Below are 230,686 nucleotides of genomic sequence, written 5' to 3'. Positions count from 1 at the left end.
CCTTCATCCCCGTTGGTCTGAACTTGAACCGGTCCCACTTCGCTAGCCATCCGAGCGGGTTAGCAGGTACTCAGACCCCCTTGTTGCCGCAAATCGTTGTTCATACTCCCCTCTCAGTACCCGCTATGGTGGGGGCAGATACCCTGGAGATGGTCATTTATTCGAACGTTCGATTTTCGGCTTACAAGCTGTCGACATCCCTTCCATCTCCCCTTCAGGCATTCAGATGTGACACTGCACTTTGCGTCGTTCTCTAGAGCAATGCCAGCGAACCTGAGGACGTCATTGTGATTGACCAACAACCGAAATGACGGGGGGGGAGCGCTACGCCGTCGAAAGCCCTGGCGATATGAGGGAAAAGCCAATTTCAATGCTACGATTTGATTTGGTCGAATCGAAATAAATGGACTCCCATCGAAAGATCCTTATCAGACGTTCGAGAGTGGCCATGAAGCAGATCGTGATCAGTGGTCTCACCTTAGCGATAATCGGCGCGATGACGTTTGGACTGCTCCAGTGGAGAGCCATCGACAAGCAGAACCAAGAATTTTCGTGCAGTGAAGCAAAGCAAACCTTAAAAAGAGTGGAGATTCGCGCGCGAGCGTTGGCTGCCGGCTTGACCGTAGAGGACTACGCTAACGCTGAAGAGGAGGAAGTGGCGAAACTAATCAGCGCCCTCGAAGGTGCCAATAGCGCGGCGGATATTGATTCGGTCATGGAGAGTCACGCTGCCACCATAAAAGCGGAGGACGCCGCTGTTGAGGCAGAGGTGCAAGCTCGAGGCGATCAGGCATTCCTCGAACAACGATTAATGAAGCAGCGGATTCCCGTCGATGTTAAACAACAGCTCGAACGCGCCGCGAAGGCCGTTAGTCTCTCTTGTAGCTAGCGCCCTGTGATACATGACCCCTTCTAAAGCTGGCTACCCAGACTAAGAGCCAACAAAAACAGGCCATCGAAAGGCCCCTCTTCTGCTTAAACCAGAATTACTTGGTCAGTCAGGTCTCAACGGTTTCAGAAGGGATTCAAAACGTTTTAATAAGCTTTGTTCTCAACCAAGCAATTGCCTCCATCCACCACGAGCAACTCACCTGTGATGTAACTCGCTTCAGGTGAAGCCAGGAATACAACGGCAGCGGCCACTTCCTCTGGCCGACCCGCTCTCCCAAGAGGTGTAGAGCGTGCTGCTTTGACTTCATCAGGAGTGCTCGACCCTGTCGCTATCCAACCAGGGGCAACTGAATTTACAGTGATACCTAGATGAGCAACCTCAAGAGCAAGACTCATGTTCATCCCTACCATTCCGGCCTTTGCTGCACTGTAAGCAGCCTCTCCTGGATTACTGGCTCGTGTGCCTGTGGTTGAGCTGATGTTCACTATGCGGCCATAGCCTCTAGCCCGCATCCCAGGCAACACCCCTTGAGTTAACAGGAACGCAGTTGTCAGATTTCTAGCGATGGAAAGATTCCAGGTTTCGAGGCTCGTATTCGTGAACTCGGCGAACGGTTCTGGACTTCCTTGCATCGCCATACCGGCATTATTTACAAGAATATCGATGCGGCCCCAGACGGCCTCAGCCCAAGCGGCGAACTCACTAACCTGAGTCTCCTGAGTCAAGTCTACCGGTCGACCCTCTGCTTCGAAGCCGGCGGCGCGTAACTCCGCAACCCGCTCATTGATGCGTGCGCTGCTTGCCGTGACGATCAGCTTGGCCCCTTGAGCCCCAAGACGATGGGCAATAGCCATACCGATTCCGATCTGACTTCCCGCACCGCTCACAACCGCCACCTGCTCTGCCCAAATTGAATTCATCGTCTTTGCCTCTGTTGAGGGTTTGCGAAGCACACTAATGGAGGTGTAGCAGATAGCCGGAAAAGCCGGTTGAGGATTTGGTTACTGAGGTCGATATCTGCAAATACAAAAGGCCCTCGAAGGGCCTTTTTGCATCCAAACCGAAATCACTTGGTTAGCCAGGACTCGACGGTTGCGGAGCCGTGTCCGACCATTTCAGACCTTTGCTACGCTGCCCTCTTTCACGGAGGAATCACAATGTCGAACTCAGACCTGCTCCCTTCCCTACTCTACAAAATCAATCAAAACCAACTCGCCCTCGAAGCGGCGATCATGGAGCTGACACTTGCCCCACCTGCCATTGATGGCGTCCAAAACTCCCATAACTTTCTCGGTCGCTTCCGGTTGAGAGATCGAAAACAAGTCGTCGGTGTACTCGCCTTCTGGCAAAGGTTGACCAGAAGCACCTCAGCTTTGCTGTATTTGAAACCAGGTCGGTCCGAGCAGAGGTTCACGTGCCACCATTGCTTCCCGTAATGCCTGACTCGGGACCGCCTTGGTGCCGGCCCGAGCATCGTAGAACACACAAGTGGCGACCCCTTCGCCACACAGATCGCCGTTCCAAATGGCGTATTCTTGCACGATGCTGGAGTTTCCCATGCGCTTGAGACGAGTGGTTATCAGGGCCTGTTCACCCAATAACATCGGCTTGTGGTAAGTAAACTCGACCGCGCGCACCACCAATCCAATCCCGCCCTGCCCTGGGAAATGGCCAGCCACTTGTGCGAAATGACGACTACGCGCCTCCTGGCACCAGTCCAGGTAAATAACGTTGTTGACATGGCCATAGACGTCAATACAGCGCCAGTCACAGTCTCGCTGGATAGCAGATCGCCAGGCCCCCTTCACACCATAGCGCTTGATCTGATGCTCATCGAGTTCGAAGGACCCGACCACCACCTGAGTTGTATTGTTATTCATTACTTTCCTCGAGCTACACCTTCCCAGCCCCACCGGTACGGCCTGCTAGAGGCCATACTTTCAGTTGGGGCACAGGCGAATATTTGGACCAGGGAAACATCTTCTGAGCAACGGGATGCGTGCTGGCAGATCAAATTCCCGCTTTGTTATAAAACCTCGAATAATCCCGCCGCACCCATTCCGCCGCCCACGCACATCGTCACCACCACAAACTTCATTCCGCGCCGCTTGCCCTCTAACAAAGCATGCCCAACCGTTCGCGCTCCGCTCGCCATCGCTGCCAAGCAAATTATGGTCGACGGAATGATGGTCACCATCGGCGCCGGGCAGGAGCAAATCAGCCTAGTACAAGCTACACACAACCAATGGGCGATCGAGTCGTACGATCCTGAAATACTGCGCCTCTGCGAGCATGCCTACATGCCAATGCTGCAGACGGCCGAGCTCGTGGCGCGTCACTATGGCATCAGCCGAGAAGCGCAGGACGCGTTGGAGTCACAAAAGCCCATTAATCCCGATGCGCACTGACGATCGACAGTCTGCCCGCTCACCGATAACGGCAGGCCGGCAGCCAAGGCTGCAAGACGCGCCGGATTGTTGGCCGCGGTGCCGCTAGGCATTGCCGTACCCAGCACTAAATCTTCGATTTGCGCCGGCTCGATGCCCGCGCGCTCGACCGCAGCGCGGATAGCGATGGCAGTCATGCTCGGCGTCTTGAAGTTGTTAAATGCACCACGCATCGCCTTGGCGATTGGTGTGCGGGCAGTGGATACAATAATGGCGTCTTTCATGCTTGAAATCCCTTGTACGAACAGAAGCAATTGCTTAGTCAATCCCAGGCTTGCTTGTGAAATTTTTCACAGCGCCCAGAGACATCAAATCATTCAAGCAATACAACTCGCATGTCGCGCTGGGGAGCCTGAAAGGTAATGCCCGCCCTCCTGTACTTCGGCAAAGCGCTTCTTGCTGGCCATCAATTGGTGAATAAGTCCAGCGGGGCGCCAATGCTCGCCAAATAACCCGTGCAAGCGCTCCAGCCGAGCAAGAGTCTTTGGTAAACCCTGCTCATCCGCCCAATGCATCGGTCCACCGGTTTGTGCGGGAAAACCATATCCGTTCAGCCAAACCTGATCGATGTCGCGGCTGTTGGCAGCGATACCTTCTTCGAGGATCTTCGCCCCTTCATTGACCAGCGCCAAAAGACAACGATCAAGTATTTCCTCGGCGGTAATATCGCGGCGGCGATAACCCAAGCCCATGGAAACCCTGAGCACAAGCGAATCGACCAGCGGATCGTGCTCGGCCCGGCGGCTACCCGGGGCATAACGGTAATAACCCTGACCAGTCTTCTGGCCCAGGCGACCGAGTTCGCACAAGGCATTGTCGATCTGCATCAGCGGTTCTTCCATGCTCTGCCCAGCCAGTTGGCGAGCACGCCACTCCAGATCGATGCCGACCACGTCAAACATGCGAAACGGGCCCATGGCGAAACCAAATTGTTGCAACACCTCGTCCACCTGCTGTGGCAACGCACCTTCAAGCAGTAATTTGCGCGCTTCGGCAATGTAGGTGCGCAACATACGGTTGCCAATAAAGCCAGGGCAGTTACCCGCCACCACCGCTACCTTGCCTATACGCTTACCAAGTGCACGTGCCGCTTGCAGCACCGTACTATGGGTGTGCTCGCCACGAACGATCTCCAGCAGTTTCATGATGTTCGCAGGGCTGAAGAAATGCAGTCCCAGCACCTGCTGTGGCCGGCTTGTGACAGCGGCGATAGCGTCGATATCCAGGGCTGAAGTGTTGCTTGCCAAAATGGCCCGTGGCTTGAGGTGCACATCCAGTGCGCGGAAGATCTCCTGCTTGAGCTCCAGACTTTCGTACACCGCTTCAATCACCAGATCGGCTTCGGCCAGTGCAGCGTAATCTTTCACCACCCGCACCCGCCGCAGGTTGGCGTCCGCCTCGACCTGAGTGATGCGCTCTTTACCGACTAGCTGCGACCACGTTGATTCGATCATTGCCAGTCCCGCGTCGAGCGTCGCGGTGTTGCTATCCAGCCATAGCACCGGCAACCCGGCACTGGCGACGCTTATGACAATGCCGCGTCCCATGGTGCCTGCGCCGATGACGGCGATCTGCTTGATATTGAATTGGGTATTCACAATGCGACGCTCCTGCATGTGTGGGAAAGAACATCCATCACCTTAAGAAGACTTAAAGTATTTGTGATATTACGGTTTCGTAAGCCATATATTTGCCACATGAATATTTCTAACTTTGATCTGAACCTGTTGCGTATCTTCGACATGCTGATGCGCGAACAGAATGTCTCGCGAGCGGCCGAGCGCCTTGGCACTGACTCAGCCCACAGTCAGCAACGCCTTGGCACGCTTGCGCGACCAGTTGGACGATCCACTGCTGTTGCGTGTCGGACGGCGCATGCGCCCTACCCCCAAAGCCCTGGCACTGGAAGGGCCGATCCGGGCGGCTTTACAACAGATCGCGCAAAGCCTTGCTACGGGAGATCCCTTCGAGCCACTCCAAAGTCAACGCCAATTACGGGGCGCTCTCACCGATTTCGTCGAACAACTGTGCATGCCACCCTTGCTGTCATATCTCCAGACGCATGCGCCACACCTGCGCATCGATGTCGAGCACCTGACACCGAACCTGCCAGTCGATGCGTTGGATCGAGGTCAACTGGACTTGGTACTGGGCCGCTTCGACGACGTACCAGCACGCTTCACCCGTCTCCTCTGGCGCAACGAGACGTTGCGAGTAGCGACGCGTCAGGGACATCCGCAGCTCAGCCACGGGATGGATCTGAATACCTTCCTGAGACTGCGTCACCTATGGGTTCATGGCGGTCAGACTCGCGGCATGATCGACCAGTGGCTGGCCGAACAAAGTCTGGCGCGGCAGATCGTCTCCACCACCCCAAACTACCTGCAGGCCGCGCACCTTGTGTCAGCGACAGATCTCTGTGTGGTGCTGCCGACGCGCCTGGCGCAGGAGTTCGCCAATCTGTTACCTCTGGATCTACATGAGCTGCCATTTGCGCTGAAGCCGTTCGAACTCGAACTGGTTTACCTGAGTCATCGCCAACACGACCCAGCGCTGGCGTGGCTGGTAACCCGGATCATGGAGATTGAAAACTGAGGGTGGCCATGACCCGCTTCGGTAGTTGCCTTGCCACTCTGGTATTGGCGAATTGCGGCAGACCGAATGAAAAATGTCGAATGGGGGTAACAGCGCGGGGCTTCATAAACACGGGCGATACGGAGATTCGACGACACGTGCGCCACGTAGGCGCACGGTCGTGCAATACCAACAAATATCAACCCATCAGGACAGGCTCTGCACGACCCTGGATGTCAGTCGAAGCCGATTTCGATCTGTTGGCCCAGCACCGCATCCAGTCGCGCGACCAGCCAGTCAATTTCTTCGCGCGAAAGGATCAAAGGTGGGGACACCTGGATAAGCGGCGTACCTTCATGGTCAACAGCGGCGCGACACAGTAATCCGGACTTGAACAAAGCCGGCGCAAGGCGAGTGCTGACAAACTCCTGGGAAGGCACAGCGGATGTCCAACTGCGGCTGGCCTTGTCGGTGACCAGTTCGAGCGAGTAGTGATAACCATCGCCGCGTACGTCTCCGACAATAGGGTGTGCCTTGAGTGCCTCAAGCTTGGCGCGGAAGTAGTCCTGATTGCGCCGCACGTTACCAAGAACGTCTTCGCGCTCCATGATCTCGATATTGGCAAGCGCCGCAGCGCATGCCGCCGGGTGACCGCCATACGTCAGGCCATGCAGAAACATCTGGTGCGGACCATTGAGGATGGTATCCATGACCGAATCACAGGTAATCATTCCGCCCAGGGGGAAATAGCCTGAAGCGATGCCTTTGGCAAACGTGATGATGTCCGGCTTGATGCCGTAGCGTATAGAACCGAACCACTCGCCAAGACGACCAAAGCCGCAAATCACTTCGTCAGCAACCATGAGCACCGCGTATTTATCGCACAAGGCACGCAGACCTTCGGCATAACCGGCGGGCGGTGTCAGGCTACCGCCAGCATTTTGCAGGGGCTCAATGAAAATCCCCGCAACGGTTTCCGGGCCCTCTTGAATAATCAGGGATTCGATTTCGTCGAGCAGAAAAGCGGTAAATTGCGCTTCGCTTTCCCCTTCTGGGCGCTTGTAGCGCTTGGTGTTGGAAACATGTCGAACACCCGGCATCAATGGCTCGAAGATGTTTCGGATGTTGGTCATACCGTTAAGTGAAAGCGCGCCATAACTGGTGCCGTGGTAGGACACACGTCGAGCGATAAACTTGCTTTTGGCATGCTCACCCCTCGCCAAATGATATTGCCGGATCAGTTTCATAGCCGACTCATTAGACTCCGAGCCGCTTGAAGTGAAAAAGACTCGGTTCATCTGCGGCGGTGCAAGTGAGGCTATTTTTGCAGCCAGGCGAATGGACGGCTCGTGGGCAAAGCCCCAATTGGTAAAATAAGGCAGTTGGCTCATCTGACGCTTTACCGCTTCGCCAATTTCAACACCATGGCTGTAACCAATATTGACGCAGTACAAACCGGCCAGCCCATCCATATAGCGATTGCCAGACTCATCCCAGACCCAACAGCCTTCGCCACGGTTCATGATCGTAAGTGGCGCGCTGTCGTAATACGCGGCGTGGGTGAAGTGCATAAGCAAATGCTTTTTCGCCAAGGCCTGAAGTTCATCACTTTTACAGGCTGGAGCAGTAACGTTTTCATGGATAGTCATGCTGAAAATCTCTATGCAGATTAATGAATCGCCCGGGCATGGGTGTCGTCATTGAAGGTGTTTTCGTCATCGTGCTGATGCAATTGCGGTGTGGGCTTACGAAAACCTTTGGTCAAACAGGCCAGATAAAGCAGCCCCCCTCCAAGCCAGGCCAGGCCGACCTCGAACGTGGCATGCGAGAGATTGGTCCAAAGCCACAGCGTCAGGATCAGGCCGACCAAAGGAACCACGCCGTAACGCAGCAAGGCCTTGCGCCCGCGAAGCCCTTTGTCCCAGATGAAGTGCTTGGTGACGGCAAGATTGACGAAAGAAAAGGCAGTCAGTGCGCCAAAGCTGATCATGGTCGACGCCAGGTCGAGACTGATCACCAGTGCAAACAGCGATAACAAGCTCACCAGTATGGTGGTTGAAACAGGTGTACCAAAACGCTTGCTGGTCAGGCCAAAGAAGCGCTTGGGCAGCACGCCGTTACGACCCATGGCAAAGAGGATGCGGGCGACACTGGCTTGCGCGGTGATGGCGCAGGCGAAACTCCCAGCGACATAAATAGCGGTGAAAAACGCCCCGAGCAGTTGCCCGCCGACGTGCTGAATCACTTGAAAACTCGCCGAGTCTACGTTTTCGAATGTGCGCCAGTCCGGGAACACCAGATGGCCGATATAGGCGATCAAGATGAACAGACCGCCGCTGAACAAAGTGCACAAGATGATGGCACGCGCAATGTTTCGCGCTGGATCACGGGTCTCTTCCGACAGCGTCGAAACCGCGTCAAAACCTAGAAAAGACAGGCACAGTGTGGCCGCTCCGCTCAGCAGTCCTGGATAGTTCATATCTGCACTGTAAAAAGGTGCTGTGAACGACACCGCAGGGGAATTGGAAAGCGAGACGATCGAGACTCCAACGAACACGGCGAGAAACAGGAATTGGACAGCGATCAAAGCGAAGTTGACCTTGGCCAACACTTTGATACCCAGGACGTTCAGCACCAATGAGGCGAAAATACTGCCGCAGATCCACACCCACATCGGTACATCCGGGAAGTATGGGGCCATGTAAATACCGATGACCAAGTAGCAAATCATCGGGACAAACAGGTAATCGAGCAACAATGCCCAACCGACCATGAAGCCGATCTTGCCCCCGAATGCAGCACTGGCATAGGCATAGGCCGAGCCGGCATACGGCAAGGAAGCGGCCATCTTTCCATAACTGGAAGCGGTAAATAACATGACGATCAGGGTAACGACGTAAGCGGCGGGAAGATGCCCGGCCGTTGTCTGTGTCACCAGGCCATACGTCGTGAACACTGTCAGCGGCACCATATACGCCAGGCCAAACAGAACCAGTGAAGGTAATCCGAGGACGCGGGCCATGCGTTTGGGTGGGGATGTATTGGAGCTAGACTTGAGCGAGCCGAGCATACTTGAGCAATCGTCGAGCGCGGCGCCCTCTGCAACTATCTGGTTCATGCGTTTTTATTCCTGTACGTGGTTGAAATCCAACGAACGGGCGGCTTGTATGATCGCCACTTGCACGCTCATTCTCTGCGCGAGCGGACACGCGGAGTCAGAGTCAAAGAGGACAAAACAGGGGATAAATCCGGACAAAAGACATGATTTCGGGCTGCGTCGGCCAGCGCTCTGATTACTCAAGAACGCGAGGAGAAGGCGAACTCCGGACGAGCAGCAAGGCTCATCGGGTAGTCGGCAATCGATCTGTACATAATGACGTCGAGAGTATGATGTTGGCGCGCAGGTGATCAGCCAACTGCCCGATGGCGATACTCGCTGGGGGAGAAACCGGTCCATCGACGAAAAGCATGTCGAAAGCTGGAAATGTCGCTATAGCCGAGGAACTCCGCTACGTCGGAAATTTTCACTCCCTCGAGCAGCAAGTCTTCAGCGCGCTTTTGCCGCGCCTCGTCGAGTAATTGCTGGAAGGAAATGTCGATCGACTTCAGACGACGCCTCAGCGTCCGTTCCGTAAGGAAAAAATGCTCGGCCACACGCCCCAAATTGCTGAATTCAATCACGTCTCGGTTGAGCAAATCGCGAATCTGCGAGATGAGGTCACTGGTCACTTTGGCTGCGCCATCGCGTTCCATGCCGAGGCACTGTAGGTAGAGCGCCTCGCCGCTTACGGCATTGGCCAGGGCTGCAGGCTGATATAACAGAACGGTGGGAAAATAGATGACGTTCTCGGGCGCCCCATAAATGACATCGCAACCAAATAGCTCGGCGCAGGAGTCGTAATGTGACGGCCGGGTGTGTCGAAGGGTAACGCCGAGCGGATGTATCGGGCACCCGGCAAGATCGGCGGTAATCGCCATTATCGCCGCGAGCATCATGTCCGTGAACATGGGCTCGAGCTGCTTTGAGTAGTAGTAATCATCGACGACGATCGCCGTCTGGTCACCCTCCTCTCGCAGGGTTACATTGAAATAGAGGCCCATTAACAACGGGAAGGTGCTTAAGCATTGGATAGCATCCTTGACCGTTGCGCTGACCAACATCGTGTAGCCCGGCACGCCGAAGCAGGAAACGTGAAGCCGTCTCCCAATCTCGAGCCCTACCGTAGCATCGCCGCTGAGTTCCAGGAGATTTTCGAACACTTTCAGCTCTTGCTCGCGGGTCAGGCAGGTCGAAGGCGAATACAGGCACTCCGGCTGGAGATTGCAGTCGCGCAGGACGGCATCAACGCTGAGGCCACGCTGCCGAGCGAAATCTATGACCAGCGCTATGGCGTGAGCCGTTGCGGGTATCTGGCCGGGATGTACGGATCGCAGAAACAGGCGCGTTTCGTTCGCTTGATCGAATGATGCATGTTGAGCCGCGACTCCATCGCCCTTGACGCGTGCAACTGGGGAAGCATGGGGTAGTCGTGGATAGTGCATGTGTGCCTCTCAAACGGATTTCTACTCCGACAACACGGCTAGCAAAATTACCAAATTCCCTGCCTGCAAGGCGAATTCGGCAAGTTCACGGTTGTTCCGGTGGACGATGTATACCGAATGTAGCAATTTTTACGCCATGCACCACAGGGGCGTGCGGTCATGCAGGGTCGCCGCATGAGTCAATGACCAGAAGTTCTGGTCGCCACTGATTGAGAAGCGCCAAACTGTCGCGGTAGGGTTTTAGACTCATGCTCAGCAATAGAACCGAGGACAGCACCGCGATGCTAGTGACAATCATCAATGAGTAGCGGATCAACATATCATCGCCAAAGACATAGTCGGTCATTACCGCCACCGCCGTTGGTCCAATGCCCAAGCCGATCAGCGTTATCACAAACAGGTAAATAGCCGACGCCTGGCCCCGCATGGAGTTGGGCATGATCTCCTGAATAGCCGCCGGGGCCACACCAAAGGGCATGCTCAGAAAGAACACGGCGGGTGCGACCAGAATTGCAGCCCAGTGTGCGCTCTCCATCAAAGGGAAGGCCAGTACAAAAGGTAAAGCACCCAGCGCGGCATATAGACCGACACGCATATTGGCGTCGCTCCTGCCCCGCCTCGCCTTCCAGTCGGCCAGCCTCCCGCCGAGCACGATACCCAAGCAACCAAAGACGGCCATTATGCCGCCGTAGACGATGCCGGCCTGACCGGCATCCCAGCCATAGGTGCGAATGAAGAATGTCGGAATCCAGGCTGCACTGCCGTAACCGGCGAACGCCAGGCCGGCAAAGCCGAAATTATGGCAAAGCACGGTGCGCTTGTTAGCGCGCAGATACCGTCCAACCTCTGAAAACGGCACGGCGATACCCGCGCCAACGCCGTGCCTGGCAGGTTCCCTAATCACCAGGAGGAGCAGGCTGAAAAGTAATCCTGCAGCGCCAAGTGCGAGAAAAATCAGCTGCCAGGGGCGCACTTCCCCGAGCACCGGCAGCAACACTTCACCTTGGGCAGAGGCCAGCTTGATGACCAAACCACCAAACAGAAACGCGAAGCCCGAGCCCAGGTACACCCCCATCGAATAGACACTGATTGCCGTAGCACGGCGCTCGGCGGGAAAGCTGTCCGCTATGAGTGAGTAGGCCGCGGGTGACAAGGCTGCCTCGCCGACGCCGACGCCGATCCGGCAAATCAGGAACTGCCAGTAGAGCCTCGCCAAGCCGCAGGCTGCCGTGGCCGCGCTCCAGAACAATATGCCAAAGGCGATCAAGCCGCGCCTGCTTTTGGTGTCGGCCAAGCGCCCAAGAGGAATGCCGCATACGGTGTAGAAAAGAGCAAAGGACAGTCCCATCAACAGACTCATCTGAGTGTCGCTGATCATCAGGTCGCGGCGTATTGGGCCGACTAACAAGTTAAGGATTTGCCGGTCAACAAATGACAACAGGTAGGCCATCATCAGTATGGTGACCGTGCCCCAGGCGCGAGCTTTAGAGGGATAGATATTATTGTTATCGGGCATGGCAACTTCCTTGGAATAAAATCTCAAACGCCTGAACGCAAAATAATCATCCTCGCTGCGCGAACTCGGTTTCTCGTATGAGTTTCTTGTCAACTTTGCCAACGCTTGTCTTGGGAATATCATCGACGAACAGGAATTTTTTAGGGATCGCCCATTTATTGATGCTGCCGTTGTCAACGAACTGCATCAGGTGGTCCTCCAGATTCGCCTGATTGATCTGCAATGAGGGTGTGCAGATAACCATCGCCATTGGCCGTTCGCCCCACTGAAGATCAGGAATACCCACGACCGCAACGGACATGACGGCCGGATGCTTACTGATCAGACTTTCCAGTTCCAAAGAGCTGATCCACTCGCCGCCAGTCTTGATCACATCTTTGATACGGTCCTTGATTTCCAATACGCCGCGCGCATCGATAGAGCCGATATCGCCGGTGTGCAGCCAGCCCCCCTCCCAGAGTTCGGCGCCTTTTTCCTGGTCGTGCAGGTAGCCCTGAGTCAACCAGGGCGCTCTTACCACCACCTCCCCCATCGACTCTCCGTCGTGCAAAACGTCCTTGCCGCAGGCGTCGACGATCTTCAGGTCGATCATTGCCGCCGGCACTCCGGTTTTGATCCTGAGCGGTAGCTGCTCCTCCATTGACTGTTCAAGCTCAGAAGCCCGTAGATAAGTTGCACATAAAATCGGGCAGGTTTCAGACATACCGTAACCGCTAAACACCTGCATGCCAGTTGCTGCCGCCTGACGTGCGGTGCCAAGTGCCAGGGCACTCCCGCCCAAGAGCATTTTCCAGCGACTGAAGTCCGTTCCGGCTGCCTCGGGGCAACCCAGAATCATCTGCAGAATGGTTGGCACGCAGTGGCTGAACGTGACCTTCTCCTGCCGATAGAGGCGCACCAGGGTATTGGGGTCATAACGTCCCGGATAAACCTGTTTTATCCCCATCAACGTCGCCACGTAGGGCACTCCCCAGGCGTGGACGTGGAACATTGGGGTGATTGGCATATAGACATCGTCAGAGCGAAGCAGCGGCAACCCTTGATAGGCACCAAAAGTGCCCACCATGGCCAGGGTATGCAGCACCAGCTGTCGATGGCTAAAGTACACACCCTTCGGGTTACCGGTCGTGCCTGTTGTGTAGAACACGGTGGCAACCGAGTTTTCGTCAAAATCGGGGAAGTCATAAGTCGCAGGGGATTGGGACAGCAACTGCTCGTACTCACCCACTACGGGCAAAGTCGTTGCTTTGGCCGTATCGTCGCTCAGTTGGATATAGCCTTTTACGGTCTTCAGTCCGCCATGAATCTGCTCCAGCAGCGGCAGAAAGTCATCATGGGCCAGGACCAAATCATCCTCCGCATGGTTCATCGTATAGAGCACCTGCTCCGCAGACAGGCGAACGTTTACGGTATGCAGTACGGCGCCGATCATGGGCACCGCGAAAAAACATTCCAGGTAGCGATGACTATCCCAATCCAGCATTGCCACGGTGTCCCCAGCCTTGACACCTGCGGCTGTCAACACGTTGGCCATTTGCCGAATACGCTCATTGAGCGTGCGGTAGCTGTAACGCAGCTTGTCAGCGTAGACAATCTCCTGCTCTGTTTCATAGCGCTGCCCTGAAAGCAGCAGACTCTTGATCAGCAATGGGTATTCGTACGCGCCTGGCGAAGGGGGAATTATTTTTGTTTTAACCATGGGGACATCTCCCAGAGGGATTTCATTGAATATCAATAAGGATTTTTTGGCGCTGGCACCAGCGTTTCAACTGATGTCGACCAGCGCCCCAAGCGTTCAGAACTGCGCGGCGTCGAGCTTGTAAAGCGACTCACTGCCGGCCTTTACTGCCGCGTTCAATGAATGAATACGTGGTAACAGACGAGCGAAGTAGAAACGCGCTGTGCCGAGTTTGCTGACATAAAAGTCACCTTCTTCTTGCTTGTCCAAGGCTGCACGTGCCATCAGCGCCCACATGTAGGCGTACGCGGTATAACCGAACACCTGGAGGTACTCGACTGAGGCAGCACCGATCTCATTAGGGTTAGTCCTGGCCTGCACGATGACCCAAGCGGTCAGCGCATCAAGGGTGTCGACAGCTGCTTGCAACGGCACGGTGAACTCGCTCAGGCCCGAATCGGCCGCGCTAATGAAATCCTTCACCTCGTTACTGAAATGCTTGTAAAAACTCCCACTGCAGCCGACCACCTTGCGCCCCATCAAGTCGAGCGCCTGGATGCCATTAGTACCTTCGTAAATCTGGGTGATGCGGCAGTCACGGATCAACTGCTCCTGGCCCCACTCACGAATGAAACCATGTCCGCCAAAGATCTGTTGGCCATGTACTGTGGTCTCCAAACCCATATCGGTAAGGAACGCTTTTGCCACCGGGGTCAGCAGGGCAACCATTTCTTCGGCACGCTCTCGCGTTACGGGATCTTCGCTGTACTTGGCAGTGTCCAGTTGCATCGCCACGTAGCTGTAAAAAGCACGTCCCCCCTCATTCAGTGCTTTCATCGTCAGCAACATACGCCGGACGTCTGGGTGCACGATGATCGGATCTGCAACTTTGTCTTTGGCTTGGGCTCCAGTCGGTGCACGACTCTGGATACGGTCCCGGGCGTATTCGACTGCGTTCTGGTAAGACCGCTCACCCAAGGCCAGGCCTTGAATACCGACGCCCAGGCGCTCGTAGTTCATCATCGTGAACATAGCCGCCAGCCCCTTGTTTGGCGCATCGACAATCCAGCCGGTGGCGCCGTCGAAGTTCATCACACAGGTGGCTGCGCCTTTAATGCCCATCTTGTGTTCGATCGAGCCGCAATGGACTGCATTTCGTTCTCCCAACGAGCCATCGGCGTTGACCAGGAACTTGGGCACGATGAAAAGCGAAATACCCTTGGGGCCAGCAGGTGCGTCCGGAAGCTTGGCCAGTACCAGATGGATGATGTTTTCGGTCAGGTCCTGCTCACCTCCGGTGATGAATATTTTGGTGCCCGTGACGGTGAAGCTGCCATCGACCTGCGGTTCGGCCTTGGTACGGATAATTCCAAGATCGGTGCCCGCATGCGGTTCAGTGAGGCACATCGATCCAGTCCAGCGACCCTCGTACATGTTGGGCAGGTATTTGGCCTTAAGCTCTTCATTAGCGTGGTTCAGAATCGACAGGCAGGCCCCGGCAGTCAACATCGGGTATAGGGCAAACGACATGTTTGCCGAGTTGACCATTTCTTCAACCTGGGCGCCGATTAATTTAGGCATGCCCATCCCGCCAAATTCCGCCGCCCCCCCGACACCCACCCAGCCACCCTCTGCATAGGTCCGGTAAGCGTGGGGGAAACCTGCAGGAGTCTTGACCGCGCCGTCACGCCATGAGCATCCCTCTTCGTCGCCGCTGCGGTTGAGCGGAGCGATCACTTCACCCGTGATTTTTCCGGCCTCCTCCAGGATGGCCATAGCGGTGTCTTCATCTGCCACCTCAGCCAAGGCCGGCAGTTGAGCCCATAACTTGGACACCTCAAACACTTCATTGAGGACAAAACGCATATCGCGCAAAGGAGCTTTGTAATCGGCCATATCAGAATCTCTAAAAATAATTTGCATTGATATGCAGTGGTTGATGTAGAGCCAGCTTCACTTGCGGGCAACACGCTTGCGAGGCAAGGAATCATTCCCAAGTACGGTGTGTGCTGAGGACGGCAGCACACTGGAAAGCGATCCAAGCACTAGTGCGCTGAGGATTGCCGGGCGCTCCGACGCTTCCAGTCCGGACTTCTCCACCCAACGTGGCAGATTGTTAAGAAATGCCATTACTGCGTGTACGATCGCCGTTAACACCGACGAGGGCGCGGTCGCCCCCGCCTCGCGCAAAAGAAACAAAAAGTGATTTTCATAATCTTGTCGCATCATGCAAATGTGTTGCTGATGCTCCTGTGATAGACAGTGAAACTCGCGTTCAGCAATTAGAAAATTCATCGCCCGTCGCTCATGCAAACTTATATGGGATTGCACAAACGCCTGCAGGCACGCAACAGAGCAATCCTTTTTGCGGCGCCGTGCCAACGCGAGCAGGTCGGTGAAAAGTTCCTCGATCAGCTCAAACAACAGCTGTTCTTTACTTTCAAAATGGCAGTAAAAGGAACCGGGGCCCATCCCCAGTTGCTGCGCCAGTTCGCGTAAGCCCACCCGAGCAAAACCTCGCAGGGCGAAAAGCTGTAAAGCGGTCTTGCGCAGCAGTTCCCTTCGAGAAGGGATAGCCTCCTCAATGCACTCCTCACCGACATGATTCATTGACGAACGTGCCTCTAGACGCGCTCAAAGATCGCGGCGATGCCCTGTCCACCACCGATGCACATGGTCGCCAATGCATAGCGCCCCTCAATGCGATGCAGCTCGTGGATAGCCTTGGTCACTATCATCGCGCCCGTAGCACCCACTGGATGGCCGATGGAAATACCTGAACCGTTCGGATTGACTTTGGCAGGATCAAACTCAAGTTCGCGTGCGACCACAAAGGCCTGGGAAGCGAAGGCTTCGTTGGACTCGATCACGTCAAGGTCTGCGACCGTCAGGCCGGCGCGCTTTAGGGCGAGACGAGTAGCAGGAATCGGCCCCAACCCCATCAGCTCTGGCTCAACCCCAGAACACGCGTAGCTGACCAAACGCGCCAGCGGACGCAAGTTATCGCTTTTGACCGCCGCATCAGTTGCCAGCAGCAGCGCTGAGGCGCCGTCATTCAAACCCGAAGCGTTGCCGGCGGTCACTGTACCGTCCGGTTTGAACGCCGCTTTCATGGCTGCCAACTGATCCAGGGTTACATCACCGCGCACGTGCTCATCGACCTCAAACAATTGCAGGCCTTTACGCGTTTTCACTTCCACCGGTACGATCTGCCCGGCAAAGCGGCCTTCAGAAATAGCGCGCGCTGCACGTTTCTGGCTTTCCAGAGCGAGCGCATCCTGATAGGCGCGGCTGACACCGTACCGCTCGGCGATGTTCTCGGCGGTAATGCCCATGTGAATGCGGTGAAAAGGGTCATGCAAAATACCCAACATGTAGTCAATAGCCTGCATGTCGCCCAGACGCCCACCCCATCGCGCGCCCGGAAGCATGTAGGGCCCACGACTCATGCTCTCGGCACCGCCGGCAATCGCAACCTCGGTTTCTCCCAACAGCAGGCCTTGTGCCGCTGAAATAATCGCCTGCAGTCCGGAACCGCACAGGCGATTGACGTTGAATGCCGGAGTCTCCTTCGGTATGCCAGCCTGGATGGCAGCAACGCGAGAGAGATAAGCGTCTCGCGTATCGGTCGGTATTACAGTGCCCATCACAACATTGCCAACACGGTCCGGTGCGCAACCGCTGCGTTGCAGAGCAGCCTGCACGGCGGTCGTCGCCAATTGAGATGGCGGGATATCCTTAAGCGTGCCACCGAAGGAGCCGATTGCAGTTCGTGTGGCGCTGACGATAAACACTTCAGGTGTAGACATGGAAACTCCACTCAGTTTTTTTATTAAGTTGCACATGCTCTTCGGCCAGCTTGAGAATCAAGTCTTGTCGAATTAGTTACTCTCTCACTCAGTTTTTGCTGGCTTTGCCGTTCGCAGACAGGCTTACGATGTAATGGATAATCGCCTTGCGATCAGCATCTCCACTAATCTGCAGAGAAATGCCGCGCATCCAGAGCCCAAGCTGATCCGCGTGACCACCACTGCCGCGCACACCCTGCACGTAGTTAACGAGCTGACGATCGAGATAGCTGGCGTCAAGAATCCGCAGGTTGGGTGCTTTAAGGTAGGCAAAGCCCCCACCTTCCGGCCCATGGCAACTGGCACACGTCCCCTGATAAAGTTCTCGACCCCGGGTTGCCTGCTCGCCGACGACCACTGGCGATGGCCGCGGCTCCAGACGCGCGTAATGAAGCGCCAAGCGTTCGATTTCAGCGTCATCGATATTGGCCGCTATGGTGCGCATCTGCGTGCCGTGGATGTCCTTGGGGTCGTAGCCCCGTGCCCCGGTTTTGAAACCGCGTAGTTGCTGTGCCAGGTAAACCGGATGCTGACCCGCCAAGTTAGGGGCGCCTAGTGCAGCATTGCCTTGACCCTGCTCGCCATGACATGCAACGCAAGTCCCGAGGGTCGTTGCGGTGGGCGCATCAACAGCCCAAGCGTTTAACGTGGCGACAAGTAAGAAAAAGCCGACACTGATGTTTGATTTCATGGGTTCAGTTTCCCTTGCGCTTTTGTTCTTCTAGGTAGGCGATATGCTGGAGTAAATCGTTACGAACCCCCGCAATGTCAGGTACAGCAACCTGACGCCATTCGTGTAACTCCGCGCCGGTGTAAGGTTTGAACCCGGAAGGCAGTTCGGCGGAACTAAAGGTCTCCAGCATCCAGTTAAGGACACCTGCCAGCGCGTCATCCGAAAGACCCGAAAGCGCTGAACCAGGCACCTGGACCAAAAAGGCGCGGCCACCCGGCACGCTGAGGAATTTACCTAACTGACCGGAAAATGCTGGCACCTGCCGCTCCGGGTTGCCGCTGCCATCCGGCAGATGACAACCCTGGCAATTGAGCATGTAATCGAACTGACGCTGTTCCGTAGCCAATAGCGAGGTCGAGCCGATCATCAGGCAGGCAAAAGCGGCGGCGGAAAGAGTGCGAGCCGACATCGCCTTACGCCTTCACACCGATTACCACGGACAACGAGCAGTGATAAGGCATGTCTGCATGACTGCCGGCGCACCAGTTGATGTCATTTGAACTCTGCGGGCGGTACATGGGTGAATCGCCCTCGTCGCGCTGACATACACAACGGCCGCAGTTTTCCTTGCCACAGCAATCGTTGTAGGAAATCACATAGTCCTTGCCGTCGGCCGGGTTATGGCATGTACCGATCCACGTGATATCCGACCGTACGGTTCCGGGCGGGCAACTGGTCGTTGATCCACCGCAGCAACCGCAAAGAAACCCATCGATCGCGCAATAACGCCAGTACTCACAACTGTTAGGGTCGCCCTCCTCAACCAAGGCGGAAGACGACTGAGCAAAAGCACTACCGCGGTAGACCGGCAGGAGCGTCGCCGCGCCCGCGCCGATCAGTACGGTGCCCAACCCACCCAGGAAGCCGCGCCGTGAAGTATTTCGAGCCGTCGTGCGGGCAAAGATTTCGGTGGCTTCGTCAAACCATTTGATCGCCATTTTCAATGCACCTGCTTGTAAAGGGAGTGTTCAGTCCCAGTCTGGGCAGCTTGAAATGCCTGCATCGATGCAAAGCCCAGAGCCTGAGCCTCGAAGAGGCTTTCAAGATGCTCGCGGGTGTTAATCAACCCGTGAGTGACCACGACGCCCGCAGCATCGATCAGCACACCGTACGGCAACTTGCTGATTTGGTAGGCCAACCCTACTTCGCGTGAAAGCATGTAAGGGAAATCCATTAAACGGTGCGCTTGAATGAACGCCTGATGAGAGGCGACGTCACCGTCACTGGCGAGAACGACTCGAAGACGTACACGCTCATGCTCAAGAATCGACTTGATCACGGGCAGCAGGTTCTTGCAGACAGGGCAGGTATCAGACAGGAAAAAGAGCAGGGTCAATTGTCCTTGGGCATTGCCCCCGCCGATGCTGACAGAGCCACCGTTCAAGCTCGGCAAGGTGAAGCTCGGGGCGATCTCACCGGCCTTGATGGTCTTGCCAAGTGATAACGCGCCCACGGGCTTGATTCGCTCGTGAAGAAGGCCGATTTGGCGGGCCAGAGCCCACACCGCCAAGGCCAGACCCAATGTCATCAGCCAGGAAAAAAAACTTGAGACAATCAGTGCATTCATCATGATTTTCACAGGGCTCGAAGAGAAACACGGTTGGAGATCAGCAAATTGGTCAGGACATAGAGTGCTGCAACAATGGGCAGTAAGAAGCCCAGCGTGACGGCGTCCAACCACACCAGTGGTCGACCATTCATAGGCGCCATCAGGTTCAACACGGGCAAAAGCAACAACACGTTTCGCCACACCAGTGCCCCGCTCAGCGCCTGGTGCTGACTGCCAAAATTGCAACCGCAGTCCTCAATGACCGCCCCGCGCGCAACACTTATCGCCAGCACGACCGCATAGAGCCCGATAAGGATCGCCGCACCCAGCGCAGTCCAAGGCATCCATATGCTCACCAAGAGTCCGATAGCGGCAATCATCTCCAACCATGGGAGCAGACGACTCAGCACCGAACGCAACCAAAGAGGCAGCCTCATTCCCAAGGCGATGCCATAGTCGTCCAGCACACGGGAAAAACTTTTCCCATCCTGCAACTTGTGCAGTGCTGCCGCTCCGAGTAACAAGCTCAAACCAAGGGAACTGGCGAGATGTACAACTGGGTCTTGGAGAGCAATTGAAATCACCACGACATCACCTCGTTCATGGCGCCTGCCGGCAGCTCGTCGACACTAAGCAAATGCTTGCCACTGCCGACGTCGTACAGATTGATGCTTTGGCGCATCAGCGGTACCAGACCAGCCTCCCCTTTGGACGCATAGATTGAGCTTATGAACTCCGCTGGCAGGGGTACCATATAGTCGAGACTATAGAGGCGCGGTTGTTCACCCTTACTAACGGCAATGGCAACACTTAATTCGTTTAGCTTTATGCGAGAAACTCTTTGTTGAGTTTTAGTGTCATAAACCCAGACTTCGGTACCAGGCTTCTCATAATTTTCCGGCTTGTCCTGGTGCATAAGAACGAACAGCCGACCGCTCTTCTCGTGCATCGCAATCCCATGGTTGCCGGCAACTCCCCAGCCGTCGACGCGCTCCTGATCGCTGACTAATGACCAGCGCTGCGACTGTTCTATGCCACTAGAGCTCATTTGGAGCCCATAAACGAAGTTTTTCTGCGATACGAAGTACCAGGTATTACCCTGGCGAGAACCGGTGGTCAGCAACAAATCTTGCAGGGGATCGAAGAGTGGAGCGCTGCGCTCTTGCTTAATAACCTGACCTTGATCGTCTAGCTGGAGGTGCAGGAAAGCGCCATTGCCACAGATCGAATAGAAATCCCGGGGGCCAGCAGAATATATAGCCGCGCAGCCAGGCGTGGGGACTTCCTTTATAAACCGATTGTTTTCGAGATCAACGATACTGATCGATTGCGCTGGGGTGAAGTTGAACACCAACAGAAAACGCTCATCGTCCGACAACACACTCAGTCCAGTGGAAATCAGGGCGGTCATGCGCTTGGCTGGAATAGCGATCTCGCGTATGGCGCTCAACGTCTTAGAATCGTAGACCGTGACCACATCGGTACGCTCACCACGAACACCTCGACTGAAATAGGTTTCGACAGCGTAGAGTTCGTCACGCTTTTGGGAAGGCAGCAGACTGTTGAACCAGACTCCAGTGCTCAACTGCCCAAGATTGCGACCCACATCATCAAACAGCATGACACGGCCACTTGCCATGCTTGGTGCGTTGCTCCCCCACGCCCAGAACCAGTTCTGGTCGCGGTGATCGCCAAGCACTTCAACTCGAACTTCCTCCGGCTCGAATTGCATCTCGGATGTGACTGGCGCTGGAGCCCCTACTGCTGGCAACGCTACGTTGATCAATGACAGACCACACATCAGATATCGGAGTGAACGATTGAGCATAGGATGTGACCCAGTGACTTTCGATAATTTTCATGCACCTACAGCTTAATTTCATTGAAGCCGACCGGCTTGACCCGGCATGACAAAACACTTGGCTTCAGATGTCACAAATAAATATCAAAGTGTGAATCGATCAATATGTTGCCCAAGCTCTTTCATCTGCTCAGCCACTTGCGCCTGTTCTTGCTCAGTAGCATCAACAGTTGATTAATCTCTTCAGCCATCTGACCCATGGAGACAATGTTTCTACTTACCTCATCAGTGATGGCACTCTGCTGTTCAACCGAAATAGCAATCTGTGAAGCCAGATCGGAAACTTCTGCGGCGGCGCCTACAATCTCTTGCAGTGCACTCTCAGCTGCCTCGGCATGCGCGACGCTGCCATGCAAATGCATCAAGCTGCGGTCGATTGCTACCACCGCGCGCTGGGTATGCGCCGGGTCATTTCATCGTGTGCCCGTAACGCAGATCGCCCCCCTAAAGACACGAGAACAATTGTAATAAGAGTGAGTAACAAGACATTGAGTAATATCAGTTTGGATCGTAACGACGACTCATCGAATCAAGTGTGCATGCAGAAATTCCTTGTAATAAAACCTGATGCAATGCATCTCGGTCCTGCACATCTCGCTAAAGAAAACATGCGCCAAGCACGAACACGGTTTCGAGGCGAGTCGGATGTGCGCAGGAAAATGAAAAAAACGAAAGTCGCGTTTCGGCACAGCACCCAGACGTATCAGGTGCAACCGTCAAACGACTTTCGCCAGGTTATTGCTTCACCACACCTACAGAACCGAACGCCAGCAGCCCCCCATCATCCATGGGAGCCAAGGCCGCCAGGTTGATACGATCTTCTCTGAGTGAGGTAGTGAAATGCTCCAGATTGGCATCTGATTCGGCGACCAGTCCACCGTTACCCACCAATGCCACACGACCATCTGCACGCTGGGCGACTGCCGTGATTGCCTCATGACTACCGCTACTCAATTCGCGCCAGTTGTCGCCCATATTGTCGCTGACCAACACTCGGCCACTCATTCCAACAAGAAGCACTTTGCCAGATCTTAGGCCAACGCCTCCCCACAACGAGCCTCTGACACCAGTATCGAGCTTCTGCCACGTAGTACCGTGATCCAAAGAGCGAAAGGCATTTCCGGTCTCTGCAGCAATGAAAAGGCTCTTATCGGGGCCAGAAAAAATATGATTGAGATGATAGTCATCACCCTCCTCGCCGACTCTAAGGCGAGTCCAACTCTGGCCGCCGTCCTCGGTCTGGGCGGCATAGCCGTAAGCGCCAACAACGATGCCATGGCGGCTATTTTCGAACCATACAGAAAGCAAGACTGGCTGCCCTTCCATGCGTTGCTGCAGGGTCCAAGTTTCGCCGCCATCCTCGGTTTTCAGCAGCGCCCCCCCGTGGCCAACTGCCCAGCCCTGCTGGGCGTCCGCGAAGCTTAGAGCGGTGAGCAGTCCATCCACCGGGACGCTCCTTGCCTGGCGCCAAGTTTGACCATCGTCGGACAATATCACCACGCCATGATCGCCAACAGCAACCATGCGTTGGCCGGCATGAGTGACAGCGAGCAGCGGAGCGTTTTGTGCACGGGCCAGCGGCAAAGCTACCCCCCCGCCTTCAGCGGCGGCGCCCAGCAGAACCAGCGACAATAACATCGGACGCAGAGAATGAATCACGGACATCAGATGTACTCCTATCAATGTGCAACCAGGGGAGCACGAACGGGTCCCCGGCGGGGAATGAGGACATCCAGCATTACGGCGATTGCTGGCAAAAGGGTAATGGCCATGATCATGTTGATCATGAACATAAAGGTAAGCAGCAGCCCCATGTCAGCTTGAAATTTCAGCGCAGAGAACGACCACGTAGCAACACCTACGGATAATGTGATTGCAGTAAACACAGTGGCAACTCCGACCTCTCGCAGAGCCAGTTGAAAGGCTTCAACGATGTTCAGGCCCTCGACAAGATGCATCTGGAGGCGGTTATAGATGTAGAACGCATAGTCCACACCGATACCCACGGCAAGTACCATCACCGGCAGAGTTGCAACAGTGAGCCCAATATCCAGTTCCTTCATGAACCAGTAGCCAAGGAAGGTTGCAAGGGTGAGGGGCAGGCAACAGGCGACCATTGCTCGCCAGTCCCGATAGACGAGTAACACCAACACCATAATGGTCAAATAGACATAGAGCATCATTGGCAACTCAGAGGTTTCCACCACCTCATTGGTAGCTGCCTGGACACCAGCATTACCGCTGGCTAATCGCACCGTCACGCCCTTAAGGACATGCGCTTGGCGATAGAGCTCGACGGCCTGCACTACCCGCTTCAAGGTACTTGCCTTGTGATCAGCAAGGTAAAGATTGATCGGCAATAACGTGCAGTCGGCATTATACAGACGCAGAGATTCAGGCACCTGGCGCACTGCCTCAGCCAGAGAAAGCTCGTCCATCGGCAGAGCCGCCCACTTCGGATTGCCCTCGTTCACGCCAGAAGCTGATAGTTTGGTCAACGCCGGTAACGACTGAGCTGACAGTACCCCTGGCACATTTCCCAAGTGCCAAGTCAAACGATCCACATAACTCATTACATCGTGCCGGTAGCATCCGCCTTCAGGGGTTTCGACTGCGACGGTGAACAAGTCCAAACCCAGTGAGAAGTGGCGCACGACGCTCTCTACATCTCGGTTATACCGCGAATCCGAATGTAGCTCGGGCGCCCCTGGGAGAACGTGCCCCACATGGCGACCTTGGCTCTGCCACACCGCGAGCACCATTAATGCGAGACAAATGACGCCGCCAATTGCTGCATTGCGTGGTTCGGCGATTCGCCCGAGTCCAACCATCGCATTGTCACGCCATTGACGCAGGCGCTCCACCTTGGCGACATACGCCGCGTCGAAGCGAAAGTAACTAGCCAGTACTGGAAGCATGATCAGATTGGTAATGATCTTGTACGCCACGCCTACCGATGCGGTAATGGCCAACTCTCGAATCATGGGAATCGGCACCAAAACCAAGGTGGCGAAACCAACGAAGGCCGTTATCAATGCCAAGGTGCCAGGAATTAGAAGCCCCCCAAAGCTCCGGCGCGCGGCAGTCATACCATCAGCACCGGCACATACCTCTCTGGAGATAAAGTTAACCTGTTGCACTCCGTGAGATACGCCAATAGCAAAAACTAGGAACGGCACTAGTATTGCGAGCGGATCAAGGCCGAAGCCAAGCAAAGTAATCGTGCCAAACTGCCAGACCACCGAAACCAAAGAGCAAAATAGCGGTAAGAAGGTCAACACCCAGGAGCGCGTGTACCAATACACAGCCAGAGCGGTGAGCACGAAAGCCAGCGCAAAAAAAATGATGACGCTCTTGGCTCCCGCTCCAATATCGCCCATTTGCTTGGCAAAACCGATAATTTGCACATCGTACTCGGCGTCGCCATATTTGCTGCGCAGTTCATCTTCAAGACGCTGACTGAACTCCAGATAGTTCAAACGCTTCCCTGTTTGCGGGTCTGGATCTGCAAGTTCAGCCACGATCATCGCACCGGAATGGTCGTTCGCCACCAGGCTGCCAACAAAGCCGCCGATAAGCGTTCGTTCGCGAATACCGGCAATAGCCCTATCGTCGAGGGTTCCGACGGTGACATCACCACCCACAACGTCTTCGGCTTTCATACCTTCCTCGGTAATCTGCACCGCACGCGTATTGGGTGTCCAAAGCGAGGTAACACTCCGCCGATCAATACCCGGCATGAAGAACACTGCCTGAGTCAGGTCATATAATCGCGTCAGTGCTTGCTGGTTCCAGATATCTCCGTGTTTAGCATGCAGCACTACAATGATGCGATTGGCGCCGAAGAGCACATCCCTATATTGGTTGAACGTCTTGATAAAAGAATGTTGCTGTGGAAGCTGCTTGTCGAAGCCCGCCGACATTTCCAGGCGCGACGCGGACAGGCCCATGACAAGCGTAATCACCGCCAACACGGCAAGGGTCGCCATTCGATGGCGAAAGAAGAAACGCTCGAGACCGAGCACCAGAGAAGCCAACATGGTGAGAATACCTGAAGGAGTGAATAGCCCCCTCCAGCGAAGGGGGCATAGGTTCAAAACGAGTACGAAACGTTACCACTGAGAAAGTCGCGATCTGCCATTAGATTGTTACCGCCACCGCCCCAGAACTGCACCCACTGCACCCCCCCCTTCCAACGATCGCGGTAGTTGAACAATAAAGAACTGGTCAGCGACTTACGGCCTTCTACAAAGGGCAATGCATTTGGTGTAGTTCCATTAACGTCATGACTGAAATCAAACTGCGGCGTGACAGTTATGCCGGTCCCAAAGACATTGGGATAATTGATACCGATCTCCGTGATATAGCCCCAAGACGTTTTGTCCGGCAGCGAGTAGTCCGGCAGAAAGTATGGTGTTTTGCCAGAGGTATCGAGATCCGGATAGTGGGTAACCGCTGCCTCGGCCACGATAAAACCGTCAGATGCACCTAGGCTACTAGGAATAAAACCGAGAGGATCATTGGCAGCGAAGGTGTAGATGGCATTAACATCAATCTGCCACTTCTTCTCTTCGACGTAACCATTGTGTACGCCCGTATCATATACGCTGTTCTTGTTAAAGGATCCGGTGAACGCGCGGCCAAATGGGACAGTCGGATCTATTCCGACGCTATCGTTAGGTCGAAATGACACCTCCCCGGCGACAGCTACCGGACCAAACATGGTGGACATCGACAGGCCAAACAAGTCTTTATCTTCTCCATAATTGACGAAGAAGTTGTCCGTACGTAGCGCATCCGGATCTGATACAGCGGTGTAACCAATGAAAGGGAGCTTGTCATGGTAGCGCTCGTAGTAAACACCAAATTCAGCTCCGATATCCTCCGCTGTCCAGCGTAACGCCACGCCATATTGACCGCCATTATCCGGCTTGCGTTCGCCGCCGTACGGAACAGCAAGGCCTTTGGCAACCAGCGCAGCATTGCTCAGACCGCTGATCAACGGTTCGCCACATCGACCGGTTGGTGTGAGCGCGCTGCACGTCCCAGTGCCAGAGAAGTTGTCGACATAACTCGTGGAATAGTAAATAGGACGACGTCCTTCGCCTACGACGTCAGCACTCGAATAATAGGTTCCTACCGGATCAAGGTCATAAGCGTTCCACTTGAACTGATAGTAGGCCTCTAGATTCAGGGTATCTGTAAGGCCCACGTTAAACGACGCCATTGGTGCCGGGATGAATACTTCCTTCAACTGGGTTCCTGGCGTGTGGTACTTCGGTAAGCTGAGGGCATTAATCTGGTTGATGCCACCGGTTATAAAAATTTCCTCCCCCCAACTGATCACCTGGTTACCAACTTTAACCTTTGAGGGCATATCGCCAAGATCGAAGCTCTTAGCCACCCACAAGTCGAGAAGATCGAGACGCTCAGTAGCATCGCGTTCGGCTTCATCTTCCAAAGGGGTGCGCCGGGTATTGTCCATTTTAAAGTCTTTGGCCCACGCAACGCGGCCCAGAGCACTCCAGCCATCTCCAAATTTCAGACTCAATTCATGAGTCCCCTTCAGCACTTCAGAAAAAACATCATGCTTGTTGTAGTTGAGATCGCCGTCATCAGAATTGGTGTAGTTGATATCGGCGTTGGCGTAACCATTGCCTTTGGTCAAGTTGTAGTATTTACCAAGTTCTGTGCTGGTGCCGTTATTACAACCGCCACTATCGCCTCCCAGGAGTTTACAATCCGGGGACGCCATGCGAGTTGCAAACCCATAGCTTAGAGTAGAATCGAAGCTACCTGATATACCCTCCTCAGAACCGAAACGGAACGCGTGACTTGGTTGAGCCCACATTAGCGTCGATATCGTCATCAATCCAAGAGTCAGCGTACTGGAGGCGCGAGGAACCCCCTGTGGCGCCGTAGCGCCACCTTTTTTATTTTTATACATTTGGGTGTACTCCGAAAAAATTAACGCTCGCCGCGACGGCGCAGTTCATTTGAACTGAACATCTTGTCGGTTACGCGTCCTTCGAGGCCCGCGGTCATATCCAGCACTTCGCCTTCTTGGGTGAAGCCGTCGCCGAAGTAGCGGCGGGCTACCAGGTCATAGCTGACGTATTCAAAGCTGGAGCATGCTTTGATGTCTGGGTTAGCCCATAGACTGCCTTCCTGCACACGCCAGAGATTGCCCTTAGCGTCATACATGTCGACGTGCAGGACGACCCAACTGTCCTCGTCGATAAAAAACACGCGCTTGGCAAAGGAGTGGCGCTTGTCCGCCTTGACGGTCGCCTCGACCACCCAGACGCGATGCCGCTCGTATCGCTGAACGTCGCGATTCAGATAGTCCTTACCGATCAGATCCTTGTACTTGTTAGACTTGTCGATCAATTTGTAGGAGTTATAAGGCACCACCATCTCTTTCTTGCCCAGCAGCTTGAAGTCGTAACGGTCCATGGCTCCGGTGAACATGTTGATCTGATCGACGAAGTACAGGTTATCGGTGCCGGCAATCGGATTGTCATAGGCGAAGGATGGCGCCCGACGCACACGACGCTGGCCGGGGAAATAGATCCACGCGTCCTGCGGTTTATCCAGCTGGGAGTGAACCAGATACAACTCCCCTGCACGAGACGACGGAGTCAGCACGTCATAAAGCAGCTTTGACTCAACACCACCCGTGTCAAGAGGCGTCTTCACCGCAGGATCGTTGTAGGGGTAGTACTCGCTCGCCCATTGCTTACCTTCGTAAAGACCGCCGTCCTTTTCCCGCATCAAATACGAATACTGGGCGCGACGCCCCATTGCCATGTAACGCAGTTTGTTATTCCACATCACCTCGATGCCACTCTTCGGCAACGGGAACGGCACCGACGCACCAACCGCCTGCTCCAGTCGCCAGCCGTCGTCACCAATCTTGCCTTGCCCAGCGAACTCCTTCGTACGTTGAGCGACTTCGGCGGGAATGGCACAGCTGCGGCGACTAGGGTAGACATCCAGACGGTAGCCCGGATAAGTCTTGATCAGCGCAACCTGGCCGGCCGGCAGTTGCGCTTGATGCTGGGCCACATTGCCTGCGTCGATTGAGTACAGCGGCTTGTCAGCAGCAAATGGATCACCGTGACCTGGCGACCATCCAGCCGGAGCTTGGGTCAGACCTCCGTTCCATGCCGGAATGCTGCCATCAGCGTTTCCAGCCTTTTCGGCACCGATGGGGGTAAGCTCGTTTCCAAGCTTGCCCACATCAACTGCCGAGGCTGCCTGCAAGTTGCCAGCGCCGAGTAGCACGCACAGTGCACCGCTCAGCAATGAAAAAGGGAAGGTTTTCATGGGGCTCTCCGGAGTATTTCTTGTGATGTACTAAAAGCACGGCTTGCGATCGGCGCGGGACCGATCAACCTGCGAACGAGACTCAAGGCATGGGAATGGAACGCCGCCGGCGTCCAGGGGTGGGGGGCTGTAAACGCCACACTCGTGCACATCAACACAGACACCTCTCATGTTCTTATTGTTTGAATAGGCAGCTTGTATTCCGCATGGAAGAAGGCTGGTCAAAAAGATCCAGCCCGATATTTCAAGCTTGCCTGGCAACTAAAGTATTCAATGTCAGAGTTGTTGGCTTGCCTGCGCATGACAGAGTCGTTGGCATCTGACGTCAATCGACAGTGATGCAAGATTGATTAGGCGGATACACTGGTGAAATAGCCTGGCACCCAAGCCCATGGACTTTCGACAATCAATTCACAGCATGGCCGCCCTGATTGAGTTTGAAATCGAGGTCACCTTTTCAACACTGCGCTGTTCGTAATACTGAACGAGTGCAAGCGACTGCAAATCGGCTCTAATAGGCAAGACAACGGCTTCAGTCCTGACAGCGGTTACTGCGCCCCAGCAGCCAGGCGATCAGCGTCATCAGCAGGGCCAAAGCGGTCAGCGCAGCGAACGGCAGGCGATAGCTACTGGATAAATCGCGCGCCAGGCCGGTAAGAATCGGTGTCAGACACGCTAGGCCATAACCGGTGCATAGCATCATCGCGGTCCAGCGACTGACCGCCAGCGGCGAGCCGGCCTCATAAAGCGGTAACACGAGCGACAGGGCGAAGGAGCCGCCGAGGCCGAAGCCGATCAGTAGCGCCCACAGCTCGGGGACGACGGTTGGAGCAAAGCTGATCATTGCCATGCAGAGGCTGCTCAGCGCACAGCAAGCCAGCAGCAACGGATAGCGGGCATCGAAACGCTGCACCAGCCAGGGCAGCACGAAGGAACTGGGCAGGCCCATTAGCATCGAGATACTCATCAGCAGGTTGCTGCGCAACAGACTCAGCCCGGCCTCGTGGTAGCGCACCACCCCCCAAGTGGCCAGGGCGTAAAACAACCCGGCCTGCAGAGCGAAGAAAAGGCTGATCAGCCAAGCGCGAGGTTGCCGCCAGGGCAAACCTGCGCCCTGCTCCTGCGCCTCGTCGGCACCGAGTCGGTTGGGTAGGCAAATCCAGAGCAGCACACCGAGCACCGCCGGCAGGGCCCAGACCGCCAAGCCAAGATTCCAAGCATCGCCAAACAGTGCAGTGGCCGGCGCGGTAAGTACCGCACCACCAGCACCACCAATAGCCATGCCGAGGGAATACCAGCCCACTACCCGGTCCATCTCGGCAGCGAAATAACGTTTGATGAACCCCGACAACAATGGGCCGGCCACGGCGATGGCAGCACCGAGAGCAATCGCGCTGCCCATCAGCACCGTACTCTGCTGCGCGCCCAGACGCGTCAGCAAGGCTAGGGCGACAAGCCCCAAACATAGCGCTATTGCGCGCTCCAGCCCCCAGCACAGCGCCAGACGCGGTGCCAGCGGAGCGAGCAGGCCCATGCACAAAACCGGCAGCGCGGTGGCCAGGCTTATAAAGCTGCGGCTCAACGAAAGCTCGGTGGCGATCCGCTCAATCAGGGGGGCTAGGGAGGTAATACCGGGGCGCAGATTAATCGCCGCCAGTACCAGGGCCATAAGCAGCAGGACCCGAGGAATTGGTTTCACAAATTATCCTTTAGTCATTCTTTTCATAATTAGTCCTCGACACTGAGATTTTCCGAGATCAGGGATGGCAAATCGAAAACCAACGCGAACAAAACTGGCTGCTAGCCCAACCTGATTTCGACCATAAACCCAACAAGGTCGGGTCGCTGAAATGACCCTGCATCTAAAGCGTCGAGGAAAATTGTATTGATCAATCTTTGATAGCCACTCCAACTAAATGTCTCGTGGCCGTGGAACGAGTATCCAAACGATCGCAGATTGGGTGTGCCAGTGTCATTGAATCTGCAAGCAAGTCCCGGAGGTGCAAAGGAACCGCAACTTTTAAAATCAGTTACAGGATCAAAGTTACTGTAGGCGATTCACGGATAGTCTGGAGTCGTCATGCTTTTCTGGCAGTGACTTCACCGCCACTGTTTATGGCAGTGGCGGCTCCACCGAATTGATCAAACCATTCGCTCATTACTGAGTGTTAAGCCACCATGGAACACGATGTTGCCCAGATTACAGGTGCACGTTTTGTTCCCCTCAATAACTAATGACGCGTCATCCTGAGGATCGAGGCGCAGGCACAGTCGTCCGCTGAGCGGTGTTCTCACTTTCACCACCCAGTATTGATCCGCGCTCCAAGATCAAACTGCAGTATTTAGCTGTTCGAGAATGTCCATGCGATCGAAGTGAGCACGCTTTTCGATGATTTTTCCGCCAGCGATGGTCAACAGCATCATGAGCGAGAAGCGCGCGCGCCCCTTCTTCGTCTCATATCCTTCTAATTCTCCGCTCTGCCGCCCGTCAAATGTCATGTAGGCCGCGACTTGGTCGCCCTCAGCCAGTAGTGTTTCTATTTTGAAGATAAACCCTTCGAAGGCAGCGAAATTCTTCTTTTCTGACTGGATGAAGCCTTCTGATCCGAAAATAGGAGTATCCACCTGCAAGTAGAATTTGAAGTCCTTATGGCACAGGCTGGCCACGACTTCGAAGTCCTGGCGCTGAATGGCGGCATAGAATTGACGGATGATTGCCTTGTTTGCTTCAACTGACATGTTTTCTCTCTCTCTTTTGGCGGGTGTGGATGGATAGGAGGATTCGACTTAGAAGCTGTAGATTTCGCCGTCCTCAGGTACCAGCAGGCGGTCGGTCATGCCTTTTTCAATGGAGAATTCGTGAAGCTCTTTACGGGTAAGAACTGCGTGATTCACCGACTCCATATGGGTCGCAATGAGCGTCGCCTTGGGCGCGGCCTGGTAGACCTCGTAAACATCCTGCTTGCCCATGATGATCGGACCAAGGCCCGTGACCTGGGCGTCACCCGCATTGAGAATCGCGACATCGGGGTCATGCTCTTTCAAGTTGGCACGGACATACTGGTTCCAAACAGTGTCGCCGGCGATATAGAGAGTCTTTTCCTTGGGGTGCTTGAACACGACACCACAAACCTCACCCAGTACAGCCCCTATTGCCTCGATTGCAGCATCCGAACCGTGCTGCCCTAAGGTCTGAACCAACGAGATGCCATTGAAGTCGGCACCTTGCAACAGACGAACGTCGGTGAAGCCCTGAGACTTGATCAGCTCGCGATCCTGCACGTGCTGGGTAAAGAGTGGCAGATGCTTCGGCAGCAGGGTCTTAGCAGCCTCGTCCCAATGATCGGGATGAGTGTGGGTAACGATGACCGCGTCCACATTGAGAATCTCGTCCATTGGCACGGGCAGATCGACAGTAGGATTGAACAGATGGCTGTTCGGCGTGCCCTCGAACCCGGGATAGGCTCCCCGCATCGCGAGCAACGGGTCGATCAGAAACTTCGTATCCGCATACTCGACTATCAGAGTGGCGTTGCGAATCTGCTGAATCTTCATCGGGATCTCCCCATTTCTGTTTATTTTGTTGGGGGCCTTTCGGTCCATATTGGGTACAAAATGGTATTCGGCAATCATCAGTCAAGATGGAAAAGCAGTAGATCCAACGCACCATGGGGCTCAGCTTGCCCATATCCGGTGCGCGCCATTGCTTGGAGACCGGGAAAGGCAAGAACCAAAAGACGGGCTAACTCTCGACCATTTCTACTACTCGTCCCTGAGCCGTCCCTCTACCCTCGATCGATAACACTGGTCAGCGCCTCTTCAATATGGCGGAAGTCCCCCATGACTCGCGCCGGGATCTTCGGATCATGTGGGCCATTCTCGATTGATGCTCATGCAACCACGCGCCGATTCGAGCGCCCCAAGGTTGGCAAAAAGCATACGGAAGAATTCCTCAATGGCCTGACGAGCATGCCCACGTCACAGAACTCGAAGCACGCCCCTTTATATTCAATGTCGAAGACGGCGGCTTGCCGGTACATGACAGCGTCATTGACATCCGGTGCCAATCGACTCCTATGCAGAATTGATCAGGTGCGGGCGCGCTGGCGATACTGCAGAGGGGTGGATTGGGTCCATCGGCGGAAAGCGCGACTGAAGGAACTCGCTTCGGAATAGCCAAGCAATAGGGCAATCTCGGTAAGGCTGTAATCGGATCTCGCCACATAGTCCTCAGCCAGGGAACGCCTAATGCCCTCGACCAACTGGCTGAAATCCAAGCCGTGCTCAATCAAGCGACGCTGCAGGGTACGTACACCCATCTTCATGCTGCTGGCTACTTGCCCCAGGCTCACATTGCCGCCTCCGAGGCTGCTGGCGATATGTTGCCCCATCTGGCTGAGCAAATCGGTGGCTGCTGCTCGACTTTTTCGCTGCTGCTCGAGAAACGGCTCAAGCGCCTGAAACAGGCGCGTGTCTGCTGTTCGCACCGGCATGTCCAACAATTCCCGGGAGAAGTACAAACGGTTATCAGGTCGGCCAAAATGAATCGGGCACTCGAGAATCTCACGATGAAACGTCAGATCAAGCGGCGCAGGGTGCTCGAAATCAACCCGGGTCGGGCGCAGGTCTGGACACTGAGTGATTTCACGCATGAGATTGAGCGAAATTCCAATTGAAAATTCGGAATCCTGACGACGCTGAACGATTGTGGGATCGGTTATCTGATAGCTAAGTGAAACAGATTTGTCATCCTCCTCGACCCCCACTCGTGCCCCCTGCGTGAGCACCGAGATGAAATGCCTCAGACAATGCACTGCCAGTTGCATCGAGGGCGCACAACGCACTGCATGGCCATAGGTGCCCAACTCGCTGCTTTGGGTGCGAATGCCCACCTGCAGACCGATAGTAGGGGAAACCTCGCGCCCCAACACCTCCCACAAGGCAACATATTGGGACAGAGGAATCTCCGATTCAGGAGACATGAGAATTTTCTCGTCTAATCCGACTGCTGCCAGGTGAGGCGCGAACAGCTCAGCGTTGCGGAGAAAAAAACTTTCGGCGAAGATCGTGTGACAACTTGGTACGGCCATGGCGCGACGATCCAACTGGACACTTTGTTACTAATCAGTCTAGCTGGGCTATCCTCGCTCCGATAGACACCTCGGCCTATGCAGGCCATGCGACTCCTTATCCCAAAGATACCTACCAATCTTCGAAATGCTGGCAAGCCACTCGCTGCGCACGCCAACACCCATCTACATTTTTCTGTGAAACAAAAAAGCCGCCCCTAAAACTAGCAGCGGCGCAGTTACGAACCGAAATTTTCGCTATCGGTGTTTAAATATTGCTTTCCTTTTGGCCAGAAACGCGCACATCCCTTCCTTTTGGTCTTCTAAAGCGAAGGCAGAATGAAAAAGGCGTCGCTCGAACAACAGACCTTCCGCCAGGCTGCTTTCAAATGCGCGATTAACAGACTCTTTAATCATCATCGTGACCGGGAGTGAATAACTGGCGATGGTCTGAGCTGCGCTTAATGCTTCATCCAAAAGGCGCTCGACCGGCACGACACGCGCTACAAGTCCGGATTTTTCGGCTTCAAAAGCATCCATCGTCCTGCCCGTCAGGCACAAATCCATGGCTTTGGCCTTGCCAAGGGCACGCGTTAATCGTTGTGTGCCTCCGGCGCCGGGCAAAACTCCAAGTCTTACTTCGGGTTGACCAAATTTCGCGTTCTCGGCAGCGATAATGATGTCGCACATCATTGCAAGCTCACACCCGCCCCCCAGGGCAAAACCCGCCACTGCGCCAACGACCGGTTTTCGAGATTTTCCAATTCGCTCCCAATTACGGGATACAAAATCGGACTTATACACCTGCATGTAATCGAATGACTTCATCGCGTCAACATCAGCGCCAGCCGCAAAGGCCTTGTCGCTGCCCGTGAGTACGATGCAACCTATTTCTTCATCGGCCTCGAATAAATCGACCGCGTCAGAAATTTTATCCATAACCTCATCATTTAACGCATTAAGAACATCGGGGCGATTGATTCGAATCAATCCTACACGCCCGTGGGCCTCAACGACGACAGAGCCTTCATTGTTCAATTTTTAATTCTCCGAAAATGGACAGTTGGGCCACTGTAAAAATGATACCAACCAATATTGAGACAGCGCTGAATTACAAGATGCTGATTATCTATGATCACATAAGTACGCTCGTGCTTTCATACGATAACCAACATCACGTTACGGACTAGTCAGTAGCTCGCGCTGTACGAATTCGTAGAGCGGGCGGTATTTAATACTCGTAGAAACCACGGCCTGTCTTACGCCCAAGATAGCCGGCTTCTACCATTTCCACGAGAAGTGGGGCCGGGCGATACTTAGAGTCTTTGAAGGATTCGAATAGAACTTGCATGACCGCTAATTGAACATCAAGGCCAATCATGTCACACAGTGCCAACGGGCCAATGGGATGATTAGCACCCAGTTTCATGGCCTCATCAATTTCCGACGCCGACGCGAGGTTCTCGCTGAAGGCGAACACAGCTTCGTTGATCATAGGGCAAAGCAAGCGATTGACGACAAAACCGGCGCTATTCTTAATTTTTACCGGCGTCTTCCCGACTGCTTTAGCCAAGGCTTCCATCGAAGAAAATGCTGTTTCGCTTGTTTGAAGCCCGCGGATAACCTCGACAAGGGCCATGAGTGGCACGGGATTAAAGAAATGTAGCCCCACCACTCTTTCGGGTCGCGTAGTGGCTGCAGCCAGACGCGTGATAGAAATCGATGATGTATTGGATGCTAAAATTGCTTCCGGCCCCACGATAGCGTCTAACTGAGCCATTAGTTCCAATTTCAACTCGAGACTTTCGGTCGCCGCCTCGATCACGACATCGCAATCAGCCAATTCCGTGAGTTTCACGCCCGTTCGAATCCTGGAGAGAGCATCCGATTTTTGCTGATCCGTAATTTTTTCCTTAGTGAGCAACCGCGTCAGGCTTTTGTCCACGGTACCGACCGCTCGTTCGAGCGCAGCAGCTGAGATGTCAACCAGTGTGACGTCAAATCCATTCAGTGCGAACACCTGACTAATACCACTGCCCATGGTACCGGCGCCAAGAACCCCAATTTTTTGCTTATTCATCTGAACTCCTAAAAACAACAGTAAACCGTAGATTTATTTCAAGTATTTTTTACTGCAAGCTTTGAACTCTTCAGTTCCTGCGCATCGCAGCAATTCAAATAGAACCATTTCTCGGGTAACCAGAATTGCACCCGCGGCTTCTAACCTAGCTAATGCCGCAGACTTATCGATTTCCGCTCGTGATCCAACAGCGTCGATTACCACGAAAACTTGATTTCCTGCGTCGATAAGGTCCATCGCAGTCAGCATCACGCAAGCATGTGTTTCGATCCCGCACAGGATCCACTGTCCTTGCGCACCCAGTTCTTCAGCAACTTCGCCGCCGTCTTCGACGCAAGAAAAGAAATTCTTGTTTAGAATCGTAGGTTCCTGAGAGCACGCCAGCAGTTCAGCTGAAATTGGGCCCAAACCCTTGGAATAGTGCGCGGAAAATCGCACGGAGATCTCAAGATCCTCACACAACCCCACTAGCCACTGACAGTTCTCAAGGATTTTTTGGTGAGCCGGTATTAGCTGCAACACTTTAGGTTGCATATCAATCACCAGCAGTGCTGCTTTAGCTCTATCAATTTTCAAGCCCGCTTCTCCACTTTATTTTTTATAGCGTCACCACCACAACGACGCTGCTCCGCCTTCGTTACTAACTTCCCAACCTCTGGACTCACGGGAAGTTCACCCTGCTCGGAATATACCTGGCCATTTAAGTCAATCTCGCCAAGCGTATAATAATAATTCACCATTAAACCGTAGGATTGCCGAAGACCCGATTTTGAGTTGTCCGCCATCCAATTTATCTGGCCCAGACTCGCGCCATTGGAGAAATGAAATCTCGCCACGGGATCGACAGGTGCCCCATTTTTCTTTTCTTTTGTAAGAAAGTAGGCAACTTCGCTTTGAAGCCAAACTTTTAATTGACTTGCCAACGCTATGTTATTGCCTTCCGGTGAGCCTAGCTGCTCGCGAATCGCAGTCGGTATGTCTGCTTTATTATTTAAGAAAAACTCACGCAAGTCATTCGGCAACGTCTCTGACCGGTCCAATGTTTTACTCAACCAACGGGAAAATCCTGGCACAGGTGAAAGTGTAGAAAAATTTTTCAATTTCGGAAATTCTTGAAGTAATTGTTCCACAACTCGCTTGATCAAAAACTCGCCCATGCTGACCCCGCGCAATCCCTCTTGCGCATTAGAAATAGAATAAAAAATAGCAGTATCTGCGACGTTCGGATCCAATGTGGGCGACGTTTCGTCAAGTAATTCTTGAACGTTATTGGCAATACCTTGAACTAAAGCAACCTCAACAAAAATGAGCGGTTCTTCAGGCATCCGAGCATGAAAAAAAGCATAACACCTGCGGTCAGAATCAACCCGGTTGCGCAAGTCCCCCCACGATGTAATTTCGTGGACAGCCTCATACCTGATGAGTTTTTCAAGCAAAGAGGCAGGTGAGTTCCAACCGATGCTCTTAAGTTCCAAAAAACCGGAATCAAACCAACTCGTAAACAAACGCAACATGTCTTGGTCCATACCCGTCAAGTCACCGTTGTCCTGCAAGCGGAGCAGATCGGCCCGCATGTCCACCAACTCATGAACCCCCTGTGGAAGAAGGTTAAACTGACGCAGGATGCGGGAGCGTGGGCTCTCGAGGCTTTTCAACAGTCTACCAACGGTAGCCGATCTGGATCGAAGATCCGGAGCACTCAAGTAAACGTCTATTGACTCTCGAACAACTTTATCATCCACATCAAAAGATTCATTCAATACAGACATGAAACGTTTTTGATCGTCCGCCGTGCATCGGCGGTAAAAATCCAGCAACCGACCTACGTTGATGCGTGACTTCGCTTCGCCCCCTTTTTCAGAGGCCATTTCGTGCAGTAAAACGCTAAGAGATTCCCAGTCAAGAGACCCAAGGGGATCGTTTGCGACGTCATCGGTAATGCGCTTACCAACCAACTGCCTGAGAAGCTGCATAATCGAGCGACTTTTTTTGTGCATACTTGGAAATTTGGAAGCAGAGTACATAACTAGCCCTTATCTTATGAGGCGAATGTCGACACCAGATCCCATCACGAATAGGTTTGTTAACCGGATCTCACTCTCGTTCCAAAACGACCGTCATCCAGGCTATGCCCTTACGATCAGTCTAGAGCGATGAGTGTGTTTTTTTTTGCATTGCAGGCCAGAAGTTATGCACAATACGCCAAGATCAGGACGTCTTTGATACGCCTCAATTTTCGTTTGGGAGGATCGCCCGCAATGCAATCACATTATTCAAACAGGTCCACACTTACCGAAAGGGCACTGACAATTTCTGGACACTTCCTGCAAGCAATGCTCCGAAAAACCAGAGCTGTTCACGGCGATGAGGCAATACTGAATATTTTTCGAAAATCTAATATTCCTGAAGCGTGTCTTTATCAACCAGAGCTAAGGATCAGTCGCGCACAATTTATAGCAGCGTACAAAGCGAATGTTGTTCTAATGGACGACGAAATGCACGGGCTGTGGTCCCGATCCATACGAAGTGGCACGTTGAAGTACCTAATGTTAAGCGTGTTGGATGCAGCAAATATAGCAATAGCACTCAACAGATTCGCCCGATTCTGGAATTTACTGCTGGATGACTATAAGCTTTCATTGGTACGCGAACACACCAGAATTGGAATCATTCTAAAACCGCGAATAGAAAATTTAGAAGTGAATGTCCTGGGTCACGAACTCATGATGAGACTGGCTCATGGAATTATCAGCTGGTTGCTGAATACTAAAGTCGAGCTTGAACGTGTTCAGTTCGCATTCCCACAACCAGAACATTTCACCGACTATGCCTTCCTGTATCCAGGACCTGTCATTTTCAACGCAGACTACAGTGCCCTTTGGTTGGATTCAAAATACGGGCTCACTGGTTTTCGTCGTACTCGTGTAGACCTCTGGGCTTTCTTACGACGTGCTCCAGAAGATTGGGCATTCACAACTATAAATACTGGCTTGTACAGCACTAAAGTCAGGCAGCACCTTGCGGCTTTGGAAATCCCATCAGATGATGTTGACGAAGTGTCCAATGCGCTAGGGCTGTCTACCCGCACCTTGACTCGCAAGCTACAGGCCGAGGGCACCAGTTTCAGAATTGTCAGAGATCATTTACGTCGCGATCTCGCCGTTCAACTACTCACCCAATCCCGCATCTCAATAGATGGAATCTCAGCCCTTGTGGGTTTTGAAAACACTGCTGCTTTTTGTCGCGCGTTCAGGGGTTGGATGCAAGTGAGTCCCGGCGCGTATAGAAATCGAAATGCATAATTGCCTATGATGTATGAAGGGTGATCACTCAAGCAAGAGCAATCACCACACGCTATTACAGCGCTCCCATTATTGACTTTATTTCTAAAAACTCATCGAGCCCTGCTGCCCCCCACTCCCGTCCATTTCCCGATTGCTTATAGCCTCCAAAAGGCGCACTCATATCGACCGGAGCACCACAAAGATGGACCATCCCGGTACGCATACGTTTGGCAACCCGTTTAGCGTTTAATAGGTCAGATGAATAAACATACCCTGAAAGACCATAGATTGAATCATTAGCGATGGAAATGGCTTCTTCTTCGCTGTCGTATCCAATAACGACTAATACAGGTCCAAAAATTTCCTCTCGCGCTATTCGCATCGTATTATCAACCTGCGTAAATACGGTTGGAGAGATGTAAAAGCCGCTATTATTTTCTATTGGGTTTTCAGCGCCACCCGTTAATAGCTTTGCGCCCTCGTCAATGCCGGCCTGGATCAACTCCCGAACCTGGTTATATTGACGCTCATTCGCCATCGGCCCCATCGTGGTTTCAGGATCCATAGGATCACCCACTTTAATTTCAGCGCATACCTTGATGATAATTCGCTCGACCGTCTCCAGTTGAGTCCGAGGTACCAACATTCTGGACGGGGCCGTGCAAGACTGGCCGGAATTCGACATCATATGCAGAACGCCATGTCGAATGGCCTGTTCCAAGTCTGCGTCAGGCAGAATAATATTGGCAGATTTCCCGCCTAACTCTAAGGACATTCTTTTAACAGTTTCAGCACCGGCGACAGTCAGGCTCGCTCCGGCTTGTGTGGAGCCGGTCAGTGACACCATGTCTACAAGAGGGTGAGAAGCTAACTGTTGCCCGAGTTTTCGTCCTTCTCCATTGACCATATTGAATACACCTGGAGGAACCCCAGCCTCTTCCATTATCTCGGCTAAAATCAACGCCGAGTAGGGAGCATTCTGGCTTGGCTTTAGCACCATGGTACAACCCACGGCCAGCGCAGGCGCTAATTTGCAGACCGTCTGATTCATCGGCCAGTTCCAGGGTGTAATTAAAGAACATACACCTATGGGTTCTTTCGTGATGAGAGTCGACCCACGTTGTATTTCGAAACTGAAGTTTTTAAGTGCCTCAAGCGTAGCCTGGAAATGCCAGAGCCCAATCGTTGCCTGAAGAGGACGTGACAGTTGATGAAGAGGCGCACCCATCTCAATGGTAATGGCTTCAGCCAATTCATCTAACCGTCTTTCATAAACTGAACATATCCGTTCTAACAACGCCACACGAAAATCCACAGTGGTGGTTGAGTAGCTTGGAAAGGCTTCGAACGCGGCCTGTATAGCGGCTTCTATATCAACCGATGAACCAAACGAAACTGAGCCTGATACAGTGCCATCCGCTGGATTGATAATATCGCGATCTGACGCGCCACCCTGTGGACTGGCCCAAACACCGTTAATAAAGAATCTATTGCGATTTTTACTTTGCAGAAACATTTTCGCTCTCCGGTATCGTGCGTAACTTCTACGCAAAAATACCGAATACACGACGGTCGGGCTTGTCAGCGCATGACTAAAATACTGACATCACGCGCCAATCAGAGAAGACTGCACCTGCTGCCTGTATTGTTGAGGTGTCAACTGCATCCAGCGCCGGAACGCGCGGCTGAAGGAGCTCGCTTCGGTATAACCGAGTAACAGTGCAATGTCGGTGATGCTATGGCTGGAACAAGACACATAATTTTCTGCCAGCGAGCGACGCACCGCTTCAACAAGATGACTGAAGTCCAAGTCATAATCGGCCAACCGACGTTGAAGGGTCCGTACCCCCATGTTCATTGTGACTGCTATTTGGTCTATGCTGGGGCACCCACTGCTCAAGCTGTCAGCAACGTGGCGCAGCAGGCAATTAAGTAAATCGTTGGGACCCGTCCTCATCACACGCCGTTGCTCAAGGAACGCTTCTAACGCTTGGAACAGACGAATGTCGGCGGTGCGCACCGGCCTATCCAGCAAGGAGGCCGGAAAGAACAAACGATTGTCCGGCTGATTGAAATGCACCGGGCAATTGAATACTTCTTTATAGATGGACAGGTCACTGGAAGCGCTATGTTCAAACTCAACACGGGTCGGCGCAAGATCAGGACATCCGGTCACTTCACGAATCAGACTCAGACCAGAAGCAATTGAGAACTCAGTATCTTGCTTGCGTTGAATTATGAGAGGATCAATAATCTGATAACTAATACCCACATATTTATCAGAATGGGTGATGTCAATTTTAACCCCTTGAGTGAGGACGCCAATGAAATGACTTAAACAATGCAGAACCAACTGCATTGTTGGCGCGCTCCGAAGCGCATGGCCCCACACACCCCATCCATGACAATTGGTAAGCAGCCCCACCTGAAGCCCAATATTCGGTGATAGCTCTCTACCCAGTACTTCCCATAGACCGATATATTGAGACAACGGAATTTCGTAACCTGGTGAATTCAAAACATCCCTGCTAAGACCCACTTTCGCCAGGTAGGGTGAAAACAACTCAGCGTGTTGTGTGAAGAAGCTTTCGGCGTATATGGTATGGCAATGATGAAAAGTCATATAGCCTCTCTTGAGCACTCATACTGATTGACTTTCCCGACTCACACTGGGAAAAATCTCAATTTTTATTTTAGAGCCTCACTATAGGATGGCGTCGCGGCAATACTTTGCCAAACAAGCCACTGGATATGCAGGACACGCCAAGCCTGCAGCAGAGTTATGACGTGCCTTTAACCTCCCGTCACGCTCATGAAGCGAATAACTTGAACATCTTGCGTATGCTCAAAGGAATGAGCGGCCGGCTTCAACTTCATCGCCTCTATAATTTTTGACTTCAGTGCGTCGCGAGAGTAATCAGCATCGCGCAATACTTCCTTGAGATCAATGTCGTCATTTTGACCAAGGCAGAGGACGAGCTTACCTTCTGCAGTGACTCGAACTCTATTGCACTGACTGCAGAAATTATGACTGTGAGGTGAAATAAAACCTATATGACTATCATAGCCTTTTACGCTGTAATATCTTGAGGGTCCTCCCGTCACATCGGTTACCGCGTTCAAGCTCAAGTGTTCGCTCAACTCCTTGAGAACTTCATCACTGGTCACCAGCGTTTGACTACGATTATGGCTATCCACGACCCCTAACGGCATTTCTTCAATAAAACTAATATCCAAGCCTCGCGTCAGTGCGTAAATTGCCAAATCGTAAACTTCATCACTGTTGACACCTTTTTGTATAACGCTATTAATTTTGATTCGTTTGAAGCCGACCGCTCTCGCCGCCTCGATCCCATCAAGAACCTTTTCCAATCTGTCCGCTCGTGTCAGTTGTGCAAAACGCTCGCGGCAAAGCGAATCAAGACTTATATTAAGTCTTTTAACGCCTAAACGATTCAACTCTTTCGCTCGCCCCGCCAACTGCGAACCATTTGTCGTTATCGACAGGTCTATTAATTCTTTATGGCCTCCCAATTTACACAACAATCCGTTCAAATCTTTTCTGACCAAGGGCTCGCCTCCAGTCAAACGGATCCTGCGCACTCCCAGTTCAATAAAAGTACTGGCGACCTCATACAACTCTTCGATACTTAACACTTCGTGGCGAGCGGCAAACTGCATATTTTCAGGCATGCAATAAATACATCGAAAATCACACCGGTCGGTCACCGACAATCTCAGATAATCTATTCGTCGACCCAGTGGATCGACTAATCGAACAGCAGTCATAAGCTCTCTCAACTTATACGTGGAGCTCCTGCCTGGAGGGCGCCGCCCGCCCTCCAAAACAACACATCAGTTGCTGACAGGGCGCTTGTTCAAGAACCCAGCGATACCTTCAATGGCGTCAATCTCCATGGCATTACACGCCATGACGTCAGCGGCATATGAATACGCGTCTTCGATACACATTGACAGCTGACGATAAATCATTGACTTGCCATATCTGATTGCGGTTGCACTTTTAGAGGCTATTGCAGCCGTTAGGATATCAACAGCGCTGTCAAGATCTTCATGATCGACTGACTGATTAATCAGCCCGCATTCCGCCGCGGTATCTGCATCAATAAACTTACCGGTAAATAACATTTCGAAAGTTTTTTTGATGGGCACGTTACGCGTAAGCGCGACGGACGGAGTGGAGCAGAACAGCCCCAGATTTATTCCTGAAACTCCAAATCTAGCGCCACGTGCTGCCACGGCCAGGTCGCAGCTCGCTACGAGCTGACAACCGGCGGCAGTTGCGACACCCTGCACGCGCGCTACAACGGGTACAGGTAGCGATTGAATACCTACCATGACTTCACTACACAAGCTGAACAAGCGTCGGTAGAATGAACTGTCTTGGTTCTGTTGCATCTCTCGCAGGTCGTGACCTGCGCAAAAAGCGCCTCCTTTAGCAGCCAGGACGACACAGCGAACGCTTGGGTCGCTGGCAATTAAATTTAATTGATCCCTGAGCGCACTCAGCATTTCTTCAGACAACGCATTGTACTGTTGCGGCCTGTTAAGCCACAACGTCACAACATTATTTCGGCGCTCATGCAATACCCTATCATTTACATTCGACATATCACGTTGCCCTTATTCCTGCACGCAGTGTCAATCTACTCACGCAATAGTCTTATAGACTCAGGAGTAGCTACCGACCGTAATCTTCGCCTTAATAGAGTTTCCAACAAAGCACCTTTTGTGAGCGCCCGCATGCATACGAGCAATAGCGCCATCATCAGGTTTCTTTTCCCCAGCGAATACTATCTTTGGATACAGTTCGATGAGTGTAATTTCGAGCCCGCCGCTCTCAGTTTTCTCAAGATACCCCACCGGCGTATCACTGTAGGATTCAGGAAGAAATCCCTGTTGCTCGGCGATAGCCAAGAAAAAAAGCATGTGGCAGCTGGCAGCGGCAGTGACCAACAGTTGCTCTGGATCCGCACACAAGGCATCCCCTTTATATTCAACAGCAGCCGAAATATTTAATTTCTGCTGTCCTTCAAACCGAGCTACATGGTTACGTGAATAGGTAGAGGCGTCATCGGAATGGATATTTTTTTCCCATTTGATTTCAGCAACATGTTCAGACATAACGCACCCTCAGACAATATAATTTATGATTGCATCTTACACACAACGAATTATTAAACGCTGGACATATCGTCGATCAGATCCTGATAGTATTCCATCGCCGACGGCGCAGCATCAGTATAAGGTGAAAGGTAGACTAAACAGGTATGCGCGGCACACCCTTGGCTAAACTTGGATGACGCAATGTCTAATGTCAGGATGTTTGGATTCCCTGCGAGATCCAAATTGTTTTTTGGCGTTGTTGTTAACCACGCGCCGGTTGGAAGCACCACGACCCCTCGACTGACCGTGTCAGTTATAGTTGCAGTGGCTAGACAAGCCCCTCGTGCATTCCAAACTTTTACTGTATCGCCATCGATGATTTTCATCCGGCGCGCGTCTTCTTCGTTGATTTTTGCTTGCTCACGCCCGTTGCGCTTCAAGGCGAGACTTGCTTTGCCCGTTTCCAATTGACTGTGCAGTCGACCCTCCGGTTGATTTGATATCAGATGCAGTTGTGACGCGTCTGCATTACCCAACCACTCTGCAGGTTCCAACCAGGCAGGATGAGACAAACAGTCATCGTAATTCAAGCTCGATAACATTGAGCTATTGAGAACGATCTTGCCACTTTCTGTTTTAAGTCGATGCCCCTCTGGAGACTCGCGGAAATCTTTTAAATACGTATGATTGCTGCGTATAGGACATTGCGCATAACCTTGTTTCCAGAACACATCGAACGCTGGCATTTCAAATGCATTGCGATGATAGGCATCCGCTTTGGTTTCATTGTATATGTATTCCAACCATTCAATTTCAGTGCGCCCTTCATTGAATTCATCAGCCACACCCAACTTCGCTGCAATGGCATCAAAAATATCAAAATCCGATCTGGAATCACCCACTGACTTTATCGCGCGATGCATCGCCAAAATATAGTCAGATCGCTTACTGGCTGCAACGTCATTGCGTTCAATGGATGTGTTGGCTGGAAGCAAGATATCCGCACGTAACGCAGTCGGTGTGAACATTGGATCTTGCACAATGATCGTTTCCGGCCGCTGCCAGGCGACATCTAATCGGTTTAAGTCCTGATGATGATGAAATGGATTACCCCCGGCCCAATAAACAAGTCGTACATCAGGGTAGGTTTGCTCCTTACCTTCATACGTGAAACTCATTCCAGGATTTAATAACATATCGCTGATTCTTGCGACTGGTATGAAGTTAGAAATTGGCCTTTTAAGTTGAGAGATGGACGGTGATTTACTGAGGTTCACCGGTGCACCCATGCCACCAAGAGATGCATATCCGTAACCGACGCCGCCGCCGGGCAACCCTATCTGCCCCGTCAATGCTGCAAGCGCTAAAGCGGCCCAATAGGGTTGTTCTCCATGGTGGGCACGCTGCAAACTCCAGCTGAGCGTCAGCATTGATCGCGTACTGGCGAGTAAAGTAGCCAAGTTCACAATGTGTTGCTCTTCGATGCCCGTGATTGAGGAGGCCCACGCTGCATTTTTGTAAGTGCCGTCCTTACTGCCATCCAGATAACTAACAAATTCCTCGGAACCGCTCGTGTATCGCGCGAGGAAGTCTTTATCATGAAGATCCGAACGTAGAATCTCCCCTGCCAACCCGAGCATAAGGGCAGTGTCTGTATTCGGGCGAATAGGCCACCACTCGGCACCGACCCATTCAGGGAGATCGTCCTTCAGGGGTGAAACAAGTATCACCTTTATTTTTTTTGCTACTATTTGCCTCAGGTAACTTTCGAGTGAATGCTTCGCAATGCTACCGGCTTCGTTCTGCGCTGTTCTGGGGGAAAGCCCCCCTAAGACCACAAGAGTCTGAGTGTGCTCTACAATGGTATCAAAAGTACTGGCGTCCCCCGAGCAAGCCGCTGCATCCCCAAGAATATGTTTAAGTATGGTGGGGCCCGCAGCTATAGAATAAGTATCGACGTGCCCGGTATATCCACCTACCAGATTCAGCATCCGCTTAAGCAAAGAGGGTGCATGGTGAAGTCGACCACAACTGGTCCAGCCGTAGGAACCTGCAAATATCGCTTCGTTTCCATGATTGGAGGATACTCGCTGAATTTCTTCAGCCACTAAACTTGTCACAGTCTCCCAGCTCACCGGTATAAACTTGTCTTCACCACGCTTGGAGCGATCACTTCTCTCACGGTTCTCAAGCCAGCCTGCACGAACCATAGGCTGCGTGATGCGGCGTTCAGAACGGGCCCATTCACGAACAGAATCAATTATCGGAGAAGGCGCTGGATCGTGCTCGAATGGCTCAATCCCGACAATTTCATTATTTTGGACAAGAATTGAATAGGCTCCCCAATGACTGCAATGGGCAAATCGTTCAACCTTCATGTTAGAGCCTCCAATTTTTTCTTCTGATTCTTTGGACGTCACTGTGCATTGGCTTGCGCGTGTCGAATTCGCCCAATAAGCAAAGTAATACGAGAGGAAGGCAGGAGCTTGTCAGCAGATGACAGAGTCGTTGACATCTAATGCCATTCGAGTTTGCCGTAGCCATGACAGACCAAACAGATCTTCAGGGTGATACGCACTACGCATCGATATCCTTCAACACGCCTGCATGGGTATGATTGGCTCCTACCAAGCTGGAATTGACTCATGGGAAAGAAAAACACCGCTGCCATTGCCGTACCCACTGAAATCGGCACCAAAGAACGGATACTGAAAATCGCTGCGGAGTTGTTTTCCACTCGAGGCTTTCACGCGACCGGTATGGCCGAGCTTGAAAAGGCCACAGGGCTTGGTCGAGGTGCGCTGTATTACCATATTGGCAGCAAAGAAGAGTTGCTGTTCGAGATCACCAGCCGCTATCTGCGGGTCTTGATCGCTGAAGGCATCCCACTGTGCGAAAGCGATCTGCCTGCCGAAGACAAATTTCGTCAATTCTCTACCATCGTCATGCGTACGATCGTCACCCATCTAGCCGAGATGACGGTCTGTTTCCGTGAAGTGTATTCCGTCATTGGTGCACGTCAGACCGAACTGCTCGACCTGCACCGTCAGTATGAAAAGCTCTGGTCGCAGATCCTCAAGGCAGGTGTCAGCGAGGGTATCTTCCATACATCCGACTCATTGGCCGTCAAGGCTATCCTTGGCATTCACCACTACAGTTACCTGTGGATCAAACCAGAAGGCCCGCGCTCTCCAGAATCCATCGCAATGTTCTTTTGCGACACCATTCTGCCCGGACTCAAAACTGCGCAACACAAAGCCTGACGGCTATCAGCGGTGCATCGCATGCGCCGCCTTCCCGCTGCCCCCCTCCTCCCCCAAATCTCTTTTAACACTCTGTCGTAGCTCGCAACCACTGGACCATCGGTATTTTCCGATCTAAGCTCACCCTCCAGACTGACCGATCGGTCCATTGATCGGTGTATCTGTTCCGGCAAAGCTCCAGAGGAAAAAAAATGACAAAAAAATCCATGGTCTCCGCTGAGCAAGAAGCGTCTGAAACACCATTGGCTCGTCGAGATTTTCTGATTAAAAGCGGAGCACTTGTTGGCACCGCGGCCTTTGCTCTGGTTGACAGCAAACTCGTTACAGCAGAGACCACCAGCGCGACCAGCCTTGACCCGAACCTACCCCTTGGAGTCCCACAATGGACTCGCAGCCTGGGCACACCCACAGCAAGCCCTTATGGGCACCCTTCAACGTACGAAACCAAGGCGATCAGAAGTTTGTACCCCGGCCTGAAGGACACAATGTCGGCCTACAGCACCTCGCCGCTTCAAGAGCTGGACGGCATCATTACGCCCAACGGTCTGTTCTATGAGCGCCACCACGCAGGCGTCCCGCAGATCAATCCTGCGGAACATCGCCTGATGATCCATGGCCTCACCGAAACAGCGCTGATATTTACCGTGGATGAGATTCGCCAGTTTCCCGCTGTATCGCGGGTGCACTTCATGGAGTGCTCGGGCAACCCTTCATTCCTTCCCCCTTGGGGTAAAACTGCGGCCGAAGTGAGCGGCCTCGTGAGTTGCGCTGAATGGACAGGAGTGACTCTGAGGACATTGCTGGATGAGGCCGGCCTGAAGCCCGAAGCCAAGTGGATAATCGCGGAAGGTGCCGACGGGGCAGCGATGACGCGAAGTATTCCGATCGAGAAGTGTCTGGACGATGTGATGGTCGTGTACAGCCAGAATGGCGAGCGTCTTAGGCCAGAGCAGGGATACCCTTTACGCCTTTTTGTTCCGGGCTACGAAGGCAATACTCACATCAAATGGTTACGTCGATTACACGTCACCGACGCACCGGCCTACAGTCGTGAGGAGACCGCCAAGTACACTGATTTAATGGCCAACGGCAAAGCCCGGAAGTTTTCCTTTGTCATGGAGTGCAAATCACTGATCACCTCCCCCTCCGGCACTCAAAAGCTGACACGCAAGGGCGTCCATGAAATGCGTGGGATTGCCTGGAGCGGCCACGGAAAAATCTCACGTGTCGACGTCTCTGTAGACGGCGGTTACAACTGGACTGAAGCCAGGTTACAGGAACCCATTCTGACCAAGGCACTAACCGCCTTTAGAGCAGCCTTCGAATGGAATGGCCAGGAACTGATGATTATGAGCCGGGCCATTGACGAGACCGGATACGTACAGCCAATGATGGAACAGTTGATTGACGAGCGTGGCAAGGTCTCGTTCTATCACAACAACTCAGTGCAACCGTGGCGCGTTTCCAGCAATGGGGAGGTGACCAATGGGCGGGCTTAGATGTGGAGCGTTAGTCTTGGGCGTGCTGGGTGCATGCGTGTTCACTTATGCCGCGGCGGAACCTAAATACGGCTTGGGCACAAAAGCTACGGACGCACAGATCGCTGGCTGGAACATCGATGTAGCCCCCGATGGCAAGGCATTGCCACCGGGGAGCGCAACAATCGCGGACGGCGAAAAGGTTTACATGAGTAGCTGCGTCGGCTGCCATGGCATGAAACTCGAAGGCGGCGTAGGTCCTGCGTTAACGGGAGGTGAAGGGTCACTGACTACTGAAAAGCCGCTGAAAACAGTCGGCAGCTACTGGCCCTATGCGACGACGCTCTTTGACTACATACGCAGGGCAATGCCGTTCCAGGCTCCTCAGTCCCTGACAAACGAGCAGGTCTATGCGGTGACCGGCTACGTCTTGCACATTAACAAACTGCTCGACGCCAATGCGACGGTGGACGCGTCGACATTAGCAAACCTGAAAATGCCGAATCGAGAGGGTTTTTTTGTCGATGATCGACCCGATAGCAAAGCAGTTGCCTGCATGTCTAACTGTTTGAAAGCCCCCTAGCAAAGGGTTCAGACAACGGCCTACCATCAAGTTGGTGCATTCAAAACTTTCTGCGCCTCCGATCCCCATATCACCTTTAGTGGCGTGAAGAAGGGCAGATTTTGGTCGTGAGTTATCACACTTTGGAGTACGTGAATTCTGTAACGCACAGACGCTATGGCTGGACCGTCATTAACTGTATGAATGAGTTCCGCCAGCCTGGGTCCAGGCGAGGCGTTCTTTACCGTAATGCCTCAATCATTTCGAACAAAATCGGGTACATCTTAGAGAAGGTCAATAACAATCATGAAAGACGCCACAATCGCACTGCACCACGGTTTCAAGTCGGATCCGACCACCAAAGCCGTGGCCGTGCCAATCTATCAAAACGTTGCTTTCGAATTCGATAACGCCCAGCACGGCGCCGACCTTTTCAATCTGGAAGTGCCCGGCAATATCTACACGCGAATCATGAACCCCACCAACGACGTGCTGGAGCAGCGCATTGCCGCCCTCGAAGGCGGTATCGCCGCCCTGGCCGTCTCGGCCGGTAGCGCAGCGATCCACTATGCGATCCAGACCCTGACCCGCGCCGGTGACAATATCGTCACCACTCCCCAACTTTACGGCGGCACCTACACCCTGTTCGCCCACCTGTTGCCAAGTTTTGGCGTCGATGTGCGCTTCGCCCGCAACGACTCTGCCGATGCCATCGCCGAACTGATCGATGACAACACCAAGCTGGTGTACTGCGAAAGCATCGGCAATCCAGCGGGCAATATCATCGACCTCGAAGCCCTGGCTGAGGTCGCCCACGCCCGTGGCGTGCCGTTGATGGTCGACAACACCGTGGCCACGCCAATCCTGTGCAAGCCGATCCAGTTTGGTGCCGACATTGTCGTGCACTCGGTGACCAAATATGTCGGCGGCCACGGCAACTCCCTGGGCGGTGTGATCGTCGATAGCGGCACCTTCCCCTGGACCCAATACCCGGAAAAATTTCCGGGCCTCAACCAGCCTGAGCCGGCCTATCACGGCGTGGTCTACACCGAGAAATTCGGCCCGGCTGCCTTTATCGCCCGCGCTCGCACTGTTCCACTGCGCAACACCGGCGCGGCGCTGGCACCTATGAACGCGTTCCTGTTGCTTCAAGGGCTGGAAACCCTGGCTTTGCGCATGGAGCGCCACACTGAAAATGCCCTGAAGGTAGCGCAATTCCTGCAAGGGCATGCTGAGGTGGAATGGGTCAGCTACGCGGGCCTGCCCGATCATCCACATCACGCACTGGCGCAGAAATACATGCAGGGCAAACCATCAGCGATACTGTCGTTTGGTTTGAAGGGCGGCTACGAAGCAGGCGTGCGCTTCTACGATGCGCTGCAAATCTTCAAGCGTCTCGTGAACATCGGTGACGCCAAGTCTCTGGCCTGCCACCCAGCCTCTACCACCCATCGCCAGATGAACGAGCAGGAACAAGCCAAGGCCGGCGTGAAGCCAGAGATGATTCGTTTGTCGGTCGGCATAGAGGCAATTGAAGACCTGATCGACGACTTGCAGCAAGCGCTCGGTTCAACTCAACGCTGAAGCCAGGTCGTTAGCGCGATGTTGCTCAAGTAACGGTGCAGGCATTCGCTAACCTGGGCTGTCATTAGCCACGTTAGGAATGCCTGTCACAACTGTCACGACCTTGCAGCGATTAGCGTTGTTGCTTGCTGCCCAGGACCAATGCGACGCCGCCGAGGACAGCCAGGGAGGCTACGACCAGCCGTAGGGTGAGGCTTTCATTGAGGAAAATGATACCCGCAAGTGACGCCAGAATGGGCACACTCAACTGCACGGTAGCCGCTTGAAACGATGCCAGATCGCGCACTGCGCTGTACCAGATCGCGTACCCGACGCCCGAGGCCAGCGCTCCGGAAAACACCGCATAGAGCAGGCCCAGCGGATCCCAACGCAGCCCTGGTAAAAACACCAGACTGGCAAGAAGAACCAGAGGGATTGACCGAATGAAGTTGCCTGCCGTGGTTGCCAAAGGGTTAGAAACGCCTTTGCCAAGTAACGAGTAGACCCCCCATGCAAGCCCCGATACCAGCATTATGATCGCGCTCATAGGGTCGGGGGCCGTCGCCCCAGGGAGCAGTAAACTGATCAAGCCACCCAGCGCCGACAATAGACCGACGATAGCCGGTAGCCGCATCCGCTCGCCCTTGAAAACGCCATAGAGAACCATGGTCAGTTGCACAGCACCGAACAGCAACAATGCCCCCGTTCCCGTTTCGAGGTGAAGGTAAGCAAAGGAAAAAGCGAACACATAAATGAACAGCGCTGCGGCGCCCAACCAACTTCCCTTGACCGGCGTTGAAGGCCGTTTGAGGGCGCAAATCAGCCACAACACCAAAGCACCACTCACCAGTCGAACAACGCTGAAGCTCGCTGCATCAATGCCGGTGTGTTTCAGCGCCAGGCGACACAGCAACGAGTTGGCGGCGAACGCAACCATGGCAAAACAGGTCAGCCCTATCAGCCTCGCGGACACGGATGAGGTAGCGGTCTGCGTGAGGTGATTGCTCATTATTCTTGTTGGCTCCAATGCCCGTGTGGGCTTTTAGATGTTCCCTACGACGATGCATGACCGTGCGCGGTTTGAGTTCCTCGCAAATTTATAACGGCCCTGTACCGACCGGTCAATAGGAATTGATTCCAGGGCTGAGCGGGGTGCCGATACAGGCTTTGAATGACGTGCGCCAGGACATTCTTTCACTAGCGATGAAAACTGCTGGCTTCGTAGCTGATGTCTGCGATAGCGGCCAACAAATTAGCGTTGGGGCGTCGGTCATACACCGCAGTAAAGGGCATCTGATAACATTCGGGGGCTGTTTTCAAAATCTTCAGTTCGCCGCTCTTGATGTAACTGGCACAGGATGAGATTGGCAGCAAGCTGATGCCCAGCCCACCACGGGCGAGTGAAATGATTGCGCCTAGAGAATTACAAGTCGCCGCTCGCTGCTTACGGCCGATGGGCAGGTCCAAAAGATCATCGATCAAGTTATTAGTGTAGGACTCCGTGCCCTGATACAAAATGGGCCACTTTCGCAGTTCCTCCACAGGCATCATTTCGTTGTAGGGAATAAGAGAGTCACTGGCCATCCAGGCAAATGAAACAGTTCCAAGTTCACGTGCAATCAGGCCAGGTTCCGGAGAGTGACCTGCCACAACTGCTAAGTCCAGGTTACCACTCCGGATTCCCTCTGAAAGAAAGGGGTTCAATCCAACCTCATATTCCACTTGAAGGCCCGAATAACGAGCTCTGATAAGGGCCGCAAATTTCGGCAACCAAGTCATGGCGACCAACTCTGCAACGCCAATTCGAATGATTCCGGTCAGTGAACTCTTCGAAGCCACTGTGTGTTTTATTTGCGAGGACAACGTCTCCATCTGTTGAGCATAGACAACAAGCTCTCTGCCTTTGAACGTCAGTTGCACATGACGTTGCGATCGATCAAATAGTTCGACGCCCAGGTCTTGTTCAAGCTCAATAATGCGAGCCGAAATCGTAGACTGTGTGACACAAAGACGATCTGCCGCCGCGGAAAAACTTCCAAGTTCGGCGATTACCAAAAAAGTCTCGAGTTGTCGGAAATTCATATTTTTCTTTCTCTTCAATGATCAATCTGCACTTGAAGTGTTTAACACTAAATGCGGGGGACCACTTTTTGGCCACCCTGTAATCGATCTCGGATGTGGCAATTCGTCGGGATCATCACACGCTATCATGCCGGTCCAGTCAAGCAGGACGCCCCTCGTGTGCAACCCTCACCGGAGCACTCCGAAGGAAACGCAACCCGGGTAGGACAGCAGAATCCGATCGGGGACTAGGAGCCCCTAGCTCTGACTCCCAGCGTACGAGAGATGTGCTCCGCCGCCCCGCGCTGTCTCACCTTCACACCTCCCCATCGAAATTATCGATTAACCCTGACAAAGTTTTTTCGTTTGAATTTCAATCGTAGTTGGCAAATTATCAGCCTGGAAATGTCGAGGAGGAGAAAGGCGTCACAAGCGACTGAAAGAGGTTTTGCACATCTCATTCATGGTCATCAACCAGCCCGAACTGATGGCTTGATATGCCTGAAGTCTGCCCCTGCAACTCAAGTCATGACGCAGCGCAGCAGCGCAAGTTGTATCGAAGCACATGAATAACCCGACACGTCAGAGCTGCATGACAACTGGATCTCCAACTTTCAGTAACAGGACGTGTCGCTTCACTGCCGAACAAGGCTCCAATAATAATAGGTGATAGATGTGTTGAGCACTAAAAGTGAACTTTCGACAGATAAACTGGATACCCGTACTTGGGGCTGCCCGCCTTCACCTCGGTACGCTTCACTTGTTGAGAAGATCAATGATACTGCCGAATTTGTGGCGAAAAGAACGCGCGTTTACTCACACGGCGCCGCCAGCAAATCCTCACACGACCCGCAACTTTTGCAAGTAGTAGTCGGTGCCGTACGAGGCATGGCTTACTCAGCAGGTGCGCTGGTGATGCGACTTGCTGAAAGCATGGAGAACGTTGTCAATTTATTGAGAGACGGCGACAAGGACGCTTATGACCGAGCGTGTCCGCTCCTCGAAATCGAGACGTCTCAGATCCAGTCAGTTGTTATCGATCTGGTTTTAAACGCCGCAACTCAAGCATTTGATGCAATGAGTGCTTCCAGTACCAAACAGGGGCTGGGACTTGACCGCTATTGGAGAAACGCGCGCACCATCGCCTCGCACAATCCGCACATCTATAAACAGCGAATAGTTGGGGAGTTTGCCGTCAATGGTACGCTGCCGCCCGCTCGCTGGACGGTTGGAGCTGTATAAGAGACTGATCTCATCGCCTACAGCGCTCGTAAAGAGCGCTGACTATCATGTTGCGCGCTTATAACAATAAGAACGCTCCTTCAATATAACAACTACAAAATTCGACATCTTTACGCAAGTAAAGGGAGGATGAAAAATGAGCGATACAGTAGCGAATACTCGGCTGATTGCTGCTGAGGAATCCCCCATGTCTGACGGCTGCTCCCTGACGATGGCTCAGCGCCGACAATCACTGAAAGCAGCGGCGGCAGGGAACGTCCTGGAGTGGTATGACTGGACAATCTACAGCACGCTATCCATTTACCTGGCGGCAAACTTCTTCGAAAAAACTGATCCCACCTCTGCCTTGCTTTCCACCTTGGCCATCTTTGCCGGCGGCTTCGTCGCAAGACCTTTAGGCGGTTGGTTTTTCGGACGTATTGCCGATCGTCGAGGAAGAAAATTCACCTTGGTCGTAACGATGACCTTGCTTGCATTAGCAAGCTTGGGCATCGCCCTCCTCCCCACCTATGAGACCGCTGGAGCATTTGCTTCCTTTGCCCTGCTCGTGATGCGGATCCTTCAGGGATTTGCTCATGGCGGTGAGTCAGGGGTTTCCTACGTGTATGTGGCTGAAATTGCGCCGAGGCACAGGCGAGGGCTCTGGACAAGCTCGGTCTACGTGAGTGTCATTCTGGGCATTATGATCGCCACCGCCGTTGCTGCGGGCCTGACGTCAATTTTTACAGCCGACGTGATGAATGAATGGGGCTGGAGAATCGGCTTCGGCGCGGGCTCTGTGCTCGGTCTGTATGTAATGTATTTACGTAAGAGTGCCCATGAAACGGAGGTCTTCAATGCGGCTGATGCGGGGAAGCTTCCGCCGGCGCGCGACGTCCCAGGCAAGCCTGTAAGCATCGGTCGCATCATCATGACAGTGATGGTGATCAACGCTGCAATGAACGTCTGGTATTACACGTGGGTCGCTTTTGCTCCAGCAATGGCTATTACACAGCATGGGATGGATCCAAACAGTGCCTTTCTGTCGAGCCTTGGAGCGCAAGCTTGCATGATTGCATTCCTGCCTGTTTTCGGATGGGTTTCGGACAAGCTTGGTCGGCGCATCAATTCAATGACATTCGCTGCGCTGGTCGTTCTGTGCGGCCTTCCAATCCAGTCGCTTCTGTCAAGCGAGCCGTCGTCGTTATTCATTGCGCAAAGCCTGGGTCTGTTTATCTATGCCATCGGCGTAGGGCATTACCCTGCGTTGATGGCCGAATTGGTGCCGGCTCGAATGAGGGGCATGGGCGTCAGCGTAATCACATCGTTGGCCGCTGGTCTTTTCGGCGGAACAGCACCCTATCTTAATTCCTGGTTGCACTCGATTGGCGAAGCCTGGGTGTTTTCCGGTTACGTGATTGCCCTCAACGTCATCATGTTCGTGGTCGTATTTTTCATGCGAGAGACCAAGGGCATTGACCTCAGGCACTAATGATCAACGGGCGCACCTCCACGAGGCGCCCTCTTCCCTGTTCACATCCTGTATGGCAGTGACCCGTTCACTGCAGTCAAACAAAACCCAACTTGATTAAAAAGAGGCTTGATAGCTATGAAATTGGATAGCGTCGCCAGTGCGGTTCACGCAATCAGCCAAGGTGAGATGGTCATTGTGGTCGATGACGAAGATCGGGAGAACGAAGGCGACCTTGTCGCCGCCGCCGACCTGGTCACTCCGGAGACTATCGCTTTCATGATGCGTCTGGGACGAGGGTTGATATGTGTGTCCATTCAGCCGGAACTGGCTACCCAATTGAATCTGCCGCTGATGGTGTCCGAGAATTCGGAAAGCTTTGCCACAGCATTCACCGTTTCAATAGACGGCGTAAAGGATGTTACGACAGGGATCTCGGCAAGCGACCGCTCGAACACGATCAGACAAATGCTGGTCAAGTCTGCGACGCCACAAGACTTTCGCAGACCCGGCCACGTCTTCCCGTTGATCGCTCATCCGCAGGGTGTCCTTGGTCGTAATGGACATACTGAAGCATCGGTTGAGCTGGCAAGACTTGCAGGTTTGACGCCCAGCGGCGTTATTTGTGAAATCGCCAACGATGATGGAAGTATGTCCAGATTACCGGAACTTATAAACTTCGCCAAAAAGCATGCTCTGCGAATAGTCAGCATACGCGATCTTATCGAATACATAAGTTGCGAAGCGATGCCTTATGCGGGCATTTCTAAAATGCGCATAGCAGTTTAACGCACCCTTATAAGGGCCAATTCGTTGCTTGCAAGTTGCGAACTTACAGACCGTAATTGATGCCCCGTGGCAAACGTTAGAAATATCGCGATGCGCTTTAGACAAACGTGCTTGATAACAATAAGAATTTCATGCTGACGGTGCTCACTGTTGGCAACGAGGAAGCGCACTATGTGGTTTAAACTTATAACCTTGGGCATGGCCTGCGCCTACCTGAGCAGCGCATTCGCCAGCGCAGCAGAGTCGGCCAATGCATTCATTGAAGGCAGCACGACTTCAGTGGGCTTTCGTAATTTTTACTGGAATGCCGACAACCGCAACGGCAGTTACCGCAATCCCGAAGGCGAACGGCAAAGTTATAGGCAAGAGTGGGCGCAAGGCGTGTTAGCGAAGTTTAACTCGGGCTATACACAAGGGCTGGTCGGGTTCGGACTGGACCTGAATTACATGGGCGCGCTGAAGCTCGATGGTGGTAATGGAAGGGTCGGCGATGGCGTCGGCAATGGCGGCATCGTTTCGCGAGACAATCAAGGCGATCCGAAGAGCGGGTGGTGCGGTAAAGATGCGGGTGGGCCACACGGAACTGGCCTACGGCGACCTGTTCCCCGATTCTCCGGTGCTCAAGTACGGTGACATTCGTCTCTTGCCACAAACCCTCAGGGGCTGGAATGCCACGGACCGCTCGTTCGATGGCCTGAGCCTTAACGCCGGTCGTTTCGTCTCCAGCAGTGACCGGGCGCAACCCAATCATGGCGGGCATCTCGGTACGGCCTATAGCGGGCGCCAGGCTAACACTGAATTTGTCAGTTACTACGGCGGCATCTATACAGGCATCAACAACGTCAAGATCAAGCTATTCGGTTCCGAACTAGACGATATCTGGAACCAGCAGTTCGTCTCTATTGACTACCGCCTGCCCTTGGCCGTCGGTGGCGTGATCAACACCGGGGTCAACTATTACCGCACGCGGGATACCGGTGCCGCCTTACTAGGTGATATTCGCAACGATGCCTGGAGCACCCGTTTGGGTTATGCCCTGGCAGGACACAAGGTCGAACTTGCCTACATGCAGATCGATGGCGACCAGCCGTTCGACTATGTCTGGAACAGTTTCGATATCGAACTTGACTCAGCCGCCCAGGGAAGTGACTTCAACAGTCCCAACGAGAAGATCTGGAGTGCCCGCTACGACCTAGATGCTGCAGTGCTTGGTGTGCCGGGCCTGAGCTTTACCGCGCGCTATCTACGCGGTACCGATATCGACGGCAGGGATTCGGGCGGCGCGTACTCCCGCTATCAGGCCGTGCGCAATGGCTCGCAATGGGAGCGTGATCTGTGGGTCAAGTACGTCGTGCAGTCGGGCCCCGTCAAGAATCTATCGTTACGCGTGATGCTCGCCACAATGCGAACAGGTGGCGATTACGGCGCCATTGCCAACGACCTCGATCAGACCCGAATCATCCTTGATTACCCTCTGGATCTCGGCTTTCTGAAATAGGCCAACCAAAATCGCGAGCATCGATCCCGGGTTGAAGAGCAGGGCAAAAAAAAATCGGCACAGTCTCTCGCATCGAAAAAATCGAAGTCAAACCTGCAGAATTATTCGTTTGAATTGATGAGAGGCGCTAAGCACTATCTCTACAGGAAAACAGGAGAAATCTCATGCAACTTGATAATAAAAACACACCGGAAGTAGATCTGCGCAAGTTCGCTGGCCAATTTGCAGCGGGCGTATCCGTCATCTCGACCGCTGACGATGAGGGGCTGTGTGCGGGCATTACAATGACCGCTGTCATGTCACTCTCCCTGACACCGCCGCTGTTTTTGGTGAGCCTTGATAATAACTCCAAGACTTTGACTGCGATCCTGGAAAACGGCCATTTTTGCATCAACTTTCTTAGCAAAGACCAGAGCACCGTCTCACAACTATTTTCGTCAAAATCCGATGACAAGTTTGATAACGTAAGTTTCTACAAAGGCATCACCGGCAGTCCATGCCTTGAAGGCGCCTTGGCGCACGGTGAATGCGAAGTTCACGAATCTTACAGCGGCGGCGATCACACTATCATCATTGGACGAGTGATCAACACGGCAATTAATGGTGGTGAACCGCTTGTTTACCACAGCGGCAAGTACGCCACTCTCGAGCATCAATAATCTCCAGCCCTTCGCTCGACCATCGGAATATATATAATGTCTAAAAAAATTCTATTCAATGCATTTGATATGAACACCCCTGTGCACCAGTCCCAGGGTTTGTGGCGTCACCCAAGTGATCGTTCGTCCGAGTACAAAACGATCGCTTACTGGCAGGAGCTGGCGAAGACGCTGGAAACCGGCTTTTTTGATGGGCTTTTCCTGGCAGATGTGACCGGAGTCTACGACGTGTATGGGGGTAACTCCGACGCAGCGCTACGCAACGCTGTCCAGATACCGAGCCACGATCCGTTCGTTATTGTTCCAGCAATGGCCGCCGTCACCCAACACCTCGGGTTTGGCGTCACCGGTTCGTTGACCTATGAACCGCCGTATACGTTCGCTCGAAAAATGAGCACATTGGACCATTTAACCAATGGCCGAATCGGCTGGAATATCGTCACTGGCTATCTGAACAGTGCCGCAAAAGCCAGCGGCGCGAAGGCACAGACTGGCCACGATACGCGTTATGAAATCGCTGAAGAGTACATGGAGCTCATGTACAAACTCTGGGAAGGCTGCTGGGAGGAAGATGCTGTAGAGCGGAACGTGGAAACCGGCGTTTATATCAACCCCGCTAAAGTTCACCCTGTCGATCACGATGGTCAATACTTCAAGCTCAAAGGCATCCATCTCAGCGAGCCTTCCCTGCAACGCACGCCCGTTCTGTACCAGGCCGGTGCATCGCCCAAAGGGCAAGCTTTCGCAGGTCGCCATGCGGAATGTGTATTTGCCAGCAGTCCGACAAAAACCGTACTTGCGGCCACTGTCAAAAAGCTCAGGGCTGCCACGGTCGCTGAAGGACGGTCTCGCGATAGCGTTGCCGTGTTTGGCATGATGACATTGATTGTCGGCAGAACCGATGCGGAAGCAGAGGAAAAACTTGCTGAATACAAGCGTTACGCCAGTTATGAAGGCGCGCTGACGCTGATGTCGGGCTGGACAGGCATCGACTTCGCCTCGTGTGATCCAGGCGATACAATCAAGCATATACGTAACGACAGCATGCATACCGCGATCGATCGCTTCACCATCTCCGATCCGAACAGGGTCTGGACGGTAGGTGAAGTTGCCGAGCACATCGCCGTAGGCGGTTCTGGCCCCTTGATTGTAGGCTCCGCTCAACGGGTCGCTGATGAACTGCAACAGTGGCTAGAGGAAACCGATATTGATGGTTTCAACTTGGCGTATGCAGTGGCGCCTGACACGATCAAAGACATCGTTGAGCTGCTTGTTCCCGTCCTTCAGGAGCGGGGAATCTACAAGACCGAATACACCTCTGGGACGCTGAGGGAAAAACTCTTCAACCAAAACCGCTTGTTGCAGCATCCACACCCCGGAGCGGCTTACCGAATCTAAACACATCCTCAACGACAAAATACCAGGCGTGCAATGCGAACCTTCGCTACAGGTGAGTGCACGCCAAAACAAGCAATAGTTTTGGTATGTCGCCGAATAATCGCGGTGCTACAACGGTCATTGTCCCGTCGCGCCGAGAGCCAGTCGCGCCTGGTGTAGCCTTCCGGAAGCCGCAAATCCCAGCGAGCCGCCAAAGTTGTCATCTTTGGTATTCATCAAGAATTGATAAGTGTTGAACTCTGATTTGCAATCTTAAGAAATCGTCATTCTCGGTGCCGGTTTCGGAGGTCTGGGTATGGGCGCGTAATTGCAAATGCGCTGGATGGAGAACTTGATCATCTTGGAGCGTGGTTGCGCATTCCACGCCATCCGGCCACCTGTTCCACGCTCACCCGGCCAGGCAGTAGGAGCGTAGCGATGCAGCTTTGGATTTACAGGGGCGCTCAATTGGACTTTCGACGATTACCTTCCAAAGGTCGATGACGGCAGATCGTATAACTTCAAATTTACCGCCGGAATCATGGGTGTAACCCGAAAACCAGTCGATCATCTACGGCGGCAAATCGATGAGCTGCAGAGGATACGAATGCGTAGGTGAGTTCAGGGTGACGATTGACAAACGTACGGATCACGCTGCTTTTGTCGGCGCCATACTCACCAGTTACCGCGAAAGTGCGAATCTGATCGTTGCTCAGTGCGCCCAGTAGCTAACGCTCGTGACGCTGTGATCGATCAACGAGACAAAACGCTCCAGGCCAAGACATAACGGAAAGACGTTTTCCCGTCTTTAAGATTATTGAAACCTGGCCGGTACACACGATCAAGCGTATCCAATGAACCTCAAAGTGCTGCATAAATGCGCATTACGCTGCATTATCACAGCACTTATCCATCTCAGAATGTTAAACCTCAATGTTTACCGGCCATTTAATTGGCATGCGATATGCCCCCGCATTTGGAGCCTGAGTGTTTTCAATCAGGTACCTATAAGCCAAATCGAGCCGATCAATCGATGGACACCCTGAATTTACTGCTCAACAAAATCCAGCCCCTCTCAAGCACTGTGAATGCTGACCGCCAACTGGTCAGTCTGTCGGCAAGTCTGAGCGATCAACTGGGTTATGCACCCGATGAGCTGCTCGATCAGCCGATTGAACGTATCTACAGCGTCGAGTCGGTGCGCGCCGTGCAGTTGCTGTTCGCAAACCCTCCTGCCGACGAGCAAGTCCACAGTCTGGAGCTAACCCTGATTCGCCATAACGGCGGTCTGCTGCAAGTAGTCGCCTGCGGTCTTCTGGAATGGCGCTCGGTGCAACCGGCACGCCTGCACCTACTGAAAATCCCGCTGGGGTCGTTGGGCCATCGTCTGCGGGAAATGCAAAACGCCCATGAAGTCATGAGCCAGATGCTGCAGAGCGCCAAGGTCGCCTACTGGTGCATCGAGTTTGCCGAGGCAGTGGACGTCAACACGTCGCCGGATGAAATCGTCCGGCAGGTCTTCGAAAACGATTCCCACTGGCGGCTGTGCAACAGGGCCATGGCCGACGTCTATGAGATGCCCTCGGATGTTGATTTCAACCAGCAACCGGTTCGTCTTTACTGGCCACGCAGCCCGGCTAACGAGGAGTTCGTGCGGCGCTTGATCGAAGCCGATTTCAGCGTCGACTGCGCGCTCTCGGTGGATCGGCGTCACGACGGTTCACCGGCCTACGTCGAGAACGATGTTCGCGCGACCATCGTCAACGGACATCTGCTGAGGATGTGGGGCAGCATTCGTGACGTCAGCCAGGAATTACGCATGCAGCACGACGCCGAGCAGCGCATCGATGCCTTGCGTCGGGTTTTCGATGCAGTGCCTGATGCGGTGCTGGTCATCGATGAACACCTGCAACCGCAATGGCGCAACGCAGCCTTCGAAGAGACCTTTGGCATCACCCATGGCGCCGGCATTGCTCGACTGCTACTGGATACCGCCCTGCCCGAACGCACCTGGCACAGCCTGCCGCTGCCTGACCGGAGTGGCCGTAACTTGAACTTCAATGTGCATTGTTCGCGCATCCTGATTCGTGAAGGCGTGGCCTGGCGGGTCGCAGTGTTTCGCGAAAGTCAGGGCGTGCGCCGTGCGCACGAGTTGCACCCATGAAAGACAAGAACCTGCCACCTACACTGCAGATGGGCATGCGCTCTTCAATCAATGTCAGCAGCGATGTTCTCGGCGCGTTACTGGAAACACCCGCGCTGCACGCCTTGCTCGACAGCTTCAGCGAAGCGCTTATCGTGACGGACGGAGAAGGCCGTGTGCGTTTTCTCAATCTGGCCGCCGAGCGCATTAATCGACTGTCCAAGCAGCAAGCCGTCGGGTTGTCCGACAGTGAGTTTTACCAACGCTCGGCATTGAATTACGACGACTTACTGGCTGCACTGAATCGCGGCGGTAACAGCGCCTTGACCCGCTCACGAGAAGGCCGGAATCTGCTCAGCAGCACCCACGCCATCCCCACAGGCGCCTACGAAAAACCGTTCAGGATGTTGACTCAGAAAGACTTCGACGGGAGTCAGCCGCAGCGTCGAGCTTCGCTGGGAAACCGGCCAGCGGAGCCGCAGGGTCTGCGTGATCCTCAGGACAGTACCCTCCACCTGTCACCGCAGCTATCGAGCATCGCGGACACGGGCGTGCGCGCTTTCCGACGTCGCGCGCGGTTGTTACTGCTTGGCGAGCCCGGCGTTGGCAAGACCGCCATTGCGCGGCATATCCACCGTGCGGCCGGCTGGGGTGACCGCCCTTTCATCCACGTTAACTGCGGGAGCATTCCAGAGAGTCTGTTCGAGTCGGAGATGTTCGGCTATGAACGCGGCGCTTTTACCGGCGCATTACAGGGCGGCAAGCAAGGCTATATCGAAGCGGCTTCTGGCGGAACCTTGTTCCTCGATGAGATTGGCGAAATCCCGCTGCATGTCCAGGCCAAGCTGCTGAAATTCCTTGAGGACAGTACTATCCAGTCGGTTGGATCGCCCCTGAGCAAAACGGTACAGGTGCAAGTCATTGCGGCCACCAACAAGGACCTGCGTCACCTGGTAAGTATTGGAGAGTTTCGCGCCGACCTCTACTATCGCCTCGCCGTCCTGCCGGTCGAAATTCCGCCGTTGCGCCAGCACCGGGATGACCTGCCGTTTCTCATCGACATCCTGTTGAGCCGCATCAATGGCGATCGCGAGCCCTCACTGAGTCTGTCTGCGGGCTGCCGGAAGCGGCTGATGGACTATGATTTTCCGGGCAATATCCGCGAACTGGTGAACATCTTTGAACGGCTGGCGGTCCTCGCCGATGACGAAGCGCAGGAACATCATTTGCCGGCTGAATTGCTCGAGCCGGTGCGCCCTGAGGAACGTTTGAAGCCCTCGGCTGCGCGCGATGAACCAGAGGACAATCCAGCACAGAACCTCAAGCTTCTAGTCCAGCATTTCGAACGCCAAGTCATTCTCAGGGCCGTGCATCTATGCGGCAGCAAGCGCAAAGCTGCGCAGCACTTGGGCATCGACATCGGCACGCTCATCCGCAAGCTCCAACGCGACTGAATCCCCCGACACAGGGACGTGTCCTCCCCCTTCTTTTCGCATAAAACGCTGCAAAAACGCCTACACGAGTGGCTATTTTTGCCTGCACCTCACGCCAGTAATTACGTATATACCTTTAAAATCAACACGTTGAAGTTATGGCACGACCTGTGCTCCTGCTATCTGCACCCCATCATCGTTGGGCTTTGCATCAGTGCCGGCTTCCATCAGTCGAGCCGGTAGTCAGGAGGAATAATAAAAATGTTGATCACCGGGATCAAAAGTCGACCGGTTTACGACCGGTTGCAACCACTGCCGGGAGGTACCCGGCACATCATTGCCGGGCAAGGCAGCGGCGGCAGCGCCATGTTGCGTTTGCTGGACGATATGGCCGGGCAGGATCGGCCCATCACATTGCTGTACTCACAGGAATCTTTCTCCGGTCAGGACTTCCTGGCCGGGTTGCAGCGGCACCCAAGTCATCAATTGAACGTGTATGCCACTAGCCAGGCATTGATCGACGATTTGAATGACCTGCTTTTTGATGCGCGGATGGGCACCCGGGTGTACCTCGCCGGGTCCGAAAGCTTCTTGGGCCGCGCCATGCAAGTGGCCTCCCGCTTTGACCTCAATCGCGATGAAGTCCTGCGCGAGCACTCTGGAACGCTGGTCCGTCGCGTTTGGTGCGTGCACTGCGACACCTACACCGAAAACGTCACTCAACGCGTCTATGACTGCCCTGGCTGCGGCCTGACGCTGGTGGTTCGCGATCACTATTCCCGGCGGCTCGCAGCCTTCCAGGCAGTCAAAGCCGATGCCGAAGTCCCGGGTGAATTGCCTGAAGCCGAGGAGCTCGACACATGAGCCAGAAGAATGGGACGTTGAACCTGCGCGTGGCCCGAATCGAATCGGTAACCCCGGAAATCAAACGCTTCACCCTGGTTTCGCCGACCGGCGCGCATCTGCCGGCGTTCTCCGGCGGCAGCCACGTCGTGGTGCTGATCGCCAATCAGAACAACACCTTGCGCAATCCCTATTCGCTGCTGAGTTCACCCTACGACACCAGCAGTTATCAGATTGCCGTGCGCCGAGTAGAAAGTGGTCGCGGCGGTTCAGTCTTGCTGCACGACAACATCAATGAGGGCGATCTCATGGAGGTCACGCCACCGGCCAACCTCTTCCCGCTGATCAAACAGGCGCGACTGCACCTGTTCATCGCCGGTGGGGTCGGCATCACGCCGATCATTTCCCAACTGGAAGAGTTGCGCCTCAGCAAGGTGCCCTTCGAACTGCATTACGCGGTGCGCGGCGAAGAGCACGCCCAGCTCGGCAAAGAGTTGCAGGCGACCTACGGCGAACGGGTTCACCTTTACCGCAAAGGCATTGAGTCGCGCATGGATATTTGCCGAATCCTCACCGGCCGCCCGCTGGGCAGCCACGTTTACGCCTGCGGCCCGGACAGCATGATCGACGCGACCTTGACCAGCGCCCGCAACCTTGGCTGGACCGATAGCCATGTGCACTTCGAACGTTTCCTTGAACAAAGCAGCGGTGGCGAAGCCTTCAGTTTCACCCTCGGTCGCAGCGGCACCACCATCGAGGTCTCCCCCGACCAGACCATGCTCGAAGCGGTGGAAGCCGCCGGTTACAGCATGCCCTACCTGTGCCGTGGCGGCGCCTGTGGCCACTGCGAAACCACAGTATTGGAACTCGACGGCGAGCTACTGCACACCGATGACTGGCTGTCCGACGAAGACAAGACCAGCCGCAAGAAAATTATGCCCTGCGTATCTCGCGCCAAGTGCAATCGCCTGGTCATCGACCTGTGATCGACGGAGACATCACAATGAATATCAAATTTAAGGTTCTTCACGGAATCCCGGGAAACACAGAAACAAGAACGCCGATTTGATTGATGATGTTCGTGCGAGCAAACACATCTAACAAACCGGCGTTCTTATGCGCGATATTAATACTTTCCTTCCTTTTTGGGAGGGCTTTTCTGTCGTCACCATCAAGCCTGATGGCGATGCCCTACAGATCGATCTGACTCCTCACGCCACTCGATTTCCTTCCTGTGGCGGCTGCCAAAAAATCTGTTCAACCACGCATGAGTATTGCGAGCGAGTCATTCGTGATTTGCCCATTCTCGGTCGTGCGGTGCGCCTGAGCGTTTTGCTCCGGCGCGTTGATTGCCGCGATTGCGGCAAACGCATGGAGGCCGTCAGTTGGCTGGATCGCTATGCCCGTATGACACGTCGTCTGGCAGAGGCGGTCATTCAAGCCTGTGAACGCCTTCCCACGTTGCACGTGGCGCAGATGTTTGGGCTGCATTGGGAGACCGTTCGGTTGCTGGAGCGTCGAGCCTTGCAAGCAGCATTGAGCATTTTGCCAAAGGCGCAACCGAGACGTTTGGTGATGGACGAGTTCGCACTGTTCAAAGGTCATCGTTATGCCAGCGTTGTCCTGGATGCGGATACACGGCGGGTGCTGTGGATCGGCGAAGGCCGCAGCCGGGCGGCGGTCAGGCCATTTTTCGAAGAGCTGGGGCCAGAGGGTTGCGCTCGCATCGAAGCGGTGGCGATGGACATGAATACCGCTTTTGATCTGGAGGTTCGTCAGCACTGCCCGCAAGCACGCGTGGTCTACGACCTGTTCCATGTGGTGGCCAAATATGGCCGAGAGGTGATTGATCGGGTGCGCGTCGACGAAGCCAATCGACTGCGTCATGACAAACCGGCCCGAAAGGTCATCAAGCAGGCGCGATGGCTGCTTCTGCGTAATCCGCAGAACCTGAAAACACCGGAACAACAGGTTCGCCTGGGGGATCTGCTGGCGGCTAACCAGGCATTGATGACGGTCTATTTAATGAAGGCCGAACTCAAAACGCTCTGGACGCCGAGTACTGCCTGGAGCTGGAGATCGGCATGGAAGCAATGGCTGCGCCATGCTCATGAAAGCGAAATACCTGCTCTGATCCAGTTTGCCAAACGGCTAAAGGCTTACTGGCGGGGCATCGTGAGCCGGGTTCGCTGGCCGATGCACACCGGTCAGTTGGAAGGAATAAACAATCGAATAAAGGTCATAAAGCGGATGGCTTACGGTTACCGGGATAGCGAGTTCTTCTTTATGAAGATCAAGAGCGTCTTTCCCGGTAATCCGTGATGAACCAAATTTAATCCCGACGAAACCTACCGCGACGACTACACCTTCGCCAATAGCCCGGAAACCATCGCCCGAGCCCCCTTCCCGTTCCCTGATGACGACTACATGTACTCGATGAATCTCGAGCCGCATGTCTCGGTCGGCGACGGTGCGTTTCGCGCCGCCTTCGATATCGATGAGCACTACATCAGCGAGTGCCGGGACCGCGCGATCACCCTGGAGAAAGATCCGGGTATGCACTACGTCTCGGCGCCGCACATGATGGAGGCGCAATGGGATTTGCTTGAACTGATCATGGAGTCCTACGCCCGGGACTATCCACAGTACTTCAGTCTGGCGCGTGAAGGTCGGCAGTGGCATTGGACCAACCGTCTGCTGAACATCGACGACCATTTTACCTTCGGCGATCCAGACACCCTGCCCTACGAGCCAATGGAATACGTGACCCGTCAGGCCCAAGGCGACTGGGTACTGCAAGAGGAACGCGATGGCACGCTGTATTGGGGGGCCGGGATCGCAACCCAGCGCGCCGATTATTCACTGCGTTTCAACCTCGGCATGAGCTGGGAAGAATTCCATGGGCCGGTGCCATTGGTGAAGGAAATCGGCATGCTCGACCGCGCATTGAAGTTTTTGCTGCGCCTGCGCACGAGCCACCCGGTGCGTCGTTTGAACTGGTCGCTGACCGTCAATCCACGCCTCGAAGTCTCGGCCGAAAGTCTGCCGGAATGGGCACCGGACCGCACCATCGTGACCGCGGAAAACGCCGGCAAGCTGGTCTACCTGCGTATCGAGCTGCAGCCGCTGCATCGCCTGCCGCGCAGCAACGCCATTGTTTTTCCGATTCGCACCTACCTGCTCAGCCTCGAAGACATTGCTAGCAACCCGGCGTGGGCCCGACGCATGCATCGAGTTCTGCGGGATCTGAACCAGCAACTGGTCGACTACAAGGGCTTTAGCCGCTATCGCGATGCCGCCGTTGAATGGCTCTCGAAGTACGACGATGGCCGCGACAGCGAAAGCAAAAAACAGGCTTGAGTCTGCCATGCACTTAAACAAGAAACGCCAATAAGCGGGACAACCCGCAAGTACTGCAATCAACTGCCATTGATAATGAGGAAATAAAATGAGTGGCTTACCCAGCGCGCGTGCAAGCGTCGCCGATCAGGATGCGGAACAACTCCGCGCCCTCGGCTACAGTTCGGATTTCAATCGAAGCATGAGTCTGTGGGAAAACTTTTCCCTGGGCTTCACCTATCTGTCGCCGGTCGTCGGTGTCTACACCTTGTTCGGTTTGTGCCTGGCCGCGGGCGGCCCGCCGATGTTCTGGTCGTACCTGCTGATCGGCGCCGGTCAATTGCTGGTGTGTCTGATCTTCGGTGAAATCGTTTCGCAGTTCCCGATTTCCGGCGGCGTCTACCCTTGGGCCCGCCGTTTGGTCGGCAAGCGCTGGGCGTGGATGGTTGGCTGGGTCTACGCGTGGGCCTTGTGCGCAACCATCGCCGGAGTGGCGGTGGGTGCCGGACCCTATCTGGCGATTATGCTGGGCTTCAATCCCGGTCCTGAAGCCAATATCTATATTGCCCTGTCGATCATCCTCCTCTCGACCTGCCTGAATCTGGTGGGCACCCAACTATTGGCACGAGTCGCCATGTTCGGCTTTCTCTGCGAGCTGGTCGGGGCGATTCTCGTTGGCGGCTACCTGCTGATCTTCGAGCGTCACCAGCCGTTCAGCGTGCTGTTCGACACCTTCAACCTTGAAGTCAACGGCTCGTACTTACCGGCGTTCCTTGCTGCATCTTTGGCCGGTCTGTTCCAGTACTACGGATTTGAGGCCTGTGGCGATGTCGCTGAAGAAACCCCGAATCCGGGCAAGCGCATCCCTAAAGCCATGCGCATGACGATCTATATCGGCGGTGCGGCCGCGATGTTCGCCTGCCTGGCGCTGATTCTTTCGGTGCCCGACATGGCCAAGGTGCTGGCCGGTGAGGACACCGATCCGGTGGCAACTATCCTGGCTAACGCTTTTGGCCCGGTCGGTTCACGGCTGGTCATGGCGGTCGTCATGGTGTCCTTCATCTCCTGCGTCCTGAGCCTGCAGGCTGCGGCCAGCCGTCTGTTGTTTGCTTATGCCCGTGACGAAATGATCATCGGCAGCTCGCTGCTCAAACGACTGTCGGGCAATCACGTGCCATCGTTCGCGCTGCTGATCAGCGGAGTGGTGCCCGCAGCGATCGTCTGCCTGGGAATGTTCATGGCCGATGCCGTTGCGACCATCGTCGGTTTTGCGGCGATTGGTATCTACGTCGCATTCCAGTTGATCGTCGTCGCGGCATTGATCGCTCGCGCCAAGGGTTGGCGCCCGAATGGCCAATTCACTCTCGGCGCCTGGGGCCTTTGGGTGAATCTGGCAGCGCTGGTGTATGGCGTATGCGCCATCGTCAACATGGTCTGGCCACGCGCCCCGGATTCAGCGTGGTACATCAACTACTCGATGATCCTGACCACTATGGTTGTGATGGGCGCTGGCCTGGTCTACATGCTGCTCGGCAAGCCATACGACAAAGGCACCGCCCCCGCAGGCGATGCCTGGACGTTTTCCAAGCCGCTTGCCAAACCTGCTGATATTTCTGGCGTGTCGGTACAACAGCGCTGACAAAGTGCCGGGGAAGTCTTACTTCCCCGGCCTATAAAAGATTGAGGAACAGTTATGCAAACCAAACTCTTGATCAACGGCCAACTGATCGACGGCGAAGGCCCCGCCCAACCTGTGTTCAACCCGGCCCTGGGCCGTGTATTGGTGGAAATCAACGAAGCCAGCGAAGCCCAGGTCGATGCCGCCGTCCGTGCCGCCGACAGTGCTTTTGAAGGCTGGTCGCAAACCCCGCCGAAAGAACGTTCGCTGCTGCTGCTCAAACTCGCCGACGCCATCGAAGCCCATGGCGAAGAACTGGCCAAACTGGAATCGGACAACTGCGGCAAGCCTTACAGCGCCGCACTGAACGACGAGATCCCGGCGATTGCCGACGTGTTCCGTTTCTTCGCCGGCGCCAGCCGTTGCATGAGCGGTTCGGCGGGCGGTGAATACCTGCCGGGCCACACCTCGATGATCCGTCGCGACCCGGTCGGCGTGATTGCTTCCATCGCGCCGTGGAACTACCCGCTGATGATGGTCGCGTGGAAAATCGCCCCGGCCCTCGCTGCCGGTAATACCGTGGTGCTCAAGCCATCAGAACAAACTCCGCTGACTGCGTTGCGTCTGGCGCAACTGGCGTCGGAAATTTTCCCGGCCGGTGTACTCAACCTGGTATTTGGTCGTGGTCCTAGCGTGGGCAGCCCTTTGGTCACCCACCCGAAAGTACGCATGGTGTCGCTGACCGGCTCGATTGCCACCGGTTCGAACATCATTTCCAGCACCGCCGACAGCGTCAAACGCATGCACATGGAACTGGGCGGCAAGGCCCCGGTGATCATCTTCGACGACGCCGACATCGACGCCGCGGTGGAGGGCATCCGCACCTTCGGTTTCTACAACGCCGGCCAGGACTGCACCGCCGCATGCCGCATCTACGCGCAGGCCGGCATCTACGAAAAGTTCGTCGAGAAACTCGGCGAGGCGGTCAGCAGCATCAAGTACGGTTTGCAAGATGACCCGTCGACCGAACTGGGCCCGCTGATCACCGCGCAACACCGTGACCGTGTGGCCGGGTTTGTCGAGCGCGCCATCGCGCAACCGCACATTCGCCTGATCACCGGCGGCAAGGCTGTGGAGGGCAATGGTTTCTTCTTCGAGCCGACGGTGTTGGCCGATGCTCAGCAAGATGACGAAATCGTCCGCCGCGAGGTGTTCGGTCCGGTAGTGTCAGTCACCCAATTCACCGATGAAGCACAGGTGCTGGGCTGGGCCAACGATTCGGACTACGGCCTGGCGTCGTCGGTGTGGACCGCGGATGTCGGTCGCGCGCATCGGATGTCTGCTCGCTTGCAGTACGGCTGCACGTGGGTGAACACGCACTTCATGCTGGTCAGTGAAATGCCGCATGGCGGTCAGAAATTGTCCGGCTATGGGAAGGACATGTCGATGTATGGGCTGGAGGATTACACTGTCGTCCGGCATGTGATGTTCAAACACTGATTGCTACCCAGTGAGCCGTGTCGCTTTCGCCACGGCTCTAAGCTGAACGACCTGCAACTCTTCGCTCTCCGTCGAGATGGCTGTGAGACGGCGAACAAATCATCCGTGTACTCGCCCGTTTAGCCGTTCGGTCAGGCGGCCCCGCTATTGATCGCACAAATGGCCCAATGGTCCCGGGCTGCCACGGCGGGTCGACGAAACCCTGCGGCGGTATTCATCAGGAAACGAGAACTTTTCGCCGACAAAATCCTGGACCAGTTGCCCATTTTTGAGTGTCCAAAACCCCACTGAGACAGAAAGCGTGGACTTTTGTCGCCCCCGGACGTCGTGGTCCATGTCACCGATTGACCCGCCTGATGCATCAATGCATGCCAACAATGCGCTTATCATATCGACCTCTCTGCTCCACCATTCGCCCCAATAAGAACCGTGCGCCGCGTCCAGGCGGTGCACTTCATAAAAGCGGTGGAGTACAGGTCAATGTCAGCAGTAATCCCTTCCGGGCGCTCCCGCGCCAGTGCGATTTTTCGGGTCACCTCGGGCAACTTTCTCGAACAGTTCGACTTCTTTCTTTTCGGCTTTTACGCCACGCAGATCGCCGCCGTATTTTTCCCGGCCAGCAGCGAGTTTGCCTCCCTGATGATGACTTTCGCAGTGTTCGGCGCAGGTTTCCTCATGCGGCCATTGGGTGCCGTGGTGCTCGGTGCTTACATCGACGATGTCGGCCGGCGCAAAGGTTTGATCGTGACGCTTTCAATCATGGCCAGTGGCACGATCCTGATCGTGCTGGTACCGGGCTACGAAACCATCGGGCTGTTCGCCCCGGCCATTGTCCTGATCGGCCGCTTGCTGCAAGGTTTCTCGGCCGGTGCGGAAATGGGCGGCGTCTCGGTGTACCTGTCGGAGATTGCCACACCCGGCAACAAAGGGTTCTTCACCAGTTGGCAGTCTGCCAGCCAACAGGTCGCAATCATCGTCGCCGCAGCGTTGGGCTACGGCCTGAACCAATGGATGGCGCCGGGAACGGTTGCCGACTGGGGCTGGCGGATTCCGTTTTTCGTGGGCTGCATGATCGTCCCGTTCATTTTCTTCCTGCGCCGTAACCTCGAAGAAACCGAAGAGTTCGCCGCGCGCAAACACCGCCCAAGCATGGGTGATGTATTCCGTACGCTGGCACAGAACTGGGTGATCGTGGTCGCCGGGATGATGATGGTCGCGCTGACCACCACCGCGTTCTACCTGATCACCGTGTACGCGCCGACCTTCGGCAAAACCGTGCTTCACCTGAGCACCGCTGACGCCTTGCTGGTGACGTTACTGATCGGTGTTTCGAATTTCTTCTGGTTGCCGATTGGCGGCGCGTTGTCGGACCGCATCGGCCGGCGTCCGGTGCTGATCGCCATGGCGCTGCTGGCCCTCGCTACCGCGTACCCGGCGCTGACATACCTGGTGAACGCGCCGAGCTTCCTCAACATGCTAGTGGTGTTGCTGTGGTTCTCGTTGATCTACGGCTTGTACAACGGCGCGATGATTGCGGCGCTCACGGAGATCATGCCGGTTGAAGTCCGTGTGGCTGGTTTCTCCCTCGCCTACAGCCTGGCCACGGCCGTGTTTGGCGGTTTCACCCCAGCGATGTCGACCTTTCTGATTCAGTACACCGGCGACAAGGCCGCGCCCGGTTACTGGATGAGTTTCGCCGCGCTGTGTGCCCTGTGCGCGACGCTGTACCTGTATCGCCGCTCCTCCGGTCGCCTGCAACCGGCGTTGTTTTGAACCTGCTCTTTTCGAGAACATTGACCATGAACAAACCCTTTAAACTTGCTGCACTGGCCTTGCTGACCAGCCTCGGCCTGAGTTCATTCGCCCAGGCAGAAGAACTGCGCGTGATGACCTCCGGCGGTTTCACCGCGGCCTACAAAGCCCTCGGCCCGAAATTCGCCGCATCGACCGGCAACACGCTCGACACCGCCCTGGGCCCGTCGATGGGCAAGGCCCCGGAAGCGATCCCCAATCGCCTGGCCCGCGGGGAAAAGGCTGACGTGGTGATCATGGTCGGTTACGCACTCGATGAGTTGATTAAGCAAGGCAAAGTCGACCCTGTCTCCCGGGTCGAATTGGCCGATTCACGCATTGGTATGGTGGTTCGTGACGGTGCACCGAAGCCGGACATCAGCACCGTCGACAGCCTGAAAAAGACCTTGCTTGAGGCAACGTCCGTGGCTTATTCCGACAGCGCCAGTGGCGTGTACATCGAGAATCAGTTGTTCAAACGCCTGGGTATCGACGACCAACTGAAGCCGAAGTCGAAGATGATCCCGAAAATTCCCGTGGGGTCGGTGGTTGCCACCGGCGACTATCAGCTGGGCTTTCAGCAGGTCAGCGAATTGCTGCCCATACCGGGTGTCAGTTTTGTGGCGAAGATTCCAGAATCGGTGCAGTCGGTAACGCGTTTCGCTGCTGGCATTCCCGTGGGCGCGCAACACCCTGCTGAAGCCAAGGCATTGCTGGAGTACCTGGCCTCCTCGGCCGCTCAACCGGATGTGAAGGCCACCGGGCTGGATTCGGTCAGTCGCTGACCTGGACTTTCATTTCCACGACCAGCCGTTCCAGCTCCAACGCAGCCGGGGTCAACGTGCGGCCCCGGCGCTTGATCAGGCCGACACTGCGCATCACCTGCGGATCAGTCAGCGGCACCCGCGTCAGGATAGGATGATCCGCCGCTGGCATCGCCATTAACGGCACCGCCGCCACGCCCAAACCCGCCTCCACCAGCCCGATCATCGTTGTCACGTGCCGGGTTTCGCAGATGCTCTGGCGCTGCGGCACGATGCCGGTCAACGCCTGATCAAGCAGAAAGCGATTGCCCGAGGTCTTGTCCAGCGAGATGTAGTCCTGCTGATAGAACTCGTCCCAGCTCACGCTGCTGCGACCTGCCAACGGATGATCACGCCGACAGGCTACGACGTAACCTTCCTGCACCAACGGCTCGAAATCGACTTCAGCTTCCAGCGTGCCCATGAAACTCAGGCCGAAATCCGCTTCGCCGTTGACCACCGCAGTGAGCACATCGTGAGCGCTGGAATCCAGCACTTTGACTTTGATCCGCGGAAATTGGCGGTGGTAATGAGCGATCACCCGCGGCATGAAGTAATACGCCGCCGACGGCACACAGGCGACCGTGACATGGCCGAGCCGGGTCGAAGCCACTTCACTGATGCCGAGCAGCGCCACATCCAGGTCATCGAGCAAGCGCTCAACGCTAGGCATGAAGCCACGTCCGGCCTGAGTGAGGCTAACTTTGCGCGTGGTGCGCTCGAACAACCGCACCCCTAGGGCGTCTTCGAGTTTCTCGATGCGTCGGCTCAGAGCTGATTGTGAGATGCGCACAGTGTCGGCAGCCTTGCGGAAACTGCCCTGCTCAACTACAGCGCGAAAGGCGTGCAGGTCGTTGAGGTCGAAGTTGATGGCCACAGTACTTACTCAGGCTGCGAGACAGATTAATCAGCTTAACGCATGAGTGTCAGAGATTGATGCAAAAACCAAACTCATGAACACAAACCCGCGCAACGAACTTTGCCTTCGTGACAGCGAAGGGCTGTGTAGATCTCAGAAACCACCTGCATCGTTGCCTCTTCGATCGTGCCTTCATTACGGCATAAGACCCAGCCGTGTTTTACAACCGCCAGTTCGAACGCCAGGGTGCACGCGACATGGTCTTCCAGCTTATGGATCACCGTACTGCTCAGCCCACGCCGTCGTGCGGCGGCCCTTGCCCATGAAATTTCAGGATGGGTGACAACCCCGACATGCACGTCTGGCACTTGCACGTTTCGATCAATGTTCAACTGCAGAATCTCTGCAAACGGGACTATTCGACGAAACGCAGCATCGGACGGGTACCAGCGATCGATCAAAATGATGCTGTGTGGTGGCTGTTTAGCCAGCACATTCCGGGAAATCCAGGCGCGGCTATCCGCGAATCGTTCACAAACCTCCAACTCCAACTCACGGGTGGGGTTTCTGACGAGTCTGTTAACGAGGGCCATTGTTTCACCCCGATCGGGATCGCTTTTTTGCTCGGACAGTCGGATCACCTTTTTGTTGTCTGCCCTCAGTACTTTCGTAATGGCCTCCAACAGTGTGGTTTTGCCGGCTCCCTTGGGCCCATCCAGAGAAACAAAAAGCGGACGATTCATACTTCACATAACGATTGATATACGGTTTTTGTGCCCTGTTCGTTCGCTCGAACCGCTTGGCGCGGCTACGTGAATCGGGTGGGGGGCGCTTATGAGCAGCTACTGATGAACACTCTAACTTAGTTTTCATGGGCAAGCCCGCGCTCCACAAGGTCTACACACACCATTGTGCAAGCGAGCCTGCCACAAAGTTCCGCCCTCCCCAGCGGACTTGATGCACGGATAGGAGCCCTTCGAATGGCGAGCTATCCTTTATCCGGGGACACCCTGAAAAGGAGACGCCACCCTGACCACTTCGAAACTTCACCCTGCACTGGACACGGGTGGCCAACCCGCCGGATCGGCCGTCGCGTTTTGTACACACCGTGGCCCCCTTCCACCTGCAGTTCAGGTCGTTTAGTCCACGCGCCCTGCGCTCCAGAGAAGACGACTACAGTCTTCCCGACAAAGACCGCTTCAACCGCTCGTTTCGCGATTGTTCCGGTACGGCGCCCGGTGGCCCTCCTCCTTCATCCGGCCCTGATGCAGAAACATGACGTGGTTCGAGAGGGTGATGGTCACCCATGAATGGCGTTCGCCAGGCATGGAGCTGCACCGATTGTGTGTCGCAGGTCGTTCGGCGCCAATCCCCTGCGGCGAAGAAGGAAGATCGGCCACTGTTTGAAACGCTGCGGTGGGTGGTTTGAGGTGATGATGCGTTCCGCCTGGGTGGAACTTCTGCCACTTGGGGTTATAGTCCCCTACGGAAAATGATCTGAGTGACGTCAACATGAAAACGCTCACGGCCCTTTTCACCTGCCTGCTCGCCAGCGTCAGCGCGGCGACATTCTCCTGCGCCAATGCCGCATCGCCCCCACGAATTTACAAGACCAGTTTCGACTGCGCCAACACCCGAGCCCCCGTAGAAAAACTCATCTGCCGCGATCCACAACTGGCGCAGATGGACATTGAACTGACGCGTCTCTATCGCCTGGCGCTCACGGATGAGCACTCCGTACCGCCTCCCGACAAAGTCATCATCGACCAGCAGTTCTGGATGGACGCCCGCAATCAGTGCGGCTCCGGGCCTGAGGCCAAGGCATGCGCGATCCGCAGTTATGCCCAGCGTGCCTATCAACTGCGTCAAGGCTCGGCCATTGTGCGAACCAAGGATCCAGATCGGCTGACCGAAGGTCCTCAGGCGTTTCGTTGCGCCGGGTTTAATGGGGTGATTGCCGCGACGTTCTTCAATACGCAGCCGGGTGTCGTGTACCTGAAATGGGCGAACAGCTCGGTCACCCTGAGTCAGGTGCAAAGTTATTCAGGAACCCAATACACCGGCAAGGATGTCTTGGGGAACTACAGTTTTCGGCAAAACGAAAACGGGGTGTTTTTCCTGAAACCGGGTTCTGGAGAGATGAATTGTACGGCCGAGCCGGTCGGCTGAAGGCTCTGGTCATGCTGAAAATGGCCCGCGACGGCATCGTGCCGGACGTGCAAGGCTCTACCGCCCCGATGAAGCAAATCGAAGAAATGCGCAACAGTGGCTTCCCGATCGCCTACGTCGGTGACGGGGTCGGTACCGGCTCGTCACGTAAATCCGCTACCAACTCGGACGCCAACATTCCGGTGGTTCAAGCCTAACGCTGCAACGCAATAAAAAACGCCGCCCATCGTGAGATGTGCGGCGTTTTTTTATGCTTGCCATGCCACTCGTCAGCGCCTCAGCACCTTCCTCCGTCCTGATCTTCCAACGTTTTATACCCCTCGCAGGAAGACCTGGATGATGAACAACACAATCACCGCCCTCGCCATTGCGAGCCTGCTGTCGACAGGCTCATTGTTCGCGTCGGCCGCCGAAAAAGCAGACATTCCACCCACTGCCATTCCCGGCGTCAATCAAGCCCAAAGCGCCGAATCCAATGATCAGAAGGCCGACAAAAAGGGCGAGGAAGCATCGGGCTCAAACTCCGGCGCCGATTCGCAGGCCACGGAAAAAGACGCCGCTACTTCGAGCGGCTCGAAGGGTGAAGAAAAAGCCGAGTGAAGGCAGTCAACAGAGGTCTACGACATGCACAACGATGACGATGTGAATACAACATCCAACGCCCCTCCCACTGATGTTTCAGGTAAACCCGTCGACGTGGTCGAAAGGGACCTGCACGACACATCGAGTGAAACCGAGGGCATCGATGAAGTCCTTACGCCTTCTTCCACCCGCGTGAAGGAGCAGGACGCTGAAAAGCTCAGCGATAAAATCGCGGACATTGAACGCAAGGTGGCGGACGGCAATTAGTAACCGCGGGAAGCGGGAGGTCGATGCTTGACCTCCTTTCCCTTATTCAGCGTCTGTCATCAGACAGCGGGGTCGGCTCGTCCGCCTCCGGCATGTCTCTGTCCGGGTCCTCCCAGTCGTCAGGTCGCTGGTCGTCCGGGCGGGTCATCGGATCATATCGACCCGAATCGTCAGGATTGGCCATCGGGTCGTCAGTGCCTGGCTTCGGTCTGGATGGAGCCGCGTCTTGCACCGGGTTCTGGTCTTGTTGCTGGAAAGTCGAATCGTCGGACATACCCACCTCACCCAAATGGTCCGGATTCTCCGGGCCGTACAGATTGGAAGTGGGCCGCAGTGCCGCGTGCCTTCGAATAGACCAGCGGCTATCCCCGAATGCCGGTGGCCCGACCGGTTGCGTCCTTGGCGGCGCAGCACAGCAAAATGTCAGACATGCGCATGATCGGTAGCGGGTCGGTCCGGCGACATTCATTAAGCCATCGGCGGGTGCGTCCTGTATCCAGTTGCAGATTCAACAACACCATCAGACTGAGCAGCTCCTGGGAAACACGTCCCTGGCCGCATTCAGGGCAATTGAATGCCTGCCAGACGCCTGCGCAGAGTGTTCGTGCAAAAGGATTTTCACAGATCAAACAGGACATAGTCGCTCTCCACCCAATGAAAAGTAGAGAGCCGCGAGCGCTGAACGGTGTTCATTGCGGCCGACGAACGGTCTGTCCGGCTCAGCGGAACAACGCCTTGAGCGTTAACGCGTTACCCAGTGCAGCCCCGCTGGCGGTGTTATCGAAAATGCACCATGTCGATTCGCTGTCGGTCGTGACGGTCTGAAGATTGATAGCCAGACTCTGCAGTGCCGGCAATTCGTAAGGACTGAAGTAAGTTCGGGGCGATCCGTGCATTCGCCAATATTTCAATCCCGGCCAGCCCCCCGGCAGAGCGTCATGGCTGATGCGTGATGGATCAACCGCAGCCCGGGCAACACGATGATGGATCAACAGCAGCTCGGCATCGAGCCAGGATGCGTGCCGGGGTTCGAGCACTACGTAGCCGGCATACTGACGTCTGAGCTCAATGAAAAAGCTGTCAGCCGCCGCATAATCAAACGCCAATGAGGGCGGTAACTGCACCAGCAGGCAACCCAATCGTTCATTTAATCCTGAACACTGCGAGATAAACTCATCGAGCGCCCACCCACAATCCTGCAAACGCAGTTCGTGTGTGATCCGCTTGGGCACCTTAACGCAGAAACGAAAGCCATCGGGCACCGAGTCAGCCCATCGAGCGTACGTTTCCCGGCGATGCGGGCGATAAAACGAGCTATTGATCTCTACGCCGTTCAGTCTCGATGCATAACGTTGCAGGTGCGAGCCCGCAACCGGGAATGTCGACACATACTCACGCCCCAGACTCCACCCCGCACACCCGATGAACATCTTCTGGCTGTTCAATGTTGCTGGCACATTCGATCATGCTCCACGCCGAAAATTGCCCATGGGCGGTCCTGTTAACGGTTGAAGTGATCGCGTTTGAAGAGTTCGAATTGTTTTGCGAAGAGCCGATGAGCAGCACCGCGCGCCTTTCGATCAGCCCGATGGAACCTACATATTCAGCCCGTTCTCTATTGCAAGACCAGCAGACGGAGGAATCACCATGATCGACCCAGCAACCGGCATGAGGGCGGGCGAGCGTTATAACGTCGAGAGCCTTGAACGCACGCCGCATTTCCCCGGCTTCTTTCTCGATGGAAAGTATTACCTGGGGCCCGAGTTACAGACGGCGGTCGGGTGGGTTGAAGGGCAGCAGTTTCTGTATGACCAACTCGATCCGACGGGCGAGCCGGTGTATCCCGGGCGGGTCGCCGGCACCATTGAAAACCTGACGTTGATTCTCGGCGATGGCGCACGCCTGAAACTGAACGAGATGGCGTACAACGCCCCCAGATACCTGCCCACCGAAATGACCGATGACATTTTGAGCACGTACCCGTTGCCAGCCGCGAAACCCATCCGACCTTCACCGCTGCTGGTAATCGGCGCCGCACTGTTGGTTGCAGGCTGCCTGCTGGCGGTCAATCGTCTGGGCCGCCGCCGGACTGTGCGCTAGGTTCGCGGGCAATCATGACGATTGCCCGCCGCCTCGCTCTACAAATACCAGCGATATTCCCGTGCGCTGATTTCCTGCAAGAACGCCAAGTGATCCTGACGTTTGTTCTCGCAATAGACGTCCACAAACTCTGCCCCCAACCCGTCACGCAGTTGCGTCTGATGCTGCATCGCACGCACGGCTTCGAGCATTTCCTTGGGGAAGTCGACGCCACTGTTACGGTCTTCGTTCAGCGGCTGAATCGGTTCCTTGCCGGACGCCAACCCATGTTCCAATCCGACCAGAATTGCCGCCAACACCAAGTAGGGGTTGGCATCGGCACCGGCCAGGCGATGTTCGATGCGCAAGTTTTTCGAGTCCGATTCCGGAATACGCAAGCACGCATCGCGGTCTTCAAATCCCCAGCTCGCTTGGGTGGCAATGTTCGTCGTGCCGCCCAGGCGTCGATAGGCATTCTGGTTCGGGGCGAAAACCGGCATGCAATGCGGCAGCAATTCAAGGCAACCGGATACGGCGTGGCGCAGCGATTGTTGCTGGTTGGCGGCCAGAATGTTGTTGCCGGCCGCATCGTAAAGGCTCACGTGCACATGCATGCCGCTGCCCGGGTGCTGCAAGTAAGGCTTGGCCATGAAACTGGCACGATACCCATGTTTTAGCGCCACACCACGGCTGCTGCGACAGAACAGCGCCGCCCAGTCTGCAGCGCGCAAACCATCGTCCAGGTGACCGAAATTGATTTCGAACTGACCCGGCCCGAGTTCCGCCGTGATCACCGTACTGTCGATACCTTGGGCCCGCGACGCCTCGACCATGTCATCCAGCACCGGCGCAAAGCGTGACAGTCGTTCGATGTGCATGTTGGGTTGATCGTCGACATCGTCCGTCAGGCCGTCACGGGGAAACTGCGGTAGCCCGTCGCGCAGCTTTTTATCGAACAGGTAGAACTCCAGTTCGAACGCCACCACCGGATGAATGCCTTTGCTGGCGAGCCGGTCCAGAACCTGCGCGAGCACCTGTCGCGGTTCGAATACGATGGGGTTTGCAGTGCCATCCGAGGTGATCAGCATTTGCCCCAGCGGTTGCGCTTCCCAGGTCACAGGCTTGAGGGTTCCCGGCACCAGACGACGCACTGCGTCCGGATCGCCGTCGTTAAAGCAGTAATCTCCAATCTTGAACAACCCGCCTTGCACGCCCAGCAACACGCAATTTTGCGGCAGTTTCAGCGCACTGCCAGCCGCGACCTTTTCCAGCATGTCCACCGGGTAGCGTTTGCCGTAGAAATGCCCCGGGATATCGAGGGAAATCAGATCGACATAACGCACCTCTGGGTAGCGTTGGCGAAAGGCACGCACCTCAGCCAGCAGGTCAGAGCAGGTAGCATCCATCATTGTGGGTCCTTTTGCTTGTTATCAGGTGTAAACCCAGAGCACTCGCGTGAGTTGCCCGGTGAGGTTGCCGTAGCGGCAACGGGTATGACTGTCGAACTGAAAACTGTCGCCAGCCACCAAAGTCACAGGTTCTTCGTCGTCACCCAGCCACAGCGTCAGCTCGCCTTCGAGCACGTAACCGCCCTGCTCCGAGCTGTCAGTCATGTGCCGGTCGCCGCTGCTGGCACCGGCTTCCAGATGACTTTCGAGCATGGAAAATGACGCGCGCATTTTTGGCGAAACCAGAATGTCGGTAATGCCGTTGGCGTAGTACAGCGTGCGACGTTCGTCCGGCCGCGTGACCCACGGCAACTCCTTGGGTTTTGGCAGGCTGTAGAAGTACGTGGTCGGTACGCCCAGGGTTTCGCTGATCGCCGTCAGGTCTGCCACGGTGGGCCGTGACAAGCCGCGTTCGACCTGCGAAAGAAAGCCGACGGAACGGCCGATTTTGTCGGCCAGTTCCTTCAAGGTGTATTTCTTGTGCTTGCGCAAATCGTGAATCAGGATCGCCAGCGCAGCGATTTCTTCTTGCTTGTTCATGCCGGGAATTCCGAAAGATGACTCATCAGATACTGTCGCGCAGTCGATACCAGGCTTTGCCGATGGCTTCCAGCGGCGCAGCGAGGTATTTGCCGCCGGGAAAACTGCCGTTGTTCAGGCCCTGATACAAGGACAATTCATCGTCCTGCCCCAGAATGGCGTCGGACACGGCGCGGGCGGCGGCCAGTGTCGGCAGCACGCCATGCCCGGAATAGCCTTGCAGCCAGTAGCGATCACCCGACCGGCCAACGTCGGGCGTTCGCTTGAGGGTCAGATCGATGTGCCCGCCCCAGGCGAACGCCAGTTCCACGCCTTTGAGCTGCGGAAAGACCCGTTCCAGGAACGGCCGTGTCGCGCCGGCGATGTCCTTGGGCATGCCGCCCAGATAGGTGCAGCCGCCGCCGAACAGCAGGCGGTTGTCGGGGGTGCGACGGAAGTAGTCGAGGACAAACTGGTTGTCGGTGACGCAGACATTGGTCGGCAGCAGCGCAGTGGCTTGCTCGGGCGTCAGCGGCGCGGTCGCCACTTGATACGTCCCGACGGGCAATACGCAACTGGCCAGTTGCGGGTCGAGCCGGTCCAGATAGGCATTGCAGGCCAGCACCAGAACGTCGGCGCGAATCGACCCGCGCTCAGTGTCCACCACGAAGCGGCCGCCCTCCTCTCGATAATTCAACGCTTTGCTTTGTTCATGGATACGGCCACCCGCGCGTTCGATGGCGGCGGCCAGGCCGATTGCCAGTTTCAGCGGGTTCAAATGGGCGCCCTCAGGGTCGTACAACCCTGCCTGGTAGCGCTCGCTGGCGATCCATTCCGGCAACTGTTCACGACGGATGAACTGCAAGGCATGGTGCCCCCACTTGTGACTGGCTTCGTGCTGCCATTCAGTCAGCAGGCCGACACGGCGAGGCATCACCGATGTCCACAAATGACCGGCGCGATAATCACAGTCGAAACCATGGCGAGTCGGTAATTCCCGCAATTCCTGCGCCGCCCAGCGCATGCCGTCCCACAATCGGCGGGCGCGCTCATAACCGAGCGCGGCTTCCAATGGCGGCATGTCACATGACCAGCCGAGGATGGCCTGGCCGCCATTGCGCCCGGAAGCTGCCCACGCCACGCGACTGGCTTCCAGCAATATCACGCGTTTGCCGGCCAGGGCCAGGCGCAACGCGGTATGCAGGCCACTGAACCCTGCGCCGATGATCACGATCTCGGTATCGTGTTCACCGGCAAGTGCGGGTCGGGTGGTCAGGCGATCAGCGCAACTGTGGGCGTAGTAACTGGCGACATGCTGCGTGGATTGCCGGAACATACAAGCTCTCATGAAATTATGTTTTTATAATTTCATGAAAAACTACAGGATTAATTTCATGAGAGCAACAAGCGCAGGTCATTCAGTGTCTTGGCTGGGTCAAGCTATAAACATCCCGACAGACTTCAGGTGTCAGGCGACTTATGCCACGGATAACCCTTCGCGCTGAGCTCAAAGGCATACTCGAACAACCGCTTCATGTACTCACCATCGAACTGATGATTGCGCAGGTGATGAAAGTCGGAACCGATGTACGCAAGATTAAAATCCGCGCCGTCCTGCTGGGCGATTCGGTAAATCCGCTCCAGGTCGCTGATGCCTTGCATCTGGATCAACGCGCTGATGGCGCGACCGCCAATGCTCAACGTACGGCGTTTGGTCCCCGACCACTGCGGCTCCATCTTTCCGTTGCGAATCACATAAAAATGCCGATCACTGCGCAAGCGCGCGCCGGTCACGCTGTTCAGTGCCATGACGGTGCCTGGGGGATAAAGGAACACCTGTGTAATGACGCCGCCATCGACGTGCATTTCCTGAAACGCTTGGCCATTCACCTCCACATCGATCATGACGGGCGAAACGGCGCCGGGAATGCTCATCGACGCGATAAGGATCCGTCGGAACAGGTCGAGTGCTCCCGGCGCGCCGCTGGCGGCAATGGCGCCCATGTTCCAGGTCACCGGACGCCCCGCATCGAGGTCGGTGGTGCCGATCATCAGCAAGCGTCCGTCGGCGTATTGCTCGGCAATCGCCGCCAGTATGTCCGCAGAAATGCACTGCGCGACGAGCCGCGCCAATGGCTTGCTGTCCGCAATGCCGTCGCTGGCAAGCCGGGTCAGCACATTGCGCGAGTGGAAAACGTCCTTGGGGCCGATGGCGCTGCACATGCGCAAGATGATGTCGTCGTACTGAGGCCCCAGGTAGGCAAACGGGGCCACCAGGGCCCCGGCGCTGATGCCCGTGACAACCTTGAACGCGGGGCGCGTCCCGTGCAACGTCCACCCCGCGATGATCCCCGCTGCGAAGGTGCCGGCGTCGCCCCCTCCGGAAATCGCCAGCATGTTGGCCAGTGGCAGCGTGTCATTCGGCTCCCCTGACCTGGCCAGCGCTGCTGCCTCTCGCAGGTTGGATTGGTGCACATCGCGAATCAGCGGTGCGAGGTCCCGGTCCAGCCAGTAACGTGCCTCGGGAATGCCGTGGACGACCGCCCGTTCCGTCAAACTCGGCGGCACGGCATCCCGGCGTTGCAGACACGCCTGGCGCAACATGTTCCACGTTGAGGCGCCCGGTGCGGGCAGGTATGGTTTCAACACACCTCCTTACTACCTGAGGATGTCAGACACCCTCAGGTCGATCCTGAACCCACTGCCAGAATAATTGGTAACCCACCGCCAGCACGACCGGCCCGATGAACAGCCCGAGGATGCCGCTGGTGACCATGCCCCCCAGTGCGCCAATCAACACGACCGGCATTGGAACGTCCACACCCCGCCCCAGCAACAGCGGTTTGAGGACGTTGTCCACCAGGCCCGCAACGAACACAAAGACCGAGAAGATAATGGTCCGAGTGTTTGGCCCTTCGGTGGCCATGACATAAGCGATCACCGGCAGCGTAATCAGCGTGGCAGGTAACTGCATGATGCCCAGCAGCAATACGCCGATGGCCAGCAGACCGGCGCCGGGAATGCCTTTGAGCACGAAGCCGATCCCCACGAGCAGCATCTGAATGAAGGCGATGCCGACCACACCGAGCGCAACGGCGCGGATGGTCGCGGTGCACAGCTCGGCGATCTGTGGCCCCTTGTCCGGACCGCTGACGCGCGACGCAATATCCACCGCGCAGCGGCTACCGGCCTCACCATGGGCCATGAAAATACCGGCGATGATCAAGGCGACGATGAACATCAGCAGCCCCATCCCGACGCCGGCGATTTTGCTCAACAGGCCCAGCGTGACGCCTTTTACCTGCGGCAGGTATTTCACCATCAGGTCGGGGAGATCGGTTGAAGCCTGCAGCCATACCGCCGAGACAGATTTACCCACCAGCGGCCAGGCGGCGACCGACTCCGGGGGCGGCGGAATATGGAAACTGCCCTCCTTCACCAGGTCGACAACCTTGGCAACCGACTCCGCAATCGAGGTGCCCAATAGATACACCGGCACCACCAGAATCGCGATGGCAAACACCACCAGTATCGTCGCAGAACGCCCTTCGCTGCGGCCTAGCGACCCCATGAGTCGCAACTGCAACGGATATAGGGTGATCGCGAGGATGATCGACCACAGCATCAGGTCACGAAACGGCCGGAAAATCTCAAAGCAAAACAGCACGAGGATGAAAATCAGCCCGGCACGAATCAGCACATCGAGCATGCTGCGGGTCAACGATTTCTCGGACAGAGGTGTGGGCACCATGGCTGTTTCCTTGTGGTTGCGGCGGTAAAGGCAACGAATCGGTTAACCCAGCATAGACGCGTGTACGAAACGCGAACCATCAACGCAGTTTCAGTGGGTCGACCATCTCCGCTGCGATCGCCATGCCCACCAGGTCCGGCAAGGTATTGGCTTGCATGCGTTTCATCACACGCGAGCGATACAGGTCGACAGTTTTTGCGCTGACGCCCAGTTGCTCCGCTATTTCACGGGTGGTGTAACCCTGTACCAGCGGCAGCAAGACATCGCGTTCGCGTGGGGTCAGCGTCAGCAACCGCGCCTGCAACGCATCGTGACCCTGGCTGCCTGAGCGGTTGGCCGCGCAGTTGGTGAGCGCCTGTTGCACGCTGTCCAGCAGTAATTGCTCGTTGTAGGGTTTCTCAATGAAGTCATGGGCGCCGGCCTTGAAAGCGCGAACCACGATCGGCACATCGGCGTGCCCGCTGACAAAGATGATTGGCAGATTCAGTTCACGTGCACGCATTTCCTCCTGCACGTTCAAACCGCCCATGCCGGGCATGCGAACATCGAGCAGCACGCAGGCATCGAGCGAGGCATCACAAGCATTGAGAAACTCCACGCCACTGGTAAACGGCAAGGCCTTGAGCCCTACCGATTCCAATAACCAGACCGTTGAGTCGAGCATGCCTTGATCGTCGTCGACCACATACACCACGTGCTCCGTCACACTCGCCATTGCGTTATTCCTGTTGTTGTTTTGTTGGGCCGGCCAGCGGCAAACGGCAGCACATCAGCAGCCCGATCGGTTGGCGCAGGGCCAGCAATTCGCCACCAAAACCTTCGATGATGCTGCGGCTCATGGACAAACCAAGTCCCAGGCCATCGGCCTTGCTGGTATAGAACGGGGTAAATATCTGCTCCAGTTCAGGCTCGCTGACGCCCGGTCCCTGGTCTTGCACACTGATTTCCACGGTTGTACCACCGCCCTCCCCCGCGGCCATCACAATCAGTGACGGCTGCCCCGGATGTTGTTCGCGGTTGGCGTCGATGGCATTGCGCAATAGATTGAGCAGCACCTGCTCCAGCAACACCCGGTCGGCATAAACGGGCGGCAGATTATCCGGCAGGCAATCCTCGATTGTCACTTGGCAATTGCTCGCTTCCCAGGCACACAAGCGCACCGCCTCGCGGGCGACGTCGGTGAAATTCAGGGCCTGCATCCGGCGTTGCCCCTTGCGCAGAAACGCGCGCAAACGTCTGATGACTTCTGAAGCATGCGTGGCGTGATGAGTAATGCGCTCCAACCCTTGCGCCACTCGGGCAGCGGCTTGGGGATTGGAATCCAGTGTCTGTAAATAGCGCTGGCTGGCATTGGCATAATTGACCACCGCCGCCAGCGGCTGGTTGATTTCGTGGGCGATGCCCGAGGCCAATTCCCCCAGCGTGACCAACCGCGCGGTGTGCGCCAGTTCGTCTTGATGACGGCGCTGTTGCACCTCACGCAGTTCACGTTCGGTCATGTCCCGCGCCACCAAGGAGTAATAGCGCTCGCCGCCAGCCGAACGATGCGCCAACAGCACCAGCGAAACCGGCACTGAAGTGCCGCCTCCCGGTGGCTGCAATCGCGCATCGGTGCTCCAGACACCGTCGCGTTCGGCGCTGCTCCAGCCATCACGCTGCAGACGTGCCAGGTCGTTGCTGGCGAACAATTGCGCCAAGGCTGGCATCGGTTGTTGCTCGTCGATTCCGAGAATGCGCCGCGCCGCTGGATTGAGGTAAGTGACTTGCCCCTCGGGGTCGATGAACAACACCGGATCGGTGTTGGCTTCGACCACCTCCGCCAGGCGCCGCTTGTTCTCCTCGGCTTGCACCCGAGCGGTGATGTCCCGGGACACGCTGACCACTTCAACCACGGTCCCGGTGTAGGTTTCACGAATCGCCCGGCTCGCGGTTTCGAACCACAGGTAATGCCCGTCTCGATGGCGAATGCGATAGGTCATCGTGTGATAACCATCCTGCTCCAGAGCATCCCGCGCACGCTGCACCAGGCTGGCCAGGTCCTGACCATGGAACAGGCCTTGGGCCATTTGCCCGCGCAACTCTTCCGGCCAGTAGCCGAGCAATGTCCAGGACGCGGGCGAAGCATCCAGAAAGCGCCCGTCTGGAGTGTGTCGGGAAATCAGGTCGGTGGTGTTCTCGATGATCAACCGGTACAGCCGGCGTGCCGTAGCCGCTTCACGTTCGGCCAACACCTGGAGGGTGGCGTCGCGGCAACGGGCGAGTACGCGGTTGTCCTGCGGATCGGGGATAAACGTCCAGATCAGAATCTGTGTTTCGAATTGCGCCTCGACCCCTTCGATGGCGCGTTTCTGGTCCAGGCAGGCGCGCACCAGGACGCGGTGATTGACGGGCAAAAAGCCCAGCACATCGGTCAGCGGTTTTTCAGCCAGCAATGCCAGCAGCGCCCCGTTGAACTCCAGCGGCCGGCCCTGGGCATCGAGCAACAGACTCGGTTGCGGATCGTGACCCAACAGCGGCGAGCCGCGCAGCATGCCATTGACGCTGCTCAGCAAGGTCGTCAGCAAATCCTGGACCCAGCCCAGCCAATCAAGGCTCACGCCGTCGCACACCTCCACCAGCAGCAACCCCGGCAGCCCCGGTTGCAAGGCCAGATCAAACACCTGGCCATGGCTGATAGCGGCCCGACGCAATCGACCGGACAACCAGCAATCGAGTTGCCGCACTTGCGCCAGATCGAGCCGCCCCGCCTCGACCAGTCGATCAAACAGCAATTGATCGCTGGCCAGCGAAGGGTCGCCCAGCCCCGGTGGAAAATGCTGGGCGGCACCCTCGTGGCTGTAAATCCCGGCATTGGGTTGCCAACTCAAATAAACCGCCCGGCGCACCTCGGGACATTCCTGCAACGCACGGCACAACGCATCAGCCCGGGCGGCCAGAGACACACCCTCGCGCTGCAGGCGCAACCAGCTGTGCAATCGAACGGGAGTCAGGGTCATCACAGGTCCGCTTCGTTGGGGAAGCCAAGGATATACCGGCCTTGGCGGTAAGGCTGTATTGATTTAGATCGGCAAGAATCGAATATAGTAGATATCCTATATGCCATAGGTTGTACTTCCATATCTGTAGCTGAATGTTATATAAAGCAGGTCGGACATAAAAGATGCCCTCAGCGGCGACGCTGCAAGGACATCTATAGAGCTAACAATCAGCCACCGAGTACCCGCACATGTCGATCTATGAACAAGGGCTAGGCCCTGCGGCTGTCAACCATATTGCCCTGTCCCCGCTCAGCTTCATCGAGCGCACCGCCAGCGTTTATCCGGACTACCCCGCCGTCATCCATGGCTCTATCCGTCGCACCTGGGCGCAGACCTACACCCGCTGCCGCCGGTTGGCCTCGGCACTGGCCGGTCGCGGCATCGGCAAGAACGACACGGTGGCGGTGATGCTGCCCAACATTCCCGAGATGCTTGAAGTGCACTTCGGCGTGCCGATGGTTGGCGCGGTGCTCAACCCGCTCAACGTGCGTCTGGATGCCGAAGCCATCGCTTTCATGCTGCAGCATGGCGAAGCCAAGGTGCTGATTACCGACCGTGAATTCCATGATGTGATTCACGCGGCGATTGGCATGCTGGATCACCCGCCGCTGGTCATCGACGTCAATGACCTGGAATACGGCGAAGGCAAGGCGGTCAGCGATCTGGATTATGAAGCGCTGTTGGCCGAAGGCGATCCAGCCTTTGCCTGGCAGTGGCCGGCGAACGAATGGCAAGCCATCTCGCTGAACTACACCTCAGGCACCACCGGCAACCCCAAAGGCGTGGTTTACCACCATCGCGGTGCTTATCTGAACTCGTTGGGCAACCAGATGACCTGGGCCATGGGCAACCATCCTGTGTACCTCTGGACCCTGCCGATGTTCCATTGCAACGGTTGGTGCTACCCGTGGATTATCACCGCCATGGCCGGTGTTCATGTGTTCTTGCGCCGTGTTGATCCGCAAAAAATCCTCACGCTGATCCGCGAGCATCAGGTCACCCATCTGTGCGCTGCGCCGATCGTGCTCAACGCCCTGGTCAACATGCCAGAGTCGGCTAAAGCCGCGATTGATCACCCGGTCAACGCGATGGTCGCCGGTGCCGCGCCACCGGCCAAAGTCATCGGTGCCGTGGAAGAAATGGGCATCAAGGTCACCCACGTGTATGGGCTGACCGAAACCTATGGCCCGGTGACGCTCTGCGCCTGGCATGCCGAATGGGATGAGTTGCCGCTCGACGAACGGGCGCAAATCAAATCCCGTCAGGGCGTGCGCTATCCGACGCTCGAAGGCGTGATGGTCGGCGACTCCAAGACACTGGAGCCGACTCCGCGAGACGGTCAGACCATCGGTGAGATCTTCATGCGCGGCAACACCGTGATGAAGGGTTACCTGAAGAACCCGACCGCCACGGCCGAAGCGTTCGAAGGCGGCTGGTTCCATACCGGCGACCTGGCGGTGTGTCATCCGAACGGGTATGTCGAGATCAAGGACCGACTCAAGGACATCATCATTTCCGGCGGCGAGAACATTTCCACCATCGAACTGGAGGGTGTGCTCTATCGCCATCCAGCCGTCATGGAAGCGGCTGTCGTCGCCCGTCCTGATGAGAAGTGGGGTGAAACGCCCTGCGCCTTTATCACGTTGAAGGCTGATCACCAGGACGTTCGCGAGGCCGACATCCTCAGTTTCTGCCGCGAGCATCTGGCCGGCTTCAAAGTGCCGCGCACGGTGGTTTTCACCCTGCTGCCGAAGACTTCAACCGGCAAGATCCAGAAGTACGTGCTGCGCGACCGGGCCAAGGCGCTCTAACCGAACCAACGCTGTACCCGCCAGGCGGCAGGTGTTCTACCTGCCGCCTCGGGTTCGTGCACGCCGAATTCAGCCCAGCGACATCCCAAACATCGATAACAAAAACAATGTGGAGCCACCCATGATCGACATCCATTCAACCGATACCCAACGCTGTGAACGCATTCGGAGCAACCCGAAATTCCTTCAATTGGTGAACAGCCGTTCGCGCCTGGCCTGGTCGTTAAGCGCCGCCGTGCTGGGCACTTATTACCTGTTCATGCTGGTGGTGGCGTTCGCCCCGCAGTGGTTGCATGCACCGCTGGGCGAACATCGGATGTTGACGTTAGGCATGCCGGTTGGCGCGGCGATCATCATTTTTTCCTGGCTGCTGACCGGTTTGTACGTCTACCGCGCCAACACCCGTTTCGATGCACTGGGCGCCGCCATTCTCGAGGAGAGCAAGTGATGACTCTCCTCCGTAAACTTATTCTCGCCGCTGCCGGGCTGTTGCCGGCCTCCGTTGTATTGGCTGCGCCTGCGCTGGGTGCCGTCGAAAAACAACCGCTGAACCTGCATGCAATCGGCATGTTTTTTGTGTTCGTCCTCGGCACGCTGGCCATCACCTGGTGGGCCGCGCGACAAACCAAATCCACGTCTGACTTCTACACCGCAGGCGGTGGCATTACCGGGTTCCAGAACGGTCTGGCGATTGCCGGCGACTACATGTCCGCCGCCACACTGCTGGGGCTGTCCAGCCTGGTGTTCGCCAAGGGCTACGACGGCTTCATTTATACCATCGGCTTCTTCGTCGGCTGGCCGATCATCACCTTCCTGATGGCCGAGCGCTTGCGCAATCTGGGGCGCTACACCTTTGCCGACATCGTGTCCTATCGACTGGACCAGAACAAAGTGCGGATCGTCGCCGCGTTTGGCTCGTTGACGGTGGTGTGCTGCTACCTGATCGTGCAGATGGTCGGTGCCGGTCAGTTGATCAAATTGCTGTTCGGCCTCGACTACCCGGTGGCCGTGGTGATCGTCGGCGCGCTGATGCTGGTATACGTGATTTTCGGCGGCATGATCGCCACCACCTGGGTGCAGATCATCAAGGCTGTGTTGCTGCTTGCCGGCGGCACGACCCTCGCGTTCATGGCCATGTCGCAATTCGGCTTCAGCTACGAAACCCTGGCCACCAAAGCCGTCGAAGCCCACGCCAGCGGCTGGAACATCATGGGCCCTGGCTCAATGCTCGCCGACCCGATCAACACCGCTTCTATGTCGCTGGGCCTGGTGTTCGGGATTGCCGGCCTGCCGCACATCCTGATGCGTTTCTTCACCGTGCCTAACGCCAAGGAAGCGCGTAAGTCGGTGTTCTACGCCACCGGTTTCATCGGTTTCTTCTTCCTTGTTGTCTGCACCCTGGGTTTTGCCGCGATGGTCATCATCGGCACCGACCCGCAGTACTACGTCAATGGTGAAGTCGGCGGCGCCTTGATTGGCGGCGGCAACATGGTCGCCATGCACCTGGCCAAAGCAGTGGGCGGCAACCTGTTCTTCGGTTTCCTCTCGGCAGTGGCCTTCGCCACCATTCTGGCGGTGGTCTCCGGTCTGGCCCTGGCCGGGGCTTCGGCGATATCCCACGATCTCTATGCCACGGTGTTCAAAAAAGGCAAAGCCAGCCAGAAACAGGAAATGCGCGTGACCCGCATGGCCACTGTCGGCCTGGGCATCGTCGCTATTCTGCTGGGCATTCTGTTCGAGAAAATGAACGTCGCGTTCCTGGTGGGCCTGACCTTCGGCATCGCCGCGTCGACCAACTTCCCGGTGCTGATCATGGCCATGTACTGGAAAGGCCTGACCACCAAAGGCGCGATCATCGGCGGTTTCGCCGGCCTGACCTGCGCGCTGGTGCTGGTGATCCTCTCGCCAGCCGTCTGGGTCACCGTGCTCGGCCATGCTCATGCAATTTTCCCGTACGACCACCCTGCGCTGTTCTCCATGCCGCTGGCGTTCCTGGTGATCGTCGTGGTGTCGAAACTGGACCGCAGCGTGCGGGCCGACAAGGAGCGTGACGCTTACGCCGACCAGTTCGTTCGCGCCCAGACCGGCCTCGGTGCTGCCAGCGCTTCCGCCCATTGATAGAAAGGGCACGGCCTGCTCCAGCGGCGCCGTGCCCATCGCACAACCTTTTGAGGTCTACGTTATGCCCGAATTCAACGCCCCGCTGCGCGACATGCGCTTTGTGCTGCATGAAGTGTTCGACGCCCCGGCCCTGTGGGCACGCCTGCCAGCTCTGGCCGACAATGTCGACGCCGCCACGGCAGACGCCATTCTTGAGGAGGCGGCCAAAGTCACCTCGCACCTGATTGCGCCATTGAATCGCAGCGGCGACGAGGAAGGCGCCCAGTGGGTCGATGGCCAGGTCAGCACGCCAATCGGTTTCAAACAGGCTTATGCCACCTACATCGAAGGCGGCTGGGTGGGTCTTTCCGGTAACGCCGATTTCGGCGGCATGGGCATGCCGAAGATGCTCGCCGTGCAGTTCGAAGAAATGCTCTACGGCGCCAACTCAAGCTTTGCACTCTATTCAGCGTTGAGTTCCGGTGCCTGCCTGGCACTGGATGCCCACGCCAGTGACACCTTGAAAAACCTCTATCTGCCGCCGATGTACGAAGGCCGCTGGGCCGGCTCCATGTGCCTGACCGAAGCTCACGCCGGCACCGATCTGGGGATCATCCGCACCCGCGCCGAACCTCAGGCCGACGGCAGTTTCAGCATCACCGGCAGCAAGATCTTCATCACCGGTGGCGATCAGGACCTGACCGAAAACATCGTCCATCTGGTGCTGGCCAAACTGCCGGACGCACCGGCGGGGCCGAAAGGCATCTCGCTGTTCGTCGTGCCCAAAGTGCTGGTCAATGCCGACGGTTCCCTCGGCGATGCCAACGCCGTGAGTTGCGGTTCGATCGAACACAAGATGGGTATCAAAGCTTCGGCCACCTGCGTGATGAACTTTGACGGCGCCAGCGGCTGGCTGGTCGGCGAAGCCAACAAAGGTTTGGCGGCGATGTTCACCATGATGAACTACGAGCGCTTGTCCATCGGCATTCAAGGCATTGGCTGCGCCGAAGCGTCCTATCAGAGTGCTGTCGCCTATGCACGCGAACGTGTGCAGAGCCGCGCGCCGACGGGTGCCGTTGCTCCGGACAAAGTGGCCGACCCGATCATCGTTCACCCCGACGTGCGCCGCATGCTGCTGAGCATGAAAGCCATGACTGAAGGTGGCCGTGCGTTTGCCAGCTATGTCGGGCAGCAACTGGACCTGGCGAAGTTTTCCGATGACGCCAAGGAACGCGACGGCGCGCAAACCCTGGTTGCGCTGCTCACTCCGGTGGCCAAGGCGTTCTTCACCGACACCGGCCTCGAAAGCTGCATCAACGGCCAACAAGTGTTCGGCGGCCACGGCTACATCCGCGAATGGGGCCAGGAACAATTGGTCCGTGACGTGCGCATCGCGCAGATCTACGAAGGCACCAACGGCATTCAGGCCCTGGACCTGCTCGGACGCAAGGTGCTCGCCGACAAAGGCTTCGCGCTGCGCCAGTTCACCGGTGAGATTCGTCATTTCGCCCATCAGCCTGACGCGCCCTATTGCGCTCAACTGTTCGATGCCGTGCAGCGTCTGGAAGACCTGAGCGACTGGCTACAGGATCAGGCCGCGACCAACCGCAACGAAGTCGGCGCCGCTTCGGTGGAGTATTTGCACCTGTTCGGTTACGTCGCCTACGCCTGGCTTTGGGCGCGAATGGCACAGGTTGCCAAGCAAAAGCTGCACGAAGACGAAGGGTTTTATGGCGCGAAAATCGCCACCGCCGACTTCTATATCCATCGCCTGCTGCCACGCATTTTGAGTCTGGAGCAATCCATCCGCGCGGGCAGTGCCTCCTTGTTTGGCCTGAGCGCCGAACAGTTCTAACGATTGAACCTTGCGCGGCGTCACGCTCCTCTCTTTTGGCGTTCGCGTTTTTTATTGATAAGCCCTTGCCCAACTGGCAAGTGCCGCGGGACCTGTCTTTCCATAATAAAAACAAAGGGGCTTCACCATGGACCGCAACACCCGCATCCTCGCTACCCGACTGTTGCTGGCCGGCGGCGTCATCAGCCTCTCGGCCCCCGCCGCTGCTGACTTTGTCAAAGACAGCAAGGCCAGCCTTGAGCTGCGCAACTACTATTTCAACCGTGACTATCGCCAGGTCAACGCCGCCCAATCCAAACAAGAGGAATGGGCCCAGGGTTTCCTGTTGCGCTATGAATCGGGATTCACCGAAGGGTTGATTGGCGTGGGGTTCGATGCGATCGGACTGGTCGGCGTCAAGCTCGATTCCAGCCCTGATCGCGCAGGCTCCGGTCTGCTCAAACGGCACCGCGACACGAGCAAAGGTGCGCAGGACGAGTACGGCGAACTGGGACTGACCGCCAAAGTGCGTGCCTCAAAAAGTACGCTGAAACTCGGCACGTTGCTGCCGAAACTGCCGACGGTATTGGCCAACGATTCACGGCTGTTGCCACAAACCTTCAAGGGCGGTCAGTTGACCTCGCTGGAGATTGAAGGCTTGTCCGTGGATGCCGGGCGGCTGACCCAAGTCAATCAACGTGACTCCTCGGACTACGAGGACATGAGCATCACCCGGACTGGAGCCAAGGGCATCACTGCGCGGCATCTCGACAGCGACAACTTTGATTTCGCCAGCCTGAACTACAAATGGACCAGCAACCTCGCCACCGGCTACAGCTACGGTCACCTCGACAATTTCTACAGCCAGCACCTGGTGAACCTGACCTACGTGATGCCGGTGACGACGGGACAATCGTTCAAGACGGATCTGCGGTTCGCCCGTTCCACGGATGATGGTGGCAGCAATGTCGACAACAACGCGATTGGCGCGATGTTCACCTACAGCCTCGGCGGGCATGCGTTGGGCCTCGGTTATCAAGGCATGAGCGGCGACACCGGCTACGCCTACATCAACGGCACCGATGCATTTCTGGTCAACTTCGTGCAGATCGGTGACTTCGCCAGCAAGGACGAAAAGTCCTGGCAGGCGCGTTACGACTACAACTTTGCGGCCATGGGCGTGCCAGGGCTGACCTTCATGACGCGCTATATCACTGGCGACAATATCGATCTGGGCGGCAATCGCCCGGAAGGCAAGGAATGGGAGCGTGATACCGACATTGGGTATGTGGTGCAGAGCGGTCCGCTGAAGAATGTCGGGGTGAAATGGCGTAATGCGACCGTGCGTTCGACCAACTTCGGCAGTGATCTGGATGAGAATCGCTTGATTGTCAGCTACACCTTGCCGATCTGGTAAGACTGCATAACGGCCACCACCGCTTCGCCAGCAAGCCGGCTCCTACAAGGTTTGTGTCGTTCATAAAACATCGGCACAGCCCGATTCTGCAGGAGCCGGCTTGCTGGCGAAGGGGCCTTCAATGACACCAGGAATGTCGGCCCCGACCTCTCCCTCTCCCCGACACCATCCCGCGGCAGTGGCCATAGTAGGTTAAGATGCCTGCAAAACCAGGCCGCCGCGAGACGCCCCGCATGACTGATACTATCCCCCGCCTGATCAAGAAATACCCCAATCGCCGACTCTATGACACCCACACCAGCAGTCATCTGACGCTGGCGGACGTGCGCCAACTGGTCGTCGATAAAGTTGCGTTTCAGGTGGTCGATGCCAAGAGCGGCGAAGACCTGACACGCAGCATCCTGCTGCAAGTGATCCTGGAAGCCGAGAGCGGCGGTGAGCCGATCTTCACCAGCGAGATGCTCATGGGGATTATCCAGTTCTACGGTCCGTACCAGGGGGTGCTCGGCAGCTACCTGGACAAAAGCATCCAGACCGTCATCGACATCCAGTCGCAAACCGGCGCGCAGTCGTCCGAAGCCTGGAGCGACTTCATGCATCAACAAGCCCCGGTCATGCAGGACCTGATGCGTCAGTATGTCGACCAGTCCAAGGCTTTGTACCTCAATACCCAGAACCTGTTCGGCATGTTTGGCGCCAAGCCCGGCACCGATAACGGGCCGAAAAAAAATGGCGATGGGGAATAAACCCATCACCATTTTTTTGTGCCGCTGGCCTGAAATGACTTACTTGTTACCGCTGGTAGCCTTGGCGCTCGCTTCTGGCGCCGCTTTGGTGGCGGCGGCAGTGGCGGCGTCAAAATTGCTCTGAGCCACATCGGAAGCCTGTTTCACAGCTTTCTGAGCGCTTTCAAACACCGTACCGGCATTCGCCAGGCCCGACTTGAACGCAGCCACGACAGGCTCGGAGCCGGCCGGTGCATTCTTGCTGATCGCTTCAACAAACTCATTGACCTGCTGAGTGCCCGCCTCGACCTGACTCGACGTCAGTTTGGCGATGTCCGACTGCGTGCCCACGATCAGCGCTTGAACCTGACGATTGAACTCGGCCAGACGTTCGGTCTGCGCACTCGGCTGGGTGAACGACGCCTGCAAATCGGCAAAACCTTGTGGATCACGGACGGCCAGCAGCTTGCGCACGCCTTCGAAGTGTTCTTCGGTGGAGTCGCGCAGTGCCTTGAACTGCAACTGGCTCAGCTGTTCCACGCTGGCGAAGACTTTGCCGCTGATCTGCTGCAAAAGATCGAGGTTGGCTTTCTGAGCGGTTTGCAGTTTTTCCGAATTGAAAAAAGACATGCTGAATCTCCTGGTACTGGAAGGCCCGGATGGACCAGAGGACGCGATAGCGATCCTGCCAGACATCGCGCCAGCCTTGATATTGCAGTGCACAAAACTATTTGGCAACGGCTATTTTGTGCAGCGCACAATAAAGTTCGCTTCCTTGACCGTTATTCCCTATACACTCGTGAAAATCGAACGGCCGGCTTGGCTGCTATCAGTCAGGGCAACGTTCCCACGCATGGCGTCAGGAGATTACGATGGGGCAGGAAGAAAATATTGCGCTGCAAGATGACAGGCTTTCGACTCCGTCCGGTTTGTTCGAGCACCTGAACCATCTGCAGCGCCTCAACACCCGCAACGTTCTTGACGCCGTGCAACGGCGGCAGGCCAAAACCTACGCACCTTCACGCCTTGAACAACTCAGGCAGCCGACCGTCGCTGACTGGCAGGAATACTTCACCGACCTTGGCCAACGCAGCGTGCTGTTCTGGGACACCTTGCGTCAGCGCGGCGATAACACCCTGGCCCACGAACGTGCCGGATATCCGCTGCTGCTCAAGTTCAATCATGAAACGCTGATCGTCGGCGAAGACCTGCCCCGCCCGGTCAACTACTCGCTGCCGCAGATCCTCCCGGGCACCGGGCAACAACTCGACAGCCAAAAGCAGCCGGTGATCATCATTGACCCGCGCGGCGGCCACGGTTCGGGAATTGGCGGTTTCAAACAGGATTCGGTCATCGGCGAAAGCCTGCGCGCCGGCCACCCGACCTACTTCATCTCGTTCAGCCATTCGCCGCGACCAGGGCAAACCCTGGCGGACATCGTTGAAGCCCAGGCTCGGTTTATCGAAGAGGTCAGCGCGCGACATCCCGTCAGCACCAAACCCGTGGTGATCGGCAACTGCCAGGCCGGCTGGGCCTTGATGGGCCTGGCGGCGACCCGCCCGGAACTGCCAGGGCTGATCATCGTCAATGGCGCGCCTTTGTCGTACTGGGCGGGCGTCAATGGGCGCAATCCGATGCGCTATACCGGCGGTTTGCTGGGCGGCGGCTGGATGGCACGCCTGGGCAGCGACCTGGGCAATGACCGTTTCGACGGCACCTGGCTGGTAAGCAATTTCGAAAGCCTCGACCCGGCCAACACCTGGTGGGGCAAGTACTACCACCTGTTCAGCGAAGTCGATAGCGAGGCCCCACGCTTCCTGGATTTCGAACGCTGGTGGGGCAGCCCTACCCTGCTCAATGGCGAAGAGATCGAGATGATTGTCGATGACCTGTTCATCGGCAATCAGTTGTCCGGCGGCCTCGGGCGCAAGAGCAGCGGGCTTGACCTCAAACGCATTGAAGTGCCGGTGGTGGTGTTCTGTTCCTATGGCGACAACATCACTTCGCCGCAGCAGGCACTGGACTGGATCACCGACGTCTATCCCAGCGATCTCGCCCTGCAAAATGCTGGTCGCACCATCGTTTACCTGCGGCACGCGAGCATCGGTCATCTGGGCATTTTTGTGTCGGGTGAGGTGGCGCGGCGTGAACACCGTGAGTTGCTGGGCGCCGTCGACGCAATCAACGAACTGCCGGGCGGGCTCTATGAAATGCTCATCGAGGACCTGCCGGCCCCTTCGAAAACGCCCTATGCCGTACGTTTTGAGCGACGACGTATTGCCGATATCCACGGTGACGTGCAGGCTCCCCGTGACGACGATCGCGAATTCGCGCTGGTCGAGCGTGCCTCTGATTTCAACAACACGCTTTACGACGGATTTGTACGGCCGTGGTTGCGTCAGTTGATCAACGAGCCGACCGCCGAGCTCATACGCAAGTCCCACCCGTTCCACCAGCAGCAGGTCCTATGGAACAGTTTGAACCCGGCACTCTGGTGGCTGCCAGGCAGCGCCGCCCATGTGAGCAAGGATCGACACCCGGCAAGCCCGTCCAATCCATTGCTGGCTTGGCAGGCCTTGTTTTCCAACCAGATACAGGATGCCTTGAACGGCTATCGGGACCTGCGTGATGCTGCTCAGGAAATGAGTTTTTACGGCGTGTATGGCGTGCTCAACAGCCTCACCGGCAATGCATCGGCACGCAATCTCCAGGCGCATGCCGAGCAGCACGATAAAGTCCTGATCCAACGCCTTCAGGACGCCCTGCCCCTGGGCGGCTTGATGGAGGCCTTGATCCGGATCCTGTTCCTGCTGGGCCGCGACAGTGATGAACCGAACAAGCAAGGCGTCGAGAAACTGATCCTTCAATTACAGGTGCTGCTGCAGGACTACAGTGCCGAGCCGCTGGACCTGCGCGAAACCCTGCGCCTGCAAAAACTGTTGGTCGCCACCCACCCGGAGGAAAGCCTGCACAGCTTGCCCCTGATGCTGGCCGAGGTCGAAGAACGCCAGCAGGTACTGGCGGCCGTTGTAAATCTGCTGCCGGAACTGCTGACCAGCGGCGCAGACAACCCGTTCTGGTGTGAGCTTCACACGCTGCTCGATGTGCCGCTGCCGGGTTTCAGCCTGACTCAACCTCCGGGTAAAGCCGATGTTGTCGAGGAGAAAGCCCCGGCGGCGACCCCGGAGCCGATCAAGGAAAAAGTCCCGGTAGTCGCACCTGCGCCAAAACAAACCAAACCAGTCGCGCAAAACATTGCAGTAGCGCCCACCGCTCCAGTGACCAAGGCAGCCACTCCCGCGTGCAAACCTGCCAGAGGCAATAAAAGCGTTAAAAAACCACCGATGAAATAACCCCGGACCGCTGAAGAACACCGCGTCACACCGGCGCGGCTTCCTCGATCTCAAACGATTCATCGGATCGGTATTGCCCCGGTGTCATGCCAAACCAGCGACTACAGGCTTTGTTGAAGCTGCTGTGGTCATGAAAACCAAGGAGATAGGCGACATGCTTCATGTTGAAGTGAGAATGACGCAGGTAGAAATCGGCCAGTTGTCGGCGTACCGCGTTCAGCACGTCCCTGAATTGTGTCCCTTCCTTTTCCAGCGCCCGTTGCAGCGTGCGCTTGCTGATGTTCAACGCCGCTGCGATCGACTCCATGTCGCATTGCCCATGGCCCTGACTCAAGCGCTCGGTGATCAGCGCACGAATTCTGCCGACAATGCAAAAACCAAACAGCAGGTCCAGTTGTGCCTCGGCAAAACTGTCATGCAGCACTGCCAACGCTTCGTTGGCCATGCTCAACGGCCGCATCAGTTCCTGCCCGTCAAACAAAATACTGTCGTAAGGCGCGTCGAAACGCAGATCGCAGCCAAACAGCCGTCGATGCTCGGTGGTGTCTTCAGGCTCGGGATAGGTGAATTCGACGCTCAAGGGTTGCGGTGCGTTGCCGCCCGCCAGCTTGCGGCAAAATCCCAGCAAAGACGCCAGCCCCGCATCGGTGTATTGGCGCGGTTTGACCGAACCCTGCTGCTGATGATCGAGCCCGGACAGGCGGTAATGTTGCTGTTCCGAGGTGAAGAAAAGGCTGAACCCGGTGCCGATCAACGGGCTGAAACGGACCAGGCGTTCAAGGGCCTTTTTCAGATTCAGGCTGGACATCATGGTATAGCCGATGATCTGAAAGCTGCCGGGGTGGAAACTGCCATAGGCCCTCAAGCCAATGTCAGGATCGCCCGAGTTCTCGGCGGCCAGTTCCCATAGTCGATAGATGTTCTTTCGCTCGCAAAACGCACCTGGTTGGTCCGCGAGATCAATGTCTAGTCCGGCCTCCCGACACAGACTGGCAACATCCAGCCCTTGAGCCGAGAGCGTATTTACCAGCACGCTGGCATAGCCTGAACTCATTCTATACATGGCGTCCTCAATGACCTGTGGAACCGGACGTCCTGTCCGGAGCCATAACTGATCTGCGTTGAATCAAAGTTTAACGAGTGGTTCAGTCGCCAATATTGATCCCAGTATAGGTAATCGTCATTTTCAGCCACTGCTCTCGGCCATTCGTCGCCCGGATGCTACTAAACCGGACATGGCACCTTTGGACACCAGCCCGTCACCTCCCAACACTTCCGCATCCCGCGCCAGTACCGAACAATCCACCCATCTTGCAACGCAAAATATAAAAAGGAACGAAGCTTATGAAGTCGCTTGGTCGTATTGCGTTGGTAACGGGTGGTATGGGTGGAATCGGTACGGCGATCAGCCAGCGCCTGTACAAGGAGGGATTCAAAGTCATTGTCGGTTGCAGCGCGGATTCCGCCCGCAAGAACGACTGGATTGCCGATCAACTGGCGGCGGGCTATCAGTTCGAATGTATCTACGGCGATATCACCGATTGGGAGTCGACGCGCAAGGCATTCGAGATGGCGCGGGAACAATTCGGCCCGGTCGATGTGCTGGTCAACAATGCCGGCATCACTCGCGATGCGTCCTTTCGCAAGCTGACGCACGAAGACTGGAACGCGGTGATCGGCACCAACCTGACTGGACTGTTCAACACCACAAAACAGGTGATTGAAGGGATGTTGGCCAAGGGTTGGGGACGCGTCATCAATATTTCCTCTATTAACGGTCAGCGTGGCCAGTTCGGCCAGACCAACTACAGCGCAGCCAAGGCCGGCATCCATGGCTTCACCATGGCCCTGGCACGGGAAGTGTCCGGCAAGGGCGTGACCGTCAACACCGTCTCCCCGGGTTACATCCAGACCAGCATGACCGCGGCCATCCGCCCGGACATCCTCGACACCATGATCGCGGCCACCCCCGTCGGGCGCCTCGGCCAACCCGAAGAAATCGCTTCGATCGTCGCCTGGCTGGCCTCCGATGAATCGGGCTACAGCACCGGCGCCGACTTCTCGGTGAACGGCGGCATGAATATGCAGTAGACCGATCAGGGTAAGGACACCCTGCTCCCGCTTGCCAGAATCTTAATGAGGTCACGCATGAACGAAGTCGTAATCGTTGCCGCTACTCGTACCGCCATCGGCAGTTTTCAAGGTGCCTTGTCCGCGATACCAGCGACTGAGCTGGGTGCAGCGGTTATTCGCCGCCTGCTGGAAGAAACCGGCCTGGACGGCGCGCAGATCGATGAAGTGATTCTCGGCCAGGTGCTCACCGCAGGCTCTGGGCAAAACCCGGCACGCCAGACGGCCATCAAGGCCGGCCTGCCGTTTACCACCCCTGCCATGACCCTGAACAAGGTCTGTGGCTCGGGTCTCAAGGCTGTGCACCTAGCCGTTCAGGCGATCCGCTGCGGCGACGCCGAGCTGGTGATTGCCGGTGGTCAGGAAAACATGAGCCTGGCGCCTTATGTGCTGCCCAAAGCGCGCACCGGTTTGCGTCTGGGACATTCGCAGTTGCAAGACAGCGTCATTCAGGACGGTTTGTGGGACGCCTTCAACGATTACCACATGGGCATCACGGCTGAAAATCTGGCCAGGCAGTACAGCCTCAGCCGCGAAGATCAGGACGTCTTCGCCGCCACCTCGCAACAAAAAGCCGCCGCCGCCATCGAAGCGGGCTACTTCAAAAGTCAAATCACCTCGATTCTGATCCCTCAGCGCAAGGGCGATCCGCTGGTGTTCGATACGGATGAACAACCGCGCCCGAGCAGCACGCTGCAAGCGTTGAGCAACCTTAAACCGGCGTTCCAGAAAGACGGCAGCGTGACCGCCGGTAACTCGTCGACCCTCAACGACGGCGCCGCGGTGTTGCTGCTGGCCAGCGCCTCCACTGCCCAGGCCCTCGGCTTGCCGGTGCTGGCGCGCATCAAGGCCTATGCAAGCGCAGGCGTGGACCCGTCGATCATGGGCATCGGACCGGTCCCGGCCACCCGTCTGGTGCTGGAAAAGGCCGGCTGGAGCCTGAACGACCTCGACCTGATCGAAGCCAACGAAGCGTTCGCCGCGCAATCGCTGGCGGTCGGCAAAGAACTGGGCTGGGACACCGCCAAGGTCAACGTCAACGGGGGTGCGATTGCGCTGGGGCATCCGATCGGCGCGTCGGGCGCGCGGATTCTAGTGTCGCTGGTGCACGAGCTGATTCGCCGTGACGGCAAAAAAGGCCTGGCCACGTTGTGCATCGGTGGCGGCCAAGGTGTCAGCCTGGTCATCGAACGATAACAAGAAACACAGGACTGCTTGCTTGACTGCTGACGCGGTGCCGAATGGCGGCACCGCGGTTTTTTTCTGCCCGGTTTACCGATGTGGGCAAGGAGCTCCATGGACAATAACGCGCACACCTTCAACACCTTCTGGTCAGGCCAGGTCCCGTTCATTGCCTCCTTTGCAGTGCAACAATTACGCCTGTGGGTCAGCACCAATCCATGGTTCACCGGCCAGGAATACGAGAAGTGGTTCGATTTGCCACGCACCACACTGGAGAGCCTGCAAGCCGAATATCAAACCCAATGGGGTGATTTGGGCCAGCGTCTGCTGACCGGCCAGCCGTTTTCCTTCGAAGATCGACGTTTTTCCAGTGGCAACTGGAGCACGCCGCTGTTCGGTTCCCTCGCGGCGTTCTACCTGCTCAATGCCGGCTTTCTGCTGAAGCTACTCGATAAACTGCCGATCAAAGACAAGAAGCCTCGCCAGCGTCTGCTGTACCTGGTGGAGCAAGCGATTGCCGCCGGTGCGCCCAGCAACTTTCTGGCGAGCAACCCCGATGCCTTGCAACGCGTCGTCGACACTCAGGGCGGCAGCCTGTTCACCGGCCTGTTGCACCTGGCCAGCGACCTGCAGGAAGGCAAGATGCGCCAGTGCGACAGCGGCGCTTTCAAGGTCGGCGTCGATCTGGCCAACACCCCGGGCGAAGTGGTGTTCGAGAACGAACTGTTCCAGTTGATTCAGTACTACCCGCAAAGCGAAACCCAGTACCGACGTCCGGTGTTCATCGTCCCGCCGTCGATCAACAAGTACTACATCCTCGACCTGCGCCCGGACAACTCGATGGTTCGCCATCTGCTGCAACAAGGTCACCCGGTGTTCCTGATGTCGTGGCGAAACTTCGATCAGGCGCACGCCGGCACCACCTGGGATGACCTGATCGACATTGGCATCATCAAAGGTCTGCAAGTGACCCGCGAGATCAGTGGCGAGCAACGCCCCAATTGCGTGGGTTTCTGCATCGGCGGGACGTTGTTGAGTTCGGCGCTGGCCGTACTGGCGGCGCGCGGCGACAAGGACATCGCCAGCGTGAGCCTGTTGACCACCTTCCTCGATTACCTCGACACCGGCCCTATCGACATCTTCGTCGACGAACAACTGGTGGCCTACCGCGAGCGCACCATCGGCGGCCAGGAGGGTCCCATCGGCTTGTTCAAGGGCGAGGACATGGGCAACACCTTCTCGCTGTTGCGCCCCAACGATTTGTGGTGGAACTACAACGTTGACAAATACCTCAAGGGCCAGAAGCCGATCCCCCTCGACCTGCTGTTCTGGAACAACGACAGCACCAACCTTCCGGGACCGATGTACTGCTGGTATCTGCGTCACACCTATCTGCAAAACGACCTGAAGTCCGGCGATCTGGACTGTTGCGGGGTCAAACTCGACCTGCGCGCCATCGATGCGCCGGCGTACATCCTCGCCACCCACGACGATCACATCGTGCCGTGGCGCAGCGCTTATGCCAGCACCCAACTGCTCTCCGGGACCAAGCGCTTCGTGCTGGGTGCCTCAGGGCACATCGCCGGAGTGATCAACCCGCCGGCCAGGGAAAAACGCCATTACTGGACCAATAATCGTGTTTCGAAGGATCCTGACACCTGGTTCATGAATGCCCAGGAACAGGCCGGTAGCTGGTGGAATGACTGGTTTGTCTGGCTGGCGGACCAGTCCGGCGAGCGTCAGCCTTCCGTGCTGCACACCGGGAACACGCAATACCCGGTGCTGGAATCGGCACCCGGGCGTTATGTGATGCAATGACCGACCGCCCCGCGCACTCACCGGTATTGCGCGGGGCCGTTCTTCGCACCTCTTCGCAAAAAACCAAACACAGCACATCGCTTCAATATTCCCGCCTGAATCTGCGCAACCATGGCCTTCTCACCCACCCGTAAGGACCTCGCCATGGCCATCGCCAAAGCTGTACCCGGCAAAACCCTGCTGACCCCGACTGACCATACGCTGATCATGATCGACCACCAATCGCAGATGTCCTTTGCGACCAAGTCGATCGACGCTGTGACCCTGCGCAACAACGCCGCGCTGGTGGCCAAGGCGGCCCGTGGATTCAAGGTCTCGACCATTCTCACCACCGTGGCCGAGAAGAGCTTCTCCGGTCCGATCTTTGACGAAATCAAGTCCGTGTTCCCGGAACACAACGTGATCGACCGGACCAGCATGAACACTTGGGAAGACGAGCGCATCGCCGTTGAAGTGAACAAGTTCGGCAAACAGAAAATTGTCCTGGCTGGTCTCTGGACCTCCGTGTGCATCGTCGGCCCGGCACTGTTGGCCATCGACCAGGGTTTCGAGGTGTACGTGATCGCCGATGCCTGCGGCGACGTCACCACCGAAGCCCACGAAATGGCCATGCAGCGCATGATTCAGATTGGCGCGCGGCCGATGACGTCCCTGCAATACCTGCTCGAATTGCAGCGGGACTGGGCGCGCAGCGAAACCTACGACGAAACCGTGAAAACCTCGATCGCCAACGGCGGTGCCTACGGTCTGGGCCTGATCTATGCCAAAAGCATGTTCGGTGCCTCGGAAGCCCACTAAGTCACAACCAGCGACTCCGCACTCGTGGAGTCGCTGCCCGGTGGTGAATGATCGATGACGTTTTTCAAGCACAAACCCGGCCTGCCGTTCTGGTTGTCGGTGATAGTCGCCAGCACGACCGCAACGGCACAGGCGGATGACACGGCCCAGGCAGCGCAAGGGTTTCTGGACGGTGCGACGCTGAATGTGCTCAGCCGCAACTTCTACCTCAACAGTGATAACCGATCCCCTTCGCCGTCCAACAAAAGCTACAAGGCCGAATGGGCACAAGGCTTCATTGGCGCTTTCGAGTCAGGCTTTACCCCCGGCCTCTTGGGATTCGGCCTCGATAGCCACGCCTTTTTGGGCTTGAAACTCGACAGTGGCAAGGGCCGTTCCGGCACTGGGTTGCTGCCGGTGGACAGTGACGGCCGCAGCGATGACAACTATTCCAGCGCTGGCGGCGCGCTGAAAATCAAGGCCTCGAACACCACCTTGGCGTACGGCGAAATGATGGTCGAAGCTCCGGTGTTCGACACCGCCGACAAGCGCCTGCAACCGGAATACGCCACGGGTTTTCTGCTGAATAGCCGTGAAATCGATGGCTTGAATCTGCAAGCCGGGCACTTCACGGCGTTCAAGAATCAGGACAGTTCATCGAGCAAGGGCAATTTTTCCGGTTACGGGGCGAACACCGACGCCGGTGGCATTTCGTTTGTCGGCGCCGACCTGTTCACCCAAAGCCCGATCGGCGGTGCGTTGTATGCGTCGACGCTGACCGACACCTGGCATCAGTACTATGGCAACGTGCATTTCAAGCAATCCAGGGTGTTCGTTGACGCCAATGTCTACCACACACGGGACACGGGCGAGGCATTGGCCGGCGCCATCGACAACACTGCGTTCAGCCTGTCCGGGAAGTACACCGTAGAGGCCCACGGTTTCACCCTGGCCTATCAGAAAGTCAACGGTGACACCCCGTTCGACTTCGTCGGTGGCGACTCCATCTACCTGGCCAACTCGATCAAGTACGCCGACTTCAACGGCGCCCATGAACAATCCTGGCAAGCCCGCTATGACCTCGACCTGAGCACCTTCGGCGTCCCAGGCCTGGCGTTCATGACGCGTTACGTCAAAGGCACGCAGATCGACGGGACCCATGCGCCACAGGGTGGCGCCTACAACCCGTTCGACGCTGCGACCGGCACCTTCGTACCGCAAGAAGGCGACGGCGGACGGCATTGGGAGCGCGACATCGATGTGCGCTACATCGTGCAATCGGGGACAGCCAGGGGCTTGTCGTTGCAACTGTCCCATGTGTCGCACCGCGCCAACGCGGCGCAGGCAGGCGATGACATCGATCGGGTGTATGTGGTGATCCAGTACCCGCTGAACGTCGGGCCTTTTTGATCGGGAAATTGGCGGAAGGCAGCCGGAGTCGAACCTGCCCGGGAACGGATGCCGTCCCCAACCGGGTTTGAAGCCCGGCCGCGCCACCGGGCGCGATTGCCTTCCTTTAACTCAGTGGTCGTTCTTATGGGCCAAGGCACTCTCAAGACGGATCTGACGTTTGTCGCCCATACGTCGAGTCAGACCGATGCGGTCAAAGTACTCCAGAATCTGAATGCTGCGCTTGCGGCCCAGGGCGACCGCATCGCGAAACGCCGTGACCTGAATCACCGGGTCGTGCTCGGCCAGTTGCAACAGCATAGCCGCCAATCGACGGATCATCGCGTCGGTGTAGAACAGGTCCCGGACCACTTGATGCAGCAATCCCAGCCGCGCCATTTTGCGCAACAGAAGGCGCACGGTTGCCTCGTCATGCCCCAGTTGGCGCACCCACGGTGGCTCGAAACCGGCCTGTTCGAACAGCGGTTGAATGTGTAGCCACAGGGCTTTGTCCTCTTCACTCAAGCGCACCTGATGATCGGGTAAATGCAGCCACGGCCCACTGGTGACGATGGCACCGCTGCCGAGTAAATCGTCGAGCAGGCGCAGGAAGGTCGGCCGTTCCAGCGTTGAGGCCGCGAAGCGACGCAGGCGATCACGGTCCGGGCCCATTTGATCCGGCTCAAGCTCGTGAAAGCGTGCCAGGTGTGCCAGCAACGGGGCCTTCAGGGCTTCCCAGCGGGCCGAATTGAATAGCAGCGGACCTTGGCGAGTCTCGATCAAACGTACGTCATCGGGCAATACCCAGATTGCACGCGGTCGGTTGAACTGACGCTCCAGTTGCCGTGGATCGAGGCCGCTGTCGCTGTTAGCCAACAAGGCCGGCAGCAGTTTTTCCAGTGAATTTCGGCTGGCGAGCGCCTGAAGCTGGGCCAATCGTTCGGGGTTGCGACGGTGTCGGCTCGGGGCATACGGATCGAGCACCCGGCCACCGCCGAGGGTGCGCTGGGCGCTCTGATCCCGCAGGATCAACGGATCATCCCTCACCGCGTGCACCGGGGCATTCAGCAGGATCTGCGCGAACATCCGCACGCCCGGTGCCAGGCTCGAACCTTCGAGCAACGCCACCCGGCCCGTCACGTCCTGAGTGCCGAGGTGAACATGCACCGGTTGAAAATGTTCGAAGGCTTTGACTTCGCTGGGCAGCAACTGCAGGTCGATGTCCAGTCGCTGAGTCGGGGCATACAGCCACTCGGCGAGCAGCCATTGACCACGGTGGATGTGCTCCAGCGCCAGGCGCTCAGCGTTCAGGTTCAATGCGACGCGTTGGCCGGCAAACGCCGTGTCCGCTGCCTGATTTTGCGCGTGCAAACCGCGCACACGCACAGGTTTGCCCAAGGGGCTCAACACCAGTGTCTCGCCCACCGCCACTTGCCCGGACAACGCCGTACCTGTCACCACGACACCGGCGCCGACGACGCTGAAAGCCCGATCAATCGCCAGGCGAAAGCCACCGTCGGTACTGCGTTGATGCACGTCACGCTGTGCGTCGAGCAAGGCCTTGCGCAACGTCTCGACGCCTTCCCCGGTCACACTCGACAGCACGATCTGCGGCGCATCGGCATAAGGTCCCGGCGCCAGCAGCGTGGTCATTTGTCCATGGACGGCTTGCACCCTGGCCGGGTCGACCCGGTCGCACTTGGTGATCGCCACCAGCGCCCGGGGAATCCCCAGCAGTTCAACAATCGCCAGGTGTTCGCGGGTCTGTGGCATGACGCCGTCGTCCGCCGCGACCACCAGCAACACCAGATCGATGCCCTGCGCCCCGGCCAGCATGTTGTGGGTGAAACGTTCGTGGCCGGGCACGTCGATGAACCCGGTCAGCTCGGCGCCCGGTTCCAGCGCGGCATACAAGTAGCCGAGGTCGATGGTCATGCCGCGTTCACGTTCTTCCCGGCGCCGGTCGCCGGCCTGGCCGGTCAACGCCTGCAGCAGCGCGGTCTTGCCGTGGTCGATGTGCCCTGCGGTGCCGACGATCACCCTGCCCGCCCCTCGACGGCCAACTGGTCGAGTTGTTGCAGCCATGCGATTTCGTCGTCGAGCTGGCGCAGGTCCAGCCACAGCGCGTCGTCATCGATACGGCCCAGTACCGGAATGGCCAACTGACGGAACGCCGCCTCCAGCCCCCGCAATTGCCGGCCGCGCAGACGTTTGGACACGTTGGGGCGCAGGCACAACGCGGCACTCGGCAAGCGCGCCACCGGTTGGCTGCCGCTGCCGATCATACCCAGCGCCGGCAGTGCACTGACGTTCCAGCCATCACCCAGAACGTTGGCCAGCGACGGTTGCAGCCGTTCTGCCTGGGCGAGGATGTCGGCTTGCGGGCGAGTCAGCAGGCGCAGGCTCGGCAGACGTTCGGCCAGACGATCCGGATCACGGTACAAACCCAGCACCGCTTCGAGCGCGGCCAGGGTCAGTTTGTCGACCCGCAGTGCCCGTTTCAGCGGGTTCTTCTTGATCTTCGCGATCAGGTCCTTGCGCCCGACAATCAACCCCGCCTGCGGCCCACCCAACAACTTGTCGCCGCTGAAGGTGACGATGTCCGCACCATCGAGCAGCGCCTGGCGCACCGTCGGTTCGGCGGGCAGGCCCCAGCGGGTCAGGTCCAGCAGACTGCCGCTGCCGAGGTCTTCGAGCAGCGGCAAGCCATGCTTGTGCGCCAGCTCCGCGAGTTCGGCGGTCGGCACCCGGGCGGTAAATCCTTCGATGCTGTAGTTGCTCGCGTGCACGCGCATCATCAGACCGCTGCGCGGGCCGATAGCCGCCTCGTAATCACGGGCATGGGTGCGGTTGGTGGTGCCGACTTCATGCAGGCGAACCCCGGCCCGCGCCATGATGTCGGGAATGCGGAACGCGCCGCCGATTTCAATCAGCTCGCCCCGGGAAATGATCCCTTCCTTGCGTGCGCCCAGACTGTTGAGCGTCAGCAACACCGCCGCTGCATTGTTGTTGACCACGGTCACTGCTTCAGCGCCAGTGAGTTCGCGGATCAAGCCTTCGATCAGGTCATCACGGTCGCCACGCTTACCGCTGCTCAAATCAAACTCCAGATTGAGCGGATAACGCGCGGCCATTTGCACCGCTTCGATGGCGACTTCCGGAAGCAACGCCCGGCCGAGGTTGGTGTGCAGCACGGTGCCGGTCAGGTTGAACACGCGACGCACATGGCTTTGGTGCTGCCGGGCCAGACGCTCACCCGCCCGCCCCGCCAATACCTGCGGGCTGATTTCCACGGCGTCCAGTTGCCCGGTGAGGACCGGTTCGCGCAGGTCATCGAGCAATTGCCGCAGGCTCGCCAGCAACGCATCACGCCCATAACGCTCGGCCAACGGTTGGCAGGCGGGATGGCGCAGCAGACTGTCGATGGAAGGCAGCCGCAAGGTTTGACTGGCGGAAGGCGAAGGCATCAGGCGCTCCTGGAAACGATTGACCGTCGCGCCTGAGTGTAGCCGTTGAGTGTTTAGTCGCCTCCGGGGGCCAGCAGCAGATTCGGCGCCGGACGCAGGTAGCCCTCCTGTTCCAGGCGCATATCGAGCATCAGGCTGGCCAAATCCGCCGACAGCGCTTCGGCTTCAGCATCGTTTTCCAGGTACAGCTGCTTGAGATAACTGCGACAACCGGGGCAGGTTTCGGCGCGCAGCGGGGCTTGATGGGCGGCGTGGCGGTCGTCATCGAGGCTGACGTATTCCAGGCCTTTGCTCTGTTCGCAATACACGCACTTGACCCGCACTACATGCCATTCGCAGGCACACAGCGAGCACACGAGATAGCGCAAACCGTTGTGTTTGCCGCGGTGGCGAATCACCCCGGCCATCGCCGGCGAACCGCAGGCCGGGCATTGATTGAGGCTGTCGCCGGGTTTCAGCGCGAGGTTCGGCGTGCTCAGCAGCCAGTGACTCCAGGCCGCTTGCAACGCGGCACCGAGAAACGGCACCAGCGCAGCGGGCAGCAACGTGAATTGGCCGCTGACCAACGCCACCGCCCAGGCTTTGCGTTGCCCTGCATCGGTATTGCGCAACGTCGTCAGGGCTTTTTCTACTGCGGGTTGCGGCGCTGACGGGTAGCGCTGCAACAAAGCGTCGAGGTACGGCAACCAATGACCTTCGCGCACCCGTGTGTCGACGGCCAGCGGCGGCAGGCCGTGCGCTTGGCATACCTTGATTCGTTCGGGATCAGGCAGGGTTGTGACAGGTGGATCGTCCAACAGGTGTTGCTGCGCCTGACACAAGCCGGCGATCAGGCGCAGGTAGTCGGCCAGCGGATGCCCCTCGGCCAGGCGCTCCAACCGCCATGCACGCAAGGTGAACAGGTTGTGCGGCGGCAGGTACAGAAACGGCGGTGAACTCGCCGCCGCTTCAATCTCTCCAGGTTCAAGAATCGTCGCCAAGGGCTTATCCTTTTTTGCTGATCGGCGGGTCGGGATGTTCGTCGCGGGTCACTTCGCGGTACCAGAGTTCATGGTGCTTTTTTGCCCAGGCGCGGCTGACCCAGCCGTGCACCATGGCGCTGACCGAGCCCTTGATCCAGATCCCGGCGTAGATGTGAATGATGATGCTCAGCACCAGCACAAACCCGGCCAGCGCATGCAGCAACATCGCCCAGCGAATCGCGGTGATGCCGAAATAAACGCTGAAATACGCGCGCCAGATCACCAGTCCGGTCAACAACAACGCAAGCATGCAAGCCAAAAAGGTCCAGAACAGCAGCTTCTGCCCGGGGTTGTACTTGCCGATGGGCGGCACGCCCTCCTCCTCGTTTTGAATCACCTTGTCGATCCGCTTGAGCCACAACCCGTCATTGCGGATAAAAAAGTTCGCCCGCCAGAAACGGATCACCAACCCGAGGAACAGCACGAACATCACCACCCCCATGAACGGATGCAGGATCCGCGTCCAGGGACCACCACCAAACAGGTTACTGAGCCAGAACAACGCCGGATGAAACAGTGCCAGTCCGGACAGTGCGGCCATGAAAAACAGGATCGCCACCAGCCAATGGTTCGTGCGCTGGCTTGAGGTGTAGCGAAGGATCTCTTTACGGATCATGGTCGGTTCTCCCCACGCGGATCAAAGGTGTGCACCGAGGGATCGACTTCGTGCACGGCAGGATCGTTAAGCGGCGGCGGTATTTCGTCTTCTTCAACGACCTGCGGCCCGATGCGCACGTAGTGGAAGAATCCGGCCAGCACTGCCAGTCCCATTGCCAGCAAGCCCAAAGGTTTGCTCACGCCTTTCCATAACCCCACCAACGGACTGATTGCCGGATCTTTCGCCAGCCCGGCATACAACTGCGGCGTGTCGGCGTGGTGCAGCACGTACATCACGTGAGTGCCGCCGACACCGGCCGGGTCGTACAGGCCCGCGTTCTCGAAGCCGCGGCTTTTCAGGTCGACGATCCGTTCGGCCGCGTGTTCCTTCATGTCTTCCTTGGTGCCGAAGACGATGGCGCCGGTCGGGCAGGTTTTCACACAGGCCGGTTCCAGCCCGACTTCAACCCGGTCCGAACACAAGGTGCATTTGTACGCCTTGTGATCCTTTTGTGAGATCCGTGGAATGTTGAACGGGCAACCGGTGATGCAATAACCGCAGCCGATGCAATGGTCCTGGTTGAAATCGACAATGCCGTTGACGTGCTTGATGATCGCACCGGGGCTTGGGCATGCCGCCAGGCAACCGGGTTCGGCGCAGTGCATGCAGCCGTCCTTGCGGATCAGCCACTCAAGGTTGCCGGCGTCGGTTTCATGCTCGGTGAAGCGCATCAGGGTCCAGGTGTCCGCGCTCAGGTCCTGCGGGTTTTCGTAGGTGCCGAGACAATGGCCGACCTCCGCGCGCAGTTCATTCCATTCCGAGCAGGCAACCTGACATGCCTTGCAGCCGATGCACTTGGTGGTGTCGATCAGCTTGGCCACTTCCTCCTGATCGCGCACCGAAGGTGGAACTGTCGTGGTGGCCGAACGGGCAATGATGTCTTGGCTGGCCATTTAGACTTTCTCCACGTTGACCAGGAATGACTTGGATTCCGGGGTCTGTGTGTTGCCATCGCCGAGGAACGGCACCAGGGTGTTGGTCAGATAACCGTGACGCGTGAGCCCGGTAAAGCCCCAGTGCAGCGGGATACCGATCTGGTGCACGACCTGGCCGTTGACCTGCAGCGGGCGAATACGCTTGGTCACCACCGCCACCGCTTCAATGTGCCCGCGCTTGCTGCTGACGCGCACACGGTCGCCGGCAACGATGCCTTTTTCCTTGGCTAGCACCTCGCCGATCTCGACGAACTGCTCGGGCTGGATAATCGCATTGAGCTTGCAATGCTTGCTCCAGAAGTGGAAATGCTCGGTCAAACGGTAACTGGTGGCCGCGTACGGGTAATCCTTGGCCACACCGAGGGAATCCCACACCGAATCGAAGATCCGCGCTGCCGGGTTGCTGGTGGCTTTTTTGTTGTTCGGGTGCAGTGGATTGATGCCAATCGGCGTCTCGAACGGCTCGTAGTGCTCGGGGAACGGGCCCTCGTTCATCTTGTCGACAGCGAAGAACCGCGCCACGCCTTCGGGGTTCATGATGAACGGATTCATCCCCGCTTCCGGCGGGACGTCGGCCTTGTAGTCGGGCACGTCGGTACCGCCCCAGACTTTTCCGTTCCACCACACCAGGCGTTTTTTCGGGTCCCAGGGCTTGCCTTGCGGATCGGCCGAGGCGCGGTTGTAGAGAATCCGCCGGTTCGCCGGCCAAGCCCAGGCCCAACCCTGATGTTGGTGCATGCCATACGGATCGCTGTTATCGCGACGGGCCATCTGGTTACCGGTTTCGGTCCAGCTGCCACAGAAAATCCAGCAGCCGGACGCGGTGCTGCCGTCGTCCTTGAGCTGGCTGAACGCGGCCAGTTGCGCGTTGCCCTTGATCGCCGCACCTGTGGCGTCGGTGAAATCAGTGGTGGCGTAGCCGTTGATTTCCTTGGCCAACTCTTCTGGCGAAGGTTCGTCGGGAATCTTGTACTGCCACGACAGTTTCAGGACCGGATCGGGATAGGCGCCGCCTTTCGCCTCATAACGTTGACGCAAGCGCAGGAACAGTTCGGCCATGATCCGGATGTCGGTTTGCGCCTCGCCCGGTCCGTCCGCGCCTTTCCAGTGCCATTGCAGCCAGCGGCTGCTGTTGACCAGTGAACCGTCCTCCTCGGCAAAACAGGTGGTGGGCAGACGAATGACTTCGGTCTGGATGTCGGCGCTCTTCACGTCGTTGTACGGCCCGACATTACGCCAGAATTCCGAAGTCTCGGTGGCCAGCGGGTCCATCACCACCAGCCACTTCAGCTTCGCCAGCGCCGCCATTACCCGGTTTTTGTCAGGCAACGCCGCGATGGGGTTGAAGCCTTGGCACATGTAGCCGTTGACCTTGCCCTGCCCCATCAAGTCGAACACCTTGAGGATGTCGTAGTTGGGAATGTCCAGTTTCGGCAAGTAGTCGTAAGCCCAATTGTTCTCCACCGTAGCGTTGCCGCCGTACCAGGCCTTCATCAGGCTGACGTGGAATTTGCTGTAGTTCTGCCAATAGGACAGTTGCCCCGGACGCAACGGTTTTTGTGTGCGTTTGGTGATGTAGCCGGCGTAATCCTGCTCAGCGTCGCTCGGCAAGGTGAGGTAACCGGGCAGCGAGTTGGACAGCAAACCAAGGTCAGTCAGGCCCTGGATGTTGGAGTGTCCGCGTAAGGCGTTCACGCCCCCACCCGGCATGCCGACGTTGCCCAGCAGCAGTTGCACCATCGCCGCGCTGCGGATGATTTGCGAGCCGATCGAGTGCTGGGTCCAGCCCAACGCATACAAGATGGTCATGGTCTTGCCCGGCACCGAGCACGTGGCGATCTCATCCCAGATTTTTTGCATGGCATCGACCGGCATTCCGCAAATCTGGCTCGCCAGGTCGATGTTGTAGCGGCTGTAATGCTGCTTCATCAGTTGATAGACGCAGCGCGGGTCTTGCAGGGTCGGGTCGACGTTTACAAAACCGTCTTCACCGAGTTCATAGCCCCAGCCGGATTTATCGGTGTAGCTGCGCTTGGCCACGTCATAACCGCTGAAAATCCCGTCTTCGAAGCCATAGCCGGCCTTGACGATGAACGACACGTCGGTGTAGTTGCGCACGTATTCGTGCTGAATCTTGTCCTGAGTCAGCAGGTAATTGATCAGCCCGCCCATGAACGCGATGTCGGTGCCGGTGCGAATCGGCGCGTAATAGTCGGCCACCGAAGCGGTCCGGGTAAACCGCGGGTCGACCACGATCAGCCGCGCCTTGTTGTGCGCCTTGGCTTCCGTCACCCATTTGAAACCGCACGGGTGCGCTTCTGCAGCGTTGCCGCCCATCACCAGAACCAGATTCGCGTTGGCGATATCGGTCCAGGTATTGGTCATGGCACCACGGCCGTACGTCGGGGCAAGACTTGCCACCGTCGGGCCGTGTCAGACACGCGCCTGGTTATCAAACCCCAGCATGCCGAGGCTCCGAATGACCTTGTGGGTGATGTAGCCCGCTTCGTTGGACGCCGCCGACGCCGCGAGAAAACCGGTGGTCAGCCAGCGGTTCACCGTCTGGCCTTGCGCGTTCTTTTCGATGAAATTGGCGTCGCGGTCCGCTTTCATCAAGTCGGCGACGCGGTCCAGCGCTTCATCCCAGGTGATCCGCGTCCACTCGCTGCTGCCGGGCTTGCGTACCTGCGGGTATTGCAGGCGGTCGGGGCTGTGAATGAAGTCCAGCAGGCCCGCGCCTTTGGGGCACAGGGTGCCGCGGTTGACCGGGTGGTCGGCGTCACCTTCAATGTGGATGATGTTTTGCGCAACGTTCTTGGCTGCATCGCCCAGGCTGTACATGATCAAGCCGCAACCGACCGAACAATACGGACAGGTGTTGCGGGTCTCATGGGTGGCGGCAAGCTTGAAGTGACGCACCTGCTCGGCAAAGGCCAGCGTCGGGGCCATGCCCAACGCGCCCAGGCTCGAGCCTGCAAGGCCGATACCAGCGACCTTGAAGAACTGACGACGGCTGAGGTCCATCGTGCACTCCTGATCAGGTGGAAATCCGGGACGTTGCCGGACTTTTCAATCAATCACCGTGGCGGCAGCCGGGCTGCCGACACTTGAAACTCTAGACAACGCAGGCGCTCCCGGTGTGAAAACCGACCGTCGGGCACGCCGGGATATCAGCCACACCACAAATCCTGTAGGAGCCGAGCTTGCTCGCGATAGCGGTGGATCAGACACCATCAATGCCGACTGTACCGGCCTCATCGCGAGCAAGCTCGCTCCCACAGGGATTGACGATTATCATGGCGACCATTACCTAACCGCTGTGACGAGACCGCGCATGACTTTCGATTTTGATCAGGTGTTCGACCGCCATAACACCGGTAGCACCAAATGGAGCCGCTACCCGGCCGACGTGCTGCCGATGTGGGTGGCCGACATGGATTTCGCCGCGCCTCCAATGATTATCCGCGCCCTGCAAAAACGCCTGGAACACCCGATGGTCGGCTACAGCGTGGCCCCGGATGACCTGCGCGACGCCATTGTCGCTGACCTCTGGAACAAATACGCCTGGCGCGTCGAGCCGCAGGAACTGATCTTTCTGCCGGGGGTAGAGTCGGGTTTCAACATGGCCCTGAAAGCGATGGTTCAACCGCAACAGAATGTCGTGGTGCAAGTGCCCAACTATCCGCCGCTGCGTCACGCACCGGGTCATTGGGGCCTCACTAAGGTCGAGCTCAATTTCGATGAGCAAGCCGACGGCACCTATACCACGCCGCTCGCCACCCTCAGCCAGTCGCTGCAAGGAGGCGGCGCGTTGCTGCTGAGCAATCCGCACAACCCGCTGGGCAAAGCCTTCCCGCGCGAAGAACTGCAAGCGATTGCCGACATCTGCCTGGAACAGGGTGCCTGGATCATCTCGGACGAGATCCACGCCGAACTGTGCTTCGACGGGCGTAAGCACATTCCGATGGCGACACTGAGCCCGGACATTGCCCGGCGCACGATCACGCTGATGTCGGCGAGCAAGGCCTACAACATCGCCGGCCTGAAGACCTCGTTCATGATCATTCAGGACCGCGTCCTGCGCGAGAAAGTCAACCACGCCCGTTGCGGCATGGTCGACAGCGTCAACCCGCTGGGCCTGGAAGCCACCCGCGTCGCCTACAGCGAAGCCGGGCCATGGCTGGCTGAACTGAGTACCTACCTGCAAAACAACCGCGATTACCTCGTCGACGCCGTTCGCACCCGCCTGCCGGGTGTCACCATGAACGTGCCGCAAAGCACCTACCTGGCGTGGCTCGATTGCTCGGCGCTGGGACTGGACAACCCGCAGCAATTTTTCCTGGAAGAAGCCAAAGTCGGTTTGAGCCCAGGCCTGGATTTCGGCGATGACGCCGGGCAATTCGTCCGCCTTAACTTCGGCTGCCCACGCGCGTTGCTTGAAGAAGGTATTGCGCGGATGGAGCGCAGCTTGGGTAATCGCAAGGCCTGATTTTCTCTCAACATCACCACCTCCCCCTGTAGGAGCGAGCTTGCTCGCTCCTACAAAGGATGTATGTGTACTTCAGTAAGTCGTCGGCACGCTGAAATCCAACCGAACTCAAGCCAAAATGCCAGGGTCAACCCTTTGACCCGATTGACTTGAACCCGGAGATTGAAGATGACCGACTATCCAAAACCCCCTTTCTCAAAGCAAGCTCAACCCGTCCCCGGTTCGCAGCGAAGAATGGACCCCGTCCCCGACTGCGGTGAGCACTCCTATAAAGGCTCAGGCCGTCTGCAGGGCAAGATCGCCTTGATCACCGGCGCCGACAGCGGCATCGGCCGCGCGGTGGCCATTGCCTTCGCTCGCGAAGGTGCGGATGTCGCCATTGCCTACCTGAATGAACACGAAGACGCGCAGGAAACCGCCCATTGGGTTGAACAGGCCGGTCGCCAAACCCTGCTGCTGCCTGGCGATATCGCGCAAAAAGACCACTGCCAGGCCTTGGTGGACAAGACCATCGAGCGATTCGGGCGCATCGACATTCTGGTGAATAACGCCGCGTTCCAGATGAGTCACGACAACGTTGAGGACATCACAGACGAAGAATGGGTGATGACCTTCGATGTGAACATCACCGCTATGTTCAGGATCAGCAAAGCCGCACTCAAGCATATGAAACCGGGGAGTTCGATTATCAACACCAGCTCGGTGAACTCGGACCTGCCCAAGCCGACGCTCCTCGCTTACGCCACCACCAAGGGCGCTATTGCCAACTTCACCGGTGGACTGGCGCAGATGCTCGGGCCGAAGAACATTCGGGTGAACAGCGTGGCGCCGGGGCCGATCTGGACGCCGTTGATTGTTTCGACAATGCCGGAAGACGAAGTGCAAAATTTTGGTTCGCAGACGCCGCTGGGGCGGCCGGGGCAACCGGTGGAAGTGGCGCCGATTTATGTGTTGCTGGCATCGGACGAGGCCAGTTATATCACCGGTCAACGCTATGGCATCACCGGCGGTAAGCCGATCCTGTGAACCCTGACCTGTGGCAGCTGCCGAAGGCTTGAGCCGCGTTTGGCTGCTGTCACAGGGCGGGTTCCACCCGAAAAAATGAACCCATGGCAAATACGCCCCCTCAATAGCAATAAGCCCCCGGTTATGGGTCGCTGAGGAGATCGTCATGTCTGCACCTATCGTGAAACTCTTCACCCAACCTAACTTCGCGTGGACCGATATCCGTCGCGAAGAAGAAACGCACCCGCGCCATTACCTCGCTCATTTACTGCTGCTCGCGTTGATCCCCGCCGTGTGCCTGTTTATCGGGACCACGTACGTCGGCTGGAGCCTGGCCGAGAACGAAACGGTCAAGCTCAGCAGTGCCAGCGCCATGCAACTCTGCGTGTTGCTGTACGTGACCATTGTCGCCGGTGTCGTGGTGATGGGCGGTTTCATTCGCTGGATGTCACGTACGTTTGACGCCCGCCCTACCCTAAATCAATGCATCGGGTTTGCCGCGTATACCGTGACACCGTTTTTCCTGGCGGGCCTCGCCGGGTTGTACCCGAGTCGTTGGCTCGCGATTCTTGTGCTCGGCGCTGCGTCGATCTACTCGACGTTCTTGTTGTTTGTCGGCTTGCCGACCTTCATGCACGAGCGCAAGGAACAAGGCCTGCTATACGCCGCCAGCGTGTGGGGCGTGGGTTTGCTGGTTTTAGTGACTATTCTGGTGGAAATGATTCTGGTGTGGTTCAACCTGCTGTCGCCTGAATACCTGCGCGCTACAGTTGGTTAATTGCATCAGCGTCTGCGACGCACCTCCTGCCCGGCGAGTTAAGACATGAGCTTCATTCTATGGGTGGCGGTGCTGGGGGCCGTGCTGTTGACGCTGGCGCTGACATCCTCGTACCTGCGCTGGATGCCGGTGACCACGTCGGCGGTGTGCCTGGTGCTCGGCGCGGCCATCGGGCCCGGCGCGCTGGGTTTGTTGAAGGTGAACGCCAATGACGCGGCTGACTGGATGGAGCACCTGACGGAAGTCGCGGTGCTCTTTTCGTTGTTTGTCTGCGGCCTGAAGTTGCGCCTGCCGCTCAAGGACAAGACCTGGCGAATCGCTTTCGGGCTGGCCGGGCCGGTCATGGTCTTGACCATTGGTGGTGTCTGTCTGCTGTTGCACTACGGCTTCGGCGTGTCGTGGGGCGCCTCTGTTTTGATCGGCTCGATTCTGGCGCCAACCGACCCGGTGTTGGCCGCCCTTGTGCAGGTCAACGATGCGCGGGATGACGACAGTGTGCGTTTCGGTCTGTCGGGCGAAGCCGGTCTTAACGATGGCATTGCGTTTCCGTTCGTGATTCTCGGATTGCTCCTGCTGCAACACGAGGGCGATCCCGGTTGGCTGGGCCACTGGGCGCTGAAAAGTCTGCTCTGGGCCGTTCCCGCCGGATTGCTAACGGGTTATTGGATGGGACGCGGCATCGGGCGTGTGGCGTTGTCGCTGCGGATCCAGAACGATGACAGTACGTTGTCGCCGAATGATTATCTTGCCCTCGCCCTGATCGCCCTGGCCTATGTCGGGGCCGAATCCATGCATGCCTATGGATTTCTCTCGGTGTTCGCCGCCGGCCTGGGTTTGCGTCAGGCCGAGGTCAGCACTACAGGCGAATCGCAAGAGCCCGCCGAGCACCTGGTCCAGCCCGTGGTGGGTCACCAGAACGTCGAACCGCAACATGCCATGCGTGGCAACACCGACCATCTGGACGGCGGGCAAGTCGCGGCGGGCATCATGATGAGTGACATGCTCGCCTTCGGCAGCCTCGTAGAGCGGGCGATGGAGGTGTTTCTGGTGACCCTGTTGGGCGTAGTGCTGGTCGCTCATTGGGATTGGCGAGCCCTGCCCATCGGCGGCGTGCTGTTTTGCCTGATCCGACCGCTAAGTGTCGCCGTTATGCCATGGGGCCGTTTGCTGGACTGGCGTCAGCGGGCATTGATCGGTTGGTTCGGCATACGCGGCATCGGCAGTCTCTATTACCTGTTTTACGCGCTCAACCACGGGCTCGGGCAGTCAGTGGCAGCACTGTGTACCGACCTGACGCTATCGGTGGTCGCGTTGAGCATCCTGATTCATGGCATGACCACCCAGCCCACCCTTGCCCGGTACGAGCGGCATAAAAAACAAATTATTTGATTTTTTTCTAAATTTTTGCGAGCTGATTTATCGAATTTTTCACTGCGAAAAATTGAAATCCCTCTTTCTCCCGGCAGTCACATCATTTAATCCCGCCATGTTTGTACATCGCAGGATCCGACAGGTTCGGTTCCACTGTGGCAACGACGCCTATTAAAAGGAACCCCGGGAAAATAAATAAAGGTGCCGGTCATGATCGAATGTTCCTCCCCTGATGAAATCAAAGCTTGCCGGGCATTCGCCTTGGAACGTAACCGTCAGATGTTCGAAGAGGCCCAGGACCTGAGCCGTTGTGCTTTCGAAATGCTCGACGGCAGCGATCTGGATGTGGAGCTGTTTGATCGCTATCAAGCGCTGCGTCGCAAAGCGGATTTGAAATTTCAAGAAGCGATTGAGCATCTGCGTTTGCTCAACGAGGATTTTCCGCCGATTCCACTGTCCGTCAGCCACTCCCATCATCTGCGCGAGCAGCTCGAATACCGAGCCTGAGCGTGAAAAAGAAGCCCGGCAACTGCCGGGCCTTTTTTTGCCCCTGAAATGAGGTGTTTGCCTGGTCGCTCAAGCTACACCGCGAACTGCATGAGGCAAACACCGGACTCATGCAGCCTGCACGAGCGCAGTTAGCCATCAATTGGCTTAACTGTCTGATTTTTAAAGAGGTTGATACCCGTCAAAAGTCGGCACGACTCCTGCTAAATCCAGTCAAGCGACTATCGGCCATTGAGACCGTGCGCGCTCATCCCCGTGACGACTTGAGAGACTTGACCATGAACGCTATCGATCTGTTGAAAGCTGACCATGAACGTGTAAAAGGCATCCTGAGCCAATTGAGCGAATCCACTGAGCGCGGTGTTAAAAAGCGCACGGAGTTGCTGGCCAAGCTGGAGATGGAAATCAGCATTCATACGCGACTTGAGGAAGAAGTCCTGTATCCGGCTTTTAAAAAGGCCGGTGGCAAGGACCAGGACGTGATGTATTACGAAGCCAAGGAAGAACACCGCACCGTAGACTCACTGGTGCTACCCGACTTGAAAGTCACCGACCCTTCCACTCCCGAATTTGCAGGTCGAGTCAAAGTGGTCAAAGAACTGCTGGAGCACCACATCGAAGAGGAAGAAACGGAGATGTTCCCGCAGGCGAATAAACTGCTGGGCAAAGCGACTCTGGAAGAACTGGGCGCGCAGATGGAAACGCTGAAGGCGAAGTACAAAAAAGAACTGAGCGATCGCAATCTCGCTGCTTGATCCTAGCCACAACGCACTTTGTAGCAGCTGGCGAACGTTGCACCCGCTGCTACAAATGCCTGTCACTTCATGGCCAGGGCGATGATTTCCACCAGGTTCAGCTGGGTGAACGGTTTGGACAAGCGTGGCAGTTCGAGCGCAAAGCCTTCCAGACGCTCCGCATAACCGGTGGCAAGGACGATTGGCACCTCAGGTCTCATGACCCGGATGGCATGCGCCAGTTGTGCGCCATTCATCTGCGGCATGGCCATGTCGGTAATGACCAGATCGATATCTGGCGTGCTGGCGAAAAGCTCCAACGCTTGTGCGCCGGAAGTCGAACTGATTACCCGGTGGCCGAGGTCTTCGAGCAACAGGCCGGTGCTCGTCAGCACCAGACTGTCGTCGTCCACGACCAGGACCGACAGTCTGTACTCGGGGGGCACTGCCTCGTCGTCGACATCTCTGGTGATTACTGACGCCGTCGTGGCGACGGGTAGCCACAATTCGGCCCTGGTGCCACTGCCTGACTGGCTCTTGAGGATGAATCGCCCGCCCAGTTGTTCGATAAAGCCATGAACCATCGACAACCCCAGTCCGGTACCCTTTCCGACGCCTTTGGTGGTAAAGAACGGGTCCATGGCTGAGGCCAGGGTGCCCGCATCCATGCCCTCACCGGTATCGGTGATGCTCATGCAAACATATTGGCCCGGCGCCAGGGACAACGCTGAATGTTCGTGAACATCTTCTGTTTGGGCGCTTATCGTGATTTTGCCGCCATGGGGCATGGCATCGCGGGCATTGGTCGCAAGGTTGAGCACAGCCAGTTCGAGCTGATTATTGTCCGCCATGACCGGCACCAGCCCTGGCGAAAAGCAAGTGTCGAGTTGGACCGCTGGCCCCAGGGAACTGCGCAACAGGCCGCTGATGCCCTCAACCAAAGCAGGGATGTCAACGGATTCGGACTTGAGTTCCTGACGTCGGGCGAACGCCAGCATGCGTTGGGTCAACGAGACACCGCGCAAGGCACCCTGAGTGGCATTGTCGATCAGGCGCATGACTTTCGGATCATCCGCGACGCGTTTGCGCACGATTTCGAGGTTGCCCAGGATCACCGTTAACAGGTTGTTGAAGTCGTGGGCGATCCCGCCGCTCAGCTGGCCGATGGCTTGCATTTTCTGCGCCTGGAACAGCGCCTCGCGGGTTCGCTCAAGGTCTTGCTGGGCCAGGGTCGCCTCGGTGATATCGCGAGTGATCTTGGCAAAACCAAACAGGGTGCCGGTCTCGCCCCAGATCGGGTCCACCACGACGTGAGCGTAAAATCGTGTACCGTCCTTGCGCACGCGCCAAGCCTTGTTTTCGAATCGCCCTTCTCGGGTAGCCGTTTCCAATGCCCGTTGCGGTTCACCGGCTTCTCGGTCTTCGGGAGTGTAGAAAATCGAAAAGTGTTTACCGATCACTTCTTCGGGACGGTAGCCCTTGATGCGCTGGGCGCCTTGATTCCAGTTGGTCAGGCACCCATCGGGGGCCAGCATGTAGATGGCGTAGTCCGTGACGCTTTGCACCAACAACCTGAATTGCTGCTCGCTTTGCTTGAGGGTTTCCTCAGCCATCTTACGGTCGGTGAGATCCCGGGTGATCTTGGCGAACCCCAACAACTTGCCGGCAGGGTCGATAATCGGGTCAATCACCACGTGCGACCAGAAGTGCGTACCGTCCTTGCGCACCCGCCAGCCTTCGCCTTCGAAACGGCCTTCATTGATGGCCGTGTCCAGCGCCCGTTGGGGCAAACCGGCACGTCGGTCTTCGTCTGTATAGAACCGCGAAAAGTGTTGGCCGAGAATCTCCGCTTCCTCGTAGCCTTTGAAACGCCGGGCACCCGAGTTCCAGCTGGTGATGATGCCGTCGGGATCGATCATGTAGATCGCGTAGTCCACCACAGCGTCAATCAGCAGGCGAAAGCGCATCTCCTCGATGGACTTGGTTTTGGATGGCACATCACTCATCGATCACACCCGTAACGACTGTTTTTATGGAGTATGCGGCAAACCGTAGGTTTGGAAAGCTGCATCACCTCGGTTCAGTGGAATGCACGCCTCAAACCACCTATGCTCGACGCCAAATGCCCTTTGAGGCTGATGTAGGGCGCCCCCATGATTCTGATGCTGTTGCCGATCTCCGACTACGACCCGACCGAAAGCAGCGTGCCTTGGCAAGCGATGCGCAGTGCCGGGATCGAAGTGAGCTTTGCCACCCCGCAGGGGTTGCCGGCCTACGCCGATTCGCGCCTGGTGGAGATTGGCTTTGGTCCGCTCAACCCGTTACTGATGACACGCAAGCCCGACCTTGCCCGCTACAGGCAAATGACCGAAGACGCATCATTTCGTCAACCGCTGTCCTATGACGCTGTGGACCCGAGCAAGTTCGACGGGTGCTTGATCCCCGGCGGCCACGCCAAGGGCATGCGCAGCTTGCTGGAATCTGCAGAGGCACAGCGGATTGCCTTGCATTTCTTTAAGGCAGACAAACCGGTGGCCGCAGTGTGTCACGGTGTGTTGCTGCTGGCCCGCACCCTCGACCCCGATACCGAATGTTCTGTACTACGGGGTCGCAAGGTCACCGCGTTGGTGGCTAACTCCATGGAGCTGCCTGCCTGGGCAATGACCGCGCCCTGGCTTGGGCGTTATTACCGAACTTACCCGCAGACGGTCGAGGCGCAAGTCACTGCCGCCCTTTCCAGCCCCGCCGATTTCCTGCGGGGCCCCTTTCTCGCCGTACGTGATTCGGCGGACCAGCCACAACGAGGTTTTGTCGTGAGCGATGGCCAGTTGTTGACCGCTCGCTGGCCGGGAGACTGTCATCGCTTTGCCGCCGAATGGGTACGACTTATCGGGACACGTATTTGACGATGCAGGCATGCAAGTCGTTGTAGACGAAGTCAGGCACCAGTGTGGCGTGTGCCTGGGTTTTGAATAGTGCCAGGTGGCATTCCTTCAGCATCTCTTCACGCTCCCTCTTGGTGTAGACGTGGTTATTGATGATGTCGGCATAGGTGCTGCACGCGGTCGGTGCCGTTGGAGGGGTTACCTCGGTCGCGTCTTTGGTATAAAGCGCGACACCCGCTCTTTCAACCCGCCGAGGCCGCGTTCATACACCGTGATCTGTGTCGCCTGGGCAGTGATGCCGCGGAACAACGTCGCTTTGATTTCATTGAAGACGGCAGTGACCTGATCCGGGGAGTAAACGTATTGCGGTGTTACTGACATACCTTGATTTCCTTATGAAAGAATCGCTTGGAAATGATTGCCTGCCCTTTGAATAAAGCGCTGATTCGGCGTTTGTTTAAATCGGCGTGTCTTTCAAGATATGTCGCTGTTTTTTAAAGGGAATATTCCTACTCGATACCGCGAAAATGCGGCGGTTCAATCGACCACCAGCGTGGGAACAGCTGTTTGACCTTGCTCTCGCCAAACCGGTCATCGATGAGCATCACCATCCCCTGATCCTGCTGGGTGCGGATCACCCGTCCAGCAGCCTGCACCACTTTTTGTACGCCTGGAAACAGGTAGGTGTAGTCATAACCGGCACCGAAAATGGCGGCCATGCGGTGTTTAATCTGTTCGTTGATCGGGTTGAGTTGCGCCAGGCCCAGTGTGGCGATGAACGCGCCGATTAACCGTGCGCCCGGCAAATCGATACCCTCACCAAATGCGCCGCCCAACACCGCAAAGCCGACGCCCTGGCTGTGTGCGGTGAACTGGTCGAGAAAGTCCTGGCGCTGGGCTTCGCCCATTCCGCGGGACTGCGACCACAGCGTAATGTGGGGGTGACGCTCGGCCAGTAACTGCGCCACTTGCTGCAAATAATCGAAGCTGCTGAAAAACGCCAGATAGTTACCGGGTCGCTCCGCGAATTGCCGTGCGATCAGCTCGACGATGGGGACGAGCGACGCCTGCCGGTGGACGAAGCGTGTCGAAATCTGGCTGACGATGTGCACCTGTAACTGGTCGGCGTGAAACGGTGATTCCACGTCGATCCACACCGTGTTCGCAGGCGTGCCCAGCAGGTCGGCGTAGTAATGCCGCGGGCTCAGCGTCGCCGAAAACAGCACGGTGCTGCGCGCAGCGGTCAGCCGTGGGCGGATGAAACCTGCCGGCACTACGTTGCGCAAGCACAGCTGCGACAGCGGGCGTTGGCGATCCAAGTCGCGCTTGCTGATGTCGAACAGGAACTGTTCATCAAAGAGTTCGGCGACCCGACAGAATTGCAGCATCTCGAAATAGAAACTTTGCAGCGCACTGTCCAGCCCCTGCGGATGATCGTTCAGATAATCACCGATACTCGCGCAGCACGAGGACAAAGCCTGGAGCAGTTTTTCCGGCGCCCTGTCGTACGCCTGGTACGCACTGGGTTGCTGATTATGCAAGGCATTCCATTCCCGATTGACCCGCTGCAAGGATTTTTTCAGTGCTTCAGGGCCGTTTTTGCGCACGCCGTTGAAAGTCGACTGGTCGAGACTGGCGCTGTACATCTGCCGGCCGCGCTCCACCAGATTGTGGGCTTCGTCGACCAGCACAGCGACGGTCCAGTTATTGGCTTGGGCGAGCCCGAACAGCAGCGCACTGAAATCGAAGTAATAGTTGTAGTCCGCGACCACCACATCGGCCCACCGGGCCATTTCCTGACTCAGGTAATAGGGGCAAATTTCATGCGCAATTGCTACCTCGCGCAAGGTCGCCTGATTCAACAGGCTCAGTTTACTGGCGGCCTGTCGAGCGGCAGGCAAGCGATCATAGAATCCCCGTGCCAACGGGCAGGAGTCGCCGTGACAGGCTTTGTCCGGATGCTCGCAGGCTTTGTCCCGGGCGATCATCTCCAACACCCGAAGCGGCGGCGCATCGGCGCTTTGCACGATCACCTGCGCCGCATCCAATGCGAGCTTTCGCCCCGGCGTCTTGGCGGTGAGAAAGAACACCTTGTCGAGTTTCTGCGGCGCCAGCGCCTTGATCATCGGGAACAGCGTGCCCACGGTTTTGCCGATACCGGTCGGCGCCTGCGCCATCAGGCAGCGCCCCGTACTGACAGCCTTGAACACTGATTCGGCCAGATGACGCTGGCCCGCACGAAACCCCGCATAGGGGAACGCCAGTTGCTGCGCCGCCTGATTGCGCGCGTCACGGTGGGCCATTTCCTGCTCGGCCCAGTGCAGAAACAACGTGCAATGGTGTTCAAAGAACGGCTGCAGTTGTGCCGCACTGAACGCCTCGACCAGACAGGTTTCCTTTTCACTGACGATGTCGAAATACACCAGCGCCAGGTTGATCTGCGCCAAGTCCAGCTTGCGACACATCAACCAGCCATAGATCTTCGCCTGCGCCCAGTGCAGCTGTCGGTGGTTGGCCGGTTGTTTGCTTAGGTCGCCGCGATAGGTTTTGACTTCTTCCAGGCAGTTTTGCGCGGGGTCATAACCATCCGCCCTGCCCTTTACCCGTAACGTTTTGTACTCGCCTTCCAGGGCCACTTCACTTTGATAACCATCATTGCGCCGGGAAGCGACCGTGCGGTGCCCGACCATACCTTCCAGCGCCGTCGGTGAGGGGGTGAAACGCAGGTCCAGGTCGCCGACCTTGGCGGTAAATTCACACAGTGCCCGTACCGCAATGCTGTAGCTCAAGTGGCCTGCTCCGCCCATTGCACATAACAGACGGCGATGGGCATTTGATGCTCATGACAGAACTCCAGCCAGCGCAATTGGTTGTCCTGCAGGCGGTCGCCGGGGCCTTTGACTTCGATCATGCGGTAGGTTTTTTCCTGCGGCCAGAACTGGATCAGGTCCGGCATGCCGGCGCGGTTGGCCTTGATGTCCAGCAACAATCGGTTAAACCAGTGCTTGAGGTGTTCCGCCGGCAGACAATCGAGCGCCTGATCCAGCAACGAATCGTTCAGTACACCCCAAAACACGAACGGTGACTGCACGCCCCACTTGGCGGCATAACGCTCTCGAATCGTCTGCGGGTAACGACCGTCATCGAGTTCGGCCATGCATGCCTCGAACAGCTCGGCACGGCGCGCGCAAAAGTCGTCATGCAACAGGTCGACCGGCCCACGCTGGAACGGGTGAAAGAACGCCCCCGGCAGTGGCGCGAAAATGGCCGGCCAGCACAACAGCCCGAACAGCGAGTTGATCAGGCTGTTCTCGACGTAATGCACGGGCGCCTGTTCTTCTTCCAGATGCGCCTGTACGTAATATTCCACCGACAGTGCCAGATCGGTTCTGGGCAATTGGAGGTCCAGGCGCTGCATGGGTCGGGGGGCGGCTCGCTTGAGCGCCGGACCGCCGAGTTTGCGCCTCAGCCTGGGCAGCACACGCAATAAGTGCTGATGCTCGGTGGCACTTTCGGGCAATTGCTGCGCATCGACGGCAAGGTCCAGGGCGAGCTGGTACTCACCGCAACGCTCCAGTACACGAATCAACCGCACCCGTGCGCCGGGATAGGCGCATTCGCGGTAAATCGTCAGCGCGCTGGAAAAATCGGCGATACGCTCGCAGTGCTGACCGATCTGGAACAGCAACTTGCCACGACGACGCTGCAGCCACGTATTGCCGAGTGTCAGACCTTTGATCTGCTCGACGATAGACGCCAACGGGTCGCCCGCTTCGAAACGCTGTTGGCATCGATAGAGGAACAGGCACGCGTCCACGTCCTCACGGCTACGCAAGCCTCGGGACTCGGCGCTGAATTCGACTTTTTCATAGGTAAAAATGCCGAGGTCGGCCAGCACAAACTCGGACCAGTCCTGATAGAGGTTGCCGAAGAACATCAGTCGAAAACGGTCACACAGGTCCATGATGGTCAGGGTCAACAGCCGGTCATTCAATACCGGGCACCATTGGGTAAAGCTTTGTGGCTCGGGAAATTGTTCGCTCAGCAGCGGCAACCAATCGCTTTTCTTGCCTTTCGGCTGATCAATTGCATCGCCAAGGCAGTCAACAATCTCGGCCTTGAGCAGCACGTCAAACAGCTCCTCGATGTGCAAGGGTGAAAGATCAGTGATCCAGCCTGCCGCCAGCAACGGTTCGGCCGCGCTAACGATGTCACCAATTTCGGCATAACTCAGTTTGCCGGCCCTGAAATGCACGCCCTTGCGCATCACCATCCTGACCAGCAGCGCCCTCGACTCCTTGGGAAGCTGGCTGAAATCACGGATGAACGCTTGTTCCTCTACGCTTAATAGGTCGGCATAACGATGTTCAAGCCAGTCAAGCACTTGCATGAAGTTGTTGAGGTAATAGAACGGGTCGTCGAGGGGATTTGCAGTCACAAGGAAAAGCGCCATGGCAAGCGAGTACTGGTTATGCGTACAGATAACAGCTACTCGCCGTGCCGTGCAAATGGAAAAAGATAAGCGGCGGAGTTATTCGGTCATTTTCGGGCGTGCATCGAACTTTCTGCCAATCGATGGCACCAACCGGCATAGAGGTTTTTTTCAGCATTGTGAGAGGTGGACATGAACATCAAAACCCTGGTTTTGCCGCTGGCCGCAGCGGCGTTGTTGGTGCTGGCCGGTTGCTCGACGCCCACGGTGGTAACCCTGCAGAACGGCACCCAGTATTTGACCAAGGACATGCCGAAAACCAAGACCAAGGATGGGTTCTATGAATTTGAGGATATTTCCGGTACGAAGATTAAAGTCAATGCCAAGGACGTGGCCACGGTTCGCAAGGAAGACTGAGGACGCGGTTTTATAGGATTTCGCTTTATCGTTCTTCGCGAGCAAGCCCGCTCCCACACTTGTTCTTCAGTGACCATGCGACAAATATCAAAAGTGAGAGCGGGCTTGCTCGCGAAGGGGCCCTTACCGACGCCCCGTGCGCCGCGATCGCCATGGCGTCGGTAAACAAGGCTTTGGAATCCGCTGTACTGAAGTTTTTGTAGTCGTACACACCCATTGCTATTGCCTCTCTTTTGTTGGCGTTGTCAGAGATGGCGCACAACCGGGACGCCTCGATCACGAAGCGCCCGGAGCCTTTAGTGCATGATCAGAACCGCCAGTCCAGCGTCAAACCCACGCCATGGTCTTTTTCGGTGGAACCGATCAGCCCGTTGTAATCCAGACTTACGCGAACATCCTGCGCCAGCGCCAAACCGGCGCGGGCACCGATCACGGCGGCGTTGCGATCCAGTGAGACGCTTTGCACGCTGAACGCGGTATTGCCGTTGACGAACGCAAGGTGCTCTTCGGATTGGGTGCTGCTCAGGTTGTGTTGCCAACCCAGCGTGCCGGACAGTTCGAGCTGCTGTTTGTCCGACAGGGCAATCGCTTTGCTCGCCCGCAGGCCCAGGGTTGAAAGCACGGCGTCACGGTTGTCTTCACCGCCCTTGAGTGCGGCGGCATCGCCTTTTTCGGTGAAGCTGTCGCTGCTCAAGTGCACGTAAGCCAGGTTGGCGAACGGCTCAAGCGCCAGCGGTTGGACGTCCAGGCGATACGCCGCTTCGGTGAACATTTGCGCGGTGGTCGCGTCGCGTTTGGATTTCTGTTTGCCGCTGACATCGCCGAATTGCAGATCGCGTTTGACATCGATGCGATGCCAGCTGTAAGCGCCGCCAACGCTCAAGCGCAGCGCGTCGATTTCATGGCCCAGGTACGTGCCCAAGTGATAGCTGTCGACCGAGGCCGACGAATGCGTGCCATCGCCCATGCTCAACGAGCTGTCGCTGTAACCGGTGACAAAGCCCAGTCGCGTGTTATCAGTGATCAGACCGTCGACCCCGGCCAGCAAGCCGCCGATGGAGCTGTTGGAACTGGCATTGTCCTGCCCGCCATCGCTCTTGCCCCAGGCGCCGAGGACTTTCAGCCAGGCGTTGCTGCGGTCATCGGTGGGCGCGGCGGCGTTGAACAAGTCACGCTCACGCAGGCGTTCACCGACAGCATCGCGCAGGTAACGGCTGTCGTTGATCAGCAGCGTGCCAATGGCCGGATGAATTTCGCCGGACAATTGCTGGAAGGCTTGCTGAGCGACGACAGCGGTTGGCGACAGCAGCAAGGTTTCGTACAGCGTGTTGCCTGCACCGAGTTGCTCGGCAGCTGCGGCAACCGCACGTTGGTTCGGCGTCTGGCCGACGCTGCTGAATGAGGTGGCGTTGCGCTCTACCGCCAGCTGAATACCGTTGGCCGAGTAATCAAGAATGCCCCCGATAAACAGGTAGTCTGGCACCACCGCACCAAAATGCCCTTGGATCCCGCCGGCCGCCTGCAGAATGTTGTATTGATGGCCGAGCAGGGAGTTCACTTCGCTCGTAGACAGCAGTGTCGGACTGTTTTCCAGGGACAGGCTGACGGTGGCGCCATCGATCACCGCTTTGCCGCTGGCGACGATCTCGTCACTGCTCGTCGGCGACAACTCCACGGCGTACGTCGAGCCGCGCTCGAAGGTCACGTCGCCCGCCACGTGCAAGGTCCCGATGGAGTTGCCTGGCGCCACGGTGCCGCCGCTTTTGGCGGTCAACCCGCCGATGCGACCGTTACCGCCGAGAATGCCGCTGTCATTGACGGTGACCGTCGAAGCCAGCGAACCGTTGATGGCCAATCGGCCCTGATTGACCAGTGTCGGGCCGGCGTAGGTGTTGGCGCCAGTCAGGACCAGCGTGCCGATGCCCTGTTTGGTCAGGCCACCATGGCCGGAGATATCGTTGCGCCAGACATCGAGTCCGCAGTGCACATCCGTGCACACACGTTCGGTGGGTTTGCCAGCGTCAATGATCGCGCCGATGCCCGGCAAATCGGCGACAAACTGACTGGAGCCGTAGGCGCCCTGAATCCGGAACTCTTCGGGAATGTCCTGTTCGGTGACGAACATCCCAGGGCCATCAATGCCTTTGCGCAGATTGATCATGCCCCACCCGTATAACGCGTCGACACCCGGTGCACCGAGGTCGGTGGCCGTGGTGCGCAGCACACTGGCGACTTGTGCGCCGGTCATGTACGGGAAGCGCTCCATCAGCACCGCCATGGAGCCTGCAACGTGCGGCGCTGCCATCGAGGTGCCGTTGTAATTGGCGTAACCGGTGGTGACATTATCGGCATTGGTGCCGCCGATGATCGAGCTGTAGATTTTGCTGCCGGGCGCCGACACGCAAAAGCTGGCGGTGTAGCCGCAGCGCGATGAGAACGTACTGATGGTGTAAGGGTTCGGGCTGGTGAGGTCCGGATTCATTTGCAATGCCGCGACGGTGACCCAGTTCGGCGCAATTTCCGGAACGAAATAGCCCAGCCCGGCAATGGCGTCCGGGTTGTTCAAGTTGTAGTCGTTGCCGGCGGCGAAGATCGTCACGATGCCGCTACGCGCGGCGGCCATTGCACCGTCATAGGCGCCGCCCGGTTTGGTCCCGAGCAGTGACTGGATTTCGTTGAACTGCAACTGCGCATCCTGCACGGTGAAATGCGGGTACGCCGGGTCGCGTCCGCCCAGGTCAAAGCGATCGGTAATGCCAATGCCCCAGCTATTGTTGATGATCCGCGCGCCGCTGGCGATCAGGGCATCCCATCCAGCCTTGTACACCGCGCCGTCGTTGCCGCGAATAATGCCATCTTCCGGGCCCGGGTCACCGTTGTCAGCGCTGATGATTTGCGCGCCAAACGCCACACCCTGCATCGGGCCACCATCGCGGCTGCCGGCTGCGATCCCGCCAACGTGGGTGCCATGGGCACCGAGCTTGCCGTTGGAGCCGACGGTAGGCGCGCCGTCGTACCGAAATGCATCCCCGGCGTTGACCGGAATGTACGGGTCGGTGTATTCGCGGATTCCGCTGGTGACCAACGTGATCACTTTATTGGCGCCGGAGAACTCCGGGTGTTGAGCGTAGACCGGTTGGTCGAAGACCCCCAGTTTCACGCCCTTGCCGCTGTAACCGGCGGCGTAGGCGTCCTGTGCGTTGATCGCGCCCACGCCCCAATCGGCATTGAATTCTGCGCTGCGCCAGCTGTTGGGGTCGCCTGCGCGTCCGCTTTCCACGTAGGGCGCAGCGTGCGCCTGTCCGAGTGTGGCCAGCGCGCAGAGCACGGCCAGTGTGTTGTGCTTGTAAATCATCAAACTACCGTCCTTAGTTGTGTTGCCAAAATCCCTTTTTTGCCTCGAAAGGCACCTGTAAATACAGATATTTCCTGTGGCAGCCTTCGGCAACCGCTACACGTCCGGTTTACTGAGTCTTTGGGCCCTGACCGAAAGCCTCGTCTACCTTGGCAAGGTCCTGCTCGCTCAACGTTCCGGCGTAGTAGTGCAATTTGGTCCAGGCCATCAAGTAGTCATAGCGTGCCTGCGCCAGATCGCGGCGGGTGGTAAATAGTTGTTGTTGCGCGTTCAACTCATCCAGGTTGACGCGTTCACCGCCCAAAATGCTTTGCTTAGTCGACACCACCAGCGCTTCGGCAGACACCAGGGCTTTTTGATAAGCGCGTAGCTTGCTCACTCCCGACAGGCAGGCGCTGAACTGTCGGCGCAGCTCGATCAGGGTTTGGCGGGTCTTGCCGTCCAGTTCGTATTCGGCCTGCTCCATCGTGCGGCTGGCCTGACGGGTGGACGCCGACACCCCGCCACCGGCATACAGCGGCACGTTGACTTCAATACCGATGGTGTTGGTGTCGTATCGCTGGTTATAGGTATTGCCGCTTTCCGATTCGTTCTGGCGCACCGAGGCATAGGCGCTGACTTTCGGCAGATGCCCGGCACGATTGCGTTCAACTTCGTAACGCGCCACTTCCACGGCTTGGCGCTGTGAAGCGAGGGTCGGGTTATTCGCCACGGCCATCTCATGCCAGCTGGCGTAACTGGCCGGTTGCAGGCTGAAGGTCTGGAAATTCTGATCCAGTGGCGCCAGGTCCACGATGTCAATCGTCGGTACACCAATCAACGCGCCCAGTTCACGCAAGGACGCGTCCTGCTCGTTGCGTGCCTCGATGACTTCAGCCGTCGCCAGTTCGTAACGGGATTCGGACTCAAGTGTATCGGTGCGCGTGCCCTCGCCCTGGCGGAACATCTGCTCGTTCTGCTGGAACTGCTGTTCGAAGGCCTTCTTCTTGGCCAGCGCAATGTCGATCTGGTCCTGAGCGAACAGCGCCTTGGTGTAGTTTTCCAGCACCCGCACCAGCAGCTCCTGGCTCTTGCCGCGAAACGCCTCATCGGCAAACAACGACTGCGCCACGCCTTTGCGGTAGGCCGCATAGGCTTCGTAATCGATCAACGGCTGTTGCAGGGTCAGGGTTGAGCCATAACTGCTGTAGTTGCGATCATCGGTCTGGTTTTGCCCGCGATCGTTGAGGTAAGTGGCCTTGGACGCGTTGCGCCCCTTGTTGTAGTTGTAACCCAGCTTCGGCAGCAAACCGGCACGGCCGATGATGCGGTTTTCCAGGCCAGCATCGCGTTCCTTTAGCGCGCCGAGGAACACCGGATCATTGCGCAACGCTTGCTCGTAAATGTCGAACGGCCCCATGGCCATCACGCTGTTGCACGTCAGCAACGCCAGGGTCGCTACGAGCAGGAAAAGCTTATTCATACAGCCGAACATCCTTATTCCTCGGTCAACGCGGAGCCTGCCCGGTCGAGCAGCGGTTTGAACAGATAGTTGAGGAGTGAACGTTCACCCGTACGCACGAACATTTGCGCCGGCATGCCGGGCTTGATTACAAGGCCATTGAGCTTTTCCATCGCTTGGTCGCTGACGCTGCTGCGCAGCACGTAGTACGGCGCGCCGGTTTTCTCGTCGACCATCTGGTCGGCGGAGATCAGGCTGACTTCGCCGGGCACTCGCGGCGTGCGGCTTTGGTTGAACGCGGTGAACAGAATGTCCACCGGCAAGTGGGTGCCGACCTTGTCGATCAGGTTGATCGGCAGGTGCCCTTCGACTTCCAGACGAGTGCCCTGGGGCACGATTTCCAGCAAGGTCTCGCCCTGACGCACCACCGCGCCTTCAGTGTGCACCCCTAGGTTGACCGCGATGCCGTCAGCCGTGGCGATGATCTCGCTGTGTTGCAGATTGAACCCGGCCGAGATCAGTTGCTCCTTGAGGGTCACGCTCTTGAGTTGCGCGTCAGCCAGTTGGGTGCGGACCTCTTTCTGATATTCCTCAATGTGCTGTTGCAGCTTGAGCTTCGCTTCGAGGATGCCCTGCTCCACCCGGCCGCTTTCGCCGGCGTTCTCGGCCAGTTGCTGCTGCACTTGCGACAGTTGACGCTGGTATTCCATCAATCGGTTGCGCGGAATGTAGCCGTTGTCCGCCAAGGGCTGCAGGTTGCTCAGTTGTTGGTGCAGCGAGTTGGCCTGCGCCGTCAGGTCGGTACGCGCACGGCGCATGCCGGCCAATTGCGCGCTGGCACCTTCCATGTTGGCGCGCAGCCCACCCTGTTCGCGGAAGAATGCTTCGCGACGGCTGCTGAACAATTGCCGCTGGCTTTCGAGTACCAATGCCAAACGCGGATCGGCATCCTTGCTCAACTCGGCCGGGAAATTCACTTGCTTGAGATTGTCCCGTTCACTTTCCCAGCGCGCGACACTGGCCCAGGCCATGCGGTACTGCGCTTGCAGCGAATCGACGTCGGCCGCGACCTGGGTCTGGTCGAGCTGGAACAGCGGCTGGCCGAGCTTCACCCATTCACCCTCACGCACCAGAATCCGGCTGACCACACCGGGGCTCATCGATTGCACGGCTTTGCGTTTGCCCGATACCACCACCGTGCCTTGCACCGGAATCCCTTGATCGAGCGGCGCGAGGCTGGCCCAGGTGAAGAAACTGCCGGCGCCGACGATGGCCAGAATCCACCCCATGCGCGCGAAGAAGCGTGCGTCGCGTTCTGGGCGTTCGGCGATGTAATCGTGTTCCATCATGGCTTCGCTTTCAGAGTTCATGCGTGCGCTGCTCATACACCCGTATTCCTTGTCGTGGGCTGGTACTGCCGGCTCATACTGAGCCCGCCCGGTGCCTGCGCGGCTTTTTCACGCTGTTGTTCCTGGGCGCCGGACAACGCCTTGAGCACGTCCTGGCTCGGACCGAAGGCCTGCAAGCGCCCTTCGTTGAGCACCAGCAATTTGTCGGCCTGGGCCAAGGCCGAGGATCGATGGGTCACAAGGATCACGCTGGTGCCTTGGGCTTTCATGTGCGCGATGGCGCTGGCCAACGCAGCTTCGCCGACGGTGTCGAGGTTGGAATTGGGTTCGTCCAGCACCACCAGGCGCGGGTTGCCGTACAACGCACGGGCCAGTGCCACGCGTTGTTTCTGACCACCGGACAAGCCGCAGCCGTCTTCGCCGAGCACCGTGTCGTAACCTTGCGGCAGGCGCAGGATCAGTTCATGCACACCGGCCTGTTGCGCGGCTTCGACGACTTTCTGCGGATCTGTTTCGCGAAACCGGGCAATGTTTTCGGCAATGCTGCCGCTGAACAACTCGATGTCTTGTGGCAAGTACCCGATGTAAGGGCCGAGGTCGTCGCGGTTCCAGCGATGAATGTCCGCACCGTCGAGGCGAACCGTGCCGCCGAGGGTGGGCCAGACGCCGACGAGTACCCGGACCAATGTTGACTTGCCTGAGCCAGAAGCGCCGAGCACGCCCATCACCTCCCCGGCACCGAGGTTGAAGTTGACCATGTGCAGTGTCGCCGCACGCTGCCCCGGCGGGCCGGCGCTGACTTGTTCGAAGGTGATCTGGCCTTTCGGTGCCGGCAGCGCCATGGCTTCATCACTCGGTGGAAAGGTTTGCAGCAACGAATCCAGGCGGCGGTAGGCCAGCTTTGCGCCACTCCACTGTTTCCAGACCGCTATCAACTGATCAATGGGGCTCAGGACGCGGCCCATCAGGATCGAACCGGCAATCATCATCCCTGCGGTCATTTCCCCCTTGATCACCAGCAACGCGCCCAGTCCCAGCACCAACGATTGCAGGCACAGACGCAGGGTTTTGCTGAGGGAACTGATGACCGCTCCGGTATCGCTGGCCTGATTCTGCAAACTGAGAAAACGCGAGTGCACTTGAAACCAACGTTTGCGCAACACGCCGAGCATGCCCATCGCCTGGATGGTCTCGGCGTTGTGCAAGTGGCTGGTGGCCAACTGGCTGGACTTCTGGGAAAAACCGGCGGCTTCGCCCAAGGGCTTTTTGGTCATCGTTTCGTTGAGGAAAGCGAGGCCAATCAGCACCACAGCGCCCACTGTCGCGAAAACACCCAGCCAGAAGTTGAACAGGTAGATCACGAACAGATAGACCGGAAACCACGGCGCGTCGAAGAAGGCAAACAGCGCCGGACCGGTGACAAACTGGCGAATGTGCGTCAGATCCCCAAGGGACTGCCCGGCATTGCCCTCGCCCTGGAACAGGTTGCGCTCGAACGCGGCTTGATACACCCGCAGGTTGAAGCGACGTTCCAGTTGGCTGCCAATGCGGATCACGATGAAGCTGCGCACGATCTCGAGCAGACCGATGAAGGCAAAGAAGCCGACCACCATTAACGACAACATGGCCAAGGTTGTTTCGTTTTGCGAAGACAACACACGGTCATAGACTTGCAGCATATAAATCGACGGAACCAGCATCAGTACGTTGATCAATGCGGTAAAACAACCGACGCTGATCAAGATGCTTTTATAGTCGCCCAGTGCCTTGAATAACAGAGCGGTGGCTGGGGCCTTAGCCATCTTCATTGATTTTTCCCAAGATCATATTTCCCGCCCTGAACTGGCGAGATATTTAATTAACTGTGCGTACGCAGTTGAGACATTTTTTGTCGGCAATCACTTACAAATTAACCATCCACTTTCCATGGCCGACATTAAGCGGGTGTCTTGTTTTGCTGCTGTTAACTCCAACAGCGGGCTCTATATTTAAATCTGCACAGATCCGCCAGCCATTTGCTCTAACGCGCAGAGCGCTCAAGCGTGATGATCAGACCTGACTTCAAATTGCCTTGATAAAGCCCATCACGCTGTCGGCTGAAAAAGTAAATTCTTGAGCCTTCTTTGCCGGTGATCGCAATCCCGTCCGGCTCTGTGAACCAGCCAATGGCCGACTCTTGCAGCCAGGCCCCAAGGCACTTGGCGCCCTCGCCCAGAGTCTGGTTGGGATGAAGGTCTATCAGGCAAACGTTCGACGGTTTGTCCTGCATAGTGCGGGACTCGGATGAATCCTCTTTGGCCATCAAGGTGGCTTGCCATTGCCCGGCGAGTTCAGAGGGATCGGCTAATTTCAGGCTGCTTGCCATGGCTACATCTCCAAGAAACATCGTCAGTGTCGCTAATAGCAACACGATCATTCTGTAGGTAAAGGCGTCAGGGGCCATAGGGCGTCTCACTTCAGCGCGTAGCCTTGCGCATTGCGCGCATTGAGGCAAGGAAGCGCGGCGCAGCGTGCACCGCGCTCCTGTTCAACCCTGAATCAGGCCACGATGTCCGAGTAGGCTGCCTGACCTACGGTGCTGACCAGGAAATCCGCCACACCATGCCCGGAGAAGTCCACCGACAACAAGCTGTTACCGCTCGAGCTAGTCAACACCGCATCGCCGACCGCACCAGTGAACGAACTCACGAAATGCAGGCCCGCGCCTTGGGTGATACCGGTCAGGTCGATCTTGTCCAGGCCACTGACAAAATCGAGTATCTGATCGACAACACCTGGCTTTGAGTCGCTGCTGGCGGCGAACACAAACGTGTCTGAACCGGCACCACCCCACAGCTTGTCCGCACCGCTCGCGCCGTAGAGGATGTCGTTGCCGGCACCGCCCTTCAGCTCATTGGACACACCATTGCCGATCAGCAAGTCGTTGCCCGAACCACCAATCGCGTTCTCGATGATCGCGCCTTTGGCAATGGACACGTTGCCCACCAGACCGCCAACGTCGGAGAACGAGGCCTCATTGAGATTGATTTTCTGGTTTTGGGTGAAACCGGAGAAGTCCAGGGTGTCCTTGCCGCCAGCGTCCCATACCGAAAACACGACTTTGTCCGACGACGAAGCCGCGCCCAGGAAGTCGCGACCGGCGTTGGAGTTGAAACCGTAGGTGGTGTCTCCGGTACGGGTGCTGGTGTTGGCCCCGTAAAGTTTCTGGATAGCGGCAATGTCGTCCATCAGCGGGCCGGACGAATACGCTTCGACACCACCCTTGCTGAAGTTCTGGCTGGTATTGCTTTCACTCCAGTAGCTCATGACGCTGTAACCGCGGGTGTCTTGCCCGTAGGTGGCGTTGTTGTAAGTCGGTGCGCCTTCACCCGCGTTGTAGTCGCCAGGGTGGGCCAGGCCCAGGGTGTGGCCGATTTCGTGGGTCAGGGTTTGACGACCGTAGTTATTGAGATCCGGCGTCTTGTTAGGCGTATAGCTGCTGTTGGTCAGGTACCAGGAGGTTCCGTCGTAACCCGCGCCCGTGCCCGGAAGATAAGCGAACGCCGCAGCGCCATCCTGGCCGCCACTGTAGTTGCCGAAGGTCATGTGGCCGTCGCCGCCCCCGGACTTCTCGGTAAAAGTGACGTTAGCGACATCGGCCCAGGATTGCATGGCGAGCACTGCCTGGGCTTTTTGCTGAGCGCTGAACTGATTGAAGCCGGTAATCCCATGCTTGTTCAGGGTGCTCGATGACGCCGAGGCCAGGAACGTGTAGGTCAGTTCGATTTTGCCGCTGCCGTCCTTGTCCTGGTAGGCAGCACCATCGCGCAGCAATTGAGTCGCTGCCTGGTCGACGGAATATGAAGGTTTGCCATTGACCGTGAGATTGCCGCCGCGGTCATACTGATGGCTGAAGCTGTCGATCTGGCTGTATGCAGAACTCGGTGCAGCCAATGCATACGAGGGAGCAAACGCCTGTTCAGCAAGATCAATAGCGTTGTTTTTTTCTTTCGACATAAACACACTTCCTTGTTTGGCTATGGAACCGTTTTTGTCAGATAGCGACAATCTCTGGCGAGATCGTCCAATCACTCGCCCAATGAAGGCGAAATAAAACTGACACAATTCGAAATCAAACGTCTACATTTTTTTTGACGTAACATTGTGCCATTCCAGCAAGTGCCCGGAAACAACGCCTGAGGTGTCGAAGTTTGTTTTTGGGTATGTGCGTTTGCGCAAATTGACGGATGTTTTGATATTTAAATATTAAATAGGGGTAAGTTTGTTTTTATCTCGGAGGTCTCACTTTGCTGAGCGTATTAATATGAGTGCCAGCGCATTGATATCAATCCAGGCGCGAATACCAAAATCAGTGACGAGGAAGCTTGCCCTCCCCGCCACCACACGGCAAATCAACCGTCAAACTTCAATTCCAGAGAAAATGGTCTCTTTGCTATCGAGCACTCCTAACCGCTGGAGAACATCGTTGATAGCCCCCCACGTTCCGACGTCTTCGGGCGTTGACTTGTTGTCCAGCGTACGACGAAGGCTCTGCAACACATGCAATCGCCCTAATGCCACGTCATCGGAGGTGCTACCTTTCGCGATGATTTTTCCGGCGGCGAGGTTGATTTCATCTTCGATAAACGTTTTGAACACTGATTTTTTCATTGGGCGCTCTCCTGCAGGCGCCATGCCTGCGGGCTTCACTCTATAAGCCATCTCGACAGTCAGCTACTGTCAGAAATTACAGGTACGCACCAGCGAATGGCGTTTAACTCCCCGTCCGAATCTTGTTCCAAACCCGCGTACGCACTCGATCAATGTTCAGTGGCATCGCCTCGAGCGCGAACAGCTTTCCCATCATCTCTGGGCTCGGATAAACCTTGGTGTCGTTCTTGATCGTCGGGTCGATCAGGCTATCAGCCTGTTCGTTGCCGTTGGCGTAGTGCACGTAGTTGCTGACGCCGGCCATGACATCCGGGCGCAGCAGGTAATTCATGAAGGCGTAGCCAGCCTGCTCGTCCGGGGCGTCGGCCGGCATGGCGACCATGTCGAACCAGATGGCGGCGCCTTCCTTTGGAATGGCATAGCCGATGTCGATGCCGTTGTTGGCCTCCTTGGCGCGGTTTTCGGCTTGCAGGATGTCACCGGAGAAGCCGACCGCCACGCAGATGTCACCATTGGCCAGGTCGCTGGTGTATTTGGACGAGTGGAAATAGCTGACATATGGCCGGACTTTCAGCAGCAGCGCTTCGGCCTTTTTATAGTCTTCCGGGTTTTTACTGTGGTGCGGCAGGCCCAGGTAATTCAGAGCGGCAGGCAACAGTTCCGGACCGTTGTCGAGGATGGCAACACCGCACTTGTGCAGCTTTTGCATGTTCTCGGGTTTGAAGATCAGGTCCCAGGAGTCCACCGGCGCGTTGTCGCCCAGAACGGCCTTGACCTTGGCGATGTTGTAACCGATTCCGGTGCTGCCCCACAGGTACGGAAACCCGTGCTCGTTGCCCGGATCGTTGGACTGCAACGCCGTGAGCAATACCGGATTGAGGTTCTTCCAGTTGGGTAATTGGTGCTTGTCGAGCTTCTTCAGTGCGCCGCCCTCAATCTGTCGCGCCATGAAGTGATTGGATGGGAACACGACGTCGTACCCCGATTTACCGGTCATCAACTTGCCATCGAGGGTTTCGTTGCTGTCGTAGACGTCATAGGTAAAGGCGATGCCGGTTTCCTTCTGGAAGTTCTTGGTGGTATCCGGGGCGATGTAATCCGACCAATTGTAGATTTTGACCGTCTCGGCCGCGTGGCTGAGGGTTGCGACGAGTGCAAGGGGCGCCAGTGTCAGTGTCTTTCGGATCATGGGTCGATTCCTGTAGGGGCTTTTGTTTTTGGCAGGCAATCAGAGATCAAAAAATCAAAACGTAGGTCTTGCGCACGGTTTCCTGGATATCCCAGATGCCGAGGCTGTTAGCGGGCAACATCAGTGCATCGCCGGCTTCTATGGTGAGGGTTTCACCGTCGTCCGGGGTAAAGGTGCAGCGGCCCTGGATGAAGTGACAAAATTCCTGGGCGACGATCTGCCGACGCCAGCGGCCGGGTGTGCATTCCCAGACACCGGTCTCGACGCCATCGTCACGTTCGACGCTGCTGGTCGAAGCCACGGCCACCGTTGTTCCCAGTGGCGCGGCAACCGGGTTGGACTCTTCTAGTATCAGGTTGGCGGTGTTCTTGAATTGCGTGATGCTCATGGGCGTACCTGTCGATGATGAAAGCGCTGTTTAGTGCATGAAACCTTCCATTAAGCCGGCCACCCGACTGGCGAGTGTGCGGCGCCAGGGAGCTGAGGCCGGGTTGGCCAGGGTCTCGTCTTCGTAGACAAAGCTGCGGATGATCGCGTTGTAACCGAGCCAGCGACAGGGCTCCGGTTCCCAGGCCTTGAGCGTGTCGAGTCCGCCTTGCGGCATCACCCATGGCTGACGCACCAATTCGGTATCGCGCTCAAGAATCAGGTCTGCAAGGGTTCGGCCGCCCAGGTTGCTGGCGCCGACACCCTCCCCGCCATAACCGCCAGACACGGCGATCCCGCTGGCATGATCACAGAGCATGTGCGGCTTGAAGCGCCGCGACATGCCCAGGTTGCCACCCCAAGCGTGGGAGATTCGCACGTTCTTGAGCTGCGGGAAGAGCTCGCCGAACAGATAGCGTCGCAGTTCCACCTCGCGGGTGGTCAGGTTGAAGTCATGGCGCAACCTGCCGGCAAACTGGTAGCCGCCCCGTGCGCCGAATACCAAGCGGTTGTCGGCGGTGCGCTGGCCGTAGGTCACCTGGCGGCTGCTTTCGCTGAAGGCCTGGCCGCGATTCAGGCCGATTTCCTCCCAGGTCGCGGCGGACAGGGGTTCGGTGGCAACGATCAGGCTTTGCACCGGCAGTTGATAACGACCCAGCGGCGGCAGCGTCGTCGCGTAGCCTTCTACCGCCGGGACAATCCAGCGACTGCGAACCGAAGCCTTGGCTGTGCGCAGGCTCCCCGACTGCCACTGCGTGACCGGGCTGTTTTCATAGATTTTGACCCCCATCTTCTCCACCGTGCGTGCCAAACCGCGCACTAACCTAGCCGGGTGGAGGGTAGCGACGTGCGGTGCATAGATACCGCCATAAGGTTTCGCCACTCTGATCTGTTGCGCCAGTTGCTCGGGGTTAAGCCAGCGGTAGTCACTTTCGGTGAGGCCCTGCCGGTAGAGATCGTCCAGGTAACGACGCAAACTGGACGCTTGCTCGGGATAGCGCGCAGCGCAGTAAAGCACTCCGCCTTTGCGATAGTCGCAGGCGATGCCTTCACGTTCGACGATAAGTTCTACTTCATCGGGAATACTGTGCAGCAGGTCGAATGAGGCACGGCGTTGTTCGGGGGGCAGATCGGCGAGTAACCGGTCTTCACCGAGGATATTGCCCATCAGCCAGCCACCGTTACGGCCCGAGGCGCCAAAACCCGCGGTTTGGGCTTCGACAATGGCAATATTCAGGCCCGGTGCCTGACGCTTGAGGTAATACGCGGTCCAAAGCCCGGTATACCCAGCGCCGATGATGGCAACGTCGACATCCAAGTCGTGTTCCAGCCCCGCGCGCGCCAACAACGGCTCGTCGAGTTGATCCATCCATAAACTGATAGTGCGCCACGCCGACATGCAAGCCTCCGCCACTCAAATTTCGATGGCGTCGATCCTAGTGCTTGGGCTCAGGGGCTGTCTTGCGCGCGGGCCCGCAAGGAAATTTGTTTGGCATAGGCCTTCGGCGATAGCCCCGTGTGCTGGCGAAAACAGTTGTAAAACGCCGACAACGAATTGAATCCCGCGGCAAACGCCAGTTCATCGATACGCAACGGCGGCGTCGCGGTGTCCAGCGTGCCGAGCAAATGCCGCAGGCGCGCTTGGTTCACGTAGCGATAGAAACTCTGCCCCAGCACTTGATTCAACAGATAGGAAATCTGATTGCGACTGTAGCCGCAATCCTTTGCCACCCGTTGCAGGTCAAGTTCGGGGTCCAGGTACGGCTGCTGATGCTGGAAATACTGTTGCAAGTCGTCGGCCATGAAACCCAACTGGCGCGGGGACAGCCCGAGTCGACTGACGGCCGGGCGCAGCGTTTTAGTCGCCGTGCAGGACGGCTGCTCGTGGACCAGCGTAGCGTATTCGTTGACCCGCCAGATCAACCCGTCACGAACCGTGATCGCCTCGCTGGTATGGAAGGACACTAATCCCTCACCACCACGCAATGTCATTCGGTACTGGATAAACGCGGTATTGCCGTCCAGGCGAATCCGGTCCGAGTGCTCCAGCGCTTCGTCCGGGTTGCGCGGCATGCTGGCGCGCACATACTCGCGCAGTTCGTCGAGCCCGATCACGAGGTTCTGGAAGAAATCGTGATACTGGACGTCAGGGTGAAAGAGCGCCATGACGCCATCCAGGTCGCGGTGCTTCCAGCACAAGTGGTAGCGCATGACCGTCTCGCCCGTGGCCCCGGTTTGCTGCGGCCCATCATCATCGACGTGCATATAGGTCTCGACGGAAAAACGCCGAGCTTGTCGAAGTTCTGCTGCGAGTTCAATGGCTGAAATACAGGCTCGGCGAGCGTCTACGCGGGCAAAGGCATGAGCTTGATTATGAAAAGTCGACTAACCGCCCGACGGCCCGAAAAAAATCACATGGTTTTCACATTCGGGTGCTACTTTTAAAGACAGTCACCGGTTGAGCCATTGAAGGCTCTTCCCTCCTAACATGAGCTAAAGGAAGCGCTCGATGAAGAAGGCGGGCAACATATGAATAAAGGCTCTTTCAGCAAAGTCACGTTTCCAAACGCCTGCCAACTGATGCGCTGGCATTTTCATCCCATGGGATTTGAGGCGAGCATGGACGCACCGGGCAGTATGATCGCCCGGCTGTTTGATCGCGCCAGTGGCGAAACCATGATCGCCATCGCCGGTATTCCTTGTGCAACTGTCATGAATGCGACAGATGTTGAGCGAATCATTGAAGCCGTCGAGGATGAACTTGAGGCATTCGTTCCACCTGCGGCCCTCAAAAGCTATGCCTGAGGCTGGACACTGACTAAAAAGCCCACTTGACGTGGGCTTTTTAGTGGGCGCCAAACAGCTTATGCCAGTTTCTGACCTGCCCGATGGTCGGCGAAAAACGCTTTGCCGCTGTCGATCCGGTCTGAGGCCTTGGGCATATTCACAGCCGTGTCCTGCCCCTCGACATACCAGTAGCAATGACTGACAGCCCGGGTGATACCGACATAAGCCAGTCGCAGAATCTCGTCCTTTTGCGAGCTGTCATAGGGTTCGCTGTCACCGGCCTTCCCGAGTCCTGCCATCCGGTAAACCTGATTCTTATACGGTGAGCTGGTCAGATGCTGGCAATCGCCGAGCAAGAACACCGCGTCTGCCTGCAAGCCTTTGGCGCTATGATAGGTCAGTTGTTTCAATCGCCGCGCGTCAAATGGCAAGCTAGAATCAACATTAAGTACGGGTTGAATATGCTGTTCAATCAATGACTTATCGCTGCTTTTTCGATAGAGCATCAAGATTGAATCACCCTTTCGGTAATGCTCCATAAGGCGCTGGGCCATGCCTTGATCGTCCCGGTCCAGAACGTTCACCGGCAACAGCGCTTTTGGTTCGCCGCTGGCTTTGGCTTTCTTGCCGACGATGGCCGGTGCCGCGCGAACGATATGCTCGGCGGCGTCGATGATGTGCTGATGACTGCGATAGTTGTCGCTGAGCATGACTTTGGTGGTGCTGGGCGACCGGAATTCTTTGTTGAACTCCATGAAGTACGTTGGCGAACTGCCGCGCCAGCCGTAAATGGACTGCCAGTCATCCCCTACACACAGCAGAGATGAGCGTTGAGCACCCCGTCCAACGTGCATCGCGGGGCCTCGACTGCGGATCTCGGCCAGGCTGGCGCGAATCCAGGAGACGATTTGTGGCGACACGTCCTGAAATTCGTCAATCATCAAGTGTGACAGTGGCCGCAGCAGTTCACCGCTGAGCAGCCTCAGATTTTCCGGTGAGTGCTCGCTGAACAAGGCGAACATCCGATTGTAGGTCATCACCGGTGGTTTCTGATCGAGCAGATGATCTTCCAACGCTCGCCAGAACAGGCTCAAGGCCTCGAAGAAGTACCTGTCAGGATCGTCCTTGGCGAAACTCATCTGACCCACGGCGTTCGGAACATCCAGCCCGAGGTTTTCTATAAATCCGGCTGCCGCGACAAAACAGTCGAGTAACGGAGAGGAAGCCAGCTCACCCTTGACCTTGTAATCAAAGCCAGGACCGGCGCTGGCATCGCCTGCCAGCGAAGCCAAAACACGCCTGGAAGAATCGTAGCTATCTAACCATATCAATGGTTTACGACAGAAAGCTTGAAACAAGGTGCGCTTCACTGCCCATTCGGCCCGGACGCTCAACTTGGCATTCGGGCGGCAGACCTGCGGATTTTCCCCAGGGTCAAACCCCAGCACGACCCACGCATCAAGGCTTGGGATGTAGCCGTGGCAATGGAACGTCGCGCCATTGATATCGAAGGATTGCCGATTGGGTTCAATGCCCTTGATCGGCCAGGCACCTGCGCGAAACCACAAGTCTTCAATGGCATCGCAGAGTTCTTCATCGCGTTTGGCCGCCAGCTCGGTCACGGCCACGCGTTTTTGCACATCGGGGTGGTCGCGTTCCAATTCCTTGAGCTGCAAGGCATGGCGGGACAATGGCTTGATCAACTCGCGAAAGCGTTCATCGCGGGTATGCAACTGGTGATAACAGGCGTTGAGCTGCTGACGCTGAGCGTCATTGATTCGCAGGTCGAACGGATTGCTGTTGAGGGCATCGTCGATGTTTTGCACGCGGCTGCTGAGGTTTTCGAAGGCTTGCAGGCGCTCAAACCCCGGCAAGCTGCGAACCATCGGCAAAATTCGTGAATGGAAGGTGCGCACCAAATCACGCGCCTCCCTGAGGCCCAGCGGTCGGCCCCACACCGCAAACAGTTCGATCAGCTTGTTAATGAAGTCTTTGCGCGATTCCCGGGTAAAGGTCACGACGGTCATCGAATCCAGTTCGAAGCCCAGATAATGGGTCAGCAACAGGATTCGCAACACCAGCGTGGTCGACTTGCCGGCGCCCGCCCCGGCAATCACCGATGTCGACGGCGTGTCGCTGAAAATCATCTTCCATTGTGCAACGCTTGGCTGGGCATGGGGTGGCAGCAGCCGGGCCACGTCGGCCTTCATGCGCTTCTTCAATTCCGCACTTATTGGCAGGCGCCAATCGTCAAACAGGTTGTCATCGACATTGGGAGGACGATGCTCGGTCGATCGCGAATCTCGGATAAGCAGCACTTGCCGGCCTTGCTCCAGCCCTTCGTCCTTGCCTTCCTTGAAGCCGTAATCAAACCCCGCGCTGTGCCCGCTGCGAAAACCGTCGGCCTGCCCGTGCAGCCAGGACGCGCGGTGTTGCGCACGCAATCGGGTCAAGCCATGACCGAAGAACCGGGCGGCCAGGCGCTTGAGCAACGGCATCTCGGCCAAGGGACGAAGTTCGGGCGGAAGATCGGGGGTGTGTTGCGGCACGCGGGCGGACTCCAGGGTGTGAGGCTGTTGCGGGCTATGGTGTCTGCATTTGCGCTTGATTTCTAGTGAAATGCTTACAGTTCATTGGGTTATGCGATGAATTGAAGGCTGGGTGAGAAACTTTCGAGTGTGTTTTACATCAAGCAATTCGATAGTAATGCAGCATTTTTTACGCTTTTTATCGATCAGTACCTGATAGATGATGCTCGCCATTAACCCCTTTCAGGAGACGATCATGCTTGAACTCAGACCCTTTAACTCCCTGGGCGGCGCCCATCATGGCTGGTTGGATGCTCATCACCACTTTTCGTTCGCCGAGTACCATGACCCCAAGCGCATGAACTGGGGCAATCTGCGGGTCTGGAACGATGACGTGATTGCCTCCGGCACCGGGTTTCCAAAACACCCGCACCGGGACATGGAAATCATTACCTACGTCCGTGAAGGCGCGATTACTCACGAAGACAATTTGGGCAATAAGGGCCGCACCGAGGCCGGCGACGTCCAGGTCATGAGCGCAGGCACCGGCATCGCTCACAGCGAATACAACCTGGAAGCGACGCCCACTAAAATCTTCCAGATCTGGATCATCCCCAATGAATCCGGGCTTGCTCCGTCCTGGGGGGCCAAACCGTTTCCAAAAGGTGATCGTGAAGGCTTCGAGACGCTGGCCAGCGGCAAGTCCGGCGATGATCAGAGCCTGCGCATCCGTGCTGATGCACGTCTGGTGGCGGCAAACTTGAAGGCCGGTGAAACTGCCGAGTATCATCTGGACAGTGGTCGTCGCGCCTACTTGGTTCCAGCCACGGGGGTGATTGAAGTCAACGGTTTGCGTGCGAAAGCTCGAGACGGCGTTGCGGTGGCCGAGGAGCAGGTGCTGCGAGTGACGGCGATCGAGGACAGCGAAATTGTCCTGGTTGACCTGGCGTGATTCTGTAAACGCCGGGTAAAAAAAGGGGCGACAGTGATGGTCGCCCCTTTTTGCTGCCTGGATTACTTGGCGGCGATTGCGCCATCCACTAGCGTTTGTGCCTCTGCCACCAGCTGTTTGAGGTGGTCATCGCTCACAAAGCTTTCAGCGTAGATCTTGTAGATGTCTTCAGTGCCCGACGGACGTGCCGCGAACCAACCATTTTCGGTCATGACCTTCAGGCCGCCAATCGCCTGGTCATTGCCGGGTGCATGGCTGAGGATGCTCTGGATCGCTTCACCCGCCAGTTGAGTCGAGGTGACCTGAGCCGGCGACAGCTTGCTCAGCAAGGCTTTCTGTTCAGGGTTGGCCTTGGCATCCACGCGCACCGAGAACGGTTCGCCGAGTTCATCGGTCAATGCGCGATAGGCCTGGCTTGGGTCGCGACCGGTGCGAGCGGTCATTTCTGCGGCCAGCAATGCCGGGATCAGACCGTCCTTGTCGGTGCTCCAGACGCCGCCGTCCTTGCGCAGGAACGAGGCACCGGCACTTTCTTCACCGCCAAAACCCAGCGAACCGTCGAACAAACCGTCGGCAAACCATTTGAAGCCGACCGGCACTTCATATAAACGACGGCCCAGACGCTTGGCCACACGATCAATCAAGCCGCTGCTGACCACGGTTTTGCCCACCGCAGCGTCGGCGCGCCATTGCGGACGGTTCTGGAACAGGTAGTCAATGGATACCGCGAGGTAGTTGTTCGGTGCCAACAAACCACCGGACGGCGTAACGATGCCGTGACGGTCGTGATCCGGGTCGCAGCCAAACGCAACGTCGTAGCGATCTTTCAGACCGATCAAGCCTTGCATCGCGTGGGTGGAGGATGGGTCCATGCGGATCTGACCATCCCAGTCGACGGTCATGAAGCGGAAGGTCGGATCGACTTGTGTGTTGACCACGTCGAGGTCCAGACGGTAGTGCTCGGCTATCGCCGACCAGTAGCGCACCCCTGCTCCGCCCAATGGATCAACGCCCAGACGCAGCTTGGCATCACGGATAGCGTCGAAGTCAATCACGCTGATCAGATCGGCCACGTAGGTGTTGAGATAATCGTGACGATGGGTCGTGCCGGCTTTCAGCGCCTGCTCATAGCTGATGCGTTTGACGCCCGCTAGTTTGGCTGTCAGCAGCTCGTTGGCTTTGGCTTCGATCCATTTGGTGATATGGGTATCGGCCGGACCACCGTTGGTAGGGTTGTATTTGTAGCCACCGCTTTGCGGCGGGTTGTGCGACGGCGTGATGACGATACCGTCCGCCAGACCGGAAGTCCGGCCACGGTTGTAGCAAAGAATCGCGTGGGAAATGGCGGGGGTAGGTGTGTATTCATCCCCTTCGGCAATCATCACAGTGACACCGTTGGCAGCCAACACTTCCAAGGCGCTGGCACCGGCTGGCGTGGACAGTGCATGGGTGTCGATCCCGACGAACAATGGACCGGTGATCCCCTGGGCTTCGCGGTACAGACAGATTGCCTGGCTGATTGCCAAGACGTGCCACTCATTGAAACTCAAGTCGAACGAGCTGCCCCGGTGTCCGGAGGTACCAAAGGCTACACGCTGGGTTGAGATGGCGGCGTCAGGCTGGCCGGTGTAATAGGCCGTGACCAGTCGCGGGATATCGACCAACAATTCTGCCGGTGCCGGTTTGCCCGCAAAAGGACTGAGTGTCATGCAAAACCTCTGAAATTGAGTGGTTCAGGAATTGGATCGCAGTTTACTGACAGTTCGACCGCAACGCGACGTTATCGATCCATGAAGGTCGAGGATGTATGCCCGCCTCGCTCAATCGATCGCTTCCAGGCGCAAGGCATCCCCCAGCAAACCCAACGCTGCGCCAAGATCATGCTCACCGCCGAAGGTATGGCTCAGCCGCAAATGCTGCGCGTGCAGCCCGCGCAAGCTGAATAATTCCCCCGGCGCCACGACTACCTGCTGTTTGAGCAGGCGGTGAAACACGCCGCGAACATCGACCTGACGCAACGAGCGCACCCAGATCGTCGCGCCGCCCTGCGGGTCGACGAAGTGCAACGCGTCTGCCAGTCGTTCCTCCAGCAATTGAGTCATCTGTACTTTGCGCTCCTTGAGTAGCCGGCGCAGCACCACCAAGTGCTGATCGATGCGTCCATTGTTGTACAGGCGTGCGATGGCTTTCTGACGAATCGGCGACAACCGAAACGAGCGAAGCAGAAAATGCCGCTGCAGCTCACCTCGCAGTTGCCGCGAAAGTACATAGCCGTAAGGCGCTTCAGGCCCGATAACCTTCTCGAATGTGGAAAACACAATCAGTCGGTCCGGGTCCAGCAAATCGCGAAACCGTGGGCCTGCGGGTTCAAACTCCAGATCGCCGTAACAGTCGTTCTCCAACACCCAACTGCCGTGGCGCACCAGCAACTGCGCGATTGAAAGCCTGTTGCTTTCATCGACCACACTGCCGCGCGGCATGTTCAGTCCGGATGACAACATCACCAGTCGAACGGGTTCGGTCTCCAGCAGCGTTTGCAGATGATCGAGGTCCAGGCAGCCATCGGCTTGCAAAGACACCTCACTGACCTTGACGTCGAGGTCCTGAAACAAGCGCAAAATGGACCAGTCGCACGGAGACTCCACCACGACCGTGGAGTCCTTGAGGCAAAGCACCGCGATCAATATTTCCAGCACACCCCGCAGATCAGCACCGATGTAGACATCGTCGGCGTGCCAGCAGCGTGTCGGAGAGGACGTATAGCGTGCCGCAAGGGCTGCGCGCAGCTCCCGTTCGCCACACGGTTGAGACGTCGGTTGCGGCTGGCGCGGATATTGGCGCAACAGTTCTCTTTCCAGCAGCAACAGTGGGCGATCCAACGGCTGCAGCAATGCGGGTTCATCAGCGCTCAATACCAGCATTCCCGGACGCCTGGCATTCACATAAACCGTCTCCAGCAGGTCATTGCCGCTGCACGGTGACCGGATGAACGACACCGGAAGTGCGTAATAACCGGATTTGGCCACCGAATAGACGCGTCCTTCCTTTTCCAGCAGCGAATAGGCGTACTGAATGGTCGATATCGACACGCTCAGACGCTCTGCCAGCTGTCGTAATGAAGGAAGCCGCACACGTGTGTCGCTGACCGGTTCGTTGATCAGATGGGTCAGGTAGCGATACACCGCCTGATACGCGAAGTCGGTTTCTCGGGGGCCCTTCATGAGCCATAACCGCACGCGATGGGAGCAGTCCGATTCATCCGGGTGGGCGTTATCAAGCGAGGCACTTTCAACGTCCCGTTGACCGTTCGCCCGTCACGACGTCAATCACCCTCGTGTCGGCTTGCAGACTCGTGCCCGCAGGCCCGCCACTGGCCACCGGCCCCATGCGATACAGCGTACCGATCAGGCTGACAGGCAGCCCGCTGACGTCGACCATCCATTGCAACACCTGCTCGGGCGCAGGCTTGCCCTGCATCGCGCGATGCAGTTCGGGTAGCGCCACGAGCATGCCGGGATGGCATTGACGCAGAAAGTGCTCAAGCGATGCGCCGTTGTCGACAAAGGGTGCAAACAGTAAACACACCAGTTGAGCCTCGTTCAGGCAAAGACTTCTTTGGGCCTCGGTCGCCACCAGTTCACGCTGATCTGGATTGCCATATGCCTGCAATGCCTGTTCGCACGCGTACTCCGGGCGTTGCTTGCGACGCATCATGACCAATAGCCGCTGGACATAGTCAGCAATACCGGCTTCATAGGACCGACCATGAACGAAACAGGCTTGTAGCCCACGCAAATGCGCAGACATTGAAAAACTCACGTATTCGTTATCACCCGGCTGAGTCGTCAGCTCGTCAGATTGAATCTTCAGGAACTCTGTGAGCAGCGTCCAGCGCTCCTCCAGATTGCTGACCAGCATGTCGTGGATGTCGATGAATGTTGCGCGGCGACACGCCTCAAAACGCTCTGCGGGACGCCATGCCGGCTGATCGTGGCCGGGGTAAAACTCGCGATAGCAGTCGCTGCCTAGCGCATCGAGCCGTGCGAAGAGCTGCTCATAGCTAATCTCCGGCTGATCCGACATCGCGAAGCCCGCCTTCGCCGCTGCACGGTTCAATCCATCCATGAAGTACTTTTGCTGGCGAGGTGAATCGCTGCTGACCAAGGCATCGACACCGCGGTCCCAACGGGCAATTTGACCCAAGAACTCGCCAGTTGCCAGGTACATGTCATCCCAGAGGTCAAGGGGGCCGTGCCAGGTTCGACGGTGACCGACCATCAACAGATTGAGACGATTTGATTCGCGACCGCCTTCGGAGATCGGCGCGGCGTGATTGAACGGCAGGACCTCGCGGTTATCGACCATCAGCACTTCAACCCGTGGATCGTCGTAGAGAAACAAGGCACTGCAACTGCGATGGATGTTTTCAAGCGCCGTCGAGGCGGTGCCATTAGAGCGCAAGGTCGCCACACGCAGCTGGAAGGTCGCCGGTGCACGCCCGGCGATGCTCAATTGCGCGGCACGCAGCAACGCCAGGGTATAACAACTGTCCCGGCTCCCGGACTGGATTGTCAGCACCTTGAACTCGCCAATACGCTCCATGCCACCAGCGGCAACCACCACGCGCTGAATCATCAGCTGCAATGCAGTGCGCTCGGCCCGCGAGAAGAAACTCAGTAATCGCTGCAGTACTTGCTGATAAACATAGTTCATTGCCTGATCATGGGTATGGGTCATTATTGTTTACCTGTTACTCATAGGTTCGATGTCACGCAAACAACACCCTGCATTTCGCAATCGGTTGCCTGTCACGATTAAAGTGTTGTGCCTGATATCAAATGCTAACACTTAGTTTTTAGTCATTATTTGAAATAATTAAAGCTGATCGTTAATCATCCTGATAGTCGCGCAGCCCAAAGCCCCGCAGGCCGGGCATCAGGCAGCGAACGGAGACGTCCTAGGAAATATCCGACAACGTCCCACAGACAAGTAGCACGACAAATAAAGAAAGAAGTCACCTGTGGTTTTTTGGCAAGTGATTGATGACGCATTAATAGGTGAGTTTGTATTGCCGGAGTGCTTTGAAAATTATCTACCCGATACCTGGTCATGACTCATTCCTTGAGATGAAAGTAATCATTCAATTATCGGGGCTTATATGATGATTAGAAGATACAGATTGAGGGCAAAAACCAGTTCAGTTGCTGAACGACCCCATCAGGATTGACGGGCGCCTCATGTGTTGAGAAGAGCAATGAAAAAGTCCGTGCAAGCACGGACTTTCAGGGGGGCGTGTTACGCAGGTTCGACCTGAAGGGCAACCCGCTCGCGGCATGGGCATTCGTCCATATAGCGGTGTGCCTCGACAAACTCGGAAAACGGGAAGACCCGAGTCTTGAGCGGCAGCAGCACACGGTCAGCGGTCATCTGGTTGATGTCCCGCAAGGCGCGCTGCAGTGCGACCTCGTCCTGGATGATGCCCAGTTCCGGCTTGCCGGTGAAGTTGCCGATACAGTGCACAAAGAACTGAATGTTCTTCTGGAACGCTGCACAAGCCGGAAACGGCGTCTGGTTGCCGCCTTGCAGGCCGTACAGCACTAGACTGCCACGCGGTGCGAGGACATCGCCCAGCAACGACATCTGCGGCCCACCCAACCCATCGAACACCACATCCACGCCGCGGTTGTCGGTGATTTTGTTGATCCGCATCAGCAGATCTTCTTCTTCGGTGACGATGACTTTCTCGGCACCCAGTGCCAACAGGTTTTCGCGTTCCTCCGCCGTTTTAGTGGCGGCAATCACACGTACACCCAAGGCTTTGCCGAGTTGTACGAATGAAGGTCCGGCACAATGGCTGGCGTCAGTCACCAGCACAAACTGCCCGGGTTTGATCCGTGCCAGATCGACATAAGCAAAGTAAGCGATCAATAACGGCGTGTAATGCACGGCCGCTTCGATCGGATTCAGCACATCCGGATACCGGGTCAGGGCCGAGCGCGGCAGAACAATCTGCTCGCCGTATACGGGATAGTCGTTCGGGCTTTGGGACGGGAAGCTGGCGACCTTGTCACCGACTGCCAGGTCATCGACGCCCTCGCCGAGCGCCGTCACGACGCCGGACATTTCCTGTCCGAGGCCGGAAGGCAGGCGAGCGTGAGACGACGCCAGGTTCTGACGCCAAAGTGTGTCATACCAGCTGATGCCAATCGCCTCGACACGCACCTGCACTTCGCCCGGAGCAGGAAGCGCGGCCGCATGCTCTTCGCATTTGAGCACCTCGGCTGGACCAAACTTGTGAAAACGGATCGTGCGGGACATCGCAAACCTCGTCAAAGTAACCTCTAATGCCCTGAACTCTATCTGGGCTTTCTACCCAAGACTATCAGCGGCTATTAATAGTCGACATGCCTGTCATTGATTCCGCAGCACCGGCGACATCATCAAATGTCGTGAAAATCGAAGCAGCCCTTCAGGAAAACTGAATTACACGGTGCAGAGTAGCAGCCTTTCCCCGTAAGATTCATGCCGGCCATTGTTCTCATATGGCTGCTCTCGTCAAGCTTGATGACTCTGCCAGGACTCCAGATGAATCGTAATGACCTGCGTCGTGTCGACCTGAACCTGTTAATCGTTTTCGAAACATTGATGCACGAACGCAGCGTGACCCGCGCTGCAGAGAAGCTTTTCCTCGGCCAGCCGGCTATCAGTGCGGCGCTTTCACGCCTGCGCGGGCTGTTCGATGATCCGCTGTTCGTGCGCACCGGTCGCAGCATGGAGCCATCGGCCCGGGCGATAGAAATCTTCGCCCTGCTCTCTCCCGCGCTGGACTCGATTTCCACGGCCGTCAGCCGTGCGGCGGAATTCGATCCGGCCACCAGCACGGCGGTGTTCCGCATTGGCCTCTCGGACGATGTCGAGTTCGCTCTGCTGCCGATGCTGCTCAAGCGCCTGCGAGCCGAGTCGCCCGGGATCGTGCTGGTGGTGCGTCGCGCCAACTACATTCTGATGCCGAGTCTGTTGGCTTCGGGCGAGATTTCCATCGGCGTCAGCTACACAGCCGACCTGCCGGCCAACGCCAAACGCAAAGTGTTGCGCCGCAGCATGCCGAAGTTATTGCGCGCCGACACCGTGCCGGGGCCGTTGAGCCTGGATGATTTCTGCGCTCGACCGCATGCGTTGGTGTCGTTCGCCGGCGACCTGAGCGGCTTTATAGATGAAGAACTGGAAAAACTCGGGCGCAAGCGGCATGTCGTACTGGCGGTGCCGCAGTTCAATGGGCTGAGCACACTCATCAGTGGCACCGACATTGTGGCGACCGTACCGGATTACACCGCCGAAGCGTTGACAGCGGCTGGCGGTGTCCGGGCTGAAGACCCGCCGTTGCCGGTGCGCAGTTTTGAATTGCACATGGCTTGGCGTGGCTCGCAGGACAATGATCCGGGCGAGCGCTGGTTAAGGTCGCGGATTCAGATGTTTTTCGGGGATCCGGACAGCCTCGCCTGATCCTGAGTTTGTGTCGAGACATCTGGCCTCTTCGCGAGCAAGCCCGCCCCACATTGGTATGCATCTTTCTGTGGACGCGTGGCTTGCCCGCGATGGCCGTTACTCGGTTCCAAGCCAGCCCTTTGCATTCCCTGCAACACTGAATTGTCATCAATACAATTGATCACCGCTAAACCAAAGGTGCATGCTAGAGAGCTTTCATGGCTCTCATATCATTCCGAATGATAGTTATCTTCGCTTCATTCGATTCGTGAGATACACCCTCGCCGCTCATCATCCGTCCATTCTCAATACATTGGCGGATGCATCCATGGAACAGTCACTCAAACATTTGCGCTTCCCGTTGGCCATGTTGGCCGTACTGGTGATGAGCGCCTGCGGCAAGGCGCCGGAGTCTGCCGCGACCATGCCTGCGGCGAAGGTCAGCGTCGCCAAGGTGCTGGAACAACCGATCAACGAGTGGGACGAGTTCACCGGGCGCCTCGAAGCGCCGGAAACGGTAGAAATTCGTCCACGGGTCTCCGGTCAGATTGATGAAGTGGCGTTCACAGAAGGCGCACTGGTCAAGAAAGGCGACTTGCTGTTCCAGATCGACCCACGTCCATTCCAGGCAGAGGTCCGCCGCCTTGAAGCCCTGGTTGCCCAGTCCCGTGCCAACGCGACCCGCAGTGAAAACGAAGCACAGCGTGGCGAACGCCTGCGCACCAGCAACGCGATCTCCGCCGAACTGGCCGATTCGCGCACCAGTGCTGCTCAAGAAGCCCGCGCCGCTGTCGGTGCCCTGCAGGCACAACTGGACCTGGCCAAACTGAACCTGAGCTTTACCCGCGTCACCGCGCCCATCAGTGGACGCGTCAGCCGTGCGGAAATCACCGCCGGCAACCTGGTGACCGCCGACACCACGCCGCTGACCAGCGTCGTTTCCACCGATAAGGTCTACGCCTACTTCGACGCTGACGAGCGTGTATTCCTCAAGTACACCCAACTTGCTCGTCAGGGCAAACGCGGCGCCACCACCCCGGTTTACATGGGCCTGTCCAACGAAGACGGCAACCCGCACCAGGGCGTGATGAACTTCGTCGACAACCAGGTCAATCCGAAAACCGGCACCATTCGTGGTCGTGCGGTCTTTGACAACGCCGACGGCAGCTACACCCCGGGCCTTTATGCTCGCTTGAAACTGGTGGGCAGCGGCACCTACTCCGCCGTGCTCATCAACGACGAAGCGGTGGGTACCGATCTGGGTAAGAAATTCGTACTGGTGATGGATGCGGACAACAAAACGGCGTACCGCGCCGTCGAACTGGGACCGAAGATCGAAGGTTTGCGCATCGTGCGCAACGGCCTGAACAAGGATGACACCGTCATCGTCAAGGGTCTGCAACGGGTTCGTCCTGGTTCGCCAGTCACCCCTGAAGTGATCCCGATGGCCAGCGAACAAACGCTCGCGGCCCTGGCTCAACAACGACAGGCGCTGGAAGCCAGCAACCTGCCCCAAGTCGCACCTGCCAAGGTCGCGCGGGGTGAGGTTGTGAAACTGGCTGCTGCGACTCCACGCGGTTAAGGGACAACGACTCCGATGAACTTTTCCCAATTCTTCATTTCACGGCCGATCTTCGCAGCGGTACTGTCGCTGCTGATCCTGATCGCCGGCGCCATCTCGCTGTTCCAGTTGCCGATCAGCGAATACCCGGAAGTCGTGCCGCCGACCGTTGTGGTCCGCGCCAACTTCCCGGGTGCCAACCCCAAAGTCATCGGTGAAACCGTGGCCGCTCCGCTGGAGCAAGCCATCACCGGCGTCGAGAACATGCTGTACATGTCCTCGCAGTCCACCGCTGACGGCAAAATCACCCTGACCATCACCTTCGCGCTGGGCACTGACCTGGACAACGCACAGGTGCAGGTACAGAACCGGGTTACCCGCACCGAGCCGAAACTTCCAGAAGAAGTGACGCGCATCGGTATCACCGTCGACAAGGCTTCGCCCGACCTGACCATGGTTGTGCACTTGACCTCGCCGGACAAACGCTACGACATGCTCTACCTGTCCAACTACGCCCTGCTCAACATCAAGGATGAGCTGGCGCGTCTTGGCGGTGTCGGTGACGTGCAATTGTTCGGCATGGGCGACTACTCGCTGCGCGTCTGGCTCGACCCGAACAAGACCGCGTCGCGTAACCTGACCGCCACCGACGTAGTGAGCGCGATTCGTGAGCAGAACCGTCAAGTGGCCGCCGGTGCACTCGGCGCTCCACCTGCACCGAATGCCACCGCTTTCCAGCTGTCGGTCAACACACAAGGTCGTCTGGTTTCTGAAGAAGAGTTCGAAAACATCATCATTCGCTCCGGCGATAACGGTGAGATCACTCGCCTGAAGGACATTGCCCGCGTTGAGCTGGGTTCCAGCCAATACGCCCTGCGCTCGTTGCTGAACAACCAACCGGCGGTGGCGATCCCGATCTTCCAGCGCCCGGGCTCCAACGCCATCGAGATCTCCAACGAAGTTCGGGCGAAGATGGCCGAACTGAAGAAGAGTTTCCCGGAAGGCATGGACTTCAGCATCGTCTATGACCCGACGATCTTCGTGCGCGGCTCTATCGAGGCGGTGGTCCACACCCTCTTCGAAGCACTGATCCTCGTTGTCTTGGTGGTGATCCTGTTCCTGCAAACCTGGCGTGCCTCGATCATCCCGTTGGTGGCGGTACCGGTGTCGCTGATTGGTACGTTTGCCGTGATGCACTTGTTTGGCTTCTCGTTGAATGCCCTGTCGCTGTTTGGCCTGGTACTCGCCATCGGTATCGTGGTGGACGACGCCATCGTGGTGGTAGAGAACGTCGAGCGAAACATTGGGCTGGGACTGACACCGGTCGAAGCGACCAAGCGAGCCATGCGTGAAGTGACCGGCCCGATCATCGCCACTGCGTTGGTGCTGTGTGCGGTGTTTATCCCGGCGGCGTTTATCTCGGGTCTTACTGGCCAGTTCTATAAGCAGTTCGCGTTGACCATTGCGATCTCGACCGTGATCTCGGCGTTCAACTCGCTGACCCTGTCGCCCGCACTGGCTGCCGTCTTGCTGAAAAGCCATGACGCACCCAAAGACCGGTTTTCCAAGGTCCTCGACAAGATTTTCGGTGGCTGGTTGTTCCGTCCGTTCAACCGGTTCTTTGACAAAGCCAGCCATGGTTACGTCGGCACCGTGGGCCGGGTTATCCGCAGCAGCGGCATCGCCTTGTTCCTGTATGCAGGCTTGATGGTGTTGACCTTCTTCGGTTTCGCCAACACCCCGACCGGTTTCGTCCCCGGCCAAGACAAGCAATACCTGGTGGCCTTCGCTCAGTTACCGGATGCGGCGAGCCTGGACCGTACCGAAGACGTGATCAAACGCATGTCCGACCTGGCCCTGAAACAGCCTGGCGTAGAAAGTGCGGTGGCCTTCCCTGGCCTGTCGATCAACGGCTTCACCAACAGTCCTAACGCCGGCATCGTGTTCGTGACCCTGAAACCGTTCGAGGAGCGCAAGGACCCAAGCATGTCCGCCGGTGCAATTGCCGGTGCCTTGAACGGCCAGTTCGCCGGGATTCAAGAAGCCTACATGGCGATCTTCCCGCCGCCGCCAGTACAAGGTCTGGGCACCATTGGTGGTTTCCGCCTGCAAATCGAAGACCGGGGCAACCTGGGCTACGACGAGCTGTACAAAGAAACCATGAACATCATCAACAAAAGCCACGGCGTGCCAGAATTGGCAGGCCTGTTCACCAGCTACACCGTGAACGTGCCACAAGTCGATGCCGCCATCGACCGAGAAAAAGCCAAGACTCACGGCGTGGCCGTCAGCGACATCTTCGACACCCTGCAGATCTACCTGGGTTCGCTGTATGCCAACGACTTCAACCGCTTCGGCCGTACCTACCAGGTCAACGTTCAGGCCGAGCAACAGTTCCGTCTTGAACCGGACCAGATCGGTCAGCTGAAAGTGCGCAACAACAAAGGCGAAATGATCCCGCTGGCGACCTTCATCAAGGTCAGCGACACCTCGGGCCCGGACCGTGTGATGCACTACAACGGCTTCATCACCGCCGAAATCAACGGTGCAGCAGCCCCGGGCTACAGCTCTGGCCAGGCCGAAAAAGCCATCGAGAAACTGCTCAAGGATGAACTTCCTAACGGCATGACCTACGAATGGACCGATCTGACCTACCAGCAGATTCTGTCTGGCAACACCGCGCTGTTCGTCTTCCCTCTGTGCGTGCTGCTCGCGTTCCTGGTACTCGCGGCACAGTACGAAAGCTGGAGCCTGCCATTGGCGGTGATCCTGATCGTACCGATGACCTTGCTGTCAGCGATTACCGGCGTGATTGCTTCGGGGGGCGACAACAACATCTTCACTCAGATCGGCTTGATCGTACTGGTGGGGCTTGCGTGTAAGAACGCGATTCTGATCGTCGAGTTCGCCAAGGACAAACAGCAGGACGAAGGCCTCAGCCCGCTCGCCGCAGTACTGGAAGCTTGCCGCTTGCGTCTGCGTCCGATCCTGATGACCTCCTTTGCGTTCATCATGGGTGTCGTGCCTCTGGTGTTCTCCAGCGGTGCCGGTGCCGAAATGCGTCATGCCATGGGTGTGGCGGTGTTCTCCGGAATGCTTGGGGTAACCTTCTTCGGTCTGTTGCTGACGCCAGTGTTCTACGTATTGATTCGCAACTTTGTGGAGCGCGGTGAAAAGCGCAAAGCGGTCAAGGCGCTGAATCTTCAAAAGCAACTGGAGTCGCAACAATGAGTTTGAAAGCCTTTCTGCCGAGCCTGCTGGTACTGGCCCTGAGTGCCTGTGCCGTTGGTCCGGACTACAAGACCCCAGCGACTGAACCGGCCCATATCACCACCGCTACCGATGGCGCCGCCGGCCAGAAAAACTTCGATCGATCGCACTTCGAAGGCATCTGGTGGCAGCAGTTTGAAGACCCGACACTCAATCAGTTGGTGACTCAATCACTGCAGGGCAACCGTGATTTGCGTGTGGCCTTCGCCCGCTGGAAAGCGGCCCGGGCGATTCGCGATGACATCAGCAATGACGCCATGCCGACCATTACCAGCCGGGCCAGCAGCGCTCTGGGCAAGGCGCAAATCCCGGGTGAGACCACGAAACGGGTCAACATCGAACGGTACGACCTGGGTCTGGACATGGCTTGGGAGATCGACCTGTTTGGCCGTATCCAGCGCAATCTGGAATCGGCCAACGCCGAACAGCAAGCTATCGAGGCCGATCTGTACCAACTGCAAGTCACTATGATTGCTGAACTGGTGGATTCCTATGGTCAGCTGCGTGGCGCGCAACTGCGCGAAAAAATCGCCCTGGCGAACCTGGAGAACCAACAGGAGTCGCGAAAGATCACTATCAGCCTGCGTGATGCCGGCGTCGGCGATCAGCTCGATGTGGAGCGTGCCGATGCCCGCCTGGCCTCGGTCGAAGCCAGCGTCCCGCAATTGCAGGCAGAGCAGATTCGGCAGAAAAATCGTATCGCCACCCTGCTCGGTGAGCGTCCGGACAAGCTGACGGTTGACCTGAGTCCCAAGAACTTGCCGGCAATCGCTAAAGCACTGCCCATTGGCGATCCGGGTGAACTGCTGCAACGTCGTCCGGACATCCGCAGCGCCGAGCGCAAACTGGCGTCTGCCACCGCCCGTATTGGCGTGGCCACGGCTGATTTGTTCCCCCAGGTCAGCCTCAGCGGCTTCCTTGGTTTTACGGCCGGTCGCGGTTCGCAAATCGGTTCCTCGGCGGGCAACGCCTGGGCACTGGGCCCAAGCATCACTTGGGCCGCATTTGACCTGGGCAGTGTGAAGGCCCGTATACGCGGCGCAGATGCGGATGCCGAAGGCGCGCTGGCCAGCTACGAGCAGCAAGTATTGTTGGCACTGGAAGAGTCGGAAAACGCGTTCAGCGATTACGGCAAGCGTCAGCAACGCTTGATCTCACTGATTCATCAGAGCGAGTCGAGCCGCGCCGCCGCCGACCTGGCCGAAATTCGCTACCGTGAAGGCACGGCGGACTTCCTCGTCCTGCTGGACGCCCAACGCGAGCGACTCGCGGCCGAGGACACCCAGGCCCAGGCGGAAACCGAACTCTATAGCGGCATTGTCGCGATTTACAAAGCCCTTGGCGGTGGCTGGCAACCGGAGACAGTCGCCAGCAAGTAAGTGGTTGAAGAACTCCTTTGGTTGGCCGCAACCGACCCATTTTTTAGCCCCGCGCCTCATTCGGTCGCGGGGCTTAATGAGATGGTCACCCCCACACCCTGCGAGGGCTACGCTTTCGCAGGGTGTTTTATTTTGGAGACCATCACCATGAGCGATTTAGCGCTGGTCGGTATTGACCTCGGCAAACATACCTTCCACCTGCACGGCCAGGAAAAGTCGGGGCGAGAGCTGTTTCGCAAGAAGTGTTCACGTCAGCAGATGATGTGCTTCTTCGGCAACCTGCCAGCCTGCACGGTGGTGATGGAGGCCTGCGCCGGGGCGCATTTCGTTGCTCGCGAGCTGATGGCCATGGGGCATCAAGCCAGGCTGATTTCCCCGCAGTTCGTTAAGCCCTTCGTCAAAGGCAACAAAAACGATTTCGTCGATGCCGAAGCCATTTGTGAAGCCGCTTCGCGGCCATCGATGCGCTTTGTTTCGCCAAAGACTGAGGCTCAGCAAACCCTTTCCGTTTTGCATCGCCTGCGCGAATCGCTGATTCATGATCGCACCAAGGCCGTTAATCAAATGCATGGTTTTCTGCTGGAGTTCGGCATCAGCCTGCCACCAGGACTGGTCATGATGAAACGCTTGGCCAGCATCCTGGCGGAATATGAATTACCCGTTCGGCTGACAGTTCTGTTGCAGCGCCTGCACGATCACTTCGTCTACCTGGATGAACAAATCAAGGCATTGGATAAAGAGCTGGCAGGCCAACTGGCTGACGATGATCTGGGCACTCGCTTACTGAGCCTGCCGTGTGTCGGTCCGATCACCGCCAGCCTGCTGGCTGTGGAAATGGGCGACGGTAAGCAATACGGCTGTAGCCGTGACTTTGCGGCCTCTGTTGGCTTGGTGCCCAGACAATACAGTACCGGTGGCAAGGCCAATTTGCTGGGGATCAGCAAGCGCGGCGACAAGAACTTGCGACGCCTACTGGTGCAGTGCGCTAGGGTTTACCTGCAGCATCTGGAGTACCAGAAAGGCCCCCTGGCGGACTGGGTACGCTCGCTGCTGATGCGACGCCACTCCAATGTAGTGGCCTGCGCCTTGGCCAACAAGCTGGCCCGTATCGCTTGGGCGATAGCGGCCAACCATACCGAGTTTGAAGCAGGGCCAATCAGCATGGCTGCTTGACCCTGCGGTTGTTGCAGTACCACGACTCACCCTTCAGGTTTTGCGATAGCTGAACAACAGATGACGTGAACGGCCGACCGGCCTGACGAAGATCCTGACGAAAAATTTGGCTTAATAAAGCCGTGGGCTTTTTCAAGGATCGTCAGGCGCGACTCTCATCGTGGCGCGGGGTTTGCCCCAACAGACGCCGGATAGATTTAAGCAAGCCAACCACTTCACCCGTTAATCAGTATTGCAAAAAATGGGGTGACCATAGATTTTTTCTTCTGCTGATCCTTGATCCCACCACCATCCCCTGCGGGAGGTTAGTGGTGTACTTCGGCATTGCGGTTTTCGCGGACGGTTACGGTGGCGGTTGTCCCCGCACGCAACAGGTTTTTCCCGGCATAGTCATCATCAATCTTTATCCGGACCGGCACCCGTTGCGCCAGTTTGACCCAGGTGTAGCTGGGGTTGATGTTGGCCAGCAGGCGTCCGCCCGGCAGGTTTTCCCGGTCGGCAATGGCGAAAGCGATGCTTTGCACGGTGCCGCCAAAGGCTTCGCCGCTCATCAATTCGATGTCGACCCGGTCACCCTCTGCGATACGTGGCAACTTGGTCTCTTCGAAATAGCCGCTGACATAAAACGAATCGCTGTCCACCAGTGCCAACAACGGGCTGCCAGCGGAGGCATAGTCGCCCTGACGGGTCAGCAGGTTGGTGACAAAACCGGTAACGGGCGATTCGACGCGAGTGCGCTGCAAGTCCAGTTCGGACTGGGTCAATGCCGCGATGGCCAGTTGCACATTGGCCTGGGCCAAAACGAGGATGGCCTGGTTACGGAGTAGATCGGCCTCTGCCACGGACACGTCGGTACTGGCTTTTTCCCATTCTTCGCCAGAGACGGCCGAGCGTTCCTTCAGCGTACGCCGCCGACGTTCCTCACTCTGTCGCTGCTTGAGTAGTGCTTCGCTTGCAACAATCGCGGCCTGTGATTGCCCTAATGAAGCTTTCGCCACTTCGACTGAACGCTTGGAATGCTCCACTGCCAGGATGTAGCGAGCCGGGTCGATTTCCAGCAGCAACTGGCCTTTTTCAACATGCTGGTTGTCTTGAACAGCCAGCTTGACGATGCGCCCCGAGACATCGGCAGACAGCGTCACCACGTCAGCGCGAACCCGTGCATCCCGGGTCCAGGGGGCCCGTGTGTAATGCTCCCAGGCAAACCAGCCCAGAATGAATGCCAGCAGGACAATAATGAGTGTGGCGAGTCGGGGAAGGATGTTCTTCAAGGCCTCAGGCTCCCATTACCAGAATCAGCGTCGCACACACGCAGGCATACAATGCGCCCTCGAATAACGCTTCATGCCAGACAAACCGCAGCACACCGAGGCGGCGCAAACCCCAGTCCAGCGCCAGAAAAATCGGCAGCGCCCATAACAGCGCCTGAGCGATTGGCGGCAGATACACGCCACCCAGTTCAAAATCAATGGGCAAGGGCTGGCACTCCTATTGCGTCTTCGGGTTGAAAGTACTCGCAATATCGCTGCACAAACGACTCCACGATCAGCAGCGCCACGCGCATTCGGAACACCGACCACAGGTGCTCGTGAACCATCAGATGCAGGTCGTCCAGTTCGTCGCCCAGGGCGCGAAATTCCCCCAGCAGCCGGTCGAGCTCTGCGCCCGGGCGCCCGACTACCCATCTTCCGCAATCCCGAACCGCCGCCAATAATCGTTGCTGTTGCGCCGAACTCAGCAGGGCGTTGCCCTGCCCCTGTTGCCTGAGCTGGTTCAACGCAACGCCCAGGGCCATGCACCCGAGGCTGACCTGAAACAGTTCGCGAGACTGCTTATCGCTGGTCGCCGGTAATAACCCCAGCATCATGGTCAGTCGATCGACCATGCGGCTTTCGAAGGCAAACTGCTGTTCATCGGTGGCCGGCCTTTTCATCAAGGCGTAAACCTGCTCTGCGTTTTCCTTGAACAGCCGGCGAATCCGCAGAACAGGCCTGAACGGGAAGATCAAGGCGAAGACGCTCAAGGCCAGGACCGTTGCGCTGACATAGGCACCGGCAAACTCGAACCACTGAATCGCCGTGTTCTGGCCGATCCCCACGTTTTGTGGACCCAACAACAGAAAGGTCGACAGACCAAGGCCGATGCCTGTCCCGGTAGTTGCCGGCGCGGAGAGACCTACTGCGACCGCATACAGCAATGGTGCCAACAACAAGGCCAACAGTTCGAAATCGCTGATCATGGGTACCAGCATGAATTGATAAAGCGCTGACACAATCAATGCCAGGAACAGCCCCCTTGCATAGCTTTGCGCCGCCAATAGCGGTCTGGGGAACGTGGCCATCAGCGAACACAGAATCCCGACCAGCACCATTCCGCCCCTCGCGCCATCCCAACCCGTTTCTATCCAGATCAGTCCGGCCACGAGCAACGCAATGAAGGCCCGAATGGCGTTCATCCCGGCCAGGGTGAAATCCAGATGCAGCGGATTCGCCTGTCCCCGATAGACGCAGCTGGCTTGGCGTTCCTCCTGAATCGCGTCGCTCAGTTCCAGAATCTGCTCCAGTTGCTGTAACAAGCGCGCCTGCTCCCAGCGCAATGCCCACGCCAGCGAGCGCAACGTGGCCGGCATTGTTTCGGTCAGTTGTTCTGCCTTGTATGCTTGATCGTCGAAACGCTGCTGCAATGCCGAAAAATGATGACGAGCATGGGCCGATAGCGAGCGGCCCTTTTCGGCCAGTTCATCGAGAAAAGCCAATTCTTCGGCGCGTAAATGTTGTATTTCCAAGGGCAAATCCCCCTCCCAGCGCTCGGTCAGCAGCTCACGCTGGTGACGCAACGCCGTCAGTCGGGACGTCAGCAGTACCAGTTGGTTTCCCAGCAGTTGCACCAGGCCATCGGCACTGCGTAATCGTGGGGCATCGTAATAAAGGTGCCGGCGCAATCCTTCAAGGACACTGATTTCGCCCAACAGCTGCATTTGCCTGCGATGAAAATCGGCTTCGCTTTCTTCGGTTCGAATGACCGCAGCGGCGTGTGTCGCCAGCAACTTGATCACCTGATCGATCTTGGCAAAATAGCTCCGGGCCACCGTCTCGGGGCGCGCGGTCAGCAGGCTGACGACGCAGACGCACGCTACCGCCAGCAGTGTCTCGGTCAAGCGCGTCACCGCCAGCAGGAAGGTGCCGTCCTGATCAGGCACGGCCAACAGTGCGACCACCACTGCCGTGTAACCACTGAGCACAAAGGCTTGGGAACTGGTGTAGCGCAACAGGGTGCCACCGGCGGTGCACAACGCCAGCCACAGCGCCAGGGTGATGATGAAAGGAAGCGGCGCCTGGGGGAAGATCGCCATGATCACCACCGCAACGACCGCGCCCAGGGTGGTGCCGATGACTTGGCCCAGACTGCGAGCCAATGCCATGCCGCCTAATGGCTGGCTGACGATGACCACCGCCATGATCGACCACTTGGGTTGATCGAGGTCGAACAGGAAGGCCAGGTACAGGGTCAACAGCCCGGCCACAATGGTTCTCAAGGCAAACAGCAGCACCCCGGGCCCGGGGCTGAGGATTGCCTTGAAGTATTGAAGCAGCGGTTGCATGGGAGCACTCTTCGGATTCGCGCTTCAGCAAGCGTAGTCACTGCTTCAGCGCCTAGACAGGTTTCAGTGTCGACGGAGCCTGTAGGCAACGTCGGCGACATTGAGCCACCTCAGGATTTGACTCACAGCCCTACCTGACCGAAGCTGACGACCTCTGCTAAAAGCTTGCCAGCTCCCGGATTCCTGCATGCCCCAGTCCCGCCGCTACTTGCTCATCAGTCTCTGTGTGCTGTTTGCCATCGTTATTGCCTGGTTCTTCCTGCACAGCACAGCGCCTGAGGTGCCCGAAGCGATAAAACGCGGTTACAGCGAAGCGTTGACCCAGGCGCGCGCCGGTCAGCCTGGGGCCGCACGGGTGCTGTACCAGCAATTGGGGCGTCCTGACCTTTCGCCAAAGCGGCGCATCTGGTTGCTCGCCGAACTCCCCAACTACCCAAGCCCGCAGGCCCTGAAACTGGCGGATGCGGACCTGCAGCACCCTGATGAAAACGTGCGGATCGCCGCCATAAAGAGCATCAGCGGCCTGGTGTCTTCCGGGCAACGCAGCCTGTTGATTGGCCCATTGCTCGATGACAGCGTAGAAAGCGTGCGATTTGCCGCCGTCAATGCACTGCTGGGATTGTCGCCGGATGACCTGGGCTTATATTTCGCGCCACTGGAGCAAGCCATCGATGCCTGGCAGCTAGCCCTGAAAAGTCAGCCGCCAAATGCGCAAAACCAATACCAGTTGGCGCGCCTGCACCTGCACAACGCCGAATTGAAAGAGGCACAAGATGCACTGGACCGAACTTTGCAGCTGGACCCAGGCAATCTGCCGGCGCTGGTGATGCAGATAGATGTGCTTGACCGGCAAGGTCGAAGCGATGCCGCCCGCCAGTTGCTGGCGAAACAGCTGAAAGCGCAACCCGACTCGGCTTACCTGCAACATGCCCTGGGGCTCTGGTTGCTGAACCACGGGCAAAGTGAGTTTGCCGTGCTGGGCCTTTCCAAAGCCGTGGAGCTGGAGCCCGACAACAAGGACTATCGCTACGACCTGGCGACCACCCTGCACCTTGAACAGGAGCTGGAAGCCGCGCAGAAACAGCTGCAAGAGATCGTCCAGCGCCACCCATCCGACCGAAGGGCGCGCGTGCTGCTGATCAATTACTGGAAAGAAAGCGGACAGTTGCAAAACGTTCAGGTTCTGTTGGCCCAACTGGAGCAGCTCAACCCGGATGACCCTGCGCTGCAACAAGGGCTTTAACGCCTCAAAATTACGTTGAACCCTCGTCGCGGCCAAAGGTCAAGTGAACAGGCAGTTCCAACAGGCATTTCAAGCCTGCTGCCTCACTTCCCCTGGTCATGAGAGGGTTATTTTTGTCTACATCAACCGAGCTGTTCAGTGCAAAAGCCGCCACCGGCATCGAAGGTCTGGATGACATCCTGGCCGGAGGCTTGTCCCGTGGACATGTATTTTTGCTGGAGGGTGAACCCGGAACCGGCAAAACCACCGTTGCTTTGCATTTTCTGTTGGCTGGCGCCCGAGCCGGCGAGCGCTCGTTGTATATCACCTTGTCAGAAACCGAGCGTGAGCTGCGTCAAGGCGCCCTGTCCCACGGCTGGGAGCTGGATGAGAACATTCACATCTTCGAGTTGACCCCGCCGGAAAGCCTGCTCAATGCCGAGCACCAGCAAAGTCTGCTGTATTCCTCGGACCTGGAACTGGGTGAGGCCACCAAGCAGATTTTCGAAGTGGTCGAGCGGGTCAAACCGACGCGTGTCGTGCTCGACAGCTTGTCTGAAATTCGTCTGCTGGCCCAGAGTTCACTGCGTTATCGGCGGCAGATTCTGGCGATCAAACACTACTTTGTACGTTATGACGCCACCGTACTGTTGCTGGATGACTTGACCACCGAATCCCTCGATAAAACCGTACACAGTGTGGCGCATGGTGTGATCCGCCTCGAAGAACTGACGCCCAACTATGGCGCCGAACGCCGACGCATCCGTGTGGTGAAGTACCGCGGCCAGAAATATCGCGGCGGTTTTCATGACTTCACCATCATGGGCGACGGTGTGCACGTATTCCCGCGTCTGGTCGCCGCGGAACACCGCGGTGGCTATGTCCGCCAACAGTTGACCAGTGGCATCAAGGAAATGGACGCCCTGCTCGGCGGCGGTATCGAGACCGGTTCCAGCTCCCTGATCCTGGGTCCGGCCGGTACCGGTAAATCGCTGATCTCGATGATCTTCGCCGCTGCCGCCGTGGCGCGGGGTGAAAAAGCTGCGCTGTTTATCTTCGACGAAGAACTGGGGCTGCTGTTCGAGCGCATGAAAAACATGGGCATCGACTTGCAAGCCCTGCAAGACACCGGCAACTTGCTGATCGAGCAAGTCGACGCCGCCGAGCTGTCCCCAGGCGAGTTCTCCCACCGGGTGCGCCGATGCGTCGATGAACGTCAAATCAAAACCGTGGTGATCGACAGCATCAACGGCTATCAGGCCGCGATGCCTGAGGAAAATGCGCTGGTGCTGCACATGCACGAGTTGCTGCTATACCTCAATCGCCGGGGCGCTGCGACGTTCATGACAGTCGCCCAGCATGGGCTGGTCGGTGACATGCAAGCGCCGGTTGACATCACGTACCTGGCTGACACAGTGATTCTGTTGCGCTATTTCGAAGCCCTGGGCAAGGTGCGTCGGGCAATCTCGATCATCAAGAAACGCACCGGCAGCCACGAATCGACCATTCGCGAATACCGCATCGGTAGCCAGGGCATGACGATTGGTGAGCCTTTGGATGCGTTCCAGGGTGTATTACGCGGCGTGCCGACCTATCTGGGCGCCAGCCAGCCGCTGCTCAAGGAAGATATCCGGTGACTATTGCCGAGGCGACGTCCGAGCGCGCGATCATTCTCGCGCCCTTGGGACGCGACAGTCAGATTGCGCTGATGATGCTCAACGAGGCGGGATTCGAGGGCATTGTGACCCGTGATCTGGTGGCGCTGTGCGACGAGTTGGTCAACGGTGCAGGACTGTTGGTGATTTCTTCTGAAGCCCTGATGGGGGCTGATCTTGGCCCTCTACGGAGCCTGATCGACCAGCAACCGGCCTGGTCCGACCTGCCGATCGTCCTGCTGACCCACCACGGTGGTCCGGAGCAGAACCCTGCGTCGCGGCTCGGTCCACAATTAGGCAACGTCACGTTCCTTGAGCGCCCTTTCCACCCGGTAACCTTGATCAGCCTCGTCACCACCGCATTGCGCGGCCGTCGACGACAGTATGAAGCCAGGGACCGGTTGATCGATCTGAGCCTAAGTGAACTGCGCCTGCAAGACACTCTGGAAACCCTGGAACAACAGGTCGAAGAACGCACTGCACAATTGCGTCACAACGAAGAAGCCCTCAGGCAATCCCAGAAGATGGAAGCGGTCGGCCAGCTCACCGGCGGCATTGCCCATGACTTCAATAACATGCTCACCGGCATCATCGGCAGCCTTGAGTTGCTGCGCCGGCGCCTCGCGAGAGGACGCACCGAGGATCTCGATGGGTTGATCGACCTTGGCGTGACCTCTGCCAACCGCGCAGCCGGCCTGACTCATCGGCTGCTGGCGTTCTCGCGCCGTCAATCGCTGGATCCCAAACCCGTGGAAATGAACACCCTTGTGGTGTCCATGGGCGCACTGCTGCAACGTAGCATCGATGAAAGCATTGATCTGGACATCCAGTTGAGCGATGACCTCTGGGTGGCGGAAGCCGACCCCAATCAACTTGAAAGTGCCCTGCTCAACCTCGTGCTCAACGCCCGCGATGCCATGCCCGAAGGCGGCACGCTGGTCGTCAAAACATTGAATCAAAAGCTCGATTCGGGATTCGTTGCCGCCCACGGCAACCTCCTGCCCGGTGACTACGTGGTGCTGCGCGTTACCGACACCGGCTCTGGCATGCCCGAAAGCACCATCAGCCGCGCTTTTGACCCCTTCTTTACGACCAAGCCAATTGGCCAGGGCACAGGGCTGGGGTTGTCGATGATTTATGGCTTCTGCAAACAATCGCATGGTCACGTCACGATCGACAGTGAAGTGGGACACGGTACGTCGGTGAGTATCTATTTGCCACGTTACAGTGGCGACCTGGCCGAGGAAAACCTGATCGACATCCAGCAGGCGCCTTACGCTCAGGACGGTGAAACCGTATTGATTGTCGAAGACGACCCGGCAGTGCGCGTGCTGGTCAGTGCCGTCTTGAGTGAGTTGGGTTACGCCTTCGTGGAAGCCGGTGACGCCGACAGCGCGGTGCCGATTCTCAACTCTGCACAGCGAATTGATCTAATGATCAGTGATGTCGGGCTGCCGGGCATGAACGGCCGGCAACTGGCAGAAATCGGTCGACAGTATCGGCCCGACCTGAAGGTGCTGTTCATCACCGGTTATGCCGAACACGCGGCTGTTCGAGGCGGGTTTCTGGACTCCGGCATGCAGATGATCACCAAACCCTTCACCTTTGACCTGCTGACGGCCAAGGTGCGAGAGATGATCAGTGTCTGATGCAGACTGATGGCCTAGGGCAACGAGCTCAGGACAGCATGTTCTGTATGAGCTCTTGCAGTTCATCCAGATCAAATGGCTTGGCCAGGATCGGCGCGGTCCTGGTGATGGTGCTGTCGGTCTCGCGGATTTCCTGCGGATAACCGCTGATAAAAATCACTTTGAGATCTGGTCGCAGTTTCACTGCAGGCTCGGCGATCTGCACACCGGAAATCCCGCCGGGCAAGCGGAAGTCAGTGATCATCATGTCGAGGTGTGGCTTGCTCGCCAGTATTTCAAAGGCCTGCTCGCCGTTTTCAGCTTGCAGCACCCGGTAACCTTCACCCGACAAGTAAGCGGACAATACCATCAGAATCGAGGGATCATCCTCGACAACGAGTACTACATCTTGTGCATCTTCACTCATGGGAAGCCTTTGTTCGGTCAATAGCTGCTGATACGACCGTGGGGCCGCTCAGAGGTTGCGTTTATCTGGCTCATTTCCTAAAGCGGCAGACAGACGCGAAATAAAGCGCCTTCGTTGATTTTGCTCTCGACGGCGATGGAACCGCCATGGGCGGCGATAATCTGCTCGGAAATAAACAGTCCAAGACCCAGCCCCGAGACCACGGTCTTGGCGCAAACACGCTCGAACTGTTGAAAAATACGCTTCTGGTTTTCTTCACTGATGCCGATCCCTTGATCCTGCACCTCGACCCGCGCCTGACCGTCCTGTACGTAGACCCGCACATCAATCTGGCTTTTGCCACCATAACGCAAGGCGTTGGTGAGCAGATTGGAAATCACTTGCTCGATGCGAAATTCATCCCAGTTGCCGACCACTGGCTGCTCGGCGGTAAAGCGCGTGGAACACTCGGCGGCCTCGACCTGCGGCTTGAAGTTATCCAGCAGATTACCGACCAATTGCACCAGGTCGAACTTCGTTGGCCGGATCGACAGTTTGCCGGTGCGAATGCGCGACACGTCCAGCATGTCTTCGATCAGGCGGATCAGGCTTTTGATCTGCCGCTCGTCACGGTCGACCATGGCGTGCATCTTGTCCAGGGTGAACGCCGAGGCGTTGTCCCGGGCCAGGTGCATCTTGCGCAGTTGGGTTTCGAGGATCAGGCCATTGAGCGGCGTGCGCACTTCATGGGCGACAATTGACATGAAGTCATCACGCATGCGCACCGCTTGCTCCAGTTCCAGCTGAGTGCTCTGCAATTGTTTGAGCAACGCTTCCTGCTCGCGGCGGCTCTGCTCCAGCGCTTCAACCTGCTGCTTCATCGCTTTGCTTTGGCGGTACAGGTCAACGAACACGTTGACCTTGCTCTTGACCGCGTGAATGTCCAACGGCTTGTGCAGGAAATCCACTGCACCGCTTTCGTAACCTTTGAACGCGTAGTTCAACTCCCGGCCGGCAGCGCTGACGAATACAATCGGGATGTTTTTGGTTTTTTCCGTGCCGCGCATCAACTCGGCCAACTCGAAGCCGTTCATGCCAGGCATCTGTACATCGAGAATTGCCATGGCAAATTCGTGCTGCAACAGCAGTGACAAGGCTTCGTCGGCAGACAAGGCTTTGTAGACCATGCGGTCTTCACGCTTGATCAGCGCTTCGAGCGCCAACAGGTTCTCCGGCAGATCGTCGACGATCAGCAGTTTGGCTTGGATGTTACTTAGCATGCTATTCGTTCCAGCTCGACAAGCAGACGGCCGATGCCGCCGATAGGGAGAATATGGTCTGGATCATGAATATCCAGCGCCGCCTGGGGCATGGTTGCGACCTGGGCTTCATTCGGGTCTTGCACGATGGTCATGCCACCGCGACGTTTGACGTGAAACAAACCCTGCGCACCGTCGCGATTGGCCCCGGTCAACAACACGGCGGCCAAGGCTGAACCGTAGGTGTCGGCAGCGGACTCAAACAGGTAATCGATGGCGGGTCGCGAATGGTGGAGGCGATCTTCCAGACTCAACGACAAGCTGCGGTCATGCTCCACCGACAAGTGATAACCGGGTGTGGCGAAATACAACGTCCCGGCTTCAATCCGGGTTTTATCGTTCGCTTCCTGCACAGGCATCGTCACCCGGCGTGCAAACACTTCGGCCAACAGGCTGCGACGCTCGTCGGGCAGGTGCAACACGACAATGATCGGCAGTGCGAAGCCTTCGCGCAGCGGGCTGAGAATCGTCAGCAACGCCTCTACGCCGCCGGCCGAAGCGCCGATCACAATGGCTTCAATTGAAGGAACAGCGGCAGCGTCGTTCATGATTTTCGGTAGATCCGTTCTTGTTTGACCAGCGGCTCGAATTGGTTGCCGAAGGCCGAAAAATCCGGGGTTTCTTTACTGCCCAATACCAGGAAACCACGATGACACAACGACTCATGGAACAATCCGAAGGCCCGATCCTGAAGTTTTTTATTGAAATAAATCAATACGTTACGACACGAAATTAATTGAGTCTCAGAAAAAACGCTATCAGTTGCCAGACTGTGATCAGCGAAGGTCACGTTCTCGCACAGGCTCTTGTCGAAAATGGCGTAGCCATAGGCCGCCGTGTAGTAATCGGCGAATGAGCACTGGCCACCTGCCTGCTGGTAATTAGCAGTGTAGGCGCGGACATTCTCCATGGAGAAAATCCCTTGCCTGGCCTTGTCCAGCGAGCGCGGGTTGATGTCGGTGGCATAAAGGATGGTGCGGTCCAGCAAACCTTCTTCGCGCAACAGGATCGCCATCGAATAGACCTCTTCACCGGTACTGCACCCGGCAATCCAGATCTTGATCGAGGGATAGGTCCTGAGCAGCGGCACGACTTCCTTGCGGATCGCGAGGAAGTGCGAAGGGTCGCGGAACATCTCGCTGACCGGGATCGTCAGCAGTTGAAGCAATTGCATGAACGCAGTCGGATCGTGCAGGACTTTTTCCTGCAAGGCCGAAATGGTGTTGCACTCGAATTGAACCAGCGCATGATTCACCCGACGCTTGATCGAAGCACCGGAGTAGTCGCGAAAGTCGTAGCTGTACTTGAGGTAAATCGCCTCGATCAACAAGCGCAATTCGATGTCGCTGTTTCGCTCCACTGAATAAAGGCCTTCCACTAAATGCGTTCCATCTTTGGTAACCACACGCGAATCAGCGAGAACAGGCGATCCAGGTCGATGGGCTTGGCCAGGTAATCATTGGAGCCGGCCTGCAAGCAGCGCTCCTGATCGTCCTTCATGGCCTTGGCCGTCACTGCAATGATCGGCAGCTTGCGCCAGCGCGGGTCCTTGCGAATCTCGATAGTGGCTTCGAAGCCATCCATCTCCGGCATCATCACGTCCATCAATACCAGGTCGATGTCCTCGACTTCATTCAACCGTTCAATCGCCTCACGACCGTTTCGACCAATGACCACCACTGCGCCCTTTTGCTCCAGGGCACTGGTGAGGGCGAAGATGTTGCGTACATCGTCGTCCACCAGCAGCACTTTGCGACCCTCAAAGACCTTGTCGCGGCTGCGCGCGGTCTTGAGCATCCTCTGCCGTTCATGGGACAACGTCGATTCGACCTTGTGCAGAAAGAGTGTGACCTCATCCAGCAAGCGCTCTGGCGAGCGCGCACCCTTGATGATGATCGAGCGCGAATACTTGCGCAGTTCGGTCTCTTCGTCGCGGGTCAGGTTGCGTCCGGTGTAGACAATCACCGGAGGGAACGAGCAGATGTCTTCCGTGGACATGTGCTTGAGCAAGTCATTGCCGAGCATATCCGGCAATTTCAAGTCGATAATCATGCAGTCGAAAATCGTCGTGCGCAGCTGGTCCAGCGCGTCCTGAGCCAGGCCTACCGCCGTGATTTCGATGTCCTCGTCGCCAATCAGGCGAGCAATGCTGTCGCGCTGCAGATCGTCGTCTTCCACCAGCAGCACGCGCTTGACCTTCTGGGTCAGCTTGGCTTCGAGGCGGGCGAACACATCCTTGAGTTCTTCGCGAGTCGTCGGCTTGACCGCGTAACCGATGGCGCCCATGTGCATGGCGGCCTCGACCCGGTCTTCAACGGAAATCACGTGAACCGGGATGTGTCGGGTTTCAGCGTGCTCTTTCAGGCGCTGCAGCACGGTCAGCCCGGAATGATCCGGCAGGCGCATGTCCAGCAGGATGGCGTCGGGAATGAACTCCTTGGCCAGGTCATACCCTTCGTCGGCCCCGTGGGCGACCAGACACTGATAGCCCAGTTCGTGCGCCAGGTCGAACAGGATGTTCGCGAAATTCGGCTCATCCTCCACGATCAGAATGCACCGGGTCTTGAAGGGCGCCTGGGTGCGGTCGTCGTTGAATCGAGGAATATCACCCGGAGCAACCAGTGGCGCCAGCGCTGCCGGTGCCACACGGGGGGTGATTGCTACAGGTGAAGCCTTCATCGGCTCAACAGGCTCGTCGCCCGGCTCGACGTATTGCTGAGGCAACACCAGCGTAAACACACTGCCCTGCCCCGGCTCACTGCTAACGCTGATCGAACCACCGAGCAACGCGGCCAGGTCCCGGGAAATCGACAAGCCCAGGCCGGTGCCGCCGTAGCGACGATTGGTGGTGCCGTCCGCCTGGCGGAACGCTTCGAAAATGCTGTCCTGCTGGTCTTCGGCGATTCCAATGCCCGAGTCGCGGATGATGAAGGCCACGCCATCATTCGGTTGCGAAGCCACGGTAAAGCTGACCGTACCTTTCTCGGTGAATTTCACCGCGTTCGAGAGCAGGTTTTTGATCACCTGCTCAAGACGCTGGCGGTCGGTGAAAAGCATCTTCGGCGCACCGGGTTGCAACTCGACGTGAAACGCGAGGTGCTTGTCAGCCGCCATCGGCTCGAACATCCCGCGCAAGCCGTCGATCAGACGCTCGACGCTGACGTTCTCCGGACGCATCTCCAGCTTGCCGGCCTCGACTTTGGAAATGTCGAGAATGTCGTTGATCAGGTTGAGCAAGTCATTACCGGCGGAATAAATCGACTCGGCGAATTTCACCTGCTCGGCGGTGAGGTTTTCCTGAGCGTTTTCAGCGAGCAATTTGGCCAGGATCAACGAACTGTTCAGCGGCGTGCGCAGTTCGTGTGACATGTTGGCGAGAAACTCTGACTTGTACTTGCTGGAGCGTTGCAGCTCCAGGGCGCGGTCCTCAAGCTGCACCTGGGCCAGGTTCAGCTGGGTATTCTTCTGGTCCATGGCATCGCGCTGGTCTGCGAGGATCTGCGCCTGCTCGGCGAGCTGTTCATTGGTCTGCTCAAGCTCCACCTGCTGGGTTTCCAGGTGCGCTTGGGACTCCTTGAGAATCCGCGACTGTTCCTCGAGCTCTTCGTTGGCGGTCTTGAGCTCTTCTTGCTGCACCTGCAGCGCTTCGTTGAGCTGCTGGGTTTCAGCCAACACTTCCTGCAAGCGCTGGCGATAGCGCGCCGCCTCGATGGACGTGCCGATGTTGCCGGCAATCAACTCCAGCAACTCGATGTCCCGATCGGACAACGGCCGCAGGAAGCCCAGTTCGATCACACCGTTGACCCGGTCGTCGTCACTGGTCGGTACCACGAGCACGCTGTGGGGCAGACCTTCGCCGAGGCCGGAACTGACCTTGAAGTAATTGCTCGGCACATCATCCAGACGAATCAGGCGGGCCTGGTTCGCGACCTGCCCGACAATCCCTTCATCATTGTAGATCTGCTGGTCCCGCTCCTCCTGCTCGCGAGAGAAACCGTACGAAGCAATGCGCTTGAGGCCACCGTGGTCTTCGCGCACATAAATGGCGGAAACAGCCGTGCCCAGGTACTGCGCGCAGAATTGCAGGATGTTGCGGCCCAATAAGTTCAGGCTCAACTGCCCCAGCACTTGCTCGGCCAACTCGGTCTGGCCGTTTCGCAGCCAGGCTTGTTGTTCCAGACGCAGGGCGCTGGCTTGCTGCGCAGCAAGGTTGGCACTGTAAATTTGCGAGAGATTAAGCAGGTCGCGTCGGCCAATGAAGGCGAGCAAGGCACTGATACTGGCGACGAACAACAGGTACAGGCCAATGCTCCAAATCGTGGTACGACGCACTTCGTCGCTGCGCGAGGCGCGCAGCTGCTGCTCCATGTCGACCACTTCTTCAAACTGCTTGCGAATTTCATCGGTCAGGCGCTTGCCGCGCCCGGTCCTGACCGCGCCACGATAATCACCGCTGGTGCGCTGCAAATCGATCATCGATTGCGCGTAGGTCGCCCACTCGGTCTGCAACGCCTGCAGACGACGCAAGCGATCGGTTTGCGCCGGGTTGTCCGCGGTGAGTTCGAGCAAGGTTGCAAGAGCGACGGCTATTCTGGGCTTGGCCGTTTCGTAGGGATCAAGAAAGTGATCATCACCGGTCAACAGGTAACCGCGCATGCCGGTTTCCAGATCGACGGTCAGCCTGGCCGCTTCATTGGCGTTATTGATCACCCGATCGGTGTGCTCCACCCACTGGATCACCGACAACAGATAAGTGATCAGCGAGACAAAAAACACCGCACTGATGACACCCACACCTAATGGCAGGCTGACGTTGCGGCTCAGGAGTTTGCGGAATCGTTGCTCTTCAACCGAAGACGCAGTGGTCATGGGGAGGCCTTGTCGAACTGTTCGAAATGATGGAGTTTGCCCCAAATACGGCGTGTTGATCCAATTTTCTGCCACGTATCAGGGCAAATCCCCGCAATTAGCTGCGCGAGCGCGAACGGAGCGGTTATCCTTGCCGTCTTGTACAGCTATTCTTTTTTGCACAACGCTGGGAACTTGTCGGGATCCGCCACTTACTCATGCAAGAGCCCGGTGATTTCAATCGACCTGGCCCCCCCGAATTCAATTTTTGCGAGTAACCACTATGTCCACCGACGCCTCCATCATTTTAGTAGTCGAAGACGATGCCATCGTGCGCATGCTGATCGTTGACGTGCTGGAGGAGCTGGAGTTCAAAGTTCTTGAGGCGGATGGCAGCGAACAGGCCCTGAAATTTCTCAACGACAAAAAACAACACATCGATTTGATGATGACCGATGTCGGCCTGCCCGTGATGGACGGCCGAGAACTGGCCACCCAGGCGCGAGTGCTGCGCCCTGAGTTGCCCATCCTGTTCGCCAGCGGCTATGCCGAGAGCATTGAGGTGCCTGCCGGCATGCAGGTGATCGGCAAACCGTTTTCGATTGATCAGCTGCGGGACAAGGTCAAGTCCATGCTCGACAGCCAAGCCTGATTTCTTCGTAACACCCCTCTCCATTACCCGCACCAAGGAATACCCGTTAATGAGTCAGCCCCGCGCAACCAAAGTTCTGGTTATTGGTTACGTTTGGCCCGAGCCCCGCTCTTCAGCGGCCAGCGGGCATGTCATGCAAATCCTCGATACGTTCTTGCAGCAAGGCTGGGACATCACCTTCAGCAGCCCGGCCGGCACCGGTGAACACCGGGCGGACCTCACCGCGCTGGGCATCCGTGAAGTCGCCATCGAATTGAACAACAGCAGCTTCGACGCCTTCATCACTGAACTGGCGCCGGATATCGTGCTGTTCGACCAGTTCATGATGGAGGAGCAATTCGGCTGGCGCGTTGAAAAACAGTGCCCCGACGCGTTACGCGTGCTTGAGACGTCGGATTTGCAAAGCCTGCGCCATGCCCGGCATCAACGACTGAAAGATCGATTGAAAGACCGTGATGACGCCAATGACTTCAGCGAGCTGTTTGTCCCGGCATTGCACGAAGAATTCGAGTTGATGGCGAATACGGACCTGGCGAAACGCGAGATCGCCGCGCTGTATCGTTGCGACGTGAACCTGATGATTTCCGAGGTGGAAATCGCTTTGCTGGTGGAACAGTTCAAATTGCCACGCCACTTGTTGCACTGGTGTCCGTTGATGGTCGATCCGCCGAGTGTGCCGCCAACGGCGTTTGCAGACCGTGCGCATTTTTTGAGTATCGGCAACTTTCGCCATGCACCGAACTGGGACGCGGTGCTCTGGATGAAAACGGCTATCTGGCCACTGATTCGCGAACAATTGCCCAAGGCGCAATTGCATATCTACGGCGCTTACACACCGCCCAAGGCCACGGCCTTGCACAACCCGGCGCAGGGCTTTCATGTGATGAACTGGGCTGAAGATGCCTTACAAGTCATGTCGGCGGCACGGGTGTGTCTGGCACCCCTGCGATTTGGTGCAGGTATCAAAGGCAAGATCGTCGACGCCATGCTGTGCGGCACGCCGACGGTGACAACGCCAATCGGCGCTGAAGCGATGCATGGCGAGCATCTGTGGCCCGGCGCAGTGACCCGGACAGCTCAGGCGTTCGCCGAGAGCGCGGTTCGACTGTACCAGGATCAAGCTCTGTGGAAAGACGCCCAATCCCTGGGGCAGACGTTGTTGGCCGATCGTTATCGACAGTCTGAACATGGTCCGGCACTCATCGATAAATTGTTGTACTGCCAACAAAACCTGACGCAACTTAGAAGCGATAACTTTACGGGCAGCATGTTGCGTCACCACCACCATAAAAGTACGCAGTATATGGCTCAATGGATTGAGGCCAAGAATAAAACCCCACTATAGAGAGCCAATAATAAACGGGGTGCATCAACCGTTGTATTCACCCTCGCCCGGCACTCACCTGTTAATAGCGAACCGTACGTAAGCACCATGCTTCACGTTCGGCCTCGCGGAACCCTAAGCTACCGTGCCACTAAATCGCTATTCTTGTGCACGTGTTTCCGTGACTGGCAATGCGCTCAGGCACTTCTATGCTGGGTCATGAAGTCCCCCAAGGACGGGGCGAATCAACGACAAGGAAAGGTTATGACCTTCAACACAACAACCGCACCCGACAAACAGAAATGGATGACCAACGTATTGGACATCGGCCGGTTGAAGCTGACCGATATTGTCTGGCCCGGCACGCACAATGCCGGGATGGACAAGAAGGCACCCAACTACGAAGTGGTGGTCGGCAATTGGACGACGTGCCAAAACGATTCATTTGCCTGGCAACTGGCCAATGGCGCACGGGCATTCGATATCCGGCTCGGCTGTACCGCCGGCCCTCAAGTACCGGTTTACTATTTTCATCACAACGGCTATCAGTCCCACCGCATCCTTGATGAGTTGATCGATGCGGTGACGGCGTTCCTCACGCAAAATCCGGATGAGTTCATCGTCTTCGACTTTCATCAGTTGGGAGATGCATCCAAGCCTTTCGATTACCAACAACTCAACGATGTTTTAATGCGACGGCTGGGGTCGCGGCTAATCCGCACTACGGATGCATTCAACACCGTAGAACAGCTAAAGCGCGCCAGTTTGCAGCGCCGCATCGTCCTGGCGGCGCAGGCGAAACCCGGACTGGACAGTGAATATTTCTGGCCGCAGATTCCTCATAAGTGGAATGGCAAGAGATTCACCGATACCAGCGAACTGAAGTCCCACATCCAGACAACCCTCGCGGAAGCACCCTACGAGACCTTTATCTGGTCGTTACCAGCGACCTGCTATTCGCTGCTGGGTGGCCCCCAACACATCAAAATCCAGATCGACGACTGGTTCCACACCACCCGCGATTGGGTGACCCGATGCAGCATCATCAGTACCGATTTCTTTGATGAGGCGGATATTGTCCGCTATTGCTGGAGTGCTACCAGCATGAAGGCAGTTTACGGACACCGGTTGCATGAGCCGGCATAAGCGAAAGTCGTTGCACGCTGGCATCGCAGGTGCCAAAAGGGGCATGATCCGGCAGCGATAACAAGAAAAGCGTCCTGACATGAACCGAACAGCCCGCGTAACAGACCCCTCCTACGAACTGATGGACGACCACAACGGGTTGTCCATCATCTATCGCCAGCATGGATTCCCCTGCCCTCTGGTGCGCTGGCATTTCCACAAGGAATACGAGTTGCACCTGATCGTCGCCAGCTCCGGAAAAGTGTTCATTGGCGACTACATCGGCAACTTCTATCCGGAGACATTGTTCCTTACTGGCCCCAACCTTCCGCATAACTGGATCAGCCAGGTCGAGGAAGATGAAGTGGTGCCCAAGCGCGACATGCTGGTCAACTTCACTGACGAGCTGTTCGAAAGCGGCCACCAGGTGTTCGCGGAGCTCAAGGCCCTTTCACCCCTGCTGGAGCGCGCACAGTACGGCATCGAGTTTCGTTGCAAGCGCACCATCCGCCAGGCCATCACGCTGATGCAGCGCATTGCCGACACCCAAGGGGTAACCCGCCTCGGACACTTTTTCATATTGCTGGAGCTGCTGGCGGCCTCCGACGATTTTCAATTGCTGTCAGGTGCAACGACGCCGCAATTGGCCGATGAGCACAATATCGATCGCACGAACCGAGCTGTGGACTACATCTTCGCCCACTACGCCCGGGAGCTGTCGCTCGAGGAAGTCGCCGAGCATTTGGGCATGAAGCCGACTTACTTCAGTCGCGTCTTCAAGCAAGCCACAGGACGCTGCTTCATCGAATTCGTCAATCGCCTGCGCATCAGCAAATCCTGCGAGCTGCTGGCCGATGGCGACAAACCGGTGACGGACGTGTGCTTCGAGTCGGGTTTCAACAATATTTCCAACTTCAACCGGCGTTTTCAGCAACTCAAGGGCATGACGCCGTCGCACTACCGGCGACTGGCGGTACAGCGCCTTACCGAGCAGAACCTGGGCTAGCCCCCACAGGGGACTGTAATACGGCCTGAAACCTGTACGGATTCGATGGTGCATTTCCGCTGAGAAGCCCTTCCCGGCGTCTACCGCTTTAAAGCTCAGTGCAAAATAGTATCAATTCAAGTGCGATGGACGATTTGTCTCGCCATCCATTGAAGGCTGTAATCAGTGCACATTCTTCCTGCCTTCGGAAGACACAAAAACAATAACTGTCCTTCTGTCCCCGCCGGGTGCAGAAAAGGAGTGCACGATGCAACCTTCTGTAAAAGCTCTGCTTGCTCTCACCTGCATGTCCCTCAGCAACCTCAGTCTCGGCGCCCAGACGCTGACCATCGCCACCGTCAACAACAGCGACATGATCCGTATGCAAAAGCTCTCGAAAACCTTCGAGGCCGAGCACCCGGACATCAAGCTTAATTGGGTGGTGCTGGAAGAGAACGTCCTGCGCCAACGACTGACGACTGACATTGCCACTCAGGGCGGACAGTTCGATGTGTTGACCATCGGCATGTACGAAGCCGCATTGTGGGGTGCCAAGGGCTGGCTGGAGCCGATGACGGATGTGCCGGCGTCTTATGCCCTCGACGACGTCTTCCCGTCGGTGCGTGAGGGTCTTTCAGTCAAGGGTTCCCTTTACGCCCTGCCGTTCTACGCCGAAAGCTCGATCACCTATTACCGCACCGACCTGTTCAAAGAGGCCGGGCTGACCATGCCCGAGCGCCCGACCTGGACCCAGATCGGCGAATTCGCCAGCAAACTCACGAACAAGGAAAAAGAACAGTACGGTATCTGCCTGCGCGGCAAGGCTGGCTGGGGCGAGAACATGGCGCTGATCACCACCATCGCCAACGCCTATGGCGCTCGCTGGTTTGATGAAAAGTGGCAGCCGGAATTCACCGGTCCGGAGTGGAAAAACGCCCTGAACTTCTATGTCGACACCATGAAACAGTCCGGCCCACCGGGCGCCTCCAGCAACGGCTTCAACGAAAACCTGGCGCTGTTCAACAGCGGCAAGTGCGCGATCTGGGTCGATGCCAGTGTTGCCGGTTCTTTCGTCACTGACAAAACCCAAAGCAAGGTGGCCGACCACGTTGGCTTCACCTATGCACCGCACGAAACCACCGACAAGGGCTCGGCGTGGCTCTATTCCTGGGCGCTGGCAATCCCGACAAGCTCCAAGGCCAAGGACGCCGCCAAAACGTTCAGTGCCTGGGCCACGTCCAAGGAATACGGCGCGCTGGTCGCGGAAAAAGATGGCATCGCCAACGTGCCGCCCGGCACTCGCGCCTCCACCTACAGCGAGGCCTACATGAATGCCGCGCCGTTCGCCAAGGTCACACTGGAATCGCTCAAAGCAGCGGACCCGAGCAAGCCGACGCTCAAACCCGTGCCTTACATCGGCATTCAGTTGGTGACCATTCCTGAGTTCCAGGGCATCGGCACCCAGGTGGGCAAGTCGTTCTCGGCGGCGTTGATTGGGCAAACCACGGTCGATCAAGCACTGACCGCGGCCCAGCAAACCACCGAACGAGAGATGAAGCGCGCCGGTTATCCCAAGTAAGTCGGGACACCGGGTTGCCTCCATCGGGGGCAAGCCACGCTCCTACAGGTTTAACGCAATCAAATGTTGGAGCGGGCTTGCTCGCGAAGTGGCCGGTACATCCGATGCTTCTTCAGCGCCCAGAACACCGCTTTCGCGAGCAAGCCCGCTCCCACATTTCGATCTTCGTATGTCTGTTCCTAATCGGTTTGAAGCCATGAATATTTCAACTGCCAAAGCTCACATGGACATTCCCCAACCGGTGCGTAAAAGCCGGTTGGTCAACCCCGGCTGGTTTCTGGTCAGCCCTTCAGTGGCCTTGTTGCTGCTGTGGATGATCGTGCCGCTGGGCATGACCGTCTACTTCTCGACGATTCGCTACAACCTGCTCAATCCGGGCGAAAACGAGTTCGTCGGATTGGAGAATTTCACCTATTTCCTGACGGACTCGGGCTTCCTGCCCGGTGCCAGCAACACCTTGTTGCTGGTGGGCAGCGTGCTGCTGATCAGCGTGGTGTTCGGCGTGCTGATCAGTGCACTGCTTGAAGCCAGTGAGTTCATGGGGCGCGGCATCGTACGGGTCATGTTGATCTCGCCGTTCTTCATCATGCCCACCGTCGGTGCGCTGATCTGGAAGAACCTGATTTTCCATCCGGTGTCGGGGATTCTCGCCTACGTCTGGAAGCTGTTCGGCGCCCAGCCGGTGGACTGGCTGGCGCACTACCCCCTGCTGTCGATCATCATCATTGTGTCCTGGCAATGGCTGCCCTTCGCGATCCTGATCCTGATGACCGCCATGCAGTCCCTCGATCAGGAACAGAAAGAAGCCGCACGCCTCGATGGCGCCGGGCCTGTCGCCATCTTCTGGCACCTGACGTTGCCGCACCTGGCGCGGCCGATTGCAGTGGTGGTGATGATCGAAACCATCTTCCTGCTCTCGGTGTTCGCCGAAATCTTCACCACCACCAACGGCGGCCCCGGCTACGCCTCGACCAACCTCGCCTACCTGATCTACAACCAGGCGCTGGTGCAGTTCGACGTCGGCATGGCATCCGCCGGCGGCTTGATCGCGGTGGTGATTGCCAACATCGCGGCCATCGTGCTGGTGCGCATGATCGGCAAAAACCTGACAGACAAAGCCTGAGGCCTGCGCCATGACCCTTCAACAATCCCGTCGCCTGCAAAGCCTGTTGCTCGGCACGCTGGCCTGGGCCATCGCCATCCTGATTTTCTTCCCGATCTTCTGGATGGTGCTGACCAGTTTCAAAACCGAAATCGACGCCTTTGCCACGCCGCCGCAGTTCATCTTCACGCCAACGCTGGAGAACTACCTGCACATCAACGAGCGCAGCGATTACTTCAGCTTCGCCTGGAACTCGGTGGTGATTTCCTTCAGCGCCACGGCGTTGTGCCTGCTGATCGCCGTGCCGGCCGCCTACTCCATGGCGTTCTACGAAACCCAACGCACCAAGGGCACGCTGCTGTGGATGCTCTCCACCAAGATGCTGCCGCCGGTGGGCGTGTTGATGCCGATCTACCTGCTGGCCAAGACCTTTGGACTGCTCGACACGCGGATCGCGCTGATCGTGATCTACACACTGATCAACCTGCCGATTGTGGTCTGGATGATTTACACCTACTTCAAGGACATCCCCAAAGACATCCTCGAAGCCGCGCGCCTCGACGGTGCCACGCTGTGGCAGGAAATGGTCCGGGTGCTGCTGCCGATTGCCAAGGGTGGCCTGGCTTCAACCGTTTTGCTGTCGCTGATCCTGTGCTGGAACGAGGCGTTCTGGTCCCTGAACCTGACCTCATCCAAAGCCGCACCACTGACCGCATTGATTGCCTCCTACTCAAGCCCTGAAGGCCTGTTCTGGGCCAAGTTGTCGGCGGTGTCGACGCTGGCCTGCGCGCCGATCCTGATCTTCGGCTGGATCAGCCAGAAACAATTGGTCCGCGGCCTGTCGTTCGGCGCCGTGAAATAGCCCTCAAAGAATAAGCATAAAAGGAGCGCCACCATGGCCAACCTGAAAATCAAGAATCTGCAAAAAGGCTTCGAAGGCTTTTCCATCATCAAAGGCATCGACCTGGAAGTGAACGACAAGGAGTTCGTGGTGTTCGTCGGCCCGTCGGGTTGTGGCAAATCCACCCTGCTGCGCCTGATCGCCGGACTGGAAGAAGTCAGCGGCGGCACCATCGAGCTTGATGGCCGCGACATCACCGAAGTCAGCCCGGCCAAGCGGGACCTGGCGATGGTGTTCCAGACCTACGCCCTGTACCCGCACATGACCGTGAAAAAGAACATGTCGTTTGCCCTTGATCTGGCGGGCGTGCCGAAAGCGGAGGTCGAGAAGAAAGTCGGCGAAGCGGCGCGCATCCTCGAACTGGGGCCGATGCTCGAACGCAAACCAAAACAACTGTCAGGCGGCCAGCGTCAGCGCGTGGCCATCGGCCGGGCGATTGTGCGCAACCCGAAAATCTTCCTGTTTGACGAACCGCTGTCCAACCTCGACGCCGCCCTGCGTGTGCAGATGCGCCTGGAATTGCTGCGACTGCACAAAGAACTGCAAGCGACGATGATCTACGTGACCCACGATCAGGTCGAAGCCATGACCATGGCTGACAAAGTGGTGGTGCTCAACGGCGGTAAAATCGAACAGGTCGGCTCGCCGCTGGACCTGTATCACCAACCGGCCAACCTGTTTGTCGCAGGATTTCTGGGCACGCCGAAAATGGGCTTCCTCAAAGGCAACGTCACCCGTATCGACAGCCAAAGCTGTGAAGTGCTGCTCGACGCCGGTGCTCGTATCACCTTGCCGTTGACCGGCGCCAACCTGAGTGTCGGTGGCGCGGTGACCTTGGGCATTCGTCCGGAACACCTGGAACTGGCACAACCCGGCGACTGCACGCTGCCAGTCACCGCCGATGTCAGCGAGCGCTTGGGCAGCGACACTTTCTGCCACGTCGTGACCTCCTCCGGCGAAGCGCTGACCCTGCGCGTTCGCGGCGACCTTGCCAGCCGTTATGGCGAGACGCTGAGCCTGCACCTGGACGCGGAACACTGCCATTTATTCGATGCCAACGGCGTGGCATTGACCCGTCCGTTACGCGTTGCGGCCTGATATCGAGACTATGTGATGAAACTCAATAAACAGAATCTCCACCACCTCAAGCCCGAAGTGGTCCTGCCCGCCTACGCCCTGAGCGAAACCCGCCAAGGCATCGCCCACATTGGCGTCGGTGGTTTTCACCGCGCCCATCAGGCGTATTACACCGACGCGCTGATGAACACGGGCGAAGGCCTGGATTGGGCGATTTGCGGGGTCGGTCTGCGCGCCGAAGACCGCCGCGCCCGGGACGACCTTAAAGAGCAGGATTACCTGTTCACCTTGTTCGAACTCGGCGATACCGATGACACCGAAGTCCGGGTCATCGGAGCGATTCGCGACATGCTGTTGGCCGAGGACGGCGCGGCCGCGCTGATCGACAAACTCGCCAACCCCGAGATCCGCATCGTCTCGCTGACCATCACCGAGGGCGGTTATTGCATCGATGACAGCAACGGCGAGTTCATGGCGCACTTGCCGCAAATCCAGCATGATCTTGCGCACCCGAATGCGCCGAAAACCGTGTTCGGTTTCCTTTGTGCCGCGCTGGCCAAACGGCGCGCCGCCGGGACCCCGGCGTTCACGTTGATGTCCTGCGATAACCTGCCGCACAACGGCGCGGTGACGCGCAAAGCGCTACTGGCCTTCGCCGCGTTGCGCGATGCCGATCTGTGCCAATGGATCGATCGCAACGTCAGTTTCCCCAACGCCATGGTCGACCGCATCACGCCGATGACCAGCACCGAACATCGCCTGCAACTGGCCGACAAACACGCAGTTGATGACGCCTGGCCGGTGGTGTGCGAGCCGTTTGTGCAATGGGTGCTGGAAGACAAGTTCGTCAACGGTCGTCCGGCGTGGGAAAAGGTCGGCGTGCAGTTCACGGACGACGTCACGCCTTATGAAGAGATGAAGATCAAACTGCTCAATGGCAGTCATCTGGCGCTGACGTATCTTGGTTTTTTGAAGGGTTACCGCTTCGTTCACGAAACCATGAACGACCCGCTGTTCGTGCGCTACATGCGTGCTTACATGGACCTCGACGTTACGCCGCAACTGTCGCCGGTGCCGGGGATTGACCTGACTGATTACAAAGACACGCTGGTTGAACGCTTCTCCAATCAGGCGATTGCCGATCAATTGGAGCGGGTGTGCTCGGACGGTTCGTCGAAGTTTCCCAAGTTCACGATTCCGACGATCAATCGCTTGATTGCCGAGGGTCGCGAGACCAAGCGTGCGGCGCTGGTGGTGGCGGCGTGGGCGCTGTACTTGAAGGGCGTGGATGAGAACGGTGATACCTATTCGATTCCGGACCCACGGGCGGCGTTTTGTCAGGGGATGGTGGCGGATGATGTGTTGATTACCCAGCGGTTGCTGGCGGTCGAGGAGATTTTTGGCACGGCGATCCCGCATTCGGCCGGGTTTGTGGCGGCGTTTGAGTGGTGCTGTAACAGCTTGCGGGAGGTAGGTGTGACGCGGACGCTGGAGCGGGTGTTGGCTTAAGTGCTGCGGTGGATGGACTACCGTCATCGCGAGCAAGCTCGCTCCCACATTGGATCGATGTCGCACACAACATCCGCATCCAATAAAGATCTCCTGTGGGAGCGAGCTTGCTCGCGATTGGCTTCACCGAGATCGACCTGACACACCAAGGATCCACCATGGCAAACCAACACCTATTCCTGGGCATCGACTGCGGTACCCAAGGCACAAAAGCCATTGTCCTCGACGCAGTCAGCGGCCAAGTGCTGGGCCAGGGCGCCGCCGCCCACACCCTGATCAGCGGCGCCAATGGCCGCCGTGAGCAGGACACAAATCAGTGGCTGGAAGCGTTCACCCTCGCCACCCGAAACGCCCTGCTCGACGCCAACGTCGACGGCCACCATATCCTCGGCATCGGCGTCTCCGGCCAGCAACACGGCCTGGTCCTGCTCGACGATCAAGGCCAGGTACTGCGCCCGGCCAAACTCTGGTGCGACACCGAATCCACAGCAGAAAACGACCGCCTGCTCGCGCACCTAGGCGGTGAAACGGGTTCACTTGAACGCCTCGGCGTGGTCATTGCACCCGGCTATACCGTGTCAAAACTGCTCTGGACCAAAGAACAGCACCCCGAGGTCTTTTCCCGAATCACCCGTATCCTGCTGCCCCACGACTACCTGAACTTCTGGCTCACCGGCCGCAGCTGCAGCGAGCACGGCGACGCCTCCGGCACCGGGTATTTCAACGTGCGCACCCGCCAGTGGGACTTGCAACTGCTGCGCGACATCGACCCCAGCGGGCGCCTGCAAGCCGCGTTACCGGAGTTGATCGATGCCCATCAAGCGGTCGGCACGATCCTGCCGAGCATCGCCGAACGCTTGGGCATCAACCCGCAAGCGCTGGTTTCAAGCGGTGGCGGCGACAACATGATGGGCGCGATTGGCACCGGTAATATCAAACCCGGCGCGATCACCATGAGCCTTGGTTCGTCGGGCACGGTGTACGCCTATGCCGATCAGCCGAAAGTCAGCGCCGATGCCTCAGTCGCGACCTTTTGCTCCTCCAGCGGTGGCTGGCTGCCGCTGATTTGCACGATGAACCTGACCAATGCGACGGGTGTTATTCGCGAGTTGTTCGACCTGGATATCCAACAGTTCAACGATTTAGTCGCGCAAGCCTCCATCGGGGCCGGAGGCGTGAGCATGCTGCCGTTCCTCAACGGCGAACGCGTCCCCGCCCTGCCCCACGCCACCGGCAGCCTGCTGGGGCTGACGATGACCAACCTGACCCAGGCCAACCTGTGCCGCGCGGTGGTGGAAGGCACGACCTTCGGTTTGCGTTATGGGCTGGACCTGCTGCGCCAGAATGGCTTACAAAGCCGCAGCATCTGCCTGATCGGTGGCGGCTCGAAGAGTCCGGTGTGGCGACAGATCGTCGCCGACATCATGAATACGCCCGTGATCTGCACCGAACACAGCGAAGCCGCCGCCCTCGGCGCGGCGATTCAGGCGGCGTGGTGCAAATCCTGGGCAAACGGCCAGGAAGACAGTCTGGCGGACCTGTGCGAGCGTTGCGTCAAACTCGACCTGGCCAGCGAAACCTCGCCGATTGCAGATCATGTAGCGGCCTGTCAGCAGGCCTACGAACGCTATCAACAGCATGTCGCAACCCTTTAAAGAGTGAACAATTATGTATCTGGTGTGTGGCGAAGCGCTGTTCGATTTCTTCAGCGAAGAAGATGCCAGCGGCCTGGCTTCAAAAGTGAATTTCAAGGCGATTGCCGGCGGCTCGCCGTTCAACGTCGCGGTCGGTTTGCGCCGCTTGGGCGTGGACTCGGCACTGTTTGCCGGACTGTCCACCGACTACCTCGGCCGACGTTTGCAGCAAGTGTTAAAGGACGAAGGCGTACGCCCGGACTTCCTCGTAGACTTCGCCGCACCGACGACGTTGGCGATGGTTGCGGTGGGCGCCGACGGCTCACCGCATTACAGCTTTCGCGGTGAAGGCTGCGCGGACCGTCAGTTGAAACCGGAACACCTGCCGGAATTGGGGCCTGACGTGCGCGGTTTGCACGTCGGTTCGTTCTCGTTGGTGGTGCAACCGATTGCCGACACATTGCTCGCGCTGGTGCAGCGCGAAAGCGGTCAACGCCTGATCAGCCTCGACCCGAATGTGCGGCTCAATCCTGAACCGAACATTGACCTGTGGCGTAAACGTATCGCGACGCTGGTCGAGTATGCGGACCTGATCAAAGTCAGCGATGAGGATTTGAGCCTGTTGTACCCCGAACAGGACCCGCAACGGGTGATTGAAGGCTGGTTGCAGCATCGTTGTCAGTTGGTGTTTTTGACCCGGGGTGGCGAAGGCGCAACGGTGTTTAGTCGGGCTCATGGTTCGTGGTCGGCACCGGCCAGTTCGGTGAAAATTGCCGACACCGTGGGGGCTGGCGATACGTTTCAGGCGGCGTTGATTACTTGGTTGACTGAGCAACAGCTGGATTCGGTGGAAGGTGTGCAATCGCTCGGCCGTGAGCAGATTGACGGGATGTTGAAGTTCGCGGTGCAGGCGGCGGCGTTGACGTGCAGCAAGACCGGGCCGGATTTGCCGTATCGGCATCAGTTGGATCTTCTCTGAGGCTAATGGCCCCTTCGCGAGCAAGCCCGCTCCCACATTTGATAATCACCGAACACAATATCTGTGTTTACTGGAGATCCAATGTGGGAGCGGGCTTGCTCGCGAAGGCGGTATCACTTACACCGCAAATGCCAGCCATTCACCACTTCAAGAGCGGCACATCAAGTGATGTATCCCCCCGCATTCACTGGCCAAAACCGTGCCACTAAGGGTTTTCCCGATACCCCGAGCCCCCCGCGCCTACGCCATTTGCGCCTTGAACGAGGCCGTTTAATCCTGCACCATCCGCCCCAGCTTATCCAAAGGACGGAATTCAAGGCATGCTGGACGCTAACGCAACCCATATTTCCCTCACGCTGGAAGGCGTTTCCGCCGACCTGCAAGTGCTCAGTTTCGTCGGCCGTGAAGCCCTCAACCAGCCGTTCTGTTTCGACATCGAACTGGTCAGCACCCGCCCCGACCTGAAACTCGAAGACATCCTGCACAAACCCGGTTGCCTGACCTTCGGCGCAACCGGCAAAGGCCTCATCCATGGCCTGGTCTATCGCATCGAGCAAGGCGATTCGGGCAAAAAGCTGACCCGCTACAGCATCAGCCTGTGCCCGCAACTGGCCTACCTGCGCCACAACCACGACCAGCAAATCTTCCAGCAGTTAAGCGTGCCGAAGATCATCGCGCAGGTCCTGGAAGCACGCGGCATCCTCGCTGACGCCTACAGCTTTCAGTGCGGCGCGGTCTACCCGGACCGCGACTACTGCGTGCAGTACGACGAATCCGACCTGCATTTCATCCAGCGCCTGTGCGAAGAAGAAGGCATTCACTTCCACTTCCAGCACAGCGCCAGCGGCCACACGCTGGTGTTCGGCGATGACCAGACCGTGTTCCGCAAACTCGCGCCCGTGGCCTACCAGCAAGATTCCGGCATGGCCGCCGAGAAACCGGTAATCAAACGCTTCAACCTGCGCCTGGAAACCCGCACCAGCCGCGTCAGCCGCCGCGACTACGACTTCGAGAAGCCACGCATCCTGCCCGAAGGCGCCGCCAAGAGCGGAGTCGCTCCGGACCTCGAAGACTACGATTACCCCGGCCTCTTCCTCACCCGCGAACGCGGCAAACAACTGGCAACCCGTGCGCTGGAACGTCATCGCAGCGATTACAAACTCGCTGAAGGCAAAGGTGACGAACCGACGTTGGTCAGCGGCCACTTCCTGGCCCTCAGCGAACACCCTCGCGCCGAGTGGAACGACCTCTGGCTGCTGCTGGAAGTCGTCCACGAAGGCAAACAGCCGCAGGTGCTCGGCGAGAACATCACCAGCGACGTCACCCACAACAAAGACGATTTCCACCAGGGCTACCGCAACCGCTTCCTCGCCACGCCGTGGGACGCACACTACCGCCCGGCCCTCGAACACCCGAAACCGCAAGTCCTCGGCAGCCAGACCGCCATCGTCACCGGCCCGCCGGGCGAAGAAATCCATTGCGACGAATTCGGTCGCGTCAAAGTGCAATTCTTCTGGGACCGCGACGGCCAGGCTAACGACAAAACCAGCTGCTGGTTGCGCGTCGCCACCGGCTGGGCCGGCAGTGCCTACGGCGGCATCGCCATCCCGCGTGTCGGCATGGAAGTGCTCGTCACCTTCCTCGAAGGCGACCCCGACCAGCCACTGGTCACCGGCTGCCTGTACCACAAGGAAAACGTCGTCCCCTACGACCTGCCGGCGAATAAAACCCGCAGCACCTTCAAAACCCTCAGCTCACCGGGCGGCAAGGGCTACAACGAATTTCGCATCGAAGACAAAAAAGGCGCCGAACAGATCTACCTCCACGCCCAGCGAGACTGGGATGAAAACATCGAACACGACCAGAAAATCCGCGTCGGCAACGAGCGGCACGACACGGTCGAAGCCAATGTCTTCAGCGAGTTCAAGGTTGAAGAACACCGCATCACTCACCTGGACCGCAAGACTGAAGCGCGGGCCGATGATCACCTGACGGTGGCGACGACCCAGCATGTGAAGGTCGGCACGGCGCAGTTTGTCGAGGCGGGTGAAGAGATTCACTACAACGCTGGCGACAAGGTGGTGGTTGAAGGCGGGATGGAACTGACGGCCAAGGCTGGCGGGAGCTTCATCAAGGTGGATGCGGGGGGCGTGACAATTAGTGGGGCTGAGGTGAAGACCAATTCGGGTGGGGCGCCGGGTGCGGGGAGTGGGATTCAGATTCTTCCGCCGATTACACCGGGTGCAGCAGCGGCTGCCGCGGCAGGGAAACTGCTGAGTGCTCCGCCGGTTGGCAAGTTTAATGCGGTGGCGGATTCGGAGCCTAAGGAAGCACGTCCGGCTGAGGAGGAAGAGCTGGAGGAAGAGGAAGAAGAGGTTGAGCTGGAAGATATTACGTTGCGGATTGGGATGTTCTTTGATGGTACGGGGAATAACCGTAACAATAGCGAGCGTGTTTATGGTTGTTACGCTCCGGATGTAAACCTGCAGGATATGGCCGAGGACATCCGTCACTTCTGCGCCGCTTACGGTTATGACGGCAAAGGGAGCTCCCCGGACAACAGCTATGGCAACGACATCAGTAACGTGGCCAGGTTATATGATCTTTATGAAGACCACTCGAACATAGCGAGGCCAATCGATACCAAGACGGCTAGCCTGCGAGTTTATGTGGACGGCATCGGTACCAGCAGTACCGCAGAAGATTCCACCTTTTCTCAAGGTACTGGTATAGGTGTGCAGGGCGTCCGGGCTCGAGTTGAAGAAACTCCAGCGTTAATTCTAAAAGCCCTCCAGACCTTTCAGGAGAACAATCCCGATAAGCGCGTGGAAAAAATCGAGTTCGATATCTTCGGCTTCAGCCGAGGGTCAGCAGCAGCAAGGGACTTTGCCAATGAGGTATTGAAGGGCAACCAAAGTATCCTCGCCAAAGCATTACCGATTGGCGGGGCAGTTTTCTCCGACACCTTCGCTTGGATACCGCATTCTGATGTTTCCATAAACTTCATAGGTGTTTACGACACTGTCGCAGCCATTGCCAATCCGCTTGTAGGGGACTGGAATGGTAATAACGCTTATAACCCTGGAATCAATATATTTTTGGCACCTGATGCAGCGAAAAAGGTCGTGCAATTGGTCGCTCGTAATGAACGTCGTTATAACTTTGCCCTCAACAGTCTTGGGACGGCCGATATTATCTTGCCGGGCGTGCACTCGGACCTGGGTGGCGGCTATTTACCCAAGGCGATGGAACGGATACTGCTCAGCAAACCGCGTAAAAGTCCGGTCGACGAAAGGACATCTTTTGTTGAAGCTAACAGTTACAAGGTTGCCCAAGAGGACTTGAGGCGGCTTCAGGATCAATTAGCCCAATATAACCTTCCGTTGGAAATCCGCACGTGGGAGGTGCCGTTTCGTACCACGGGCAAAGAAAATCGAAAAGATATGAAATACGTTTATGCCGCAGTTAGCAGCCAGCGTGAAGTCCGCAGTGACTTGTCCTTGATCTACTTTCGGATCATGCGCGAACTGGCAGTGGAAAATGGAGTACCTTTTCGACGTATCCCCGAGAAAAACCCAAGACTTGCGCTACCTGCGGAGCTCGTCACTATCTCCGAAAAACTGATGGCCTATGCCCAGGGGCAAAGAAAAACAACCGGGCTAACCTCGCAAGAGGAGGAACTGCTTTTCCAGCGTTATGTTCATATCTCCGATAACTGGAACGCCGCTAAAAATCGAAACAATAGCGACCTAAATATCGTTTTCATTAACCGACCAGACGAAAACTCTGTGCGCACGGTGCACCGTAATGAGTAATTTTATCCGCGTTGCTTTTGCCGCCTTTCTACTCAGTGGCAGCACATTTGCTAGCAGCAGCTCAATGCCTTACAAAGCGTGGACTCTGGGGTTCTCGGCTCCTGACTACATGGAAGTCTGGATCGAAACAGCCGATGTCGTCGACATTCAGGACCATGTGTTTCAACGTGCGGTGAGTGGCATCGCGTCAATGCAATCGCCTCCCAACAACGTCGGCAATCCACTTGGTTGGCCGAAAAGAGGGCCTGCCGGAGGTGGAAAACGTGTGACAGGGGCGGACTTGCCCCAACAGATCTATGTCCGCTGGCAATCGCTGGTCGAACCGCAAACCTACCTGATGGTGATTAAAATCCCCGAAGCAACTCGGCAGATCATGCGCAAGGGGGAGAAAGTGTTCTGCACGGCCGATGGGAAATGGATCACTGGTTATCGTGATTCAATCGGCATAAGGCTGGTCCCCGGAGGTATCGCCAGAGTCTGGGTAGGCGGCCCTTGCATGACACCGATCGAGGTCACAACGGTTAAAGCGGTGATTGACCCACGTGGCCCGTATGAGGGTAAGTCAGGGGGTGAGTACGACTCACTCTCCGATGAATCCAAAGCCTACGTCGAAAAATTTGGCGTGCCCTATGATTCTTGGAAGTGACAGAGCCAAAGCAGCCTGATGAGTAATTTCTTGCGAACTACGATTTGCGCATTTTTGCTCTGTGGTTGCACATACGCCAACAGCGAGCCAATGCCTTACAAAGCTTGGCGTTTGGGATTCTCGGCCCCCGCCTACATGGAGGTCTGGATCGAGTCGGCTGATGTGGTGGATATTCAGGGTCAGGTATATCCACGCGCGATGAGTGGCACTGCCTCAATACTAACTCCCCCCAACTATTCCGGCGATCCCCGCGGCTGGCCAAAAAGAGCTGGTTGGGGGAAAGGTAAGTACGTAACAGGGGCAGACTTGCCCAAACAGATCTATGTTCGTTGGCAGTCGCTGGTTGAGCCGCAAACATATCAGATGGTGATTAACATACCCGAGGCGACGCGGGACATCATGCGCAAGGGCGAAAAGGTTTTCTGCTGCGCCGACGGGAAATGGATCACCGGATATCGTGAGGCAATCGCTATAAGACTTGTCCCCGGAGGTATCGCCAGAGTCTGGGTTGGCGGTCCGTGCATGACACCGATTGAGGTGACTACGGTAAAAGCCGTGATTGATCCGCGTGGCCCATACGAAGGTAAGTCTGGAGGTCACTACCGCCCCCTTTCCGCCGTTTCCAAAGCCTACGTTGAGAAATTTGGCGTGCCCTATGATTCTTGGAAGTGACAGAGCCGTGACGCTCTAATGATTAATTATTTACGACCTACCTTCTGCGCGTTATTGCTCAGTGGCTGCGCATTCGCCAATGGCGAGTCAATGCCTTACAAAGCTTGGCGTTTGGGTTTTTCAGCGCCTAACTATATGGAAGTCTGGATCGAAACAGCTGATGTGATTGATGTAAAAGGCCAAGTGTATAGACGTGCCATGAGTGGCATAGCTGCGATACAGAGTCCTCCCAATAACACGGGCGACCCTAGAGGCTGGCCGGAAAAGCCGGGGCCGGGCAAAGGTAAGAATGTAACTGGAGCAGACTTACCCAAAAAAATCTACGTCCGATGGCAATCATTGGTTGAACCTCAAACTTATAAAATGGTTATCGAGATACCCGCGTCGACCAGGGAGCTTATGCGCAAGGGTGAAAAAGCCTTTTGTGCTGCTGATGGAAAATGGATAACAGGCTACCGCGAGGTATTGGTAATAAATCTGGCACCCGGAGGGATGGCTAAAGTGTGGGTAATGGGATCGTGCCTGCCAGCGATAGAAGTGGCTAAGGTAAAAGCCGAGATTGACCCAAGAGGACCTTATGAAGGTAAGTCTGGCGGCAAGTACGACAAGCTATCCGACCAGTCCAAAGCGTACATCGAAAAGTTTGGTGTGCCCTATGATTCTTGGAAGTAACAGAGCCAAAGCAGCCTGATGAGTAATTTCTTGCGAACTACGATTTGCGCATTTTTGCTCAGTGGTTGCGCATACGCCAACAGCGAGCCAATGCCTTACAAATCCTGGTACTTGGGATTCTCGGCGCCCGATTACATGGAGGTTTGGATCGAGTCAGCTGATGTGGTCGATGTAAAGGAACAGGTGTATCCCCGTGCGATGAGTGGCACCGCTGCGATACAGAGACCTCCCAACAATTCAGGTGACCCTAAAGGATGGCCTCAGAAACCTGGCATTGGAAAAGGTAAAAATGTGACTGGGGCGGATTTGCCCCAAAAAATCTATGTCCGCTGGCAATCTTTGGTCGAACCCCAGACTTATCAGATAGTGATCAACATACCCGAGGCGACTCAGGAGATCATGCGCAAGGGCGAAAAGGCTTTTTGTGCTGCCGATGGCAAGTGGATAACAGACTACCGAAACGCATTGGTTATCAATTTGGCTCCCGGTGGCATAGCCAAGGTTTGGGTACGAGGGTCATGCCTTTCTCCGATCGAGGTAATCAGGGTAAAAGGCGTGATTGATCCGCGAGGCCCATATGAAGGGAAATCCGGTGGCAAGTACGATTCTCTATCTGATGAATCCAAAGCTTATGTCAAAGAGTTTGGTGTGCCCTATGATTCTTGGAAGTGAAAGACCGGCAACAGATTGAAGAACTTTCACAAACCACCTTAAGCGCATTCAGGCTTGGCGCCGATAATGCTTAAGCGTGAACGCTGAGTTCCCATCGACAACAAAAAATCCAGCGTCTATATGCGCTGGATTTTTTAATGATCAGCCTCAGACCGGCGCCTTCCACCCCATCATCCGCTGCTGCGCAACCGCTAACAGGTCAAACCCATCCTGGGTCAGCAGGTAAAGCGCGTGTGTAATGTGCGGAATATCTTGAACATCGCTGTGTTTGAAACACAGGCAATGAAGCGTTTCAAGTAGCTGGGTAGAGGCTCGTACGCGCTGTAACCCGGCTTCGAATATGTCTTGGGGGTTGGCTTCGGTGTCGATCAGCAAAGGACTTGAATCGGTAACGCCGCTGTTGAGTGGACGATAGCGATCTGGAAACGGTTTGAACGTTGGCATAGTAATTACTCGGTTGTTTGTAAAAAAACCGCTAACACCGTGACCAAACGGTGGGAGGCGGACTGTGTACAGGCTTGGTCAACCGAAACAACCATCGGCTCGCTCGAAAGCGTCCGGCACACAGCCGCCATAACTACTCGACATGAGGACGTAGAAGTCCGCGGGGCGAATAATGGCACACTTAAGTGCGTTGTTTCAGGTGACCAAACCCGATCGCTGATTTTGCAGCGAACCCAAACAGTAATCGCTCCCCCCAGCAGGCGAAAGTCGATAAGGCGCCTGATCCTGTAGGACCCGGCCGAAGAATCCGTACCCCCTTTCCTAACGAAACATCCGTCAGACACCGCCCCTCGCGACAGGCGGCGTTCAGGTGGGTTAACCATCGCTTAACGCTGCGGTCCAAAACTCTACTGGACCGCACGCCCTCAGACTCCTCTGATGCCCAGTGCGGCAGGTTTGATGTTGATCGTCGAACTGACTTCCGTCTGCACTGGAGATCGTCACATGAACACTCGCATGCTGCTCCTTGCCTCCGCCCTCGCCTGCACCGCGTTTGCCGGGCTTGCCCAGGCCAATGACACGTCTACGTCCAACGCCACGCCCTATCACTACGGCATGGCACTCAATGTGGGCAAAGTCGTGGCCCTGACAGAGCCGGCGACCGATGAATGCAAGGTGATTACCGCCGACATGAAGTACATCGATAAGTCCGGCAAGCCTGAAGAAATCAGCTACCAGAAACTTTCGGACGTCTGCAGTTATCAAAACTGACGGAAAGGTCTGATTCGAAACCTGGCGGTTTTACTGTGAGGGTTCTGGCGTTATGCTTGAGCGCCTCCCTCACTGCCGCAAGGATTCGCTATGCAGTTTTCGTTTCGTACGTTATCGATGTTCACCGCCGCCCTGTGTCTGCTGCTGACGCTGGTCTGGGGTTTAATGCCTGACTGGCTGCTGGCCACTTGGGGTATTGAATACTCCTCGGCGACCGGCGTTGTTTCACGGCGCGTCGCGGTGCTGTTCGCGGCGTTGGGGCTGATCTTTTACTGGGTGCGAAACGAACCACCCTCCGTCATCCGCAACGCATTAAGCAGCGGTTTTATGGTCGGTTGTTTCGGTCTGGCGGCACTGGGTTTCGGCGAATGGCTCAACGGCCATACCGGGCCGGGAATCTTACTGGCGGTTCTGGTGGAACTGGCGCTGGGCCTTGGTTTTCTCCAGACCCGGCGCCTGTCGGTAGAACTCGAAACGGCGGGTTAAAGCGCTCTGCTGGCCTGACGCTGAGGCTCAGAAGTGGCCACGGGATGCTGCTTGGCACGAAGCCCGGTGATCAATTCGTTGATTTCTCGAGATCCGTTAAGCGCAGATGCGTCAATCCCGGTCACGTGCAAATCCAGCAAATCGGTCTGACCGTCCGCATACACTTTTATCGTCATCAATAAATCCGGCGACAACGTGCATTGGCAGCGCTTGGGCAAAAAACTGCTTTCGATGATGTTGCGAAGTTCCAAGGCAGAAAGAAACATGGCGACCCCTCCTTTGCGAGACAGCCAAATATTGATCAGCGCTGGCTCATGTGCAGTCCCGGCCAGATTAAGAGCATCTGAAGCATAAAACGTGCCCTGAGTTTTGCCATGCAGCTCATCGGCAAATCAATGGGTTAGTCACAAAACTTAATAAAACCGTCGTGCAATCTGCATGAGAGGGCCTGGAAGGCGTTGCAAAATGCCGCCTGATAGCGCCGGGTTTGCATCAAGACCTGAGCGCGGTAAGAATGGCTTCACGAATTGGATACGAGCAAGGAGGCATCATGGGTTCTTTGATCTTTACTACGACTGTCGGACTAGTGATTGTCGGACTGTCGACCATCGCGCACGCTGCAGCACTTGAAACCGTCGCCCCCTTCCCCAAACCCGAAAGTGGTTTTACCCGCCAGGTCATTCACCTCGCTCCGCAAACGAAAGAAGACGACCTCCAGGTCGAAATCCTCGCCGGCAAACCCCTGACTGTGGACTGCAATCGCCAGCGTCTGGGCGGCATGCTCGAAGAGAAGAATCTCGAAGGCTGGGGTTACCCGTTCTACCGACTGGAAAATGTCATCGGCCCGATGAGTACACTGATGGCCTGCCCGGACGGAAAGAGCAAAAAAGACTTCGTACCGGTGGTCGGCGATGGCTTCTTGCTGCGTTACAACAGCAAGCTGCCGATCGTGCTGTACGTGCCAAAAGACATCGAAGTGCGCTACCGGATCTGGTCGGCGTCGAACAAGGTCGAGAAAGCCGTTCAGGAATGACACCTTCGTGCCTCACGCCGGGACGCCGCTGATGGCGGCGCGCTCGGCCACGTGGCGCAAACTGTCAAAGTTGATGTTCGCCCCTGAATCGATGGCCACCAGTGTCTGGCCACGTGCACCGGTTTGCGCGACGTACTTTTTGATTCCGGCCACGGCCAGCGCGCCCGACGGTTCGGTGATCGAACGGGTATCGTCATAGATATTCTTGATGGCGGCGCACAATTCGTCGTTACTCACCGTCAACACCTCATCGACGCAAAACCGGCAGACCTCGAAGCCATAAGCGCCGATCTGCGCCACCGCCACGCCGTCGGCGAAAGTGCCAACGCTCGGCAGCACAACCCGCTCGTGCGCCTGTAACGCTGCCGCGAGACACGCCGAATGTTCCGACTCGATGCCAATGATCCGCACTTCAGGTCGTAGGTATTTGACGTACGCGGCGATGCCGGCGATCAGACCTCCACCGCCCACCGGCACAAAGATCGCGTCGAGCGGGCCTTGATGCTGACGCAGGATCTCCATCGCCACGGTGCCCTGCCCGGCAATCACGTCCGGATCGTCGAAGGGCGACACAAAGGTGCGACCGGTTTTTTCCGCCAGGTTCAACGCATAGTCGAGCGCGAACGGAAAACTTTCGCCGTGCAGCACCGCCTCCGCCCCGCGACTGCGAACCCCGAGCACTTTCAGTTCCGGCGTGGTAAGCGGCATGACAATGGTCGCGGCAATCCCCAGGGTTTTCGCCGCCAGCGCCACGCCTTGGGCATGATTGCCCGCTGAGGCGGTGATCACGCCGCGCGCTTTTTGCTCATCACTGAGCTGCACCAACTTGTTGTAGGCACCGCGAATCTTGAAGGAAAAGGTCGGCTGCAAGTCCTCGCGCTTGAGCAGCACCTGATTGCCCAATGCCTCGGAGAGCGCCGGTGCCGCTTGCAACGGCGTGCGCACCGCCAGTTCATACACCGGCGCAGCGAGGATCTTTTTTACGTAATGCTCAAGCAAGGTTTGCTGCGCGAGCGTGCTGGTCATGGTCGTCTCCTGGCTGTGTTCGGGGCCCTGGAGACAGATAGAAAAAACCCGCCTCTAGGGCGGGTTGGGTGCTGCAGTCGTGAGCTAGCCCGCCAGATAAGGAATGGCGGTAATAATGCTTGGCTGGCAGCGCAATACGGTGGAAGTCATGACTGGAAATTAGCCTTTGGGGGGATGGCAAGTCAATGGCCAATTTTCGTGGGCTTCAGTTACGGGCTGGTTAATCTTAAGTCTGTGTCTTGCCGGACCGTAAGTGGTGTTCTTGAGATTGCCATCGCGAGCAAGCTCGCTCCCACAGGTTTTGTGCATGCCACAAGTCCAATGTGGGAGCGAGCTTGCTCGCGATGGCGGACTGACTGCCAACGCATTCATTTAGCCAACCGCCTGAGCCCCAGCACCATGACCCCCGCCCCCAGCATCATCGCGCTCAGAAACAGCGGATACGACACCCACCACGGCGTGCCCGCGGTCATCATGCTGAACTCGGACATGCCACCAATGCTGGCGATCAGGTTCAACGGCAGAAACACTACGTTGATCAGCGTCAGTTTGCGCAGCAGGTTGTTCATGCTGTTGTTCATCAGGTTGCCCCGGGCGTCGATCAGCCCGGAGAACACCGTGGAGTAGATTTCCGCCTGTTTGTAGCACTGGTTGTTTTCGATGATCAGGTCGTCGATCAGGCTGATCGCTTCAGCGCTGAAGTGTTCCTTCGCCGCGTGATTGCGCAACCGCGTCAGGACTGCACCGTTGCTGTGGATCGCGTTGATGTAATAGATCAGGCTCTCGCTGAGGTTGAACATCTGGATCAGGTGCTGGTTCTGCATCGAGGCGTTGAATTTCTTTTGCAATTCCCGGGCAACCAGCTTGATCACCTTCAGGTGACCCAAATAGTGATGGATGTTGTTGAACAGCAGGTCAAGCAAGACATCCAGCGGCGTATTTAACCGCTGGCGGGTTCCGAGCCCATGCAGCGGCGAATCGTCGGTGGCGATCACCAACAGTCGATGCTCGCAAAACAACAAGCCACAGGACGACACCTCAAAGGCCAGGCTGTCGGCGCCGGAATAGTTTTCCGGGCGTTTCCAGATCAGGAACAGATTGTCGGGATGGAACTCGATGCGCGAAACCTCGTCCGGGTCGAGGGCCGACGCCAACGCGTGCTCATCGAGTTTGAAGTGGCTGTGCAACAGATCCCGCTCGGCCGCATCAGGATTGCTGAACAGCATCACCTCGGCGTCCAGTCGTTCGACTGACTGCAGGGCGCCATGGGTCAGTTGAAAGCTCTTGATCATCGAGCGATCACCAGGCCTGGCCGCGACGCTTGAGCTCCAGCCGGCGGACGAACTCTTCCAGCACCAACGAATACAAATCGTCCTGCAGGTAGGCGTCTTCGATGCCGGCGTCCATGTTCGGGTTGTCGTTGACCTCAATCACCACCACTTTGTCGCCGGACTGTTTGAGGTCGACGCCGTACAGCCCGTCGCCGATCAGGTTGGCGGTTTTCACTGCCAGCTCCACCACCGCTCGCGGGGCTTCGTGGACGGCCAGGGTGCGGCATTCGCCGTTGATGTCCTGACCTTTGGCCTTGTGGTTGTAGATTTGCCAGTGGCCCTTGGACATGAAGTATTGGCAGGCAAAGATCGGTTTGCGATTCAGTACGCCGATGCGCCAGTCGTACTCGGTGTAGAAGAACTCCTGAGCCAGCAACAGCACCGAGTGCTCGAACAGTTCGGCGGTGGCGTCGAGCAGGGCTTGCTGGCTTTCGACCTTGATCACGCCACGAGAGAAACAACCATCGGGGATCTTCAGTACCAAAGGGAAACCCAGGCGCTCGCCGACCCGTTCGAAATCTTCCGGTCGTTCCTTGTAGAGAATTTCGGTGGCCGGCATGCCGAGCTGATGGCTCTTGAGCAGGTCAGTCAGGTATACCTTGTTGGTGCAGCGCAGGATCGAGGCCGGGTCATCCATCACCACCAGCCCTTCGCTCTCGGCTTTCTTCGCAAATCGGTAGGTATGGTTATCGACGCTGGTGGTCTCGCGGATCAGCAAACCGTCGTATTCGGCAATGCGTGCGTAGTCCTTGCGCTCGATCAGTTCCACATCGATGCCCAAGGTCTTGCCGACGCGTACGAAATTATCCAGCGCCTTAGCGTTGGACGGTGGCAGCGCTTCTTGCGGATCGTGGAGGATGGCCAGGTCATATCGGGCCAGACGCCTCGAACGCGGCACCCGCCATATCTTGCGACTGAAACTGTCCAGCGAGTGGGCGAAATGATCTTCCTGGTCCTCTCGCAATTTATGTAGCGCACCGGATTTGATGCCTTCAATGTGCCAGCCGTTAGTTCGACGGAATTCAACTAACAATATCGGGCATGGAAAAACCTCAAACAACTGTCGTGCCAACTCCTGCAACGGCTCGATATTGGTTTTGCCGAAATACAATGTCAGGGTAAAGCCTTCGGTGTCGCTGTAAAGATGATGCGCGAGGGCTTTTTCCAGAGGTTTTTCCAAATCGTCCAGCGCAAGTCCATATAAAGACTTTTTTGTCAGTTCACTGATGGTGCGCACCGACGGAATGACCTTGTGCCCCCGCGCTTCCGCCAGCAGCGAGCAGTAATAACCGTGCCCCAGGTACTTGTAGCTGCGGCACAGGTTAATCACCTGGGTCCGCTTGCCTTGCGTGTAGTCTTGGGCCTTTTCGAGGTATTCCTGGGCGGTGACGATGTCTTCACTGGGAAAGTAGGAGGCCCAGTCTTCCTTGCGTTCGACGATGATAATCAACTGGCTTGAAGTGCTGACTGCTTCATTTAAAAAAGTTGCCGCCGGCGAAGTTTGCTCGGATACTTCGCGCCAATGACCTTGTACCGCTGACATAGTGATTGATCCGTTGGAGAACAAGACCTTTCCTATTAAGCACGAACTTTTTCGAAAGTCCCGTTTCGTTACGCAACTTTTACGGCGGTCATATGAATCTTGTCTTTCGCTTGGCGGTAGTTGAAGACTTACCTGCATTGTTGGCACTTGAACAGCAATGTTTCACTACGGACCGGCTCACCAGTCGCAGCTTTCAATGGATGATCACCCGTGCTCACGGGCAATTGCTGGTGGCTCAGCGTGACGAGCAGTTGGTCGGCTACGCCGTGGTGTTGTTTCATAGGGGCACGTCGCTGGCACGGCTCTATTCGATTGCGATTGCTGCCGAGGCGCGTGGCAGCGGGCTGGGCAAGCAGTTGCTGCAACGCATCGAGGCCTGCGCGCTGGAACACGACTGTGCCTACGTGCGGCTGGAAGTGCGCATGGATAATCCGGCGGCGATTGCCCTTTATGAGCGCAACGGTTACCGGCGTTTCGCGCTGATTCATGACTATTACCAGGACCACGCCGATGCCTTGCGTCTGGAGAAACGCATTCTCCAGCACCGCGATTCAAGAAACATCAAAGTGCCGTATTACCCGCAGACCACCGATTTCACCTGCGGCCCGGCCTGCCTGTTGATGGCCATGGGCGCACTGCAAAAGGACCGGAAACTGGAACGTCGCGAAGAGTTGCAACTCTGGCGCGAGGCGACGACGGTGTTCATGACCTCAGGTCACGGCGGTTGCAGCCCCCAAGGCCTGGCGTTGGCCGCCTGGAGTCGCGGTTTTGGCGTGCGTCTGCAACTGAGCAGGACGGGGCCGTTGTTCCTCGATGGGGTGCGTGACGAGCATAAAAAAGACGTCATGCGCCTGGTGCACGAAGCGTTCACCGTGCAGTTGCAGGCCACCGGTGTGAAACAGGTGATCGGCGGCCCGCTGGACTTGCCACGCTTGCTGAATGACGGTGGCCAGCCGCTGGTGTTGATCAGCAGCTATCGGCTGACCCGCTCCAAATCCCCGCACTGGGTCATCGTCACTGATTGCGATGAGGAATTTGTCTATTTGCATGATCCGGATGTCGACCACAGCCAGCATCGACAGCCCATCGACTGCCAGCATCTGCCGGTGAGCCACGGGGAGTTCGAGAAGATGAGCAGCTTTGGCCGGGGCAAATTGCGGGCGGCGGTGATTCTCTATGCCCCGTCAGAGTGATCGTTCCCACGTTCCTGCGTGGGAATGCATCCCGTGACGTTCCGCGTCACATTCGAAGCAGCCGCGAAGCGTCCGTGGCGGCGTTCCCACGCAGAGCGTGGGAACGATCAACAAATACCGGTTACTTCAGCCCAACCTTGTACAAGGCGCCATCGTCTTCATCGGTCAATACATACAAGTACCCGTCCGGGCCTTGCCGCACATCGCGAATTCGTGCCCTGAGTTCACCCAGCAAACGCTCTTCGTGAACCACTTTATCGTCGTCGAACTGCAAGCGAATCAGCTCCTGGCTTACCAGCGCCCCAATAAACACATTGTGCTGCCAGGCCTTGAAGCGATCCCCGTCGTAGAACGCCATCCCGCTAAGGCCCGGGGATTTTTCCCAGACATGGTGCGGCGCCACAGTGCCTACGGCAGTCTTGCCCTTGGCTTCCGGGATCGGATCGCCGGAGTAGTTGATCCCATGGGTTGCCAGCGGCCAGCCGTAATTCTTGCCACGTTCGATGATGTTCAGTTCGTCTCCGCCTTGTGGCCCGTGTTCGTTCTCCCAGAGAACCCCGGTCCACGGATTGAGCGCAGCGCCTTGCGGGTTACGCTGGCCATAGGACCAGATTTCCGGGCGCACGCCGGATTGACCGACAAAGGGGTTGTCGTCAGGCACCTTGCCGTCCGGGTAGATCCGCACGACTTTGCCTTGAAGCTTGTCGAGGTCCTGAGCGGTTGGCCGGACGTTGTTTTCGCCGAGGGTGATGAACAGATAACCGTCACGATCAAACACCAGACGCGAGCCGAAGTGGTTACCGACAGACAGCTTCGGCTCCTGACGGAAGATCACTTTGAAATCCTTGAGCGTTTTCAGGTCTTCGGACAATTGCCCACGGCCTACCGCCGTGCCCGCCTTGTCCCCCGCGCCGCCGCCTTCGGCATACGACAGAAAAACCGTACGGTCCTGCCGGAAGTCGGGGGACAGCACCACATCCAGCAAGCCGCCCTGCCCCTTGGCCCAGACCTTCGGCACCCCATCAATCGGGTCGGAGAGTTTGCCGTCGATGCTGACGACGCGCAGGTTGCCGGGCCGCTCGGTGACCAACATGCCCTTGCGATCCGGCAGAAAGGCGACCGACCAGGGATGTTCAAGCCCCTTGGTGATTGTGGTGACTTCGAGGGTGCCCTGTTCGCTTTCCAGTTCCTGAGTCGATGCCGCTAAGACGGGCGCCGCCGCTGTGATCAATGCGCTGGCACACAGGGTTGCCAGGAGGGTTTTACGCAACATGCACGCTTCCTTTTGTCGTTCCGTCTCAACGGTTGCTGGTGCCGGCATCTCGCTGAGGTGGATTGGGAATGAATTTCGGGGGGCTGGCAGGGGCCGGTTGGCTTTGGGGATAGCGGTTGCCGATGCCGCCGTTCTCCAGGGTCGGCGGACGCGGTACCGGCAGGGTGTTAGGTCCGCGAATCGCCGGGGCACTGGACTGAGAGCCTTGCATGCTGTTCGGGTTGGCACGGCGAATCGGGCTGTTGTACGGATTGTTCGAAGTCCCCGTCGGGCTTTGAGCCAGTAGCAACGATGAGGGTGGCGACGCATGAGCCATGCTGCTCAGCAAACCACTCAGCGCCAGCGCGGTGCAGCAGCCGAGTACATATCTGTTCATGGGGCAAGCCTCTGGACGTGGATAGGGTCTTCGATAGCACGCTACGCCCGGGGTTCGGTTTTGTTAACTAAAACCTCTTTCACAAGATGTAACACGAGACGACCACACCGCCCGGCCGGGGGCGCCTCGAGCGGCTGAAACTTTTGCCTCAGGCCACGGGTCAGCTGATCATCACTCGCGAGAAGACGACCATGGCACGGGCAATCTGGAAAGGCGCAATCAGTTTCGGGCTGGTGCATATCCCTGTGGCGCTGGTCTCGGCGACGTCTTCTCAAGGGGTGGATTTCGACTGGCTCGACAGCCGCAGCATGGAACCGGTTGGTTATAAACGCGTGAACAAGGTCACGGGCAAGGAAGTTACCAAGGAACACATCGTCAAAGGTGTGCAGTACGAAAAGGGACGGTACGTTGTCCTCAGCGAAGAGGAAATCAAGTCGGCGCACCCGTTATCCACGCAAACCATCGACATCTTTTCTTTCGTCGACAGTGAACAGATCCCCCTGCAAAACATCGATACGCCCTACTACCTCGCCCCGGACAAACGTGGCGGCAAGGTGTACGCGTTGTTGCGGGAAACGTTGAGCAAAACCAAGAAAGTCGCGCTCGCCCACGTGGTGTTGCATACGCGGCAGCACTTGGCGGCCTTGATGCCGCTGGAATCGGCGATGGTGTTGGTGATGTTGCGTTGGCCGGCGGAAGTGCGCAGCCTTGAGACGCTGGAGTTGGGCAGCGAAGTGATCAAACCCGAACTGGCCAAGGGTGAATTGGATATGGCCAAGCGTTTGGTGCAAGACATGAGTGCGGATTGGAAACCTGAAGACTACCGCGACAGCTTCGAAGACAAGATCATGGCGCTGGTCGAGAAAAAGGCCAATGAAGGGAAGATTGAGGATGTCGAGACGGCGACAGGTGAAGAGGTGCGGAAAACCGCGGATGTGATTGATTTGACTGAGTTACTTAAACGTAGCCTGGGTAGCAAAGGTGCCGGGAAGGCCAAGCCGTCGGCGCAGAAAAAAACCACCAAGACTTCGCGTGGTTAATTTGTAATTTTGTAGTGTTTGTCAGGGCCCTGGAGCGAGCAGACTCACGCCTACATTTGATCTGCGGCGTACATCAACTGCAGGCGTGCGCCTGCTCGCGACGGCTTGATTCGCCACAGCACTTCATTCAGATCAGCATAAACACCGCCAGCAATCCCCCAAAAATCGCCCACTTCTCGAGGTAATAAAGCCTGCGATTACGCTTCTTCAGCGCTTTGCCACGCAAACGAATCTTGTAGATTTTGGTGAACAGACGGTTAATTGCCCCCGTCCTGTCACCCTCATCATTTGGCGCGCCGGCCGCCGACATCACATGACAGCTGAACCACCGGTTAAACGCAGCCGCCCAGCGGTACTTCATCGGACGCTCGACATCACAAAACAGAATGATCCGGTTCTGTTGCGTGGTGTTCTCGGCGTAGTGAATGAATGTTTCGTCGAACATCACCGCTTCGCCATCGCGCCAGTGGTACTTCTCGCCGTCGACATTGATGTAGCAACCGGCCTCGTTCGGCGTTTCCAGGCCCAGGTGATAACGGTAGGAACCGGCATAAGGATCGCGATGACGAACCAGTTTCGAGCCCGGCGGCAGTTCAGCGAACATCGCGGCCTTGATCGAGCCGATGCTCTGGACCAATTCTGTGGTGCGCGGGCACAGTTTCATTGCCGAAGGATGACTGTCGCCGTACCACTTCAGGTAAAACCGCTTCCACCCGGTCTTGAAGAACGAGTTGAAGCCGACGTCGTTGTATTGATCCGAGCGCTTGATCTCCCCAGCCTTCATCAGGTTGCGGCCTTCGACACGGATTTCTTCCCAATGCGCCTGCAACGGACTCAGGTCAGGGAAATCTGCCGGATTGAGATAAGGCTTGCCGGGGATTTTCGAGAACAGATAAAGAAAGCAATTGAGCGGCGCCAGAAACGAAGAGTGGTCACTCAGTTGGCGCCCCAGCGTGTGCCGCACGCGACCGCGCAGGTGAACGTACACAATGGAAACAATGTAAATGAGTGCAATGGTCAGTTTCACGGAAATCGTCACACGTCATAAGTGAACAAAATGCCTTCCCGGTCAAACCCGTTGGCCAAGGATCTTGTGCAGCGTCTGAAAATTAAACGGCTAACCCCGTAGCGCGACCTTGAGTCTGTGCCGGCTGTCGGCATTGAGTGGGCAATCGAATTCTAGCCACTCTCTGTAACAAATAGTTAGCCTCCAGATGTGAAAATCTGTCCGCTGATACCGTCAATGCGCCCGAGCGGTATCAACGCCCTATCGTTTAAAGAGCCAGACCAGTACAATCGCCGCCAAACATTACGCGCCCCCCTTGGTTGATGACGGGAATGAACCCCGTCTCAGCGCACTTCGACTCGGGCCAAGCGCTCCATATGCTGCTGTCCACTTATTGCCAGATGGACCTTCCACTTCTGACCGGGATGCATTTCCCGTGGTTTGAATACCGGAAACGGGTACTGAATCGGTACTGCCGCAACCCTAGCTACTCTGAATGCTTCGCAGGAAAAACCTTTGATCTCTACAGCTAACATCACGATGCAGTCTTAGTCGGGTGTTATTGAGGGTTGAGAGCCAGTAAATACTGGCCCGATAACCCTCTACAACCCCCATCAATACGCCCCATTGGCCCAAGAAATGGCCCAAGCTCCCCTCCCTCTCATTGGCGTCCTGCCGACTGTAAACATCATCTCCCTGCGCTATCTAGCGAAATTTCCGGTATTCCCTACATACGACGACGAGCGGCAGCGGCAGTCTTTCCCGTGCCGACAATGGGTCGGCTTTCATGCGCATGAAAAAAGGAATTCTTATGAAAGAGCTCGCAATTAAAGTCGTGGATGTTTTTGCGTCAATCGCAATTTGGCTGTCTCTCGCGGCGGGCCTAGGCTGCTTTGGTGTAAGCGCGTCCAGCGGCAACATGATGCAAGGCATCGCCCTCTTCTTCCTCTGCTTGGTTACGGGATGCTTTCTCTGTGCAGGCTGGTCCGTTTTGAGTGGCATCTACCACAACGGCATTGAGCAAAACCGATTGCTGGCGAAGATTGCAAGAAATGGTGTGCAGCAATGATTTGGCGATCACCTTTAGTTTCTGCCTCGCTCTGTGCAAAATTCTCGCGCAAATCGCAGACAAATCTCCGATGGCTGCTAATATTTCCCACGGTACTTTATTGCTCCGTGGCTGCTGCTGAAAAGCTTGGAAAGGACGTACTGTACTGCACATCTTTCGAACATCTTCTAGAGGCGACATTAGCTTATGAAGATGGCAACCCGTTTAATACACTGAGTAAAATCGAAGAAAAAAAATGCTTTTTATCCGGGGAAAGCAAAACGTCTAATCACGACATCACAATTACAGACAAAGGCGGCACAATGCTGAATGTCTTCACATTCAAAAATGACAAAACACAGAAAAAATATTTCAAGATGGCAAGCGAGTGACAGCATGCACAACATCAAAATGGCTATCTCTCGTTTTTTTGCTGCAGGCATGCTCGCGTTTCTAACAATCCATGCCAACGCCAAAGACAGTATAGCCATAGTTATTCAGGAAGCATATCTAGAGTTTATCCCCAGAGGAATGAGCACTCCTAATTGCGAGAGCCATATATTGCAAGGAGACAAGTTCATTTCGTGCACACCGATGGCTGGCCTGTGGCTCGCAAAAGATCAAAAAGTTTACGCCATAAATGGCTCTGCACTTAATTATCTCGAAAGAATGCAAGCTATATACTCTGATATTTCAAAACTCCCGCAAAGACTAAAAACGGCAAGCCCTGGTATCATTCTTGACTCCATCAATACGGGCGTAGTGCCTGAAGCCCCTCTGGTCTGGACTGTCACCGAGGAGATGTACAACAAAGCAGATGAGGATAAGTACTGCAAATACGAAAACGAACAAAAAAAACTGAGCGCTGAGGCGACGCGCAAATTTGGGGATTACCCAAGCTCATCAAACATGAAAGCATATACAGACTACGACAAGCAGCGTAGCGCTTGGATTGAGCCGAGACTCAAAAAACTTTCAAATTCCATATTCGGAAGTCAAGATGAATTCTATGAAGCTTTGTCAATAGCAGTTGATTCCGGCGTTAATTGTAGCTGAACAGATAAGAGGATAAGGCCACAGAAGCTGCTCAAATAAAGTCCATTTCTCAATCACGCTAAATAAGCCCGTTGAAAGCCCAGCCAAGCGCTGGGCTTTTTTTCACCCCGGTCTTGACGCTCTCCTCTGCTCGGTTTACCTTTCGCCAGTCGCAGTCAATCCTGTGACCTAGGATTGGTCTCCTGGCAGCAAGGCGGATACAGCCGCCGCTTTTGAGCGGTTTTTTTGTGTCTGCAACATGGTGCACCCTTTATGGGCGGGCCGTGTGTGGGCATCTTCGGATGCGCCGGTGCTTGCCCGGTAGACCAACCCGCACGATCCGCCCACCCGCTTGGTCTCGGGAGGCGAATAAATTTCGCAAGGAGTTACATCATGCAAGCAGCAAAACCCCTATCGGTTTCATTTCAAAGCTCAGAATTGTTCTTGGTGGATCACGATGGGCAACCGTTCGTACCAATGAAGCCAGTAGTCGAAGGCATGGGCTTGGCGTGGCAATCCCAACACACAAAGCTAACTACCGGTCGATTCGCACCAACCATCACGATAATCGTGACAACTGGCGCAGATGGAAAGCAATACGATATGACCTGCCTCCCCCTCCGCAAGCTCACCGGCTGGCTTATGTCGATTCACCCGAACAAGGTTAAGCCCGAACTGCGCGAAGGCATCATTGCCTACCAGAACGAGTGTGACGATGCTCTATGGGCATACTGGAACGACCAGCAAGCCACTTCAGCAGCGACAGAGCTTGAGCCAGTCGCGAACCCAGCACCAAAGCTTCCGCCGCTCTTCATGCAGCGCTGGCTCACCACCTATGACGGCCAGGGTAAGCAGCACACTCACTTGCTGCCGCAGGAGTGTCTCGTCCTATCGGCCCCAGACCTGATCGCGCTCCTGCCTCATATGAACGAGTATGAGATACCGACAAATCAGCTGTTCGCACTGACGATGCAGATGATGGGTTTGCTGCAGCAACGGAAGATCAATTTCGCAGGTTTTGCAGTCTAGGTTGCGTAATCGCCCGCACACCTGGTGCGGGCTCCCTCTCCGACGTTCTGTCGACTGCACACCCACTCATCACAGCACAAGTAATTACAAGCTAGCACTTGTGGGTTGTAAGGTCAGGCCTTACACTCAAGTCATGATTACAACCTTCCAACATAAGGGCCTCAAAGCCTTCTTCCAAAGCGGATCTACACGCGGAATCCAGGCGGCTCACGCAAACAAGATCAGCCGCATCCTCGGTGCGCTTGATACGGCAGCAAAGCCTGACGATATGGATATCCCAGGTTTTCGTCTGCACCCGCTAAAAGGCCAGCTCGAGGAGTTCTGGTCAGTCACAGTGTCGGGGAATTGGCGCGTGATATTCCGCTTCAACGGATCTGACGTGGAATTGTTGGACTATTGTGATTACCACTGACTGGAGGGCACTGACCATGCCGATGCACAACCCCCCCCATCCCGGGGAAATACTGAGAGAAGACGTACTGCCCGCACTCAATATGACTATTACCGCCTTAGCCGAGCATCTAGGCTATTCTCGAGGACAGCTGTCCGCAGTGATGAATTGTCATGCAGCGATCACTGCTGACTTGGCTTTACGCCTTGAGCTGGCCGGTCTGGGTAATGGCCGTCATTATCTCGCGATGCAGTCTGCCTATGATTTCTGGCAAGCAGAGCACCGTGAGCATCCGCATATCACACGCCTCAAGGTCGCATGATATGAAATTCGGCAGGGGAGTTTCGACGAACGCTAGCCCTCTCTCGAGCTTTTTCAGAAACACCTCAGATACTGACAGGCGTGCGGCTTACAATTCGGCCTCATCGAAAGCGATTGATAGCCAGCGCCAAGTTCTTGAAGAGGCTAAAAACATCAAGGAAGCGAAGGAGCGCACCTGTGCCTGACCGCCATCCCAAATAAAAACCCGCCGATGGCGGGTTTTTTATTCCGCATCTCGCCCCGGATGCCAACCAACACCGACAAACCTGCCCATGCTAGCCAGCGCTGGGGGCTCTCCTAGGCCAAGTAACCTAAAAAACTGGAGGATTTTTCACCTCAAAAAACCGCTCAACCGCCAGATGCTGGTTTTCACATCCTGCGAACAATACATTAGCAGCATGATAACCTCCAAGGATACATAGCGATTGATCAATCTAGCAGGATAGTTATCGAGGCCATCAAAGATGGCCTTACCTGACGGCCAAGCGATACAAGCTTAACATTCACTCCCACAAGAAAACGCAGTATCTTGAATAAAAATCAAGCCCTCGAATTTATCAAAAAATAAACACCTATTACAAACATAGCAGGAACAGCCATTACACAAATAAAACTCAATATCCTGTGCAATCTTGAAGCCCTAACACGTGGAATGAACCCAGTAACGCCAACAAAAAAACAAAAAACCGCCAACATACCAAAATAGTCATTATCGACCATGCCGGAAAAATAACCCTCCAGGGCACTCAATTGTTAAATCCTAAAAAATTCCAGCGATAAAACTCAAAAACCTTGAGAAAATCCTCCTTCACAGAACCGGTCGTTAGATTATAGTAAGTCCAACCATCGCCAGACTTAATGAAGCATCCTTTTTCTACTGGAAGCCCTACATATCCACTACTTTGTGGGTCAGCCATATTTTCCCCCATAAGCCTTACACCCCATGTGAATGGCCAGACAATTGCCGCGTCTGTATTGCCCTGACGTATATCAATTCGTGCGCCTGTCACTACCACAGCCATCTGTATGTGATGGGCAGTTGTCATCATCGGGCGATCAAGTGCCTGTGCAAGTATATCCCCTGGCATCAACTCCCCCACGGAAGCAACAGCCATAGTGTTTGCGCCCGTTTTCTGCATTTCACGGGCTCCGTAAGTTAGCATCACCATTTCAGCGAATCCATACTTATTCGATCCGTACTGATCGTGATCGGACGGACTGTAAATTTCCATATTTCTATACGTTCTGACGCCTGTAACCAACTTCACAGGTAGCCCGCGCTTACTAGCGAACTCCACCAAAACCATAATTGCAAAATCTTCGCAGGTGAATTTATAATCACTGACTTTTCCTTCTTTATCCCAATACTGCTCATTCAGCAGCCTTTCCGCAATCAACGGCGCTTCGCTGTGATAAGCGGCAATATCTGCATCGCTCCAGAAAGCTGTTGTTTTCCAAAAAACCTTCAGAACAAGCTCCTTTCCTGCCAGATCAGCTTTTGGAGTAAGCGCTACCGACCTCAAGGCCAATATCGAAAGTAATTCCGCGCTCATTTTAAAGCTCCTTAATTGCAGGATGAAAATCGAAAATCTCACCCGCCTTGCCACCTATCATTTGGCTTTTACCCAAAGCGTCGGTTCTCCCTGAAACAACTTCGCCTTTAGCGTTCTTAATGTAATATGGAATGTCTTGTAGCGGACTTCCATCCTGATCTTTCATCACCACATGCTGGCAATGAGAGAACAACATCAAAGGTTCCGGCGGTATAAACGTCGCTGGCGTATGCGAATTCCCAATAATTACCGTCGAAGATCCAGCCGTCACCTTGTTGCCATGGCTTCCGACCGAATCCACCGTAGCCGCAGGTTTACCGTTGATAAACACGGTAGTCGAAAAGCCGCTAACCAACGCCCCACCACATTTGGTGGTATCGTCCTGGCGGGCAGCCGGAAGGCCGTCGATAAACACGTCAGGGGAACCGGAGACTATCGGGTTGGTGCCATGCCCAGGGAGCGAGCAGGCAGTGGGATCGGTGACGCGGGCGGCGGGTTTGCCGGACATACGAGTTTCCTTAGTTAACTGGATTTTACCGCTTCCATTCAGGTGCGAGGCGAAACGGACTTTACGCTGAAACCAGTAAAGCCCAGCAGGCCATTCGACATCGAACGACAGGCTTAGGTGATAAAAGTAAACAGAAAATACTAATCGAAAGAGCTAATCCAAGTCCAAGCGAGTGTTATTTCTAGATTTTTCCACGCACTAAACGATCAACAATTTCAAGAGGTAACAAATAGCCGACAACAAGAGCGCCCATTTGAACTGGCGCACGAACTCTTCGCGGTGGTCTGCACCACGCGGTACAGGTTGACGAGCTCACCGTTGATGTCGTTGAGGACCTCAACAGGAGCCGAACAGCGCGGCACCACCAGCAAAGACTTCGACGTAGCATTCGTGCGGCGGGAAAAGCGGAATCAGGCGATCGGCTAGGCGGCGCTTACTCCCCACCCAAGGAATAATGGGACCGTACATAAGACCGACCTCTATTGATTATTCTGCCTCGATATCCTCTGGTGCTCCCTCAGGGATACCCTCAGGTTGCTCCGGAGGAGCAACATAAGTCTGGAATGCCTGTACCAATAACCCCCATGCATCGCCACCATCGGGCGACTGCAGGAAGTCTTGCACTTTATCCTTATGCTGCTCGAACAACTCCCGCTCACCATCGCCAATAAAACTGATGACCTGAGGCGCCTCGAGCCGTGCGTACTCCGCACTAACCAGCTGACGAATCATGGCCATGTTGCTGGACGGCGCCGGCGGAATCATGAGATGACGCAAAGCTTCGATTGCTTGTGTTAGCGGATCCATTTCAATCTCCCACAAAAGAACGGGGGCCGAAGCCCCCGCCTATTCCCCCAATTAGCGAACTTGGGTATTCGCTGCCGCCTGAGTGCCGCTGGCGGTCATGGTGCCGAGGTTGACGATGTCCTGAGCCTGACGGCTGTTCTGGAGCATCAGGCCTTGGAAGGCACTCAGCAGCCCGCCGATCTGGGTTTGCAGTTGCGCTTGTTGCTGTTGCTGGTTGACTTGCTGAGTCACGTTAACCTCAACATCGCGACTGCGTCGGCTGTGACGCTCATCCAAGAGCGCGGAGTCTGCGACCGCCAGTTGACGCTGAAGGTTCGACATCTCAAACCCGGTAGCTTGGTCCTTCACGCTTTGAATGGCCGTCAGGATCTGCGCAGTGTTTGCCGCGCCAGCAGCCAACACGGTGGTGGCCGCATTGGTGATTTTGTCGCCTGTGTTAGCAAAACCTTGGGAGACAAACAATGTTTGCTGGCTGATCTGATTGCTGATCTGACCAGTTTGGCTGGCGAGGAAAGTTTCGATCTGCGCCGTCGACAAAGGGCCGGCGGCCTGCAGGTCACCAAGCTTGCTCAGGATCGCGGTAATTTCGCAGCGATCGACACCGGTTGCAGCAGCTGCAGCCCCCACATCACCCTCCAAGCCGCCGCGACGCAGCAGAAACAGTAAAAGAAGTGGCCACATGTCTTTCATCCCGCCACCACTGTCCTTGCCAGCCATCATGGCTGCCAAGATCCCATTCATGCCGCCGCCGTCCGCGCCCGGCATGTTGATGTTGATTTTGTCCGCGATATCGCTAATTCCAGCACCCATGTCGAATTCCTCGTGTTTATGCTCATGCACCAGAGCGTTTGCTCGTGGGTGCGCGTCTGTCTGAGTTACCTCGTCGGGCTCAGCCATGATCACCTCCAGTCTCTGCGCCTTGAGGGTTTCCCCTACACGCCTCCGGATTCTGGACCGGCATAAACACATAAGATATTGATCAGAGGACCGCAGGTTCCGCTCCAAAATCCTTGATCTCGTAGGCAGCCAAAAACTCACCTGCATCACTGACACGGATGATGATTTTTCGATCAGACTTTATGGCTTTTCGAATTGCCCTGGGCGTAATGCGGACGTGTGACGCGGCAACTGCCTGCGTCACTTTAGAGGCGTACTCAGTCAAGGTCATCTCGATCATGAGCTGTGGAACTCGGCGGGGGGAATTTGCGTTTTAGTCAGTCAACCCATTGCGCTTCAAGTGCTCGTTTTAGCGTCGTACTTGAGGGGGCCCATACGTGCGCCATTCGCCGATACAGATCGACCGCCGTGGTGACCGCTATCAGCTCCTGCGAGGTGCCACCTAGCAACTCGAGCGCCACATATAGAAGCTCGTCACAATGGGCGCGATCGATGCTATGTGGTCGCCCGTCAACTGTGATCGACAGGTATTCGCATAGCTGGTCGTGCATGACATAGCCTTGGCCCAATTTCCCCCAGGGGCTAACCAGGCTAAGGGCGATTCGTGGAATAGTTCCGCCATCGGTCAGAATTCCGGCCGGTACCGTCACCCACTGCCGTTCGCTGAGCATCAACCGAAACGGCGTGAGTACTCGCCAATGCTCTCTGCCCAAGGCTCGACTGGCTTCCGAGTCATAGCGTGTGTCGAGGGGTGCATCAAAGTACGGATAAGATCGACTCATGCCGCAAGACTCCCGCCAGCGGCAATGTACTGAGCCAACAAATCGTCAGCCTTGTGCTCTCGTTGCCCATAACCCGCACCAGGCAGGCTAGCCCAAATGTTTTTGCACTTGCTGGCTGCATTCTCAAAGCGCCCGGCAATCACGTCAGCCAGCGCTCGGCATTCTCGAATGTGCTGGATTGCCAGCCGATCCTGGCTTATGGGGCCGAAGTCTGGCAGTTGAAGCAGGTCCCTATAGTGCGGCCAATCCTTGAGCATTTGCTGATAGCGCCCAGATGCATTCGACGTTAGTCCTTTACTGTTGATCAGCTTGGACTTTCGTCCACCGGCAAACGGGTGCACGGCGTAGTCTTCGAACAGGTCGAGAAGGCCATCAATGCCGGTCACGACCACGTTGTAGCCGTCGTCGGAACAGCGCAGATTTTCCGCCCCAAGCTCTGACCAGGCCAGCATATCGAGAAAGGCCAGAACGTTTCCGCCGCCGGCTGCTTTGATATCTATGCGCGCCATAGTCAGTTCACCCGCAATACTGCGGCGACGTTTCCGCGAGCCCTAAAAACCAACATGCACAGCACCACCAGAATCAAAAGCATGAACGGCGAATGCTCCTGATACATCCCAAGGAGTACTGCCAGCGCCTGACAACCAGACCCAGCCGCAAGGAGATACGCCAAGATAGAAACCCCCACCCGGTACCGCGCTCCCTCCCTACGAAACGCAATGATTCGAGCGCACGTTGCCATGCATACGGCAGCGGTCAGAATCGCGATAGGATCAATCATCTTTTTTGCCTCCGAGCCAAGGAATGAAACGCAACCAGAATGGTGGTTTGCCACCTTTCAACCAGTCCAGTAAGCCGGTGGCCAGGATCACAAAAACGATAGCTCCGGATAGGGATGCGATACCTGATGTAACAGGTAGCCCCCGCGCCGACGCTTCACCGGCAATCAGATATCCCGCAATCCAACTCACCAACATGTAACCGACGCTCGCCCAGAACGACGGATCGCGGGCAAACACCACGAAAAACACCGCGCCAGCGAAGCCGCCCAACAAGGCGTTGACGTCCACCCCAGGCATGAGCGTGGACAGACCCGCACCTGCAGTTGCAGACACGGCAATCGCAACGCCGCTTGTAAAGTCAGTCATTCGGCACCTCGAGGTATTGCGGAGTAAAACGGATCAGCGTGTCGCGGTCGGTCTGAGCGTTTACCCAGGCGGACACGGTACGACGCCAGGCGATCGCGGCGCCGATGGCCGCGTTAAATGCAGCGACTCTGGCAAGCACGCTGTCACAGAAGGCCTGCTTGGCAGTGGCATCCAGCGGACCGGTGATCGAGTCAATCAATGGCGTCGGCGCGTCTTGGTCATTCAGCCAGGCACGCACTTCGGAGCTCTGCTCGGACCACGAATCAATTTCAGCTCGTGGATAGAGGCTCGTTAGGGGGCAAAGAGCGTCGTCAACCGAGGCATTGACAGCCATCAGAGCCCCAAGGCGCAGCTCCTCGATCGAGCGAAGGTCCGGTGGATCGATCGACTCCGGCACATTGCCCGCAGCTATCCATTGTTGGTAGGCCGTCCATTCGCTATCTCCCTGCTTGGCAATGCCGCTGTTACCGCCTTCGTCAATCCAGATAGCGGCGTCCGGCTGGCCAGCTATTGTTTGATATCGCATCGTAAAATCCCTTAGAAAAACATCACCAGGACAGCCACGCCGTCCGCACCGTCGCCACCCTTGCCGCTCATGAATCCGGTGCGAGCAGCGCCACCGCCAGCGCCGCCACATCCGTATTTCCCGCCATCGCCCCCGTCCTGACCATTGCCATCAACGGATGACGCTCCTCCCGCCCCGCCCTGACCGTTGATATGGCACGTCGCATCCTCGCCATTCAGGTCACCGGAAGGCGTAATCCTGTTGGTTTCGATCATCAAGGAGTAGCTAAGGTAACCAGGGCCGAAGGCTAGGTTGGCTGCCGTCACGCTAGCGCCGCTGCTTCCCGAAGGCATACCGCTAGCCAGTGCGCCTGCACTAATCTGAGCGGTATCGGTACTGGTTGACGTACCAGCGCTGCTGGGTAGGGCGGGCGGCATTCCCGGAAACATGCCTTGCGTGTAGAGGTATCCAGCGGCCGATCCGGTCGCTGCGCCCCTTGCCCGGGCCACAGGCCTCAGAGGCCCCGCGATGTAGGTGTTGCCACCGGGTGCCCCGGCCACACTTGAAAGCGACGATGCAGCGCCACCTACACCACCTAAGCCAACGATAATGCCCGCCGAGTCAGGTAAATCATTTGCATCGATTAAGCTGAAAGTGACCGCCCCGCCGCCTCCGCTCCTCCCGCCTAACGCAGTGATGCCGTCGTCGGCTACTGCTCCGCTGTATCCCCCAGCTCCGGCACCTATCAGCATCACCTGCATAGCTTTCAAGCCTTCTGGCTTTATCCAGGTGCCGCTAGTCTCAAATACCTCCACCGTACATCCGGATTGAAGGCCCGAGCCGATTAGGGCGTAAAAGGCGTTTCCTTCCTCCTGCGTAAGATATTGCGGGTGAGGATCTGCAGCAGCTTCATGCGCTTCCAGATCAGAATCCAGTGCATATTGAGAATGAGGGTCTGCCGCACTTTGGTGAGCATCCAATGCGGCCTGCGTGCCATTGGCTAGGCTCTCCAAGCTATCTAGCTTCGGTTCGACGACATCCAGTCGGTTGTCTAGTGCGGCAACATCACTTGTGAGACCCCCTACCTCTTGCTCGGTCGAGGAAATTCTAGATTCGTGATCAGCCAGCTCATCGCTATGGGCGACCAGATCGTTCTCAGCGCTGCGCAAACGAAGCTCGATGGCATCCGTCACGGTTGTTTCAGTTTTTGCGGAATCAAGCGATGTGAAATTGCCGTCAATTTCGGCATTCAGCAGCGGACGCCCGGTGGGTCCCCGAAGGATCAAATCAGCCATTTTCAATGCCTTCATTTTCTGAAAGTATCTTTCTGGCTGCTGCTCGCTCCGCAAGCACATCATCCGGAATTGCTTTGGCTGTTTCGTGCCAGCGAATGACATACCAGTCAGTCGACGCTAGGTAGGCTCGGGCATTGTTCATTGCGTCCTCGCGTAGACGCTTTGTCTCGGCGTCTTGGTCGAGCACCCATTCCATGTCTTTCCATTGGTGACTTGGTGATGGTCGAGGTTTCTTTGTTAGGCCCTCAGGAAGTGCGCCAAACACATTGTGCACTACGGTCACGCCATCTTCCGTGCGGAACACGGATCCCCGATGATCTTCCAGCACAACCCACTTATCGCCCTCGCGCACCACTGCCTCGCCATTATTTGCTGGCGGCGGCTCATCCTGCGTCTGTCCTGGTGCTAGAGCGCAACCCATGCTGACATACACCTTGGACTTCCCAAGATGTTCGCCGCTGTCGAGATCAAACAAATACACCAGAATTTCTCCGCTCTCCTTTGCGAAGCCATCGATGAATTCAGTCATTAGAGAGCCCTGCAGATGAAGTTGAACGCAATGTTGCGGCCCCGTGTTTCTGTGCTTGTTCTTGCCACACGAGAGGCATCGAAAGTCATCGTGCTGTTACCTGCAATGACGCCACCACCGCCATAAGCGATAGGGCCGCCGAAGCCCGCAAATACACCCGTAGGGTCTCTGCCAGTGCCCGTGTTGCTGCCATGTGAGTAGGAGCCGGTAATATTCTGAATCGCATCAAGTTGCAGACTGAGGAGTCCTCGGCCAGGATCGATACCGCGGCCATTGTCCCAGCCGCGAATGACTTCGCCTCGCATATCCGGCAACACAAGCCCCGGATAAACGAGGGCCAGTTGCGGGTAAAAAGCTGGATTAAACGCCTGCCCAACCATAAGCAAATGATTGGCGGGGGGCTCGCTGGCCGGCCATGGCAACGGAGACCCGATTGGGTATGCAGAAAGCGCTAAAATTTTCGCTTCCAGTTCATCTAGTCGAGCATCCTGCACGGAGTCAGCAACTTGCATCAGCCAGGCAGATTGAGCGCTGTCATAAGTCGCTGAATATGAGGCGCCGGCAACAACCTCATTTGGCGAAAGATTGTTTCCGTCGAGTCGCTTTAGTGCCTTTGCCCCCATAAACGTAGACGCGGATTGACCGATATTCAGCGTGGATGCGCCGAGATTCGAATGTGTAGCCGTGAAAACTACGCGAGCACCATGCAGAAGAGCGTAACTACTAGGTAAAGAAGGCCCGTTTTCGCCAGTTACCGGAATCACCGCATAGTCTGATCCGGAGCCCAACTCGACGAATGTTTGAGACTTCATCCCAGCTAGAAATATGGCTTGGGAGAGCTGGTCTACAACATTCAAATCACCACTTAAAGAAATGCCTAGTCTGCGAGCAATATTTTCCATTTCGGAAACAAGATTATTGAACTCATCAGCAGTTAGCCCGCCATCTGGACCCTGTACATTGTCGAGTTTTTTTCGAAAATCAAACATAGACCCAACTTGAAAAATCAGTATCGATAAATAATAAATACATTAGCCTGAATTAAATCATGGATAAAGCATTCTGCCGACTGATTTTTATACAAACCGAATCTAAAGGGAAAACGATATTCAAAACCTTTCCATGGATAATTTGAAAAAGTGACATATATTTTATGTCTCTCTGGCCCTGGAGGCTGCAAGTCACCTTCAACATCAACGCCTGTCCTCAGCGTGATCGTAAGATAAGGGTAACGTTTTTGAGCGGCATCCTGAATCTCCTGAAGAGTGACCGTGGTGCGGCGAGATATCCTAGCCTCAACTTCCACGCGTCTATCCGATAGAACGAGCGAGCGCTCATCCGAACATGCGTCTTTGGAAGGAACGCCAACTGATACCTCCCATTCACCTATATCGGAAACTGTATTTCGAATGTCGATCTCTTTCGAAAGAATCTCAATTTGATTTCTCAGATGGGAAAATTCTGCAGATAAGCATTTAACTAGTCCACGAGTATTGGACCCTTCTGTACGCTTTGAGTCCCAAGCAAGCCCGCTTGGCAGGTGATCGACAAGCAGCGCTGTCATAACCTCGAGTTTTTCGTTCCTTTCCTCGACGCAGGCAAAATAATCTTCCGCATCATAATTTTCGGAATCGTAGCAACTCCTATTGCTCATTGCGGAAACCTCACGACTCCGGGAATAGCCATCTGCCCAGATAGCACCCGAACATCTCCGACTGGAGAGGTCAGCGCAAACGTCTCCAGTTTCTTACCCGTTACTCCGTCAATGGTGTTTTTTATTGCACCGGAATACGCCAGCTCAGATATATCCTGCTGAAACACAACTTCATCTTCAAAAAACGCTTTTAAATGTTGGGCGATAGCTGTCCGCATAGTCGAACTATCCGGAATGATCAATGAAAACTCAAAATCGACGGGGAGTAGCGAGGGCGCCATGGTGAAGACGTCAGACTCAACTGACTGAGCAGGCAGTCTCCCCTTCGTGATTACTTCTGACTTAACTTTGTCCAAAACAGATTGCGATGGCAATGGAGGATCCGCATCGTCCGTAACAACATAAATTGCTACTTGCCCCGGAGCCGGCATAAATCCAGGAACACCCGGCGTTCCGCTTCCAGTGTGATCCTGCGGTCGGATCACGAAAACCCTGGTCACCGAAGGCACGGTTAAGGCGGCAAGCTTGATTTGATCCTCAGTAAAAACCCCCTCAAGAATAGACCTGGACAGAATCGTTCTCTGGCGCAGGCTTTCATTCAGTTCAACACCAGATCCTCCTCCGATCCCGCCAAATTGAGCGAATGCGGTACCCACGGATGCGCCCCCGGGCAGGTTGAATTCGCCCCCGGTTTTTTTGGCAATAATCTGCGCATCAGCATAAACAGATGAAACGACTATCGGCCCGGTCGCCGTGTCTGGCGGAGCACCAGAAACAGTGTAAGAGACGCTACGCGGCCCCATCACAACTGCAGGATGATTGCCGTTGTACTCGGCCTGATCGGCGCCAGATACGCTTACTGTCATCCCAGACGCTAGCGCATGATCTTCGACAAACTGGATGACTGCGGTGCCTGCTGTGCTGGTTATCGACGAAACCGAAAGTATGTTTTTTTCTACTGCGCAAATTTGCTGGGTCTCATACTCGTCAAAAGCGGTACCTGCTGGAATTATCTGGCCCTCAGTACCAGGTGCGCTGATCCTTCCTACAGCAAATCCAGCCGGCTTGCGAGTCAGGTTCTCATAGCCGGCCCATCGATCTAAATACTCATCAGTAGCCGTCTGGGGAAATGCCTGAAGTTCAAGATCACGAATCGACATCGACAGCGAATAGCTGAGAGCTGCCGCCCCCTCAATGAACGCTCGCGCCCAAGTGGCATAAATCGTCGGGTCGATATCCGGAATTTCTTCGCGCAATTTACCGATACCGATCTGCACATACTGTTCGAAGGTTGGGTACGTTATAGCCATTAGGAAATCTTCCATTCCAGCGTATATCTGTGAGAAATAGCGCCGATTACAAAATTAATATCAAGCGTCAATTTGCTAGCGCTCGGCAATACCGATACGGTCACGTCGTCAGCCTTGCCATCATCAACGAACCATTTGAGGCAGTCGTTAGCGGCGTCCTTTATTTCTGCAATGACTTTGGAAGTAAGTCTCGCCTGCGAGTACAGCCAAAGCGTTGAACCGATCTTCCTGCGAACAGTACTAATGGCGTCTCCGATCCAGCCCCGCCTATAAAGCGGATCAGGGACCTGAGAAGGGTCCGCTCGGCCATCGGTGAACATGGAAACAATGATTGAGGTCTCCATCGTAGAGACGCTGGAAATCTGCCTATTCGATATATCGACATCGTAAATCCCGTCTTCACCTTGGATTAACTTAACGTCTCTCATTCCATCGGCCCTACTTTTCCGCCCTCGGGGTTTGCGTGCACGTGAGCGTTCACCACTACCCCTGCGAGCGTTAGAACGCCTGCAATATCAGCATTGCCGCTGATAGCCGCATTGCCGTTAATAGTGGCGTCACCATTAACTGTTGCGCCTGTCGGAGCATTAACAACAACACTGGCGCCCGCCAAAATCTCTACATTGCCGTTTTCATCAAAGAAAATTCTCGTACCCGAAACATCATTTCCGAAATACGCCTCACCAGGACTTAGCGGCAATTTGCGCAGCCAGGACGCTGTTGGTATCGCCATCGCATCAGAGGCTCGTCCGGACATGGGAATAACAAGGAATACGGCGCCAGGCGGAGGTGAAGAATGCATTCCGTAGGGTAAAAGCACAGCTGCTTTCTGGTTAGTTCCGAGATACGAAACAACTGCCTGTCTTTTGGCGTCGACGTACGATAATAGCTTAGCTAAAAAATTCATCAGTATTATCCAATATCAAATGGATCACTATCTTCGTCTTTTTTTCGGCGGCGCGGCTTCCTACGCTGCTCGACGCTTGCAAATGCATCTGGCGGGACTAATTCTAATGCTGTTTTTTCGCCAGAAAGATCACTTGAGATTTTTGCTGATTTGATAAGCATTTCGCCAGATATGCCAGCGAATACATCTGTCACCGTGGCGATGGTGCCTATCTGCCACGGGAGGCCAAGTTCATTAAGTGAGCCAATTACCGTTGCGGAGTAAACTGAGCCTCTGGCACGGCGAAGATTCGACTCTTCATTGGCTCGCTCTGTAAGGCTTCCGCCCGCCATGGCTTCCTCTGTAATTATTTCGGTGATGCGGGTCGCTCGAATTTCCGGATCGATAGCGCTTGCAAAAGAATAAACCGCAGCGTCAGACACTGGTTCTGAAAAGCCATCTGACGAACTTGCGACATTGGATTGCGTTTTCAATTTGTACTCATTGAATCGCTGATCTGTCCTAACGTTGATATTGGAGCCAGTAATATTGTTTAACGAACTGTCCTCGAAATGCCGGAGGCTGCAACCTGAATGTTCACCAGGCGCCCTAAAAATTATAAGGTCACCAGCCATCGAGGGAATCAGATAACACTGCGCAATGGCTGCAAACTCCACCAGATAGCTCATGCACTTCTGTGACTGCCGCCCAGTCTTTTGAGCCTCGTGCTTTTCCGTTGCATACCCATGCGACTGATCTATCACCTTAACCGAGACGCCTAACGCGCCAATCACCAGCTCGCAAAGCTCTAGCAAAGTAAAACTACCCGATATCGAGTTGACGGATTCAGGTAGCGAGCTATCAATCAAATCGCAAAGCTTATCTCTTCCTGCAATATTTACCGTGTGGCCGGACAGCGACATGCTAATAGAAAGCGACTCTATGAAACCGTCCATAATCAGGTGACGCCCAGAGAACACCCGCAGCACCTGCCCGGCCCTAAACGGAAAATTCATTGGCCCTGGGTGAGATGACGTGAATTGAAACTGGGAGCTGTTGTTATCTAGCGAACTGGAGACGCTGGCGGTCTCCCACTCCCCCCACGTGTTGCCGTTGATTTGGAGGCTAAGCATTATCAGGCCCCCTATACACAACCACACTCCCATGCAGCTCAAGCGAGTCCTTGCCCAGATTGAGAGCTCGCAGTGTTTGAGTTGAGCTATCTAGGTTGACGGGGCCGTATAGGCTGTAGGCTAGAACAGCGGCGGCGACGGGTGAAAACACCTCGATATTCTCGCTTAGGTACAAATTCTGAATTTGGGCATCCAGTACAGAGGCTGTAGCAGCCACAACATCATTGACCGCCACCATGACGCTGCCGCTTGAACTAATTGGATACCCCGAGCGCATGATCTCGTTATAGGCGTGATCCAGCTCGGCCCTGGTCTCGATAATCTCTTCTTGCGTTTGAAAGTCAGTTGCTGCCGCGGCATCGTTTGCGAGAACCAAAGCGGCCACTCGATTAGCATCCGCGATGATAACTCTGCTTTCATTGGCTTCTTCGCGAATCCAAGTAGTCGGCTCATGCAGCTCTAGCTCGTATGGCTCTCCGCCCTCTGCAACACCAACTGTCTCGGCAACCACGATGGCTGCGGAGGTCGTGGCCTTGGCATTGTCACTAGTAAAATACGACGCCGTTTGCCACAGGCTCGGCGTCACGTCGGAAGGGAGGAACATTGCCATCCCGTAGCCGATAGGATTATCGATAAACTCGGTGGCCCTACCAACAATATCCGATGCAAGCTTTATCGCGTCGGCGGCATCGCTGGCCATCGTCATAACTTCGGTTATGCCGGATACCAGCTCAGACGATTTTATAATGTCGATCTGTTCCTGCGCCGCCGCGTAAGCTGACGTGACGGTATCCTTTAACTCATTAAATTTATCCTTGATTTTGTCCAGCGCAGTTTTTGCCTTGGCCGATACATCAGCTGGTGTTTTCTGTGGCTCAGGCTGCTGGACTGTATCGTCACCGATATAGAACTCAATCTGAAACTCAACGCAGCCGATCTCTTCCTGAGAGACCTCAAAGCCGAATGGAGCAACAAAGGCCATAGTCGAGCCATAGGCGGGCAGCACGAGCCTCCCAGGCCCCTTCTGCGCAAGGGCATTCGAGAAAGCCTTGGCCTTCTCCTGCCATTTTTCTCCGTGCACGAAAGCAGTCACGGAGATAATTGGCAACACCTCCCCCACATCCTCAATGTAGCGCCTGGCTGAGTTCGGGTATTCGTGCGCGGAGATACGTCGCCCCATGCCTTTGACAGACTCGCCACGCACGAAAAAAGTGATTCCACGCCAAGTCGCCGGCAGGAGATCGGCGAGTGGGTTGTATCCTTTTTTCCCAGCCTTGAGGCCGCCGAGAATCAGATTTGCTCCGCCGCTTTGGATGCCGTTGAAAAGACTCACTACCCGGTCCTCACATTGGTACCTGTTGCAAGCTTGACGGGAGCCACTGCCGCTTTCGTTCCTGCTTCAGCCTTAACATTTACATCGATTTGAGAGCGCTGAAACTCCTGCCGTTTAGCATTATCAGCAGCCTCCAAATCAACTTCCGTATCAAGATATGGTATATCGCTATCTCGGACGCCAGTAACCTCTTGGGGCTTTGGAATGTAAGTCGAGGCCGCGGGGCCTGCAACTTTGGCCAACTGTTCTTCATTGAGCGTCTTACGGATATTCTCATTGATTTTGGCGATATTCGCCTGATATTCGTCCCATGCCCTCCCGACACCCTTGAAATCACCACTCATAAGAGCGCCAAGCGCCCGAGCGGCTAGAGCAATTACTTGAATCAACCCCCTAAACCCGTCAATAGCAAGAGATAAGCCTTTCCCCATTCGGTCAGCTATGAAATTCCCAAAATTTTCTAGCCAACCCCAATCGCTATCGCCAAATCCAAACAACTTAGAAAAGTCATCTACTAACCCGCCGATAGACTCTCTAAGCGGTTCGGATTTGCTCCAGATATATGCGATAGCTCCTCCGACCAGCATTGCGGTAGCAGCAACCAAGCCAATCGGACCAGAAAGAACAGTGAAAGCAAGTGCAGCTAATCCCGCTGCTGCTGCCAACCCAAGCATAGCCACTATAAACATTGAAATATCAGGATGCTTACCAACAAACTCGTCGAGTTTTAAAATCACATTGGTTAAGAGATCCAGAAATTTTCCGCCAATTGAAGTAGAAAACATTTTCGTTTTAAAGTCTTCAAATGCTGAGGCTACACCAGCAAGCTTTGCATTCATAAGCTTTAAATACTGATCGGATTCTTTCTTTAGTGACCCGGCGGCTTCCGCTGATGCCGCTTTTTTTGCAACATCCGCTTGAGAGCCCACAGCTTCGCTACCTGCCTTCTCGGCGAGTTTCTTGGATACCTTAAGATGCTCCTGCCCAAATCGACCCTCGAGCTCTTTTAACTGCTTGGGAAGGCTCATTTTGCTGACTGTGCGAAAGTACAAATCCATCGCGGCAGCTGGGTCTGTTATGGCAAGCGCGCCTATCTTCCCCTTCATCATTTGCAAAGTCGGTATTATTTTATTTAGAGCAGTAGCTGCGGTCTCCGGCTCAAATCCAAGGTTGGCAAATGTCCCCACAATGGTAGTTTGCGCTAGCGAACTATACCCAGACAGCACCCCAGAACTTCGGTTTGTTATATTAAGCATCTTTTTCAAGTTAGTTTGAGTCGTATCACCTACGTAATTCATCATATCCATCAGCTTGGACATTTCAGGGGTCGTTTTTTGAAGCTGACTCCGTATGTTCGAAAATATTTCTCCGGCCAGGGAAAACGACTCCAGATTGCCTGCAATTTTCAATTGAGCTACGAGGTCAACCGCCTCATTTAGCTCGTGAGCCTCAAGCCCTGCCGAAGCCAGTCCAGTCTCCATATCGAGAATATCTTTCGTCGACATTTTATACTGCTTAGCAATTTTTTCGGCGTCTTTAAAAACAACCCCTAGCGCCTCCTCATTGGTATTTAACAGGCGTCTTAAATTCGACTGAGATTCCTCCAGGTCGGCACTTGATTTAAATATTGCTCGCAAAGCCATTGCAGGCAATGCTGCGCCAGCAACAGCTTGAATAACACCACCTGCCCCGGATGATCCGCCACCCGCTCCAGCCAATCTGCCACCTGCTACCCTTGGAGCCGGCAACACAATCTGTTTCTCCATTGCTCGCCGCATCCGCTCTGCCTCAAGCGTTGTTTGCGCGAGACTGGCTTTCAGGGTCGAGAGATTTTCAACCACCTTTTTAGTACGATTTGCCGCCGACGAAACGCCAGACAGCGAGGCCGCTATTCGGCCCGTTTGTTTGATAATTTCTGTGCTAGAACGAATCGCTGCCTTGCGGATCTTCTCTAGAGGCGCAGAGAATTTATCGACAACCTCATAGATATACGATATCGAATAAGACATTAACGCCCCCTTTTGTTCGCGTCGGAACGTCGTTTGTTGTTTGTGTTTACTCTGGCGATTACCGCCATTAAATCGGAATACGCAAGGTTCATAGCCTCGTCGTATGCAATAGCCCCTTCGCTTGCCATGGCGAGATCAACACAAGTAGCTAGCCACTGCTCGGGAGTTAGCGAGAGAGCTTCCCGGAACGTGACAAAAAATCGAACATCATCTCGTCGATGTCTTCAGCGCTCATCATCGTGTAGACGTGGAAAGTCGAAATTTGGATTCGGCCATCGATTGAGGCAAATCCGGGTGCAGTAAGCAGGGAGATGAACTTTTCAGTTAACAATTCGCCGTCACCATTCCCCATGCAAAAGGCAAGGCGTGCAGCGGCAATGGACGAGGCGCGCTCTTCAGCGGCAGATTTCTTCTCTGCAGTCTCTGGCTCTGGACGTTCGTCGCGCACTTTCATGCCTTCGACCATTCGCATCACAGCGGCGGTATAGATCGAATTGAGGCCGGAGACCTTGGCTGCAACCTTGCCAGTCGGCTCGTTAAAGCTGATCAACGAGCACTCAGTGATGCTGCCGTTTTCGGCAATTTGAAGAGGTGTGGAGAGGATAAAATCGAAGGATTTGCTCATGCTTACGTCTCACAAAATAGGATTGGTCTGTTTTAAGGCTCTCGTTTGCGCGCATCTCGCGGCAACTGAGGGGGGCCAACAGCACCAACCGGGCATCTCGCTCGACGGGCACAGGGTTGCGGGTGTTGCAGGGTTAGGCCATCTGGTCGCCTGACCACTCGATAGAAATCTTGCCATCCGCCGCAGGGCCACGCTCAACAGCATTGGTGACACTCATGCCGGAGAAGGACCGCGCTAAAACTTCGCCGCTGGCCAGCTGGTCGCTGAACTGAATTACGTTAGTGCCAATCATTGATTTCCATTTGGCAATTTTCTTGTCCGCATCCGCGGTCACGTAGATTTCGAACTTGACCTTGCTAATCATAGATTCGGCATTGTACGTATGGACCGAAACAGCGGATCCGCCGCCAGTGCTCGCAGCCCTGACCGTAATCTCTCCCTCACCGCCATCATAAGTAAGGGAGTTAGGAACGATCGCCATCGTCTCGTTATTGACGATGACCTGAGGTGTGGAAAATGCTTGCTTTGACATGACTTATCGCCTCACACCGCAAATGTTACGGAAAGGTTGTAATTGATTTCCCGCAATTGGGTCACTATTGGCAGCGGCCCAGCAATGGTCGCCGAGCCGGTTTCCAGGTTTACGGCAACAACTGTGTTTTCGATAAACTCTTGCTCTGCATCGCGCCCTGCCTGCACCAGCGCAAGATCTGCCAGCACACGATAAATGCGTTGTAGCTCTGCGGTAATACTAGATCGGTTCGCCATCTTCCGACCCGGTATCAATGCCCCCAAGGTAAGCCGACTTTGAGCAAAAGTCTGTTTCAGATTCGACCAAAAATATTCACGGCAGACGCTACCGGTGTCCAGGTACTCAAGGAACTTGAACGTATTGCTAGCCGCACCAGT

General features: G+C 56.5%; 197 protein-coding genes, 1 tRNA gene and 9 pseudogenes (1 of these 207 only partly in view). 85 read left to right on the top strand and 122 right to left on the bottom strand.

Annotated features, from left to right (window positions below; genetic code table 11):
• Positions 1 to 448 precede the first annotated feature (448 nt).
• Complete coding sequence (locus NL116_RS15695; RefSeq protein ID WP_494377984.1) at positions 449 to 889, top strand: hypothetical protein; 441 nt, start codon at positions 449 to 451, stop codon at positions 887 to 889.
• Between the two features lie 146 nt (positions 890 to 1,035).
• Here NL116_RS15695 and NL116_RS15690 read toward each other — a convergent pair whose 3' ends face one another.
• The 6 genes and pseudogenes from NL116_RS15690 to NL116_RS15665 form a co-directional block, all read right to left on the bottom strand.
• Positions 1,036 to 1,812, bottom strand: coding sequence for an SDR family NAD(P)-dependent oxidoreductase (locus tag NL116_RS15690; RefSeq protein WP_494377983.1), 777 nt, complete (start codon positions 1,810 to 1,812; stop codon positions 1,036 to 1,038).
• Between the two features lie 324 nt (positions 1,813 to 2,136).
• Positions 2,137 to 2,288, bottom strand: a pseudogene (locus NL116_RS15685) (DNA polymerase V subunit UmuC); the annotation flags it as partial.
• Positions 2,260 to 2,772, bottom strand: coding sequence for an acyl-CoA thioesterase (locus NL116_RS15680; RefSeq protein ID WP_494377982.1), 513 nt, complete (start codon positions 2,770 to 2,772; stop codon positions 2,260 to 2,262). The pseudogene NL116_RS15685 and the gene NL116_RS15680, both read right to left, overlap by 29 nt.
• A gap of 146 nt (positions 2,773 to 2,918) precedes the next feature.
• A pseudogene (locus NL116_RS15675) lies at positions 2,919 to 3,041 on the bottom strand (acetyl-CoA C-acyltransferase); the annotation flags it as partial.
• Between the two features lie 195 nt (positions 3,042 to 3,236).
• Positions 3,237 to 3,563: pseudogene (locus NL116_RS15670) on the bottom strand (thiolase family protein); the annotation flags it as partial.
• Positions 3,564 to 3,656: 93 nt separating this feature from the next.
• A complete protein-coding gene (locus NL116_RS15665; protein ID WP_494377981.1) occupies positions 3,657 to 4,937 on the bottom strand; it encodes a 3-hydroxyacyl-CoA dehydrogenase in 1,281 nt (426 codons plus the stop codon).
• A 99-nt stretch (positions 4,938 to 5,036) separates the two neighbouring features.
• Here NL116_RS15665 and NL116_RS15660 point away from each other — a divergent pair.
• Positions 5,037 to 5,934 (top strand): annotated as a pseudogene (locus NL116_RS15660) (LysR family transcriptional regulator).
• Positions 5,935 to 6,149: 215 nt separating this feature from the next.
• Here NL116_RS15660 and NL116_RS15655 read toward each other — a convergent pair.
• From NL116_RS15655 to NL116_RS15525, 27 genes are all read right to left on the bottom strand, one after another.
• On the bottom strand, positions 6,150 to 7,562 hold the full coding sequence (locus tag NL116_RS15655) for an aspartate aminotransferase family protein (RefSeq protein ID WP_494377980.1): 1,413 nt from the start codon (positions 7,560 to 7,562) through the stop codon (positions 6,150 to 6,152).
• Between the two features lie 20 nt (positions 7,563 to 7,582).
• The gene (locus NL116_RS15650) at positions 7,583 to 9,031 is read right to left on the bottom strand and encodes an APC family permease (protein ID WP_494377979.1); all 1,449 of its coding nucleotides are present in this window, start codon (positions 9,029 to 9,031) and stop codon (positions 7,583 to 7,585) included.
• A 290-nt stretch (positions 9,032 to 9,321) separates the two neighbouring features.
• A complete protein-coding gene (locus tag NL116_RS15645; protein ID WP_494377978.1) occupies positions 9,322 to 10,455 on the bottom strand; it encodes an AraC family transcriptional regulator in 1,134 nt (377 codons plus the stop codon).
• A gap of 157 nt (positions 10,456 to 10,612) precedes the next feature.
• Positions 10,613 to 11,971, bottom strand: coding sequence for a spinster family MFS transporter (locus NL116_RS15640; RefSeq protein WP_494377977.1), 1,359 nt, complete (start codon positions 11,969 to 11,971; stop codon positions 10,613 to 10,615).
• A gap of 46 nt (positions 11,972 to 12,017) precedes the next feature.
• Positions 12,018 to 13,670: a fatty acid--CoA ligase gene (locus tag NL116_RS15635; protein WP_494377976.1), complete on the bottom strand. Its 1,653-nt coding sequence runs from the start codon at positions 13,668 to 13,670 to the stop codon at positions 12,018 to 12,020.
• Between the two features lie 96 nt (positions 13,671 to 13,766).
• On the bottom strand, positions 13,767 to 15,545 hold the full coding sequence (locus NL116_RS15630) for an acyl-CoA dehydrogenase C-terminal domain-containing protein (RefSeq protein WP_494377975.1): 1,779 nt from the start codon (positions 15,543 to 15,545) through the stop codon (positions 13,767 to 13,769).
• 57 nt (positions 15,546 to 15,602) lie between these two features.
• Complete coding sequence (locus NL116_RS15625) at positions 15,603 to 16,259, bottom strand: TetR/AcrR family transcriptional regulator (RefSeq protein ID WP_494377974.1); 657 nt, start codon at positions 16,257 to 16,259, stop codon at positions 15,603 to 15,605.
• Positions 16,260 to 16,273: 14 nt separating this feature from the next.
• Complete coding sequence (locus NL116_RS15620; RefSeq protein WP_494377973.1) at positions 16,274 to 17,458, bottom strand: acetyl-CoA C-acyltransferase family protein; 1,185 nt, start codon at positions 17,456 to 17,458, stop codon at positions 16,274 to 16,276.
• Between the two features lie 88 nt (positions 17,459 to 17,546).
• Positions 17,547 to 18,188, bottom strand: coding sequence for a c-type cytochrome (locus NL116_RS15615; protein WP_494377972.1), 642 nt, complete (start codon positions 18,186 to 18,188; stop codon positions 17,547 to 17,549).
• Between the two features lie 4 nt (positions 18,189 to 18,192).
• Positions 18,193 to 18,639 (bottom strand): c-type cytochrome, encoded by a 447-nt coding sequence (locus NL116_RS15610; protein ID WP_494377971.1) that lies wholly within the window; start codon positions 18,637 to 18,639, stop codon positions 18,193 to 18,195.
• A 4-nt stretch (positions 18,640 to 18,643) separates the two neighbouring features.
• Entirely contained in the window at positions 18,644 to 19,162 is a 519-nt protein-coding gene (locus NL116_RS15605; protein WP_494378071.1) for a methylamine dehydrogenase light chain, read from the bottom strand.
• 8 nt (positions 19,163 to 19,170) lie between these two features.
• Positions 19,171 to 19,800 (bottom strand): methylamine dehydrogenase accessory protein MauD, encoded by a 630-nt coding sequence (gene mauD / locus NL116_RS15600; RefSeq protein ID WP_494377970.1) that lies wholly within the window; start codon positions 19,798 to 19,800, stop codon positions 19,171 to 19,173.
• Positions 19,801 to 19,805: 5 nt separating this feature from the next.
• Positions 19,806 to 20,366, bottom strand: a complete 561-nt coding sequence (locus tag NL116_RS15595) for a MauE/DoxX family redox-associated membrane protein (RefSeq protein WP_494377969.1) — start codon at positions 20,364 to 20,366, stop codon at positions 19,806 to 19,808.
• Positions 20,360 to 21,607 carry an amine dehydrogenase large subunit gene (locus tag NL116_RS15590; protein ID WP_494377968.1) on the bottom strand — a complete coding sequence of 416 codons (1,248 nt, stop codon included), beginning with the start codon at positions 21,605 to 21,607 and terminating at the stop codon, positions 20,360 to 20,362. The genes NL116_RS15595 and NL116_RS15590 overlap by 7 nt, the downstream gene beginning before the upstream one ends.
• A gap of 155 nt (positions 21,608 to 21,762) precedes the next feature.
• Entirely contained in the window at positions 21,763 to 22,005 is a 243-nt protein-coding gene (locus NL116_RS15585; protein WP_494377967.1) for a hypothetical protein, read from the bottom strand.
• Between the two features lie 370 nt (positions 22,006 to 22,375).
• Positions 22,376 to 23,305 carry a WD40/YVTN/BNR-like repeat-containing protein gene (locus NL116_RS15580; protein ID WP_494377966.1) on the bottom strand — a complete coding sequence of 310 codons (930 nt, stop codon included), beginning with the start codon at positions 23,303 to 23,305 and terminating at the stop codon, positions 22,376 to 22,378.
• 14 nt (positions 23,306 to 23,319) lie between these two features.
• Entirely contained in the window at positions 23,320 to 25,680 is a 2,361-nt protein-coding gene (locus NL116_RS15575) for an efflux RND transporter permease subunit (RefSeq protein WP_494377965.1), read from the bottom strand.
• Between the two features lie 53 nt (positions 25,681 to 25,733).
• Positions 25,734 to 27,587 (bottom strand): DUF1302 domain-containing protein, encoded by a 1,854-nt coding sequence (locus NL116_RS15570; RefSeq protein ID WP_494377964.1) that lies wholly within the window; start codon positions 27,585 to 27,587, stop codon positions 25,734 to 25,736.
• Between the two features lie 20 nt (positions 27,588 to 27,607).
• Complete coding sequence (locus NL116_RS15565; RefSeq protein WP_494377963.1) at positions 27,608 to 28,969, bottom strand: DUF1329 domain-containing protein; 1,362 nt, start codon at positions 28,967 to 28,969, stop codon at positions 27,608 to 27,610.
• A gap of 532 nt (positions 28,970 to 29,501) precedes the next feature.
• Complete coding sequence (locus NL116_RS15560; protein WP_494378070.1) at positions 29,502 to 30,638, bottom strand: MFS transporter; 1,137 nt, start codon at positions 30,636 to 30,638, stop codon at positions 29,502 to 29,504.
• Between the two features lie 659 nt (positions 30,639 to 31,297).
• Positions 31,298 to 31,708 (bottom strand): ester cyclase, encoded by a 411-nt coding sequence (locus NL116_RS15555; protein ID WP_494377962.1) that lies wholly within the window; start codon positions 31,706 to 31,708, stop codon positions 31,298 to 31,300.
• A gap of 48 nt (positions 31,709 to 31,756) precedes the next feature.
• Positions 31,757 to 32,524 (bottom strand): MBL fold metallo-hydrolase, encoded by a 768-nt coding sequence (locus tag NL116_RS15550; protein ID WP_494377961.1) that lies wholly within the window; start codon positions 32,522 to 32,524, stop codon positions 31,757 to 31,759.
• 533 nt (positions 32,525 to 33,057) lie between these two features.
• Positions 33,058 to 34,059, bottom strand: coding sequence for an AraC-like transcriptional regulator QhpR (gene qhpR / locus NL116_RS15545; protein WP_494377960.1), 1,002 nt, complete (start codon positions 34,057 to 34,059; stop codon positions 33,058 to 33,060).
• Between the two features lie 237 nt (positions 34,060 to 34,296).
• Positions 34,297 to 35,076 (bottom strand): enoyl-CoA hydratase, encoded by a 780-nt coding sequence (locus tag NL116_RS15540; protein ID WP_494377959.1) that lies wholly within the window; start codon positions 35,074 to 35,076, stop codon positions 34,297 to 34,299.
• A gap of 193 nt (positions 35,077 to 35,269) precedes the next feature.
• Complete coding sequence (locus NL116_RS15535; protein ID WP_494377958.1) at positions 35,270 to 36,118, bottom strand: 3-hydroxybutyryl-CoA dehydrogenase; 849 nt, start codon at positions 36,116 to 36,118, stop codon at positions 35,270 to 35,272.
• 33 nt (positions 36,119 to 36,151) lie between these two features.
• Positions 36,152 to 36,694, bottom strand: a complete 543-nt coding sequence (locus NL116_RS15530; RefSeq protein WP_494377957.1) for an isochorismatase family protein — start codon at positions 36,692 to 36,694, stop codon at positions 36,152 to 36,154.
• Positions 36,691 to 38,142 carry a malonyl-CoA decarboxylase gene (locus tag NL116_RS15525; RefSeq protein ID WP_494377956.1) on the bottom strand — a complete coding sequence of 484 codons (1,452 nt, stop codon included), beginning with the start codon at positions 38,140 to 38,142 and terminating at the stop codon, positions 36,691 to 36,693. Before NL116_RS15525 ends, NL116_RS15530 begins: the two co-directional genes overlap by 4 nt.
• 234 nt (positions 38,143 to 38,376) lie before the next feature.
• Here NL116_RS15525 and NL116_RS15520 point away from each other — a divergent pair, with 234 nt between their 5' ends.
• Positions 38,377 to 39,420 (top strand): AraC family transcriptional regulator, encoded by a 1,044-nt coding sequence (locus tag NL116_RS15520; protein ID WP_494377955.1) that lies wholly within the window; start codon positions 38,377 to 38,379, stop codon positions 39,418 to 39,420.
• 55 nt (positions 39,421 to 39,475) lie between these two features.
• On the opposite strand, the gene NL116_RS15515 is transcribed toward NL116_RS15520, so the two are convergent.
• The 6 genes from NL116_RS15515 to NL116_RS15490 form a co-directional block, all read right to left on the bottom strand.
• On the bottom strand, positions 39,476 to 40,918 hold the full coding sequence (locus NL116_RS15515) for an aldehyde dehydrogenase family protein (protein WP_494377954.1): 1,443 nt from the start codon (positions 40,916 to 40,918) through the stop codon (positions 39,476 to 39,478).
• Between the two features lie 90 nt (positions 40,919 to 41,008).
• Entirely contained in the window at positions 41,009 to 42,025 is a 1,017-nt protein-coding gene (locus tag NL116_RS15510) for an AraC family transcriptional regulator (RefSeq protein ID WP_494377953.1), read from the bottom strand.
• Positions 42,026 to 42,195: 170 nt separating this feature from the next.
• Positions 42,196 to 43,191 (bottom strand): GTP 3',8-cyclase MoaA, encoded by a 996-nt coding sequence (moaA, locus tag NL116_RS15505; protein WP_494377952.1) that lies wholly within the window; start codon positions 43,189 to 43,191, stop codon positions 42,196 to 42,198.
• Between the two features lie 66 nt (positions 43,192 to 43,257).
• Complete coding sequence (locus NL116_RS15500) at positions 43,258 to 44,034, bottom strand: enoyl-CoA hydratase (protein WP_494377951.1); 777 nt, start codon at positions 44,032 to 44,034, stop codon at positions 43,258 to 43,260.
• A 60-nt stretch (positions 44,035 to 44,094) separates the two neighbouring features.
• Positions 44,095 to 44,547, bottom strand: a complete 453-nt coding sequence (locus NL116_RS15495) for an OsmC family protein (protein ID WP_494377950.1) — start codon at positions 44,545 to 44,547, stop codon at positions 44,095 to 44,097.
• Between the two features lie 53 nt (positions 44,548 to 44,600).
• Positions 44,601 to 46,907 (bottom strand): molybdopterin-dependent oxidoreductase, encoded by a 2,307-nt coding sequence (locus tag NL116_RS15490; RefSeq protein ID WP_494377949.1) that lies wholly within the window; start codon positions 46,905 to 46,907, stop codon positions 44,601 to 44,603.
• A gap of 267 nt (positions 46,908 to 47,174) precedes the next feature.
• Here NL116_RS15490 and NL116_RS15485 point away from each other — a divergent pair, with 267 nt between their 5' ends.
• From NL116_RS15485 to NL116_RS15470, 4 genes are all read left to right on the top strand, one after another.
• Positions 47,175 to 47,792, top strand: coding sequence for a TetR/AcrR family transcriptional regulator (locus tag NL116_RS15485; RefSeq protein WP_494377948.1), 618 nt, complete (start codon positions 47,175 to 47,177; stop codon positions 47,790 to 47,792).
• Between the two features lie 191 nt (positions 47,793 to 47,983).
• Positions 47,984 to 49,291, top strand: coding sequence for a sulfite dehydrogenase (gene soxC / locus NL116_RS15480; RefSeq protein WP_494377947.1), 1,308 nt, complete (start codon positions 47,984 to 47,986; stop codon positions 49,289 to 49,291).
• 22 nt (positions 49,292 to 49,313) lie between these two features.
• Positions 49,314 to 49,853 carry a c-type cytochrome gene (locus NL116_RS15475; RefSeq protein WP_494378069.1) on the top strand — a complete coding sequence of 180 codons (540 nt, stop codon included), beginning with the start codon at positions 49,314 to 49,316 and terminating at the stop codon, positions 49,851 to 49,853.
• 285 nt (positions 49,854 to 50,138) lie between these two features.
• Entirely contained in the window at positions 50,139 to 51,416 is a 1,278-nt protein-coding gene (locus NL116_RS15470; protein ID WP_494377946.1) for an O-acetylhomoserine aminocarboxypropyltransferase/cysteine synthase family protein, read from the top strand.
• A gap of 112 nt (positions 51,417 to 51,528) precedes the next feature.
• On the opposite strand, the gene NL116_RS15465 is transcribed toward NL116_RS15470, so the two are convergent.
• Complete coding sequence (locus NL116_RS15465) at positions 51,529 to 52,368, bottom strand: DMT family transporter (protein ID WP_494378068.1); 840 nt, start codon at positions 52,366 to 52,368, stop codon at positions 51,529 to 51,531.
• A 224-nt stretch (positions 52,369 to 52,592) separates the two neighbouring features.
• Complete coding sequence (locus tag NL116_RS15460) at positions 52,593 to 53,477, bottom strand: LysR family transcriptional regulator (protein ID WP_494377945.1); 885 nt, start codon at positions 53,475 to 53,477, stop codon at positions 52,593 to 52,595.
• A gap of 654 nt (positions 53,478 to 54,131) precedes the next feature.
• Between NL116_RS15460 and NL116_RS15455 the strand changes: the two genes are divergently transcribed.
• The 6 genes and pseudogenes from NL116_RS15455 to NL116_RS15430 all read left to right on the top strand — a co-directional run bounded on the left by NL116_RS15455 (position 54,132) and on the right by NL116_RS15430 (position 60,492).
• The gene (locus NL116_RS15455; RefSeq protein WP_494377944.1) at positions 54,132 to 54,698 is read left to right on the top strand and encodes an acyl-CoA dehydrogenase family protein; all 567 of its coding nucleotides are present in this window, start codon (positions 54,132 to 54,134) and stop codon (positions 54,696 to 54,698) included.
• Positions 54,699 to 54,834: 136 nt separating this feature from the next.
• A complete protein-coding gene (locus NL116_RS15450) occupies positions 54,835 to 56,169 on the top strand; it encodes an MFS transporter (RefSeq protein ID WP_494377943.1) in 1,335 nt (444 codons plus the stop codon).
• Between the two features lie 117 nt (positions 56,170 to 56,286).
• Complete coding sequence (ribB, locus tag NL116_RS15445) at positions 56,287 to 56,937, top strand: 3,4-dihydroxy-2-butanone-4-phosphate synthase (protein WP_494377942.1); 651 nt, start codon at positions 56,287 to 56,289, stop codon at positions 56,935 to 56,937.
• A gap of 171 nt (positions 56,938 to 57,108) precedes the next feature.
• Positions 57,109 to 58,435: pseudogene (locus tag NL116_RS15440) on the top strand (OprD family outer membrane porin).
• A 164-nt stretch (positions 58,436 to 58,599) separates the two neighbouring features.
• Entirely contained in the window at positions 58,600 to 59,094 is a 495-nt protein-coding gene (locus NL116_RS15435) for a flavin reductase family protein (protein ID WP_494377941.1), read from the top strand.
• Between the two features lie 36 nt (positions 59,095 to 59,130).
• On the top strand, positions 59,131 to 60,492 hold the full coding sequence (locus NL116_RS15430; RefSeq protein WP_494377940.1) for an LLM class flavin-dependent oxidoreductase: 1,362 nt from the start codon (positions 59,131 to 59,133) through the stop codon (positions 60,490 to 60,492).
• Between the two features lie 569 nt (positions 60,493 to 61,061).
• On the opposite strand, the pseudogene NL116_RS15425 reads toward NL116_RS15430, so the two are convergent.
• Positions 61,062 to 61,199 (bottom strand): annotated as a pseudogene (locus NL116_RS15425) (YobI family P-loop NTPase); the annotation flags it as partial.
• A 305-nt stretch (positions 61,200 to 61,504) separates the two neighbouring features.
• Between NL116_RS15425 and NL116_RS15420 the strand changes: the two are divergent.
• The 10 genes from NL116_RS15420 (at position 61,505) to NL116_RS15375 (ending at position 73,923) form a co-directional block, all read left to right on the top strand.
• Positions 61,505 to 62,635, top strand: coding sequence for a PAS domain-containing protein (locus NL116_RS15420; RefSeq protein ID WP_494377939.1), 1,131 nt, complete (start codon positions 61,505 to 61,507; stop codon positions 62,633 to 62,635).
• Positions 62,632 to 64,068 (top strand): sigma-54 interaction domain-containing protein, encoded by a 1,437-nt coding sequence (locus tag NL116_RS15415; RefSeq protein ID WP_494377938.1) that lies wholly within the window; start codon positions 62,632 to 62,634, stop codon positions 64,066 to 64,068. The genes NL116_RS15420 and NL116_RS15415 overlap by 4 nt, the downstream gene beginning before the upstream one ends.
• Positions 64,069 to 64,308: 240 nt before the next feature.
• On the top strand, positions 64,309 to 64,911 hold the full coding sequence (locus NL116_RS15410) for a dimethylamine monooxygenase subunit DmmA family protein (protein ID WP_494377937.1): 603 nt from the start codon (positions 64,309 to 64,311) through the stop codon (positions 64,909 to 64,911).
• On the top strand, positions 64,908 to 65,876 hold the full coding sequence (locus tag NL116_RS15405) for a PDR/VanB family oxidoreductase (protein WP_494377936.1): 969 nt from the start codon (positions 64,908 to 64,910) through the stop codon (positions 65,874 to 65,876). The genes NL116_RS15410 and NL116_RS15405 overlap by 4 nt, the downstream gene beginning before the upstream one ends.
• Before the next feature lie 130 nt (positions 65,877 to 66,006).
• Complete coding sequence (locus NL116_RS15400; RefSeq protein ID WP_494373355.1) at positions 66,007 to 67,212, top strand: ISL3 family transposase; 1,206 nt, start codon at positions 66,007 to 66,009, stop codon at positions 67,210 to 67,212.
• A 105-nt stretch (positions 67,213 to 67,317) separates the two neighbouring features.
• Positions 67,318 to 68,250 (top strand): heme-dependent oxidative N-demethylase family protein, encoded by a 933-nt coding sequence (locus NL116_RS15395; protein ID WP_494377935.1) that lies wholly within the window; start codon positions 67,318 to 67,320, stop codon positions 68,248 to 68,250.
• A gap of 88 nt (positions 68,251 to 68,338) precedes the next feature.
• A complete protein-coding gene (locus NL116_RS15390) occupies positions 68,339 to 69,868 on the top strand; it encodes an APC family permease (protein WP_494377934.1) in 1,530 nt (509 codons plus the stop codon).
• 54 nt (positions 69,869 to 69,922) lie between these two features.
• On the top strand, positions 69,923 to 71,347 hold the full coding sequence (locus NL116_RS15385; RefSeq protein ID WP_494377933.1) for a gamma-aminobutyraldehyde dehydrogenase: 1,425 nt from the start codon (positions 69,923 to 69,925) through the stop codon (positions 71,345 to 71,347).
• 480 nt (positions 71,348 to 71,827) lie between these two features.
• Positions 71,828 to 73,120, top strand: a complete 1,293-nt coding sequence (locus NL116_RS15380; RefSeq protein WP_494377932.1) for an MFS transporter — start codon at positions 71,828 to 71,830, stop codon at positions 73,118 to 73,120.
• A gap of 26 nt (positions 73,121 to 73,146) precedes the next feature.
• Positions 73,147 to 73,923, top strand: coding sequence for a substrate-binding domain-containing protein (locus tag NL116_RS15375; RefSeq protein ID WP_494377931.1), 777 nt, complete (start codon positions 73,147 to 73,149; stop codon positions 73,921 to 73,923).
• On the opposite strand, the gene NL116_RS15370 is transcribed toward NL116_RS15375, so the two are convergent.
• Both NL116_RS15370 and NL116_RS15365 read right to left on the bottom strand, forming a co-directional pair.
• On the bottom strand, positions 73,913 to 74,818 hold the full coding sequence (locus NL116_RS15370; protein ID WP_494377930.1) for a LysR family transcriptional regulator: 906 nt from the start codon (positions 74,816 to 74,818) through the stop codon (positions 73,913 to 73,915). The two genes, NL116_RS15375 and NL116_RS15370, sit on opposite strands and share 11 nt — an antisense overlap.
• 74 nt (positions 74,819 to 74,892) lie before the next feature.
• Complete coding sequence (locus tag NL116_RS15365; RefSeq protein WP_494377929.1) at positions 74,893 to 75,543, bottom strand: dTMP kinase; 651 nt, start codon at positions 75,541 to 75,543, stop codon at positions 74,893 to 74,895.
• A gap of 769 nt (positions 75,544 to 76,312) precedes the next feature.
• On the opposite strand from NL116_RS15365, the gene NL116_RS15360 reads away from it, so the two are divergent.
• From NL116_RS15360 to NL116_RS15345, 4 genes and pseudogenes are all read left to right on the top strand, one after another.
• Complete coding sequence (locus tag NL116_RS15360) at positions 76,313 to 76,969, top strand: MliC family protein (protein ID WP_494377928.1); 657 nt, start codon at positions 76,313 to 76,315, stop codon at positions 76,967 to 76,969.
• Positions 76,966 to 77,136 (top strand): annotated as a pseudogene (locus NL116_RS15355) (hypothetical protein); the annotation flags it as partial. The gene NL116_RS15360 and the pseudogene NL116_RS15355, both read left to right, overlap by 4 nt.
• Before the next feature lie 172 nt (positions 77,137 to 77,308).
• A complete protein-coding gene (locus NL116_RS15350) occupies positions 77,309 to 77,569 on the top strand; it encodes a hypothetical protein (RefSeq protein WP_494377927.1) in 261 nt (86 codons plus the stop codon).
• A 24-nt stretch (positions 77,570 to 77,593) separates the two neighbouring features.
• On the top strand, positions 77,594 to 77,818 hold the full coding sequence (locus NL116_RS15345) for a hypothetical protein (protein WP_494377926.1): 225 nt from the start codon (positions 77,594 to 77,596) through the stop codon (positions 77,816 to 77,818).
• A 362-nt stretch (positions 77,819 to 78,180) separates the two neighbouring features.
• Here the strand turns inward: NL116_RS15345 and NL116_RS15340 are convergent, their stop codons facing one another.
• Both NL116_RS15340 and NL116_RS15335 read right to left on the bottom strand, forming a co-directional pair.
• Positions 78,181 to 78,456 carry a hypothetical protein gene (locus tag NL116_RS15340; RefSeq protein ID WP_494377925.1) on the bottom strand — a complete coding sequence of 92 codons (276 nt, stop codon included), beginning with the start codon at positions 78,454 to 78,456 and terminating at the stop codon, positions 78,181 to 78,183.
• A gap of 81 nt (positions 78,457 to 78,537) precedes the next feature.
• Positions 78,538 to 79,248 carry a DUF72 domain-containing protein gene (locus tag NL116_RS15335; RefSeq protein ID WP_494378067.1) on the bottom strand — a complete coding sequence of 237 codons (711 nt, stop codon included), beginning with the start codon at positions 79,246 to 79,248 and terminating at the stop codon, positions 78,538 to 78,540.
• A 217-nt stretch (positions 79,249 to 79,465) separates the two neighbouring features.
• On the opposite strand from NL116_RS15335, the gene NL116_RS15330 reads away from it, so the two are divergent.
• Positions 79,466 to 79,918, top strand: a complete 453-nt coding sequence (locus NL116_RS15330) for a short chain dehydrogenase (RefSeq protein WP_494377924.1) — start codon at positions 79,466 to 79,468, stop codon at positions 79,916 to 79,918.
• A 38-nt stretch (positions 79,919 to 79,956) separates the two neighbouring features.
• Here the strand turns inward: NL116_RS15330 and NL116_RS15325 are convergent, their stop codons facing one another.
• From NL116_RS15325 to NL116_RS15295, 7 genes are all read right to left on the bottom strand, one after another.
• The gene (locus tag NL116_RS15325) at positions 79,957 to 81,303 is read right to left on the bottom strand and encodes a glutamine synthetase family protein (protein ID WP_494378066.1); all 1,347 of its coding nucleotides are present in this window, start codon (positions 81,301 to 81,303) and stop codon (positions 79,957 to 79,959) included.
• A 24-nt stretch (positions 81,304 to 81,327) separates the two neighbouring features.
• A complete protein-coding gene (locus tag NL116_RS15320; protein ID WP_494377923.1) occupies positions 81,328 to 81,885 on the bottom strand; it encodes a helix-turn-helix domain-containing protein in 558 nt (185 codons plus the stop codon).
• Between the two features lie 25 nt (positions 81,886 to 81,910).
• Positions 81,911 to 83,200, bottom strand: a complete 1,290-nt coding sequence (locus NL116_RS15315; protein ID WP_494377922.1) for an NAD(P)/FAD-dependent oxidoreductase — start codon at positions 83,198 to 83,200, stop codon at positions 81,911 to 81,913.
• A gap of 125 nt (positions 83,201 to 83,325) precedes the next feature.
• Positions 83,326 to 84,468 (bottom strand): patatin-like phospholipase family protein, encoded by a 1,143-nt coding sequence (locus tag NL116_RS15310; RefSeq protein WP_494378065.1) that lies wholly within the window; start codon positions 84,466 to 84,468, stop codon positions 83,326 to 83,328.
• Between the two features lie 67 nt (positions 84,469 to 84,535).
• On the bottom strand, positions 84,536 to 85,615 hold the full coding sequence (locus NL116_RS15305) for an AI-2E family transporter (RefSeq protein ID WP_494377921.1): 1,080 nt from the start codon (positions 85,613 to 85,615) through the stop codon (positions 84,536 to 84,538).
• A gap of 79 nt (positions 85,616 to 85,694) precedes the next feature.
• On the bottom strand, positions 85,695 to 86,330 hold the full coding sequence (locus tag NL116_RS15300) for a response regulator transcription factor (RefSeq protein ID WP_494377920.1): 636 nt from the start codon (positions 86,328 to 86,330) through the stop codon (positions 85,695 to 85,697).
• A gap of 4 nt (positions 86,331 to 86,334) precedes the next feature.
• The gene (locus NL116_RS15295) at positions 86,335 to 88,611 is read right to left on the bottom strand and encodes a PAS domain-containing sensor histidine kinase (protein ID WP_494377919.1); all 2,277 of its coding nucleotides are present in this window, start codon (positions 88,609 to 88,611) and stop codon (positions 86,335 to 86,337) included.
• A gap of 230 nt (positions 88,612 to 88,841) precedes the next feature.
• On the opposite strand from NL116_RS15295, the gene NL116_RS15290 reads away from it, so the two are divergent.
• The 6 genes from NL116_RS15290 (at position 88,842) to phaR (ending at position 96,561) form a co-directional block, all read left to right on the top strand.
• Positions 88,842 to 90,464: an acyl-CoA synthetase gene (locus NL116_RS15290; RefSeq protein ID WP_494377918.1), complete on the top strand. Its 1,623-nt coding sequence runs from the start codon at positions 88,842 to 88,844 to the stop codon at positions 90,462 to 90,464.
• A gap of 121 nt (positions 90,465 to 90,585) precedes the next feature.
• Positions 90,586 to 90,912 (top strand): DUF485 domain-containing protein, encoded by a 327-nt coding sequence (locus NL116_RS15285; protein ID WP_494377917.1) that lies wholly within the window; start codon positions 90,586 to 90,588, stop codon positions 90,910 to 90,912.
• Positions 90,912 to 92,582, top strand: a complete 1,671-nt coding sequence (locus NL116_RS15280) for a cation acetate symporter (RefSeq protein WP_494377916.1) — start codon at positions 90,912 to 90,914, stop codon at positions 92,580 to 92,582. Before NL116_RS15285 ends, NL116_RS15280 begins: the two co-directional genes overlap by 1 nt.
• 64 nt (positions 92,583 to 92,646) lie before the next feature.
• Positions 92,647 to 94,419: an acyl-CoA dehydrogenase C-terminal domain-containing protein gene (locus NL116_RS15275; protein WP_494377915.1), complete on the top strand. Its 1,773-nt coding sequence runs from the start codon at positions 92,647 to 92,649 to the stop codon at positions 94,417 to 94,419.
• Positions 94,420 to 94,546: 127 nt separating this feature from the next.
• Positions 94,547 to 95,815: an OprD family porin gene (locus NL116_RS15270; protein ID WP_494377914.1), complete on the top strand. Its 1,269-nt coding sequence runs from the start codon at positions 94,547 to 94,549 to the stop codon at positions 95,813 to 95,815.
• 197 nt (positions 95,816 to 96,012) lie between these two features.
• A complete protein-coding gene (gene phaR / locus NL116_RS15265; protein ID WP_494377913.1) occupies positions 96,013 to 96,561 on the top strand; it encodes a polyhydroxyalkanoate synthesis repressor PhaR in 549 nt (182 codons plus the stop codon).
• Positions 96,562 to 96,600: 39 nt separating this feature from the next.
• Here phaR and phaP read toward each other — a convergent pair whose 3' ends face one another.
• A complete protein-coding gene (phaP, locus tag NL116_RS15260; RefSeq protein ID WP_461958864.1) occupies positions 96,601 to 97,170 on the bottom strand; it encodes a TIGR01841 family phasin in 570 nt (189 codons plus the stop codon).
• A 242-nt stretch (positions 97,171 to 97,412) separates the two neighbouring features.
• Between phaP and NL116_RS15255 the strand changes: the two genes are divergently transcribed.
• Positions 97,413 to 99,893 (top strand): DUF3141 domain-containing protein, encoded by a 2,481-nt coding sequence (locus tag NL116_RS15255; protein ID WP_494377912.1) that lies wholly within the window; start codon positions 97,413 to 97,415, stop codon positions 99,891 to 99,893.
• Between the two features lie 25 nt (positions 99,894 to 99,918).
• On the opposite strand, the gene NL116_RS15250 is transcribed toward NL116_RS15255, so the two are convergent.
• The gene (locus NL116_RS15250) at positions 99,919 to 100,956 is read right to left on the bottom strand and encodes an AraC family transcriptional regulator (RefSeq protein WP_494377911.1); all 1,038 of its coding nucleotides are present in this window, start codon (positions 100,954 to 100,956) and stop codon (positions 99,919 to 99,921) included.
• A 281-nt stretch (positions 100,957 to 101,237) separates the two neighbouring features.
• Between NL116_RS15250 and phbB the strand changes: the two genes are divergently transcribed.
• From phbB to NL116_RS15225, 5 genes are all read left to right on the top strand, one after another.
• A complete protein-coding gene (gene phbB / locus NL116_RS15245) occupies positions 101,238 to 101,984 on the top strand; it encodes an acetoacetyl-CoA reductase (RefSeq protein ID WP_494377910.1) in 747 nt (248 codons plus the stop codon).
• Positions 101,985 to 102,041: 57 nt separating this feature from the next.
• Positions 102,042 to 103,220 (top strand): acetyl-CoA C-acetyltransferase, encoded by a 1,179-nt coding sequence (locus NL116_RS15240; RefSeq protein ID WP_494377909.1) that lies wholly within the window; start codon positions 102,042 to 102,044, stop codon positions 103,218 to 103,220.
• A 99-nt stretch (positions 103,221 to 103,319) separates the two neighbouring features.
• Positions 103,320 to 105,023, top strand: a complete 1,704-nt coding sequence (gene phaC / locus NL116_RS15235; RefSeq protein WP_494377908.1) for a class I poly(R)-hydroxyalkanoic acid synthase — start codon at positions 103,320 to 103,322, stop codon at positions 105,021 to 105,023.
• A gap of 144 nt (positions 105,024 to 105,167) precedes the next feature.
• Positions 105,168 to 105,821 (top strand): hydrolase, encoded by a 654-nt coding sequence (locus NL116_RS15230; RefSeq protein WP_494377907.1) that lies wholly within the window; start codon positions 105,168 to 105,170, stop codon positions 105,819 to 105,821.
• Between the two features lie 54 nt (positions 105,822 to 105,875).
• Positions 105,876 to 107,210: an OprD family porin gene (locus NL116_RS15225; protein ID WP_494377906.1), complete on the top strand. Its 1,335-nt coding sequence runs from the start codon at positions 105,876 to 105,878 to the stop codon at positions 107,208 to 107,210.
• Between the two features lie 9 nt (positions 107,211 to 107,219).
• Here NL116_RS15225 and NL116_RS15220 read toward each other — a convergent pair.
• The 7 genes from NL116_RS15220 to fdnG form a co-directional block, all read right to left on the bottom strand.
• Positions 107,220 to 107,315: transfer RNA gene (locus tag NL116_RS15220), tRNA-Sec, on the bottom strand.
• Positions 107,316 to 107,321: 6 nt separating this feature from the next.
• Positions 107,322 to 109,229 (bottom strand): selenocysteine-specific translation elongation factor, encoded by a 1,908-nt coding sequence (selB, locus tag NL116_RS15215; protein WP_494378064.1) that lies wholly within the window; start codon positions 109,227 to 109,229, stop codon positions 107,322 to 107,324.
• Positions 109,226 to 110,656, bottom strand: a complete 1,431-nt coding sequence (selA, locus tag NL116_RS15210; protein WP_494377905.1) for an L-seryl-tRNA(Sec) selenium transferase — start codon at positions 110,654 to 110,656, stop codon at positions 109,226 to 109,228. The genes selB and selA overlap by 4 nt, the downstream gene beginning before the upstream one ends.
• Before the next feature lie 53 nt (positions 110,657 to 110,709).
• Positions 110,710 to 111,636 (bottom strand): formate dehydrogenase accessory protein FdhE, encoded by a 927-nt coding sequence (fdhE, locus tag NL116_RS15205; RefSeq protein WP_494377904.1) that lies wholly within the window; start codon positions 111,634 to 111,636, stop codon positions 110,710 to 110,712.
• 4 nt (positions 111,637 to 111,640) lie between these two features.
• A complete protein-coding gene (locus NL116_RS15200; RefSeq protein ID WP_494377903.1) occupies positions 111,641 to 112,294 on the bottom strand; it encodes a formate dehydrogenase subunit gamma in 654 nt (217 codons plus the stop codon).
• Entirely contained in the window at positions 112,291 to 113,229 is a 939-nt protein-coding gene (gene fdxH / locus NL116_RS15195; protein ID WP_494377902.1) for a formate dehydrogenase subunit beta, read from the bottom strand. The genes NL116_RS15200 and fdxH overlap by 4 nt, the downstream gene beginning before the upstream one ends.
• Positions 113,230 to 116,295, bottom strand: a complete 3,066-nt coding sequence (gene fdnG / locus NL116_RS15190; RefSeq protein WP_494377901.1) for a formate dehydrogenase-N subunit alpha — start codon at positions 116,293 to 116,295, stop codon at positions 113,230 to 113,232.
• Positions 116,296 to 116,605: 310 nt separating this feature from the next.
• Here fdnG and NL116_RS15185 point away from each other — a divergent pair, with 310 nt between their 5' ends.
• From NL116_RS15185 to NL116_RS15160, 6 genes are all read left to right on the top strand, one after another.
• Positions 116,606 to 117,760 carry a MalY/PatB family protein gene (locus NL116_RS15185; RefSeq protein ID WP_494377900.1) on the top strand — a complete coding sequence of 385 codons (1,155 nt, stop codon included), beginning with the start codon at positions 116,606 to 116,608 and terminating at the stop codon, positions 117,758 to 117,760.
• 168 nt (positions 117,761 to 117,928) lie between these two features.
• Positions 117,929 to 118,786: an SDR family oxidoreductase gene (locus tag NL116_RS15180; protein ID WP_494377899.1), complete on the top strand. Its 858-nt coding sequence runs from the start codon at positions 117,929 to 117,931 to the stop codon at positions 118,784 to 118,786.
• Positions 118,787 to 118,931: 145 nt separating this feature from the next.
• Positions 118,932 to 119,543, top strand: a complete 612-nt coding sequence (locus NL116_RS15175; protein WP_494377898.1) for a Yip1 family protein — start codon at positions 118,932 to 118,934, stop codon at positions 119,541 to 119,543.
• Between the two features lie 45 nt (positions 119,544 to 119,588).
• Complete coding sequence (locus tag NL116_RS15170; RefSeq protein WP_494377897.1) at positions 119,589 to 120,932, top strand: cation:proton antiporter; 1,344 nt, start codon at positions 119,589 to 119,591, stop codon at positions 120,930 to 120,932.
• Positions 120,933 to 121,124: 192 nt separating this feature from the next.
• Positions 121,125 to 121,421, top strand: coding sequence for a hypothetical protein (locus NL116_RS15165; RefSeq protein ID WP_494377896.1), 297 nt, complete (start codon positions 121,125 to 121,127; stop codon positions 121,419 to 121,421).
• A gap of 278 nt (positions 121,422 to 121,699) precedes the next feature.
• On the top strand, positions 121,700 to 122,176 hold the full coding sequence (locus NL116_RS15160; protein ID WP_494378063.1) for a PA2171 family ribosome-binding persister protein: 477 nt from the start codon (positions 121,700 to 121,702) through the stop codon (positions 122,174 to 122,176).
• A gap of 62 nt (positions 122,177 to 122,238) precedes the next feature.
• On the opposite strand, the gene NL116_RS15155 is transcribed toward NL116_RS15160, so the two are convergent.
• On the bottom strand, positions 122,239 to 124,161 hold the full coding sequence (locus tag NL116_RS15155; protein WP_494377895.1) for a hybrid sensor histidine kinase/response regulator: 1,923 nt from the start codon (positions 124,159 to 124,161) through the stop codon (positions 122,239 to 122,241).
• A gap of 147 nt (positions 124,162 to 124,308) precedes the next feature.
• On the opposite strand from NL116_RS15155, the gene NL116_RS15150 reads away from it, so the two are divergent.
• Positions 124,309 to 125,061 (top strand): DJ-1/PfpI family protein, encoded by a 753-nt coding sequence (locus tag NL116_RS15150; protein WP_494377894.1) that lies wholly within the window; start codon positions 124,309 to 124,311, stop codon positions 125,059 to 125,061.
• 177 nt (positions 125,062 to 125,238) lie between these two features.
• On the opposite strand, the gene NL116_RS15145 is transcribed toward NL116_RS15150, so the two are convergent.
• The 3 genes from NL116_RS15145 to NL116_RS15135 form a co-directional block, all read right to left on the bottom strand.
• The gene (locus tag NL116_RS15145; RefSeq protein WP_494377893.1) at positions 125,239 to 125,421 is read right to left on the bottom strand and encodes a hypothetical protein; all 183 of its coding nucleotides are present in this window, start codon (positions 125,419 to 125,421) and stop codon (positions 125,239 to 125,241) included.
• A gap of 128 nt (positions 125,422 to 125,549) precedes the next feature.
• Complete coding sequence (locus tag NL116_RS15140) at positions 125,550 to 127,829, bottom strand: ATP-dependent DNA helicase (RefSeq protein ID WP_494377892.1); 2,280 nt, start codon at positions 127,827 to 127,829, stop codon at positions 125,550 to 125,552.
• The gene (locus NL116_RS15135) at positions 127,826 to 129,493 is read right to left on the bottom strand and encodes a VRR-NUC domain-containing protein (RefSeq protein WP_494377891.1); all 1,668 of its coding nucleotides are present in this window, start codon (positions 129,491 to 129,493) and stop codon (positions 127,826 to 127,828) included. Before NL116_RS15135 ends, NL116_RS15140 begins: the two co-directional genes overlap by 4 nt.
• Positions 129,494 to 129,664: 171 nt before the next feature.
• Between NL116_RS15135 and NL116_RS15130 the strand changes: the two genes are divergently transcribed.
• Complete coding sequence (locus NL116_RS15130; RefSeq protein WP_494377890.1) at positions 129,665 to 129,889, top strand: YgdI/YgdR family lipoprotein; 225 nt, start codon at positions 129,665 to 129,667, stop codon at positions 129,887 to 129,889.
• 307 nt (positions 129,890 to 130,196) lie between these two features.
• On the opposite strand, the gene NL116_RS15125 is transcribed toward NL116_RS15130, so the two are convergent.
• The 11 genes from NL116_RS15125 to NL116_RS15075 all read right to left on the bottom strand — a co-directional run bounded on the left by NL116_RS15125 (position 130,197) and on the right by NL116_RS15075 (position 144,564).
• Positions 130,197 to 133,244, bottom strand: a complete 3,048-nt coding sequence (locus tag NL116_RS15125) for an autotransporter domain-containing protein (RefSeq protein WP_494377889.1) — start codon at positions 133,242 to 133,244, stop codon at positions 130,197 to 130,199.
• A gap of 109 nt (positions 133,245 to 133,353) precedes the next feature.
• Positions 133,354 to 134,718: a TolC family outer membrane protein gene (locus NL116_RS15120; protein ID WP_494377888.1), complete on the bottom strand. Its 1,365-nt coding sequence runs from the start codon at positions 134,716 to 134,718 to the stop codon at positions 133,354 to 133,356.
• Positions 134,719 to 134,720: 2 nt separating this feature from the next.
• Complete coding sequence (locus tag NL116_RS15115; RefSeq protein WP_494377887.1) at positions 134,721 to 136,070, bottom strand: HlyD family type I secretion periplasmic adaptor subunit; 1,350 nt, start codon at positions 136,068 to 136,070, stop codon at positions 134,721 to 134,723.
• Positions 136,067 to 137,842: a type I secretion system permease/ATPase gene (locus tag NL116_RS15110; protein ID WP_494377886.1), complete on the bottom strand. Its 1,776-nt coding sequence runs from the start codon at positions 137,840 to 137,842 to the stop codon at positions 136,067 to 136,069. Before NL116_RS15110 ends, NL116_RS15115 begins: the two co-directional genes overlap by 4 nt.
• 212 nt (positions 137,843 to 138,054) lie before the next feature.
• Positions 138,055 to 138,477, bottom strand: coding sequence for an AprI/Inh family metalloprotease inhibitor (locus NL116_RS15105; protein ID WP_494377885.1), 423 nt, complete (start codon positions 138,475 to 138,477; stop codon positions 138,055 to 138,057).
• A 95-nt stretch (positions 138,478 to 138,572) separates the two neighbouring features.
• Positions 138,573 to 140,030 (bottom strand): serralysin family metalloprotease, encoded by a 1,458-nt coding sequence (locus NL116_RS15100; RefSeq protein WP_494377884.1) that lies wholly within the window; start codon positions 140,028 to 140,030, stop codon positions 138,573 to 138,575.
• Positions 140,031 to 140,432: 402 nt separating this feature from the next.
• The gene (locus NL116_RS15095; RefSeq protein WP_494377883.1) at positions 140,433 to 140,684 is read right to left on the bottom strand and encodes a hypothetical protein; all 252 of its coding nucleotides are present in this window, start codon (positions 140,682 to 140,684) and stop codon (positions 140,433 to 140,435) included.
• A 103-nt stretch (positions 140,685 to 140,787) separates the two neighbouring features.
• Entirely contained in the window at positions 140,788 to 141,873 is a 1,086-nt protein-coding gene (locus tag NL116_RS15090; RefSeq protein WP_494377882.1) for a polyamine ABC transporter substrate-binding protein, read from the bottom strand.
• 46 nt (positions 141,874 to 141,919) lie between these two features.
• Entirely contained in the window at positions 141,920 to 142,261 is a 342-nt protein-coding gene (locus NL116_RS15085; protein WP_494377881.1) for a cupin domain-containing protein, read from the bottom strand.
• Positions 142,262 to 142,291: 30 nt separating this feature from the next.
• On the bottom strand, positions 142,292 to 143,698 hold the full coding sequence (locus tag NL116_RS15080) for an NAD(P)/FAD-dependent oxidoreductase (protein WP_494377880.1): 1,407 nt from the start codon (positions 143,696 to 143,698) through the stop codon (positions 142,292 to 142,294).
• 50 nt (positions 143,699 to 143,748) lie between these two features.
• Positions 143,749 to 144,564 (bottom strand): helix-turn-helix domain-containing protein, encoded by an 816-nt coding sequence (locus tag NL116_RS15075; protein ID WP_494377879.1) that lies wholly within the window; start codon positions 144,562 to 144,564, stop codon positions 143,749 to 143,751.
• A 264-nt stretch (positions 144,565 to 144,828) separates the two neighbouring features.
• Here NL116_RS15075 and NL116_RS15070 point away from each other — a divergent pair, with 264 nt between their 5' ends.
• Positions 144,829 to 145,104: a DUF1652 domain-containing protein gene (locus tag NL116_RS15070; protein WP_494377878.1), complete on the top strand. Its 276-nt coding sequence runs from the start codon at positions 144,829 to 144,831 to the stop codon at positions 145,102 to 145,104.
• A 59-nt stretch (positions 145,105 to 145,163) separates the two neighbouring features.
• Here NL116_RS15070 and NL116_RS15065 read toward each other — a convergent pair whose 3' ends face one another.
• Positions 145,164 to 147,635 carry a UvrD-helicase domain-containing protein gene (locus tag NL116_RS15065; protein ID WP_494377877.1) on the bottom strand — a complete coding sequence of 824 codons (2,472 nt, stop codon included), beginning with the start codon at positions 147,633 to 147,635 and terminating at the stop codon, positions 145,164 to 145,166.
• Positions 147,636 to 147,870: 235 nt separating this feature from the next.
• Between NL116_RS15065 and NL116_RS15060 the strand changes: the two genes are divergently transcribed.
• Positions 147,871 to 148,566: a pirin family protein gene (locus NL116_RS15060; RefSeq protein WP_494377876.1), complete on the top strand. Its 696-nt coding sequence runs from the start codon at positions 147,871 to 147,873 to the stop codon at positions 148,564 to 148,566.
• A 62-nt stretch (positions 148,567 to 148,628) separates the two neighbouring features.
• On the opposite strand, the gene pgm is transcribed toward NL116_RS15060, so the two are convergent.
• The 4 genes from pgm to NL116_RS15040 form a co-directional block, all read right to left on the bottom strand.
• Positions 148,629 to 150,275 (bottom strand): phosphoglucomutase (alpha-D-glucose-1,6-bisphosphate-dependent), encoded by a 1,647-nt coding sequence (gene pgm, locus NL116_RS15055; protein WP_494377875.1) that lies wholly within the window; start codon positions 150,273 to 150,275, stop codon positions 148,629 to 148,631.
• A 111-nt stretch (positions 150,276 to 150,386) separates the two neighbouring features.
• Entirely contained in the window at positions 150,387 to 151,787 is a 1,401-nt protein-coding gene (locus NL116_RS15050) for an aminotransferase-like domain-containing protein (RefSeq protein WP_494377874.1), read from the bottom strand.
• Between the two features lie 67 nt (positions 151,788 to 151,854).
• Positions 151,855 to 153,303: a hypothetical protein gene (locus NL116_RS15045; RefSeq protein WP_494377873.1), complete on the bottom strand. Its 1,449-nt coding sequence runs from the start codon at positions 153,301 to 153,303 to the stop codon at positions 151,855 to 151,857.
• A 558-nt stretch (positions 153,304 to 153,861) separates the two neighbouring features.
• Positions 153,862 to 154,884 (bottom strand): zinc-dependent alcohol dehydrogenase family protein, encoded by a 1,023-nt coding sequence (locus tag NL116_RS15040; protein ID WP_310264348.1) that lies wholly within the window; start codon positions 154,882 to 154,884, stop codon positions 153,862 to 153,864.
• Positions 154,885 to 155,151: 267 nt separating this feature from the next.
• On the opposite strand from NL116_RS15040, the gene NL116_RS15035 reads away from it, so the two are divergent.
• The 5 genes from NL116_RS15035 to NL116_RS15015 all read left to right on the top strand — a co-directional run bounded on the left by NL116_RS15035 (position 155,152) and on the right by NL116_RS15015 (position 163,434).
• Positions 155,152 to 156,069 carry a LysR family transcriptional regulator gene (locus tag NL116_RS15035; RefSeq protein WP_123431565.1) on the top strand — a complete coding sequence of 306 codons (918 nt, stop codon included), beginning with the start codon at positions 155,152 to 155,154 and terminating at the stop codon, positions 156,067 to 156,069.
• Positions 156,070 to 156,379: 310 nt separating this feature from the next.
• Positions 156,380 to 157,633: a multidrug efflux RND transporter periplasmic adaptor subunit MexE gene (gene mexE / locus NL116_RS15030; protein ID WP_494377872.1), complete on the top strand. Its 1,254-nt coding sequence runs from the start codon at positions 156,380 to 156,382 to the stop codon at positions 157,631 to 157,633.
• A gap of 15 nt (positions 157,634 to 157,648) precedes the next feature.
• Entirely contained in the window at positions 157,649 to 160,843 is a 3,195-nt protein-coding gene (locus NL116_RS15025) for an efflux RND transporter permease subunit (RefSeq protein WP_494377871.1), read from the top strand.
• The gene (locus NL116_RS15020; protein WP_494377870.1) at positions 160,840 to 162,261 is read left to right on the top strand and encodes an efflux transporter outer membrane subunit; all 1,422 of its coding nucleotides are present in this window, start codon (positions 160,840 to 160,842) and stop codon (positions 162,259 to 162,261) included. The genes NL116_RS15025 and NL116_RS15020 overlap by 4 nt, the downstream gene beginning before the upstream one ends.
• Before the next feature lie 147 nt (positions 162,262 to 162,408).
• The gene (locus NL116_RS15015) at positions 162,409 to 163,434 is read left to right on the top strand and encodes an IS110 family RNA-guided transposase (RefSeq protein WP_494373779.1); all 1,026 of its coding nucleotides are present in this window, start codon (positions 162,409 to 162,411) and stop codon (positions 163,432 to 163,434) included.
• 305 nt (positions 163,435 to 163,739) lie between these two features.
• Here NL116_RS15015 and NL116_RS15010 read toward each other — a convergent pair whose 3' ends face one another.
• From NL116_RS15010 to NL116_RS15000, 3 genes are read right to left on the bottom strand one after another with little or no spacing between them, the layout of a single operon-like run.
• Positions 163,740 to 164,705, bottom strand: a complete 966-nt coding sequence (locus NL116_RS15010) for an HlyD family secretion protein (RefSeq protein ID WP_494377869.1) — start codon at positions 164,703 to 164,705, stop codon at positions 163,740 to 163,742.
• Between the two features lie 4 nt (positions 164,706 to 164,709).
• Positions 164,710 to 164,910: a DUF1656 domain-containing protein gene (locus tag NL116_RS15005; RefSeq protein WP_494377868.1), complete on the bottom strand. Its 201-nt coding sequence runs from the start codon at positions 164,908 to 164,910 to the stop codon at positions 164,710 to 164,712.
• A complete protein-coding gene (locus tag NL116_RS15000) occupies positions 164,900 to 167,035 on the bottom strand; it encodes an FUSC family protein (protein ID WP_494377867.1) in 2,136 nt (711 codons plus the stop codon). Before NL116_RS15000 ends, NL116_RS15005 begins: the two co-directional genes overlap by 11 nt.
• A 187-nt stretch (positions 167,036 to 167,222) precedes the next feature.
• On the opposite strand from NL116_RS15000, the gene NL116_RS14995 reads away from it, so the two are divergent.
• The 3 genes from NL116_RS14995 to NL116_RS14985 all read left to right on the top strand — a co-directional run bounded on the left by NL116_RS14995 (position 167,223) and on the right by NL116_RS14985 (position 171,561).
• Positions 167,223 to 168,278 (top strand): tetratricopeptide repeat protein, encoded by a 1,056-nt coding sequence (locus NL116_RS14995; protein ID WP_494377866.1) that lies wholly within the window; start codon positions 167,223 to 167,225, stop codon positions 168,276 to 168,278.
• Positions 168,279 to 168,391: 113 nt separating this feature from the next.
• Positions 168,392 to 169,894 (top strand): ATPase domain-containing protein, encoded by a 1,503-nt coding sequence (locus NL116_RS14990; RefSeq protein ID WP_494377865.1) that lies wholly within the window; start codon positions 168,392 to 168,394, stop codon positions 169,892 to 169,894.
• The gene (locus NL116_RS14985; RefSeq protein ID WP_494377864.1) at positions 169,891 to 171,561 is read left to right on the top strand and encodes an ATP-binding protein; all 1,671 of its coding nucleotides are present in this window, start codon (positions 169,891 to 169,893) and stop codon (positions 171,559 to 171,561) included. Before NL116_RS14990 ends, NL116_RS14985 begins: the two co-directional genes overlap by 4 nt.
• Before the next feature lie 28 nt (positions 171,562 to 171,589).
• On the opposite strand, the gene NL116_RS14980 is transcribed toward NL116_RS14985, so the two are convergent.
• From NL116_RS14980 to NL116_RS14960, 5 genes are all read right to left on the bottom strand, one after another.
• Entirely contained in the window at positions 171,590 to 171,967 is a 378-nt protein-coding gene (locus NL116_RS14980; RefSeq protein ID WP_494377863.1) for a response regulator, read from the bottom strand.
• A 77-nt stretch (positions 171,968 to 172,044) separates the two neighbouring features.
• On the bottom strand, positions 172,045 to 173,226 hold the full coding sequence (locus NL116_RS14975) for a hybrid sensor histidine kinase/response regulator (RefSeq protein ID WP_494377862.1): 1,182 nt from the start codon (positions 173,224 to 173,226) through the stop codon (positions 172,045 to 172,047).
• Complete coding sequence (locus NL116_RS14970) at positions 173,220 to 173,813, bottom strand: chemotaxis protein CheB (RefSeq protein WP_494377861.1); 594 nt, start codon at positions 173,811 to 173,813, stop codon at positions 173,220 to 173,222. The genes NL116_RS14975 and NL116_RS14970 overlap by 7 nt, the downstream gene beginning before the upstream one ends.
• The gene (locus NL116_RS14965; RefSeq protein ID WP_494377860.1) at positions 173,810 to 174,643 is read right to left on the bottom strand and encodes a CheR family methyltransferase; all 834 of its coding nucleotides are present in this window, start codon (positions 174,641 to 174,643) and stop codon (positions 173,810 to 173,812) included. Before NL116_RS14965 ends, NL116_RS14970 begins: the two co-directional genes overlap by 4 nt.
• On the bottom strand, positions 174,643 to 178,134 hold the full coding sequence (locus tag NL116_RS14960; protein WP_494377859.1) for a response regulator: 3,492 nt from the start codon (positions 178,132 to 178,134) through the stop codon (positions 174,643 to 174,645). The genes NL116_RS14965 and NL116_RS14960 overlap by 1 nt, the downstream gene beginning before the upstream one ends.
• 262 nt (positions 178,135 to 178,396) lie before the next feature.
• Here NL116_RS14960 and NL116_RS14955 point away from each other — a divergent pair, with 262 nt between their 5' ends.
• From NL116_RS14955 to NL116_RS14880, 16 genes are all read left to right on the top strand, one after another.
• On the top strand, positions 178,397 to 178,765 hold the full coding sequence (locus NL116_RS14955) for a response regulator (RefSeq protein ID WP_494377858.1): 369 nt from the start codon (positions 178,397 to 178,399) through the stop codon (positions 178,763 to 178,765).
• 49 nt (positions 178,766 to 178,814) lie between these two features.
• Positions 178,815 to 180,110, top strand: a complete 1,296-nt coding sequence (locus tag NL116_RS14950) for a glycosyltransferase (RefSeq protein WP_494377857.1) — start codon at positions 178,815 to 178,817, stop codon at positions 180,108 to 180,110.
• 243 nt (positions 180,111 to 180,353) lie between these two features.
• Complete coding sequence (locus tag NL116_RS14945; RefSeq protein ID WP_494377856.1) at positions 180,354 to 181,235, top strand: phosphatidylinositol-specific phospholipase C domain-containing protein; 882 nt, start codon at positions 180,354 to 180,356, stop codon at positions 181,233 to 181,235.
• 79 nt (positions 181,236 to 181,314) lie between these two features.
• A complete protein-coding gene (locus NL116_RS14940; protein ID WP_494377855.1) occupies positions 181,315 to 182,220 on the top strand; it encodes an AraC family transcriptional regulator in 906 nt (301 codons plus the stop codon).
• Between the two features lie 247 nt (positions 182,221 to 182,467).
• A complete protein-coding gene (locus NL116_RS14935) occupies positions 182,468 to 183,778 on the top strand; it encodes an ABC transporter substrate-binding protein (RefSeq protein WP_494377854.1) in 1,311 nt (436 codons plus the stop codon).
• A 196-nt stretch (positions 183,779 to 183,974) separates the two neighbouring features.
• Positions 183,975 to 184,901 carry a carbohydrate ABC transporter permease gene (locus tag NL116_RS14930; RefSeq protein WP_494377853.1) on the top strand — a complete coding sequence of 309 codons (927 nt, stop codon included), beginning with the start codon at positions 183,975 to 183,977 and terminating at the stop codon, positions 184,899 to 184,901.
• Between the two features lie 10 nt (positions 184,902 to 184,911).
• Entirely contained in the window at positions 184,912 to 185,742 is an 831-nt protein-coding gene (locus NL116_RS14925) for a carbohydrate ABC transporter permease (protein WP_123431547.1), read from the top strand.
• A gap of 33 nt (positions 185,743 to 185,775) precedes the next feature.
• Positions 185,776 to 186,879, top strand: a complete 1,104-nt coding sequence (locus NL116_RS14920; RefSeq protein ID WP_494377852.1) for an ABC transporter ATP-binding protein — start codon at positions 185,776 to 185,778, stop codon at positions 186,877 to 186,879.
• 15 nt (positions 186,880 to 186,894) lie between these two features.
• Entirely contained in the window at positions 186,895 to 188,367 is a 1,473-nt protein-coding gene (locus NL116_RS14915; RefSeq protein WP_494377851.1) for a mannitol dehydrogenase family protein, read from the top strand.
• Positions 188,368 to 188,525: 158 nt separating this feature from the next.
• The gene (gene xylB, locus NL116_RS14910; RefSeq protein WP_494377850.1) at positions 188,526 to 190,022 is read left to right on the top strand and encodes a xylulokinase; all 1,497 of its coding nucleotides are present in this window, start codon (positions 188,526 to 188,528) and stop codon (positions 190,020 to 190,022) included.
• Positions 190,023 to 190,035: 13 nt separating this feature from the next.
• The gene (locus NL116_RS14905; protein ID WP_494377849.1) at positions 190,036 to 190,980 is read left to right on the top strand and encodes a carbohydrate kinase family protein; all 945 of its coding nucleotides are present in this window, start codon (positions 190,036 to 190,038) and stop codon (positions 190,978 to 190,980) included.
• Positions 190,981 to 191,300: 320 nt separating this feature from the next.
• Positions 191,301 to 194,795: a type VI secretion system tip protein TssI/VgrG gene (tssI, locus tag NL116_RS14900; RefSeq protein WP_494377848.1), complete on the top strand. Its 3,495-nt coding sequence runs from the start codon at positions 191,301 to 191,303 to the stop codon at positions 194,793 to 194,795.
• Complete coding sequence (locus NL116_RS14895; RefSeq protein WP_494377847.1) at positions 194,788 to 195,441, top strand: DUF2931 family protein; 654 nt, start codon at positions 194,788 to 194,790, stop codon at positions 195,439 to 195,441. Before tssI ends, NL116_RS14895 begins: the two co-directional genes overlap by 8 nt.
• An 18-nt stretch (positions 195,442 to 195,459) precedes the next feature.
• Positions 195,460 to 196,113, top strand: a complete 654-nt coding sequence (locus NL116_RS14890) for a DUF2931 family protein (protein WP_494377846.1) — start codon at positions 195,460 to 195,462, stop codon at positions 196,111 to 196,113.
• Positions 196,114 to 196,131: 18 nt separating this feature from the next.
• A complete protein-coding gene (locus tag NL116_RS14885; protein ID WP_494377845.1) occupies positions 196,132 to 196,785 on the top strand; it encodes a DUF2931 family protein in 654 nt (217 codons plus the stop codon).
• Between the two features lie 18 nt (positions 196,786 to 196,803).
• Positions 196,804 to 197,457 carry a DUF2931 family protein gene (locus NL116_RS14880; RefSeq protein WP_494377844.1) on the top strand — a complete coding sequence of 218 codons (654 nt, stop codon included), beginning with the start codon at positions 196,804 to 196,806 and terminating at the stop codon, positions 197,455 to 197,457.
• A gap of 147 nt (positions 197,458 to 197,604) precedes the next feature.
• On the opposite strand, the gene NL116_RS14875 is transcribed toward NL116_RS14880, so the two are convergent.
• Entirely contained in the window at positions 197,605 to 197,901 is a 297-nt protein-coding gene (locus tag NL116_RS14875) for a hypothetical protein (RefSeq protein WP_027923548.1), read from the bottom strand.
• A gap of 504 nt (positions 197,902 to 198,405) precedes the next feature.
• Here NL116_RS14875 and NL116_RS14870 point away from each other — a divergent pair.
• Together NL116_RS14870 and NL116_RS14865 are read left to right on the top strand one after the other, a co-directional pair.
• A complete protein-coding gene (locus NL116_RS14870; RefSeq protein WP_494377843.1) occupies positions 198,406 to 198,672 on the top strand; it encodes a DUF2790 domain-containing protein in 267 nt (88 codons plus the stop codon).
• Between the two features lie 90 nt (positions 198,673 to 198,762).
• Positions 198,763 to 199,158, top strand: a complete 396-nt coding sequence (locus NL116_RS14865; RefSeq protein ID WP_494377842.1) for a hypothetical protein — start codon at positions 198,763 to 198,765, stop codon at positions 199,156 to 199,158.
• Here NL116_RS14865 and NL116_RS14860 read toward each other — a convergent pair.
• Positions 199,155 to 199,424 carry a DUF1652 domain-containing protein gene (locus tag NL116_RS14860; protein ID WP_494377841.1) on the bottom strand — a complete coding sequence of 90 codons (270 nt, stop codon included), beginning with the start codon at positions 199,422 to 199,424 and terminating at the stop codon, positions 199,155 to 199,157. The two genes, NL116_RS14865 and NL116_RS14860, sit on opposite strands and share 4 nt — an antisense overlap.
• Positions 199,425 to 199,708: 284 nt before the next feature.
• On the opposite strand from NL116_RS14860, the gene eco reads away from it, so the two are divergent.
• Entirely contained in the window at positions 199,709 to 200,191 is a 483-nt protein-coding gene (gene eco, locus NL116_RS14855; RefSeq protein ID WP_494377840.1) for a serine protease inhibitor ecotin, read from the top strand.
• A gap of 30 nt (positions 200,192 to 200,221) precedes the next feature.
• On the opposite strand, the pseudogene ilvA reads toward eco, so the two are convergent.
• The 3 genes and pseudogenes from ilvA to NL116_RS14840 form a co-directional block, all read right to left on the bottom strand.
• Positions 200,222 to 201,217, bottom strand: a pseudogene (ilvA, locus tag NL116_RS14850) (threonine ammonia-lyase, biosynthetic); the annotation flags it as partial.
• Positions 201,218 to 201,585: 368 nt separating this feature from the next.
• Positions 201,586 to 202,509 (bottom strand): magnesium transporter CorA family protein, encoded by a 924-nt coding sequence (locus NL116_RS14845; RefSeq protein ID WP_494377839.1) that lies wholly within the window; start codon positions 202,507 to 202,509, stop codon positions 201,586 to 201,588.
• Between the two features lie 7 nt (positions 202,510 to 202,516).
• Positions 202,517 to 204,091 (bottom strand): RimK family ATP-grasp domain-containing protein, encoded by a 1,575-nt coding sequence (locus NL116_RS14840; RefSeq protein ID WP_494377838.1) that lies wholly within the window; start codon positions 204,089 to 204,091, stop codon positions 202,517 to 202,519.
• A 92-nt stretch (positions 204,092 to 204,183) separates the two neighbouring features.
• Between NL116_RS14840 and rimI the strand changes: the two genes are divergently transcribed.
• The gene (rimI, locus tag NL116_RS14835; protein WP_494377837.1) at positions 204,184 to 205,284 is read left to right on the top strand and encodes a ribosomal protein S18-alanine N-acetyltransferase; all 1,101 of its coding nucleotides are present in this window, start codon (positions 204,184 to 204,186) and stop codon (positions 205,282 to 205,284) included.
• A gap of 121 nt (positions 205,285 to 205,405) precedes the next feature.
• Here the strand turns inward: rimI and NL116_RS14830 are convergent, their stop codons facing one another.
• Complete coding sequence (locus NL116_RS14830) at positions 205,406 to 206,557, bottom strand: PQQ-dependent sugar dehydrogenase (protein WP_494377836.1); 1,152 nt, start codon at positions 206,555 to 206,557, stop codon at positions 205,406 to 205,408.
• 25 nt (positions 206,558 to 206,582) lie between these two features.
• Positions 206,583 to 206,933: a hypothetical protein gene (locus tag NL116_RS14825; RefSeq protein ID WP_494377835.1), complete on the bottom strand. Its 351-nt coding sequence runs from the start codon at positions 206,931 to 206,933 to the stop codon at positions 206,583 to 206,585.
• Positions 206,934 to 207,124: 191 nt separating this feature from the next.
• Here NL116_RS14825 and ku point away from each other — a divergent pair, with 191 nt between their 5' ends.
• On the top strand, positions 207,125 to 207,973 hold the full coding sequence (gene ku, locus NL116_RS14820) for a non-homologous end joining protein Ku (protein WP_494377834.1): 849 nt from the start codon (positions 207,125 to 207,127) through the stop codon (positions 207,971 to 207,973).
• Between the two features lie 127 nt (positions 207,974 to 208,100).
• Here ku and lpxO read toward each other — a convergent pair whose 3' ends face one another.
• A complete protein-coding gene (lpxO, locus tag NL116_RS14815) occupies positions 208,101 to 209,000 on the bottom strand; it encodes a lipid A hydroxylase LpxO (protein ID WP_494377833.1) in 900 nt (299 codons plus the stop codon).
• A 790-nt stretch (positions 209,001 to 209,790) separates the two neighbouring features.
• Here lpxO and NL116_RS14810 point away from each other — a divergent pair.
• The 6 genes from NL116_RS14810 (at position 209,791) to NL116_RS14785 (ending at position 212,804) form a co-directional block, all read left to right on the top strand.
• Entirely contained in the window at positions 209,791 to 210,048 is a 258-nt protein-coding gene (locus NL116_RS14810) for a hypothetical protein (RefSeq protein WP_494377832.1), read from the top strand.
• A 107-nt stretch (positions 210,049 to 210,155) separates the two neighbouring features.
• On the top strand, positions 210,156 to 210,419 hold the full coding sequence (locus NL116_RS14805) for a hypothetical protein (protein ID WP_494377831.1): 264 nt from the start codon (positions 210,156 to 210,158) through the stop codon (positions 210,417 to 210,419).
• Between the two features lie 4 nt (positions 210,420 to 210,423).
• A complete protein-coding gene (locus NL116_RS14800) occupies positions 210,424 to 211,083 on the top strand; it encodes a hypothetical protein (protein ID WP_494377830.1) in 660 nt (219 codons plus the stop codon).
• A 372-nt stretch (positions 211,084 to 211,455) separates the two neighbouring features.
• The gene (locus NL116_RS14795; RefSeq protein ID WP_494377829.1) at positions 211,456 to 212,091 is read left to right on the top strand and encodes a phage antirepressor N-terminal domain-containing protein; all 636 of its coding nucleotides are present in this window, start codon (positions 211,456 to 211,458) and stop codon (positions 212,089 to 212,091) included.
• A 133-nt stretch (positions 212,092 to 212,224) separates the two neighbouring features.
• Positions 212,225 to 212,503, top strand: a complete 279-nt coding sequence (locus NL116_RS14790; protein ID WP_494377828.1) for a type II toxin-antitoxin system RelE/ParE family toxin — start codon at positions 212,225 to 212,227, stop codon at positions 212,501 to 212,503.
• Between the two features lie 16 nt (positions 212,504 to 212,519).
• Positions 212,520 to 212,804 (top strand): HigA family addiction module antitoxin, encoded by a 285-nt coding sequence (locus NL116_RS14785; RefSeq protein ID WP_494377827.1) that lies wholly within the window; start codon positions 212,520 to 212,522, stop codon positions 212,802 to 212,804.
• Positions 212,805 to 213,549: 745 nt separating this feature from the next.
• Here the strand turns inward: NL116_RS14785 and NL116_RS14780 are convergent.
• The 24 genes and pseudogenes from NL116_RS14780 to NL116_RS14665 all read right to left on the bottom strand — a co-directional run.
• Entirely contained in the window at positions 213,550 to 214,356 is an 807-nt protein-coding gene (locus NL116_RS14780) for a hypothetical protein (RefSeq protein WP_494377826.1), read from the bottom strand.
• A gap of 1 nt (position 214,357) precedes the next feature.
• On the bottom strand, positions 214,358 to 214,864 hold the full coding sequence (locus NL116_RS14775) for a PAAR domain-containing protein (RefSeq protein WP_494377825.1): 507 nt from the start codon (positions 214,862 to 214,864) through the stop codon (positions 214,358 to 214,360).
• Positions 214,865 to 215,107: 243 nt separating this feature from the next.
• A pseudogene (locus tag NL116_RS14770) lies at positions 215,108 to 215,332 on the bottom strand (DNA adenine methylase); the annotation flags it as partial.
• Between the two features lie 18 nt (positions 215,333 to 215,350).
• Positions 215,351 to 215,671: a hypothetical protein gene (locus NL116_RS14765; RefSeq protein WP_494377824.1), complete on the bottom strand. Its 321-nt coding sequence runs from the start codon at positions 215,669 to 215,671 to the stop codon at positions 215,351 to 215,353.
• 51 nt (positions 215,672 to 215,722) lie between these two features.
• Positions 215,723 to 216,568, bottom strand: a complete 846-nt coding sequence (locus NL116_RS14760; protein WP_494377823.1) for a hypothetical protein — start codon at positions 216,566 to 216,568, stop codon at positions 215,723 to 215,725.
• Positions 216,569 to 216,650: 82 nt separating this feature from the next.
• On the bottom strand, positions 216,651 to 216,848 hold the full coding sequence (locus tag NL116_RS14755; RefSeq protein WP_494377822.1) for a Cro/CI family transcriptional regulator: 198 nt from the start codon (positions 216,846 to 216,848) through the stop codon (positions 216,651 to 216,653).
• Positions 216,849 to 216,885: 37 nt separating this feature from the next.
• Positions 216,886 to 217,350 (bottom strand): DUF1353 domain-containing protein, encoded by a 465-nt coding sequence (locus NL116_RS14750; RefSeq protein WP_494377821.1) that lies wholly within the window; start codon positions 217,348 to 217,350, stop codon positions 216,886 to 216,888.
• On the bottom strand, positions 217,347 to 217,859 hold the full coding sequence (locus NL116_RS14745) for a glycoside hydrolase family 24 protein (protein WP_494377820.1): 513 nt from the start codon (positions 217,857 to 217,859) through the stop codon (positions 217,347 to 217,349). The genes NL116_RS14750 and NL116_RS14745 overlap by 4 nt, the downstream gene beginning before the upstream one ends.
• Positions 217,860 to 217,861: 2 nt before the next feature.
• A complete protein-coding gene (locus tag NL116_RS14740; RefSeq protein WP_494377819.1) occupies positions 217,862 to 218,131 on the bottom strand; it encodes a phage holin family protein in 270 nt (89 codons plus the stop codon).
• Positions 218,124 to 218,498: a putative holin gene (locus NL116_RS14735; protein ID WP_494377818.1), complete on the bottom strand. Its 375-nt coding sequence runs from the start codon at positions 218,496 to 218,498 to the stop codon at positions 218,124 to 218,126. The genes NL116_RS14740 and NL116_RS14735 overlap by 8 nt, the downstream gene beginning before the upstream one ends.
• Positions 218,491 to 219,024 (bottom strand): hypothetical protein, encoded by a 534-nt coding sequence (locus tag NL116_RS14730; RefSeq protein ID WP_494377817.1) that lies wholly within the window; start codon positions 219,022 to 219,024, stop codon positions 218,491 to 218,493. Before NL116_RS14730 ends, NL116_RS14735 begins: the two co-directional genes overlap by 8 nt.
• Before the next feature lie 11 nt (positions 219,025 to 219,035).
• Positions 219,036 to 220,298: a glycine-rich domain-containing protein gene (locus NL116_RS14725; RefSeq protein WP_494377816.1), complete on the bottom strand. Its 1,263-nt coding sequence runs from the start codon at positions 220,296 to 220,298 to the stop codon at positions 219,036 to 219,038.
• Positions 220,291 to 220,827, bottom strand: a complete 537-nt coding sequence (locus NL116_RS14720; protein WP_494377815.1) for a hypothetical protein — start codon at positions 220,825 to 220,827, stop codon at positions 220,291 to 220,293. Before NL116_RS14720 ends, NL116_RS14725 begins: the two co-directional genes overlap by 8 nt.
• Positions 220,827 to 221,816: a phage tail protein gene (locus NL116_RS14715; protein ID WP_494377814.1), complete on the bottom strand. Its 990-nt coding sequence runs from the start codon at positions 221,814 to 221,816 to the stop codon at positions 220,827 to 220,829. The genes NL116_RS14720 and NL116_RS14715 overlap by 1 nt, the downstream gene beginning before the upstream one ends.
• A 17-nt stretch (positions 221,817 to 221,833) precedes the next feature.
• A complete protein-coding gene (locus NL116_RS14710; RefSeq protein WP_494377813.1) occupies positions 221,834 to 222,481 on the bottom strand; it encodes a putative phage tail protein in 648 nt (215 codons plus the stop codon).
• Complete coding sequence (locus NL116_RS14705; RefSeq protein WP_494377812.1) at positions 222,478 to 223,791, bottom strand: hypothetical protein; 1,314 nt, start codon at positions 223,789 to 223,791, stop codon at positions 222,478 to 222,480. The genes NL116_RS14710 and NL116_RS14705 overlap by 4 nt, the downstream gene beginning before the upstream one ends.
• Positions 223,791 to 224,219, bottom strand: a complete 429-nt coding sequence (locus NL116_RS14700; protein WP_494377811.1) for a phage GP46 family protein — start codon at positions 224,217 to 224,219, stop codon at positions 223,791 to 223,793. The genes NL116_RS14705 and NL116_RS14700 overlap by 1 nt, the downstream gene beginning before the upstream one ends.
• Positions 224,216 to 224,698, bottom strand: coding sequence for a phage baseplate assembly protein domain-containing protein (locus NL116_RS14695; protein WP_494377810.1), 483 nt, complete (start codon positions 224,696 to 224,698; stop codon positions 224,216 to 224,218). Before NL116_RS14695 ends, NL116_RS14700 begins: the two co-directional genes overlap by 4 nt.
• Before the next feature lie 5 nt (positions 224,699 to 224,703).
• On the bottom strand, positions 224,704 to 225,810 hold the full coding sequence (locus NL116_RS14690; RefSeq protein ID WP_494377809.1) for a phage baseplate assembly protein: 1,107 nt from the start codon (positions 225,808 to 225,810) through the stop codon (positions 224,704 to 224,706).
• Complete coding sequence (locus NL116_RS14685; RefSeq protein WP_494377808.1) at positions 225,803 to 227,143, bottom strand: DNA circularization N-terminal domain-containing protein; 1,341 nt, start codon at positions 227,141 to 227,143, stop codon at positions 225,803 to 225,805. Before NL116_RS14685 ends, NL116_RS14690 begins: the two co-directional genes overlap by 8 nt.
• A complete protein-coding gene (locus NL116_RS14680) occupies positions 227,143 to 229,152 on the bottom strand; it encodes a phage tail tape measure protein (protein ID WP_494377807.1) in 2,010 nt (669 codons plus the stop codon). The genes NL116_RS14685 and NL116_RS14680 overlap by 1 nt, the downstream gene beginning before the upstream one ends.
• A gap of 166 nt (positions 229,153 to 229,318) precedes the next feature.
• The gene (locus NL116_RS14675; protein WP_494377806.1) at positions 229,319 to 229,777 is read right to left on the bottom strand and encodes a hypothetical protein; all 459 of its coding nucleotides are present in this window, start codon (positions 229,775 to 229,777) and stop codon (positions 229,319 to 229,321) included.
• Positions 229,778 to 229,910: 133 nt separating this feature from the next.
• Positions 229,911 to 230,309 (bottom strand): hypothetical protein, encoded by a 399-nt coding sequence (locus tag NL116_RS14670; protein WP_494377805.1) that lies wholly within the window; start codon positions 230,307 to 230,309, stop codon positions 229,911 to 229,913.
• 11 nt (positions 230,310 to 230,320) lie between these two features.
• Positions 230,321 to 230,686, bottom strand: the final stretch of a protein-coding gene (locus NL116_RS14665) for a hypothetical protein (RefSeq protein WP_494377804.1). The gene runs 1,167 nt beyond the window's last position; 366 of the gene's 1,533 nt are visible here — the last part of the coding sequence; its start codon lies off the right edge, out of view — the gene reads right to left on this strand; its stop codon occupies positions 230,321 to 230,323.

The organism is Pseudomonas sp. FBCC-B1667, from assembly GCF_059133255.1.
This window is presented reverse-complemented; position numbering and strand designations above follow the sequence as displayed.

Bases quoted from the DNA above. Each gene is read 5' to 3' on its own strand.
- NL116_RS15110 (WP_494377886.1), bottom strand. From the start codon at position 137,842: ATGAAGATGGCTAAGGCCCCAGCCACCGCTCTGTTATTCAAGGCACTG.
- NL116_RS15575 (WP_494377965.1), bottom strand. From the start codon at position 25,680: ATGTTGGCTTCTCTGGTGCTCGGTCTCGAGCGTTTCTTCTTTCGCCAT.
- NL116_RS14705 (WP_494377812.1), bottom strand. From the start codon at position 223,791: ATGGCTATAACGTACCCAACCTTCGAACAGTATGTGCAGATCGGTATC.
- NL116_RS15625 (WP_494377974.1), bottom strand. From the start codon at position 16,259: ATGAATCATGTCGGTGAGGAGTGCATTGAGGAGGCTATCCCTTCTCGA.
- NL116_RS14945 (WP_494377856.1), top strand. From the start codon at position 180,354: ATGACCTTCAACACAACAACCGCACCCGACAAACAGAAATGGATGACC.
- NL116_RS14885 (WP_494377845.1), top strand. From the start codon at position 196,132: ATGATTAATTATTTACGACCTACCTTCTGCGCGTTATTGCTCAGTGGC.
- NL116_RS15315 (WP_494377922.1), bottom strand. From the start codon at position 83,200: ATGTTCCGGCAATCCACGCAGCATGTCGCCAGTTACTACGCCCACAGT.
- qhpR (WP_494377960.1), bottom strand. From the start codon at position 34,059: ATGGCCGTACCAAGTTGTCACACGATCTTCGCCGAAAGTTTTTTTCTC.
- NL116_RS15345 (WP_494377926.1), top strand. From the start codon at position 77,594: ATGCACAACGATGACGATGTGAATACAACATCCAACGCCCCTCCCACT.
- NL116_RS15405 (WP_494377936.1), top strand. From the start codon at position 64,908: ATGAGCCAGAAGAATGGGACGTTGAACCTGCGCGTGGCCCGAATCGAA.
- NL116_RS15450 (WP_494377943.1), top strand. From the start codon at position 54,835: ATGAGCGATACAGTAGCGAATACTCGGCTGATTGCTGCTGAGGAATCC.
- NL116_RS15040 (WP_310264348.1), bottom strand. From the start codon at position 154,884: ATGTCCCGCACGATCCGTTTTCACAAGTTTGGTCCAGCCGAGGTGCTC.
- NL116_RS15145 (WP_494377893.1), bottom strand. From the start codon at position 125,421: ATGTCAGTAACACCGCAATACGTTTACTCCCCGGATCAGGTCACTGCC.
- NL116_RS15095 (WP_494377883.1), bottom strand. From the start codon at position 140,684: ATGAAAAAATCAGTGTTCAAAACGTTTATCGAAGATGAAATCAACCTC.
- NL116_RS15390 (WP_494377934.1), top strand. From the start codon at position 68,339: ATGAGTGGCTTACCCAGCGCGCGTGCAAGCGTCGCCGATCAGGATGCG.
- NL116_RS14940 (WP_494377855.1), top strand. From the start codon at position 181,315: ATGAACCGAACAGCCCGCGTAACAGACCCCTCCTACGAACTGATGGAC.
- NL116_RS15400 (WP_494373355.1), top strand. From the start codon at position 66,007: ATGCGCGATATTAATACTTTCCTTCCTTTTTGGGAGGGCTTTTCTGTC.
- NL116_RS14735 (WP_494377818.1), bottom strand. From the start codon at position 218,498: ATGACTGACTTTACAAGCGGCGTTGCGATTGCCGTGTCTGCAACTGCA.
- NL116_RS14785 (WP_494377827.1), top strand. From the start codon at position 212,520: ATGCCGATGCACAACCCCCCCCATCCCGGGGAAATACTGAGAGAAGAC.
- NL116_RS15125 (WP_494377889.1), bottom strand. From the start codon at position 133,244: ATGATTTACAAGCACAACACACTGGCCGTGCTCTGCGCGCTGGCCACA.
- NL116_RS15230 (WP_494377907.1), top strand. From the start codon at position 105,168: ATGGCCATCGCCAAAGCTGTACCCGGCAAAACCCTGCTGACCCCGACT.
- NL116_RS15590 (WP_494377968.1), bottom strand. From the start codon at position 21,607: ATGCTCAATCGTTCACTCCGATATCTGATGTGTGGTCTGTCATTGATC.
- phaR (WP_494377913.1), top strand. From the start codon at position 96,013: ATGCCTGCAAAACCAGGCCGCCGCGAGACGCCCCGCATGACTGATACT.
- NL116_RS15415 (WP_494377938.1), top strand. From the start codon at position 62,632: ATGAAAGACAAGAACCTGCCACCTACACTGCAGATGGGCATGCGCTCT.
- NL116_RS15270 (WP_494377914.1), top strand. From the start codon at position 94,547: ATGGACCGCAACACCCGCATCCTCGCTACCCGACTGTTGCTGGCCGGC.
- NL116_RS15500 (WP_494377951.1), bottom strand. From the start codon at position 44,034: ATGTCGAATGTAAATGATAGGGTATTGCATGAGCGCCGAAATAATGTT.
- NL116_RS15485 (WP_494377948.1), top strand. From the start codon at position 47,175: ATGGGAAAGAAAAACACCGCTGCCATTGCCGTACCCACTGAAATCGGC.
- moaA (WP_494377952.1), bottom strand. From the start codon at position 43,191: ATGACTGCTGTTCGATTAGTCGATCCACTGGGTCGACGAATAGATTAT.
- NL116_RS15610 (WP_494377971.1), bottom strand. From the start codon at position 18,639: ATGTCGGCTCGCACTCTTTCCGCCGCCGCTTTTGCCTGCCTGATGATC.
- NL116_RS15335 (WP_494378067.1), bottom strand. From the start codon at position 79,248: ATGTTCATCGGGTGTGCGGGGTGGAGTCTGGGGCGTGAGTATGTGTCG.
- rimI (WP_494377837.1), top strand. From the start codon at position 204,184: ATGAATCTTGTCTTTCGCTTGGCGGTAGTTGAAGACTTACCTGCATTG.
- NL116_RS15690 (WP_494377983.1), bottom strand. From the start codon at position 1,812: ATGAATTCAATTTGGGCAGAGCAGGTGGCGGTTGTGAGCGGTGCGGGA.
- NL116_RS15640 (WP_494377977.1), bottom strand. From the start codon at position 11,971: ATGCCCGATAACAATAATATCTATCCCTCTAAAGCTCGCGCCTGGGGC.
- NL116_RS14720 (WP_494377815.1), bottom strand. From the start codon at position 220,827: ATGACTGAATTCATCGATGGCTTCGCAAAGGAGAGCGGAGAAATTCTG.
- NL116_RS15495 (WP_494377950.1), bottom strand. From the start codon at position 44,547: ATGTCTGAACATGTTGCTGAAATCAAATGGGAAAAAAATATCCATTCC.
- NL116_RS15550 (WP_494377961.1), bottom strand. From the start codon at position 32,524: ATGAAGATTCAGCAGATTCGCAACGCCACTCTGATAGTCGAGTATGCG.
- NL116_RS14730 (WP_494377817.1), bottom strand. From the start codon at position 219,024: ATGCGATATCAAACAATAGCTGGCCAGCCGGACGCCGCTATCTGGATT.
- NL116_RS14765 (WP_494377824.1), bottom strand. From the start codon at position 215,671: ATGGATCCGCTAACACAAGCAATCGAAGCTTTGCGTCATCTCATGATT.
- NL116_RS14975 (WP_494377862.1), bottom strand. From the start codon at position 173,226: ATGCTAAGTAACATCCAAGCCAAACTGCTGATCGTCGACGATCTGCCG.
- NL116_RS15120 (WP_494377888.1), bottom strand. From the start codon at position 134,718: ATGTTCGGCTGTATGAATAAGCTTTTCCTGCTCGTAGCGACCCTGGCG.
- NL116_RS14700 (WP_494377811.1), bottom strand. From the start codon at position 224,219: ATGAGAGACGTTAAGTTAATCCAAGGTGAAGACGGGATTTACGATGTC.
- NL116_RS14750 (WP_494377821.1), bottom strand. From the start codon at position 217,350: ATGAGTCGATCTTATCCGTACTTTGATGCACCCCTCGACACACGCTAT.
- NL116_RS15200 (WP_494377903.1), bottom strand. From the start codon at position 112,294: ATGATCCGTAAAGAGATCCTTCGCTACACCTCAAGCCAGCGCACGAAC.
- NL116_RS14830 (WP_494377836.1), bottom strand. From the start codon at position 206,557: ATGTTGCGTAAAACCCTCCTGGCAACCCTGTGTGCCAGCGCATTGATC.
- NL116_RS14880 (WP_494377844.1), top strand. From the start codon at position 196,804: ATGAGTAATTTCTTGCGAACTACGATTTGCGCATTTTTGCTCAGTGGT.
- NL116_RS15080 (WP_494377880.1), bottom strand. From the start codon at position 143,698: ATGTCGGCGTGGCGCACTATCAGTTTATGGATGGATCAACTCGACGAG.
- mexE (WP_494377872.1), top strand. From the start codon at position 156,380: ATGGAACAGTCACTCAAACATTTGCGCTTCCCGTTGGCCATGTTGGCC.
- NL116_RS15165 (WP_494377896.1), top strand. From the start codon at position 121,125: ATGATCGAATGTTCCTCCCCTGATGAAATCAAAGCTTGCCGGGCATTC.
- NL116_RS15285 (WP_494377917.1), top strand. From the start codon at position 90,586: ATGATCGACATCCATTCAACCGATACCCAACGCTGTGAACGCATTCGG.
- xylB (WP_494377850.1), top strand. From the start codon at position 188,526: ATGGCAAACCAACACCTATTCCTGGGCATCGACTGCGGTACCCAAGGC.
- tssI (WP_494377848.1), top strand. From the start codon at position 191,301: ATGCTGGACGCTAACGCAACCCATATTTCCCTCACGCTGGAAGGCGTT.
- NL116_RS15360 (WP_494377928.1), top strand. From the start codon at position 76,313: ATGAAAACGCTCACGGCCCTTTTCACCTGCCTGCTCGCCAGCGTCAGC.
- NL116_RS14760 (WP_494377823.1), bottom strand. From the start codon at position 216,568: ATGGCTGAGCCCGACGAGGTAACTCAGACAGACGCGCACCCACGAGCA.
- NL116_RS14740 (WP_494377819.1), bottom strand. From the start codon at position 218,131: ATGATTGATCCTATCGCGATTCTGACCGCTGCCGTATGCATGGCAACG.
- NL116_RS14715 (WP_494377814.1), bottom strand. From the start codon at position 221,816: ATGTTTGATTTTCGAAAAAAACTCGACAATGTACAGGGTCCAGATGGC.
- NL116_RS14670 (WP_494377805.1), bottom strand. From the start codon at position 230,309: ATGTCAAAGCAAGCATTTTCCACACCTCAGGTCATCGTCAATAACGAG.
- NL116_RS15295 (WP_494377919.1), bottom strand. From the start codon at position 88,611: ATGACCCTGACTCCCGTTCGATTGCACAGCTGGTTGCGCCTGCAGCGC.
- NL116_RS15015 (WP_494373779.1), top strand. From the start codon at position 162,409: ATGAGCGATTTAGCGCTGGTCGGTATTGACCTCGGCAAACATACCTTC.
- NL116_RS15310 (WP_494378065.1), bottom strand. From the start codon at position 84,468: ATGTTGCGCCAGGCGTGTCTGCAACGCCGGGATGCCGTGCCGCCGAGT.
- eco (WP_494377840.1), top strand. From the start codon at position 199,709: ATGGGTTCTTTGATCTTTACTACGACTGTCGGACTAGTGATTGTCGGA.
- NL116_RS14950 (WP_494377857.1), top strand. From the start codon at position 178,815: ATGAGTCAGCCCCGCGCAACCAAAGTTCTGGTTATTGGTTACGTTTGG.
- NL116_RS14935 (WP_494377854.1), top strand. From the start codon at position 182,468: ATGCAACCTTCTGTAAAAGCTCTGCTTGCTCTCACCTGCATGTCCCTC.
- NL116_RS15025 (WP_494377871.1), top strand. From the start codon at position 157,649: ATGAACTTTTCCCAATTCTTCATTTCACGGCCGATCTTCGCAGCGGTA.
- NL116_RS15570 (WP_494377964.1), bottom strand. From the start codon at position 27,587: ATGTATAAAAATAAAAAAGGTGGCGCTACGGCGCCACAGGGGGTTCCT.
- NL116_RS14825 (WP_494377835.1), bottom strand. From the start codon at position 206,933: ATGAACAGATATGTACTCGGCTGCTGCACCGCGCTGGCGCTGAGTGGT.
- NL116_RS14905 (WP_494377849.1), top strand. From the start codon at position 190,036: ATGTATCTGGTGTGTGGCGAAGCGCTGTTCGATTTCTTCAGCGAAGAA.
- NL116_RS15130 (WP_494377890.1), top strand. From the start codon at position 129,665: ATGAACATCAAAACCCTGGTTTTGCCGCTGGCCGCAGCGGCGTTGTTG.
- NL116_RS15180 (WP_494377899.1), top strand. From the start codon at position 117,929: ATGACCGACTATCCAAAACCCCCTTTCTCAAAGCAAGCTCAACCCGTC.
- NL116_RS15680 (WP_494377982.1), bottom strand. From the start codon at position 2,772: ATGAATAACAATACAACTCAGGTGGTGGTCGGGTCCTTCGAACTCGAT.
- NL116_RS15240 (WP_494377909.1), top strand. From the start codon at position 102,042: ATGAACGAAGTCGTAATCGTTGCCGCTACTCGTACCGCCATCGGCAGT.
- NL116_RS14980 (WP_494377863.1), bottom strand. From the start codon at position 171,967: ATGAGTGAAGATGCACAAGATGTAGTACTCGTTGTCGAGGATGATCCC.
- NL116_RS15255 (WP_494377912.1), top strand. From the start codon at position 97,413: ATGGGGCAGGAAGAAAATATTGCGCTGCAAGATGACAGGCTTTCGACT.
- NL116_RS14870 (WP_494377843.1), top strand. From the start codon at position 198,406: ATGAACACTCGCATGCTGCTCCTTGCCTCCGCCCTCGCCTGCACCGCG.
- NL116_RS15000 (WP_494377867.1), bottom strand. From the start codon at position 167,035: ATGCAACCGCTGCTTCAATACTTCAAGGCAATCCTCAGCCCCGGGCCC.
- NL116_RS14915 (WP_494377851.1), top strand. From the start codon at position 186,895: ATGAAACTCAATAAACAGAATCTCCACCACCTCAAGCCCGAAGTGGTC.
- NL116_RS14875 (WP_027923548.1), bottom strand. From the start codon at position 197,901: ATGCCAACGTTCAAACCGTTTCCAGATCGCTATCGTCCACTCAACAGC.
- NL116_RS15320 (WP_494377923.1), bottom strand. From the start codon at position 81,885: ATGAACAAGCAAGAAGAAATCGCTGCGCTGGCGATCCTGATTCACGAT.
- NL116_RS15650 (WP_494377979.1), bottom strand. From the start codon at position 9,031: ATGAACCAGATAGTTGCAGAGGGCGCCGCGCTCGACGATTGCTCAAGT.
- NL116_RS15280 (WP_494377916.1), top strand. From the start codon at position 90,912: ATGACTCTCCTCCGTAAACTTATTCTCGCCGCTGCCGGGCTGTTGCCG.
- NL116_RS15350 (WP_494377927.1), top strand. From the start codon at position 77,309: ATGAACAACACAATCACCGCCCTCGCCATTGCGAGCCTGCTGTCGACA.
- NL116_RS14925 (WP_123431547.1), top strand. From the start codon at position 184,912: ATGACCCTTCAACAATCCCGTCGCCTGCAAAGCCTGTTGCTCGGCACG.
- NL116_RS15375 (WP_494377931.1), top strand. From the start codon at position 73,147: ATGAACAAACCCTTTAAACTTGCTGCACTGGCCTTGCTGACCAGCCTC.
- NL116_RS15635 (WP_494377976.1), bottom strand. From the start codon at position 13,670: ATGGTTAAAACAAAAATAATTCCCCCTTCGCCAGGCGCGTACGAATAC.
- NL116_RS15330 (WP_494377924.1), top strand. From the start codon at position 79,466: ATGATCGACCCAGCAACCGGCATGAGGGCGGGCGAGCGTTATAACGTC.
- NL116_RS14845 (WP_494377839.1), bottom strand. From the start codon at position 202,509: ATGATCAAGAGCTTTCAACTGACCCATGGCGCCCTGCAGTCAGTCGAA.
- NL116_RS15225 (WP_494377906.1), top strand. From the start codon at position 105,876: ATGACGTTTTTCAAGCACAAACCCGGCCTGCCGTTCTGGTTGTCGGTG.
- NL116_RS14675 (WP_494377806.1), bottom strand. From the start codon at position 229,777: ATGAGCAAATCCTTCGATTTTATCCTCTCCACACCTCTTCAAATTGCC.
- NL116_RS14800 (WP_494377830.1), top strand. From the start codon at position 210,424: ATGCACAACATCAAAATGGCTATCTCTCGTTTTTTTGCTGCAGGCATG.
- phaP (WP_461958864.1), bottom strand. From the start codon at position 97,170: ATGTCTTTTTTCAATTCGGAAAAACTGCAAACCGCTCAGAAAGCCAAC.
- NL116_RS15050 (WP_494377874.1), bottom strand. From the start codon at position 151,787: ATGAAGGGCCCCCGAGAAACCGACTTCGCGTATCAGGCGGTGTATCGC.
- phaC (WP_494377908.1), top strand. From the start codon at position 103,320: ATGGACAATAACGCGCACACCTTCAACACCTTCTGGTCAGGCCAGGTC.
- NL116_RS15160 (WP_494378063.1), top strand. From the start codon at position 121,700: ATGAACGCTATCGATCTGTTGAAAGCTGACCATGAACGTGTAAAAGGC.
- NL116_RS14745 (WP_494377820.1), bottom strand. From the start codon at position 217,859: ATGGCGCGCATAGATATCAAAGCAGCCGGCGGCGGAAACGTTCTGGCC.
- NL116_RS15630 (WP_494377975.1), bottom strand. From the start codon at position 15,545: ATGGCCGATTACAAAGCTCCTTTGCGCGATATGCGTTTTGTCCTCAAT.
- fdxH (WP_494377902.1), bottom strand. From the start codon at position 113,229: ATGGCCAGCCAAGACATCATTGCCCGTTCGGCCACCACGACAGTTCCA.
- NL116_RS15100 (WP_494377884.1), bottom strand. From the start codon at position 140,030: ATGTCGAAAGAAAAAAACAACGCTATTGATCTTGCTGAACAGGCGTTT.
- NL116_RS15695 (WP_494377984.1), top strand. From the start codon at position 449: ATGAAGCAGATCGTGATCAGTGGTCTCACCTTAGCGATAATCGGCGCG.
- NL116_RS15555 (WP_494377962.1), bottom strand. From the start codon at position 31,708: ATGTCAGTTGAAGCAAACAAGGCAATCATCCGTCAATTCTATGCCGCC.
- NL116_RS14860 (WP_494377841.1), bottom strand. From the start codon at position 199,424: ATGTTTCTTTCTGCCTTGGAACTTCGCAACATCATCGAAAGCAGTTTT.
- NL116_RS14795 (WP_494377829.1), top strand. From the start codon at position 211,456: ATGCAAGCAGCAAAACCCCTATCGGTTTCATTTCAAAGCTCAGAATTG.
- NL116_RS15460 (WP_494377945.1), bottom strand. From the start codon at position 53,477: ATGAATTTCCGACAACTCGAGACTTTTTTGGTAATCGCCGAACTTGGA.
- NL116_RS15060 (WP_494377876.1), top strand. From the start codon at position 147,871: ATGCTTGAACTCAGACCCTTTAACTCCCTGGGCGGCGCCCATCATGGC.
- NL116_RS15105 (WP_494377885.1), bottom strand. From the start codon at position 138,477: ATGGCCCCTGACGCCTTTACCTACAGAATGATCGTGTTGCTATTAGCG.
- NL116_RS15435 (WP_494377941.1), top strand. From the start codon at position 58,600: ATGCAACTTGATAATAAAAACACACCGGAAGTAGATCTGCGCAAGTTC.
- NL116_RS14790 (WP_494377828.1), top strand. From the start codon at position 212,225: ATGATTACAACCTTCCAACATAAGGGCCTCAAAGCCTTCTTCCAAAGC.
- NL116_RS14895 (WP_494377847.1), top strand. From the start codon at position 194,788: ATGAGTAATTTTATCCGCGTTGCTTTTGCCGCCTTTCTACTCAGTGGC.
- NL116_RS15620 (WP_494377973.1), bottom strand. From the start codon at position 17,458: ATGTCTACACCTGAAGTGTTTATCGTCAGCGCCACACGAACTGCAATC.
- NL116_RS15645 (WP_494377978.1), bottom strand. From the start codon at position 10,455: ATGCACTATCCACGACTACCCCATGCTTCCCCAGTTGCACGCGTCAAG.
- NL116_RS14995 (WP_494377866.1), top strand. From the start codon at position 167,223: ATGCCCCAGTCCCGCCGCTACTTGCTCATCAGTCTCTGTGTGCTGTTT.
- NL116_RS15185 (WP_494377900.1), top strand. From the start codon at position 116,606: ATGACTTTCGATTTTGATCAGGTGTTCGACCGCCATAACACCGGTAGC.
- NL116_RS15085 (WP_494377881.1), bottom strand. From the start codon at position 142,261: ATGAGCATCACGCAATTCAAGAACACCGCCAACCTGATACTAGAAGAG.
- NL116_RS14890 (WP_494377846.1), top strand. From the start codon at position 195,460: ATGAGTAATTTCTTGCGAACTACGATTTGCGCATTTTTGCTCTGTGGT.
- pgm (WP_494377875.1), bottom strand. From the start codon at position 150,275: ATGACACTCAGTCCTTTTGCGGGCAAACCGGCACCGGCAGAATTGTTG.
- NL116_RS15290 (WP_494377918.1), top strand. From the start codon at position 88,842: ATGTCGATCTATGAACAAGGGCTAGGCCCTGCGGCTGTCAACCATATT.
- NL116_RS15170 (WP_494377897.1), top strand. From the start codon at position 119,589: ATGAGCTTCATTCTATGGGTGGCGGTGCTGGGGGCCGTGCTGTTGACG.
- NL116_RS15420 (WP_494377939.1), top strand. From the start codon at position 61,505: ATGGACACCCTGAATTTACTGCTCAACAAAATCCAGCCCCTCTCAAGC.
- NL116_RS15490 (WP_494377949.1), bottom strand. From the start codon at position 46,907: ATGAAGGTTGAACGATTTGCCCATTGCAGTCATTGGGGAGCCTATTCA.
- NL116_RS15470 (WP_494377946.1), top strand. From the start codon at position 50,139: ATGAAAGACGCCACAATCGCACTGCACCACGGTTTCAAGTCGGATCCG.
- NL116_RS15515 (WP_494377954.1), bottom strand. From the start codon at position 40,918: ATGTTTCTGCAAAGTAAAAATCGCAATAGATTCTTTATTAACGGTGTT.
- soxC (WP_494377947.1), top strand. From the start codon at position 47,984: ATGACAAAAAAATCCATGGTCTCCGCTGAGCAAGAAGCGTCTGAAACA.
- NL116_RS15305 (WP_494377921.1), bottom strand. From the start codon at position 85,615: ATGGTGCCCACACCTCTGTCCGAGAAATCGTTGACCCGCAGCATGCTC.
- NL116_RS15340 (WP_494377925.1), bottom strand. From the start codon at position 78,456: ATGTCCTGTTTGATCTGTGAAAATCCTTTTGCACGAACACTCTGCGCA.
- NL116_RS15430 (WP_494377940.1), top strand. From the start codon at position 59,131: ATGTCTAAAAAAATTCTATTCAATGCATTTGATATGAACACCCCTGTG.
- NL116_RS15070 (WP_494377878.1), top strand. From the start codon at position 144,829: ATGAATAAAGGCTCTTTCAGCAAAGTCACGTTTCCAAACGCCTGCCAA.
- NL116_RS14775 (WP_494377825.1), bottom strand. From the start codon at position 214,864: ATGTCCGGCAAACCCGCCGCCCGCGTCACCGATCCCACTGCCTGCTCG.
- NL116_RS15385 (WP_494377933.1), top strand. From the start codon at position 69,923: ATGCAAACCAAACTCTTGATCAACGGCCAACTGATCGACGGCGAAGGC.
- NL116_RS14810 (WP_494377832.1), top strand. From the start codon at position 209,791: ATGAAAGAGCTCGCAATTAAAGTCGTGGATGTTTTTGCGTCAATCGCA.
- NL116_RS15560 (WP_494378070.1), bottom strand. From the start codon at position 30,638: ATGGCCCTGGTACTGGCGGCGATTAATCTGCGCCCCGGTATTACCTCC.
- NL116_RS15395 (WP_494377935.1), top strand. From the start codon at position 67,318: ATGTACTCGATGAATCTCGAGCCGCATGTCTCGGTCGGCGACGGTGCG.
- NL116_RS14755 (WP_494377822.1), bottom strand. From the start codon at position 216,848: ATGATCGAGATGACCTTGACTGAGTACGCCTCTAAAGTGACGCAGGCA.
- NL116_RS14865 (WP_494377842.1), top strand. From the start codon at position 198,763: ATGCAGTTTTCGTTTCGTACGTTATCGATGTTCACCGCCGCCCTGTGT.
- NL116_RS14780 (WP_494377826.1), bottom strand. From the start codon at position 214,356: ATGAGCGCGGAATTACTTTCGATATTGGCCTTGAGGTCGGTAGCGCTT.
- selA (WP_494377905.1), bottom strand. From the start codon at position 110,656: ATGCCTTCGCCTTCCGCCAGTCAAACCTTGCGGCTGCCTTCCATCGAC.
- ku (WP_494377834.1), top strand. From the start codon at position 207,125: ATGGCACGGGCAATCTGGAAAGGCGCAATCAGTTTCGGGCTGGTGCAT.
- ribB (WP_494377942.1), top strand. From the start codon at position 56,287: ATGAAATTGGATAGCGTCGCCAGTGCGGTTCACGCAATCAGCCAAGGT.
- phbB (WP_494377910.1), top strand. From the start codon at position 101,238: ATGAAGTCGCTTGGTCGTATTGCGTTGGTAACGGGTGGTATGGGTGGA.
- NL116_RS14690 (WP_494377809.1), bottom strand. From the start codon at position 225,810: ATGCTTAGCCTCCAAATCAACGGCAACACGTGGGGGGAGTGGGAGACC.
- NL116_RS14920 (WP_494377852.1), top strand. From the start codon at position 185,776: ATGGCCAACCTGAAAATCAAGAATCTGCAAAAAGGCTTCGAAGGCTTT.
- NL116_RS15090 (WP_494377882.1), bottom strand. From the start codon at position 141,873: ATGATCCGAAAGACACTGACACTGGCGCCCCTTGCACTCGTCGCAACC.
- NL116_RS15275 (WP_494377915.1), top strand. From the start codon at position 92,647: ATGCCCGAATTCAACGCCCCGCTGCGCGACATGCGCTTTGTGCTGCAT.
- NL116_RS15655 (WP_494377980.1), bottom strand. From the start codon at position 7,562: ATGACTATCCATGAAAACGTTACTGCTCCAGCCTGTAAAAGTGATGAA.
- NL116_RS15410 (WP_494377937.1), top strand. From the start codon at position 64,309: ATGTTGATCACCGGGATCAAAAGTCGACCGGTTTACGACCGGTTGCAA.
- NL116_RS15115 (WP_494377887.1), bottom strand. From the start codon at position 136,070: ATGAGCAGCGCACGCATGAACTCTGAAAGCGAAGCCATGATGGAACAC.
- NL116_RS14955 (WP_494377858.1), top strand. From the start codon at position 178,397: ATGTCCACCGACGCCTCCATCATTTTAGTAGTCGAAGACGATGCCATC.
- mauD (WP_494377970.1), bottom strand. From the start codon at position 19,800: ATGATGAATGCACTGATTGTCTCAAGTTTTTTTTCCTGGCTGATGACA.
- NL116_RS14710 (WP_494377813.1), bottom strand. From the start codon at position 222,481: ATGAGCAATAGGAGTTGCTACGATTCCGAAAATTATGATGCGGAAGAT.
- NL116_RS14930 (WP_494377853.1), top strand. From the start codon at position 183,975: ATGAATATTTCAACTGCCAAAGCTCACATGGACATTCCCCAACCGGTG.
- NL116_RS15035 (WP_123431565.1), top strand. From the start codon at position 155,152: ATGAATCGTAATGACCTGCGTCGTGTCGACCTGAACCTGTTAATCGTT.
- NL116_RS15565 (WP_494377963.1), bottom strand. From the start codon at position 28,969: ATGAAAACCTTCCCTTTTTCATTGCTGAGCGGTGCACTGTGCGTGCTA.
- NL116_RS15365 (WP_494377929.1), bottom strand. From the start codon at position 75,543: ATGAATCGTCCGCTTTTTGTTTCTCTGGATGGGCCCAAGGGAGCCGGC.
- NL116_RS14970 (WP_494377861.1), bottom strand. From the start codon at position 173,813: ATGAACGACGCTGCCGCTGTTCCTTCAATTGAAGCCATTGTGATCGGC.
- NL116_RS15615 (WP_494377972.1), bottom strand. From the start codon at position 18,188: ATGAAATCAAACATCAGTGTCGGCTTTTTCTTACTTGTCGCCACGTTA.
- NL116_RS15510 (WP_494377953.1), bottom strand. From the start codon at position 42,025: ATGACTTTTCATCATTGCCATACCATATACGCCGAAAGCTTCTTCACA.
- NL116_RS15520 (WP_494377955.1), top strand. From the start codon at position 38,377: ATGCAATCACATTATTCAAACAGGTCCACACTTACCGAAAGGGCACTG.
- NL116_RS14960 (WP_494377859.1), bottom strand. From the start codon at position 178,134: ATGACCACTGCGTCTTCGGTTGAAGAGCAACGATTCCGCAAACTCCTG.
- NL116_RS15580 (WP_494377966.1), bottom strand. From the start codon at position 23,305: ATGTCCGTGATTCATTCTCTGCGTCCGATGTTATTGTCGCTGGTTCTG.
- NL116_RS15155 (WP_494377895.1), bottom strand. From the start codon at position 124,161: ATGAGTGATGTGCCATCCAAAACCAAGTCCATCGAGGAGATGCGCTTT.
- NL116_RS14725 (WP_494377816.1), bottom strand. From the start codon at position 220,298: ATGGCTGATTTGATCCTTCGGGGACCCACCGGGCGTCCGCTGCTGAAT.
- NL116_RS14695 (WP_494377810.1), bottom strand. From the start codon at position 224,698: ATGAATTTTTTAGCTAAGCTATTATCGTACGTCGACGCCAAAAGACAG.
- NL116_RS15045 (WP_494377873.1), bottom strand. From the start codon at position 153,303: ATGACCCATACCCATGATCAGGCAATGAACTATGTTTATCAGCAAGTA.
- NL116_RS15525 (WP_494377956.1), bottom strand. From the start codon at position 38,142: ATGTACTCTGCTTCCAAATTTCCAAGTATGCACAAAAAAAGTCGCTCG.
- NL116_RS15250 (WP_494377911.1), bottom strand. From the start codon at position 100,956: ATGTATAGAATGAGTTCAGGCTATGCCAGCGTGCTGGTAAATACGCTC.
- NL116_RS15150 (WP_494377894.1), top strand. From the start codon at position 124,309: ATGATTCTGATGCTGTTGCCGATCTCCGACTACGACCCGACCGAAAGC.
- NL116_RS15535 (WP_494377958.1), bottom strand. From the start codon at position 36,118: ATGAATAAGCAAAAAATTGGGGTTCTTGGCGCCGGTACCATGGGCAGT.
- NL116_RS15075 (WP_494377879.1), bottom strand. From the start codon at position 144,564: ATGCACGTCGATGATGATGGGCCGCAGCAAACCGGGGCCACGGGCGAG.
- NL116_RS15380 (WP_494377932.1), top strand. From the start codon at position 71,828: ATGTCAGCAGTAATCCCTTCCGGGCGCTCCCGCGCCAGTGCGATTTTT.
- NL116_RS15175 (WP_494377898.1), top strand. From the start codon at position 118,932: ATGTCTGCACCTATCGTGAAACTCTTCACCCAACCTAACTTCGCGTGG.
- NL116_RS15325 (WP_494378066.1), bottom strand. From the start codon at position 81,303: ATGGATGCTACCTGCTCTGACCTGCTGGCTGAGGTGCGTGCCTTTCGC.
- NL116_RS15020 (WP_494377870.1), top strand. From the start codon at position 160,840: ATGAGTTTGAAAGCCTTTCTGCCGAGCCTGCTGGTACTGGCCCTGAGT.
- NL116_RS14840 (WP_494377838.1), bottom strand. From the start codon at position 204,091: ATGTCAGCGGTACAAGGTCATTGGCGCGAAGTATCCGAGCAAACTTCG.
- NL116_RS15135 (WP_494377891.1), bottom strand. From the start codon at position 129,493: ATGGCGCTTTTCCTTGTGACTGCAAATCCCCTCGACGACCCGTTCTAT.
- NL116_RS15300 (WP_494377920.1), bottom strand. From the start codon at position 86,330: ATGGCGAGTGTGACGGAGCACGTGGTGTATGTGGTCGACGACGATCAA.
- NL116_RS14680 (WP_494377807.1), bottom strand. From the start codon at position 229,152: ATGTCTTATTCGATATCGTATATCTATGAGGTTGTCGATAAATTCTCT.